A 230,686-nucleotide genomic window follows, 5' to 3' on the forward strand; every position below is an offset into this window, starting at 1 on the left:
CCTGGCCGGTCGTCTCGTCCGCCGCGCCCACGACCGCTGCCTCCGCGACGACCTCGTGCGACACGAGCGCCGACTCGATCTCCGTGGTGGACAGGCGGTGGCCGGACACGTTCATGACGTCGTCGACGCGGCCCAGCAGCCAGATGTCGCCGTCCTCGTCCTTCTTCGCGCCGTCGCCCGCGAAGTAGATGCCGGGGAACCGCGACCAGTAGGTGTCCTTGAACCGCTGCAGGTCGCCCCAGATGCCGCGCAGCATCGACGGCCACGGCTCGGACAGCACGAGGTAGCCGCCACCGCCGTCGGGCACGGGGTGCGCCTCGTCGTCGACGACGTCCGCGGCGATGCCGGGCAGCGCCACCTGCGCGGAGCCGGGCTTGGTCGCGGTGACGCCCGGCAGGGGGCTGATCATCATCGCGCCGGTCTCGGTCTGCCACCAGGTGTCGACGATGGGGGCCTTGTCGCCGCCGATGACGCGGCGGTACCACATCCAGGCCTCGGGGTTGATGGGCTCGCCCACGGACCCGAGGACGCGCAGCGACGACAGGTCGTAGCCGGCGGGGATGTCCTCGCCCCACTTCATGCAGGTACGGATCGCGGTGGGGGCCGTGTACAGGATGGACACCTTGTACTTCTCGACGATCTCCCACCAGCGGCCGCGGTGCGGGCTGTCGGGGGTGCCCTCGTAGATCACCTGGGTGGCGCCGTTGACGAGCGGGCCGTACACGACGTACGAGTGACCGGTGATCCAGCCGATGTCGGCGGTGCACCAGTAGACGTCGGTCTCGGGCTTGAGGTCGAACACGCTCCGGTGCGTGAACGACGCCTGCGTGAGGTAGCCGCCGGTGGTGTGCAGGATGCCCTTCGGCTTCCCGGTGGTGCCCGACGTGTAGAGGATGAACAGGGGGTGCTCGGCGTCGACCCACTCCGGCTCGTGGACGGGGTCGGCGGCGGCGACGACCTCGTGCCACCAGACGTCGCGACCCTCGGTCCAGTCGACGTCCTGCCCGGTGCGACGCACCACGAGGACGTGCCCGACGGAGTCGGTGCCCTCCCCCTTCAGGGCCTCGTCGACGGCGGGCTTGAGGGCGCTGGCGGCGCCGCGGCGGAACCCGCCGTCGGCCGTGATGACGAGGGAGGCCTCGGCGTCGGCGATGCGGCTGCGCAGCGCGTCGGCGGAGAACCCGCCGAAGACGACGGAGTGCGGGGCGCCCAGGCGGGCGCAGGCGAGCATCGCGACGACGGACTCGACGAGCATCGGCAGGTAGATGACGACCCGGTCGCCCTTGCCGACGCCGAGCGCGGCTATGGCGTTCGCGGCGCGCGACACCTCGGCCTGCAGCTCGGCGTAGGTGACGGTGCGGGTGTCGCCGCCCTCGCCCTCGAAGTGGAGGGCGACGCGGTCGCCGAGACCGTTCTCGACGTGCCGGTCGACGGCGTTGTGCGCGGCGTTGAGGGTGCCGTCGGCGAACCAGCGGGCCACGGGCGCGCCGGACCAGTCGAGGGTCTCGGTGAAGGGCGTCCGCCACGTCAGGAGGTCGCGTGCCTGCGAGGCCCAGAACTCGACCCGGTCGGCGGCGGCCGTCTCGTACAGGGAGGCCTGGGCGTTGGCCTGGGCGGCGAACTCGGGGCTCGGGGGGAACGCTCGCGTCTCGTGGAGGAGGTTCTCCAGGCCGGCCTGGACGGTGGTGGACTCGTTCTCGGGCACGCTGACCTCCGGGTGCGCATCGACTCTGGTGCACGCCCCCGTCACGACGTCGACGCGGGCGTCCGGGCACCCGCGCCGTGGCGGGTCCCGACCACCGGAGTCTAGACCCGACCTCGTGAGGCCGGTCACATCGTCCGGCATTCGGCCGGACTGCTCGCAAACTCGTGGTGGGAACCGGCCGCAGCGCGCCCCTGCGCAGCACGCCGGGGCGCCAGCACCGCGGCGGCTACCAGGCGTCTCGTCCAAGCCGCTGCGACGGGAGCAGGTCCGTCGTGGACCACGTCCCGGTCAGCGGATCCTCTACGGGGGACCTCGATGACGTGGGTACCGCCGCGGCGCTGTTGCTCCTCCATGACAGCCCGGCCCGGGTGCCGTCGCAACCGCGGGGAGCGCCGCCCGGCGACCTTGCACAACGTGTTCTAGCGGTGTTCGAAGCCGTCTCGGACGTCGGCGGACAGCCCGGTCATTCCCGACGCCGACGCGCCCCGCGCCACACCAGCCACCCCACCACCGCGGCGACGACCAGCGTGGCGACGGCCGCCGTCGGCCCGGGCCGCAGCCGCGGCCGCAGCGCCACGGGCCGGCTGAAGGACAGCGTCCCCCAGCCGTTCTCCACCGCCATCCGGCGCAGCGCCCGGTCCGGGTTGACGGCGAACCCGTGCCCGACGGCGGCGAGCATCGGCGCGTCCGTCATCGAGTCCGAGTACGCGTAGCAGCGCTGCAGGTCGTAGCCGCGCGCGGCCGCGATCTCCCGCATCGCCGCCGCCTTGTTCTCCCCGTAGGCGTAGAAGTCGATCCGTCCGGTGAAGCGGCCGTCGACGATCTCCATGCGGGTCGCGACCACGTGGTCCGCACCGAGCATCGCCGCGATGGGCTCGACCAGCTCGGTGCTCGACGCGGACACGACGACGACGTCGTGCCCCTGCTCGTGGTGCTGCGCGATGAGGTCGACGGCCTCGGCGTACACCACGGGGTCGATGTGCTCGTGGAGGGTCTCGGTGACGATCCGGCGCACCTTCGCGGCGTCCCACCCCGTCGAGAGCTCGGACAGGTGCTGTCGCATCCGCTCGGTCTGCACGGCGTCCGCCGACCCGACGTGGAACAGGAAGTACGCGTACGCGCTGCGCAGGACGTCGCCGCGCGTGAGGAGACCGCCCGAGAGGAACGGCTTGGAGAACGCCGCCGACGAGCTCGTCGCGATGATGGTCTTGTCCAGGTCGAAGAACGCCGCCACCCGCCGTCCGGCGCGGCTCGGGGTGGTACCCGGCTGCGGCGACGGGTCCTGGGGCGAGACGCTCACAGGGGGAGCCTAACGGGCGCCGGCCGTTCGACCAGCACGTCCGTCGGCCGTCCCCAGGGAGCCGTCGTCCACAACCGGCGCCGACGGCGGCTCGGCGGACCGGCCGGGTCGTCCACGGTGTCGCCATGACCGCACCGCCCGACCTCCCGTCCGCCGCCCCCGACGGCCCGCCCCGCCCCGCCCGGCTCGTGGCGGTCGTGGGAGCCTGCGGCGGTGCGGGCGCCAGCGTGCTCGCCGCCGCGCTCGCCCGCGCCTGGCGGCGTCACGGACCCGGCACCACCCTCGTCGACCTCGACGTGCCCGGCGCCGGCGTCGAGGTCCTCCTGGGCACGGAGGACGAGCGCGGCTCCCGCTGGACCGACCTCGACGGCGCGCGCGGCACCGTCGACGGCGCCGCTCTGCTCGCCACCCTGCCCCGCTGGGGAGCGGTCCCCGTGCTGTCCGCCAGCCGCCACGACCCGCGGCCGCCCGCCGACGACGTCGTCCTCGACACCACGACGGCGCTGCTCCGCGCCGGCCAGCGCCTCGTCCTCGACGTGCCCCGCCCGCCCGCCTGGACGCCCGCGACCCGCTCGCTGCTCGCCGCCGCCGACGACGTCGTCCTCGTCGTGCCGCTCACCGTGCCCGGCGCCGCCGGGGCCGCCGCCGTGACGACGCTCCTCGCCGCGGCCGGGGCGCGCAGCCCGCTGGTCGTCGCCCGTGGACCGGCCCCCGGCCGCGTCGACCCCGGCGCGCTGGGGCAGGTGCTCGGCCGGCCGGTCGACGTCGTCGTGCGCTGGGACGCCGGGGTCGCGACGGCCGTCGAGCACGGCGCCGGCCCGGTGCCCGCCCGCCGGGGACGGCTGCACCGTGCCGTGACGACCCTCGCGGGCCTCGTCGACCGCACCGTCGTCCCGGTCGTGCCCGCCGAACGGGCCGCGGGCGTGCGCCCGGCCGGACGGATCGGCCGCGCCGGGCGGGCCGGCGGTCCCGGGCATGCCGCCGACGCCTGGCCGGCCGCGGGAGGCGTCGCATGAACGGCCTCGACCCCGGCCTGCTCGACGGCGTCCGCTCCCGGCTCTCCGCCGCCGGCGGCCTGCCCGACGACCGGGCGCTCGCCACGGCGCTGCGCGCCAGCGGGCGCGTGCTCGGCACCGAGGCGATCGCCGACCTCACCCGCGCGGCGCGCGCGGAGCTGACCGGCGCCGGACCGCTCCAGGCGCTGCTCGAGGTCCCGGGCGTCACGGACGTGCTCGTCAACGGACCCGGCGAGGTCTGGGTGGACCAGGGCGCCGGCCTGCGCCGGGTCGACGTCGACCTCGGCGGCCCGGGCGAGCTCCGGGCCCTCGCCGCCCGCATGGCCGCCCTGGCCGGCCAGCGTCTCGACGACGCCAGCCCCGTCGTGGACGCCCGCCTCCCCGACGGGACGCGCCTGCACGCCGCGGTCGAGCCCGTCGCGCCCGCCGGGGCGGTCATCGCGCTGCGCGTCCTGCGTCAGGCGGTGCTCGACCTGCCCGCCCTGGTCGCGGGCGGTGGCGTGCCCACGCCCTGGCTCCCGCTGCTCACGGGTCTCGTGCACCGGCGGGCCAACGTGCTCGTCACGGGCGGCACCGGCACCGGCAAGACCACCCTGCTCGCGGCCCTCGTCGGGCTCGTACCCACCGACGAACGCGTCCTCACGGTGGAGGAGGCGCGCGAGCTCGCCCCCGTGCACCCGCACGTCGTGCCGCTCACCGCGCGGCGCCCCAACGTCGAGGGCGTCGGCGAGGTCACCCTGAGCGACCTCGTCCGGGGCGCGCTGCGGATGCGTCCCGACCGGATCGTCGTCGGGGAGTGCCGCGGCGCGGAGGTGCGCGAGCTCCTGCTCGCCCTCAACACCGGGCACGACGGCGGCATGGCGACCCTGCACGCCAACGCCGCCGAGCACGTCCCCGCGCGGCTGGAGGCCCTCGGCGCGCTCGCCGGCATGCCCCGCGAGGCCGTCGCCGCCCAGGCCGCCGCGGCGCTCGACGTGGTGCTGCACCTGCGCCGGCACCGCGGGCGCCGGTTCGTCGCCCAGGTCGCCACCGTGGGCGCCGCGTCGGCGACCGGCCTCACGGTCGAGGTGGCCGCGGACTGGGACGGCACCCCGGGGGCCGAGCCCCGCACCGCGCCCGGCTGGGACCGCCTGCAGGACCGGTGGGCCCGATGACCGCCTGGGTCGGGGTCTGGACGGCGCTCGCGCTGTGGTGCGTCACCCGTCGCGGTGGGCGAGCGCCCGCCCGGGCCGGACGGGCGACCGGACGCCCGGCGAGCCCGTGGCGACGGCGCGGCGCCACGGACGTGGTCCGCGTCCGGGTGGTCGTGGCACAGGTCGTGGCGTCCCTGCGGGCCGGCACCCCGCCGGGCGCGGCGTGGACCCGCGTCGCCGGGGTCCCGGCCGGACCCGACGGGGTCCCCGACCGCGCGGCGCTCGCCGACGTCCTCGGCGGGGCCGCACCGGCTGCCGCCGTCGTCGCCGCCGCCCGGCTCGCCCGCGACGTCGGCGCACCGCCCGCCCGGGTGCTGGAGGCCGTGGGCACGGCCCTCGCCGCCGAGGCGGAGGCCGAGGCCGACCGGGCGGCGGCGTTCGCCGGACCGCAGGCCACCGCCCGCGTGCTGCTGTGGCTGCCCGTCCTCGGGCTGGCGCTCGGGACCGCGCTCGGCGCCGACCCGTGGCGCACCGCCACCGACGGCGGCGCCGGGACGGCCGCCGTCGTGACCGGGGCCGTGGCGCTCGCGGCGGGACGCTGGTGGTCGCGGCGGCTCGTCGACGTCGCCCGGCGCGCCGGGGGTACCGCATGAACCCGGGCCGCGTCCCCGGCGTGGGAGGGGTGTCGTGAACCCGCCGGCGCTGACCGTCGTCGTGGGCCTGACCGCCCTGGCCGGGCTCGCCCCCTGGTGGTGGCCCGCGCACCGGACCACGGTGCGGACCGTCCGCCTCGCCGCGCCGCCCCCCGCCGCGGCCGGCCCGGACGCGGACGGGAGCCCTGTGGACGTCACCGTCCAGCTCGAGCTCGTCGCCGCCGCCGTGCGGGCCGGTGCCGGGCTGGCTCGCGCGCTGGAGGCGACCGGGCACGCCGTCGGCGGCCCCGACGGCCGGGTGCTGAGCGTCGTCGCCGCCGGGCTGCGGCTCGGCGCGTCGTGGGACGCCGCCTGGGCGGGCAGCGGCTGCCCCGACCGTCTGCACCCGGTGCGCGACGCCCTGCGGCAGGCCTGGCAGGAGGGCGCCGCCCCCGGCGAGGCGCTGCGCGCCGCCGCCGACGACGTCCGCCAGGAACGGCGCGCCGCCGTCCGGGCCGCGGCCGCCCGGCTGGGCGTCCGGCTCGTGCTGCCCCTGGGCGCCTGCTACCTGCCGGCCTTCGTCCTGCTCGGGCTCACGCCCGTGCTGCTGTCCCTCGGCCTGGACCTGCTGTCCGGCTGACCGCCGTCGCCCCACGGGGCGCCACCGGTGCGGCCGTCCGGCCGCACCGCCACCCGGGCCACGGCCCGACACCCTCCGGAGGAACCATGCACACCATCACCGCCGCTCGCCTGGACCCGCACCCCGCCTCGCACGGTGCGGACGTCCCCGGCGCGGACGTCGTCGTGCCCGAGCCGCCCGCGCCGGACGCCGCCGCGCCGGACCGCGTGCCGCTCGACCCCGAGTCCGGGCTCGCCACCGCCGAGTACGCCATCGCCACGATCGCCGCCGTCGGGTTCGCCGGGCTGCTCATCCTCGTGCTCAAGAGCGACACCGTGCGCGGCCTGCTGGAGAGCATCATCACGTCGGCCCTGTCCGTATGAGCCGTCGCGACCGGGAACGCGGGTCCGTCACGGCCGAGCTCGCCGTCGGGACGCCCGTCGTCGTGCTGCTCCTGGTCGCCGTCCTGACGCTCGTCGCCGCGTCCGCCGCGCAGCTGCGCGCGGCGGACGCGGCGCGGGCCGGGGCACGCCTCGTCGCCGTCGGCGAGGACGACGCCGCGGTCCGGGCCGCCGTCGCCCGGGTCGGCGGCGCGGACGCCACCACGCAGGTCGTCGACGAGGGGGAGTGGGTGCGGGTCGTCGTCACCCGGCCCCTGGCCGGTGGCTGGCTCGCCGGGCTGCCGCTCACCGCCGACGCCGAGGCCGTCGCCTGGGTGGAGCCGTGAGGGGCGTGGCCCGGCACCACGGCGCCGAGCGGGGCGCGGGCACCGTGCTCCTGCTCGGCGTCGTCGCCGTCGTGCTGCTGTGCTTCCTCGGGCTGGCGGCGCTCGGAGCCGCCCAGCACGCCCGCGCCCGGGCGCAGTCCGCCGCCGACCTCGCGGCCCTCGCCGCCGCGACGGCGGCCCGCAGCGGTCTGGACGCGTGCACGACGGCGTCCGCGGTCACGCGGCGCAACGGCGGGGAACAGGCCGACTGCCTGCCCGGCCCGGGCGGGACCGTCACCGTGACGGTCGTCGTGCCGGTGCGCGGACCCGCCCTGCCCGGCGCCGGTCAGGGCGCCGTCGCGCGAGCCCGCGCGGGCCCCGACCCGGACGTCGTCAGCGGGTCGGCGGGGTGATCCCGTCCGTCGGGTCGGCGGCGCGCGTCACGGGGTCGGTGAAGGTCGCGCCACCGGCGGACGCCGCGGGCTCGAGGGACGCGTCCTCGGTCGCGCCCTCGCCGCGCCGCGCCGCGAGCACCGCGCGGACCGCGTTCACGACCACGAGCACGGGCAGCGCGAACACGTACCAGGCGATCCAGTACTCCGCCGGGAGGAAGAGGTAGAGGTAGGCCCCGTACCCGAGCATCGCCACGCCCAGGAGGACGCCGAGGAGCCGCCGTCCCGCGGACAGCGCGCCGGTCACGGCCGACGCGACGATCGACAGCAGACCGGACACCACCAGCGCGACGGTGTACGTCGCGTAGGTGGGGTCGATCTCGAACAGCTCAGGCAGGTACCACATCGTGAACGTCCTTCGGTTGCGGGGAGGCCCTCCGAAGGGGAGGGGCCGCCGCAAAATACCGCCAATCGGACACCCGTGAAAAGAGGAGGCAAAGAATTGGCCGGACGTTCACCGACCGTCGTCCGCGCGTTCCCCTGCCGGTGGGCGCCCGGCGCGCCCCCGTGCGGAGGTGCGCGCCGGGCCGCCGTCCCGGCTCAGGACGGTGTGATGCGGAACAGCCGCGCGCGCTCGGAGATGAGGCGGGCGCGCGCCAGGCGCGGCTTGTCCGAGCCGTCGCGGATGATCGACCCGGACGCCTCGAACTCCGCGAGGAAGTCCATCGCCCACACGACGTCCGCGGGCGCGGGGGACAGGCACTCGTTGACGACCGCCGGCTGCTCGAGGTCCAGGCAGAGGCGCCCGGTCATGCCGAGGGCGACGGCGTCGCCGGACTGCTCGCGCAGCAGCGGGTGGCTCGACCCGACGGTGGGGCCGTCGATGGGACCGGGCAGGCCGCCGATGCGGCTCGCGGTGACGAGGCGGGAGCGCGGGTACGCCATCGCGAGGGGCTCGTTCGCGGCACCGGTGTCGCGGCGGTAGTCGCCGGACCCGAACGCGAGGCGGAACACACCCGGCGCCCGCGCGATCGACACGGCGTCCTCGATGCCCAGCGCGGACTCGACCAGCGCGACCACCGGCACCTGCCCGCCGAGCCGCTGCACGGTGTCGACCACCTGGTCGGCGCTCTCGACCTTCGCCAGGACGACGCCGCGCAGGCCCGGCGCGTCGCGCAGGGCGGCCATGTCGTCCTCCCACGCGTCCGAGGAGCGCTCGTTGATGCGCACCCACGCCTGCCCGCCGCCGGCGAACCAGTCGAGGACGAGCCCGCGGGCCTCGGCCTTGCGGGAGTCGTCCACGGCGTCCTCGCAGTCGAGGACGACCTGGTCGGCGCGGCTGAGCTGGGCGGCGTCGAACTGGTCGGCGCGCAGCGCGTTGAGCAGCAGCCAGGAACGGGCGTTGGCGGGCGCGACGCGGTTCGCCTCGCGGGTCTCCCGCAGCGTCGCGAGATCGGTGTCTGTGGTCACCCCACGATCGTAGGTCCGCCGGGGGCGTGCGCCAGCACGGCCTCCAGGACCCGCAGCGCCGCCGCCTTGTCGAGCGGGGAGTTCTCGCTGCCGCACTTGGGGGACTGCACGCAGGCCGGGCACCCGTCGGTGCAGGGGCAGGCGGCGACGGCGTCGTGGACGGCGCGCAGCCACCGGTCGCCGAGCTCGTACCCCCGCTCGGCGAACCCGGCGCCGCCCGGGTAGGCGTCGTAGACGAACACGGTGGCCTCGCCGGTGTCCGGGTGCAGGGCGGTCGACACCCCGCCGAGGTCCCACCGGTCGCACGTCGCGAGCAGCGGCAGCATGCCGATGGCGGCGTGCTCGGCCGCGTGCAGGGCGCCGGGCACGGCGTCGTCGTCCACGCCGGCGGCACGCAGCACGTGCGTCGGCACCGACCACCACACCGCCTGCGTGCCGAGGGTGCGCTGCGGGAGGTCGAGCGCCTCGGTGCCGAGCACCTGCATGTCGGGGACGCGGCGCCGCTGGAAGCTCACCACCTGGCTCGTCACCTCGACGGGCCCCAGGCCCCACGTGACCGGCCCCCACGTGCGGGACCGCGCGGGCGCCGACCCCTCGGGCGCGGGGTGCACGTCGTCGCCGGGCTCGGCGATCGCGATCTCCATCACCTCGCGCGACCACGTGCCGTGGTCGACGTCACGGCGCACGACGAGCGCCACCCGGTCGGCGAGGTCGAGGTGCTCCACGACGAACGTCACGCCCTGGTGGACGTACACGGCGCCGTCGTGCACCTGCCCGTCGGCGGACGCGGCGTCGACCGTGCCGAGCAGGCGGCCCGTCGCGGACTCCACGACGCGTACCGGCTGGCCGCCGGAACCGCGCAGGTCGGCCATCGCGGCGGCGGGCTGGGCGTGCGTCCAGTACCAGCCCGACGGCCGGCGGCGCAGCAGGCCGCGGGCGACGAGGACGTCGAGGATCTCCCGCACGCGCGCCGGGTCCCCGAACCGCTCGAGCGCCTCGGTGCGCAGCGGCAGCTCCTGCGCGGCGGCGCAGAGCTGCGGGGCGAGCACGTACGGGTTGGCGGGGTCGAAGACGGACGCCTCCAGCGGGGCGTCGAACACGGCCTCCGGGTGGGTGACGAGGTAGGTGTCCAGGGGGTCCTCGCGCGCGACGAACGCGACGAGCCCGTCCGCGCCCGCGCGTCCGGCGCGGCCCGCCTGCTGCCACAGGGACGCGCGCGTGCCGGGCCAGCCGGCGACGAGCACGGCGTCGAGCCCGGACACGTCGACGCCGAGCTCGAGGGCGTTCGTCGTGGCGAGGCCGAGGATCTCGCCGGTGCGCAGCGCCTCCTCGAGCTCGCGACGCTCCTCGGGCAGGTAGCCGCCGCGGTAGGCGGCGACGCGGGCTGCGAGGTCGCCGGACACGTGCCGGAGGTGGTCGCGGGTGGCCTGCGCGACGGTCTCGGCGCCGCGCCGGGACCTCGTGAACGCGAGGGTGCGGGCGCCGTGCGCGGTGAGGTCGGCGAGGAGGTCCGCGGCCTCGGCGGTGGCGGAGCGGCGCGGGTGCTCGGCGGCGCCGTCGGGCGTGAGGACGGCGTCGGCCTCGTGGGCGCCGCGGTCCAGCGGGTCGGGCAGCGCGGCGGGGTCGTCCGCGGGCGGGTCGTCGTCGAAGGAGTAGCCGGCGATCTCCGGGGGGCGCCACAGGACGACGGTGCGGCGCCCGGCGGGGGAGGTGTCGGTGGTGACGGCGGTGACCTGGTCGGGCGGGACGCCCACGAGGCGGGCGGTGGTGGCGGCGGGCTCGGCGGTGGTGGCGCTGGCGACGACGACGGTGGGCGCCCGCCCGCCGTGGTGCTCCACGAGCCGGGCGAGCCGGCGCAGCACGAGGGACACGTGGGCGCCGAACACGCCGCGGTAGGCGTGGCCCTCGTCGACGACGACGTACCGGAGCCCGCGCAGGAGCCGGGCCCAGCGGCGGTGGGTGGGCAGGAGCGCGAAGTGCAGGAAGTCGGGGTTGGTCAGGACGACGTCGGCGTGGTCGACGGCCCAGCGACGTTCCTCGGACGGGGTGTCCCCGTCGCAGGTGGTGACGCGCACGTCGCGGGTGCCGGCGGCGTCGAGCAGGCGGGTCAGCGCGCCGAGCTGGTCGGCGGCGAGCGCCTTGGTGGGGGCGAGGTAGAGGGCGGTGCTGCGGCGCACGACGGCGTCGACGCGGCCGGGGGCGTCGAGGGCGGCGGCGCGGTCGGCGCGCACGGCGGACAGGGCGGGGAGCCAGAACGCGAGAGACTTGCCGGACCCGGTGGAGGTGGCGAGGGCGACGTGCCGGCCGTGCCAGGCGGCGTCGGCGGCCTCGACCTGGTGGCGCCAGGGCTTCTCGACGCCGAGGGTGCGGTATCCGGCGACGACGTCGGGGTCGGCCCAGGCGGGCCAGTCGGCGTGGGTGCCGGTGCGGCCGGGCAGGGTGCGGGCGTGGGTGAGGCGGTCGGAGCGGGTGCCGTGCGCGGTGAGGACGTCGAGCAGCGGGTGCTGGGCGTCGGGGGGCGGGGCGGCGGGCACGGCCACAGTCTCGCACCGTGGCGTGCCGGTGCGCTTCGCGGCTTTCGGGGGCGTGTGGGCCTTCGGGAGCTTTTTGCCAGTAAATATCGCAGAAAGGCATGAATGGACGTACCGGGGCGATTGAAACGTGAATGCACACAATATGATGTGCGACCTGTCGAGCGAAAATGAAGATGTTGTAAATTCATGCCGATCGGCTTCGTTATCAAGCCGTGATCATCGTTCCCTGGACGGCATGCCCCGACTCCGCGCCCCCCGGGTCGCCGCTGCCCTCGCCACCGTGACGGCTGCCGCGCTCGTCCCCCTGACCGTCGCCCCGGCCTCCGCCGCCCCCGTGGCCCAGGCCCCGACCGCCACCACGACCACCGCCGCCACGCTCCCGGCGACCACCCGCACCACCGTCCGCTGGGTGAAGAAGGACCGCGCCCGCGTCGTCGCGAAGCGCGACCGCAGCAGCCGCACGATCGCCCGGCCGAGCGACGGCACCCGCCTCGTCGTCGTCGACCGCGCCGTCAACCAGCTCAAGGTCCGCCTCCCCAGCGGCAGGACCGGCTGGATCCGCAAGGCCGTCGTCACCACCACGCCGCTGACCGACGTCGCCGGCACCCGCTACACCACCGGTCGCGTCAAGGTCACCAAGAAGATCAACGGCTCCTCCCGCACGGTGGCCACCGCCGCGCTCGGCACCGAGCTCAAGCGCACCGCCCGCACCACCGGCCGCGACACCAACCGCGTCAAGGTCAAGCTGCCCGGCGGGAAGACCGGCTGGATCTCCTCCAGCCGGCTGACCACGCGCGACGTGTGGGGCCAGCTCGCGAACTGCGAGTCCGGCGGCCGCCCCGGCATCAACACCGGCAACGGCTACTACGGCATGTACCAGTTCACGGCCTCCACCTGGCGCGCGGTGGGCGGCAGCGGCCTGCCGCACCGCCACGGCGCCGCCGAGCAGACCAAGCGCGCGCAGATCCTCCAGGCCCGCGCCGGGTGGGGTCAGTGGCCCCACTGCACCAGCAAGCTCGGCCTGCGCTGACCCGGACGTTCCGCGCGGACGCCCGCTGAGGCACGGCGCCCGGCGACCCCTCGCGGGGTCGCCGGGCGTCTTTGCAGGTCAGCCCGCCAGCACCGCGGCCATGGCACGCGACAGGTACCAGGGGTCGACGACGGCGGTGAGCTCGCGCGCGGAGTGCATCGACAGGATGGGCACGCCGACGTCGACGACGCGGATCCCGAGCCGCGTCGCGGTGATGGGGCCGATGGTGGACCCGCAGGGGATCGCGTTGTTGGAGACGAACTCCTGGGTGGGGACGTCCGCCGCGGCGCAGGCCGCCTGCCAGCGGGCGGCGCCGTGCGCGTCGGTGGCGTACCGCTGGTTCGCGTTGATCTTGAGGATCGGCCCGCCGCCGGCGACGGGGTGGTTCGCGGGGTCGTGGCGCTCCGGGTAGTTGGGGTGCACGGCGTGCCCGACGTCGGAGCTGACGCACACCGACGCGGCGAACGCGCGACGGCGGTCCTCGCCGCCCGCGCCGAGGGCGCGCGACACGCGGCCGAGGACGTCCGCGAGGAACGGCCCGGCGGCGCCCGAGCGGGACTCGGACCCGATCTCCTCGTGGTCGAACGCGGCGAGCACCGCCACGGACGTCAGGTCGGCGGGGTCGGCCCCCAGCAGCGCGACGAGCGCCGCGTGCGTGGACAGCAGGTTGTCGAGGCGTCCCGACGCCCACAGGGACCCGCCCGCACCGAACGCGCGCGGCGGCTGCGTGTCCGCGACGACGACGTCGTAGCCGGCCACGTCGGCCGCGTCCACGACGCCCTGGGCCGTCTCGACGCGCGCGGCGAGCTCGGCCAGCACGTCGGCGTCCGCGAGGTCGCCCAGCCCGAACACGGGCTGCGTGTGCCGCTGCTTGTCGAGCGTCAGGCCGTCGTTCACGGCGCGGTCGAGGTGGATCGCGAGCTGCGGGATGCGGGCGAACGGGCCGGTCCGCACCAGGTGCTCGGAGCCGTCGCGGAGCACGAGGCGCCCGGCGAGCTCCAGCTCCCGGTCGAGCCAGGAGTTGAGCAGCGGGCCGCCGTAGACCTCGACCCCGGCCTGCCACCAGCCCTCGCGGCCCGTCGTCGGGCGCGGCTTGAGCTTGAAGCCGGGGGAGTCCGTGTGGGTGCCGAGCACCGTGAACGGCGTCGTGGGGCCCGCCTGCGCCGGGACGACGAACGCGATCGCGGACCCGTCCCGCACGACGACGTACCGTCCGCCGGGCTCGACGTCCCACGCGGCGGTCTCGTCGAGCGGCGCGTACCCGGCGGCCTGCGCGCGGCGGGCCACCTCCGCGGCAGCGTGGTAGGAGGACGGGGACGCGGTCACGAACGCGCCGAGGTCCTCGGCGTGGGCGCGGGCGGCGTCGGGGACGTGCGTGCTGTTGGCTGCGGCGACCATGCCTGGCATCCTCCCACGGCACGCACGAGGGGCCGCCGGCGGACCTCCCGCCGACGACCCCGCGCGCTGCGGACCGCTCAGCAGCCCAGGTTGTTGCCCGGGGTGGTGCCGAGGATCTGCACGAACCGCTGGAACGCGTCGATGCGGCTCTGCACCTGGGCGGGGTTGCCGCCGTTGCACTCCAGCGAGCCGTTGATGGACCGGATCGACTCGCCGAACCCGGCCCCGCTCACGATGGCCTGGTGGCCCGACATCGTGCCCGCACCCGACTGGGTGTTCCAGAACCACAGGCCGGTCTTCCACGCGACGGCCGGGTCGGTCTCCACCAGGTACGGGTTGTTGAGCAGGTCGATGCCGAGGGCGTCACCGGCCGCCTTGTAGTTGTAGTTCCAGGAGAGCTGGATCGGGCCCTTGCCGTAGTAGGCGGACTGCCCGGCCGGGCAGCCGTACGGCTGGGACGCGTCGCAGTAGTGCGGGTAGTTCGCGGTGTTGATCTCCTTGACGTACCGCAGGCCGCCCGTCTCGTGGTTGACGTTCGCGAGGAACGCGGCAGCCTCCCGCTTCGCGATCTCGGGGCCGCCCGCCGACGCGAAGTCCGGGTAGGCGGACAGCGCCGCGACCAGGCCGTCGTACGTGTAGAACGCGTTCCGGCTGGGGAACATCTGGTCGAACTGCGCACGGCTGACGACGAACGTCCCGGTGCCGGGCGACGTGGGCGAGGTGGTGGGCTGCGGCGTGGAGCCGCCGCCGCAGGCGCCGGCGGAGCGCCACACGCCCCACTGGCCGGTGGTGCCGGGGGTCTCGCCCTGGGTCCACCATCCGGCGGTCCAGTTCTGCCCGCCGTACGAGACGGCCGCGCCGCCCGTGTAGACGGCCCGTGCGGACCAGGTGGGCGCGCAGGTGGCGGCGCTCGCCGGGGCCGCGGGACCGGCGGTGGCCTAGGCCAGGGCGCCGGCGGCCGCCACGGCGAAGGCGGCCAGGGCGGCGGCGACGCGGCGCCGCGCCCCGCCGTCGCGCAGGGCGTGTGCTGTCGTGCGGGTCATGGTCGGCCTCTCGTGGGGTGGATGCTGACCGACCGAGTCTGTGGGCCTCGCCCCGCGGTGGACAACACCCGTACACGCGCCGCGCTCAGGGTGTGGATAACCCTTACGCGGGCCGACCGTCGAGCAGGTCGCCGAGCGTCGTCAGGGCCTCCGCGCCGACGAGGTCGACGGGCAGCAGCGGCACCTCGACGACGGGCAGGTGTCCGAGCCGGTCGCGCAGCACGGCGAGGTGCGCGGTCTCGGCGTCGTGCCGGGCCGCGAGCAGCGGTCCCGCGTCGCGCGGGGACCGCTTGTTGACGACGAGACCCCCGACGGGCACGCGCAGCCCTTCGAGCTGCGCGACGAGCTCGACGGACTCCAGCACGGGCAGCCGCTCGGCGGCGAGGACGACGACGAACGCGCACCGGTCGGCGTCGGTGAGGACGTCGGCGAGCACGGCGAACCGCTCCCGCCGCCGCGTCAGGACGGACCGGATCTCGGCGTCGCGGCGGGCCTCGGACTCGGCGCGCCCGCCGAGCATCTGCGCTGCCGCGCCGAGGCGTTCGGAGCGGTCGCGCCGGCGCAGCAGCCCGTCGGTCCAGGCCCCCATCGTCGCGGGCAGGGACAGCAGGCGGGCCGTGTGCCCGGAGGGGGCCGTGTCGAACACGACGAGGTCGTACGCGGCGAGACCGAGCCCGACGAGGTCCGCGACGCGCTCCAGCACCGCGGCCTCGTGCATGCCGGGGGCGTCGCGGGCGAGGTCGAGGTGGCGGTCCACCTCGCCGCCCAGGTGCTCCGGCATGAGGCGCCGCAGGGTGGCCCGCACCGCGGCGAGGTGCGCGGTGGTCGTGCGCTCGGGGTCGACCTCGACGCCGTCGAGGTACCCGGGACCGCCAGCGCCGTCGGCCAGGCGGACGACGTCGTCGCCCACGGTGCGGTCCCACAGGTGGCCGAGGTTGTGGGCCGGGTCGGTCGACACCACGAGCACCCGGCGCCCGGCGCGGGCCTGGTGCAGGGCGACGGCGGACGCGACCGACGTCTTGCCGACGCCGCCCTTGCCGCCGAGGAACAGGACGCGCCGCCGGGCGGCGAGGTCTAGCAGCACGACACGTGGTCCAGGGGCGAGCGGTCCATGCCGAGGCGCGTGTGCCACTCGTGCACCCGGTCCGCGACCAGCGGCAGCATCTCGACCGTGTAGTAGGAGGCGGGGTTCGGCACCCCGAGCGCCTCGGCGAGGACGACGAGCGTGAACAGGTCGTCCTCGTCGCGGTGGGCGCGGGCGAGCGTGCGCCGGTACGGCGCCTCGTAGAACTCGCGCAGGCCCGCCGAGAAGGCGCTCAGGGTGCCGCGCATCAGCGCTCCGCCGTGCCCGAGCCGACGGACCCGGCGGCGACCGGCTCGTCCGTCTCCGGGTCGAACGTGCCCTTGCGGGCCGCCTGCATGGCGATCGCGGTCTCCAGCGCCACCCACAGGGAGGCGACGAGGATGACCACGTCGAGGCCGAGCAGCAGCCAGTTCTGGTCGTTCCAGAACGTGCCGAGCTGCACGATCAGCGCGTAGATCGACATCACCATGACGAACACCAGCGGGACGAGCACCGGCAGCGGGTTGCGCTTCTTGCGCAGCAGGATGACGGCGACGATCGCGAGGGTGAGCGACGCGAGGAGCTGGTTGGTGGTGCCGAACAGCGGCCAGATGAGCAGACCGCCCGAGCCGTCCGCGCCGGTGCTGAAGGTCAGCGCCATGGCGACGCCCAGCACGACGAGGGTCGCGACGACCTTGTTGACCTTCAGCCCGAGCACCTCGCCGGCCTCCTGGACGACGAACCGCTGGAGGCGCACGCCGGTGTCCATGGTGGTGGCGGCGAACAGCACGGCCATGGTCGCGAGGATCGTCGCGGACAGCGACGCGGGGATGCCGAGCCCGGCGTTCATGATCGCGCCGCCGCCCTCGACGAACGCGGACACGCCGCCCTGGTTGAAGGCGCTGTACACGGCCTCCCATTCGGCGAGCGTCTGGTACCCGGCGGTGGCGGCGATGATCGCGCCGAGGGCGAGCAGGCCCTCGCCGACGGCACCGAAGTAGCCGACGAACCGGCCGTCGGTCTCCTTGTCGAGCTGCTTCGAGGACGTGCCGGACGACACCATGCCGTGGAAGCCGGAGATGGCGCCGCACGCGACGGTGACGAACAGCAGCGGCACGAGCGACGGCGTGCCCTCGGGGACGGCCGTGTTGATCGCGGGCGCGACGATGGTCGGGCTGGCGATCAGCACCGAGCCGTAGAGCAGCGCGAGGCCGACGAAGAGCTGGACGCCGTTGATGTAGTCGCGGGGCTGGAGCAGCACCCACACGGGCAGCAGGGACGCGATGCCCGCGTAGAGGAACAGCGCGGTGATCCAGAACGCCGCGGGCGACATGCCGAGGATCGGGTCCGGCAGGACGATCGGGAACCGGTCGCCGAGCAGGATGAGGGAGTACAGGGCGACGACGCCGATGACGGTCGTCAGGGGCAGGTTGATCTTCCAGCGGTAGATCATCTGGCCGACGACGAGCGCGACGAGGATGGCGCCCCACACGGGGATGACGGACGTCGGGGTCTTGATCAGCAGGTTGGTGATGACGGTCGCGAAGGCGGCGACCACCATGAGCAGCAGCAGGAAGATCACGACGAGGAACAGGTTGCGGCCGCGCGCGCCGATGTACCGGCCGGACAGCATGCCCATGGACTGGCCGCGGTTGCGCACGGACGCCCACAGGGCGCCCATGTCGTGCATGCCCGCGAAGAACACGGTGCCGAGGGTGACCCAGAGGAAGGCGGGGAGCCAGCCCCAGATGACGGCGACGGCGGGCCCGACGATGGGCGCGGCGCCGGCCACGGAGGTGAAGTGGTGGCCCCACAGGACGAACTTGTTCGTCGGCACGTAGTCGACGCCGTCGTTCATCTCGTGAGCGGGGGTGCGGAAGCTCTCGTCGAGCTTGTACACCTTGCTGCCGAGGAACTTCGAGTAGAGGAAGTAGCCGGCGATCACCATCGCCAGGCCGATGATCATGAGCACGAGGGAGTTCACGGGGGGCTCCGGGGTCGTCGTTGACACGTTCGGCCCGAGTGTACGCACGGGGGTGGTCCGGCCAGGGAGGTCGGAGGGTGTTGCCGCAGGCGACCGCCTTGGTTCGTGACCGGCGTCACATGTGGGTAGACTCCCCGGCATCCCGTCGTCAACGGCGACGGCGGGAGCTTTCCCCAGGCGCTGCGCCCGGTCACCGACGACCTGGTGCACGTGGCACACGTCGAGGAGGACGGATGCTCACACTCGGAGCGGACAGCATCACGATCGTCGCCGTCATCGCGGTGGTCGCCCTGGCGGCACTGGTGTGCGCGGCGACCCTGCGCCGCCAGGTGCTCGCGTTCGGCGAGGGCACGGCCGCGATGCAGGACATCGCCCAGGGGGTGCAGGAGGGCGCGTCGGCGTACCTCAGCCGCCAGTTCCGCACCCTCGCCCTGTTCGCCGTCGTCGTGTTCGGCCTGCTGTTCCTCCTGCCGGGGGACGGCGGGGTCCGCATCGGGCGGTCGGTCGCGTTCCTCGTCGGCGCGGCGTTCTCCGCCGCCATCGGCTACCTGGGGATGTGGCTCGCGGTGCGCGCCAACGTGCGCGTGGCCGCCGCCGCCACCGGGCCGGACGGCCGCGCGACCGGCGCGCGCATCGCGTTCCGCACCGGTGGCGTCGTCGGGATGTCCGTCGTCGGGCTCGGGCTGTTCGGGGCGGCCCTGGTGGTCCTGATCTACCGCGGTGACGCACCCGCGGTGCTCGAGGGGTTCGGCTTCGGCGCCGCGCTGCTCGCCATGTTCATGCGCGTCGGCGGCGGCATCTTCACCAAGGCGGCCGACGTCGGCGCCGACCTCGTCGGGAAGGTCGAGCAGGGCATCCCCGAGGACGACCCCCGCAACGCCGCGACCATCGCCGACAACGTCGGGGACAACGTCGGCGACTGCGCCGGCATGGCCGCCGACCTCTTCGAGTCCTACGCCGTCACCCTGGTGGCCGCGCTCATCCTCGGCAAGGCCGTGATGGGGGAGCAGGGCCTCGTCTTCCCGCTGATCGTCACCGCCATCGGCGCCGTCGTCGCCCTGCTCGGCGTCGGGATCACGCGCGTGCGGGGCGACGAGTCCGGGCTGCGGGCCATCAACCGCGGCTTCTACGTCTCGGCGGTCGTCGGTGCCGTGCTCGCCGCCGGGGCGGCCTTCGCCTACCTGCCGTCCTCGTTCGGCGAGATGGGCGGCACCGCCGACCTGACCGGCGTCACCTCCGACCCGCGGGTCGTGGCCTCCCTGGCGGTGCTCGTCGGCATCGTCCTGGCGGGCGTCATCCTGTGGATCACCGGCTACTTCACCGGCACCGACTCCAAGCCCACCCGGCACGTCGCGGCCACGTCCCGCACGGGCGCCGCGACCGTCGTGCTGTCCGGCATCGGCGTCGGGTTCGAGTCCGCCGTGTACACCGCCGGCATCATCGCCGCCGCCATCTGCGGGGTGTTCCTCCTGGCGGGCGGGTCCATCTGGCTGTCGCTGTTCCTCGTCGCGCTCGCCGGCTGCGGCCTGCTCACCACCGTCGGCGTCATCGTCGCGATGGACACCTTCGGTCCGGTGAGCGACAACGCGCAGGGCATCGCCGAGATGTCCGGGGACGTCGACGAGGCCGGCGCGCAGATCCTCACCGACCTCGACGCCGTCGGGAACACCACCAAGGCCATCACCAAGGGCATCGCCATCGCGACCGCCGTGCTCGCCGCCACCGCGCTGTTCGGCTCCTACGCCGACGCCGTGGAGAAGGCGCTGGGCGAGGTCGCGACCGTCGGGTCCGGGCTCGTCGGCTCCATGCTCAGCTACGAGATCATCTCGCCCGTCACGCTCGTCGGCGTCATCCTCGGCGCCGCCACCGTGTTCCTGTTCTCCGGGCTGGCCATCGACGCCGTGACCCGCGCCGCGGGTGCCATCGTCATGGAGGTGCGCCGCCAGTTCCGCGAGCACCCCGGGATCATGACGTACGAGGAGCGTCCCGAGTACGGCCGCGTCGTGGACATCTGCACCAAGGACTCGCTGCGCGAGCTCGCCACCCCCGGCCTGCTCGCCGCGTTCGCGCCCATCGCCGTCGGCTTCGGCCTCGGCGTCGGCCCGCTCGCCGGGTTCCTCGCCGGGACGATCGGCGCCGGCGTGCTCATGGCGATCTTCCTCGCCAACTCCGGCGGCGCCTGGGACAACGCGAAGAAGATCGTCGAGGACGGCGCCTTCGGGGGCAAGGGCTCCGAGGCCCACGCGGCCACCGTCATCGGCGACACCGTCGGCGACCCGTTCAAGGACACCGCCGGCCCCGCGATCAACCCGCTCATCAAGGTGATGAACCTGGTGTCGCTGCTCATCGCGCCCGCCGTCGTCATGCTGTCCGTGCCGGAGGACGCCAACCACGTGCTCCGCATCGGCATCTCGCTCGTCGCGGCCGCCATCGCGTTCGGGGCGGTCATCCTGTCCCGGCTGCGCGCCGCCCGTGTCGACGCCGAGGAGGCGTCGGACGCCCTGCCCGTGCGCTGACACCGTCAGGACGACGAGAAGGTCCGGCACCGGTTCCGGTGCCGGACCTTCTCACGTCCGGGCCGCCCTCGCGTGACCCCTCACGGCGGCGGCCCGCCCCCGGGCGGGACCGTCAGTCGGACGTCGCCCAGAAGATCGCCGTGGCCACCTGGCTCATCGCGCCCTGCGGGTGCGTGCGGAACGTCGGCGACGTCCCGAACACCACCGCGCGTGCTCCCGACGCCGACTCGCCCGACACGACCGCCGCCTGACCGGCCGCCGCGTCCTGCCCCGGGCCGGACAGGTCGTTCCAGTGGCCCGCGAGGAACGGCTCCGTCGCGTCGTACGACAGCTCGACGTCGGTGCCGGCCCCCAGGTCCGTGAACCACACGGCCGGGTAGATGAACGACGCGTCCTGCGGGTGCGCCGCGAACATCGAGGTCGCCGGGGTGTCGACCGCCACGATGCCGTTGCCGCGCGTGTTGCCCCGCACCGCCGTGCCCTGGACGAGCCCGTACGTCGCGGCGGCCGAGAAGCCCGCCGTGGACTCCCCGACGATCGCGCCGCCGTCGGCCAGCCACTGCGCGACGTACGCACGACCGGCCGCACCCGGGTTGAACGTGGAGCCGACCCACAGCACGTCGGCGTCCTCCAGCCCGGTGGTGGCGGTCGCGGCACCCGCGTCGACGCCGCTCGAGCTCACCGGCACGAGGTCGTCGAACCCGAGCTGGGCCAGCGCGAGCACGTCGTCCGCGCCGCCGGTGTACGCCACGGTGAGGTCGTCGAGCTCGGTGGCGTCGTCGAGCGCCGCGATCTCCGCGCGGGTCGCGGCCGTGAACGGGATGTCGTACGTGACCACGGCGTCCGCCGCGGCGGGCAGCCCCTCCGGCCCGACGACGGCCCGCCCGTCGTCCAGCAGCCACACGGGGGCGTCGTCCTCCAGCAGCGCGTTGAGGGCCCGGAAGTCCTCCACGCCGGCCAGGTCGAAGGCGACGTGGCTCGCCTTCTTCGGCAGCACGCCGTCGGACGGCACGCGGGACAGGGGGCGCGTCGCCCCCACGGGGCCGTCCGTGGTGGTGCCGACCGCGTCGACGGTGGCGCCCCACAGGTCGGCGAGGCTCCACGCGGAGATGTCGTACATCGACGGCAGCTTCTCGGAGATGTCGGACCCCGTGGCGAGCAGCGTGTTCGCCAGGCCGCGCAACGGCTGGTGGAGGTCCACGACGAACGACCCGGCGGGGTAGGTGACGCCCCCGACGGAGGTCGTGCGGCTCAGGGTGCTCACCTCGACGCCGTGGAACAGGAGCTGGTCGACCAGCGCCTCCGCGTCCGACGACGACCGCTGGCCGTCGCCGACCGGGATGACGTACGCCCGGGGCAGCACCACGGGCTCCTGGTCGTCGGTGACGTCCCACAGCTCCTTCCACGAGTCGGGGCCGGGGACCGCGTCGACGTTCGCCTCCGTGAGCTGCACCTTGGCCTCGCCGGCCACCCCGCGCCGGAACGTCTCGATCTGGTCGGCGAGCATCGCGGTGCTGTGGTCGGCGACGTAGTCGACCATCGACAGCATGGTGACGCGCGCGACCTCCGTGTTGATCGCGGCGTTCGCGGGCGTGGTGGTGCTGCCGGTCCGCCCGTGCGGCAGCTCCACGGTGCTGGTCACCGCGCCGTGGTACGCGGCGTACTGCGCGGTGAAGATCGGCGGGTAGTCGTCCCAGCCGGACGGCGTGTCGCGGTACGGGATCTTGATGCTGCCGGTCTTCTCGGTCGTGGTCCGCCCTGTGCTGCGGTCGAGGTACGTGTTGCCCTCGATGTCGGCGGCCACCACGTCCGCCTCGACCTGCTCGGCCAGCGCGAAGCCGTGCGGGATGAACAGGTCGTACTCGTAGTTGTCGCCGTGGGGCGGACCGCACGGCTCCACCTGGAGAACCCCGGTGTACCCGTGGAAGTCCGCGGCGTACAGCGGCTGGAGGGTCTGCGCGGTCGCGACGAACGACCGCGACTCGGGCGTCGCGCCGGTCACCATGTCGCGGTTCGCGTCGAACCCGAGCGCCGTGGCACGGGTCGCCACGGTGCGTCCGTCGGGGTTGAGGCTGAGGGAGAAGTAGAGGCGGTGCTGGCCGAGCATCTCGGTGACGGCCGGGTCGTCGGACGTCGCGAGCTCGGTGATGACCTGCATCGCCGCGTCCGTGCCCTCCCACTCGTTGCCGTGGATGTTCGCGCTGATCCACAGGGGCGTCTTGTAGCCCGCCGCGAGCTTCTTGTCGGCGGCAGCCTTCGCGGGCGAGTGGCGGATCTCCTCGCGCCACCGGGTCTGCTGCGCGGTCTCGCCGCGCGACTCCGGGGCGGTCACGGTCACGAGGTACAGGTCGCGGCCCTGGGTGGACTGCCCGACGACCTGCGTCGACACCCGGTCGCTCGACGCCATGAGCGCCGTCAGCGCCGGGGCCAGGTCGGAGTGCGCGATCGTGCCGTTGAGCGACGTCGCGTCACCCTCCACCGGGTCGTAGGTGCGCAGCGTCGGCTGCGACGGGTACGACGTCGGCATGTCGATCGCGCCGTCCGACGTCTTCTCGGCGGGGCCGGTCTTGGCGGCCTTGACCAGCTCGGCGAAGGTGCGCCCCGACGGCGCGGCCGTGTCGCGCTCGGGGCCGCGGCCGCTGGAGGAGGGACCGTCGGACGGCGGTGTCGCGACGGCGGTGCCGACGAGCGTGCACGCCGCGAGGGCGGCGCCGCCGAGGCCGGCGAGGGTGCGGTGGAGCTTCATGGGTCTCCTTCAGGTCAGTGCGACGAAGCCCGGGACCCGCGCGACGTCGCGCCCGGTGCCCGGGACGCCAGCATGACCGCTGGATGTTTCCCCGACGTGACCTGGAACACACCCGGACGGTTTCGTCACACCGTTGCGAGCGCCCCTGCCGCGACCACCACCGTCACGGTCACGGCCAGCAGCAGCGTGTCGCCCGCCCGCCATCGCAGGTGCGCGAGCCTGAGGTCCCGGCCCGCGCCGGACCGCATCGCCGCCGTGAACCCCCGCGTCTCCAGGGCCTCCACCGTCGTGCGGGTCCGTTGTGCCGTGTTGAGGACCAGCGGGTAGAACGCCTGCACCGCGATGCGTCCCACCCGCGCCACCGCCCGCCACCCCAGCAGCCCCGCACCCCGCGACGGGGCGCCGCGCAGCCGGTGCCCGTCCACGATCGTCTCGAACTCGTCCACCAGCACCGGCACCATCCGGTAGCCGTAGCTCACCGCGAACCCGAGGATCGTCGGCGCCCGCAGCGCCAGCAGCGCGTCGCACACCTTCTCCGGGTCCATCGACACGAACGCCGCCATCGACACCAGCGACACCGTGCCCAGCTTGAGGTACGCCTGCGTCAGCGCCACCACCGAGCCGACCTCGCCGCCCAGGAGCAGCACCAGCACCAGGAGGTAGCCCACCTGACCCACCGTCGACAGCACGAACAGGCCCAGCAGCAGCGGACCCACCCGTGCCGCCAGCGCGCTCCCCAGCGCCGCGACGAACAGCACCGCCAGCACCCGCAGGTCGTACGTGAACCACGGCGCCAGCGCGCCCACCGCGTACCAGGCCACCACCGCCCGCGGGTCCCGGCGGGCCAGGAACCCGCCCCGCGTCGCGTACGCGACCCGCATCAGCTCCAGCTTCACCCACTCCACCCCGGAACGGTCGAAGCCCTTGCGCTCCCGCCCGGACCCCCGCGGGTCCGCGGCCGCACCGGCGGTGCTCATGCCAGGACCCCCGCAGGACGGGACGAGACGGCCGCGACCAGCGCGTCGACCGACAACGGGACGGGATCGAGCCCCAGACGCCGACCCACCTGGCTCACCTGCGGCGGCACCAGCCGCGCCCGCGCCAGCACGTCCGGCCGCGCGAACAGCGACGCCGGGTCGGTGTCCGCCAGCACCCGGCCCCCGTCCAGCACCACCACCCGGTCCGCCCACGCCGCCACCAGGTGCATGTCGTGCGTCGCCACCACCGTGCAGCGCACGTGCTCCGCCATCGCCGACAGCGTCGCGATCACGTCGTCCCGCGTGCCCACGTCCAGGCTCGACGTCGGCTCGTCCAGCAGCAGCAGACCCGGCCGCATCGCCAGCGCCACGCCGAGCGCCGCCCGCCGCTGCTGCCCGCCCGACAACAGCCGGCCGTCCCGGTCCGCCAGCTCCGTCAACCGCACCCGGTCCAGGACGTCCGCGACCAGCGCCTCGGCGTCCGCGACGCCCCGGCCCACCGGGTGCATCGCGACGTCACCGCGCACCGAGTCCGTCAGGAACATCTCCTGCGGATGCTGCACCAGGTAGCAGACGTCGTCCGCGAGCCGGGCCGCCGGCGTGCGCCGCGTGTCCCGGCCGCACACCTCCACCGACCCCGACCGGGGCAGCGTCAGGCCCGCCAGCAGACCCAGCAGCGACGACTTGCCCGCGCCGTTCGACCCCACCAGGGCCACCCGTTCGCCGTCGTGCAGGTCGAGGTCCAGGCCGTCCAGCACCGTGCTGCGCGGGCCCTGCACGGTCCGGTACCCGTGGGTGACGCCACGGACGCGGGCGACCGGCGCTGCCTCCTGTCCCGTGGTTCCTTCCGCGGTCAGGGCGCGCTGGTCCGTGCGCTCGAATGAATCGGTCGCTGCGCTCCCTCTGCTCTCGCGCACGGACCACCCCGCCCCGACCGCTGCGCTCGTCCGGGCCCGTCCCGAGCACTCGTCCGCTCGGGTCCGCTCAGGGGCTGATGTCGCAGCGGAGAGGGGATCCGGTACGACGGAGGACAGGAGGGTCGTGCACTCGTCGACCGTGAGGGGCAGGCGCGGGGTGCCCGGGACGAGCCGGCGGGCGAGCTCCACGACCTCCGGGACGGGGATGCCGGCCGCCGCGAGGTCGTCCGCGCGGGCCATGGCCTCCCGGGTGGGCAGGTGCCAGCGGACGACGCCGTCGGCCATGAGGACGACCGATCGGGCGTGGCGGGCGACCAGGTCGGCGTGGTGCTCGATGACGACCACCGTCACGCCCTGCCGGTTGAGGCGGTCGAGGTGGTCGTAGATCGCCGCCGCGCGGCCCGGGTCGACCTCCGCCGCGGGTTCGTCCACGACGAGCACCGCCGGGGCCAGCGCCAGGGCGCCCGCCAGCGCGGTGAGGTGCTGCTGCCCGCCGGAGAGCTGCCAGGTGAACGTGTCCGCCAGCGGCCCCAGGTCGAGGGCGGCCAGCGCGGCGTCGGCGCGTGCGCCCCAGTCGTCGTGACCCGCGTTGAGCGGCCCGAACGCGACGTCGTCGCGCACCGTCGGCCGCACGAGCTGGTTGCCGAAGTCCTGGAACACGTACCCGACGTCCGCGCCGAGCGTCGCGACGTCCACGTCCGCGGTGTCCCGGCCCAGGACGTGCACCGACCCGGTGACGTCACCGTTCCAGAAGTGCGGCACCAGGCCGTTGAACGTCTTGCACAGGGTGGTCTTGCCGGAGCCGTTGCCGCCGACCACGGCCACGAAGTCGCCGCGCTCGATCCGCAGGTCCACCCCGCGCAGCGAGTCCCGCGCTGCGCCGGGGTAGCGGAACGACAGCCCGCGCACCTCGATCGCGGGGACGTCGTCGCCCTGACGGTGCACGGCGTGCGGGGCCGTGGTCGGCGCGGTCATCGCGCGGCCCGCTCGTCCGTGGCGGCCGTCGCCGACGAGGCCCGCCGGCGGCGGACCACCGCGGCGATCGTCAGCACGACCGCCAGCCCCACGACGAGGCCGACGAGGGCCGTGATCCACCCGACCTGCGTCCCGTAGGTGTCCGTCAGCTCGGCGTCGAACGCCCCGACGGTGGCCACGCCGTCGTCCTCGCGGCCGACGAGCTCCTCCCACTGGCTGAGCACGCCCATGAGCGCGGCCACCAGGATGCCGAGCAGACCCACCCACCAGAACGACACGCCCCACGGGCCGGTCAGGCGGGGCGGGTCCTGCGGGTCGCGCGGTCGCAGCCCCATGAGCGGCTCGATCTTGCCGTAGAGGCGGGGCGCCAGCCACGCCGCGGCCAGGCCGCCGAACACGACGCCCGTGATGACCAGCGCCAGGAGGAGCTCCAGACCCTCCGACAGCACGACGGCCGCGAGCGTGCCGCCGGCGTCGTCCAGGGCGTCCGGGTCCACGCCCACGGCGACCTTGGCGACGTCGATGGCCGCCGAGCTGATCTTGTCGATGCCGACCAGCGCGAGGGCCGCGGCGACGAGCTGGCCCACCCGGCGCGGGTCCTTCACCAGGCAGCCCGCGACGTACGTGCCGACGAACAGCTGGAGGAACCCCTCCAGCTCGCCGAACCCGCCGAAGCTGCCCAGCAGCAGGTCCGCGATGACGGCCTCGCCGACGGCGACGCCCAGCGCGACCCACAGCGGGTTCAGCAGCGCGGCCAGCACGACGGGGATGAACGCGAAGTAGGCGACCTCGAGCTCCAGGGGGCCGACGGAGAACGACGGCAGCATGTCGGCCACGATGTCGGCGACGCCGAACAGCGTCATGGACAGCACGAGGATCATGAGCTTCTGCGGGCTGGAGATCGCGTGCGGGTCGTGGCGCCGCAGCCCCGGCAGGGCGGACGCGCGGGCGGACGGGTCGGTGGTCGGCGAGCTGGTCATGGTGGCCTTCCTCGGTGGGTCGTGCTCGTCGGGTGCTGCTCGGAGGTCCTGCTGTCCTTGCGGGTCCGGCGTCAGCCGGTGACGTGCGCACCGAGCAGGCCGACGACGTCGGCCGGTCCGGGGAGCACGTGGTCGGGGGTGGTGGGCCCGCCGGGCGGCAGCGCGTCGAGCGCCGCGTCGGGGGTGGACCCGCCGCGCAGCAGCACGGTGGTGCCGATGCCGGCGGCGCGGGCGGCCGCGACGTCGCGCCGCGGCTTGTCGCCCACGAACACCGACGCCGTCGGGTCCGCGTCGAGCGCGGCCAGCGCGGTCCGCGCCGTCGACGCGTCCGGCTTGCGACGGCCCAGCTCGTCGGAGTAGACGTGCGCGCCGACGAGGTCGTCGAGGCCCGCCTCGACCAGCTCGTCGCGCACCGCCCGCCCGCACACCGTGTTCGACACGACGGCGACGGGGACGCCGCGCTCGCGGGCCGCGACCAGCAGCTCCCGGACGCCGGGCCGCACCGTGGGCACCGACTTCGTCCGGGCGTAGCCGACCATGAGGGCGTGCGCCTCGGCGCGCAGCCACGCCCGCACGCCCGGCCCGTGGTGGTCGAGGGCCGGGCCCGCGAGGTCCACCCAGAAGGTCGTCGCGTCGATCTCCGCGACCACGTCGTGCGCGCCCTGCTCGTGGTCCGCCTTCCAGGCCTTGTGCGCGGCCCGGGCGTGCTCCAGGACGTCCACCGCCTCGGCGGTGCTCGTCGGGTACCCGGCGGCACTCAGGCCCGCGGCGAACGACGCCGCGAACGTGCGACGCACCGCCTCGTCCGGCCGCGAGACCGCGATGACGCCGCCGTGGTCGAGCAGGAGGGCGCCGGGCCGGGCGGGCGTCGGCCCGGCGGGGGCGTCGTCGGCGGCGCCGCGGGCCGTCGACCGCAGCAGGTCCACGAGGCCGCGCGGGTCCGGCAGGTCGGCGTCCGGCCGCTCCGCGACGTCGAACGGCGGATGGTCCGTGTGGTGGTCACGGGTCAGGACCAGCCCGCCCACGCCCGCCCGTCGCCCCGCGACCACGTCGCGGTCGAACGTGTCGCCCACGTACCAGCAGCGCCCGGCCGTCGTGCCCAGCGCCCGCGCGGCGAGCTCCACGATGCCGGGGTGGGGCTTGCGGACGCCGACCTCGTCGGAGTACACCTGCACCGCCACGAACGGCGCGAGCCCTGTCTCGTCCAGGATCTCGCGGTGCGCGCGGCCGCTGTGCGCGTTCGACACCACCCCCACCGGGACGCCCAGGTCCCGGGCCAGCGCCAGCAGGTCGCGCACGCCGGGACGCACCGCGTGGTCGGTCAGGGTGCGCGTGATGACGTGCTGCAGCGCTCCCGCGGACCCCGCGAGCACCTCGCGCTCCGCCGGCGTCAGGGGCGAGCCGTAGAACTCCCGCCAGATCGTCCGGTGGTCGAGCTCGGTCGGCTCCAGCCGCCGCGACGCCGCGTTCTTCCAGTCCTTGAGGGCCCGCTTGCCGCCCCGGAGCACGACGGCCAGCTCCGCCGGGGTGCGGTGGTGCCCGGCCCGGGCCAGCACCGCCGCGACGTGGCGCGCCATCTCGTCCGACCCGCCGGGCCGCCGGCTCGTGGTGACGAGCACCCCGCCGAAGTCGAGCAGCAGGGCGTCCGGTCGGCGCCGCAGGGCCGGGGCGGGTGCGGCGGGCGTCGGGGTCGGGGCGGGGGAGGCCGGGGCGATGGTCACGACGGCGACCGTAGGGACGCGCGACGACCCGTGGGCGGCGTCGCGGTGGCCGGGCGGTGAACGGGGGCCGAACGTCTGGAACGTTCCAGGCCTGGCTCCCACGCCCTCCGGCGTCGCGCCCCGCGACCGGCGTCAGGTTCCCGGGGCCGCTTCCTCCGGCGCGGCGGCGTCGTCCTCGGCGAGGAGCAGCCGGGCCTTCTCGTCCCCGCCGTCGGCGGCGCGGCGCCACCAGGTGCGGGCCTCGGCGTGGTCGCCGAGGTCGTCGAGCGCCAGGGCGAGGTTCGTCGCCGCCCTCGCGTCCCCGCCGTCGGCGGCCCGGCGCCACACGTCCCGGGCCTCGGCGTCGTGGCCGGCGCGCTCGAGGACGACACCGAGGGTGACGGCCACCTCCGTGTCGCCCGCGTCGTGGTGGCGTCGCAGCAGGGCGGTCGCGTCGTCGGCGGGCAGCGTCCCGCTCAGGGCGAGGTCGACGGCCGACTCCCAGCTGGTCTCGGCCGACCCCCGCAGCACGGCCTCGGCGCGGTGGTGCTCACCCGTCGCGGTGAGCACGCGGGACAGCCGGTAGCTCGCCTCGGGCAGCTCCTCCGCCGCGAACGCGTAGCCGTCCCGCGCCTCCTCGTACGCCCCGGCGTCCTCGAGGGCCTGCGCTGCCATGAACGCGCCCCGCACGTCGCCGTGCCGCCAGGCGTCCCGGTACATGTCGAGCGCCCGGGCGTCGTCGCCGGCGTCCGCGAGGACGTTCGCCAGGTTGAGGTAGGAGTCCGTGTCGCCGTGGTGGATCGCCGCGCGGTAGAACGCCTCGACGACGTCGGCGCGCACGGCCAGCGCCCGCAGGTCGTTGGCGACGTCGAACAGCACGTCGGCGACGTCGCCGGGCAGGTCCCGGAGCGCGTCGCGCAGGTCGGCCAGGGCGTCGGCGTCCTCGGTCATGGTCGTCCTCGCAGCCGCTCGGGGCGCCGCGCGGCGGGCCGCACGGTCACCTCCAGGCTAGACCCGCGGGGAGGGTCGCGCGGCGGGCGCGGGCCGGGCACGATGAGGCGGTGCCCCCCTCCGTCCCGCGCCCCGCCCGTCCGACCCTGCGCGACGTCGCCGCCGCCGCGGGCGTGTCGAAGTCCCTCGTGTCGTTGGCGCTGCGGGGGGACGACGGCGTCGCGGCGGCCACGCGGGAACGGATCACGAAGGTCGCCGACGAGCTGGGGTACCGGCCGTCCCTCACCGCCCGCACCCTCAAGGAGGGGCGGTCGATGCTGGTCGGGGCGGTGATCTCCAGCCTCGACAACCCGTACCACACGGAGATCGTCGCGGCCGTCGAGGACGCCGCGGAGCAGCACGGGCAGTCGGTCGTGCTGGCGCACGGGTCCCGGGAGCGGGGCCGGCTCGCCGACCGTGTCCAGCAGCTCCTCGACCTCGGCGTCGACGGGCTCGTCGTCGTGTCGTCGTGGGTGCCCGACGACGTCCTGGTGGCGGCGTCCCGCCGCGCACCCGTCGTCATGGTCGGGCGGACGGCGGAGCCCGTCGCCGGGATCGACTCGGTGAACAACGACGACGAGCTCGGCGCCGCACGGGTCGTGCAGCACCTCGCGGCGCGGGGTCACGAACGGATCGTGCACGTCAGCGGCTCGCGCCGCCCCGCGGGGCTGGCACGTGCCGCGGGCTACCGGGCGGCGATGGCGGCCGCCGGGCTGGCGCAGCACGCGCGTGTCGTGCCGCCCGACGCCGCGTCGCTGTCGGCGCTGCTCGACGACGGCGTCACCGCCGTCTTCGCCCGCAACGACGTCGAGGCGTGCGACGTCCTCGACCACGCGGTCGACGCCGGGCTGCGCGTGCCCGCCGACCTGGCCGTCGTCGGCTACGACGACACCGTCCTCGCGCGCCGTGTCCGTCCCGCCCTGACCACGGTCCAGCAGCAGCGGGACGTCCTCGGTGCGCGTGCCGTCGCGCTGCTCGGCGAACGTCTGCGGGGCCGCGCGCACGACGTCCACGAGGTGCTGGAGCCGCGGCTGGTGGTGCGCGGCTCGGCCTGACGAGGACCGGTCCCCGCGGCGTCGCACGGCAGGTGCGGTGCGACGCCGCGGGGATCAGCGACGTCCCCGGGCCCGGGCGATCCGGACGAGGGTCGTCAGGCCGACGTGCAGGTCGCCGTCGGCAGGGCCGTCGACCCGTTCGAGTAGAGCGTGATGCCGAAGCTGTTCCCGTTGCCGTTCGGGGTGGCCGTGAGCGTGCCGGTGGTGCCGGTCACCGAGGCGTTCCACGCGTTCTGCAGCCGCTGGGACCCGGTCGTCGTGATCGCGACGCGCCAGACGGAGGTGCCGGACACGGTCAGCGACACGTTGAAGCGGTCGCCCCAGGAGTCGCCCCGTGTGACGGTCACCGAGCAGGCCGGGGCCGGGCTGCCGGAGCCGGTCGAGCAGGTGGCGGTCGGTGTGGCGGAGTTGCCGTTGCTGTAGAGCGTGATGCCGAAGCTGTTCCCGTTGCCGTTCGGGGTGGCCGTGAGCGTGCCGGTGGTGCCGGTCACCGAGGCGTTCCACGAGCTCTGCAACGACTGGCCGGACCCGGTGCTGATCCTGACGACCCAGTCGGCGCCGCCCGTGACGGTGAAGGTGGTGTTGAAGCGGTCGCCCCAGGAGTCGCCCCTGGTCACCGTGACCGTGCAGGCGCCGGAGCCGGGGTCCGTGGTCCCGCCGTCGTCGCCGCCGTTGTCGTTGCCCTCACCGCTGTTGAGCTGGTCGAGCACGGCGGTGTAGGCGGCCTTCTTGTTGCCGTTCCCGTCGAACAGCAGCGGCGTGCCGGACGCGCGCCACGAGTCGGTGTCCCGCACGCCCCACACGCTGATGCCCTGGCAGCGCGCGACGGCCATGCAGGCCTGGACCACGCCGCGGTACTGCTCCGCCTGCGAGCTCCCCGAGCCCTCGATGTCGAGCTCGGTGATCTGCACGTCCACGCCGAGGTCGGCGAAGTTCTGCAGCGTCTCGTGGTAGTTGGCGGGGACCGGGTTGCCCGAGTTGAAGTGGGCCTGGAAGCCGACGCAGTCGATCGGCACACCCCGTGCCTTGAAGTCCGCGACCATGGCGTGCACCGCACGCGTCTTGGCGTGGTTCCAGTTGTCGGTGTTGTAGTCGTTGTAGCAGAGCTGGGCGCCGGGGTCGGCGGCGCGAGCGGCGCGGAAGGCGGCTTCGATCCAGTCGTTGCCGGTGCGCTGCAGGTTGGAGTTGCGCCGGGCGCCGGAGCTCCCGTCGGCGAAGGCCTCGTTCACCACGTCCCAGGAGTGGATCTTGCCGCGGTAGTGGGTCGCGACCTGGGTGACGTGGTTGAGCATCGCCTGCCGGAGCTGCGTGCCTTCCATGTTCTGCATCCAGCCCGGCTGCTGCGAGTGCCAGGCCAGCGTGTGCCCGCGGACCTCCTTGCCGTTGCTGATCGCCCAGTTCACGATGCGGTCACCGTTGGTGTAGTTGAACTGGTTCTGCTGGGGCTCGAGGGCGTCGAGCTTCATCTCGTTCTCGGCCGTGATCATGTCGAACTCACGGTTCGCGATGGTCGTGTACTGCGCGTCGGACAGCTTGCCGGCCGCGATCGCGGTGCCGAAGTAGCGTCCGGACTCGGCGGCGGCGGTGTGCAGGGTGGAGCCCGCCGCCTGGGCCGTACCGACGCCGACGCCGGTCGAGATCACCAAGGCGGCGAGGGCGGTGAGGGCGGCGGTGCGTCGAGCCGTCCTGCCGCGGGTCAGAAGATGCGTTCGGGTCATCGTTGATCCTGTTCTTCCGGGACGAGCCCCCATTGGCTCGTCGAAAAGGATTTCGGCGTCGACGCTAGCAGCGCCCCCGAGGTGTTCGCAATCGTTTTCGAAATGCGGCGCGAGCCAGGTCCTGCTACCCGGACAGCGGGAGGACGACGCCCGCGACCAGGCGTTCCGCCTCGGCCGACCACGTGCGCGCCTCCTGCTCACCCTCCCAGACGAGGTTCTGCGCGACCCGCACGCAGGTCCACGCGGCCGCTCGCGCGAGGTCCAGACCGGCGGCGTCGCACAGGGCGTCGAACCGTCGCCGCACGTGCGCGTCGACGCCGGCGCGGGCGACGTCGTCCCAGCGGTTGCGCAGCGCGGGCAGCAGCTCGAAGCCCTGGTCGCCGACGAGGGGCTTGGGGTCGATGGCGAGCCAGTCGCCCCGGTCGGGCGCCGTCGCGGCGAGCACGTTCGCGTAGTGCAGGTCCCAGTGCAGCAGCCGGTCGCCCGCGGGCTCGCCGACGAGGTCCCGGGCGACGCCGGCGCAGCGGGCGAGGGCGTCACGGCCCGTGGCGTCGGGCAGGCGGTCGAGAGCCGCGGGGACGCGGTCGAGCAGCCGGACCAGGACGTCGTCGAGCCGTGCGAGGTCGGACGTCACGCCCGCCGCGGACCCGCCCGCCGCGGACCCGGTGGCCGTGGGCCCGGCCGGGGCAGGACCGGCGGTGCGCGGGACGGCGTGCGTGCCGAGCCGGGCGAGCAGCGACCCGATGACGGCGCACCCGGCGAGGTCGTCGGGCTCGTCCTGCAGCGACCGGCCGAGCCGTTCGAGCAGCATGCCGCCGCTGGTGGGGTCGTGCGCGAGGAGCCGCACGGCCCCGTCGCCGTCCCACACGGTCAGCGCGACCGGCTCGCCACGGGTCTCGTCGTCGACGGGCTGCACCTTGAGGACGGCGGGTGTGCCGTCCGCGCGCCGCACCGGCAGCACCCAGGCGACGGCGCCGTGCGTCGTCGGGCCGTCCGGCACGAGGTCCCACGCGTCCGCGAGCCGCCGGGCGAGCGTCGGCGCGACGTCGCACCAGGCGTCACCGGCGGCGCCGAAGAAGTCGCGGTGCGAGGCCCGCAGCGCGGCCGGGACCTCCCGCCAGGAGGTCAGAGGCCGATCCGTCCGTCCACGCACTCGCGCAGCAGGTCGGCGTGACCCATGTGGCGGGCGTACTCCTCGACCATGTGGATGACGACGTCGCGCACCTCGACGGTGCCGCCGTCGAACGGGACCTCCCGGTCGAGGTCCTCGTGCGCCATGCGCTCGTCGGCCGCCTCCACGGCGGCGTGCCACGCCGACCACGCCTCGGCGACGCACTCCTCGGTGCCGACGGCCTCGTCGAAGTCGACGTCCTCGACGCCGTGCCGTTCGAACGGTCCGGGATCACGCGTGCCGGAGAGCACGCGGGTGAACCAGTGGTGCTCCACGTTCGCGAGGTGCCGCACCAGGCCGAGCAGCGACAGGGTGGAGGGCACGACGCTGCGGCGGGCGAGCTGCTCCGCGTCGAGACCCTCGCACTTGAGGACCAGGGTCATGCGGTAGCGGCAGAGGTACTCCCAGAGGGTCTCCTTCTCGCCCACGGGGTCGATCCCGGAGGTGCGCGGATCCTGCTCAGGGGCGACCCACATGCCCGTCGACGTCGAACTCACGCGCACAATGTCGCTGTCAGGAGGCCGTCAGGTCAAGGTCAGGATCGTTAACGATTCGGACAAGGAGCCCGACGGCGGCCTGGACAGGCCTCCGCCGCCGCGCGGTAATCTTCGCCACCATGAGGCAGACCCCCGCGGACGGCGACGCGTCGTCGCACGTCAGCGGCGGTGCGCAGCCCGGCGACGCCCTGCCGTGGGCGCAGGCCGCGGCCGTCGTGACCGACGTCCCGGCGCTGGACGACGTCTTCGGCGCCACCGGTACGGGCGGCGGTCGCGCCGGCGGCAAGCGTCCCGGTCGCGGCGGCAAGCGTCCCGGTCGCGGCGGCAAGCGTCCTGGCCGCGGCAGCGACGCGGGTGCCAAGGCCAAGGCCAAGGGCAGCAGCAAGGGCAAGGACCGGGGAGCGGGCCGACGCCCCGGGGCCGGTGCCTCCGAGGCGTCGGCACCGGAGGCGGTTCCCGCGCCCCCCGGCTGGCCCTTGCCCCCCGCAGCCGCACCGCTCGCCACCGTGCCGGACGGTGCGGCCGCGCCGTCCACCCCGGCCTGGCCGGTGGCGGCGGTCGACGACCCGCCGGCGGGCGACGGGGCGGGCGGGACCGTCCCGACGTGGCCGGGGGCCCCGGCCCTGACGTCCGACGAGCCCGCCGCGGCTCCGCCGGACGCCCCGGCCCCGGACGCCCCGGACGACGGGGCCGTGCGGGGCGGACGCCGGTCGGCGCGTGGCGACCGCGGCGGCCGCGACGTCCGCGCCCTGGTCGGCAAGGTCGGCAAGGTCGACGCGGCACGGGTGGCGGACGCGGGGCAGAAGGTCGTGGGGAAGGTCCGCGGTCGCCCCGGGGGGCTCCTGGCGCGCAGGCGCGGGCTGGCCGTGGCGGCCGCGGCGGCGCTCGTGGTCGGCGTGGGTGCCGGGGCGGCGCTCGACGCCGTCGGCCGGGGCGCGCAGCCGGAGGCGTCGGTGGCGCCCGCGACGTCCCCCGAGGCGTGCGCGGCCGCGCAGGTCGCGTGGTCGCGGGCGGCGCAGGCGCAGGTGCAGATGGACGTGACGTCCCCGGCGTCGCTGCGTGACGGGTTCTCCCGGGCGCAGGCCGCCCTCGCCACGGCGTCCGCTCCGGCCGCCGTGGCCGGGCAGTGGCGCACGGTGGCCGACTACGTCACGGCCGTCGTCGACGCGAGCGAGGGTGTCGAGGACGGCGACCTGGAGGGGGCCGTCGTCGGGGCGCTGGAAGGGCTGGACACGGCGGCGATGACCACCGCGTCGCAGCAGGTCACCGACTACCTCGCGACCGACTGCTCCGGCTGACCGCGGCGCGCGCGCCCGCCCGCGCCGCGTGAGACCGCTCACCTCACCCCGGACAGGGTTTCCGCTTCCGCCCGCGGTGGGCCACCATGGTCGGATGCCGAACCCCGTCCCGACCGTCCACCGCGCCGTCGCGGCCGCCGTCGTGGCGACGACGGTGCTCGCCCTGAGCGCCTGCGGTTCCTCCTCCACCGAGTCGTCCGACGTCGCCGAGCCGGCCCCCGCGATCTCCATCGACGCGGGCCTCGCCGTGAACCCCGGTGACGGGGACGGCCCGGCGCCGTCGCCCACGCTCAGCGCGGAGTGCCTCGAGCTGCAGGAGATGTGGGCCGAGACCAACCGGGCCCTCGCGGGCATCGACGAGACCCGCCCGCGCCTGCTGGTCGCGGGCTTCCGCGAGGCGCAGCGCGCCTTCACGTCGGTGGAGACCCCGGACGACGTGGCGGGCTTCGCCGCGATGGAGGACTACCTGGGGGCGGCGTCGAGCGCGCTCGCGGACGTCGACCCGGACGACGCGGACGCGGTGGCGTCGGTGCTGACGCTGACCTTCTCGGAGGCGGACACCGCCCGCGCGGCGGTCGCCCACGACCAGGTGACGACGTACCTCGACGGCGGGTGCCGCGCGTGACCTCGCCCCTGCGGCCCGCCGACGTGGCGGCGCTGCGCGACGCCCTGACGCGCGTCGGTTACACGGTCGAGGGCGTCGAGGACCTGCTGGGCCCGATGGCGTCGGCGGCGCTGCACCGTGAGCAGGCGGTCCCGGCGCGGCGCGTCGCGGCCTCGCGCGCCGCGGACCCGCGCGCGACCCTGACGAGCCTGTTCCTGCTGGGCGACGAGGTGCCGCGTGCCGCGGTGGACGCGGCCCTGCCGGGTGTCGGCACGGCGGGCGCGCAGGCGCTGGGGCTGGTCGAGGCGGCGGGCGCCGGCCCGGACGACGCGGTGCGCGCGGTGCTGGACCTGCGGCCGTACGCCGCGACGGACGCCCGCGGCCCGGTCGGGTGGTGGCTGGTGAGCGACCTCGGCGAGCTGGCGACCGGCCGGCGGCTCGCGGTGGACCACGTCCTCGGTGCGGGCGGCGCGTCGACGACGCTGGCGCAGGTGACGATGCGCGAGCGCGTGGGCCGGGTGCTCGACCTCGGCACGGGCTGCGGCGTCCAGGCGCTGCACGCCTCGCGGCACGCCGACGCCGTCGTCGCGACCGACGTCTCCCGGCGCGCCCTGGACCTGACGCGACTCAACGTCGCCCTCAACACGCCGGACGCCGACGTCGAGGCGCGCCTCGGCTCGATGCTGGAACCCGTCGCGGGGGAGCGGTTCGACCTGGTCGTCTCCAACCCGCCGTTCGTCATCACGCCGCACGAGGGCGCGGCGGGTGCCGCCGTGGACCGCGCCATCGGCGCGTTCGAGTACCGCGACGGCGGCCGCAGCGGCGACGACCTGGTGCGGGACCTCGTCACCGGGGTCGGCGAGGTCCTCGCCCCGGGCGGGGTCGCCCAGCTCCTCGGCAACTGGGAGCACCGGCGCGGCCAGGACTGGGCCGAGCGGGTCGGCGGCTGGCTGGACGCGTCGGGCCTCGACGGCTGGGTGATCGAGCGCGAGCTCCTCGACCCGGCGGAGTACGCCGAGACGTGGATCCGCGACGGCGGCACGACCGCGGCCCGCGACCAGGGCGCGTGGGACGCGGCCTACGGCGCGTGGCTCGACGACTTCGCGAGCCGGGACGTCGAGGGCGTCGGGTTCGGCATCGTGACGCTGCGCCGCCCGGTCGACGGGGCGCGTCCGACGCTGCGCCGGCTGGAGGAGCACCACGGGAGCCTGCGCCAGCCGCTGGGCGCCCACCTGGCGGCGTCGCTCGCCGCCCACGACTGGCTGGAGGCGCGCGACGACGCGGCGCTCGCGGCCGAGCACCTGGTCGTGGCGGGCGACGTGACCGAGGAGCGCTACCTGACCCCGGGCGAGCCGGACCCGAACGTGGTGATCGTGCGCCAGGGGGACGGCCTGGGCCGCGGACTCCAGGCGTCGACGGGGCTGGCGGCGTTCGTGGGCGTCTGCGACGGCGAGCTCGCCGTCGGGCAGATCGTGGGGGCGCTCGGCGCCCTGCTGGGCGTGCCCGCCGACGACCTGGCGGGCGAGCTGCTGCCCGCGGTGCGCGGCCTGGTGCGGGACGGGTTCCTCGCCCCGGCCGCCGGGACGGGCGGCTCCGCCAGCTGACGGGACGCCCCTGACCGGCGGACGTGTCGGCAGGATGTCCGGCAGGTTGCGATCGTGTTTCGTCCCCATATCCCGGCAGGGATATGGTTCGCGGTATGGACATCGACCTGCGTCACCTGCGTCTGGTGACCGTCGTGGCGGAGCAGGGCAGCGTCACCAAGGCGTCGAACGTGCTCGGCATGGCCCAGCCCGCGCTCACCGCGCAGCTGAACCGGATCGACAACGCCCTCGGCGGCCCCTGCTTCGTGCGGGACCGGCACGGCACGCGTCCCACCCCGCTGGGCGAGCTGGTGCTGCGGCACGCCCGCGTGCTGCTGCCCGCCATGGACGCGTTCGGCGAGGACGTCCGCCGGCACGTGCAGGCGCGCACGGGTGACGTGTCGTCGCTGCGGGTCGGGACCGTCACCACCGTCCTGGGCGGCCTGTTCCTCAACCGGCTGCGGTCCGGCCTGGGCGGGGTGGCGCTCACGTCGTACACGTCGTGGTCGCCGGACGAGGCCGCTGCGCGGCTCCGGCGCGGCACGCTCGACATCGCGCTCGTCGGGGCGTGCGAGAACGACACCCTGCCCACCGACGGCGACGTCGAGTGGGTCCGCCTGCACACCGACCCGGTGTTCGTGCTCCTCGCGGAGGGGCACCGCCTGGCCGGCCCGGACGCCGTCCCGCTGGCCGAGCTCGCGGGCGAGTCCTGGCTGACGGCTCCCGGTGACGGCTGCTTCGAGCGCTGCTTCGTCGCGGCGTGCACGCGGGCCGGCTTCGCCCCGCACGAGGTGAGCGAGGTCGAGCGTGCGTCGGCCGTGGAGCAGGTCCGCGACGGGCACGCGGTCGCGCTCGTGCAGCCGCTGCTCCTGGACCAGCCGGGCGTGGTGCCCGTCCCCATCGAGGGCGAGCCGCTGTCCTGGTCCCAGTACGTGGGCTGGCGCCGCGACGCCGTGGAACGGTTCGACGTGGACGTCGTGCGGGCCTCCGCGCTGGGAGCCCATGCCGAGGCGGTGCGCCGCAGCCCGGCGTACACCCGCTACCTCGCCGCGCGCGTGGGCTGAGCCCGCGTGGCCTGGGCGTCGGCGCCCCGGGTCGGTACGGTGCCGGGATGACCCGACGCAGGCAGGCCCCGGCATGGCGGCAGGTGGTGAGCCTGCTCGCCGCGTTCGGTGCGGGGGCCGTGCTGGTCCTGGTGGGCGGGGCGCTCGTGCCCGACGCGCTCCGGCTGCCCGACCCGCCCCCGGCCCTGGCGTCACCCTGGTCGCGCACCCCCGACGACGCGTCGGCCTCGCGCGGGGGCGCCGCGGAGGACGCGCTCCCGTCGGCGGCGCCCTCGGCCACGGACGGTGCGGGCGGGTCGTCGCCCGACGGGACCGCCGACGCCGGGGACGGGGACGCCGGGTCGGCCGGCTCGACCGGCCGGGGCGACGAGGGTGGCACGGACGGCGCCAAGGGCGGCGGCGGGGGCGGCACGGACGGCGGTTCGGACGACGCCGCGGACGACCCGGCGCCGGAGGACGAGCCCGCGGCCGACGACGGGGCCGACGACGCCACGACGGACGGGTCCGGGGGCGACGAGGCCGGGGGTGACGGCGCCGCGGCCCGGCCCGACGCCGCGGGCGCCGCGGACGCGACCTCGGGGGTGTCGGGCGAGGTGCTCGCGCTGGTCGCGGCGGAGCGGGCCGCCGCCGGGTGCGCCGCGCCGCGCGCGGACGCCGCGCTGGACGCGCTGGCCGCCGCGCACGCGGCGGACATGCGGGACCGCGGGTACTTCGACCACACCGACCCGGACGGGCGCACGCCGTGGGACCGGGCGGCCGCGGCGGGCGTGGAGGGCGTCGCGGCGGAGAACATCGCCCGCGGCCAGCCGGACGCCGCGGCGGTGATGGCGGCGTGGATGGACTCGCCGGGGCACCGGGCGAACATCCTGGACTGCTCGACGACGCGGCACGGCGTGGCGCGCGCCGACGGCTCGGGCGGACCGTGGTGGGTGCAGGTGTTCGGCCGGTGACCCGTCAGCCGACGAGCGCGGAGCCCTCCGGGTACCGGTAGACCTTCGCGCGCTCGCGCAGCGCCAGGCCGGTGCCGAGGGTGATGGGGCCGAGGCGTCCGAGGAACATGAGGACGACGAGCACGACCTGGTGCCACTGGTCGAGGTCCGCCGTGATGCCGGTGGACAGGCCGGTGGTGGAGAACGCGGAGATCACCTCGAACAGCACGCGGTCCAGCGGGAAGACCGTCGGGGGGACGGTGACGGTGATGAGCAGCGTGGACACGATGACGAGGGCCACGGCCGTCAGCGCCACGACGAGCGCCTGGCGCAGCGTGGAGGGCATGACGCGCCGGTCGAAGACGGTGACGTCGGTGTCGCCCCGCAGCTCGGACCAGATGATGAAGGCGAGCAGCGCGAACGTGCCCACCTTGACGCCGCCCGCGGTGCCGGCGGATCCGCCGCCGATGAACATCAGGACGTCGGTGAGGAACCAGCTGCCGTGGTTCATGCCGGACGTGTCGAGGGAGTTGAACCCGGCGGTGCGGGTCATCACGGAGTGGGTGAACGAGGCGAGCATCTTGCCGGGCACGTCGAGCGGTCCCATGGTGCGCGGGTTGCCCCACTCGACCGCGAGGAAGAACAGCGTGCCGACGCCGAGCAGCACGGCGGTCGTGGTGATGGTGAGGCGGGTGTGCATGCTCCACCGCGAGGCGGTGAGCAGCGTGTGCCGGCGTCCCTTGACCCGCGGGGCGCGTGCGTGCCGCCACAGCTCGATGAGGACGGGGAACCCGAGGCCGCCGATGATGACCGCCGCCGACATCGGCAGGCAGATCCACGGGTCCGTCACGAACCGCATGATGTTGTCCGAGTAGATGGAGAACCCGGCGTTGTTGAACGACGACACCGAGTGGAAGAACCCCGACCACAGCGCGTGCCCGAGGGGCTCGTCGTAGCCGACGACCAGGCGGGTCGCGAGGACGAGGCCCAGGACGCTCTCGGCGACGAGCGTGATCCACAGGGCGCCGAGCATCACCTTCTTGACGTCCCCGAGCCCGACGGAGTGCGTGGACTCCGCCGCGACCAGACGGCTGCGCAGCCCGAGCCGGCGCGTCAGGACGAGGCCGAGCAGCGACGCGACCGTCATCACGCCGAACCCGCCCACCTGGATGAGCCCGAGGATGACGGCCTGGCCGAACGGCGTCCAGAACGTCTGGGTGTCGACGACGGCGAGCCCGGTCACGCAGGTGGCGGACGTCGCGGTGAACAGCGCCTGCACGAACGAGGCGCGCGGCCCGGTGCTGGAGACGGGCAGCAGGAGCAGCGCCGTGCCGACGCCGATGGTGACGAGGAACCCGAGGGTGACGACCTGGGCGGGACGTCGGCGCAGGCTCGTCGCCGAGCTGCGCCCCGGCACGGGACGTCCGGGGTGTCGCGGGTCCGGCGACGTGGGAGAACGCACGAGCCTCATTCTGGGGACCGCGGGCACCCGGCGCCAGACAGGCCACGCGGTGGACCCCCGCACCCGCCCCAGGGCCCGGGTCGGCGTAGCCTCGGCCCAGGGAGTCCACCGGGAGGAGAGATCGTGACGGGGATCGAGCTGACCACGTGGGGCCACGCGGGTCTGCGGCTGGAGCGGGACGGCGTGCGGGTCGTCCTCGACCCCGGGTCGTTCACCGACCCGGCCGTGCTGGACGGCGCGACGGCCGTGCTGGTCACGCACGGCCACCCCGACCACGTGGTCCCCGAACGGCTCGCCGCGGTGCTCGACGCCCGGCCGGCGCTCACGGTGCGGGCCCCCGCCTCGGTGGTGGACGCGCTGCGCACGGCGGGCGCGCCGCCGGACCGCGTGCACGAGGTGTCCCCCGGCGACGTGCTCTCCGTGGCGGGCCTGCCCGTGCGTGTCCTGGGCGGCGAGCACGCGGAGGTCCACCCGCAGGTCCCCGTCCCGGAGAACGTCGGCTACCTGGTGGCGGGCGTGCTGCACCCGGGGGACGCGTGGACGCCCGTGCCCGACGACGCCACGGTGGACGTGCTCGCGCTGCCCGTGGCGGGCCCCTGGGTGCGCCTCGGGGACGCCGTCGACTACGCCGTGCGCGTCGCGCCGCGCGTCGCCGTCCCGGTGCACGACGCCGTGCTGTCCGACCTCGGCAAGGGGTCGGTGGACCGGATCGCGGGCGGCCTCGTGGACCGGCTCCTCGGCCGGGAGACGTACCGGCGCCTGGAGCCGGGCGAGGCGCTCGCCGTCACCGGGTAGGCGGGCCCGGCCGCGTCGCCGGGCACGTCCCGGTCAGTCCGCGGGCGTCGTGTCCGTGGCGACGTGGTCGATGCCCAGCACCGCGGACAGGATGGCCTCGATGGCGAAGGTCGTGGACTCGGGCAGGGACACGGCCTGCGGGTCGAGCAGCCACTGGGTCTGCAGGCCGTCCATGACGCCGATGACGGCGCTCGCGGCCTGCTCGGCGTCGGCGCGCGAGAGGGTGGTGCCGTGCTCGTCGGCGACGACGAGCAGCGCGCGGGAGATCTCGCCGCGCAGGGTCTCGAAGCGCTGGCGGACGCGTTCGGCGGCGGGGTGGCCGTCGGTGACGGACTCGCCGGTGAGCACGGAGTAGGCCTGGACGATGCCGCGGCGCTCGGCGTTGAGCCCGGCGGTGCGCACGAGGTGGCGGAACAGGTCGCGGCCGCCGGGGATGTGCTGGCCCTCGAGGTGCTCGACGTCGACGCGGTCGCGGTACTCCAGCACCTCCCAGAGCAGCTTGTCCTTGCTGCCGAAGTGGTGCAGCACGCCGGCGTGCGTGATCCCGACCTGCTCGGCGACGTCGGCGAGCGAGCCCGCGTGGAAGCCCTTGGAGCCGAACACGCGGGTGGCCGCGGCGAGGATCTCCTCGCGGCGTTCGGCCCGGCTCACCCGGCGGGCGCGGGCGGGGGGTGGGGCGTTGGTCATGTCGTCACCATACTGTGATCCGCGCTACTTACTAACCTGTCAGTAAGTGTGGTTACATGTGACCCGACGCACAGCCGCGCCAGACAGGAGACCCCGCGTGTCATTGCCGACCGCCACCGACCGCACCGCCGTCGAGGCCGCCCTCGACGCCCTCGTGGCCGCACTCACCCTCGACGAGAAGACCGGCCTCGTCGTCGGCGCCGACCTCTGGGCGACCCGCGGGCTGGAGCGCATCGGGCTCGACCCCGTCGTCATGTCCGACGGCCCCGTCGGCGTCCGCGACCCCTACCACGGCGGCGCGTCCGCGATGCTGCCCGCCCCCTCCGCGCTCGCCGCGACCTGGGACGTCGCGCTCGCCGCCCGCACCGGCGACCTGTTCGCCGCCGAGGCCCGCCGGCACGGCGTCCACCTCGTCCTCGCCCCGCAGGTCAACCTCCAGCGCACCCCCGTCGGCGGCCGGCACTTCGAGTGCTACAGCGAGGACCCGCACCTGACCGCCGAGGTCGCGGTCGCGCTGGTCTCCGCCGCCCAGCGGGCCGGCACCGGCATGTGCGTCAAGCACTACGTCGCCAACGACTCCGAGACCGACCGCACCCGCTACCTCGCCCGCGTGGACGCCCGCACCCTGCGCGAGGTCTACCTCGCGCCGTTCGAGCGCCTCGTCGACGCCGGGTCGTGGAGCGTCATGGGCGCCTACAGCGGCGTCGACGACGGTGCCACCGCCGCCCCCGCGCTCGAGCACCGCCCCCTGCTCACCGGCGTGCTCAAGGACGAGTGGGGCTTCGACGGGCTCGTCGTGTCCGACTGGGTCGCGACCCGCACCGTCGCCGCCGCCGTGCGCGGCGGCCTCGACCTCCAGATGCCCGGCCCCGACGGCGTGTGGGGCGACGGGCTGCGCGACGCCGTCCTCGCCGGGGACGTCGCCGAGGCCGACCTCGACGACAAGGTGCGCCGCCTGCTGCGCCTCGCCCACCGGCTCGGCCGCCTCGACCTGCCCGGCACCCCGGCGTCGGACGCCGCGCCCGCCCAGCGGTGGACGCCCGGCGCCCGCGCGACGTTCCTGCGCGAGCTCGCCGCCCGCGCCACCGTCGTCCTCAAGGACGACGCCGGGCTCGTGCCCCTGCCCGGCACCGAGGAGGGCGCGCCGCTGCGCGTCGCCCTGCTGGGCGCGAACGCGGTGGCGCCGTTCTTCCAGGGCGGCGGGTCCTCCCTCGTGACGCCCGACCGGCTCTCGTACCCGGCCGACGCGCTCGTCGCCGCGCTGCCGGACGGCTCGCACGTCGACGTCGTCGCCGGGTCCCGCGCCCTGCGCAACCCCGCCCCGCTCGACCCCGCGCGCTGCACGGACCCCGTCACGGGGGAGCCCGGCCTGCGCCTCGAGCTGCTCGGCGTCGACGGCGCGGTCCGCCGCACCGAGACCCGCACCACCTGGGACGGCTGGTACGCCGACCTCGGCGCCGACGACGCCGTGCTGCGGCTGCGCGCCCGCGTCCGCCTCGACGAGCCGGGCGCCCACGAGCTCGGCGTCGGGACCGTGGGCGTGCACCGGGTCGCCGTCGACGCGGAGGTCGTGTCCACCGGTGACGTCGTGGCGACCGAGGACGTCATCCTCGCCTCGACCCACAACCACCCCGTGGCCCGCACGGTCACCGTGACCGGACCGGAGGTCGAGCTGACGGCCGACCTGCAGGTGGTGCACCCCGTCGGCTACGACCGGTTCGTGCGCGGCCAGCTCGTGCACCGGCTGCCCGGCGCGACCCCCGCCGAGGACCTGGCCGCCGCCGAGGCCGCCGCCCGCGCCGCGGACGTCGCCGTCGTCGTCGTCGGCACCACGCACGAGGTCGAGTCCGAGGGCTTCGACCGGCCCGACCTCGACCTGCCCGGCAACCAGGACGAGCTCGTGCGTCGCGTCGTGGCCGCCAACCCCCGCACCGTCGTCGTCGTCAACGCGGGCGCCCCCGTGCTGCTGCCGTGGCTCGACGACGTCCCGACCGTGCTGTGGGGCTGGCTCGCCGGCCAGGAGGCCGGCGCCGCGCTGACCGACGTCCTCACGGGCGTCACGGAGCCCGGCGGGCGCCTGCCCTGGACGCTCCCCGCCCGGTTCGAGGACGTCCCCGTGCCGCACGCGGTGCCCGTCGACGGCGTCGTGGACTACGTCGAGGGCCTCGACGTCGGCTACCGCGGCTGGTCCCGGCGGACGCACGCCGCCGCCGGTCCCGCCCCCGCGGCACCGTTCGGGCACGGGCTCGGCTGGACCACCTGGCGCTACGACGACGTCACGCTCGTCGACGGCTCGGCCGCCGGCCCGGTGGTGCGCGTGACCGTCACGAACACGGGCACCCGGCACGGTCGCGAGGTCGTCCAGGTGTACGTCGAGCCGGACGCCGCCGTGCTCGCCGCCGACCCGCAGCGGCCCGTCCGCACGCTCGGCGCGTTCGCCGTCGTCGAGGCCGACCCGGGGTCGACCAGCACGGTCGACGTGCCCGTGCCGGCGCGCGCCCTGCAGGTGTGGGACGTCGCCGCCGGCACCTGGACCACGCCTCCCGGCCGCTACCGTCTGCGCGCCGGGCGGTCCGTCACCGACCTGCGAGGAGGCGTCGAGATCACCGTCGAGCACTGACGCCCCGCACCGCGACACCCCGACAGACATCCCACGCGACACCCGACATCCCACGAGTCCCGTCCACGACGGCCGGGACGTGCAAGGAGGCACACGATGAGGAAGAACAGGCTCACCCTGATGGCGGCGTCCGCCGCCGTCGTGACCCTGCTGGCCACCGCCTGCAGCGGTGGCACGTCCGAGGGCGGCACCACCGGCACCGAGAGCGAGCCGGCGCAGACCGGCGCCGTGCTCACCGTCGGCATGCCCAACGGCACCCAGACGGAGAACCAGTCGCCGTTCGCCACCGGCTCCGCCGCGCTATCGCTCGGCTACGCGTTCGTCATCTACGAGCCGCTCATGATGGTCAACGACGCCAAGCCGTCGGAGGACCCGAAGCCGTGGCTCGCCGACTCCATCGAGTGGAACGACGACTACACGCAGGCCGTCATCACCCCGCACGAGGGCATCACCTGGTCCGACGGCGAGGCTTTCGACGCCGAGGACGTCGCGTTCTCGATCCAGCTCCGCCAGGACTTCGAGGGCCTCAACACGTCGGCGCTGCCGATCGAGTCCGTCGACTCCGACGGCTCGACCGTCACCGTGACGTTCGGCGCCCCGCAGTTCGTCAACCAGGCGAAGCTCGCGGACATGCTGATCGTCCCGGAGCACCTGTGGAAGGACGTCGACGACCCGACGACGTTCACCAACACCGAGCCCGTCGGCACCGGCCCGTACGTCCTCGACTCGTGGACGCCGCAGGCCGCCACCCTCACGGCGCGCGACGACTACTGGGGCGGCGACCTGTCGGTCCCGGAGATCCGCTACTCGTCGTACAACGACAACAACGCGCTCACCACGGCCCTCACCACGGGTGAGGCGCAGTGGGGCTGGACGTTCATCGCGGACTACGAGAACGTCTACATCGCGGCCGACCCGGAGCACTACCACCAGTACGCCGCCGCCGGTCTCGGCATCGACGCGCTCTTCCTCAACAACAAGGAGAAGCCGTTCGACGACGTCGCGTTCCGCCAGGCGCTCAACATGGCGATCGACCGGGAGAACATCACCAGCGTCGCCACGTCGGGCGTCAACCCGGCCCTGACCAGCGTGACCGGTCTGCCGATGCCCGCCGGCGAGGACTTCGTCGCCGCGGACCTCGCCGGCCAGGAGTACGCCGCCGACGTCGAGGCCGCGAAGCAGGTCCTCACCGACGCCGGCTACACCGGGGTGGGGGAGAAGCTGGTCGACCCCGACGGCGAGCCCGTGACGTTCGAGCTGACCAACCCCGCCGGGTGGAACGACTACCTGACGGCGCTCGACCTCATCAAGAACGCCGCCGAGCAGCTCGGCGCGGAGGCCACCGTCCAGCCGGCGAACGCCGACGGCTGGTTCGCGGACATCATCCCGCCGGGGAACTTCGACGCCACCCTGCACTGGACCGACGGTGGCGCGACGCCGTGGGACCTCTACTCCGACATCATGGACGGCGCGCAGTACAAGCCGCTGGGTGAGCCCGCGACCTGGAACTTCGGCCGCTACGAGAACGACGAGGTCACCGAGGCGCTGAAGACCTACGCCTCCACCACCGACGACGCGGAGCGGACCGCGGCCCTGGCCACGATCCAGCAGCGCTTCGCCGAGGACGTCCCGGCCATCGCGCTGTGGGCCCGCCCCGCCACGGCCCAGTACTCCACGCAGAACTACGTGGGCTGGCCGTCCGAGGAGGACCCGTACAACCAGCCGCAGCCGACGGGTTCGCAGGCCCTGCAGATCCTGCTCAACCTCACGCCGGCCACGGACTGACCGTCCGGCACCCTGCCCCCGGGGCGCGGACCCGCGTCCGCGCCCCGGGGGCAGGGGCTGCACCCCCGTCCCCGAACCCCCAGGTGATCGCATGAGCTCCCCCACCGCCGGGCCGACCGCCCCGGCGCCACCGCAGGACGCCCCGCCGGTGCTGCGCACCGTCGGCCTCACCAAGCACTTCCCGGTCCGCGGCAGCCGCGGCGCCGTGGTGCACGCCGTCGACGGCGTCGACCTCGAGCTGCGTCGCGGCGAGGTCGTGGCCCTCGTCGGCGAGTCCGGCTCCGGCAAGTCCACCGTCGCGCGGCTCGTCGCCCAGCTCCTGCCCCGCACGGGCGGGACCCTGGAGCTCCACGGCCAGGACGCGACCGCCACGCGGCGGCGCGCGTTCCGCCGCTACGTCCGCCAGGTGCAGATGATCTTCCAGGACCCGTTCGGCTCCCTGAACCCGGTCCACACGGTGCGCTACCACCTGACCCGCGCCGTGCGCGTCCAGCAGGGGCCCCTGCGCGGCGACGCCCTCGAGCAGGCGGTGCACGGGCTGCTCGAGCGCGTCCACCTCACCCCGACCGTGCGCTACGTCGACAAGTTCCCCCACGAGCTGTCCGGCGGGCAGCGTCAGCGCGTCGCCATCGCCCGCGCCCTGGCCGCCGACCCGGACGTCCTGCTGGCCGACGAGCCGATCTCCATGCTGGACGTCTCCATCCGGCTCGGGATCCTCAACCTGCTGGCGGACCTGCGCGACCGCCTCCACCTCGCGATCCTCTACATCACGCACGACATCGCGTCCGCGCGCTACTTCGCGGACCGCACCGCCGTCATGTACGCCGGGCGCATCGTGGAGCAGGGCGACAGCGAGTCCCTCACGCAGGACCCGAAGCACCCCTACACGCAGCTCCTCATCTCGTCCGCGCCCGACCCGGACGACCTGGCGACCCGCGCCCGCGGCGCCCGCGGCGAGGCGCCGAGCCTGGTCCGCCCGCCGACGGGCTGCCGCTTCAACCCCCGCTGCCCGTTCGCGACGGAGCTGTGCCGGACCGAGACGCCCGAGCTCCTCGACGTCGAGGGCCGCCAGGTCGCCTGCTGGGGCTACTCCGACCGCGACGACCGCCCCCGCCTCGGCGACGTCCTCGACGCCGACGGCAGCCGCACCGACCAGGGAGGGAACCCGTGAGGTTCGCCGTCCGCCGCGCCGTCTTCTACCTCATCACCGCGTGGGCCGCGGTGACGATCAACTTCCTCATCCCGCGCATGATGCCCGGCGACCCGGTCACCGCCCTCATGGGCCGCATGCAGGGCCGCATCGACTCCAGCGCGGAGGAGTCCATCCGCGTGCTGTTCGGCCTCGACACCACCGCGAGCATCTGGGAGCAGTACGTCGACTACTGGGGCCTGCTGCTGCACGGCGACCTCGGCCTGTCGTTCACGTTCTACCCGACGCCGGTGGTCGACATCGTCCGCCAGGCGCTGCCCTGGACCATCGGGCTCGTGGGCGTCGCGACGATCATCGCGTTCACCCTCGGCACCGCGATCGGCACCGCCATCGGCTGGCGCCGCGGCACCTGGGCCGACGCCCTGCTGCCGGTCACGACGTTCTTCTCCGCCGTGCCGTACTTCTGGCTGGGCCTCATCGCCATCACCGTGTTCTCCGTGACGCTCGGCTGGTTCCCCTCCAGCGGCAGCTACGACCGCGGGCTCGTGCCCGAGTGGTCGTGGGAGTTCATCGGGTCGGTCGTCTACTACGGGACCCTCCCGGCGCTCACCGTCGTCCTGTCGTCCGTCGCGGGCTGGATCCTCGGCATGCGCAACATGATGGTGACCGTCTCCAGCGAGGACTACGTCACCGTCGCCCACGCGAAGGGCCTGCCCGAGCGGGCCGTCACCGTCGGCTACGCCGCGCGCAACGCGATCCTGCCGCAGGTGTCCAGCTTCGCGCTGTCCCTCGGGTTCGTCGTCGGCGGCACCCTCATCATGGAGATGGTCTTCTCCTACCAGGGCATCGGCTACACGCTGTTCCAGGCCGTCAACACCCAGGACTACCCGCTCATGCAGGGCTGCTTCCTGGTCATCACCCTGTCCGTGCTGGTCGCGAACATCATCGCCGACCTCGCCTACGCGCTGCTCGACCCGCGCACCCGCCAGGAGGGCTGAGACATGGCCGCCGACGTCAGCCTCACGCAGGCGCTCCCCGAGACCGCCGTCCAGCACGACGCGGACAACCCGCGCCGCCGCACGAAGTTCCTGTTCCTGCGCAACTCCAAGGCGCTCACCGGCCTCGCGATCCTCGCGTTCTTCGCGGTCCTCGCGCTGATCGGCCCGTGGATCGCACCGTTCGACCCCAACCAGGTCTCGCCCGACCTCCTCCAGCCGCCCTCGACGACGCACTGGCTCGGCACCGACCACACCGGGCGCGACATCCTGTCCCAGATCATCGTCGGCACCCGCGGCGTGCTCGTCGTCGGCCTCATCGCGGGCGTGTCCGCGACGGTGCTGGGCGTCATCGTGGGCGTCACCGCCGGGTTCGTCGGGGGCGCCGGCGACGAGACCCTGTCCGCGCTGTCCAACGTGTTCCTCGTCATCCCGCAGCTGCCGCTCATCATCATCATCGCCGGGCAGCTCCCCACCGCGGGCGGCGTCACCGTCGCCCTCGTCATCGGCGTCACCGGCTGGGCGTGGGGCGCGCGCGTGCTGCGCGCCCAGACCCTGTCGCTGCGGCGCCGCGACTTCGTGGAGGCGGCCCGCGCCACCGGCGAGCGCACCTGGCGGCTCGTGCTCGCCGAGGTGCTGCCCAACCTCACCGCCATCATCGCGGCCGGGTTCGTCGGCACCGTCACGTTCGCCGTCATGTCGCAGGTGACCCTCGCGTTCATCGGCATCACGCCGGTGTCCGACTGGAACTGGGGCACCATCCTGTTCTGGGCGCAGAACAACCTCGCCCTGCAGCGCGGCGCCTGGTGGTGGTTCGTCCCCGCGGGGCTGTGCATCGCCCTGCTCGGCATGGCCCTGACGCTCGTCAACTTCGGGATCGACGAGTTCGTCAACCCGCGCCTGCGCAGCACCGGCATGAACGCCCGCACCCTGCGCCGCCGCAAGATCCGTCCCCGCGTCGGCTTCACGCCCGTCGTGCGGGAGAAGTCCAGCGCCCCCGCCGACGCCGCCCGCGCGGGCCGCGTCGTCGAGACGAAGGAGGCCGGCCGTGGCTGACCAGCCCGTGCTCGAGATCCGCGACCTGCACGTCGACTACGGGTTCGACGACGACCCCACCCACGTCCTGCGGGGCGTCGACCTCACGCTGCACCGCGGCGAGGTCCTCGGCATCGCCGGGGAGTCCGGGTGCGGCAAGTCCACGCTCGCGTACGCCGCGACGCGGCTGCTCCCGCCGCCGGGGCTCATCACCGGCGGGGAGGTGTTCCTCACCGACCGGGACGGGACGCGTCGCGACATCCTGCGGCTGTCCGACGCCGAGCTGCGGTCCGCCCGCTGGCGCGACGTCGCCATCGTGTTCCAGGGCGCGATGAACTCCCTCAACCCGGTGTACCGGGTCGGCCGGCAGATCGCCGACGCGATCACGGCCCACCGGCCCGGCACCCGCCGCAAGGAGGCGTGGGACCGTGCCGCCGAGCTGCTGGAGCTCGTGGGCATCTCCGCCGACCGCGTCCGCGACTACCCGCACCAGCTCTCCGGCGGCATGCGCCAGCGCGTCATGATCGCGATGGCGCTCGCCCTGGAGCCGCAGGTGCTGTTCATGGACGAGCCCACCACCGCGCTCGACGTCGTCATGCAGCGGCAGATCCTCGAGCAGATCACCGAGCTGCGCGAACGCCTCGGGTTCTCGGTGGTGTTCATCACCCACGACGTGTCCCTGCTGGTGGAGATCGCCGACCGGATCGCCATCATGTACGCCGGCGAGATCGTCGAGCAGGCGTCCGCGAGCGACGTCTACCGCCGTCCCCGGCACCCCTACGCGCACGGGCTGCTCGGGTCGTTCCCCCCGCTGCACGGCCCGCGGCGCGAGCTCACCGGCATCCCCGGCAGCCCGCCCGACCTCGCGACGCTCCCGCCCGGCTGCCCGTTCGCGCAGCGCTGCCCCCACGTCATGGACGTGTGCCGCGTCGAGCGACCCGTCCTCGCCCCGACGGCGCTTGGCGAGCCCGGCCGCCAGGTGGCCTGCCACCTGCACGACCAGCCGGGACACCTGCCCGTGACCCTCGCGGGCTGAACGGTGGACGCGCGGTGCGCCCCTGCGGCGATCTCACCGCGCGTCCACGCGGGCATCACAACTGCTCGGTAGGCTGACCTGCGTGAACGTCGACACCCGCCAGCAGCCCGCTGCCGTGCCGCCGACGGTCCCGCTCGCCGGGCCGTCGCCGGCCCCGCAGCACGCCGCGGCGCGCCCGCAGCGTCCCGCCCCCCGGGTGCGGACCGTCCCGCGGGTCGTCGCCGCCGTCGTCGCCCTCGTCGCCGCCGTGGGCGTCGCGGTCACCTACCGGCTGTTCGTGACGACGACCCTCGGCCAGCACGTCGACGAGCTGGCCCGCGAGGGCGCCGTGCACGGCCAGGACGACCTGTGGCGCGTCGCCGAGCCCGTGCTCGACGTGGTGTCCGTGTCGTTCGTCGTCCTCGGTGTCGGTGCCGCCATGGCGGTCGCGCTCGTGCGCCGCCGCTGGGTCCTCGCGCTCCAGGTGGCGGTCCTCGTCGGCGGCGCGAACCTCACCACCCAGGTGCTCAAGCACTACGTCCTCGACCGGCCCGACCTGCTGGAGGGCTGGAACGGGTCGAACAGCCTCCCCAGCGGGCACACCACCATCGCCGCGTCCGTGTCGGTGGCGCTGCTCCTGGCCACGCCCCGCTCCTGGCGGGCCGTCGTGGCGGTCGCCGGCGGCGCGTACACCGCCGCCACCGGCGTCTCGACGCTGGTGGGCCAGTGGCACCGGCCCTCCGACGTCGTCGCCGCCGTCCTCGTCGTCCTCGCCTGGGGCGCGCTGGTGTGCGCGCTGACGCCCGCCAGCTCGCTCGACGTCGCCCCCCGCCGTCGCCGCCTGCCGTCGGGCGAGTCGCGCCCCCACGCGTTCGCCACCCCCGGGTCGTCCGTCGTCGCGTGCCTGATGCTCCTCGGCGCCGCCGTCGCCGGCACGCTGTCCGCCGCCGCGACCCTCCGCCTCGTGCGCGCCGACACCGTCGGCGTCTCGCCGGACATCGGCGCCTACGCCACCGGCGCGCTCGCCGTCCTGGCGGTCACCGCTGCGGCGTTCGGCGTCCTCCTCCTGCTGCGCCAGGCCACCGCCCGCCCGCGCGACTGACCGCGCGGGCCGTCACTTGGCGAGGCTCTCGACCGTTCCCGTGCGGACGGTCCCGTCGTCGAGCGTCCAGGTGACGGTCTGCGCGCTCTTGTCCTCGGCCGCCAGGTACAGGGCCACCCAGTAGCCGTCGGCCACGACGGCCTCGACGGTCCGGCCGGTGGACGTCACCACCTCGACCGACTCGACCCCCGCCCCGACCTGCCCGATCTCGGCCACCTCCATGGTGTCGTCGTCGAGCGTCGACAGCATCGTGCCGATGACGTCGACCCGGCCGTCGGCCGGCGGGACCCAGGGATCCTCCGCCGGCGCGAGGGACGAGTGTCCGCCGGCGGTGCAGAAGACCAGCCACTCGCCCGAGCGCAGGAGCGCGAGCACCTCGCCGTCCACCCGGCCGGCGGCGAGCGTGGTCGCTCCGGGCAGGTCGGTCGTGCAGCCGTCGATCACCGCGCGGGTACCCGCGTCGAGCACGCGCGGCACGACCAGCGTCGGCACGACGACGCCGCCCACGAGGACGGCCGCCACGGCCGCCGCCGCGACGAGGGCCGCTCGTCGCCGGCGCACCGAAGGGGCCAGGGGGACCACCACGTCCGGGGAGAAGGTCTCTGTCGGTCCGTCCTCCGGCGCGGGCATGCCGGCGCGACCTTCGATGACGGCGTCGACGCGGCCGCGGGCTGCGTCGAGGCCCCGGGGATCGGGCGACGACGCCGGTGCGAGCCGGGCGAGTCGGGTCTCGAGCTCGGCGTTCATGCCTGCCTCCCGGTGGGATCGCTGCTCGTCAGGGTGGAGGTCGTCCGGCGGTCGGTCGTCGCCGGCCGCGGGGGCGACCCGGGCGCGGGGACGGGGTCGTCGTCGGCCGGGGAAGGGGACCAGGCGCGCTGCTCCGCGGCGGCGAGCCGCCGTCGTGCGCGGTGCAGGCGGACGTGGAACGCGGCGCGCGCGCATCCGGCGACCCGTGCGGCGTCCGCGGGGTCGAGGCCGTCCCACGCGACCAGCAGCATCGCCTCCCGTTCGGTCGCGGTGAGCTCGGCGAGCGAGCGGAGCATCGCGTCGCGGTCCGCGGCGACGACGTCGGGGGCCGGGCCGGTGGCCGTCTCGAGCCGAACGAGGACCTCCGTGAGACGCTCCCGGCGGCGTCGGGCACGCTCCGCGTTGCGGACCACGTTGCGCGCGACGACGAGCAGCCACGGCAGGGCCGGGTCGGGGACCTCGGCGATCCGCCGCCAGGCCACGAGGAAGACCTCGGCGAGGACGTCCTGGGCGATGTCGGGGTCGGTGTGGCGCAGGGCGTAGGCCTGGACGCGCACGGCGTGCTCGCGCCAGAGGTCGTCGAGGCGTGCCGCGTCGCGGCCGTGGCCCTCCGGTGGGGAACCTGTCACACCACGAAGTGTCCGGCACCGCCGTGAGGCTTACGGCCGTGCCGTGACTTCTCAGGCATCGACCGACCCATGCCTGAGCGAGCACGGCGCCGGTGGCAGCCGTGTCGGACTTCCTCCGGTATCGAACAGGCGATGCGTGAGGAGGTGCAGCGGCGCCGACGGGCGGTGTCGGCCCTCGCGTCGTCCCTGGGACGAACCGTGCGCGGTCACAGTCTCGTAACGTCTTGGTGCACGGCTTGTCACGCCGGGGAAACTCGCGGCTATGCTGTGACCGTTCACAGCACCAAACGCGCCACGGTGGCGCGACAGGAGGCACGCAGCACCATGGGCGTCACGACCTGGCCGACCGGCTCCGCGCTCGGCTACGGGGGCGACTACAACCCCGAGCAGTGGCCCCGCGAGACGTGGGACACCGACGTCGCCCTCATGGCGGAGGCCGGCGTCAACTTCGTCAGCGTCGGGATCTTCTCCTGGGCGATGCTGGAGCCCCGCGAGGGCGAGCACGACTTCTCCTGGCTCGACGAGCTGCTCGACCTGCTGCACGCCCACGGCATCATGGTCGACCTCGCGACCCCCACCGCCGCTCCGCCCGCCTGGTTCTTCGCCACCTACCCCGAGGCGCGCGTCGTCACCCGCGACGGCGTCCCGATGGGCCCCGGCTCCCGCGGCGCCGCGTCCCCGTCGCACCCCGCCTACCAGCGGGCCGCCCGCGACATCGCCTCGCGCGTCGCCGAGCGCTACGCCGACCACCCCGCCGTCGTCATGTGGCACGTCCACAACGAGTACGGCGCACCCGTCGGGGAGGACTTCTCCGCCGCCGCGCTGACCGCGTGGCGCACCTGGCTGCGGGCGCGGTACGGCACGCTCGACGGCCTCAACACCGCCTGGGGCACCCGGTTCTGGGGCCAGGTGTACGGCGAGTGGGAGCACGTCACCCTCCCCGGCCCGACGCCGTCGGTGCGCAACCAGGCGCAGGTCCTCGACTTCGCGCGGTTCACCGACCACCAGCTGCGCGCACTGTTCGTCGCCGAGCGCGACGCCATCCGCCGGTACTCCGACAAGCCGGTCACCACGAACTTCATGGCCAACGAGTGCCCCACCACCGACCTGTGGGCGTGGGCGCGCGAGGTCGACGTCGTCTCCAACGACCACTACCTCACCGCCGCGGACCCCCGCGGGTTCGTGGGCCTCGCCCTCGCCGCCGACCTCACCCGCTCGGTCGCGGCGGGCCGCCCCTGGATCCTCATGGAGCACTCCAGCTCGGGCGTGAACTGGCAGCCCCGCAACGTCGCCAAGCGGCCCGGGGAGATGGCGCGCAACTCGCTGTCGCACGTCGCGCGCGGCGCCGACGTCGTCGGGTTCTTCCAGTGGCGGGCCTCCCGCGTGGGCGCCGAGAAGTTCCACTCCGCGATGCTGCCGCACGCCGGCACCGACTCCCGCGTGTGGCGGGAGGTCGTCGGGCTCGGCGCCACCGTGGGCGGGCTCGCCGAGGTCCAGGGGTCGACCGTGACCGCGGACGTCGCCCTGCTGTGGGACACCGAGTCGCACTGGGCGCAGGCCCAGGAGTGGCGGCCCTCGGTCGACCTCGACCACAAGGAGCGCACCCGCGCGTACTACGAGCGGCTGTGGCGCGACGGCGTGACCGTCGACTTCGCGCACCCCGCCGCCGACCTGTCCCCGTACCGGCTGGTCGTCGCCCCGGCGTCCTACCTGCTCACCGCGGACGCCGCGGCGAACCTCACCCGGTACGTCGAGGCGGGCGGCACCCTGGTCGTGTCCTGCTTCTCCGGGGTCGTGGACGAGCACGACGCCGTGCACGCCGGCGGGTACGCCGCGCCGCTGCGCGACGTCCTCGGCGTCCGGGTCGAGGAGTTCCTGCCGCTGCGCGCCGCCGAGTCCACCAAGGTCGCCTGGGCCGGCAGCGGCGCCGGGTCCGCCGAGAGCGCCGGACGCACCCTCGCCGCGACCGCCTGGCACGAGCACGTCACCCCCGTGGGTGCCGAGACCGTCGCCACGCACCTCGACGGCCCGGCCGCCGGCATGCCCGCCGTGACCCGGCACGCGCACGGCGCCGGGCACGCCTGGTACGTCGCGACCGTGCTCGACGTCGCCGAGCTCGGCACCGTCCTGGCGGACGTCTACGCCGACGCCGGCGTCACCCCGCCGGCCACGCCGCAGGACGTCGAGGTCGTGGTGCGCCGCGGCGCCGACGCGGCGTACACGTTCGCGATCAACCACACCGACGCCCCGGCCGTCGTGCCCGGCATCACCGGGACGGCGCTGGGCGACGGGACCACCGTCGGCCCCGACCTCACCGTCCCCGCCGGTGACGTCGTCGTCGTGCGCAGCCCCGTGGCGCCCGGAGGTGATCCGGCGCCCTGACCCGCGCCCCCGACGGGCCCCGCCCGTCGGCCCCGACCCCCACCAGCCCTGAGCCCGCTCAGTTCGCAGTGTCGCGAGGAAGAGACCGGAAGGCATCGCGGCCACGTCCGGAAGGAACAACCATGCGCAAGACCACCCTGTCGGTCGCCGCCGTCGCCACGATGGCGCTGCTCGCCGCGTGCAGCGGCGGCACCGAGCCCGAGCCCGCCGCGAGCACGGCGGCCGCCGAGTCGTCCGCCCCCGCGGCGTCCGGCAGCATCGTCGTGTGGGTCGACGAGAACCGTCAGCCCGCCGTCGAGGCCGCCGCCGAGTCCTTCACCGCCGAGACCGGCGTCGAGGTCGAGACGGTCGTGAAGAACTTCGAGGACATCCGTGCGGACTTCCTCGCCCAGGTCCCCACGGGCGAGGGCCCGGACATCACGATCGGCGCCCACGACTGGCTGGGGGCGCTCATCGTCAACGGCGTCGTCGACACGATCGACCTCGGCGGCCGGGAGTCGGAGTTCGAGGACGTCGCCATCGAGGCGATGACCTACGACGGCCAGCTCTACGGCCTGCCGTACGCGCTGGAGTCGGTGGCGCTGGTGCGCAACACCGCGCTCGCGCCGGACCCGGTGCCGGACACGTTCGACGAGATGATCGCCGCGGCGAAGAAGACGGACGCGAAGCTGCCGTTCGTCATCAACACGGCCGGCGCCGACGGTGACGCGTACACCTACTACGCGTTCCAGACGTCGTTCGGCGCCCCGGTGTTCGTGCAGAACGAGGACGGCTCGTACACGACCGAGGTCGGCATGGGCGGCGACGAGGGCTACGCGTACGCCGACTGGCTGGCCGAGCACGGCCAGGGCGGCGACGGCACGCTGAGCACCGACTGGACGTACGACATCGCGAACCAGGAGTTCGCGGACGGCAACTCCCCGTACACGGTGGCGGGCCCGTGGGCCATCTCGGCCTTCACCGACGCCGGCATCGACGTCGCCGTCGACCCGGTCCCCTCGGCCGGCGGCGAGACGGCCGCCCCGTTCGTGGGCGTCCAGGGCTTCTACCTGTCGGCGCAGAGCGAGAACAAGCTCGTCGCCACGCAGTTCCTCACGAACTACATCACCACCGACGAGGCCATGCAGGCGCTCTACGACGCCGACCCGCGCATCCCCGCGTTCAGCAGCACGGCCGAGGCCGTGTCGACCGACCCGGTCGTCGCGGGCTTCCTCGCCGCGGCCCAGCAGGGCGCCCCGATGCCGTCCATCCCCGAGATGGGCGACGTGTGGGAGCACTGGAACGCCGCAGAGGCGTCGATCATCTCCGGTGCCGCGAAGCCGAAGGCCGCGTGGGACAAGATGCTGACCGACCTCGACGCGACGCTCAACGGCTGAGCGCACCCTGACCCGGGCGGGGGGCGGCTTGCGCGCCGCGGCGCCCCCCGCCCGTTCCACCACCGCACCTCCGAGAAGAGGACCGATGTCGACCGACACCACCCCGCCTCCCGTGCGGGAGTCGCACGCCCGCGCCTGGGAGGGGACCGGCTGGGGCTTCGCCGTGAAGCTCGTGCTCATGGCGGTGGTCAACGCCCTGGGCATCTACGTCGCGTGGTCGGCGTGGGACGTCGAGCAGTGGGGCGTGCTGGTCGGCTCGCTCGCGCTGGTCGTCGTCGCGGACGTCGTCTACTTCTCGCGGCGCCCGCTGGCCGGGAAGTACATCTACCCCGGTCTGGTGTTCCTCCTGGTGTTCCAGGTGTTCACGATGGCGTACACCGTGTACGTCGCCACGACGAACTACGGCACCGGGCACAACAGCACGCAGGAGCAGGCGGTCGACGCGCTCCTCATCCAGAACGAGCGCCCCGTGGAGGGTGCGCCCACCTACCCGCTGACGATCGTGCGGTCCGGCGACGAGGTCGGGTTCGCCGTCGTGGACGACGCCGGGCAGGCGCTGGTCGGGACGGCCGAGGAGCCGATGGCGCCCGCCGACGGCGCCACCACGGAGGCCGACCGCGTCACCGCGGTCCCCGACCACGACGTCGTCGACCTGGCGACGCTGCTCGCCGACCCGGCGCTCCAGGAGGAGGTCCTGGCCCTGCGCGTGCCGGTCTCCGAGGACGCGGACGACGGCTCCTACCGGACCCGCGAGGGCACCCGCGCGACGGTGTACGCGTCGTCGCTGGAGTGGGACGAGTCGGCGCGGACGATGACGGACACCACCACGGGCACCGTGTACTCCGCCGACGACGGCTCGGGCCGGTTCGTCGCGCAGGACGGCAGCGCCCTGACGGTCGGCTGGCGCGTGGGCGTCGGGCTCGACAACTTCACCAAGGCGTTCACCAACCCGAACTACGCGGGCCCGTTCTGGAAGATCACCGCCTGGACGTTCGCGTTCGCGTTCCTCACGGTGGCGTCCAGCTTCCTGCTGGGCCTGGCCATCGCCCTGCTGTTCGACGACAAGCGGCTGCGCGGCCGGCGCGTCATGCGGACCCTGTTCATCCTCCCGTACGCGTTCCCCGCGTTCCTGTCCGCGCTGCTGTGGCGCGGCATGCTCAACTCCAACCCGGAGTACGGCATCGTCAACAGCCTGTTCTTCCTCGGCGCGCGCATCGAGTGGCTGACGGACCCGTGGCTGGCGAAGCTCGCCATCCTCGGCGTGAACCTGTGGCTGACGTTCCCCTACTTCTTCCTCGTGTGCACCGGCGCGATGCAGTCCCTGCCGGGTGAGCTGGAGGAGGCGGCGCGGATCGACGGCGCGAGCCGCTGGCGGCACTTCCGCGCGATCCAGCTCCCGCTGCTGCTCATCTCGACGACGCCGCTGCTCATCGCGAGCTTCGCGTTCAACTTCAACAACTTCGTCATCGTGTACATGCTCACCGGCGGCGGGCCACGGTTCACGGACACCTCCGCGCCGCTGGGGCACACCGACATCCTCATCACGATGATCTACCAGATCTCCGGGGTGCAGGGCGGCAGCGCCGACTACGGCCTGGCCAGCGCCCTGTCGATCATCGTGTTCCTGGTCGTGGGAGCCGTCTCGGCCTTCGCGTTCCGTCGCACCCGCAAGCTGGAGGAGGTCCTGTGATGGCCGAGCGCACCACGACCCCGGTCGTCGCCCCCGACGCGTCCCGCGCGGGCGCGCGCCGCCGCCGCTGGTGGGCGGAGGTCGGGTGGAAGTACCCCCTGGCCGCGGTCGTCGTGTTCTACGCGGCCTTCCCGCTGGCGTACGTGCTGTCGGCGTCGCTGGCGCCGTCGGGCACGCTGACCGGCAGCACGCAGCTCTTCCGCGAGGTGTCCGGGCAGAACTTCGCGGCCCTCGGCGACACCCGGTTCTGGCAGTGGGCCGCCAACAGCCTGGTCATCGCGTCCAGCGTGGTCGTGGGCGCCGTGCTCATGGGTGCGGCGGCCGCGTACGCGTTCAGCCGGTTCCGCTTCACGGGGCGGCGGCTGTCGCTGACGTCGCTGCTCGTGGTGCAGATGTTCCCGCAGATGCTGGCGTTCATCGCGATCTTCCTGCTGCTGCTCACGCTCGGCGAGGTCGTGCCGGCGCTCGGCCTGAACTCGAAGCTGGCGCTGATCTGCGTCTACCTGGGCGGTGCGCTGGGGAGCAACACGTTCCTCATGTACGGGTTCTTCAACACCGTCCCGCGCGAGCTGGACGAGGCGGCGAAGATCGACGGCGCCACGCACGCGCAGATCTACTGGACGATCGTGCTGCGCCTGGTGACGCCGATCCTGGCGACGGTGGCGCTGCTGACGTTCGTGGCGACGTTCGGCGACTTCGTCCTGGCCCGCGTCGTGCTGACGTCCGAGCAGAACTGGACGCTGGCCGTGGGCATGTACGGCTGGGTGTCCGACCAGCTCAACGCCAACTGGGGCCTGTTCGCGGCCGGTGCCGTGGTCGCGGCGCTGCCCGTCCTGGCCCTGTTCCTGTTCCTGCAGAAGTACATCGTGGGCGGGCTGACGTCCGGGTCCGTCAAGGGCTGACGTGCCGCGCGGCGGGCCCGTCCGGGCCCGCCGGCGTCCTGCGAGAGCACCCCACCGAGATCACCGTCGATCGAGAGGAAAGACCATGAGCAGCGCAGCGCGCCGCATCCTGGGAGCGTTCACAGGCCTGGTGGTGGCGGGATCCGTCACCGCCCTCCCCGCCGTCGCGGCCGACGACGACGGACCCGTCGAGGCCGGCATCAGCATCGCGAAGGTCGAGGGCCTCGCCGACGACTTCGACCTCGGCGTCGACGTGTCCTCCGTCCTCTCCCTCGAGGCCAGCGGCGTCGTCTTCCGGGACACCGCCGGACGGCCCGCCGACCTGTTCGACGTCCTCGCCGACGCGGGCGTCACCGACGTCCGGGTCCGCGTGTGGAACGACCCCTGGGACGCGCAGGGCCGCGGCTACGGCGGCGGCAACACCGACGTGCCGCGCGCCGTCGAGATCGGGGAGCGGGCCACCGCCGCCGGGCTCGGCGTGCTGGTCGACCTCCACTACTCCGACTTCTGGGCCGACCCCGCCAAGCAGCACGCCCCCAAGGCGTGGGAGGACCTCGACGTCGACGCCAAGGTCGCCGCCGTCGGCGACTTCACCCACGACGCCCTCGCCGCGTTCGCCGCCGCCGGGGTCGACGTCGAGACCGTCCAGATCGGCAACGAGACCAACAACGGCGTCGCCGGCGTCACCGCGTGGGCCGACCGAGCCCGCATGTTCTCCGCGGGCAGCGCCGCCGTCCGGGACGTGCTTCCCGACGCGCGCGTCGCCCTGCACTTCACCAATCCCGAGACCGCCGGCCGCTACGCGGGGTACGCCCGCCAGCTCGACACCTACGGCGTCGACTACGACGTGTTCGCCAGCTCGTACTACCCGTACTGGCACGGCAGCCTCACCAACCTGACGTCCGTCCTGTCGTCCGTCGCCACGACGTACGGCAAGGACGTCATGGTCGCGGAGACGTCGTGGGCGTACACCCTCGACGAGGGTGACGGTCACCCCAACACCATCCAGACCGCCTACCCGCAGTACCCGACCAGCGTGCAGGGGCAGGCCACGGAGGTCCGCGACGTCGTCGCCGCGGTCGCCGCCGTCGGCGACGCCGGCACGGGCGTCTACTACTGGGAGCCCGCGTGGCTGCCCGTCGGCCCGCCCGAGGCGTGGGAGGCCAACCGGGCGCTGTGGCAGGAGCACGGTTCCGGCTGGGCGACCAGCTACGCCGGGGAGTACGACCCCGAGGACGCCGGCCAGTGGTACGGCGGGTCCTCGTGGGAGAACCAGGCGATGTTCGACTTCCAGGGCAACCCGCTGGAGTCGCTGAACGTGTTCTCGTACGTGCGCACCGGCGCGGTCGCGCCCCGCGAGGTCACCGGCGTCACCCCCGCCGAGGTGCGGCTGGTCGCGGGCGAGCCCGTCGAGCTGCCCGGCACCGTGGACGTCACCTACAACGACGGCGTCACCGAGAACCAGGCCGTCACGTGGGAGGCCGACGACGTCGCCGCGATCGGCGGCGTCGGCTCGTACGAGGTCGCCGGCGTCACCGACGCCGGGGTGGACGTCACCGTGACCGTGCTCGTGCAGGTCCGCAACCACCTCGTGGACGGCAGCTTCGAGGACGGCGGCGCGGCCTGGACGATCACCGGCACCGGCGCGGCCGTGGCCCGCACCGCCAACTCGGCGGACCTCGCGCACTCCGTGGACTTCTGGCACGGCAGCGACTACGCGTTCGAGGTCACCCAGACCGTCACCGGCCTGGAGCCGGGCGAGTACCGGGTGTCCGCCACCACGCAGGGCGGCGACGCGGGCGCGTCCGACGTCCGGGTGCTGAGCCTGACATCCGGCGGGGCGAGCGCGGAGGCGCCGCTCGAGATCGCCGGCTGGCAGGTCTTCCGCACCGCGACCACCGGCACCGTCACGGTCGGGGACGACGGGGTCGCGACCGTCGGCGCGGCCTTCACTCTCGCCGGCGGCGCCTGGGGCACCGTCGACGCGTTCGTGCTGGAGCGGGTGGGCGACACCCCGGTCACCCACCCCGCCTACGACGCGGCGACGGTCTACACCGCCGGCGACCGCGTGAGCCTCGACGGCCGCGTGTTCGAGGCGCTGTGGTGGACCCGCGGTGCCACGCCCGGCACCTCCCCGTGGGGCGCGTGGGCCGAGATCGCCGGGACCGCGGACGGCACCGCCGTGTGGACCGACTCCCGGGTGTTCGTCGCGGGTGACGTCGTGGTGCACGACGGCGTGACGTTCGTCGCGCGGTGGTGGACCCGCAACCAGGAGCCCGGCGCGTCCGTCCGGGGTCCGTGGGAGCGGCAGGGCTGACCCTCCGACGGCGACGAGCGTGCTGGCTCGGTACCTCAAACCTCCCGTTGAGGTACCGAGCCAGCACGCTCGTCGCCGACGGGGGGCGGATCGCGGTCGGACGGTGAAGATGTGCGGTGGACCACGGGACGCGCGGGGCCCCGCGCCTCGGTAGAGTGCCGCCGTCGTGGTCGGTGTCGTACCGTGACATGACCGTCGCACCGGCGGCCACCCCCATCGAAAGCAGGAACGGATGCCCCAGGCTCGCAAGCTCGTGATCGTCGAGTCGCCCACCAAGGCTCGCAAGATCCAGGGCTACCTCGGTGACGACTACGTCGTCGAGGCCAGCGTGGGCCACATCCGCGACCTCCCCCAGCCGTCCGACCTGCCCGCGGACATGAAGAAGGGGTCGTTCGGCAAGTTCGCCGTCGACGTCGACAACGGGTTCGAGCCGTACTACGAGGTCTACGCGGACAAGAAGGCCAAGGTCCGCGAGCTCAAGAGCCTGCTCAAGGACGCCGACGAGCTCTTCCTCGCCACCGACGAGGACCGCGAGGGCGAGGCCATCGCGTGGCACCTCATCGAGGCGCTCAAGCCCAAGGTGCCGGTGCGCCGCATGGTGTTCCACGAGATCACCCGCGAGGCCATCGGCCGGGCGCTGCAGAACACCCGCGAGCTCGACACGGACCTGGTCGACGCCCAGGAGACCCGCCGCATCCTCGACCGCCTCTACGGCTACGAGGTGTCCCCGGTGCTGTGGCGCAAGGTCCGCCAGGGCCTGTCCGCCGGGCGCGTGCAGTCCGTCGCGACCCGCCTCGTGGTGGAGCGCGAGCGGGAGCGCATGGCGTTCGTCGCCGCGGACTACTGGGACGTCACCGGGTCGTTCGCGCCGACCGGCGGCGACGACGCGGGCCAGCTCTTCCCCGCGCGCCTCACCAGTCTGGGCGGGGAGCGCGTCGCGTCGGGCCGTGACTTCGACGACCTCGGCCGCCTCAAGGTCCGCACCGGCGTGGTGCACCTCGACGAGGCGGCGGCCACGGCCGTCGTCGCGGGCCTGGACGACGCGGACTTCACGGTCCGCTCGCTGGAGACCAAGCCGTACTCGCGCAAGCCGGCCGCGCCGTTCACGACGTCGACGCTCCAGCAGGAGGCGTCGCGCAAGCTGCGCATGGCGTCGCGGCAGACGATGCGCACCGCGCAGGCGCTGTACGAGAACGGCTACATCACGTACATGCGTACCGACTCCCCGGCGCTGTCCGCCGAGGCGACGGACGCGGCCCGCCGCCAGGCGGCGGAGCTGTACGGCCCCGAGTACGTGCCGGGCGCGCCGCGGCTGTACGCCTCCAAGGCGAAGGGCGCCCAGGAGGCGCACGAGGCCATCCGTCCCGCGGGCGACTCGTTCCGTACGCCCGCGCAGGTCGCCCGCGAGCTGAGCGGCGACCAGTTCAAGCTGTACGAGCTCATCTGGAAGCGCACCGTCGCCTCGCAGATGGCGGACGCCAAGGGCTCGACGGCGTCCGTCCGCCTCGCCGCGCCGCTGGGTGCGGGCGCGGGGGAGCGCGCCGGCACCGACGCCGTGTTCTCGGCGTCGGGCACCGTCATCACGTTCCGCGGGTTCCTCGCGGCCTACGAGGAGTCGCGCGACGTCGAGACGCCCGACGGCGAGGGCGCCGCGTCCTCGGGCCCGAAGGAGTCCCGCCTGCCGCGCATGGCGGAGGGCGACGTGCTCGCCGGCACCGACCTCACGGCCGACGGGCACAGCACCAGCCCGCCCGCCCGGTACACCGAGGCCTCGCTGGTCAAGGCGCTGGAGGAGCTCGGCATCGGGCGACCGTCGACGTACGCGGCGACGATCTCCACCATCCAGGACCGCGGCTACGTGCGCACCAAGGGTCAGGCGATGGTGCCCACCTGGCTGGCGTTCGCCGTGACCAAGCTCCTGGAGGAGCACTTCACCTGGCTGGTCGACTACGACTTCACCGCCGAGATGGAGGCCGACCTCGACGAGATCGCGGCCGGCGACCGCGAGCGGGTCGCGTGGTTGACGCGGTTCTACTTCGGCGACGGGTCGGGCGAGACGTCCGGCTGGGGTCTGCGCGACCTCGTCACGGACCTGGGCGAGATCGACCCGGTGTCGGTGAACTCCGTCGAGATCGGCGAGGGTCTGCGGGTCCGCGTCGGCCGCTACGGCCCGTACCTGGAGGACCTCGCCGCCGAGCCCGACGCCGAGGGCAAGGCGCCGCGCGCGTCCGTGCCGGAGGACGTCGCGCCCGACGAGCTGACCGTCGCCAGGGCGCGCGAGCTGTTCGCCGCGGGCGCCGACGACGGTCGCGTGCTCGGCACCGACCCGGTGTCCGGCAACGAGATCGTCGCGCGGAACGGCCGCTACGGCCCGTACGTCACCGAGGTCCTCGACCTGCCCCCGATCGACACCAGCCTGTCGGCCGCCGCGCAGAAGAAGGCCAAGGCCGCGCAGCCGAAGCCGCGCACCGGCTCCCTGTTCAAGACGATGACGCTGGAGTCCGTCACCCTGGACGACGCGCTCAAGCTGCTGTCCCTGCCGCGCGTGGTCGGCACCGACCCGGAGTCCGGGGACGAGATCACCGCGCAGAACGGTCGCTACGGCCCGTACCTGAAGAAGGGCACGGACTCCCGCACGATCGCGAGCGAGGAGCAGCTGCTCACGATCACGCTCGACGAGGCGCTGAAGATCTACGCCGAGCCGAAGCGTCGCGGGGCGCGCGCCGCCACGCCGCCGCTGCGGGAGCTGGGCGACGACCCGACGTCGGGCAAGCCGATCGTCGTCAAGGACGGTCGGTTCGGGCCGTACGTCACCGACGGCGAGACGAACCGCACGCTGCCGCGGGACCTCACGCCGGAGTCGATCACCGCGGAGCGCGCGATCGAGCTGCTCGCCGAGAAGCGCGCGCAGGGCCCGAAGAAGCGGACCACGCGGTCGACCACCGCGAAGAAGGCGCCCGCGAAGAAGGCGCCGGCCAAGAAGCCTGCCGCGAAGAAGTCCTGACCGGGCGTCCGGGCCGGCGCGGGAGCGCCGGTCCGGTGAGGTCAGGGCTGCGGGTCGGCGGGGCGCTCGACGACGTAGGTGTGGCCGTCGGGCCGGGTCACGACCTGGAGCGTGCTGCGCAGCGCGGCCTCGCGGGCGAGGTCCTCGGGGCGCGGCGGCCTCGGGGGTGTGCGCCGGATGGACGCGGGGCCGAAGAACGGCAGGAACGTCTCGGTGAGGCGCATGCCCCAGGTGCGGTCGTCGTCCGGGCGACGGCGGAACAGGCCCATCGTGACAGCTCCTCGTTCTCCAACGGTTTGCTTGGTGCACCAATGATTGGTGGCCCAACCATATCCTCTACGCTGTCGGCATGACCACCGACCTGGGACCGGACCCGCTCGCGCTCGAGGCGCAGGTCTGCTTCGCGCTGTCCGCCGCCGCGCGGTCCGTCGTGGCGCTCTACCGGCCCGTGCTCGAACCCCTCGGCCTCACCCACCCCCAGTACCTCGTGCTGCTCGGCCTGTGGGACGACGCCCGCGCCGGGCGCACCACCACCGTCACCGGGCTGGCCGCCCGCCTCCACCTCGACCCCGGCACGCTGTCGCCGCTGCTCAAGCGCCTCGAGCAGCAGGGCCGGGTCGACCGCCGCCGCTCCGCCGCCGACGCCCGCGTCGTCGAGGTGCACCTCACCGCCGACGGTGCGGCGCTGCGGACCGAGGCGCTGGAGGTCCCCGCCCGCGTGGTGGCGGCCTCCGGTCTCGACTTCGCCGAGCTCGTGCGCGTGCGCGAGGCCGCCGACGCCGTCATCGCCGCCACGCAGGGTGCCCGGTAGCGTGGCGGCCATGACCGACACCGCCGCCCTCGACCCGGCCACCTACGCACCGCGCCTCACCGCCGCCGACCTCGCCGGCGACGTCCCCGACCTCCTGGCGGCCCCGCCCGTGCGGTGGGGCGTGCTGGGCGCGGGCAACATCGCCGCGTCGTTCTCCGACGGCGTCCGCGACCGCACGGCCGCACAGGTCACCGCCGTGGGCTCCCGCTCGGTGGAGAAGGCCCAGGAGTTCGCCGACGCCCACGCGCCCGGCGCGCACGTGCACGGCAGCTACGAGGCGCTCGTCGCGGACGACGACGTCGACGTCGTGTACGTCGCGACGCCGCACTCGCACCACCTGGAGCACGCGCTCCTCGCGATCGCGGCGGGCAAGCACGTGCTCGTGGAGAAGCCGATCACCCGGTCGGTGGCCGAGGCCCGGGTGCTGCTCGACGCCGCGCGCGACGCCGGGGTGTTCTGCATGGAGGCCGTCTGGACCCGGTTCCTGCCGCACGTCGCGGCGCTGCGTGCCGCGATCGCGCGCGGTGAGATCGGCGAGGTCCGCACCGTCATCGCCGACTTCGACGTGCTCTTCCCGTACGACCCCACCCACCGGCTGTTCGCGCCCGAGCTCGCCGGCGGCGCCCTGCTCGACCTCGGCATCTACCCGATCACGCTGGCGCACGACCTGCTGGGCGCGCCGGAGTCGTTCGTCGCCCGCGGCACGCTGGCCCCGACCGGGGTGGACGACCACGTCGGCATGATCCTCGGGTACCCCGGTGGTGCGCAGGCCCTGCTGCACACGTCGTCGACGGCGCGGGGGGACGCGGGCGCCCGGATCATCGGCACGCGCGGCCGCATCGAGATCCCGCGCGGGTTCTTCACGCCCACGTCGTTCGAGGTGCTGCACGACGACGGCACGTCGTGGACGTACACCTCGCCGGCGGGCGAGGGCAAGGCGTACGAGGCGGCCGAGGTCGCGCGGTGCGTCGCGGCGGGGCTCACGCAGAGCCCGCGCATGCCGTGGTCGGACACCCTGGAGGTACTGGGGATCCTCGACGAGGCCCGTGCCCAGCTCGGCGTGGTGTACCCGGGCGAGTGACGACTCCCGGGACCCGCCCGACGCCCGTGCGGCGGTTCGCCGAGCTGTGGGCACGTCACCCGCGCTGGGCGCTCGCCCTCAAGGCGGCCGTGTCCGCGGCGATCGCCTGGGCCGTGGCCTACGCCCTGCCGGGCCCGTGGTCCGACTACGCCTACTACGGGCCGCTGGGCGCCGTGGTGGCGTCCGGCAGCACGGTGGTCCGGTCCGCGGGCGCCGCGGTGGGGGCGGTGGGCGCGATCCTCGTCGGGGCCCTGCTGGGCCGGCTCGTCGACTTCGCGCTCCCGCCGGGCGTGCTCGCCGTCGCGGCCGCCGTGGGGGTGGGCACCCTGCTCGCGGGGTGGAAGCGCTGGGGCGGCCTGGGGGACTGGGTGGTCAACGCCGCCCTGTTCACGCTCGTCCTGGGCAGCAACGACGTCCTCGGCTACACCGGGGCGTTCCCTGCGCTGGTGGCGATGGGCGCCCTCGTGGCCACGGGGGTCAACCTGATCGCGCCGCCGCTCCTGGTGGGGCCGTCGCGCGCCGAGCTCGACCGGCTGCGCGACATCCTGGCCGACCAGCTCGACGAGCTGGCCGACGGCCTGCGCGCCGACCAGCTCCCCGACGAGGACCAGTGGCAGGAGCGCTGGCACGAGATCCGCCCCGTGCTGCGCCGGGCCACGGCCGCCGTCGACCAGAGCCGCGAGTCGTCCCGCGTGAACACGCGGGCGCGTCGGCACGCCGCCGCGCTGGAACGGGTGCTGCTGCGCGCGTCGTCGTTGCAGATCGCCGCCGAGATGGTCGACGACATGGCCCGGCACGTCATGACGTGGGAACGGGCCGGCCGCGACGACGTGGCGTTCGGCCCGGCCGTCCGGCCCGCGGTGGCCGACGCCTTCGAGCGCACCGCGGCGGGCCTGCGCGCGGAGCCCGACGGGGCGGAGGTGGCGGCGGACGACGTGCGGGACGCCGCGCAGACGGTCCGGGCGGCGGTGCGCGCGGCGCGCAGCGACGACGGCGACGACTACTTCGCAGCAGGCACGGTCGTGCTCGCCCTCGAGCGCACCGCCCGGGCGATCAGCGCGTCAGCCGCCGCCCGGTGACGTGCGTCGGCGTGATCCGCACCCACACGTTCTTGCCGTCCTGGACGAACGGGACCACACCGGAGGACTCGGCGTCGGCGACGTCGGCGTCGGACTCGATGATCTCCGCGACGCCCTTGACGACGACGCTCGTGGCGGTGGCGTCGTCCCACGCGTCGGTCTCGAACGCGACCCGGTTGTTGACGACCATCTCGACCAGCTTCGTGCCGGGCTTCGTCAGGAAGTAGAGCGTGCGGGCGGCGGTGCCGAACGACACGGGGAAGATCTCCGGGTCACCGCCGACGGCGGTCGCGAGCCGGCCGACGGAGCCGGCGTCGAGCACCTCCCAGCACTCGTCCTCGGTGAGCGTCGTGGTGGTCGCCTGCTCGGACATGACGTCGGCCTCCCTCGATGGTGGTCCTCCTATCGTCGTCCTCCCGGGGGTCGGGCGCCGCCCCGGCGGGCGAGATGTCTCGAACATCACATCTCGGGGCACCGCACGACGCGGCACGACGTGGGGTCGACGGGCGCCGCCGTCGGGCACGGGCGTCCGGGGGTCGCCTGTGGGACGGCGCGGCTAGGGTGTCCGCGTGAGCAACGGTCCCGGGTTCTTCGTCTCGTTCGAGGGCGGCGACGGCGTCGGCAAGACGACGCACGTCCGCCTGCTCGGCGGGTGGCTCGCCGAGGTGACGGGCCGCGAGGTCGTCACGACCAGGGAGCCCGGCGGCACCGCCCTCGGCGTCGAGCTGCGCCGGCTGGTGCAGCACGGCGAGGACATGGACGCCCGCACGGAGGCCCTGCTGTACGCCGCGGACCGCGCGCACCACGTCGCCTCGCTGGTGCGGCCCGCGCTGGAGCGTGGCGCGATCGTCGTCACGGACCGCTACCTGGACTCGTCGGTGGCGTACCAGGCGGGGGGCCGCGAGCTGTCGGAGGCCGAGGTCGAGGGCATGTCCCTGTGGGCGACCGGTGGCCTGCTGCCCGCCGTGACGGTGCTGCTCGACGTCGACCCGCTGGTGGCGGCCCGGCGTCTCACCGGCGAGCCCGACCGGCTGGAGCGTGCCGGGGACGACTTCCACCGGCGGGCGCGCGACACGTTCCTGCGCCGCGCCGCGGAGGACCCGGTGCGGTGGCTCGTCGTGGACGCGAGCGGGTCGATCGACGACATCCAGGCGCAGGTGCGGGTGGACCTCGCCGCGCGCCTCGACCTCACGCCCGTCGTCGACGAGGCCGTGGCGGTGCGGGACCTCGGCACGATCCGTCCGGACCGCGCCGACGACGAGCCGGTGGACGGCGGTCCGGAGGCCGTCGGCGCGGACGGCGAGGCCGACGGCGTGCCGGGCCCGGTCGGGGACGCCCCGTGAGCGTCTGGGACGACGTCGTCGGGCAGCCGGAGGCCGTCGCCACGCTGCGCCGGGCCGCCACCGAGCCCGCGGCCATGACCCACGCCTGGCTCCTGACGGGTCCGCCCGGCTCGGGCCGCTCGGTCGCGGCGCGGGCGTTCGCCGCCGCGCTCCAGTGCACCGGGACGGACGGCGTCACGGGCGGGTGCGGGCGCTGTCACGCCTGCACGACGACGCTGGCGGGCACGCACCCCGACCTCACCGTCGTCGCGACGGAGAAGGTCGTCATCCAGGTCTCCGAGGTGCGCGACCTCATCGTGGCCGCGGCCCGCACGCCGGCCGCGGGACGGTTCCGCGTCATCCTCGTGGAGGACGCCGACCGCATGGCGGAGCGCACCACCAACGTGCTGCTCAAGGCCGTCGAGGAGCCCGCCGCGCACACCGTGTGGGTGCTGTGCGCGCCGAGCGCCCAGGACGTCCTGCCGACGATCCGGTCCCGGTGCCGCAGCGTGACGCTGCGCGTTCCGCCCGCCCAGGACGTCGCGGACCTGCTGGTGCGACGTGACGGCGTCGACCCCGACCTGGCGCTCCGGGCCGCCCGGGCCGCGCAGTCGCACGTGGGCCTGGCCCGCCGGCTCGCCCGTGACCCGGAGGCGCGGCGGCGCCGGGGCGAGGTCCTGGAGATCGCGCGCCGCATCCGCGGCGTCCCCGACGCGGTCCTGGCCGCCGCGGACCTCGTGGACGTCGCCAAGGCGGAGGCCACGGCCGACACCGCCGAACGGGACGCCGTCGAGAAGGCCGAGCTGCTGCGCGCCCTCGGCGTCGCGGAGGGGGAGACCCTGCCGCCGCGCCTGCGCTCCCAGCTCAAGCAGCTCGAGGACGACCAGAAGCGGCGCGCCACCCGGCGCCAGCGCGACGTCCTCGACCGCGCGATGGTCGACCTGCTGTCCCTGTACCGCGACGTGCTGGTCGTCCAGCTCGGCGCCGAGGTCGACCTGGTCAACGACGAGCACGCCGCCACCGTGCAGGCCGTGGCCCGCGACTCGACGCCCGAGCAGACGGTCCGCCGCATGGACGCCATCGGCGAGGCGCGGGAACGGCTGGAGGGCAACGTCGCCCCGCTGCTCGCGCTGGAGGCGATGGCGGTGGCCCTGCGACCGCAGGGCTGACGCGGGGCGTCCGCGCAGGCCGGGGAGGTTCCGTGAAAGCCGGTCGTCGTGCGAGCGCGCCCGGTAGGTTGTCCGGGTGATCTTCCCCTCCTCCCGTCCGAGCCTGCCCCTGCGACGCGCCCGACGCGGTGCGGCCGCCGCCCTCGTGGTGACGGCCCTGGTCACGCTGGCCGCGTGCGACGCCGACGTCCCCGGCAAGGACGTGACGCCGGTCGACGAGGCGACCTCGCAGGCGCCCACCGGCGCGTCGGGTGCCCCGGCCGGGTTCGAGGACCTCTATGCGCAGGACCTGGAGTGGACGTCCTGCTCGTCGGGGTTCGAGTGCGCGACCGCCACGGCGCCCGTGTCCTGGGACGACCCGGAGGCCGGCACGATCGAGCTGGACCTCAAGCGGACCCGCGCCACCGGCGAGAAGCAGGGGTCGCTGCTCATCAACCCCGGCGGGCCGGGCGGCTCCGGCACGACGTTCGTGGAGTCCGCCGCGACGACGTTCGGCGACCGGCTGCTGGAGGCGTTCGACGTCGTCGGGTTCGACCCCCGCGGCGTGCGCGCCTCCACCGAGGTCGTCTGCTACGACGACGAGGGCAAGGACGAGTACCTCTCGGCGGCGTTCGACGTCGAGACGGACGAGGGCCTGGAGGAGATGCGCCAGGCCGCGGCCGACTGGGCGCAGGCCTGCGCCGAGAACACCGGCGACCTGCTCGGCTCCGTCGACACCCAGAGCGCCGCGAAGGACATGGACATGCTGCGCGCCGTGCTCGGCGACGACCAGCTCAACTACCTGGGCTTCTCGTACGGCACCGACCTGGGCGCCACCTACGCCGGGCTGTTCCCGGACCGCGCCGGCCGCCTCGTGCTCGACGGCGCGATGGACCCCACGCTGGAGGCCGCCGACGTGTCCAAGGGGCAGGCCGTCGGGTTCGAGAACGCCCTGCGCGCCTACGTGGAGGACTGCCAGGCCGGCCAGGAGTGCCCGCTCACCGGCAGCGTCGACGACGGCATGCAGCAGGTCCGCGGCGTCCTCGACCGAGCCCTGGACCGGCCGTACCCGACGAGCGGGGACCGCGTCGTCACCCAGACCCTCGCGTTCTACGGCATCGCCGTCACCCTCTACTCGGAGCAGAGCTGGCCGGTGCTCACGCAGGCACTCGACGAGGCGATCAGCGCGGCCACCGGCGACACCCTGCTGTACCTCGCCGACTTCTACAACGACCGCAACGCCGACGGCAGCTTCAGCACCAACTCCACCGAGGCGTTCAGCGCGATCAACTGCCTGGACTCGCGCTCCAGCGACGACGTCGAGACCATGCGCGCCGAGGCCGCCGCGATCGAGGAGGCCGCTCCCACGGTGGGCACGTTCTTCTCGTACGGCGGGCTCACCTGCGCCGACTGGCCGTACCCCGTCGCGGAGCGCGACTACGACGTCACCGCGCCCGGCGCGCCCCCGATCGTCGTCATCGGCACCACCAACGACCCCGCCACGCCGTACGTGTGGGCGCAGGGCATGGCGGACACCCTCGCCTCGGGCGTCCTCGTCACCTACGATGGCGAGGGACACACCGCCTACGGCCGGTCCAACGACTGCATCGCGGACGCCGTGGAGGACTATCTCGTCGACGGCACCGCCCCCGAGGAGGGCCTCACCTGCTGACCTCCTCGTCGACGGCGTCCGCGGCGGCCGTGCCGCCTTCCGCGGGTGCCGCGACGTGACGGACGCGACGCCCGTCCGGGCCTCGCAGATTTTGGAATCACCGGTGCCCGTCGGGTAGTGTGGGGCCGCCCGCTGATCCAGGTCACGGGCGCGCCGCCTTAGCTCAGTCGGTAGAGCGATTCACTCGTAATGAATAGGTCGCGAGTTCGATTCTCGCAGGCGGCTCCGTCACGAAGGCCCCCGACCACCAGGTCGGGGGCCTTTCGCGTGCCCGGGTGCGGTCGACCCCGAGGCGGCTCCGCTCAGGCGACGGGGGCGTCGGCCGTGGGGGAGCGGGCCGCGAGGTGGCGGGCGAGGAGCTCGACCGCGACGGCGGCGACCAGCCCGACGGCCGCGCCGACGAGGTACTCGACGAGCCGGGCGCGGAGCGCGAGGGCGCCGTCGTCGCCGAGGGCGGCGGCGGCGAGCAGCACGGGCAGCGGTGTGGTGAGGGTCTTGGAGAGCGTCCCGGAGGCGAGCAGCAGCAGCGCCCCGGCGAGCGTGACGGCGACGGCGGTGCCGAGGACGACGGCATCGGGCCACCCGGTGGCGGTGAGCGCGACCGCCAGGACGATCCCGACCGTCGTGGCGAGCACGGTCTGCACGGTGGAGCGGCGGGTGCGGGCGGCGGTGGGGCCGAGGACGCCGACCATGGCGAACACGGCCCAGTACGGGCGGTAGCCGTCGGTGGCGGCGTCGGCCACGAGCAGGAGGGCGGCGGCGAGACCCCCGAGCAGGAGCGGCAGCGCCCAGTCGGTCCACCGGGGGTGCCGGACCATGCGCACGAGCCGGCCGGTGTCGACGTGGAGGGCGTCGGCGGGCAGGTCGAGCCGGGGTGCGCTCAGGAGCCGGGGCACCAGGGCGGTGAGCAGGGCCGCCCAGGCCGCGCCGACGACGGTGCCGCCGGCGACCGCGGGGACGTCGGTGGCGGGGGTGCCGAGCAGGGCGGCGAGGAGCCCGGCGGCCGCGACGGGAAACCAGGCGAGCTGGGCGGGCATGCCGGCGCGCAGCATGGCGCCGTGGACGGTGAACAGGACGAACGCCCACAGGACGTCCCCGCCGGGCGTCGCGGCCAGCAGGGTCCCGCCGATCACGGCGACGGGCGTCGCGACGGCGGCGAGCAGGGGCCAGCGTCCCGTGCTGAGGTCGGGGCCGAGGTCGGCGAACGTCACGAGGAGGGCGGTGAGGGCGGCGGTCGCGCCGAGCGTGGACACCGCGCCGGTCAGGGTCGTCTCCAGCAGGGGCGGCACGACGACCGCGAGGACGAGGCGGGCGGTGAGGTCCCACCGCAGCGCGGCCGTGAGGGAGGGGCGCGAGCGTCCGGTGTCAGTGCCCACGCGGTCACTGTACGGCGGGTCGTCGGGCCCGGCCGGGCGCGTTCCGGCGGCTCGGCGTGGTCCGGGTCCGTCGTGACCGCGGACGGGTGCGGGGCGGTGTCGCGGCCCGCGCCCGTGCCACGATGACCCGGTGACCGGGACCGACGACCTCGCCCGGCGGCTGCGGCGGACGGTGGCCGTCGTCGCCGCGCTGAACTTCGCGTACTTCTTCGTCGAGGTGGGGGTCGCGCTGGCCGCGGGGTCGGTGTCGCTGCTGGCGGACAGCGTGGACTTCCTCGAGGACACGGCCGTGAACGTGCTGATCTTCGTGGCGCTGGGCTGGCCGTTGCGGCGGCGCGCGGTGATGGGCAAGGCGATGAGCGTGATCATCCTGGTGCCGGCGCTGTTCGCCGGGTGGGAGGTGGCGGGCCGGTTCGCGGACCCGACGGCGCCCGCCGTGGTGCCCGTGGTGGTGGCGTCGGTCGGTGCGGTGCTGGTCAACGGCACGGCCGCGTGGCTGCTGGCCCGGGTGCGGCACGGTGGCGGGTCCCTGAGCCGCGCGGCGTTCCTGTCCGCCCGCAACGACGTGCTCGTCAACGTCGCCGTCATCGTGATGGCCCTCGTCACGGCATGGACGGGCTCGGGCTGGCCGGACCTCGTCCTGGGCTGCGGGATCGTCCTGCTCGCGCTGCACGCGGCGTGGGAGGTGTGGGAGGTCAGCGAGGACGAACGGCTGGCGGCCCGGGCGCTGGCGGGCGAGCCGATCGACTGACTCGTCAGGACGGTCGCGGTCAGAGGGCCCGGCTCGGGTGGGCGAGGATGTCGGGCACGAGGCGGGCGGCGACGGACGCGGCGAGGCGGACGGTGCCGACCCCGGCGGCGAACACGACGACGAACGTGCCGATCGCGACGGGCTGCGTGAAGACGAGGAACCCGACCAGGGGCGACACGAGGACGGCGGCGGTGAGCGCGGACCCGCCCGCCACCGACCAGACGGTCGACATGACGGACCGGCGGGCGGCCTCGGCCATGACGGACGGCGGGACGCCGAGCCGGTCCATCGCGACGTGCACGGCGGCGCGGTCCAGGGTGGCGGCGGCCTGGTTGACGGCGACGGAGCAGGCGACCATGACGAACGAGACGGTCATGGTGACCAGCAGCCCGGTGGAGACGTCCGCCATGAGCCACCGCTCCTGCGGGTTCGAGGCCTCGGTGGCGTTCGACAGGGCGAGCCCGACGCCACCGAACACCCCGACGAAGCTCGTCATGGCCAGTCCGCTGACCTGACGCCACGCGGTTCGCGGGTCGTCGAGGACGCGGCGGGCGGCGAGCAGCCGGGGGACGTCGTCCGCGCGGCGCAGGCTCCGCCGGGCCCGGGCGGCGACCCACCAGGGGCCGGCGAGGTTCAGGGCGAGCAGCATGCCACCGAACGCGGCGGCGAGCACCCCGACCACGAGGACGATCCCGCCGACCTCCCCGGCGAGGCCGAGCAGCTGGGAGGACCCGACGCCCGCGAGCAGGACGGCGGCGGCGACGACGGCACGCACCCACCCGGCGGTGGCGGGCCGCTGCCGGGTGCGCACCCCCAGCGGGGTGACGACGACGGCGCGCAGGCCCGCGGCGGCGCTGACGGCGGCGAGCACGACGACCACCAGGACGACGAGCGGCAGCCACGTCCAGGGCAGCCAGACGTCGCCGCCGAGGGGAGCGCCCCGGAACCGGAGCAGCCCGAGCAGTGGAGCGGTCGCGGCGTACAGGACGAGCCCGGCGACCGCACCGACGAACGCACCGGCGGCGGCCTCCAGCACGGTCAGGGCGGTGACGGTCCCCCGCGTGGCGCCGAGCAGCCGCAGGGAGGACAGCCGGTCGTCGCGGCGGCGGGCCGCCAGCCGCGCCGCGGACGCGCCGACGGTGAGCAGGGGCACGACGAGCAGCACCAGCGCGATGACGGCGAGCGTCGCGTAGGTGGCGGCGAGGTCGTCGTCGCCACGGAAGAAGCTCTGCGCGCCGCCGGCGACGAGCGCGAGCAGCGCGGTGACGACGCCGTAGGCAGCGACGGGCAGCCGGACGCCGACCCCGGTGTCGCGGCGGCGCAGGAACAGCGGGGCCAGGCGGACGGCGGTGGCGAGGGACCCGGGCGGACGGGCGCCGGGCACGTCGGGGCTCATCGGGTGACGTCCGCGGTGTCGGCGACGACGCGGCCGTCGCGCAGGTGGACGGTGCGGGCACAGCGTGCGGCGACCTCGGGGTCGTGCGTGACCACGACCAGGGTGCGGCCCGTGGCGACGGACGCGAGCAGGACGTCGAGGACGTCGGCGGAGGTCGCGGAGTCCAGGGCACCGGTCGGCTCGTCCGCGAAGACCAGGCGGGCACCGGTGACGTGCGCGCGGGCGATGGCGACGCGCTGCGCCTGCCCGCCGGACAGCTCGCCGAGACGGCGCCGCTCCAGCCCGGCCAGACCGAGGTGCGCCAGCTGCTGCGCGGCCTCCGCCTCGGCCTGCGCCCGCGACACCCCCACGAGCATGCGGGCCACCGCGACGTTCTCCAGCGCGGTGAGCTCGTCGAGCAGCAGACCCTGCTGGAACACGAACCCGAGCTCCTCCCGGCGCAGGCGGGAACGACCGGCGTCGTCGAGGGCACCCAGGGCCACCGCACCCTGGCGCGTCGCCACGGTGACCTCCCCCGCGGTCGGGGAGAGGATCCCGGCGAGGCAGTGCAGCAGCGTCGTCTTGCCCGACCCGGACGCACCGGTCACGGCGACCGACTCCCCGACGGCGACGTCGAGGTCGACCCCGTCGAGGGCGGGGGCCGAGGAGCCGGGATAGGTGAGGGAGAGCCCGCGGGCGGACAGCAGCGTGGTCATGGCACCCACCGTCCCACCGGGCACCGGCCGGGCGCGTCGCCCCGCGGTCCGATCCTGGCGGGTGCCGTGTCAGACCACGGGATGACGGCCGGTTAGTCTCGTGGCATGGCTTGGAGCTTCGGGCGCAGACGTCCCACCACGTACCTCCTCGGTGAGGCCGTCGACCCGTACCCGGCGCAGGTGCCGGAGGCGCGGCGCGGCCGCGTCCTGCGCATCACGGAGATCGGCGAGCCCGTGCTGCACGCCCCCGCGCGCACCGTCGAGGAGTTCTCCACGCCCGAGCTGGCGCGGCTCGTCGACGACCTGTTCGCGACGATGGAGGTGGCGCAGGGCGTCGGCCTCGCCGCGCCGCAGGTCGGCGTCGACCTGCGGGTGTTCGTCTACGACCTCACCGACGACCGCGGCGACCGGCACGTCGGCCACGTCGTCAACCCGGTCCTGGAGATCGACGAGACGTCCGACCTCGTCACCGAGGACGAGGGCTGCCTGTCGGTGCCGGGCGCCTACGAGCCGCTGGCCCGCCGCGAGACGGCGCGCGTGAAGGGTGTGGACCAGCACGGCGCGCCCGTGCAGCTCGAGGCCACCGGCTACCTGGCGCGCGCCTACGTCCACGAGTGCCAGCACCTCGACGGCACCCTGTACTGGGACCACCTGGACGCCGACGCGCAGCAGCGGGCGCTCGCGGAGCGGGACGAGGAGCGGGCCGAGGTCCTGGCCGAGCGTCGCGAGCTGGCGATCGAGCTCGGCAAGACGCCGCCGGAGTACCCGGCGGAGCCGGCCGGGGGTCGCTGACCCCTCCGGTCACTCGGTGCGGCGGCGCGACCGCCACGCGACGATCCCGCCGGCCGCGACACCCGTCGCGGCCAGCGCGAGCCCGGCGCCGGCCCACAGGTCACCGTCGAGCAGCAGGCTGTGCGGGCTGTCGTCGCGGTTCGCGAGCGCGGCGGGCCGGACGGCGCCGGCCGCCGCGGACGGCGAGGTGCTGGGTGTCGGGCTCGGCGTCGCCGAGCGGCTCGGCGAGGGCGACGGGGACGGCGAGGGGGACGGGCTCGGGCTCGGCGACGGGGACGGCGTGGGCGTGGGCGTGGGCTCGGCCTCCGGGGTGGGGGTCGGCGACTCCTCGCGCTCCCGGTCGTCCTCGTCCCGGTCGGGCGTCCGGCTGGCCGACGGCGTCGGGGACGGCTCGGCCTTCGGGGGCGGGCCGGCCGACGCGGCGGGCTCCGTGCAGGCACCGCCGTCGTCGTTCCACTCCCCGACGCCGGGTACCCGGACGTAGACGACGCAGTAGCCGTCGGGCATCGCGGCGGGGGCGCCGGCGAACGGGACGAACCCCGACCGGCCGTTCGGCAGAGGCTCGGTCAGCCACTCGTACCGCCAGCCCTCCAGGCTGCGGACGGAGTACCCCACCAGGTCGTCGCCACCGGCGCCGCGGTCACGGCCGTGGTAGGACACGCCGGAGGTCGAGACCTCGAGGTCGCCGTCGGCTGCCGACGCGGCGACGGCCGACGGCACGGCGAGCCCGCACGCGAGGGCGACGGTGAGCAGGGTACGGGCGGCAGCGGCGCGCACGAGGACCTTCCGACGCTGGGAGCCGGGCGGCCCGGCGAGTTCGCCGCCATCGTAGCGGGGTCGGCGTGGCGTCCGTCACGGGCGTCGTGGCCACCACCGGGGACGTCGGCGCGGGCGGGGCGTCAGAGAGTGTCGAGCCAGCGCACGACGGCGGCGGCGACGGCGTCCAGGTCCTTGACGTCGTGCGTGCCGGGCAGGGTGACGCGGGTGACGGGCCCCGGGATCGCCGCGGTGTGCTCGGCGAGCTCGTCGGGGGTGCCGAACGGGTCGCGGTCACCGCCGACGAACAGCACGGGCAGGTCGAGGTCGCCGAGGTGCTCGGTGCGCAGCCGGTCCGGCCGGCCCGGGGGGTGCAGGGGGTAGCTGAGCAGCACGAGCCCGGCGGCGGGCAGGCCCTCGGCGACGGCCATCGAGCACATGCGCCCGCCGTAGGAGCGGCCCCCGAGCAGCAGCCGTCCGGTGCCGACGCCCAGCCCGGCGGCGAACCGCTCGGCCTCGGCCCGCACGTGCGCCACGGCGACGGGGGCGCGGTCGGGCATGCGGCGCCCCGCGGTCCGGTACGGGAAGTCGACGCGCTCCACGGCGACGGCGGGGTCGAGGGCGCTCACGGCGTCGTCCACGGCGCGCAGGGCCCGGTGGTCGCGGTCGGCCCCGGCGCCCGGGGCGAGGAGAAGTCCGGCGGGGCGGGTGCTCATCGCCCCAGTGTCGCCGATCCGGTGTCGCCGGGCCGCGCTACCGTGCCCGGATGGAGTCGCAGCAGGGCGGGACGGTCGTCGGGGCGGACTGGTCCGACGAGGACCTCGACGGCGTGGTGCTCGAGGGCGTCGAGCTGGTCGACGTCGACCTGTCCGAGGCGCGGGTGCGGGGCGCGACCTTCACGGGGTGCACGTTCCGCGGGGTGCTGCTCAACGCGTCGTCGTGGGAGGACTCCGCGTTCACGTCGTGCCGGTTCTCCCGGGTCGACCTGTTCGACGCGGAGCTGGCGCGCTGCAAGCTGGTCGGGTCGACGTTCGACGACTGCCGGTTCGCCCTGCTGCGGGCGGTGCAGGGCGACTGGTCGTTCACGGAGCTCCGGCGGGCGGTGCTGGACGGGGTGCACCTGGAGGGGCTGCGGCTGCGGGAGGCCGACCTGTCCCAGGCGCGGGCGCGCGGCGCGACGCTGCTGGGCCTGGACCTGTCGGGGGCCGTGCTGGACGGTGTGGACCTGGGCGGCGCGGTGCTGCGGGGCAGCGACCTGTCGGCCCTGGACCCGCGGTCGGCGCGGCTGGAGGGCGCGGTGGTGGACGCCGTGCAGGCGGTGGTGCTGGCGGAGTCCCTGGGCGTGGTCGTGACCGGGGACTGACCGTCCCGCGCGTCGTCACCGTCCGGTTTCGTCGGTTTCGCGCGCGTCATATCACAGTCGTCGGAGGTTCCCGGGGCGGGGGCGGTGCGTTAACGTAGCCGTAATACATCGTTGTACAACCCTGAAGGAACTGCCATGAAGGACCAGGTCGACGTCAACCCGATCGTGCTCCAGCGCGCGGACCCGCACGTGCTGCGTCATGACGGGCAGTACTACTTCACGGGCTCCTACCCGGCCTACGACCGGGTCGTCCTGCGCCGGGCAGCCCGGCTCGAGGACCTTCAGGCCGCGCCCGAGGTGACGATCTGGACCCGGCACGCCACGGGTCCGCAGTCGCACCTCATCTGGGCGCCCGAGATCCACCGCGTCGGCGACGCCTGGTACGTCTACTTCGCCGCCGCCCCGAACGACCACGGCACCGCCGACCTGCCCGGCACGCCCGAGACCTTCAACCACCGCGTGTTCGTGCTCGAGTGCACCGACGCCGACCCGATGACGGGGGAGTGGGTCGAGCGCGGCCAGGTCGACACCGGCTGGGAGTCGTTCGCGCTGGACGCCACGACGTTCGTGCTCGACGGCACCCAGTACCTCGTGTGGGCCCAGCAGGACTTCGAGGTCCGCGGCCACTCGAACCTCTACATCGCCCCGATGGCCGACCCGTGGACGCTGGCCGGCCCCGCCGTCGAGCTGACGCGCCCAGAGTTCGACTGGGAGGTCAAGGGCTTCTGGGTCAACGAGGGCCCGTCCGTCCTGGTGCGCGACGGCCGGGTGCTCCTCACCTACTCGGGTGCGGCGACCGGCGTCGACTACGCGATGGGCGTCCTGGCCGCGGACGCCTCCGCCGACCTCCTCGACCCGGCGTCGTGGACCAAGAGCCCGGACCCCGTGTTCGTCTCCGACCCGTCGGTGCACCAGTACGGGCCGGGCCACAACTCGTTCACCGAGTCGCCCGAGGGCGAGACCGTGCTGGTGTACCACGCCCGCACGTACACCGAGATCGTCGGGGACCCGCTGTGGGACCCGAACCGTCACGCCTGCGCGCAGGTGCTGCCCTTCGACGCCGACGGCAACCCCGTGTGGGGCACGCCGGCGCCGCTCGGTCGCCCGGTGCCGACCTCGACCGACGTGCTGACGCCGGACGGGACGGCCGTGCTGTCCGTGGCCGAGCAGGCCGCCGAACCGGAGGTCCTCGCCGCGCAGCGGTGACCTTCCTCACGGTGGGCGTCGCCGCTGGTCACGGTGACGGCGGCGCCCCGCGGCCAGGCCGCACCCAATTTCTATCGTTTACCGTGTAGGTGTGCCGGGCCGACCGACGTCCCGGTGCAGTCACCCGAGGAGCGTCGATGACCGACCACCACCACACCGCCGTCGAGGTCGAGGGCCGTCCCACCACCGGAGCGCGCGCGTCCCTGCGCAACCCCGTGTTCTGGAACGTCGGAGGCCTGTTCTTCTTCTACTTCGCCATCTGGCAGCTGGCGATGACGTTCCTCAGCCCGTGGCTGGCCGAGGAGGCCGGCATGAGCAGCGGCAACATCGGGCTCGTGTTCTCCGTCATCGCGCTCGTGGCGTTCTGCCTCCAGCCCTTCTACGGGTACATCCAGGACCGGCTCGGGTTCCGCAAGAACCTCCTCGCCTTCGTCGTGGTCTGCGCCGCCTTCGTCGGCCCGTTCTTCGCGTTCGTGTTCCTGCCGATCGTGTCGTTCAACGAGGTCGTCGGCGCCGTCGTCGCGGGCATCTACCTCTCGCTCGTGCTCAACGCGGGCGTCGGCGTCGTCGAGGCGTTCAACGAGCGCACGTCCCGCGCCAACGGCTTCGAGTACGGCCACGTGCGCCTCTTCGGCTCGCTCGCCGGTGCCACCGCCTCGCTCGTGGGCGGCTTCGTCTGGGCGTCCGACCCGAACAACATCTGGTGGGCCGGCACGTTCTCCGCGATCCTGCTCGGCGTCCTGCTGTTCGTCGTCCGCACCCCCAAGCCGGGCGACCCCGGCTACACCGCCATCAGCGCCGACTCCTCCGACACGGCCCCCCGGGCCGACTCCGGCGCCGTCAAGGCCCTGCTGCGCAACCGCTCGTTCGTCGGCTTCATGATCCTCATGTTCGGCACCGCCGCGCTCTACGACGTGTTCGACCAGCAGTTCGCGATCTACTTCGCGCAGCACGCCACCGGCGTCGCCGACCCGCAGGTGCTGTTCTCCCGCGTCGTGTTCGTCCAGATCCTGCTCGAGGCCGCCGTCATGGTCGCCATGCCGTTCCTCATCAACAGGATCGGCGCCAAGTGGGGCCTGATCCTCTTCGCGATGGTGCTGATCGTGCGCGTCATCGGCTCGGCCTTCGTCGTGCACACCTGGGCGCTCATCCTGTGGCGCCTGCTCGCCGCCATCGAGATGCCGCTCATGCTCATCTCCGTGATGAAGTACATCACCCGCATGTTCGACGTGCGGATCTCCGCCACGGCCTACATGGTCGGGTTCAACATGGCCAAGGCCGCCGGCGTCTTCATCTTCTCGTGGGTGTTCGGCCTGTCCTACGACGCCATCGGCTTCTCCGCGTCGTACGTCGTGATGGCGGTCGTCGTCGTCGCCGTCACCGCCGCCGCCATGTTCCTCATGCGCAGCGACCGCGGCCGGCCGGACCCGGGCGCCGTGTCCGCCGAGCGGGCGGTCACCGCCTGAGCACGGTGACGGGGCAGGGCGCGAAGTCCAGCACCTGACGGCTGGTCGAACCCAGCACCAGCCTGTCGAACCCACCCAGCCCACGGGTGCCGACCACCAGCCGGTCGGCACCCGTGGCTGCTTCCACGAGCATCTTCGCGGCCTGGCCGTGCAGCACCTGGGGGCGCACCCGCTCGGCGGGCAGCGACACGCCCGCGTCCCGGACCGCCGCGTCCAGGCAGTCCCGGGCGAACCTCTCGTAGTCGTCGATCGGGGGCGCCCAGCCCCACGACCCCGGCAGCGGGGCGAGGGTCGTGATCTGCCACGCGAACACGGGCTCCAGCACCGCGCCGATCCGCTCCGCCACCTCCGCGCCGTGCCGCAGCGCCGCCACCGACGGCACCGACGTGTCCACGCCGACGACCACCCGCGGCTCGGCCCCGTCCACGAGCTCGGGCGTCGGGCCGTCGTCCAGGCGTCGCACCACCGTGACCGGCACGTCGGCGTTCTCCGCCACCGTGGTCGACACGCTGCCCAGCACCCGGCGCCCGACCCGGCCGCGGCGACGCCGACCCAGCACCAGCATGACGGCCCCGTGCGCCGCGGTCAGCAGGGCCTCCGGCGCCGGACCCGGCAGGCACACCACGTCCACGTCCACGTCGACGCCGTGCCGGGCGGCCGCCCGGTCGACGATCTCCCGGGTCCCGGCGAGCCGCTCCGCCCGCACCGGCTCCAGGTCCGCGGCGTCGCGCTCCGGCGCCGCCTGGACCACCGTCAGCCCGACCCCGCGGGACGCGGCCTCCGTCAGCGCCCAGTCCAGCGCCTCGTCCGCCTCCGCCGAACCGTTGACCCCGACCACGATGCCGTCCATGTCCGCAGGATAGGTCCGCCCGCCGGGCCCGGCAGGTCGGACGGACGGGCCCGCACCGGCGCCGTCGCCTAGGGTGTCGCGCATGTCCCGCACCACCCCCGTGACCGCCGCGCGCCCCGACGCCGGCGCCCCGCGCGCCGCGGTCGGCGGCGGCGGGAACCGCGCCGACATCCAGGGACTGCGCGCCCTCGCGGTCGCGGCCGTGGTCGTGTTCCACCTGTGGCCGGGCGTCCTGACCGGCGGGTACGTCGGCGTCGACGTGTTCTTCGTGCTGTCCGGGTTCCTCATCACCAGCCACCTCGTGCGCCGGCCCGTCGGCTCGCCCCGGGCGCTGGCCGACTTCTGGGCGCGGCGCGTGCGGCGCCTCATCCCCGCCGCGACCCTCGTGCTCGCCCTGACCCTCGTCGCGGCCGTCGTCTGGCTGCCGTCCACCGTGCTCGCCGGGACGGCGCGCGAGGTCGCCGCCTCCGCCCTCTACGTCGAGAACTGGCACCTCGCCCGGTCCGAGGCCGACTACCTCGCGGCCGACCAGGCGCACTCGCCCGTCCAGCACTACTGGTCGCTGTCCATCGAGGAGCAGTTCTACCTGCTGTGGCCCGTGCTCCTGGGCGCCGCCACCTGGACCGCCCTGCGCGTGCGGCGGTCCCGGGCCCGGCGGGCGGCCGGCCCGGCGAGCGCCTCCGGGGACGTGCCGGACCAGGACGCGCGGCGGACCGCCGCCCGCACCGCGGCCCTGGTCACGGGCGTGGTCGTGGTCGCGTCCCTCGCCCGCTCCGTCCAGCTCACGGCCGCCGAGCCCGCCGCCGCCTACTTCGTGTCCACCACCCGGTTCTGGGAGCTCGGCCTCGGTGGTCTCCTCGCCGCGCTGCTGGCGCTGCGCACCACCGCCGGCCGGCCCGAGGTCCCGGACGGTCCGGCCGCGCGGGTCCTGCGGCCCGTCGCCGCGTGGGCCGGGCTCGCGATGATCGTCGTCGCCTGCCTCACGTTCGACGCCGACACCCCGTTCCCCGGCACCGCAGCCCTGCTGCCGACCGTCGGCACCGCGCTCGTCGTCGCCGCGGCCGCCGACCCGCTGCGCGGCGGACCCGGGCGCCTGCTCGGACGCCGGCCCGTGCAGTGGCTGGGCGACGCCTCCTACTCCGTCTACCTGTGGCACTGGCCCCTCGTCGTCATCGTGCCCGTCGCCCTCGACACCGACGGCCCGCTCGTCATGGTCGGCGTGCTGGCCGCCACCCTCGGGCTCGCCGCGCTGTCCCGCACCTGGGTCGAGGAACGCCTGCGGCACCACCCCCTCCTGGTGCGCCGTCGTGCCGCCACGTTCGTGCTGCTCGCCGTGTGCGTCGGCGTCGTCGCCGGCGCCGGGACGGTCGTCGCGCAGCGCACGGAGACCGCCCAGCGGGAGGCCGCCGCCGCGTTCGCCGTCGCCGTCGAGGAGGCCGGTGACTGCCTCGGCGCCACGGTCGAGCGCGACCCGTCCTGCCCGCGGCCCGCCTTCGTCACCCCGCCGCTCGTCGCCGCCGAGGACCGGCCCGTCGTCTACGCCGACGGCTGCTGGAACAACACCCCGTTCACCACCCGGAACACCTGCACCTACGGGCCCGCCGACGCGACCACGCGGATCGCGCTCGTCGGGAACTCCCACGCCGGGCACTGGGTGCCCGCCCTCACCGACGCCCTCGACACCGAGGGGTGGCGGCTCACCACCTACCTCCAGTCGGTCTGCTACACCGTCGACGACCTGCTCGACATCGAGGGCACCGGCGTCGCGGAGAGCTGCCGCGACACCAACCGGTGGGCCGTCGACCAGGTCGTCACGGGCGGCTACGACCTCGTCGTGCTGTCCGACCGGACGAACCAGCCGCTGGCCGACATGCCCGAGGACGAGCAGGAGGCCGCCGCGCAGGCCGCCTACGCCGAGACGCTCGCGGCCTTCACGGACGCCGGGATCCCCGTGCTCGTGCTGCGCGACACCCCGGCGATGCCCGCGGACGTGCCCGACTGCGTGGCGCTCCACCCCGACGACCTCGACCGGTGCGGCGCCCCGCCCGCCGTCGCGCTCGAGCCCGACCCGCTGGCCGCCGCGGCCGCCGCGGACACCACCGGGCTGGTGTCCGTCACGAGCGTCGAGGACCTCATGTGCGACCCGGACCTCTGCCACGCCGTCGTCGGCGGTCTCGTGGCCTACTTCGACCACGGTCATCTCACCGCGACGTTCGCCCGCACCCTCGCGCCCGAGGTGACCGGCGCCGTCCGCGACCGCCTCGCCGGCTGACGCGAGCCAGCGCAGCGTCCTGCGGGTCAGCGCACAGCAGCGCGAGTCAGCGCAGGCTCCCGCGAGTCAGCGCGGCGGTGGCGGGTGCAGCAGCGAGCGGATCGGACGCGTGACGATGTCGACGCGGTCGACCAGGTCGCCCGGCCCCGTGACGACGATCGCCCGCCCGCGCGCCGTCACGTGCACCGCCACGACGTCGCGCACCTCCACCCGCGTCGCGGGGCGCGGCTGACCGTCCACGCGCAGCTCGCCGGTCTCCAGCGGCACCGCGTCGACCTCCGCGACGATCGCCCGCATGGCGGAGCGGTAGTCGGCGAACCCGTCCGCGAAGTCCGGCACCGCGGGGTCGCCGTCGGCCTCCACGGGGGCGGCGATGTCGGCGTGCAGGGGTGCGGCCAGCGCCCCGCTGCACGCGGCCCGCACGACGTCCTCGACGAGGTCGTCGGTCACCTCCGAGCGCAGCGTCTCGACCTCGAACGCCTCGCCCGCGAACGTGCGGTACGACCGCACGAACCGGTCCGACGTCGGGTCGACGCGGTGCTCGTCGCCCGTGAGGGCCTCGTCCTCCAGGTCCAGGCCCCAGGTGAGCGGGTCGTCGACCTCGCCCACGACGCCCGAGAACTGCGCCATCCGTTCGTCCACGACGTCGTGCGGACCCACGGACGGCAGCCCGTGCCGTTCGGCGTCCGTCGGTGTCGACGCGGCGGCGTCCCCCTCGCGTCCGGTGTCGTCGTGCCCTGCGTCCCGTCCGACGTCGTCCATGGCGGACCTCCCGGTGAGCGTGACCTCTTGCACAGACCTTGCCCTTCCATCGTCTCGCTCGGCAACGGGGCACGCCGTCACGCCCCTGGCGAACAAGGGCATTCCGAGGGGGTCGGGCGGGTTCGCACCGCATAGAGTCGTAGCGGTCAGGCTGTCGCCGTCATCTCCGACGGGGTGCAGGAAAAGCCGCTCGTGAGGGAGCAGCACATGTTCGAGAGATTTACGGACCGAGCCCGTCGGGTGGTCGTCCTCGCTCAGGAAGAGGCGAGGATGCTCAACCACAACTACATCGGCACGGAGCACATCCTGCTCGGCCTCATCCACGAGGGTGAGGGCGTGGCCGCGAAGGCGCTGGAGTCGCTGGGCATCTCGCTCGACGGCGTGCGCGCGCAGGTCACCGAGATCATCGGCGAGGGCCAGCAGGCCCCCAGCGGGCACATCCCGTTCACGCCGCGTGCCAAGAAGGTGCTGGAGCTGTCGCTGCGCGAGGCGCTGCAGCTCGGCCACAACTACATCGGCACCGAGCACATCCTGCTCGGCCTCATCCGCGAGGGCGAGGGTGTCGCGGCGCAGGTGCTCACCAAGATGGGCGCCGACCTCAACAAGGTGCGCCAGCAGGTCATCCAGCTGCTGTCCGGCTACCAGGGCAAGGAGCCGGTCGCGGCCGGCGGCCCGGCCGAGGGCCAGCCGTCCGGCTCGGCCGTGCTCGACCAGTTCGGGCGCAACCTCACCCAGGCCGCCCGCGAGGGCAAGCTGGACCCGGTGATCGGGCGCACGCAGGAGATCGAGCGCGTCATGCAGGTCCTGTCGCGCCGCACCAAGAACAACCCGGTGCTGATCGGCGAGCCCGGCGTCGGCAAGACGGCGGTCGTCGAGGGTCTCGCCCAGGACATCGTCCGCGGCGACGTCCCCGAGACGCTGAAGGACAAGCAGCTGTACACGCTCGACCTCGGCGCGCTGGTGGCCGGGTCGCGCTACCGCGGTGACTTCGAGGAGCGCCTGAAGAAGGTCCTCAAGGAGATCCGCACCCGCGGCGACATCATCCTGTTCATCGACGAGATCCACACCCTCGTCGGGGCGGGTGCCGCTGAAGGAGCGATCGACGCCGCCAGCATCCTCAAGCCGATGCTGGCCCGCGGCGAGCTCCAGACCATCGGTGCGACCACGCTCGACGAGTACCGCAAGCACGTCGAGAAGGACCCGGCCCTGGAGCGTCGCTTCCAGCCGATCCAGGTCAACGAGCCGTCCCTCGAGCACGCCATCGAGATCCTCAAGGGCCTGCGCGACCGCTACGAGGCGCACCACCGCGTGTCCATCACGGACTCCGCGCTGGTCTCCGCCGCGCAGCTCGCCGACCGGTACATCAACGACCGGTACCTCCCGGACAAGGCGATCGACCTCATCGACGAGGCGGGCGCGCGCCTGCGCATCCGTCGCATGACCGCCCCGCCGGAGCTCAAGGAGCTCGACGAGGAGATCGCCGAGGCACGCCGCGAGAAGGAGTCGGCGATCGACGAGCAGGACTTCGAGAAGGCCGCCGGCCTGCGTGACACCGAGAAGCGGCTCACGCAGCAGCGCGCCGACAAGGAGAAGGCCTGGAAGTCGGGCGACCTCGACACGGTCGCGGAGGTGGACGACGAGCTCATCGCCGAGGTGCTGGCGATGTCGACAGGCATCCCGGTCATCAAGCTCACCGAGGAGGAGTCGAGCAAGCTCCTGCACATGGAGGACGAGCTGCACAAGCGCGTCGTCGGGCAGGACATCGCGATCAAGGCGCTCTCCCAGGCGATCCGTCGCACCCGTGCCGGCCTCAAGGACCCGAAGCGTCCCGGCGGCTCGTTCATCTTCGCCGGCCCCACCGGCGTCGGGAAGACCGAGCTCGCCAAGGCGCTCGCCGAGTTCCTGTTCGGTGACGAGGACGCGCTCATCCAGCTCGACATGTCCGAGTTCTCGGAGAAGCACACGGTCTCGCGGCTGTTCGGCTCGCCCCCCGGCTACGTCGGGTACGACGAGGGTGGCCAGCTCACCGAGAAGGTGCGTCGTCGTCCGTTCTCCGTCGTCCTGTTCGACGAGGTGGAGAAGGCGCACGCCGACATCTTCAACTCGCTGCTGCAGGTGCTCGAGGACGGCCGTCTCACCGACTCCCAGGGTCGCGTGGTCGACTTCAAGAACACCGTCATCATCATGACGACGAACCTCGGCACGCGGGACATCGCCAAGGGCGTCCAGACCGGCTTCAACGCCGGCGGCGACCTGGTGACGTCCTACGAGCGGATGAAGGCGAAGGTCAACGAGGAGCTCAAGCAGCACTTCCGGCCCGAGTTCCTCAACCGTGTCGACGACACCGTCGTGTTCCCGCAGCTCTCCCAGGACGAGATCATCCAGATCGTCGACCTGGAGATCGCGAAGCTGGACAAGCGTCTGCGCGACAAGGACATGGGCATCGAGCTCACCCAGGCCGCGAAGAACCTGCTCGCCGAGAAGGGCTACGACCCGGTCCTCGGTGCGCGTCCGCTGAAGCGGGCCATCCAGCGGGAGATCGAGGACACCCTGTCCGAGAAGATCCTGTTCGGCGACCTGCGTCCGGGCCAGCTCGTGCTGGTCGACGGCGAGGGCGAGGGCATCCTCGGGGAGTTCACGTTCCGCGGGGTCGACAAGGCCGAGCACGAGCGCGGCCCGGTCTCGGTCGGCGCCGCCTCGGCGCTCGACGCCCCGACGGGCGTGTCCGTGAAGGACCTCCCGCCGACCGGTCAGATGCAGGCCGGCGCGGAGTGACCCCGACCGTCGGCTGACGGTCCGGACCACCTCCGGAGCTCGAAGGCCCCGGACCCTCCTCACAAGGGTCCGGGGCCTTCGCCGTGCCCGCCGCCTCCGCGAGTCGGCGCAGGTTCCCGCGACTCAGCGCAGGTTCCCGCGACTCAGCGCTCGACGGCGCGAGTCAGCGCAGATGCCCGCGACTCAGCGCAGGTTCCCGCGACTCGGCGCGGGACCGTCGCCGACGGTCAGCGGACGTTCGTCAGCGGGTCCACGACGGGGTGCCGGAGGGTCCCGTCGCCCGTCTCGACGGTGAACCCCTCCCGCACCCAGTACTCGTAGCCGCCCAGCATCTCCTTGACGCGGTAGCCGAGGGTGGCGAAGGCGAGCGCTCCGCGGGTGGCGCCGTTGCAGCCCGGACCCCAGCAGTAGGTGACGACGGGCAGGTCGGGGTCGATCAGCCCGGCGGCCCGCAGCCGCACCTTGCCGCCGGGCAGGTGCACGGCGCCGGGGAGGTGACCGGCGTCCCAGGCCTCCGCCGAGCGCACGTCGACGAGGGTGAACGCCTCGCCGGCCGCGACGGCGGCGTGGACGTCGGAGACGTCGGTCTCGACGGCGAGGCGCGCCGCGAAGTGCGCCGCGACGGTCGCGGGGTCGAGGTCGGGGGCGAAGCCGAGGTGAGAGGTCGTGATCTCCATGCGTCGATCGTCGATCAGCCCGCCGGGCAGGAGAAGTGGCGTGGACGCCGACGACCGCTAAGATCCCGCCATGCGCCAGCCCGACCCCGCCCCGCGCCCGCTGCCGGCACCGGGCCGCCCGCACCGGGTCGCCGTGCTGGTCACGCCGGGCATGGCGCCGTTCGAGACCGGCGCCGTCGTCGAGGTGTTCGGCCTGCCCCGACCGGAGGTGTCGGGCCCCTGGTACGCGCTCGACGTGTGCACGCCGGACCCGGACCGTCCGGTGGCGATGGTCGGCGGACTCTCGGTGACGGTGGCGCACGGCCTGGACGTCCTCACGCGGGCGGACACCGTCATCGTGCCCGCCACGGTGGACGTCCGTACCGGGCCCGAGCCGCGCGTCGTCGACGCGGTCCGCCGGGCCGCCGAGCGTGGCGCCCGCGTGGTGTCCATCTGCTCGGGGGCGTTCACCCTGGCGGCCGCGGGCCTGCTCGACGGTCGCCGGGCGACGACCCACTGGCGGTACGCGGACGAGTTCCGCCGCCGGTTCCCCGCCGTCGAGCTGGACCCGGACGTGCTGTGGGTCGACCACGGGGACGTCCTGACCAGCGCGGGCAGCGCCGCGGGGATCGACCTGTGCCTGCACCTGGTGCGCTCCGACCACGGGTCGGTCGTGGCGAACACGGTCGCGCGGAGGCTCGTGGTGCCGCCGCACCGGGACGGCGGCCAGGCGCAGTTCGTCGACGCGCCCGTGCCGGACGCGGCCGGGACCGACGGCGTGTCCCTGGCGATGGCGGCGGTCCTGCGGGACGTCGCGGCCCCGGTGACGGTCGCGGCGATGGCCCGCACGGCCCTGATGTCGGAGCGCACGTTCCTGCGCCGGTTCACCGAGCGCACGGGCACGTCGCCGGTGCGCTGGGTGGTGGGGCAGCGGGTGCAGGCGAGCCTGCCGCTGCTCGAGGGCACGGACCTGCCGGTCGAGGAGGTCGGTGCGGCCGTCGGCTTCGCCAGCCCGGCGACGTTCCGCCACCACTTCGGGCAGGTCCTGCGCACCTCGCCGTCCGCGTACCGGCGCACGTTCCGGCGCGACGAGACCGCCGGGGCGGCCTGAGCCGGCGGCTCAGCGCCCCAGGAGCTCGAGCACGGTCGCGGCGAGGTCCGCCACGTCCTCGACGACGGCGAGGGCGCCGGCGCGCTCCAGCTCGCCGTCGACGGCGTACCCCCACGAGACGCCGAGGCAGCCTACGGCGTGCACGGCCGCGCCGTGGACGTCGTGCTCGCGGTCCCCGACCATGAGCACCGGCCCCGCGCCCGGCGTACCGGGGCGGGGCAGGTCGAGCGTGGCCAGCGCCCGCTCGATGACGTCCGCCTTCGTCGACGTCGACTCGTCCAGCGGTGCCCCGAAGACGGCGTCGACGAGGTCGCCCAGCCCGAACTTCGCGCAGACGGGCTGGGCGTACACCTCGGGCTTGGACGTCGCGACGGCGAGGGTGCACCCGGCCTCGCGCAGCGCGGCCAGCGCCTCCGGGATCCCGGCGAACACGGTCGCGTCGTACATCCCGCCGTCGGCGTACACCGACCGGTAGGCCGTGACGGCCTCGCCGACACGCTCCGGCGGGACGCCGTGCGCCGGGAAGGAGTCGGTGATGGGCGGGCCGACGAACGTGCGCAGCGTCGCGGCGTCGGGCACGTCGAGCCCGAGGGTCCGGTAGGCGTGCGCGGCGGAGGACGTGATGCCGGGTGCCGAGTCCATGAGGGTGCCGTCGAGGTCGAGGAGCACGAGAGGTGAGGTCACGGTGCCACCCTACGGATCACGGCGCGGCGGGCAGCGAGCGGGCGTGCTCGACGAGCCGGTCGAACGCCGCGTCGAGGGCGGTGTCGACCTGCTGCGCCTCCGGGTGCGCGTCGAACCAGGCGATCTGCTCCTGCGCGCCGACGTCGTAGGTGACGGTCGGGCGGAACTCCGGCACGAGCGCCGTCAGGTGGGAGCAGTCGAACACCATGGAGTGCGCCTTGTCGCCGAGCAGGCCGTCGCCGACGTCGGGCAGCACGCGGGCGATCGTCTCGGACGCGACGTGCACGATCTCCGGGTCGGGGACGCCCGCCGCCTCGCCCAGCCACGTGTAGACCTGGTCCCAGGTGGGCGCGTGGGTGCCCATGACCTGGAACGCGTCACCGATGGCGAGGGGGTGACCCAGCAGCCCGACGAACCCGACCGCGAAGTCCTCGGTGTGCGTGAGCGTCCACAGGCTGGTGCCGTCCCCGTGCACGACGACGGGCCGCCCCGCCCGCATCCGGGCGACGTCGGTCCAGCCTCCCGTGGTGGGCAGCAGCGTGCGGTCGTAGGTGTGGCTCGGGCGCACGACCGTCGCGGGGAACGCGTCCTCGCGGTGGGCGCGCACCAGGACGTCCTCGCCCGCGATCTTGTCGCGCGAGTACTGCCAGAACGGGTTGCGCAGGGGCGTGGCCTCCGTCACGGGCAGCCGGGCCGGGGGCGTCTGGTAGGCGGAGGCCGACGAGACGAAAACGTACTGGCCGGTGCGGCCCGTGAACCGGTCGACGTCGCGCGCGACGTGCTCCGGCGAGAACGCCCGGAACTGCGCGACGACGTCGAAGTCGCGCCCCGCCAGGGCGGCGTCCACGGCGTCGTGGTCGCTCGCGTCCGCGGTGAGCTGCTCGACGTCGCCGGGCAGCGGGCGCGTGGTCGACCGGCCGCGGTTGAGCACCGTGACGCGGTGGCCCTGCGCGACGGCGCGGGTGACGGACGCGGCGCTGATCACGCCGGAGCCGCCGACGAAGAGGATGTCGAGGGGGTTGCGGGTCATGGACGCCATGCTGCCCGACGGCGGCGCGCGGCGCCGGACGGCGTCAGCGGGTGGCGACCGGCGCCGGGACGGTGAGGCCCGCGGGGAGGTGGTCGGGCAGGGTGCGGGTCAGGGCGGCGAGCCGCTCGGCGCGCGCCCGCCCCGTCATCCGCTCCACCGGGGCCGTGATCGAGACCGCCGCGACGGGTCGGCCGGCGCGCAGCACCGCGACGGCGGCGCAGGCGATGCCCCGCTCGTTCTCCTCCGTCTCGCTCGCGACACCCGTGCCGCGAGCCTCGCGGACGGCCTCGCGCAGCCGGTCAGGTGTCGTCGAGGGGGTGAGGTAGGGCGCCAGCACGGCGTCGTCGTCGGTGTCCCGCAGGGGGCCGGCGGCGAGCAGCGCGCGGCCGAGGGCGGTCGTGGCGGCGGGGCGTCGGCGGCCGACGGCGGACCAGACCCGCACGGCGCGCTGCGGCTCGACCTTGTCGAGGTAGACGACCTCCTGCCCGGCGAGCACGCCGAGGTGCACCAGCTCGTCGACGTCCTCGCACAGGGCGTCCAGGGCGGGGCGCAGCAGGTCGGGCAGGTTCTCCTCGGCGAGGAACGTGCTGCTCAGCGCGAGGATCGCCGGGCCGAGCCGGTAGGCGCCGTCGTCGCACTGCTCGGCGTAGCCGCGGTGCCGGAGTGCGGCGAGCGTGCGGTGCAGCGTGGACTTGTTGGCGCCGACCTCGGCGGACAGCTCGGCGAGGGGGATCCCGGCGGCGCCGGCGCGACCGAGGGCGTCGAGGGTGAGGAGCGCTTTGTCGACGCTGCCGAGCGGGCTGGGTCCCATGGGTACCTTCCGGTAAGGTGATTTCGCAGTGAACAACAGACGTTCACCATAGCGAAACGGAGACGATATGTCAGCCCCCGACGCCGCCGTCCTGGAGACCCTCGGCCGGCACCGCATCGTGCCCGTCGTCGTCGTCGACGGTGCCAAGCAGGGCCTCGCCCTCGCCGACGCGCTGATCGCCGGCGGCCTCCCCGTCGCCGAGATCACGCTGCGCACGGCCGGCGGGCTCGACGCCATCCGCGCCGTCGCCGCCGAACGCCCCGACGTCGTCGTCGGCGCCGGCACCGTCACCACCGCCGACCAGGTCGACGCCGTCGCCGCCGCCGGCGCCCGCTACATCGTGTCGCCCGGCCTCTCGGCGAAGGTCGTCCAGCGCGCCCAGGAGCACGGCGTCCCCGTCCTGCCCGGCGTCGCCACCCCCACCGAGATCATGGCCGCGCTCGACCTCGGCCTCCACACCGTCAAGCTCTTCCCCGCCTCCGTCGTCGGCGGCCCCGCCGCCCTCAAGGCGTTCGCCGCACCCTTCCCCGGCCTGCGGTTCGTCCCCACCGGCGGCGTCAGCGCCGCCAACCTCGCCGACTACCTCGGCCTTCGGCCCGTCCTCGCCGTCGGCGGCTCCTGGATGGTCGACAAGTCCCTCGTCGACGCCGGCGACTGGACCGAGATCACCCGCCGCAGCGCCGAAGCCGTCGCCCTCGTCAAGAACCAGGAGTCCTGAACCGTGGCCAACCCCTCCGTCACCACCCGCCCCGCCGCCGACTGCCGCTACGACGTCGTCGCCCTCGGCGAGGTCATGCTCCGCCTCGACCCCGGCGACCGGCGCGTCCGCACCACCCGCAGCTTCGACGTCTGGGAGGGCGGCGGCGAGTACAACGTCGCCCGCGGTCTCCGCCGCGCCTTCGGGCTGCGCGGCGCCGTCGTCACCGCCCTCGCCGACAACGAGGTCGGCCGCCTCGTCGAGGACTTCATCCTCACCGGCGGCCTCGACACCTCCTGGATCCAGTGGCACCCGTACGACGGCATCGGCCGCACCGTGCGCAACGGCCTCAACTTCACCGAGCGCGGGTTCGGCGTCCGCGGCGCCGTCGGCGTCAGCGACCGCGGCAACACCGCGATCTCCCAGATGAAGCCCGACGACGTCGACTGGGACGCCCTGTTCGGCTCCGGCGTGCGCTGGCTCCACACCGGCGGCATCTTCGCCGCCCTGTCCGAGTCCGCCGCCGACGTCGCCGAGGCCGCGATGTCCGCCGCCCGCCGCCACGGCACGATCGTGTCCTACGACCTCAACTTCCGCCCCTCCCTGTGGAAGGGCATCGGGGGCATCGAGCGCGCCCGCGAGGTCAACCAGCGCCTCGCCCACCACGTCGACGTCATGATCGGCAACGAGGAGGACTTCACCGCCTCCCTCGGCTTCGAGGTCGAGGGCGTCGACGAGTCCCTCACCGACCTCGACACCGGCGCCTTCCGCGCCATGATCAGGACCGCGTCCGAGGCGTACCCGAACTTCCAGGTCATCGCCACCACCCTGCGCGGCGTCAAGACCGCCACCGTCAACGACTGGGGCGCCATCGCCTGGTCCCGCGCCGAAGGGTTCGTCGAGGCCACCCACCGCCCCGACCTGGAGATCTACGACCGCGTCGGCGGCGGCGACTCGTTCGCCTCCGGCCTCGCGTACGGCCTCATGGAGCTCGGGTCGCTGCAGGAGGCCGTCGAGTACGGGGCCGCGCACGGCGCCCTCGCCATGACCACCCCCGGCGACACGACGACGGCGAACCTCGCCGAGGTCGCCAAGCTCGCCGGCGGGGGCAGCGCGCGCGTCCAGCGCTGAGCCGCCGCGGCTCGCCGCGCGCAGGTCGGGTGCCGGGACCGACACCCGGCACCCGACCACGAGCGCGCCTCCCGCACCCTGACCGGACGCGCCCTGCCGGTATCTTCCGCGCGGGCCGACGCTCCCTCTCAGGCAGCAGGCCCCTCCGGCCCGCTCGTCCGAGGAGCGACCCATGGCTGCGCGCAGTGTGACCCTCAAGATCCAGAACGACCTCGACGTCGCCCTGGTGAGCGACCACGACAGCATCCAGCACGGCATCTGGGGCACCGCGCCGCCGCCGCGCATCGAGCCCGGCACCACCGGCCAAGGGGTGGCGGAGTCGAGCGGCGTCGCGACAGGCACGGAAGGCACCGTCTGGTACCGCCTCGACGTCCCGGGATCGACGGGCCTCGTGCGGTTCCACTGGGACAACCCCTTCGCGGGCAGCAACAACTACGACCAGGACGGCCCCGCCGTCGTGAGCGTGGTCCGGCTCGGTGACGGCCGGGGCAACGACTCCACCGCGCACTGGGTCGTGGCCGACGCCTCGACGACCGGTGACGGCATCCCCGACGCCTGGAAGACCGCCGGGGCCACGATCGACCCCGGCGGCGGCGTCGGCCCGCAGTACGTCGACCTGCCCGCGATGGGCGCCACCGTCGGCAAGCCCGACCTGTTCGTCCACCTCGACTGGATGGAGGACGGCACCCACACGCACCGGCCCACCGACGCGGCGATCAAGCTCGTCGTCGACGCCTTCGCGGCGGCGCCGTACATCGCCCGCAACGGCGCGGTCGGCATCAACCTGCACGTCGACGCCGGCCCGAGCAGCATCATGAACTTCGGGACCGGGGCGACCTGGGGCGGACTCAGCCGAGCGGCGTCCGTCGGCGAGGTCACCCAGCTCGGCACCGGGACCGTCGACGCCGCCAACAGGCTCGTCACCTACGACTGGACCGAGTTCGACAAGCTCAAGAACCGCACCGGCGGCGTCGTGCAGTCCGGCCGCGCGCCGATCTTCCGGTACGCCGTCGCGGCGCACCAGCTGGCCTCCTCCGGCAACAGCGGCGTCGGCCGGCTACGCGGGTCCGACTTCGTCGTCAGCCTCGGCACGTTCGTGGGCGTCACCGACCGGCAGACGGCCGGCACCTTCATGCACGAGCTCGGCCACAACCTCGGGCTCGACCACGGCGGCACGGACGCCGTGAACAACAAGCCGAACTACCCGAGCGTCATGAACTACCTCTGGCAGTTCTCCGGGGTCAGCCGCGGTGGCGCGTTCGTGGTCGACTACTCGCGGGTGGCGCTCGCCCTGCTCAAGGAGGCTGCGCTCAACGAGACCGTCGGGCTCGGACCCGGCGCGGTCGGCTACGCGACAGCCAGGTGGGTCCCGGGCGCGGGCGGGGCACCGGGCGCGTTCGTCAACGTCGCCAACGCCGCCGGGCCCGTCGACTGGGACGCCGACGGCGCCGCGAACAAGACCGCGGTGCCCTTCGACGTCAACGGCGACGGCACGCGGACCGACCTGCAGCCGTGCAACGACTGGCTCAACGTCAAGCTGCGGGGTGGCGCGATCGGCGCCGGCGGCTTCGCCCCGCCGCCGATGGTCACCTCCGTCCCGAGGGAGCTGACGCCCGCGGACCAGGCGCGCATCAGGCCGCCGGACAGCACCCCGCCGGTGACCTCGGCGAGCGTCTGGCCGACGCCCAACGCCGCCGGCTGGAACCGGACCGCCGTCACCGTCACGCTCACCGCGACCGACGACATCTCGGGCGTCGCCCGCACCGTCTACGACGTCGACGGCGTCGGGCCGACGACGTACACCTCGCCCGTGCCGATCGGCACCGAAGGCGTGCACGAGTTCGGATACTCCTCGGTCGACCACTCGCAGAACACCGAGGCGCGGCACGAGATCGCGGTCAGGCTGGACCTCACCGCGCCCGAGGTGGTGATCAGCTACGACCCGGTCGTCGACGACCTCGTCGTCGAGGGTCGTGACGGCCTCTCCGGTGTGGTCGCGAGCCCGGTCCCGCCGACGAGCCGGTCCGACGTCGAGTGGACGCCCTTCGGCTCCGACGTCGCCGAGCTGCGGGTCTACGAGGTGCGGGACCGCGCGGACAACGTCACGACGCTCCACCTCAAGGTCCGGTGCTCGCCCTTCGCGTTCGAGGCCAGCGTGCTCGCGATCCGGTACGACGACGCCCGGTCCCGCGACCACGCACTCGACGAACGGCCACCGTCCGAGACGGAGGAGCCACGCACGGTGGGCCGCGCGAGCTCGCGCGCACCACGGAACACGATGGTGTTCGAGCGGCTCGTCGGGCGGAATGCGTCGGCACCGCTGCTCGGGGTGCGCCAGCTCGTCGCCATCGGCGCGGGCGATGCGCGCCGGACGGTGAAGGCTCGCTGGGACGCGCTCGACGACCTGACGATCCTCGTCCGCGAGTCGGGCACGGGGACGTGCGGTCCGTGCGGACCGGACCGTGAGCGGGAGGAGCGGGAGCAGCGGGAGCGGGAGGAGCGTGAGCGGGAGGAGCGGGAGGAGCGGGAGGAGCGGGAGGAGCGGGAGCAGCGGGAGCAGCGGGAGCGGGAGGAGCGGGAGCAGCGGGAGCGGGAGGACCGTGAGCGGGAAGAGCGGGAGCGTGAGCGGGAAGAACGGGAGCGTGAGCGGGAGCGTGGTCGGACCGGGTGCTGTGGGGACGACGACGCCGGCGACGACGGGGCGCACGAGGGTGGGCGCGACGACCGCGGCAGCGACGACGCCGATGCACCGTGCGGTCCGACCGTGGTCTCCGAGACCGACCTGCGGGGACTGCTCGTGCTGCACGTGATGTCCGAGGACGGGCGTCTGCACGTGCTCGAGTGACCCGTCCCCCCTGCGGTTCTCGGCGCGGAGGGCGCGCGCAGGGCCGGGCTGACTCGTGCTGGGCTGCGCTGACTCGGCGGGATCTGCGCTGAGTCGCGGGAATCTGCGCTGACTCGGCGGGATCTGCGCTGAGTGGCCGGAGTCTGCGCTGAGTCGCGGGGAGCCGCGCGTCAGGGGGGCGGGGGAGCGGTGGTCTCGCGGACGATGAGGTCCGTGCCGAGGTTGAGCTTGGTGGACAGGGGGGTCTGCTGGTCGGCGAGCTCGAACAGCATGCGGGCGGCCGCGGAGCCCATCTCCTCGAGGGGCTGACGGACGGTCGTGAGGGCGGGGGCGGTCCACTGGGCGAGGGGGACGTCGTCGTAGCCGACGACGGAGAGGTCCTCGGGGACGCGGAGGCCGAGGTCGCGGGCGGCGCGCAGGACGCCGAGTGCCTGCATGTCGGAGCCGGCGAACACGGCGGTGGGACGGTCGGGGCGGTCGAGGAGGTCGCGGCCGGCGCGGTATCCGGACTCGACCTCGAAGTCGCCGGTGCGGCGCAGGTGCGGGTCGAACGTGACGCCGGAGCCGTCGAAGGCGCTGCGGAACCCGTCGAGGCGGGCGCGGCTGCACAGCATGTCGGCGGGGCCGCTGATGACGGCGATGCGGCGGTGGCCGAGCTGGAGGAGGTGGCGGGCGGCGACGAGGCCGCCGTTCCAGTTGTCGGACCCGACGACGGGGACGTCGACGGGGGGTTCGCCGTCGGTGTCGATGACGACGAACGGGATGCCGCGGCTGACGAGCTGGCGGCGTTGGGGTGCGCTGAGGCCGGAGGCGACGAGGAGGACGCCGACGGGCGGTCGCAGCAGGGTGGCGTCGAGCCAGGTCTGGGGCGGGCGGTGGAGGCCGCCGAGCTCGGACAGGATGACGCTGCTGCGGGCGGCGGCGGCGGCCTTCTCGACGCCGCGGATGATGCCGAGGGACCAGATGGACCCGAAGTGGTGGAAGACGAGGTCGATGAGGCCGGTGCCCGCGGCGGGGGGTGCGGCGCGGCGACGCCGGTAGCCGGCGCGTTCGAGGGCGTCCTCGACGCGGGTGCGGGTGGAGTCGGCGACGTCGGTGCGGCCGTTGAGGACCTTGGACACGGTGGGGGCGGACACGCCGACCTCGCGCGCGATCTGCGCGATCGTGGGCGCGGTGGTGCTCGGTGGTGGTGTCCCCGTGGTGGTCATGGGTGTCCTTTCCGGGCCTGCGGTGGCGGCCTGCGGCGCGGGCCGGCGTCGGCGCGGGGCGCGGGTCGCAAGTTTCGAGTTCGACTCTAGTCCCCTGCGATGTGCATGAGAACTCGTGCAAACGTTGTCAGTCCGGGTGAGGGCGCTGATCAGCGGGTGAATCCGGCGTCGATGTCCTGTCAACGCCGAGATCCTGTGATCGGACCGTGATGGTTGCTTCACTTGACCGACCTGTGACGGCGGTCCTACTCTGCCGCTATCGATAACGTTTTCATTGTCGAAAGTTTCGAACAGTCGTGGCAGTGATGCCTCGACGTTCGCCACGATGACGTGACGGGAGCAGGTATGGCACACGGTGCCGGGGCGCTGACGGCCCCGCCGGCGGACACGGGCGGTGAGCTCGCCCCGCCGGCCGAGAGCAGGCAGGGCGGCAAGGAGCCGCGACGGTCGCGCGGCCACCGCCTCACGTGGCGGCAGGCGCTGCGCAAGGACTGGCGGCTGTACACGTTCGTCGCACTGCCGCTGCTGTTCTTCGCCGTCTTCAAGTACGCGCCGATGATCGGCAACGTCATCGCGTTCCGCCGGTTCCGGCCGGGCGGCAACCCGCTGGGCGACGAGTGGGTCGGCTTCTACTACTTCGAGATGTTCATCAACAACCAGCAGTTCTGGACGGTGTTCTGGAACACCGTGATCCTGGGCCTGCTGACGTTGGCGATCTGCTTCCCGCTGCCGATCGTGCTGGCGCTCCTGCTCAACGAGCTGCGCTCGCGCCGGTTCAAGAAGATCGTGCAGACGATCTCCTACCTGCCGCACTTCATGTCGATCGTCATCGTCGCGGGCCTCGTGCTCCAGCTGACGTCCGTCAACGGCACGGTGAACCAGCTCGTCACGCTGTTCGGCGGCGACCCGATCGCGTTCATGCAGCAGCCCGAGTGGTTCCGCACCATCTACGTCAGCTCCGAGGTCTGGCAGACCGTCGGCTGGGGCACGATCCTCTACCTCGCCGCCCTGACGACCATCGACGACCAGCTCTACGAGGCGTCCCGCATCGACGGCGCGAACCGCTGGCAGCAGACCTGGCACATCACCCTGCCGGGCATCCGCCCGACCATGATGGTGCTGCTCATCCTCAACATCGGCACCTTCATGGCGGTCGGGTTCGAGAAGGTCCTGCTCCTGCAGAACCCGCTCATCTACTCCACGGCGGACGTCATCTCGACCTACCTGTACCGGGTCGGCATCCAGTCCGCGCAGTTCTCCTACGGCACCGCGATCGGCCTGTTCGAGGCCGTCATCGGGCTGGTCCTCGTCCTCACCGCGAACTACGTGTCGCGCCGCACGGTTGGAGCGTCCCTGTGGTGACCGAGACCCGCACCCCCGACCTGGCGGCGGTCCGCCAGAGCACGACGACCATCAAGGACACGCCGGGCTACCGGACCTTCCGCTGGTCCAACGTCGTCCTGCTGCTGATCGTCTGCGCGGTGACGCTCTACCCGTTCGTCAACCTGGTCGCCAAGGCGTTCTCCTCGGAGGGCTTCATCGCGGCCGGCGAGGTCAACCTGTGGCCGCGCGGCTTCAACCTGGACACGTTCCAGGTGGTGCTCGGCGACTCGCTGTTCTGGCGCAACTACGGCAACACCCTGCTGTACACGGTGCTGGGCACGGCGATCTCGATGGCCCTGACGACGCCGTACGCGTACGCGCTGAGCCGGCAGCACCTCAAGGGGCGCAACTTCTTCATCGGCGTCGCCGTGTTCACGATGTTCTTCTCCGGCGGCCTGATCCCCAACTACATCCTCGTCGCGGACATCCTCGGGATGCGCAACACGATGTGGGCGATCGTCCTGCCGGGCGCGATCAGCGTCTTCAACCTGCTCGTCATGAAGTCGTTCTTCGAGAACTTCCCGGCCGAGCTCGAGGAGGCCGCCGCGATCGACGGCCTGACGACGTACGGGATCTTCTTCCGGATCGTGCTGCCGCTGTCCAAGGCGGTGCTGGCGACGATGACGCTGTTCTACGCCGTCGGCCTGTGGAACTCGTGGTTCAACGCGTTCCTGTACCTGGACCAGAAGGAGCTGTTCCCGGTCACGGTCTACCTGCGCAACCTCATCGCGGCCGCGACCAGCCCCGCGGCGGGCTCCACCGGCATGGAGGCCGTGCAGATCGGCGCGAACATCCAGGCGGTGACGATGCTGCTCACCGTCCTGCCGATCATCTGCCTCTACCCGTTCATCCAGAGGTACTTCGTCTCCGGGGTGATGCTCGGCTCGGTCAAGGGCTGAGCCGACCTTCCCCGACGGGGCACACCCCCGCCTCCCTTCCTGTCCCACCTGTCAGAGCGACGACGCTCGCCACACGAGGAGAATCATGAAGAGCACGAGAATGCGGACCGCGGTCGCGGCCGTGTCGATCAGCACCCTGGCCCTCGGCCTGGCCGCGTGCAGCAGCAGCGACGAGGGCGGGTCCGGCGACGGCGAGGCGACCGGCGACGGCGTCTCGATCGGCGCGGAGCAGTCGGTCGGCGCGATGGAGGACTTCGCCGCGGGCGAGACCTTCCAGGCGACCGAGCCGGTCGAGTTCTCCCTGCTGTACCGCGACCACCCGAACTACCCGGTGCAGGACGACTGGTCGGTCTTCCAGCAGCTCGAGGCGAACCAGAACGTCACGTTCACCCGCACGGACGTGCCGCTGGCGGACTGGGACCAGAAGAAGGCGCTGCTCATCGGGTCGGGCGAGACGTCCGACATCATGTCGGTGACGTACCCGGGCCAGGAGGTGCAGTTCGTCTCCGGCGGTGCGCTGCTGCCCGTGTCGGACTACCTGGAGTACATGCCGAACTTCTCGCAGAAGCTCGCCGACTGGGACCTGTCCGAGGACGTGGACAACCTCCGCCAGGAGGACGGCAAGTTCTACATCCTGCCGGGTGTCCGCGAGGTCACCGACGTGCAGTACTCGGTCGTCGTGAACGACGACATGTGGACCAAGGCCGGCATCACCGAGGACCCGGCGACGTGGGAGGAGTTCGCGGCGGACCTGCAGACGGTCAAGGACGCGAACCCGGACGTCGACTACGCGTTCTCGGACCGCTGGACCGACTCGCAGCCGCTGGGCGCGATGCTGCAGTACATGGCGCCGAACTTCGGCGCGTCGGGCGGCTGGGGCTACTCGAACACCTGGTACGACGCCGCGTCGGGCGAGTTCACGTTCAACGGCACGTCCGAGGGCTACCGCGAGCTCCTCGACACGGTCGCCGGCATGATCGAGTCCGGCGCGATGGACCCGGAGATCACGCAGAACGACGACCAGGCGAAGCAGAAGTTCATCTCGGGCAAGTCGGCGGCGATCTCGGGCAACACGCAGGAGATCACGGCCTACCGCACCGCCCTGGAGGACGCCGGCAAGGACGTCAAGATCCGCATGCTCACCCTGCCGGCCGGCCCTGCGGGCAGCAACCTGATGCCGAGCCGCCTGTCGTCGGGTCTGATGATCGCGGCCGACGCCGCGGAGAAGCCGTACTTCAAGGCGCTCCTGCAGTACGTCGACTGGCAGTACTACTCGGACGAGGGCATCGAGTTCGCCCAGTGGGGCGTCGAGGGCGAGACGTACGACACGGTCGACGGCGTGCGCACCCTCAAGGACGACATCGGCTGGAACGCCATCAACCCGGGCGCCCCGAAGATGCTCAACACCGACTTCGGGTACAGCAACGGCGTGTTCCTCCTCGCGAACGGTTCGTCGCAGGAGCTCCTGGAGTCCGTGATGTCGGACGAGACGAAGGAGTGGACGCGTGCCGTCCTCGACGCCAAGACGGTGCTGCCGGTGACCCCGGCCGCCCGCCTGGACGAGATGGAGCTCGAGCAGGTGTCCCTGCTCGACACCCAGCTCAAGGACGCCGTGATGGCCGCGACCGCGGCGTTCGTCACGGGCCAGCGCTCGCTGGACGAGTGGGACTCCTACGTGGCGGAGATCGACGGCCTGGGCTCGACCCAGCTCGTCGACACCTACAACACGGCGCTCGCTCGCCAGCAGTGACCTGACGGCGCCGTCGCCGGGCCTCGTCCCGGCGGCGGCGCCGCCGTCCCTCCCCCGTCCCGAGGAGCCTCGCGTGTCCACGATCGTCGTCCCGTCCGTCCCGACCGGTGTCCTGGGGGACGCCTGGCGCCGCTGCGTGGGCACCGGCCGGCTGAACCTCGCCCTGCGGGCGGACTACCAGGAGTCCCTGGCGCTGGTGCAGTCCGAGATCGGGTTCGAGTACGTCCGGGGGCACGGCCTGCTGTCGGACGACCTCGGCATCCACCGCCCCTACGACGCGGGCGGACACCGGGGCACCCGCTACTCGTTCACGTACGCCGACCAGGTGCTCGACTCGTGGCTGGAACGGGGGATCCGCCCGTTCCTCGAGCTCGGCTTCATGCCGTCCGGTCTGGCGTCGGGCGACCAGACGGTGTTCTGGTGGAAGGGCAACGTGACCCCGCCGCGCGACCACGGCGAGTGGGCCGCGCTGGTGCAGGCCGTGGTGCGGCACGCGATCGACCGGTACGGCCTGGACGAGGTCCGTCGCTGGCCGATCGAGGTCTGGAACGAGCCGAACCTCGTGAACTTCTGGCAGGACGCCTCCCAGGAGGCGTACTTCCGCCTGTACGAGGTGACGGCGGCCGCGGTGAAGGAGGTCGACGCGGAGCTCCAGGTGGGCGGCCCCGCGATCTCCCCGGGGGCCGACGAGTGGTGGGCGCCGTTCGCGGACTTCGTCACCGACCGCGACGTGCCGGTCGACTTCCTGTCGTTCCACGCGTACACCACCGGCCCCGCGCAGCACGTGCCGTTCGGCACCTACCAGACGCTGCGCGACCCGCAGTCGCTGCTCGACCAGTTCGCGATGCCCGCGAAGCTGCTCGCCGGGTCGCGGCTGGAGGGCCTGCCGACGCACGTCACGGAGTTCTCCACGAGCTACCGCCCGGACAACCCGGTGCACGACACCCCGTACCAGGCGGCGTCCCTCGCCCCGGTGCTGGCCGGCGGCGGCGACCTCGTGGACTCGTTCTCCTACTGGACGTTCTGCGACGTCTTCGAGGAGGAGGGTGTGCCCGCGGCGGCGCTGCACGGCGGGTTCGGCCTGCTGGGCCACCGCCAGCTCCGCAAGCCCGCCTACCACCTGTACACCTTCATGGCGCGGATGGGGCAGGACGTGCTGCACCGCGGCGCCGACCACCTCGTCACCCGCGACGACGCCGGCCGCGTCACCGTGCTCGCCTGGCAGCCCGTGGGCGGCACCGACGCCCCCGAGGAGCCGGAGCGGCACGAGCTGCGCCTGTCTGTCCCGCTGGCGGGCGCCGACCGCGCGTCCGTGCACCGCTCCCGCGTCGCGCCCGACCAGGGCGACGTCCTCGGCGCCTGGCGTCACCTCGGCCGCCCGGCCTCCCCGACCGCCCGCCAGCTCGACCTGCTGCACGAGGCGTCCGAGCCGGTCCGCTCCCTGAGCTCGCTCGACGTCGTGGACGGTCGCGTCACGCTCGACCTCACGCTCGCGCGCCACGAGGTCACGCTCGTCGAGATCGACCCCGTGCGCGACGAGACGCCGGCGTGGCTGGACGACGCGCGCATCGTCGGCCCCCGCGCGGCGCAGGGCGTCTGATGGCGGCGCAGCAGGCCCGCGACCCGGGCGACGGCATCCTCAGCCGGATCGCGGCCCGGGTGTACTGGTACGGGACCGTCGGCGTGCTCGTCGCGCTCGGCTGCGTGCCGTCGCTCCTGCTGCTGCTCGCGCTCGACCGCTCGCCCGGGAACGTGCTCGTCCTGCCGCTGTGCCTCGCCCCGGCCGTGCCGTTCCTGTCCGCCGGGCTGTTCACGCTCCGGGCGCGGGCCCGGGTCGACGAGCCAGCCCCGGCGCGCACGTTCGCCCGCGGCCTGCGGCTCAACACCCGCGACGTGCTGCTCCTGGTGGTGCCCGCCCTGGTGCTGCTCGGCGTCGTCGCGACCTCCGTCGTGCACCGCGAGGCCGCCGGCATCGGTGTCGCGTACGTCGTCGTGCTGCTCGTCGTGGCGCTCGCCGTCGTCCTGTGGACGCTCCAGGCGCTCACCCTCGCCTCGGTGTTCCGGTTCCGGGTGCGTGACGTCGCCCGGCTCGCCCTCCACTACCTGACCCGCCGGCCCGGCGCGACCGTCGGCCTGCTCGCGCTCGTCGTCGTCGCCGGCGGCGTGGTCGCCGTCGCGGGGGAGGTGGGGCTGGTCGTCCTCGCCGTCGCCTGGCTCTGGTTCCTGCTGCGCGTGGACGCGCCCGTGCTCGCCGACGTCGAGGACCGGTACGTCGCCTGACCCCCCGCGGAGGGCACGCGACGCTGCCCGCCCGACCCGCTCGACCTGATCGACCCCGACCCTGGAGGACCCCGTGCCCGAGACCCGCACGCCGCAGATCCGTTACGGCGGCGACTACAACCCCGAGCAGTGGCCGCGCGCGGTGTGGGAGGAGGACTACGCCGCGTTCGACCAGGCGTCCATCGACACCGTCACGCTCAACGTGTTCTCCTGGGCGACCCTCCAGCCCGACGCCGACACCTACGACTTCACGCAGCTCGACGAGATCGTCGAGCGGGCCGTCGCGGGCGGACGCGACGTCGTGCTCGCCACCTCCACCGGTGCGCTCCCGCCGTGGCTCGCGCACGCCCACCCCGAGGTGTGCCGCACCGACTTCCAGGGCCGCCGCCACGTGTACGGCCAGCGCCACAACGCGTGCCCGAGCTCGCCCGTCTACCGGCGGCTCTCCGCCGAGCTCGCCGGCCGCATCGCCGAGCGGTACGCCGGCACCCCCGGCCTGGTGGCGTGGCACGTCGGCAACGAGTACGGCGGGTTCGACGGCGGCTGCTGGTGCGACCTGTGCGGCGCCGGGTTCCAGGACTGGCTGCGCGAGCGGTACGGCACCCTCGACCGGCTCAACGAGGCGTGGAACGCGACGTTCTGGTCGCACACGTTCACCGCCTGGGAGCAGATCGTCCCGCCCAACATGCTGTCCGAGCACTGGCGCGGCCCCGACCACACCGCCTTCCAGGGCATCACCCTCGACTACCGCCGGTTCATGTCCGAGGCGATGCTCGCCAACTACCGCGACGAGAAGGCGCGCATCCGCGAGCACGACGCGCACACGCCCGTCACCACCAACTTCATGGGCATGTTCCGCCCCCTCGACTACCACCGGTGGGCCGCCGACCTCGACCTCGCCTCCTGGGACAACTACCCGCCCGGGCAGCGCGAGCACGCCCGCACGGCGCTCGCCCACGACCTCATGCGCGGCCTCAAGGACGGCGCCCCGTTCTGGGTCATGGAGCAGACGCCCACCATCACCGCGTCCCGCGACGTCAACCCTGTCAAGCGTCCCGGCGTCCTGCGGCTGTGGTCGTGGCAGGCCGTCGCGCACGGCGCCGACGCCGTCCTCTACTTCCAGATGCGTCAGTCGAAGGGCGCGTGCGAGAAGTACCACGGCGCCGTCCTCGACCACGCCGGCCGCACCGACACGCGTGCCTTCCGCGAGGTCGCCGCGCTCGGCGGCGAGCTGCGGGGCCTCGGGGACACCGTCCTCGGGGCCCGCACCCCCGCCCGCGTCGCGATGCTCTTCGACTGGGACTCCTGGTGGGCCGCCGAGATGACCGACGGCTTCAACCGGCACGCCCGCTACGTCGACACCGTCCTCGGCTACCACAAGGCCTTGTGGAACGCCGGCGCCCAGCTCGACGTCGTCCCCGTCACCGCCGACCTCACCGGCTACGACGTCGTCGTCGCGCCCATGCTGTACATGCTCAAGGGCGATGTCGCGGCACGCCTGGAGGAGGTCGCCGCCCGCGGCGGCACCGTCCTGTCGTCCTTCTGGGCGGGCCGCTCCGACGAGGACGCCAACGCCTTCCTCGCCGACGCCCCCGGACCGCTGGGCGACCTGTTCGGCCTGCGCGTCGAGGAGACCGACTCCGCCGAGCCCGGGGACGTGAACCCCGTCCACCTCACCGGCCCCGACGGCGACGTCACCGCGGGCGGCACCCTCGTGTTCGAGGTCGTCGTGCCGCAGGGCGCCGAGGTCGTCGGCACGTACGGCGCCGAGTTCTACGCGGGCACCCCCGCCGTCACCCGCCACCCGTACGGCGACGGCGAGGCCTGGTACGTCGCCACGGCCCTCGACGCCGTGGGTCTGGAGCACGTCGTGCGCCGCGTCCTGGCCCGGCACGACCTGGTGGGCCCCTACGCGGACGCCGCCGACGTCGAGCTCGCGGTCCGCGCGAAGGACGGGCAGCGGTTCGCGTTCGTCCTCAACCACGCCCTCGAGGCCCGGGAGGTCGCCGCGCACGCGTCCGGCACCGACCTGCTCACGGGGCGTCGGATCGAGGCGGGCCAGACCCTGCGGCTCGAGCCGACCGACGTCGTCGTGCTGCAGGAGGACTGAGCAGGGCGGTCGGGGTGGGGCGCGCGGTCGCGTTCACGGTCGCTGCGCGACCTCCACTTCGGGTCTGACGACCCCGCGCCCCACCTCGACCACCCGGCCTCGCGGCACGACACCCTCGACCACCCGGCGTCGTCGCGCGTTCAGCCGATGGCGGTGGCGAAGCCGTCGCGCCAGCTCGGGTAGCGCGGCTCCCAGCCGGTCTCCCGCTTGAGCCTCGCGTTCGACGACCCGCGCACCGTCGTCATGAGGGCGACGCCGAACTCGCCGATCAGCGGGCGGGCGAGCCAGGCCGGGACCCGCAGCGGCCGGCGCCCGCCGACCTGCTCGGCCAGGTACGGCAGCCACGCGGCGACGGGGGCGGGGTCGTCGTCGACGACGAAGTAGATGCCGGGCGCGGCGCGTTCGATCGCGGCGACGGTCGCGGCGGCGGCGTCGTCGACGTGGATCCACGACCACACGCCGGTCCCGCCGCCGACCACGGGGAACCGGCCGCGGCGCACCATCTGTCCCATGAGGCCGTCGCGGGACAGCGCGTTGCCGGGCCCGTAGAAGGTGCCGTAGCGCAGCACGACCCCCTCGATGCCGGGGGCGGTGGTGACGGCGTGCTCGACGTGCTCGATCGCGGCGAGGGTCTGCCGGGCCTCCTTGCCGGGATCGTCCGTGAGCGGGTCGGCCTCCGTCTTGACCGGGCCGCCGGTGCGCTGGTTGGCGAAGTGCCCGCCGAAGCTCTGCGCGACGACCCGGCGCGCCCCGGCCTCACGGGCGGCGGCCAGCAGGTGGTCGGTGCCCTGCGTGCGCAGCCGGTTGGTCGCCGCGAAGTCCTGGTCCCAGCGGCGCATGTCGCCCGACAGCGCGCTCAGGGCCGTGAGCTGGTGGACGACGACGTCCGGCCGGGCCTCGACGACGGCCCGGCGCACCGCGTCGGCGTCGAGGGGGTCCAGGACGACGCCGGTGGCGCCCGTCGCGTCGACGGCTGCGCGGCCGTCCGCCGAGCGGCTCGTGCCGTGCACGTCGTGGCCGGCCGCGACCAGCAGCCGCACGAGGCGGCTGCCCAGGGCTCCGGTGGCACCGGCGACGAAGATCCTCATGGTCGTGCTCCCTCCGGGTGGGTGTGCTGACCCCTCCGACGAGGCAGGGCCACCGTCCGTGACAACCTCGCCGCGACGACCGCGACTCGACCCCGGCGGCGGCACGCTCGGGCATGCTGGGAGCATGACCGTCCCGCTCGCCGAGGCGCACGACACGCTGCGGCCGCTGATGTTCTCCGTCGCCTACCGCATGCTCGGCAGCGTCGCGGAGGCCGAGGACGTCGTGCAGGAGGCGTTCCTGCGCCTGCACCGCAGCGCGCCCGACGACGTCGTCAACCTCGAGGCGTACGCCACGACGGTCACCACCCGCCTCGCGCTCGACACGCTGCGCTCGGCCCGTGTGCGCCGTGAGACGTACGTCGGGCCGTGGCTGCCCGAGCCGGTCGTGGACTCCCTGGACGCTGACCCCGCCCACCGCGTCGAGCTGGACGACACCGTCTCGACCGCGTTCCTGCTGCTCCTGGAGACGCTGACGCCGGTGGAGCGTGCCGTGTTCGTGCTGCGCGAGGCGATGGGCTACGAGTACCGCGAGATCGCCGAGGTCGTCGACAAGAGCGAGGCGAACTGCCGGCAGATCCTCGCCCGCGCGCGCCGACGCGTCGACGACGGCAGCCCGCGCTTCGAGGCCACCCCCGCGGACCGCGACCGGCTCGCCACCCGGTTCCTCGCCGCGATCGAGGGCGGCGACCTCGCGGGCCTCGAACGGCTGCTCGCCGACGACGTGGTGCTCGTCGGGGACGGCGGCGGCCGCGCCCCGGCGATCCGCCGGCCGATGACGGGCGGGGTCGCCGTGGCGCGGTTCCTGCTCGGGCTCATGCGGCGCGGCGCCGCCCTGGGCGTGCTCGTGGACCTGGTGCCGGCCAACGGACGTCCCGCCCTGCGGACACGTGCCGCCGACGGCGCGCTGCTCGGCGTGATGACGATCGAGACCGACGGGGAGCACGTCGTCGCGCTGCACAACCTCATCAACCCCGACAAGCTCGGCCACCTCGGGCGCGTGGGGGACCTCGACGCGCTGCTGGGCGCCTCGGGTGGCGCCGCGGCACCGCAGGACGCCGCGGCCCCGGGGGACCCCGGGGCCGCCGACGGTCCGGGGGCGTCCCCGGCCGGGTGACGCGACCCCGGACGGGGGCGGGCCCGCCCCCGTCCGGGCGCTCCGGCTCAGCCGACGGTGCCGGTGACCGTCGCGCCGTCCTTCGTGACCGTGTACGCCACCGTGTCGCCGCTCCAGAGGTGGAACGTGAGGTGGACGGGCTCGCCGTCGCGGACCTCCGCGAAGAACGCCGGGCGCAGCACGATGCGGCCCGCGTCCTCGTCCGGCACGAACGCGGCGTCGAACTCCTTGAACGTCGTCCAGGGGTGCGGGCCGGCGCCCGACCCGTCGGCGTAGGCGGCCTCCATCGTGGCGAGCCGGTCGCCGCGGAACTGCGTGGGCACCGCGAAGTCGTCGGTGGTGCCGGTGGCGTCCGCGAGCAGCGGGGTGTCGGCGACGACCACCTCGACGTCCCACGGCACGCCGCGGGAGAACCGGGCCGTGAGCTCCGCCTGCAGGCCGTACGCGTCCCCGGTGAGGCGGTCCAGCAGGCGCTGGGTCAGGGTGAGGCGGTCGCCGTCGACCCGGTAGTCGACGCCCCGGCGCAGGGGACGCCGCTCGTCCCACAGGCCCAGGAACCGGGTGCCGTGCGGCTCCAGGGTGAGGGTCTGCGCCTCGACCGCGCCGGGCCGGACGAACACCTGGTCCGTCGACGCGGTGCCCGACCGGGTGCGCCACGACGACGCGATCTGCGCGAACAGCTCCGGGTCCCGCCACGTCAGGTCGGCGCGGTCGAGGTGCTGGCCGTTGTCCCACAGCATCGTGGTCACGCCCGCCGCGCGCGCCTCGGCGCCGAACAGCTCGAAGAACTTCAGCTTCTCGCCCTGCTCGATCGTGCCCGTGTGCCGGTCGAACCCGAGCAGCCCGTACTCGCCCAGGACGACCGGCACCCCGGCGTCGACGAACGTCTCCCGCACCCGCTCGAACGTCCCGGTCAGGTCGGCCCGCGCGACGTCGTCGAACCGGTAGCCGCCCGCCACGTTCACGCTGAACGGCCAGTAGCCGTAGTAGTGGACGGTGGCGGCGAGCTGCGGGTCGTCGAGGCCGTCGATGGTCGCCGCGAGCGCGTCGAGGCGCTCCTGGCCCGCGTTGGTGTGCAGCGTCGGCAGCACCAGGAGCCGGTCGTCGTTGTTCCCGCCGGAGGCGCGGACGACGTCGTGGAACGCCACGTTGAGGTCGTGCAGCAGGGCGTCACCCGTGGCGTCGTCCACGCCGGCGAACTGCGGCTCGTTGAGGGACTCGAACGACAGGCCGGCGGGGTGGTCGGCGAACCGGTCGGCGACCTGCTCCCAGGTGGCCACGAACTGCGCGGTGACGCCCGCGGGGTCGCTCGGCAGCGCATGGGTCCACATCCAGGAGTCGTGGTGCACGTTGAGCAGGACGGCGAGGTCCTCGTCCAGCGCCCAGTCGACGACCTGCTCCACACGGTCGAGGAACACGGGGTCGATCGTGTACCCGGGCGCCGGGCCCTCGTGCTGGCCCCACGTCACGGGGATGCGGGTCGAGCGGAAGCCCTCGTCGGCGACGGCGGCGATCTGCTCGCGGGTGACCACGGGATTGCCCCAGGCGGTCTCGTCGTCGCCGACGGCGTCGAACGAGTTGCCGAGGTTCCAGCCGGGCTGCATGGCCGCGACCTGCTGTGCGGCGGTGGTGCCGGGCCCGCGGTCGCCGGGCCCGTGCCCGTGACCCTGCCCCTGACCGGGGCCGGCGGCCGCCGTGCCGGCGGTGAGTGCGAGGAGCGTCGCCGTCGCCACGGCGACGGCCGGTGTTCTGCGGGGGTGCCTCATGCGGTGTGCCCTTCGTCGCGCACGTCCGGCGCCGGGGTGGCGCCGCTGGAGGTGTCGAGGCCTCGTCGTCGAAGCGCTTCGACGGTCGCCATGCTCCCGAGCCGGGCGACCCCTGTCAAGAGGACCGGGCGGGCCGCCGCCCGACCGGTAGCGTGACCACGTGAGCACCCCCGCGACCCGCCCTGCACCCGGCACCGCCCCCGCCGCCGTCCGGCTGCTCGTCGTCGGCGTCCTCCAGGCGCTCGCCGTCTCCCCGACCGTCGTCGCCCTCGGGCTGCTCGGGCTGTCCACCGGGCCGCGCGGCGCCACCGCCGCGCTCGCCGTGCTCAGCACCGTGCTCGTCGGCCCGGCGCTCGCGGCCGCCCTGTTCGCGCTCGGCGACCGGCCCGCCGAGCTCGGGCTCACCCCGGCCGCCGCGTTCGCCCGCGGCTACCGGCTCAACCTGCTCGACACCGCCAAGCTGTGGGTGCCCGCGCTGCTCGTGCTGGCCGTCCTCGCGTTCATGGTGGTCGACGTCGCCGGCGAGGCGCCGCCGTGGGTGCTCGGCACCGGCATCGGCATCGCCGGGCTCGTCCTGCTGTGGCTCGTCCAGGTCACCGTCATCACGGCGTTCTTCACGTTCCGCACCGCCGACGTGGTGCGCCTCGGCGTCTACTTCCTCGGCCGGCTGCCGCGCGTCACCCTGCTCGTCGTCGCGCTGCTCGTCCTGGCGGCGCTCGTCGTCTGGCTCACCGTGCCCGCCGTCCTGGCGCTGCTGGGCGTGCTGTGGACGGCGCTCCTGCTCCGCGTCGAGCGGCCGCTGCTCGCCGAGGTGCGGCAGCGGTTCGTCGACGCCGCCTGAGCGCCGGTCCGGAAGCCCCGCTCGGCGGCCCTCAGCTGTTCACCCTGATGATCTCCTCCTGGTACGGCGCGACGACCTGGCCGGAGATGCGGCAGTCGAGCACCAGGAACCGGCGGGACTCCTCCGGCTCCTGCGCCCACGAGACCAGCCGGTCGAGGTCGCCCGTCTCCCGCACCACCACGCCCTCGGCCCCGACGCCCTCGGCCAGCGCCGCGAAGTCGACCTCGGGGATGAGCATCGGGCCGCGGGCGAGACCCTTGAGCCCGTACAGGTTGACCTCCGCACCGTAGGCGGCGTCGTTCCACACGACCGCGACGCCGCGGCCGGCCGCGACCCGCACCGCCGACTCCAGGTCGGCCAGCGCCATCAGCCCGCCCCCGTCGCCCGTGGTCAGGACCACCGTCGCACCCGGCTTCGCCAGGGCGGCGCCGACGACGGACGGCCAGCCCTGACCGATCGACTGGAACGCCGTGCCGACCATCATCATCCGGTCCGGCGCGGCGACCGGCCAGTACATGTTCGCCCAGCCGATGAAGTGGCCCCCGTCCGAGACCACGACCCGGTCCGCGGGCAGGGTCCGGCCGAGCACGGAGGCGACCGACCGGGGGTCGAGACGGCCGTCCGGCGCCGTGCCGTCCCCGTCGGCGTAGGCGCGCAGCGGCGCGACGTCGACGGACTCGCGCCACCCGCTCGACCCGGCGTCGGTCCGGGCGAGCTCGTCCAGCACGGCACGGGCCACCAGGTCGGCGTCGCCCCGGACGTAGCCGCCGACGTGCGGGTGCGTCGCGGTCGGGGCGACGTCGACCTGGAACACCCGGGTGCCCGGGGCGAACAGCTCGCCGAACCGCATCGTGAACTGGTTGAGCGAGGCGCCGAACACGACGGCCACGTCCGCCCGGCGCACGAGCCCCATGGCGCCCTCGGCGCCGAAGCCCCCGGTCACGCCCAGGTCGAACTCCTGCCGGGCGAACAGCCCGCGGGCGAGCGTCGTCGTCGCCGTCACCGCGCCCGTGCGGTCGGCGAGCTCCGCGAGCGAGCCCGCGGCACCGGACAGCCACGCCCCGCGGCCCGCGAGGAGGAACGGCCGCTCGGCACCCGCCAGGGCCGCGGCGATCTCGCGGACGGCGCCCGCGCCGAAGTCGCCGCGCGGCGCGAGCCGTGCGGGCAGCCGCGGCGCGGGGACCTCGGGGAGCGGTCCGGCGTCGACCGTGGCGACGTCGTAGGGGACGGCCAGCACCGTGGGCACCCGGTACGTCAGGGCGTGCTCGACGGCGATGACGACGGTGGCGGCGGCGTCCGTGCGCCCCACCGTGTACGTGCGGGCACCGACCGCCGAGGCGAGGGCGATCTGGTCGACGTCCCAGGGGCGGGGCCCCGAGGTCGGGCCGTCGCCGACGACGAGGACGAGCGGCACGCCCGCCTGGACCGACTCGGCCAGCGACGTGACCGTGTTGGTGAAGCCCGCGCCGTAGGTGGCGGTCGCGGCGGCCAGCCCGCCCGACGCCCGGTGGTAGGCGTCGGCCGCCACGACGCCGCCGGCCTCGTGACGGACGGCGGTGTAGGTCACCGACGTCGAGCGGTCGAGCGAGTCGAGCACGTAGGCGTTGCCGTTCCCCATCACCCCGAACACGTGGTCGACGTGCTGGGCGAGGGCGTGGGCGACGTGCGCCGAGACAGTGGGCATGACAGGTGGCCTTTCAGCCCTCGTCGTCGAGGGCGGGGAAGGGGCGGCGTCGTCGACGCCCCGGTGGTCGGGTCAGGAGGGTGACGACCCCGGCGGGTCGTCGGCGCCGAACCGCGTGGCGAGCGCCTCGGTGCCACGGGCGAGGACCGTCACGTCCGCGCCGACGAGGACGAACGACGCGCCGGCCGCCAGGTAGGCGTCAGCGACGTCCGGGTCGAACGCGTTCACCCCCACCGGCCGGCCCGCCGCGAGGACGGCGTCGAACGTGCTGCGGACGGCGGCGACGACCTCGGGCCGGGACTGCTCGCCGAGGTACCCCATCGAGGCCGCAAGGTCGCTGGGTCCCACGAAGACGCCGTCGACGCCGTCGACCGCCGCGATCTCGCCGGCGGCCGCCACGGCCTCGGCGGTCTCGACCTGCACGTAGAGGGAGACGTGCTCGTCCCCGTCGCCGAGGTAGGACGCGACCCGGTTCCAGCGCGCCGAGCGGCCCAGCGCCGAGCCGACGCCGCGGCGCCCCCGCGGGGGGTACCGCACGGCGGCGACCGCGGCGGCGGCCTCGGCGGCGCTGTTCACCATCGGCACGAGGACGTTCTGCGCGCCGAGCTCGAGGACCTGCTTGATGATCACGGGGTCGTTCGAGGGCACCCGGACCATCGCGTCGACGGGGTAGGCCGCGACCACCTGCAGCTGGGTCAGGACGGACTCCAGGCCCTGGGGGGCGTGCTCCATGTCGACCAGCAGCCAGTCGAGGCCGGAGCCCGCGCAGATCTCGGCGGCGACCGGCGACCCGGAGCACAGCCACATCCCCGCGAGGGGTCGTCCGGCGGCGGCGAGGCGCTCGCGGAACGTCACACGAAGCGGCACCGGACGTCTCCCATCGTTCCGTAGTCGGCTCGTACCTCGTCGCCGCGGGCGACCCACACCGGTCGGGTGAACGAGCCCGCGAGGACGGTCTCGCCGGCCTCGATCCGTTCCCCGTGCCGGTGCAGCCTGCCCGCGAGCCAGGCGACCCCACGGGCGGGGTGGCCGAGCACGCCCGCCGCGACCCCGGTCTCCTCGACCTCGCCGTTGCGGCTCAGCACCCCGGGCACCCAGGCCAGGTCGACCTCGTCCGGCCGGCGGCGCGTCGTCCCGAGGACGATCGCGCCGTAGGCGGCGTTGTCGCTGATCGTGTCCACGATCGTGCGGCCCTCCATCTCGACGTGGGAGTCGAGCACCTCGAGCGCCGGCACCACGTGGTCCGTCGCGTCCAGGACGTCCTCGACGGTGCGCCCGGGGCCCTCCAGGGGCGTCCGCAGGACGAAGGCGAGCTCGACCTCGACCCGGACGTTCGAGAACCGGTCGATCTCGATCGCGGCGCCCGAGCCGTAGACGGTGTCGTCGAACATGACGCCGTAGTCCGGTTCGTCGATGCCGGTCGCCTCCTGCATCGCGCGCGACGTCAGGCCGATCTTGCGGCCGATCTGACGTCGTCCGGCCGCGACCATGCGGTCGCGCCAGACACCCTGGATCGCGTACGAGTCCTCGACGGTCGCCCCGGGGTACCGGGCCGTGATGCGCGGGACGACCGTCCGCGTGCGGCGTGCCTCGGCGAGCTCCTGGGCGAGGGCGGTGATCACGTCCTGTCCGAGCATCCTTGCTCCTCTCGATCTCGTCGCGCCGACCGGCTCAGAGCTGGTGCCCGAGCTTGTACTCGCCCTGCTCGTCCTCGGGCAGGGCGCCGGGTCCGTCGTCCGGGCGGGTGTAGGAGAAGCCGTCCGCGCCGATGGTCACGGCCATCTCGGAGTCGTCGGACCGGGTGACGAGCGGCTGCGGGTTCCCGTCGAGGTCGAGCACGAGCGACGCGTCGGTGTACCAGCTCGGCACCACGGGGTTGCCCCACCAGTCGCGCCGCTGGTTGTCGTGGACGTCCCACGTGACGACGGGGTTGTCGGGGTCGCCGGTGTAGTAGTCCTGCGTGTAGATCTCGACGCGGTGCCCGTCCGGGTCGCGCAGGTAGAGGTAGAACGCGTTGGAGACGCCGTGGCGACCCGGACCGCGCTCGATGCAGTCGGAGCGGCGCAGGGCCCCGAGCTTGTCGCAGATGGCGAGGATGTTGTGCTTCTCGTGGGTCGAGAAGGCGACGTGGTGCATCCGCGGGCCGTCCCCGCCCGTCATCGCGGTGTCGTGGACGGTGGGCTTGCGGCGCATCCAGGCGGCGTAGACCGTGCCGGCCTCGTCCTGGATGTCCTCGGTGACGCGGAACCCGAGCGACTGCATGAAGCTCACCGCGCGCGGGACGTCCGGGGTGACCTGGTTGAAGTGGTCCAGGCGCACCAGGACGCCGGGGGAGTGCAGGTCGTAGCGCCACGCGAGCCGCTCGACGTGCTCGACGTCGTGGAAGAACTCGTAGGGGAACCCGAGCGGGTCGGTGACCCGCACGGAGTCGCCGATCCCCGCCACCCAACCCTCGGCGCGGCGTTCGACGCGACACCCCAGCTCGGAGTAGAAGGCGACCGCCCGGTCGAGGTCCTCCGGGGCGCGGACGCGGAAGCTGAACGCCGCGACGGCCGCGACCGGCCCCTGGCGCAGCACCAGGTTGTGGTGGATGAACTCCTCCATCGAGCGGAGGTAGACCGTGGTCTCGTCCTCCGCGGTGACGACGAGGCCGAGGACGTCCACGTAGAACCGTCGCGAGGCGGCGAGGTCGGTGACGACCAGCTCCATGGAGGCGCAGCGCAGGATGTCCGGCGGGGCGGCCTGCGGGGTGGGCACCGGGTCGTCGCTGCGGATCGGGGCCTCCGGGGAGACGAAGAACCCGGAGGAGGTGAGCCTCTTGTCGCTGGTCATGTGGCGTCCTTGCCTGCGTGATGGGTGACAGGGGGGCGGTCAGCGGCCGGGGGCGTCCGCCTTGCCGAAGGTGGGGTTGTGCACCTCGCCGAGCGTGATGTGCACGGCCTGCTGGTCCGTGTAGAAGTCGATCGAGCGGTAGCCGCCCTCGTGCCCGAGTCCCGAGGCCTTGACGCCCCCGAACGGGGTGCGCAGGTCGCGCACGTTGTTCGAGTTCAGCCAGACCATCCCGGCCTCGACGGCCTGCGCGACGTTGTGCGCCCGCCGGAGGTCGTTCGTCCACACGTAGGCCGCGAGTCCGTACCGGGTGCCGTTGGCCAGGGCCAGGGCCTCCTCGTCGGTGTCGAACGGCGTGAGGGCGACGACCGGCCCGAAGATCTCCTCGGTGAAGATCCGGGCGTCGGGCCGGACGTCCGCGAAGACGGTCGGGGCCACGAAGTTGCCGGTCCCGAGTCCCTCGGGGCGTCCGCCGCCGGCGACGAGCCGACCCTCGGACCGACCGATCTCCACGTAGCCCATGACCTTGTCGAAGTGCTCGGGGTGCACGAGCGCACCGACCTCGGTGGCGGGGTCGTGCGGGTACCCGACCCGGACGCGCCGCGCCTGCGCGGCGAACCGCTCGACGAACTCGTCGTAGACGGGCCGCTGGACGAGGATGCGCGAACCCGCGGTGCAGCGCTCGCCGTTGAGGGAGAACACGCCGAAGATCGTCGCGTCGATCGCGGCGTCGAGGTCGGCGTCCGCGAAGACGATCGCGGGCGACTTGCCGCCGAGCTCCATCGACAGGCCCTTGAGGTGCGGGGCGGCGTTGGCGAAGATGACCTGCCCGGTGCGGCTCTCCCCGGTGAAGGAGACGAGCGGCACGTCGGGGTGCCTGACCAGTGCGTCCCCGGCCTCCTCGCCCAGACCGTTCACGAGGTTGAAGACGCCGCGGGGCAGCCCGGCCTCCTCGAAGATGCCCGCCCACAGCGACGCGGACAGCGGCGTGAACTCGGCGGGCTTGAGCACCACGGTGTTGCCCGTGGCGAGCGCGGGGGCGAGCTTCCACGACTCGAGCATGAACGGGGTGTTCCACGGCGTGATGAGGCCGGCGACGCCGATGGGCTTGCGGTTGACGTAGTTGATCTGGCGGCCCGGGACCTTGTAGGTGTCGTCGGACTGCGCCACGACGAGGTCCGCGAAGAACCGGAAGTTCTCCGCGGCGCGGCGGGCCTGTCCCAGGGCCTGGGTGATCGGCAGGCCGGAGTCGAAGCTCTCCAGCTCCGCGAGGCGTGCGTCCCGGGACTCGACGAGGTCGGCGATCCGGTGCAGCACCCGCGACCGCTCCCGCGGGAGCAGGCGGGGCCACGGGCCGTCGGTGAACGCGCGGCGGGCCGCGGCGACGGCGAGGTCGACGTCGGCCGTCCTGCCGGCCGCCGCCTGGACGTAGGTCTCGTTGGAGACCGGGTCCAGGACGTCGAAGGTCGCGCCGTCGACCGAGTCGACGAAAGCGCCGTCGACGTAGTGCCGGAGGCGTCCGGGCAGGTCGGCGGGTCGGTGCCCGGCGGTCGGCACGGCGGAGGTCGTGTCGGTCATCGTCGAGCACCTCTCTCGTGCGTGGGGGTCCGGTGCTCCGCCTGGTAGGCGAGGACCGCGTCGAGCGTCGCGGTGCGGTGGCGGCGCGCCGCCAGCTCGACGGTCGCCGGGTCGGTCCGGCCGGCCTGCAGCTCGCCGACGAGGTGGAGGATCTGCTCGTGCTCGGCGACGGACTCCCGTGCCCGGCCGGGCACGAAGGAGAACGACGAGTCGCGCAGCACCTTCATGCGGTTCCACCCGCGGTGCACGAGGTCCAGCACGTGCGGGTTGGGGCACGGCTCGAACAGCGCGGAGTGGAAGTCGAGGTTGAGCCGGGTGAACCGGTGCGGGTCGAAGTCGTCGAGGCACCGGCGCATCTGCTCGTTGATCCCGCGCGCGACGTCGAGCTGGGCCGCGCCGAGCAGCGGGGCGGAGAGCGCGGTGGCGAAGCCCTCGACGAGGGCCAGCGTCTCCATCGTGTGCTGGTACTCCGCCTCCTGGATCAGGGCGACCTGCGCGCCGACGTTGCGCTCGAACGTGACCAGCCCCTCGGCCTCGAGCCGCCGGACCGCCTCGCGCACCGGCACGACGGACATGTCGAGGTCCCCGGCGATCTGGCCGAACACGAGCCGGTAGCCGGGGACGAACGTCCCGTCGTCGATGCGGGCCCGCAGGTGGTCGTAGGCGCGCTGCGACTTGCTGACCGTCGTGCGCGTGCTCATCGGTCGCTCCCGTCGGCGGTGTCGCGGTCGTAGCGGGCACGCCAGTCGGCACCCATCGGGAAGAGCCCGTCCAGGGCGGCACCCTCGGCGACCCTGGCCGCGATCCACGCGTCCTCGGCCTCCTGCGCGAGGGCGTCGTCGACGACGTCCTCGACGATGTCGCGGGGCACCACGACCACACCGTCGGCGTCCCCGACGACGACGTCGCCCGGCAGGACGGTGGCGCCGCCGCAGGAGACCGCGACGTCGACGTCCCAGGGGACGTGACGGCGGCCGAGGACGGCGGGGTGGGCGCCGGCGGAGAAGACAGGGAGCCCCACGGCGGCGACGGCGGCGTGGTCGCGGACGCCGCCGTCCGTGACCACGCCGGCCGCGCCGCGCGCGTGGGCGCGCAGCGCGAGGACGTCGCCGAGCGTGCCCGACCCGGTCTCCCCCCGCGCCTCGATGACGACGACCTCGCCGTCGCCGACGCGGTCGAAGGCCTGCTTCTGGGCGTTGTACCCGCCGCCGTGGCGGGCGAAGAGGTCCTCCCGGAGCGGGACGAACCGCAGGGTGCGGGCGGTGCCCACGAGCTTGAGGTCGGGGTGCATGGCGCGCACCCCGTCGACGGTGACGTTGTTCAGGCCGCGGCGACGCAGCTGCTGCGAGAGCGCCGCGACGGGCGCCGCCCCGAGCTTCGCCCGGAGCGCGTCCGGGATGCGGCCCGTACCGGTGTCCTCGGGCAGCCCGGCGCGGGCACGCGATCCCCACGCCTCGGTGCGCTGGGTGTCGTCGACGGCCGGCACCGAGCCCAGGCGGGGGTCGAAGTCGCCCGGCCCGGCCACGACGCGCGTGGTCAGGCGGCCGGTGGTCGGCGCGCCGGGGGCCCCGGGAGCGTCGACCTCGACCTCCACGACGTCGCCGGGGACGGCGACGGACGCGCCGGCCGGTGTGCCGGTGAGCACCACGTCGCCCACCTCGAGGGTGAGGTGCTGAGCGAGGTCGGCGACGATGCGGGCGAGGGGGAAGATCATCCCCGCCGATGTGTCGTCCTGGACCAGGTCCCCGTTCAGCCAGGTCCGGACGCGCAGGGCCCCGGGGTCGACGGTGCGGGCGTCGACGAGAGCGGGGCCGACGGGGGTGAAGCCGTCCCGGCCCTTGGACCGGACGTTCGAGCCGCGGTCCGCGGCGCGCAGGTCGTAGACGCCGAGGTCGTCGGCGGCCGTCACCCAGCCGACGTGCGACCACGCCTCGTCCAGGGCGACCCGGTGGGCCCGCTTGCCGATGACGAGCGCGATCTCGCCCTCGAACCCCAGGAGCTCCGTGCCGTCGGGCCGCTCGACGGTGTCGCCCGACGCCGCCAGCGAGCTGGACGGCTTGAGGAAGTAGGACGGGTGGGCCGGGGTGCGGCCGCGCTCGGCGGCGCGGGACGCGTAGCTCAGGTGGACGGCGACGACCTTGCCGGGGCGGCAGGGCAGCGCGGCGAACCGCCGGTCCCCGCGGGTCGTCGGGCGTGGGTCGGTGGTCATGAGCCCCCTCGCTCTTGCAACATATCTCGGATCGTATATTCTCGATCGGGAGGCGACAACCGGTCCCCGACCACCGCTGAGACGACGACGTCCCCGGAGGAAGACCCCATGCAGTTCCACCATCACGGGTACGTCTCCGGGGACCCGCGCGTGCAGGAGGCCGCCGGCACCGGTGTCGACCGGCCGCACGAGCTGCCCGAGGCGATGGACGTCCTCGTCGTCGGCTCGGGGCCGGCGGGCATGCTGCTGGCGGCCCAGATGTCCCAGTTCCCGCAGATCAGCACGCGCGTCATCGAGCGTCGCGAGGGCCGCCTCGAGCGCGGGCAGGCCGACGGCATCCAGCCGCGCAGCGTGGAGACCTTCCAGGCGTTCGGCTTCGCGGAGCAGATCGTCGCGGAGGCCTTCAACATCGCGTACATGAACTTCTGGGGGCCCGACCCGGCGGACCCGGCGAAGATCGTCCGCACCGCCCGCACGCAGGACTACGCGCTGCAGATCAGCGAGTTCCCCCACCTCATCGTCAACCAGGCCCGCGTCCTCGACTACTTCGCCGACGCGGCGGTGCGGGCGCCGGGCCGCCTCGTCCCCGACTACGGCGTCGAGTTCCTGGGCCTCACGGTCCACGAGTCCGGCGAGCACCCCGTCGAGGTCCGGGTGCGCCACGTCGCGGGCGCCCGGTCCGGCCAGGAGCGCACGGTCCGCGCGAAGTACGTCGTCGGCTGCGACGGGGCGCGCAGCGGGGTCCGGGAGGCCATCGGCCGACGGCACGTGGGCAGGTTCGCGGCCCACGCCTGGGGCGTGATGGACGTGCTCGTCGACACGGACTTCCCCGACTGGCGCGTCAAGTGCGCGATCAACTCCGCGGCCGGCAACATCCTCCACATCCCGCGCGAGGGCGGCTACCTCAGCCGGATGTACATCGACCTCGGCGAGGTCCCCGAGGGAGACAACCACGAGGTCCGCCACACGCCGCTCGACGAGGTGATCCGTCGGGCGAACCAGATCATGCACCCGTACTCGATCGACGTCCGCGACGTGGCGTGGCACAGCATCTACGAGGTCGGTCACCGCGTGACCGACAAGTTCGACGACGTCCTGCCCGGCTCCGACCGCCCTCCGCGGGTGTTCCTCACCGGGGACGCCTGCCACACGCACAGCGCCAAGGCCGGCCAGGGCATGAACGTCTCCATGCAGGACGGGTTCAACCTGGGCTGGAAGCTCGGTCACGTCCTGTCGGGTCTCAGCCCCGCCTCGCTGCTCGAGACCTACTCGGCCGAGCGGATGCCGGTGGCCCAGCAGCTCATCGACTTCGACCGGGAGTGGTCCGCGCTCATGGCGCGCAAGCCCGAGGAGATCTCGGACCCGCAGGAGCTGGCCCGCTACTACCTCGGCACGGCGGAGTTCCCGTCCGGCTTCATGACCCGGTACGGGGCGTCCATGATCGTGGCGGACCGGTCCGGGACCACGGTCTGCGAGGGGTTCCCGGTCGGCAAGCGGTTCAGGTCGGCACCGGTCTCGCGGGTCTGCGACGGCAACGTCGTGCACCTCGGTCACCACGCCCGGGCGGACGGCCGGTGGCGCGTCTACGTGTTCGCCGACGCGCAGCCGCCGGGCGCCGGCTCGGCCGTCGCCGACTGGGCGGCGTGGGCGGCCTCGCCCGGCTCGCCGCTGAGCCGGTTCACCCCGCCCGACGCCGACGTGGACGCCGTGTTCGACGTCAAGGTGATCTACCAGCAGCGCCACGAGGACGTCGACGTCGCCCTCGTCCCCGACCTCTTCCGGCCGGCCACGGGGCCGCTGGGCCTGACGGACTGGGAGAAGGTCTACGCCGCCGGGCCGAGCGCGTGGAACGACGTCGACGTCTTCGCGGAACGGGGGGTCGACCGTGACGGCGCCGTCGTCCTCGTGCGGCCGGACCAGTACGTGGCCGCGGTGCTCCCCCTCCCGGCGACGGACGAGCTCACGCGGTTCCTCGACGGCGTCATGATCGACCGGTCGACCGGGCACGACCCCCGGACGGCATGAGCCGCGTCGCCGGACGCCGGCGGGAGGGGCGGGAGGCCGACGACGGGCCGGGCGCGGCCCGGTCGGGGCGAACAGGGCGCGGCCGGGCTCGCCGGCCCGCGAGAGAGGAGTGGTGATGACCCGTCAGCGCGAGCTGGACCTGCTGTCCGAGGTCCCGGACGAGCTCTACATCGGCGGGCGGTGGCGTCCGGCGTCGGACGCCGCGACGTTCCCCGTGCACGACCCGGCGACGGGCGACGGCCTCAAGGACGTGGCGAGCGCCACCGTCGAGGACGGGCTCGCCGCCCTCGACGCGGCCGACCGGGCCGGCGCCGACTGGGCGCGCACCCCGGCGCGGCAGCGCGCCGAGATCCTCCGCCGGGCCTTCGACCTCCTGCAGGAACGCGCGGAGGACTTCGCCCTGCTGATGACGCTCGAGATGGGCAAGTCGCTGGCCGAGGCGCGGGGGGAGGTCACCTACGGCGGCGAGTTCCTCCGGTGGTTCAGCGAGGAGGCCGTCCGGGTCCAGGGCCGGTACGGCGCGAACCCCGAGGGCACGGGGCGCATGGTCGTGACCCAGCACCCCGTCGGACCGTGCTACCTCATCACCCCGTGGAACTTCCCCCTCGCGATGGCGACCCGCAAGATCGCGCCGGCCCTGGCGGCCGGGTGCACGGTCGTCGTCAAGCCGGCCGCGCTCACCCCCCTGACGACGCTGCTCCTCGCGCGCGTGCTCGAGGAGGCGGGCGTCCCGGCCGGGGTGGTCAACGTCGTGACGACGCGAGCCTCGGGAGAGGTCTCGGAGGCGATCATCCGGGACCCGCGCCTGCGCAAGCTCTCCTTCACGGGGTCGACGCCCGTGGGGCAGCAGCTCCTCGAGCAGGCCGCGCGCGGCGTCCTGCGCACCTCGATGGAGCTCGGCGGCAACGCGCCGTTCGTGGTCTTCGAGGACGCCGACCTCGACAAGGCCGTCGACGGGGCCCTGACCGCCAAGTTCCGCAACATCGGCCAGGCCTGCACCGCCGCCAACCGGTTCATCGTGCACCGGTCCGTGGCCGACGAGTTCAGCCGCCGCGTCACCGCCCGGGTCGAGCAGCTCCCGGTGGGCCGCGGCACCGAGGAGGGCGTGGTCATCGGCCCCCTGATCGACGACCGTGCGGTGTCCAAGACGCACGCCCTGGTGACCGACGCCCTCGACCGCGGGGCGACGCTGCACATCGGCGGTGCCGCGATCCCCGGACCCGGGACCTTCTACCAGGCCACGGTCCTCGGCGACGTCCGGCCGGGGAGCGCCATCCTCCGGGAGGAGATCTTCGGCCCCGTGCTCGCCGTGACGACCTTCGACGACGAGGACGACGCCGTGCGCCTGGCGAACGACACCGAGTACGGGCTCGTCTCGTACGTCTACACCGAGAACCTCGCCCGGGGGCAGCGCATGATCGAGCGTCTCGCCACCGGCATGATGGGTCTCAACACGGGCGTGGTGTCGAACGCGGCGGCCCCGTTCGGGGGCTGGCACCTGTCCGGCCTCGGTCGCGAGGGCGGCCCGGAGGGCATCCACGAGTACCTCGAGACCAAGTACACGCTGACGCCCGACCCGCACGCCTGACCGGGACCGCGGGGCCACGTCGGACCGTCCCGACGGGCCCCGCGCCCGCAGGGGTCAGTAGATCGTCCGGCCGTGGGCGTCGGGGATCCCGGACTTGCGCAGGAAGTACGTGTTGACCTGGTCGCGCCACTCCACGGCCGACCGGAGCTGCTCCGCCAGCCGCTCGCGCACCCGGTCCGCGACGTCGGTGGGTACCTCGGCGGCGACCTCCTCCCAGCGCGCGACCATCGCCTCGACCTGCTCGACGCCGGCGAAGTGCGTGTCGTAGACGTGCTGGACCACGCTCACGCCGCTGTGCAGCACGTGGGTGTACGGGACGTGGTGGAAGAACAGCAGCAGCTCGTCGGGGCAGGTGTCGGGGGACTCGTAGACGTCGCGCCACGGTGCCGGGTACTGCCCGGTGTACCCCGTGCCGGTCGCGCGGGTGCGGTCCACCCCGATGCCGTCCCGGTCCGCGAAGTGGTACGTGCCCCACGGCGTGTACTCGTAGCCGTCGACGTCCGGCCCGTAGTGGTGGCCCGGGCGGACCATGAACCCGACGCCCAGCGGCGCCGTGTACCGCTCGTACGTGCGCCACGAGCCGTCGAGGATCCCGTGCAGGGCGTCCCGCAGCGCCGGGGACGCGCCCGGGAAGGTCAGCGACACCCACTCGTCGAGCAGGGCCGTGGCGTCCAGCGTCGGGTCCCACGTGAGCCGGCCGAACGCGTACAGGTTGGCCTGCGCGAACGGGTGACCCGTCCAGAACCGGTCGTCGCCCACGTTCGACACCGCGGCGATGCCGCCACCCCCGGCCGCGACCACCGCGGGCGCGGCGTCGGGCCCGTGCCCGGTGACGACGTCGGCGACCGTCGTGGCGCCCTCGGCCGCGGCCCCGTCCCACGGCCGGAACCCGAGCAGCTCGCCCCACCACGGCCCCAGGTAGCAGGCGTGGCGCTGCTGGCCCGTGTACTCCTGCGTCACCTGGAGCTCCAGCGCGAGGCGCGTGCGCGGCATCGCGGCGAGCACCGGGGAGACGGCCTCGCGCGTCTGGAAGTCCAGCGGGCCGTGCTTGACCTGCACCACGACGTTGTCCGCGAACCGGCCGTCCAGCGGCGCGAAGTGGTCGAACGCGGCGCGCGCCCGGTCCGTCGACCGGTCCCGCCAGTCCTGCGTGTGGTTGTAGACGAACGCCCGCCAGTGCACCAGCCCGCCGTGCGGCGCGACCGCCTCCGCGAGCACGTTCGCGCCGTCCGCGTGGTCCCGCCCGTACGCGAACGGTCCCGGCTGACCCTCCGAGTCCGCCTTGACGACGAACCCGCCGAAGTCAGGGATCGCCTCCCACACCCGGTCCGCGGCGTCGCGCCACCAGGCGCGCACGTCCTCGTCCAGGGGGTCCGACGTCGCCAGCCCGCCCAGCGTCATCGGCGCGGCGAAGCTCACCGACAGGTGGATGCGCACACCGTACGGGCGCAGCGCCGCCGCGATGCGGGCGACCTCCGGCAGGTCGTCCGTGAGCAGCCGGGCCTCCCGCGCGTGCACGTTGACGTTGTTGATCGACACCCGGTCGATCCCCACGGCGGCGAGCAGCCGCGCGTACGTCGTGACGCGCGACAGGTCCGCGCGCACCACGCCCGCGTCGTAGAAGATCGACCCGCCCGCGTACCCGCGCTCCACCTGCCCCATGACGGGGTGGACGTCCACGTTGTCCCAGTGGTCGAGCATGCGCAGCGCCGCCGCCGGGGCGCGGTGCGCGACGCCGTCGGCGCCGGTGAACGCCGCCTCGCCCTGGCGGACGACCTCGAACCAGCCGTGCAGCAGGCTGGTCGGGGTCGCGGCCGTGACGGTCACGCGGCCGTCGGCGCGGACCACCGTGAAGCCGTCGTGCGGGCCGGCGGCCGCCCTGTCCGCCTCGCCTGCGGAGTCTCCTCGCACGCTCGTCGCGTCGGCGGGGGTGGTGCCGGCGAGGCCGGTGAGCCGGAGGGTCAGGTCGGGGGAGTCGGTGGCGGCGACGACGGCACCGCCGTGCGCGGCGACCGCCCGCTCGAGCTCCGTGGCGAGGGTGCCCAGCACCGCCCGGTCCAGGACGCCGTGGCGGCCCGCGTCCACCGACGTCAGGTCGAGGGCGAGGCGGCGGCCCCCGGCCGCGGCGAGCGCGGCGTCGGGCAGCCAGGCGGGGTGCGGGGCGGCGTCGGTGGCGTCGAGGTCGAGGGGCACGAGTCGTCCTTGTCGTCGTGGTGGTGCGGGGTGCGGTGGGCGGGCGCGCGCGCTCAGCGCCCGGTGTGGTGGACGGCGTCCCAGACGCCGAGGAGGTACTGGATGCCCAGCGCACGGTCGTACAGGCCGTAGCCGGGGCGCGGCTTGTTCGTGGTGTTCTCGTCCCACAGGTGACGGCCGTGGTCGGGCCTGAGGTAGCCGGTGTACCCGGCCTGGGCGTACGCCTTCATGATGCCGACGGTGTCGACGTCGCCCTCGCACGCCCGGTGCGCGACCTCGGTGAAGTCGCCGTTCGGGAAGTGCTTGATGTTGCGCACGTGCGAGAAGTGGATGCGGTCCATGTACGCCTCGACCGCGGCCACCGCGTCGGCCTGCGGGTTCGCCGAGAAGCTCCCCAGGCACAGCGTCAGGCCGTGGTACGGGCTCGGGTGCAGGTCCAGCACGCGCGCCAGGTCGTCGTGGGAGGACACCACCCGCGGCCAGCCGAACACGTCGAAGGGCGGGTCGTCGGGGTGCACACCCAGCTTGACGCCCGACTCCTCGCACACCGGGATCACCGCGTCCAGGAAGTACCGGTAGCTGGCGTACATGTCCTCGTGCGTGACGCCGGCGTAGGCGGCGTTCAGCTCGGTGAACCCGGCGAGCCGCTCGGGCTCCCAGCCGGGCAGGGTGAGGCCGTGCGAACCGGCGGCCATGTCCGCGATGAGGCTCTCGGGGGTCATGCGGTCCACGACGGCCTTCTCGAAGTACAGGGCCGTCGACCCGTCGGGCAGGGGGCGCCACAGGTCGGTGCGCAGCCAGTCGAACACCGGCATGAAGTTGTAGCAGACCACCTTCACCCCGGCCCGGCCGAGGCGCCGGATCGTGGTGCGGTAGTTCTCGATCGCCTCGTCCCGGCTCATCCCGAGCACCGTGCGGCCGAGCTTGATCGACTCGTGCACGTTGACCGACTCCACGACGTCGGCGTCGAAGGTGCGCGTGACCCCACGGGCCCGGGCCTCGTCCGTCAGCCCGGTGATGTGCGCGACCTGCGCGTCGATCTCGGCCTGCTCCCAGACCTCGCCGGCCTGCTTGTGGTGCAGGCTCCACACGATGGTCTCGACGCCCGGCACCTGCCGGACGTGGTCGAGCGTGACCGTGTCGTTGCCCTCGCCGTACCAGCGGAAGCCCATCTTCATCGCCGTGCTGCCCCTCGGGTAGGTGTGAATCGTTTTCTATCGGCTGCCGCCGCGGTGGCCCCGGACGGGTCCGGGGCCACGCGCGACGTCAGGGACGCGGGTAGGACGCCAGCGCCGACCGGTACGCGAGGTCGACGGCGGTGTCCACCGCCTCGTCCAGGTCCAGCCGGTGCTCGGCCACCAGCCGCGCCAGGTAGCCGGCGTCGACGCGGCGGGCCAGGTCGTGGCGTGCCGGGATCGAGCAGAAGGCACGGGTGTCGTCCACGAACCCGCTCATGTTCGAGAACCCGGCCGTCTCCGTCGCCGACTCGCGGAAGCGACGCATCGCCTCCGGGGCGTCGAGGAACCACCAGGGCGCACCGAGCTTGAGCGCCGGGTACACGCCCGCCAGCGGGCCGAGCTCGCGCGAGTAGACGTCCTCGTCGACCGTGAAGGCGATCACGCGGAAGTTCGGGTGGTGCCCGAACGCGTCCAGCAGCGGACGCAGGGACCGCGTGAACTCCGTGACGACCGGGATGTCGTAGCCCTTGTCCGGGCCGAACGTCGCCGCCGGGCCCGACGCGTGGTCGCGCAGCACGCCCGGGTGGAGCTGCATGACCAGACCGTCCTCGGCCGACATCGCCGCCATCTGGAACAGCATGTGCCCGCTGAACGCACGGGCCTCGTCGGCCGTCACCTCGCCCGCCAGGGCGGCGTCGAAGATCCGGCGCGCCTCCGCGTCGTCGAGCGGGGTGGTGTCCGCCCACAGGTGGCCGTGGTCCGTGGCCCGCGCCCCGGCCTCGACGAACTTCTGGCGCTGCGCGCGCAGCGCGTCCAGGTAGGCGGCGTACGACGTCACGTCCGTGCCGGCGGCCGCGCCGAGCAGCGCGACCTCGTCCCGCCACGTCGCCCGGTCCAGGTGCAGCAGCGGGTCCGGGCGGAACGTCGGCAGCACGCGCTCGCCGTAGCCGTCCTTCGCCAGGCGCGTGTGGTCCTCCAGCGACGACCACGCGGGGTCCGTCGTCGCGATGACCTCGATGCCGAACGTGTCCAGCAGCGCCCGCGGGCGGAAGCCCGGCTCCGCGATGCGGGCCGCGACCTGGTCGTACAGCGCGTCCGCGGTCTCGGCCGACGGGCGCTGGGTCACGCCGAAGATCTCGACGAGCGCGTGCTCCAGCCAGTAGCGGGTGGGGGTGCCCCGGAAGTGCTTCCATCCCGCGCAGAAGCGGCGCCACACCTCGCGCGGATCGGTCTCCACGGCCTCGTCCGCCGTGGAGCCGACGCCGAGCCGCGGCAGGGTCTCGCCCTGGGAGACGAGCATGCGGGTCAGGTAGTGGTCCGGCACGACGAACAGCTGCGCCGGGTCGCCGAACGACGTGTCCTGCGTGAACCACTCGACCGGCACGTGCCCGTGCATCGACACGATCGGCAGGTCCTTCGTCGCCGCGTAGACCTCCCGCGCGATGCCGCGGGTGGTCGGGTCGGCGGGCAGGGCCCGGTCAGGGTGCAGGGTCCACGGCTCGCTCACGTGCGGCTCTCCTCGTCGAGTGACGTCCGGTGCCGTGCGGGGCGCCGGGTGTGCTGGCGGTCGGGGTGACAACGTTTGCATCCTACGGGCTGGCGGGACGAGAAGCGAGTCCCCGGAAGCGCTACGCTGTCACCACGCAGCGCCGCTGCAAACGTTCGCAGGATGAGGGGGCAACCGATGGTCACCGTGCACGACGTCGCACGCGTCGCCGGAGTCTCGATCTCCACCGTGTCCCGGGCCCTGTCCGACCCGGACCGCGTCGCCCCCGCCACCCGGCAGCGCGTCCGCACCGCCGCCGACCAGCTCGGCTACCGCCCGAACCGCGCCGCCTCCTCCCTGCGCGCCGGCCGCGCCGGCGCCTACGGCCTCGTCGTCCCGGACCTCGCCAACCCCTACTTCGCGACCGTCGCCAAGGGCGCCCAGGAACGCGCGCGCGAGCACGGCTACGGGCTGTTCGTCGTCGACACCGAGGAGAACCCCGACCTCGAGGCCGAGGCCATGCACACGCTCGGCCCCCAGACCGACGGCGTCGTGCTCTGCTCGCCCCGCGCCGTCGACCGTGCCCTCGCCGCCGCCGACCGCCGGCCCGTCGTCCTCGTCAACCACGCCGTCGACGGCGTCGCCGCCGTCGAGGCCGACCACGCCGCCGGGATGCGCCGCGCCGTCGACCACCTGCGGGCCCTCGGGCACCGGCGCATCGCCTACGTCGGCGGACCGACGTCCTCCTGGAGCGACCGGGCGCGCCGGGCCGGCCTGGCCGCCGCCGCCGCGCGGCACGACGACGTCGAGGTCGTCGAGCTCGGCGCGTTCCGGCCCCAGGTCGAGGGCGGGCAGGCCGCCGCCGACCTCGTCGTCGCCACCGGCGCCACCGCCGTCATCACCTTCAACGACCTCGTCGCCGTCGGTCTCGTCGACCGGCTGCGCGCCCGCCGGCTGCGTGTGCCCGACGACTTCTCCGTCGTCGGGTGCGACGACTCCTACGTCGCGTCGCTCGTCGACCCGCCCCTGACCACGCTCCGCGTCGACCTGCGCGCCCTCGGGCGCGCCGCCGTCGACCAGCTCGTCGCCGCCGCCCCCGGCAGCGCCGCGCCGCACCTGCCGCCGCTCGACGTCGATCTCGTCGTCCGTTCCTCGACGGCCCCGCCCGCTGCACGCCCCCTTCACCGAGGAGAACCGTGACCGACCGACTGCACCGCTCCACCCTGCCGGGCACCGTCGAGGCGCCCGTGACGCCGACCTCCGTGGGCATCGTCCACCTCGGCATCGGGGCGTTCCACCGTGCGCACCAGGCGGTCTGCACGGAGAAGGCCGCGCGGGCCACCGGCGACCTGCGCTGGGGCATCCTCGGCGTCACGCAGCGCTCCGCCGCCGTGCGCGACCAGCTCCGTCCCCAGGGCGGCGTCTACTCCGTCCTCACCGCCGGCGCGACCGGGACGTCCCTCGACCTCGTCGGCGCCGTCCTCGACGTCGCCTGGCCCGCCGAGGAGACCGACCGCGTCCTGGCGACGATCGCCGCGCCCACCACGCACCTCGTCACCCTCACCGTCACGGAGAAGGGCTACTGCCGCACCGCGTCCGGCAGCCTCGACACGTCGCTCGTCGCCGGGGACCTGGCCGCCCTGCGCGCCGAGCACACGGGCACCACCGCGCCGGCCGAGGGGCCCTCGGGCGCCGTCGGCCTGCTCGCCCGCGGCCTCGCCGCCCGGCACCGCGCGTCCCTCGCCCAGGGCGACCACCGGCCGATCACCGTCCTCACCTGCGACAACATGGTCGACAACGGGCGCGTCCTCGAACGCCTCGTGCGCGAGGCCGTCGACGCCGCCCTGCCCGGCCCCGACGGCGACGCCCTGCGCGCGTGGCTCACCGAGTCGGTCACGTTCCCCTGCTCCATGGTCGATCGCATCGTCCCCGCCACCACGCCCGAGCAGCGCGACGACGTCGAGGCCGTCCTCGGCGTGCGCGACGAAGGGCTCGTCGTGGGGGAGCCGTTCAGCCAGTGGGTGATCGAGGACCGGTTCGCCGGGCCGCGACCCGCCTGGGAGGAGGCCGGCGCCACCCTCACCGACGACGTGTCCGTGTGGGAGCGCGCCAAGCTGCGTCTCCTCAACGGCACCCACTCGCTCCTCGCGTACGCCGGCCGCCTCGCCGGGCACGAGACCATCGCCGAGGCCGTCGCCGACCCCGCGATCCGCGGGCACGCCCGCCGCCTGCTGTTCGACGACGCCCTGCCCACCCTCACGCCCCCCGAGGGCGCCGACCTGCGGGCCTACGGCGAGTCCTTGCTCGTGCGGTTCGCCAACCCCGCCACCGGGCACACCACGCGCCAGGTGTCCATGGACGGCACCCAGAAGATCCCCTACCGCTGGGGCGACACCGTCGTCGCGCGCCTGGCCGCCGGCGAGGTGCCCCTCGGCGCCGCGTACGCGCTCGCCGCGTGGGCCGAGGTCGTGCGGCGCGAGGCCGTCGCGGGACGCGCCGTCGACGACCCCCGCGGGGCCGAGCTGCAACGCGTCGTCGCGGCCGTCGGCGGCGGGTCGGCCGCCGACGCGCGGCCCGAGGACGTCGCCCGCGCCCTCACCGCGCTCACCGGTCTCCTGCCCGGCGGCGCGAGCCTCGACCCCCGCCTGCTCGACGCCGTCGCGGCCGAGGCGACGACGCTCTCCGGCATCGAGGTCACCGTCCGATAACGCTCACATGTCCGGACTTCCGGACACTCCGTCACGTGCCCTAGGCTTCCGAGGCCACCCCTCCACCTCGTGAAGCGAGCCCACCCGATGACCGCTGCCCGCCTGCGTGCGCCGATCGCCCTGATCGCCACCCTCTTCCTCCTGCTCCTCGGGGCCGTCTCCGTCGCCCCCGTCGCCCACGCCGCCGGCGGCGTCACCGCCGGCAAGGGCCACAGCAACGGCAACGCGCAGGAGACCTGCCCGACCGGGGAGGGCTGGCGAAAGTTCGAACCTCTCAGCGGCCTCGAGTACACGGCGAAGGCCCCCGACGGATTTCTCGTCGCCGAGGTCTGCGTCAAGTCCGCCAAGGACGTCGACCAGTACCACGTGGAGCCCCCCGCGGCTTCGGTGACGGTCAAGACGCCCGCTACGAACGCGAATGGCCAGCAGCAGGAGATCAGCCACGTCTCTATCCGGGTGATCCCGGACAGCGGCGGCTGGTTCTACCCCGCGCCGACCTGCGACGGGCACCTGGTCGTCACCTACCCCGAGGGCCTCTCCGGCAACAACGACGTCAACGTGCGCGTCATGGACAACGCCACTCGCGCCACCCAGGACTTCAACTTTCATGCCGACACCGACTACTCCGGCGAGGTCACGTTCGACGTGACGACGCACGCCAAGTGGCCCGGCTGGACGTCGTACTCCTACGTGTGGGTGCAGGTCGCCGAGACCAACTACCACTGGGAGGGCGTCGTGACGTGCGACGGCACCGAGGTCCCCGAGGAGCCGCAGCCCGAGCCCTCCACGGAGCCCACGCCGGAGCCCTCGACCGAGCCGTCCACGGAGCCGTCCACCGAGCCCTCCGCGGAGCCCTCGACCGAGCCGTCCGTCGAGCCGTCGACGGAGCCGTCCACCGAGCCCTCGCCCGAGGTCTCCGAGCCCGTCGCCCCGACCGACGACGAGACCCCCGGCCGCACCGGCCAGAGCACCGTCGCGCCGATCGACGACACCGGTGACACCGACGACGTGCGGGCCAACGACGTCCGCGTCGACGCCCAGACCGTCGCCACCGACGAGGACCAGCTCCCGCAGACCGGTTCCACCGTCCTGCCGCTCGCGCTCGGCGCGCTGCTGCTCGTCGGCCTCGGGGTCGCCGCCGTCGTCGTGGTCCGTCGCCGCGCCTGACCGACCCTGACCCGACCCGAGGGCCCCGCCGGAGCATTCCGGCGGGGCCCTCGTCGTCCCTGCCGCGAGTCAGCGCACCGGCCGCGAGTCAGCGCAGGATCCCGCGAGTCAGCGCACCGGCCCGCGACTCAGCGCAAGCTTCCGAGGTCGGCCTCCTCGGTGGGGCCAGCCGGCGTCACGAAGGGATTCCGATGACGGACGTCCCGTGCGCTGACTCGGCGGATCCTGCGCTGACTCGCGGGATCGTGCGCTGACTTGCGGGCCGGTGCGCTGAGTCGGCGGATCGTGCGCTGACTCGCGGGCCGGTGCGCTGAGTCGGCGGATCGCGCGCCGAGTCGCGTCAGGTCAGGCCCGTGGTGGAGGCGCGGACGACGAGCTCCGGCTGGAAGGTCACGTGCTCGGGGGTGTCGTCGGTGGCGAGCAGGAGGTCCGCGGCGCGGTGGCCGAGGCGGTGGGTGGGCTGCCGCACGGACGTCAGGGGGGTGGCGAGCTCGCCGGCGAACGCGACGTCGTCGTAGCCGACGACGGCCATGCCGGAGGGCACGGGGATGCCGGCCGTGCGCAGCGTGCGCAGCGCGCCGAGGGCGGCGAGGTCGTTGACGCAGAGCAGGGCGGTGGGTCGGTCGGGCAGGGCGAGGGCCTGCTCGGTGCCGGCCTGGCCGCCGTCGGCGTTGAGGGTGTCGAGGGTGATCTCGACGAGGGCGTCGGCGGGGTCGAGACCGGCGGTGGTGAGGGCCGCGCGGACCCCGGCGGAGCGGTCGGCGCACTGGCGGATGGTGTGCGGGCCGTTGAGGAACGCGAGGCGTTCGTGGCCGAGGTCGAGCAGGTGGGCGGTGGCGGCGGCGGCGCCGGCGTGGTCGTCGACGGCGACGGACGACAGCGCGGTGGTGGGGGAGGGGCGGTCGAGCAGGACGACGCGCAGCCCGCGGTCGTGGAGGTCGAGGAGGTGGTCGACGTCGTCGGTGGCGGGGACGACCATGACGCCCTGGACGCCGTGCTCCTCGAAGAGGCGCAGGTAGCGGGCCTCGCGGTCGGGCTGCTCGTCGGAGCTGGCGAGCATGAGGGTGTACCCGGCCTCGTCGAGGCGGTCCTCGACGCCGCGGGCGACGTCGGTGAAGAAGGGGTTGGCGACGTCGAGGACGACGAGGCCGGCGGTGGTGATGGTGCCGGCGCGCAGCTGGCGGGCGGAGCCGTTGCGGACGAACCGGAGCTCGGTGATGGCGGCCTCGACGCGTTCGCGGGTGCTGGGGGTGACGCGGTCGGGGCGGTTGAGGACGTTGGAGACGGTGCCGACGGACACCCCGGCGTGCCGGGCGACGTCGGAGATGGACGTGCGGCGTCGGGCGGGGCCGGGCATCGGGTCTCTTCTCGTCGGTGGCACGGGTCGGCGTGCTGGTTCCCGGATGCTATCCGTCTTGCCCGGTGGGCGGGGGGCGCGGTAGCGTGATCTTGAAACGATTCAAGACCAGGTCGAGGAGGACCGGTGACACCGCAGCACCCCGTCCGTCGCGTGATGTTCGAGTTCCGGGTCCGCCCGGACCGGCTCGCCGAGTACGGCCGCCGCCACGGCGAGGTCTGGCCCGACATGCTGCGCGCGCTGGCCGAGACCGGCTGGCGCAACTACTCGATCTTCACCGCACCGGACGGTCGGGTCGTCGGCTACTTCGAGAGCACCGACCCCGACGCCGCCCGGGCCGCGATGGGGCTGCGCGACGTCGACGCGCGCTGGCAGGCCGAGATGGCCGAGTTCTTCGACGGCGCCGGCCCCGCCGAGTCCATGACCGAGCTCACCGAGGTCTTCCACCTGGAGACCCAGCTCGCCGCCGCCGACGCGGCCGGCACCACCACCGACCCGAAGGGCGACGCCGCCCGCACCCGCCAGGACTGAGGACACCACCCATGCCGACCTTCGCCGACATCACCCCCGTGCTGGACCGCCTCGCGATCGAGGTGCCGTCCTGGGCGTACGGGAACTCCGGGACCCGCTTCAAGGTGTTCGCCACGCCGGGCACCCCGCGCACGCCGCAGGAGAAGATCGCCGACGCCGCGCAGGTGCACCGCCTCACGGGCCTGGCGCCGAGCGTGGCGCTGCACATCCCGTGGGACGAGGTCGACGACTACGCGTCCCTCGGCCGGTTCGCCGCCGACCACGGCGTCGCGCTCGGCACCATCAACTCGAACACGTTCCAGGACGACGAGTACAAGCTGGGCTCGCTGACGCACCACGACCCGGCGGTGCGGCGCCGCGCGATCGACCACCACCTCGCGTGCGTGGACATCATGGACGCGACGGGCTCGCGGGACCTGAAGATCTGGCTCGCCGACGGCTCGAACTACCCCGGGCAGGCCGACCTGCGGGCCCGCCAGGACCGGCTGCACGAGTCGCTGAGCGAGATCTACGCGCGCCTGTCCGACGAGCAGCGCCTGGTGCTGGAGTACAAGTTCTTCGAGCCCGCGTTCTACCACACGGACGTCCCGGACTGGGGCACGTCGTTCGTGCAGGTCAGCGCCCTCGGCGAGCGGGCGATGGTGTGCCTGGACACCGGGCACCACGCCCCGGGCACGAACATCGAGTTCATCGTGGCGCAGCTGCTGCGGCTCGGCCGGCTCGGCTCGTTCGACTTCAACTCGCGGTTCTACGCCGACGACGACCTCATCGTGGGCGCCGCGGACCCGTTCCAGCTCTTCCGCATCATGGTGGAGGTCGTCCGCGGCGGCGGGCTGGACGAGGGCTCGGGCGTCGCGCTCATGCTCGACCAGTGCCACAACATCGAGGACAAGATCCCGGGCCAGATCCGCTCGGTCCTCAACGTCCAGGAGATGACGGCCCGCGCCCTGCTGCTGGACCGTGACGCGCTGGGCGCGGCGCAGGAGGCGGGCGACGTGCTGGCCGCGAACGCGGTCTTCATGGACGCCTTCTACGCGGACGTGCGCCCGGCGCTGGCCGAGCACCGCGTCGCCCGCGGCCTGCCCGCCGACCCGATGGCGGCGTACGCGGCGTCGGGCTACCAGCAGCAGATCGCCGCGGACCGCGTCGGCGGGCAGCAGGCCGGCTGGGGCGCCTGATGTCGGCGGGCGGCACCACGACGGCCGCGACCGTGGCCCCGGCGTCGGCCCCGGCGGCAGCCGTGCGCGTCACGGAGCGGCTCCTGGACGGCCCGCACGGCGACCTGCGGGTGCGCGTCCACGAGCCCGCCGGGACCCCGGTGGCGGGGCTGGTGTGGGCGCACGGCGGGGCGTTCTACCGCGGCGACCTGGACATGCACGAGGCGGACGGCGTGGCCCGCCACCTGGCGGCGCACGGCGTCGTCGTGGTGACGGTCGACTACTCGTTGGTGCCGTCGTTCGAGGAGCGTGCGGCGCTGCCCGGCGCCGGGTCGGGGCGGACGGACGTGCACTTCCCGGTGCCGTCCCACGAGCTGGCCTCCGCGTTCGCGTGGGCGGCCGGCGCCGGCCTCGGCGTGGCTCCCGACGCCTGGTCGGTGGGCGGGGCGAGCGCCGGCGGCAACCTCGCGGCCGGGGCGGCGCTGCGCCTGCGCGACGCGGTCGCGGGCGTCGACGGCGTCGTCCCGCTGCCGCCCGGCACGGTGCCGGTGCTGCCGCGCAGCGTCGTCCTGGCCTACCCCGTCCTGCACCGCGACCTGCCGCCCGCCCGTGACGAGCTCCTCGCCAAGGTGCGGTCCGTCTCCCCGGGCGAGGGGTTCCCGCCCGCGCGGTACCGCGCCATGACCGACAACTACGTGGGGCACGACGGCGACGCGGGCTCCCCGTACGCGTTCCCCGGCGGGCAGGACCTGCGCGGCCTGCCGCCGACGCTCGTCCTCACGTCCGACCGGGACGCGCTGCGCGCGTCCGGCGAGGCGTTCGCGGCCGAGCTGGCCGCGGCCGGGTCGGACGTCGTGCTGGTCCGGGAGGACGCCACCCGCCACGGGCACCTCAACCAGCCGCAGGACCCGGGGTGCGCCCGGTCGCTGGCGCGCCTGACCACGTTCCTCACCGCACCGCTCGTGGGTTCGGCCCACGAGCCCCCCGCCTGACCGGACGGCCCACCGGCCGACCGCCACCCCCGTCGCTGCACACCCGAACCGAGCACCGGAGCACCTCATGACCAACCCGACCGTCACCGCCCTCGTCGAGCGGTCCCGCCGCCTGGGCGCCGACCCGAGGAACACCAACTACGCCGGGGGCAACACGTCGGCGAAGGGCACCGAGACCGACCCGGTGACCGGCCAGGACGTCGAGCTGCTGTGGGTCAAGGGCTCCGGGGGCGACCTGGGCACGCTGACCGCGGGGGGCCTGGCGGTGCTGCGGCTCGACCGCCTGCGGGCCCTGGTCGACGTCTACCCGGGCGTGGAGCGCGAGGACGAGATGGTCGCCGCGTTCGACTACTGCCTGCACGGCAAGGGCGGCGCCGCGCCGAGCATCGACACGGCCATGCACGGCCTCGTCGACGCCGCGCACGTCGACCACCTGCACCCCGACTCCGGCATCGCGATCGCCACCGCCGCCGACGGCCCCGCGCTGACCGAGAAGATCTTCGGCGGCAAGGTCGTGTGGGTGCCGTGGCGCCGCCCCGGCTTCCAGCTCGGCCTCGACATCGCCGAGATCAAGGCGGCGAACCCGGACGCGATCGGCACCGTGCTCGGCGGGCACGGCATCACCGCGTGGGGAGACACGGCCGAGGAGGCCGAGCGTCACTCGCTGTGGATCATCGAGACGGCCGCCGAGCACATCGCGACGCACGGGCGGCCCGCACCGTTCGGTCCCGCGCTCGACGGCTACGGCGCCCTGCCCGCTGCGGAGCGGCGCGCGAAGGCCGCCGCGCTCGCCCCGCACCTGCGCGCCGTCGCCTCGCAGGACCGGCCGCAGGTCGGGCACTTCACCGACACCGACGTCGTCCTCGACTTCCTCGCGGCGGAGAACCACCCGGCGCTCGCCGCGCTCGGCACGTCGTGCCCGGACCACTTCCTGCGCACCAAGGTCAAGCCGCTCGTCGTCGACCTGCCCGCCACGGCGAGCGTCGAGGAGATCGTCGACCGCCTGCCCGCCCTGCACGAGGCCTACCGCACCGACTACACGGCGTACTACGAGCGCGGCGCGGCCGAGGCCCGGTCGCGCGGCGAGGAGCCGCCCGCGATGCGCGGCGCCGACCCGGCGATCGTCCTCGTGCCGGGCGTCGGCATGTTCTCCTACGGCGCCGACAAGCAGACCGCCCGCGTGGCCGGCGAGTTCTACGTCAACGCCATCAACGTCATGCGCGGCGCCGAGGCGCTCTCGACCTACCGGCCCATCGACGAGGCGGAGAAGTTCCGCATCGAGTACTGGGCGCTGGAGGAGGCGAAGCTGCAGCGCAAGCCGCGGCCGAAGCCGCTGGCCACCCGCATCGCGTTCGTCACGGGCGCGGCGTCGGGCATCGGCAGGGCCATCGCCGAGCGCCTCGCCGCCGAGGGCGCGTGCGTCGTCGTCGCGGACCTCGACCTGGAGAAGTCCCGCGCCGTGGCTTCTGAGATCAACACGGCGAACGGCAGCACCGACGTCGCGATCGGGGTCGCGGCGGACGTCGCCGACGAGGCCGCCGTCCAGGCCGCGCTCGCCGAGGCCGTGCTCGCGTTCGGCGGTGTCGACATCGTCGTCAACAACGCGGGGCTGTCCCTGTCCAAGTCGCTGTTCGACACCACCGAGGCCGACTGGGACCTCCAGCACGACGTCATGGCCAAGGGGTCGTTCCTCGTGTCGAAGAACGCCGCCCGCGTGCTCGTCGACCAGCGGCTCGGCGGCGACATCATCTACATCTCGTCGAAGAACTCCGTGTTCGCCGGCCCGAACAACATCGCCTACTCGGCCACGAAGGCCGACCAGGCCCACCAGGTGCGCCTGCTGGCCGCCGAGCTCGGCGAGCACGGCATCAAGGTCAACGGCATCAACCCCGACGGCGTGGTGCGCGGGTCCGGCATCTTCGCGTCCGGCTGGGGCGCCAACCGCGCGAAGACGTACGGCATCCCCGAGGAGGACCTCGGCGCGTTCTACGCCCAGCGCACCCTGCTCAAGCGCGAGGTGCTGCCCGAGCACATCGCCAACGCGGCGTTCGCCCTGTGCACCGCCGACTTCTCGCACACCACCGGCCTGCACGTCCCCGTCGACGCCGGTGTGACCCAGGCGTTCCTGCGGTGAGCGGCGCGCCCGACCCCGCCCGCGGGCACGGTTTCGTCGCCGTCGACCTCGGCGCGACCAGCGGCCGTGTCGTCCTCGCCGTCCTCACCGGCGGCCCCGGCGACGAACGGATCGACCTCACCGAGGTCGGCCGGTTCACCAACGGCCCCGTCGAGGTGCCCACCGCCGACGGCACCGCCCTGCACTGGGACCTGCTCCACCTGTGGCGCGGCACCCTCGACGGCCTGCGGGCCGCCGGGGTGCTCGCCCGGGAGCGGGGCGTGGACGTCGCCGCCGTCGGCATCGACTCCTGGGCGGTGGACTACGGCGCGGTCGCCGCCGACGGCATCCTGCTCGGCCACCTGCGCCACCACCGCGACCCGCGCCTGACCGGCGTCGCCGACGAGGTGCTCGACCGGCTCGGCGCCGCCGACCACTACGCCGTCAACGGGCTCCAGACCCTGCCGTTCAACACCGAGTTCCAGATCGTCGCCGGACGCCACGACCCCACCTGGCCGCTCACCGCGTCCGTGCGGCTCGTCCCCGACCTCGTCGCCTCCTGGCTCACCGGTCAGGTCGTCGCCGAGGTCACCAACGCGTCCACCACGGGCCTCGTCGACGCCACCACCCGCCAGTGGTCCCTCCCCGTCATCGAGGCGCTGCAGACCGCCTACCCCGAGCTCGGCGACCTGCGCTCCCGCCTCGCCGACCTCGTCGAGCCCGGCACCGTCGTCGGACCCCTCACCCCGGCCGTGCAGGCCGCGACCGGGCTCGGCGCCGTCCCCGTCGTCGCCGTCGGGTCCCACGACACGGCGTCGGCCGTCGTCGGGGTGCCCGCCGAGGGCGAACGCTTCGCCTACGTGTCGTCCGGCACCTGGTCGCTCGTCGGCCTCGAGCTCGACGCGCCCGTGCTCACCGAGGACAGCCGCCGCGCCGACGTCACCAACGAGCTCGGCGTCGACGGCACCGTCCGCTACCTCAAGAACGTCATGGGGCTGTGGGTGCTGTCCGAGACCCTGCGCACCTGGCGCGAGGCCGGCCGCGAGGTGACGCTGGACGAGGCGCTCGCGGCCGCCGCGGAGGCCGCGCCGCGGCGGACCGTCGTGGACCTCGACGCCTGGGAGTTCCTGCCGCCCGGGGACATGCCCGCCCGGATCGCGGCGGCGGCCGCCGCGACGGGCCAGCCCGTGCCGGACGGTGTCGGGCAGGTCGTGCGCTGCATCCTCGATTCCCTGGCGGACGCCTACCGGCGCGTGCTCGCGGAGGTGACCCGGCTCGCGGGGCGCGAGGTGGACGTGCTGCACGTCGTCGGCGGCGGGTCGCAGAACGTCCTGCTGTGCCGGCTCACCGCCGAGGCCACGGGCCTGCCCGTGGTCGCGGGACCCGTGGAGGGGGCCGCGCTGGGGAACGTCGTCGTGCAGGCGCGGGCCGTCGGTGCGCTGCACGGCGACCTCACGGCGCTGCGCCGCGTGGTCCGGCGCTCGGCGCACGTCGAACGGTACCTACCGGCCGCCGTCCGTTGACGCCCGGCGCCGTGGTCCGCGTCGAGCCGGCGCGGGCCGCGGCGCCACCTCGACGGCGGGCACGGCGAACCGCGCCCACACCCGCTTGCCGCCGTCCGTCCGGAACCAGCCGACGTCGTCGGCGACGCGCATCGCGAGCTGCAGCCCGAACCCGCCCTGCCCCAGGTCGCGGTCCGGGCTGAGCACCGGCGGGACGTCGGGCCGGTGGTCGAGGACGGACACCAGGAGCGACCCCTCGGCGACCATGAGGTCGAGGCGGGCGGGGCCGTCCGTGTGCCGCAGCGCGTTCGTGACGAGCTCGCTCGCCACGAGCACCACGTGGGACAGCATCTCCTGGTGCTGCGGCCGGTCGAGCACGGGCAGCCGCGACCGCACCGTCGACTCCAGCTGCTGGCGGGTGCCCGCCAGCGCGTCCGCGTCCCTGACGTCCCACGTCGCGACCACGGGCGGGGTCGCGACGGCCCAGCCGGTCACGACAGGACCGTCCGGGGGTCGTCGGACCAGGTCGGCATGGAACTCCTCGGGAGCGGGGTGGGGGTGGCGAACGCCTGGTCGAGCCTACCCGTCGCCCGGGTCCCGCGCCGTGCGAGCACACGCCGGTGGGGCGGTGCCCGACCTGCGCCGGGGGGAACCCCGACGGCGGGTCAGCGGAAGCGCTGGACGGCCAGCGGGGCGGCCTGCGCGAGGTCCTGCACGGCGGGGTGCTCGGGGTCGGCGAGGACCTGCGACAGCGTGCCCGACGCGACGAACGTGCCCTCGGCGAGGACGTGCACGTGCGGGCACAGGTGCTCGACGAGCTCGAGGTCGTGCGAGACCAGCAGCACGGCGGTGCCGTCCGCCGCCGTCGTCTCCGCGAGCCGGCGCACGACCTCGCCGCGCATGGCGGGGTCGACGGCCGTCAGGGGCTCGTCGAGCAGCAGCGCCGCGGGGCGGGTGGCGAGCGCCGTGGCCAGGACGAGCCGCTGCTTCTCCCCGCCGGACATCGTGCCGACCACGCGCGAGGAGAACCGCGGCTCCAGGGCCACGTGCGCGAGCAGCTCCGCGACGGTCGCCCCGTTGGCGGTGCCCGCCCGGCGCGCGTCGGTCAGCGCACCGCCCAGCACCCGGTCCACGGTGGAGCGCGGGTCGATGGTGCCGAGGCCCTCCTGCGCGACGCGACGCACCTGCGCCCGGAACCGCTTCTTGTCCCGCAGCCCGACGCGGGACACGGGTCGGCCCGACCAGGTGACGTGGCCGCCCGTCGGCTTCACGACGCCGGCCAGTGCCCGCACGATCGTCGACTTGCCGGAGCCCGACGCCCCGACGACGCCCACCGGCGCTCCGCCGGCGACCAGCTCCAGGTCGATGCCGTGCACGACGTCGGCGCCGCCGTACCCGGCCGCGAGGCCGTTCGCGCGCAGGACGGGGGAGGGGGTGCTCGTGCTCATCGTGACCTTCTGTGGACGGTGGTGGCCCGTCGGCGGGAGGAGGAGCCGACGGGCCACACGGTACGACGAACGGGCGGCGGGCGGAGTTCCCGGCACCTCCCGCGCCGGTGCGGGCCGCGCACCGATCGCACCGGACCGCGATGATCGGGTCCGGGGGCGGGGTGCTCCCGCAGGATCGTCGGTGAGAGGAGGGACCGCATGATCGGCACGCTCAACGACCTCGTCGACCTGGTGGAACGCGAGGACGACCTCGACGTGGCGGCGTTCGCACGGCGGCGCGGCACCACCGAGTACCACCTGCGGCGGATGTTCTCGTCGCTGGCGGGGATGCCGCTGTCGGAGTACGTGCGACGGCGGCGCATGACGCTCGCCGGCGCCGAACTCGTCGGCGGAGCGCCGAACCTGCTCGACGTGGCCGTGCGCCACGGGTACGGCTCGGTGGAGGCCTTCGGGCGTGCGTTCCGGGCCGTGCACGGCACGGGCCCGGCGGACGTGCGTCGTGACGGCGGTCCCCTGCACGCACAACCCGTGCTCAGGTTCCGCCTGAGCGTGGAAGGGAGCACCCCCATGCACGTCACCGTCACCGACCGTCCCGAGCTGGTCCTCGTGGGTCACGCCGCGCAGGTCCCGCTGATCCACGCCGGGGTCAACCCGCACGTCCAGGCGCACGTCGCGTCGATCCCGCCCGCCGAGCACCAGCGGCTCAAGGCGCTGTCGTCCGCCGAGCCGCCCGGCATCCTCGCCGTCACGGCGGACGTCGACCCGGACGCCCCCGAGGGCACCCTGCTCACCTACCTGCACGGCGTCGCGACCGATGGTTCCGTGCCGCCGCCGGAGGACCTGGACGTCGTCCGGGTGCCCGCGGGGTCCTGGGCGGTGTTCGCGTCCAGCGGCCCGTTCCCGGAGACCCTCCAGCGGACCTGGGCGGCGACCGCGACCGAGTGGTTCCCCTCGAACCCGTGGCGGCTGCGCCCGGGGCCGTCGATCCTGCGCTACCTCGAGCTCACCGCGACCCACGCGAGCTGCGAGCTCTGGCTGCCCGTCGAGCGGGAGGGCTGACGCCCGCAGCACGGCGGTGCGTCGCCGGGCTGACGGCACGAGGCCCCGTCCGGTCGACGACCGGACGGGGCCTCGGGCGAGGTCGGCGACCCTCAGAGGTGCGGCGCGACGTGCTGCGCGTACCGGGCCGCGACGGTCCGGGCCGTGTCCAGGGGGTCCGCGGCCCAGATCTCCTCGTTGAAGATCTCGGTCTCGACGTCCCCGTCGTACCCGGCCTCGGCGACCCAGCGGCTGATGGTCGCGAAGTCGACGTACCCGTCGCCGACGTGCCCGCGGGAGTTGAGGGCCGACGGCGCGAACGGCAGGTTCCAGTCGCACACCTGGTAGCCGGCGAGGCGGCCCTCGCGCCCGGCGCGGGCGATCGACGCCTGCAGGTCGGGGTCCCACCACACGTGGTAGGTGTCCACGACCACGCCGACGGTGCGGGCGTCGAACGGCGCGGCGAGGTCGAGCGCCTGCCCGAGCGTGGACAGCACGGCCCGGTCGGCGGCGAACATCGGGTGCAGCGCCTCCAGGACGAGGCGCACGTCGTGCTCGGCGGCGATCGGGGCGAGGTCGGCGAGACGGTCGGCGACGCGCTGCCGGGCCGCGACGACGTCACGGTCCGTGCCGGGCGCGGGCGGCTGCTCGGGCGACGACCCGGGCAGCCCGCCCACGACGAGCACCAGCTCGCGCGTGCCGATGCCCGCTGCCTCCTCGATGGCGCGCCGGTTGTCGTCGACGGCGTCGGCGATCCCGGCGGGCGTGGCCGCTGTGAGGAACCCGCCGCGGCACAGCGAGGAGACGCGCAGGCCGGCGTCCTCGACGATCTTGCGGGCGGTCTCCACGCCGTGCTCGGCGACCTGGTGCCGCCACAGCCCGACGGCGCCCATCCCGGCGCGGGCGGCGGCGTCGACGGCGTCGGCGAGGGAGGCGTGCTTGACGGTGGCGCTGTTGAGGGAGCAGCGGCGCAGGTCGGTCACGAGTCCACCCCGTTCACGGTGAGGAGCGCGCGCAGGCGCTGGGCGGCGAGGTGCGGGTCGAGCAGCATGCCGCAGTCGTCGGCGAGCCGGGCGAGCTGGACGAGGTGCGCCAGCGAGCGGCCCGAGTGGAGGCCCCCGACGAGCTGGAAGCCGGGCTGGAACCCGTTGAGCCAGGACAGGAACGCCACGCCGGTCTTGTAGAAGTAGGTCGGCGTGCGGAAGATGTGCCGGCCGAGCTTCTCGGTGGAGGCGAGGATCGCGTGACCGCGGGCGGCGCCGGTCGCGTCACCGTCGAGGCCGGCGTCGAACGCCTGGAGCGCGGTGGACGCCGCCGGGTAGATCGCGGCGAAGATGCCGAGCAGGGCGTCGGAGTGGCCCTGCTCGTCGCCGGCGATGAGCTCCGGGTAGTTGAAGTCGTCGCCGGTGTAGAGCCGCACGGGGGAGCCGTCGAGCGCGGCGAGGGTGCGGCGCAGGCCGATCTCGTGCCCGGCGTCGAGCAGCGACACCTTGACGCCGTCGACCTTGGCCTGGTGGGCCTTGATGAGGTCGACGAACGTCGCGGTGGCGGTCTCCACGGACTCCGATCCCCAGTAGCCGGCGAGCGCGGGGTCGAACATGGTGCCGAGCCAGTGCAGGACGACGGGCCGGTCGGCCTCGGCGAGGACGGCGTCGTAGACGCGGGCGTAGTCCTCGGCGGAGCGGGCGACCTGCGCCAGGGCGCGGGACGCCATGACGATGACCTGCGCGCCGGACTCCTGGACGACGCGGACCTGCTCGCGGTAGGCGTCGGTGACGGCGGCGAGCGCCGTCGGGTCGCCGGGCTGCCAGGTCGCCACGAGGGCGGGGTCGAGATGGTCGGTCCCCGCGCCGCAGGCGACGGCCCCGCCGACGGACGCGGCCTCGGCGGCGGAGCGGCGCACGAGCTCCTGGGTGGCGGCCCAGTCGAGGCCCATGCCGCGCTGGGCGGTGTCCATGGCGTCGGCGACGCCGAGGCCGTACCGCCAGATCTGGTGCCGGTAGGCGAGGGTGGCGTCCCAGTCGACGGCGGCGGGTGCGCCGGGCACGTTCTCGGCGCCGACGTGCGGCACGACGTGCGCGGCGGCGAAAGCGACGCGGGAGCGGATCGGTGCGGACGGCGCGGTCCAGGGGCCGGGCGCGTTGAGCTCGCGCACCTCGGTCCCGGCGACGCGTCCGGCGTCGTCGAAGCGGGGCAGGCGCACGGTGGCGCCGCTGCCGGTGAGCACGGGGGCGCCCTCGCGGCCCACGACGGTGGCGCTCACAGGGTGATCTCCGGGACGTCGAGGCGGCGGCCCTCGGCGGACGACCGGAGGCCGAGCTCGGCGAGCTGGACGCCGCGGGCGGCGGACAGCAGGTCGAACCGGTGCTCGCGGCCGGCGACGACGTCGCGCAGGAACTCCTCCCACTGCAGCTTGAAGCCGTTGTCGAGGTCGGCGTTGGCGGGGACCTCGGACCACTGGTCGCGGAACGGCTCGGTGACGGGCAGGTCGGGGTTCCACACGGGCTTGGGGGTGTGGGCGCGCTGCTGGGCGACGCACTTGCGCAGGCCGGCGACGGCGGAGCCGTGGGTGCCGTCGATCTGGAACTCGACGAGCTCGTCGCGGTAGACGCGCACGGCCCAGGAGGAGTTGATCTGCGCGACGACGGGGTCGCCGTCGGGGGTCTCGATCTCGAAGATGCCGTAGGCGGCGTCGTCGGCGGTGGCGGTGTACTCCTTGCCCTGCTCGTCCCAGCGGGTGGGGATGTGCGTGACGGTCTGGGCGTTGACGGTGCGCACCTGGCCGAGGATGCCCTCGAGGACGTAGTTCCAGTGGCAGAACATGTCCGTGGTCATGCCGCCGCCGTCCTCCTTGCGGTAGTTCCAGGAGGGGCGCTGGGCGGGCTGGTGGTCGCCCTCGAACACCCAGTAGCCGAACTCGCCGCGCAGGGACAGGATGCGGCCGAAGAACCCCTCGTCGACGAGGCGGCGGAGCTTGACGAGGCCGGGCAGGTAGAGCTTGTCGTGGACGACGCCGGCGGTGACGCCGGTGGCCTCGCGGAGCTGGGCGAGGGCGATCGCCTCGGGGAGCGTCTCGGCGGTGGGCTTCTCGGTGTAGACGTGCTTGCCGGCCTTCATGGCGGTGGACAGGGTGGCGGCGCGCAGGTTGGTCATGGCGGCGTCGAACACGATGTCGGTGTCGGCGGCGTGGATGGCGCCGTCGAGGTCCGTGGTCCACTCGGCGACGTCGTGCTTCTTCGCGAGCTCGGCGAGCTTGGCCTCGTTGCGGCCGACGAGGATCGGCTCGACCTGCACCCGGGTGCCGTCGGGGAGCTCGACGCCGCCCTGCTCGCGGATGGGCAGGATCGAGCGGACGAGGTGCTGGCGGTATCCCATGCGGCCGGTGACGCCGTTCATGGCGATGCGCAGGGTGCGGGTAGTGGTCACTGCGAGGACTCCTTCGTCGGACGCGCGAGTGGTGCGAGAACTCTTCGGCGCTCCCGCTGCGTGCCGTCGGCAACGGAATGCGCTTTCCGTCTCCCACGGTAGGGTCTCGCCCGGTGGCACGTCAAGCGGTCACCGTGGTCGCGGCCCTAGGATCGCGCCGACAAGGACGCGCGGACGCCCCGACGTCCCACCGACCAGGAGGTGGCAGGTGGCCAGAGCTCGGCTGCAGGACGTCGCGGACCGCGCCGGGGTGTCCCTCGCGACCGCGTCGCGCGTGCTCAACGGGTCGGCGCGCCAGCCGGGCCCCGATCTCGTCGACAGGGTCCGCGCCGCCGCCGACGACCTCGGCTACGTCGTCAACGCCCAGGCCCAGGCGCTCGCCCGCTCCCGGACCGGCCTGCTCGGCCTCGTCGTCCAGGACATCTCCGACCCCTACTTCTCCACCATCGCCGCCGGCGCGCAGGCCGCCGCCCGCGAGCGCGGCCGCATGGTGCTCCTCGCGTCCACCGACCGCGACCCCGCCGCCGAGCGCGACGCCGTCGCCGCGTTCGCCGGGTACCGCGTCGACGCCGTCGTCGTCGCCGGCACCCGCTGGTCCGCCGCGGAGGACGCCCCCGTCGCCGCCGAGGTCGCCGCGTTCCAGGCGTCCGGCGGCCGGGTCGTGGTCGTCGGGCAGCCGCTCGGCACCGCCGGCGTCGTCCACCCGCCGAACGTCGACGGCGCCCGCGCGCTCGCCGAGGCGCTGGTCGGCCAGGGGCACCGCCGGTTCGTCCTGCTCGGCGCCCCCGAGCGGGTCGTCACCGCCCGGGAGCGCACCGACGCGTTCGCCGCTGCGGTCGCCCGCTCCGGGGCGGAGGTCGTCGCGCTCGTGGCCGAGGAGTTCTCCCGCGACGGCGGGTTCGCCGCCGGCGACCGCGTCGCCGAGCTCGCCCGCGCCGCCGCGGCGGACGGCCTCGACGCGCCCTGCGTCTTCGCGGCCAGCGACGTCATGGCCATCGGCCTCGTCGCCCGGCTGCGCGAGCTCGGCCTCGCCGTGCCCGCCGACGTGGCCGTCGCCGGGTTCGACGACATCCCCACCCTGCGCGACCACGCCCCGTCGCTGACCACGGTGCGCATCCCCTTGGAGGACATGGGCCGGCTCGCCGTGGCGGCCGCCGTGGCCGAGGACGAGGGCGGGTACGTGGAGGTCGCCCACGAGGTCGTGCTGCGGGAGTCCACCGCCCGCTGACCCGGTCGGCGCCCGCTTCGTGCCGGTTCGCCCGGCCCGCGGGAGCCGGTTCGTCCGTTCGGATCGCACCGGACCCCCGGCTCCGGTTGTCTGGGCGCATGCAGCAGATCTCCGGCTTCCTCACCGGGCTCGTCGGGCTCGTCGCCACCGCCGTCATGCTGGGGCTGCTCGCGGCCACCTCGCGCCGCGTCATGGGCGCACCGGTCGGCTGGGTCCGGGCCGGGATCGTGTCCTTCCTGACGCTGAGCGCCGGGTCGGCCGCCCTGACGTACGGGCTCGCGGAGAACGGCTGGGCCGACGCCGACGGCGACCTCACCGTCCACCCGCTGGTGGCGCTCGCCGCGATCGGCCTCACCTTCGCCTGGGCGTACGTGCTCGGGCTGTGCGTGCTCCTCGTGCTCGAGCTGCTCGTCCCCACCGGGGCGGTCCCCGGTCCGTGGCGGGCCTTCCAGGGCCTGCGCCAGGGGCGGCGCGAGTCCCGCCGGTACACGCAGATCCTCGCGATCGGGGCGCGCCACGGCCTCGGCGGCACCCTGCGCCGCGGCGCCCGGCAGGCGGACGGGACCCGGACGTCCCGCACCGACGAGCGCCGGCTCGCCGAGGGCCTGCGGGACACCCTCAGCGACGCCGGGGTGACCTTCGTGAAGTTCGGGCAGGTGCTCTCGACCCGGCGTGACCTGCTCTCGCCGACGGTCGCGGACACCCTCGCCACGTTGCAGAGCGAGGTGCCGCCCGCACCGTGGGCCGACGTCGAGGCGGCCGTCGTCGCCGCGCTCGGCCGCCCCGTCGACGAGGTGTTCACCGAGTTCTCGTCGGAGCCGCTGGCGTCCGCGTCGGTCGGGCAGGTGCACGTCGCGCGGCTGCCCGACGGGCGGGAGGTGGTCGTCAAGGTGCAGCGGCCCGGGGCGCGCGACCAGGTGGAGGTCGACCTGGCGATCCTCGGCCGGTTCGCGCGGCGGCTCGAACGGGACACCGCGTGGGGGCGCAACCTGGGCGTCGTCGCGCTCGCCGACGGGTTCGCCGACATGCTGCACGAGGAGCTCGACTACCGGCGCGAGGCGGAGAACACCCTCGCGCTGCGTGCCACGATCGAGGACGCGCCCGCCGGGACGGTGGGCCGCGTGGTCGTGCCCGACGTCGACCTCGACCTGTCCGGCCGGAGCCTGCTCGTGCTGGAACGCCTCCGCGGCACCCCGGTCGGCCGGGCCGAGGACGTCCTGGCGCGGTTCGACGCCGACCAGCGGGCCGAGCTGGCGCGCAGCCTGCTGGCCGTCGCGCTCGACCAGGTGCTCGCCGCCGGGACGTTCCACGCCGACCTCCACCCCGGCAACGTGCTGATCGCCGACGACGGCACGATCGGGCTGCTCGACATGGGCGCCGTGGGACGGCTCGGCGAGCCGGAACGGCTCGGGATCGCCGTGCTGCTGCTCGCCATCGACGGCGACGACGCCGTCGCCGCGACCGACTCCCTGCTGGAGCTGCTGGAGCCCCCGGCCGGGCTGGACGCCCGCCGCCTGGAGCGCGCCGTCGGGCAGCTCCTCCTGCGGTTCCGCTCCGGGGCCGCGGTGGACGCGTCCTTCGCGGCGCTGTTCCGCCTGGTGACGGACGCGGGGTGCGCCGTCCCGGCGAACGTGGCGTCCGCGTTCCGCACCTTCACGTCCCTGGAGGGGACGCTGCGGCTGCTCAGCCCCGGCTTCGACCTCATCGCCGGGGCGCGCGAGGCGTCGCGGCCCGTCGTGGACCGGCTCGTCACCGTGGGTGCGCTGCGCCGCAAGGTCACCCAGCAGCTCGTCGGGCTCGCGCCGGAGGTCGAGCGGTTCCCGCGGCGCGTGACGCGGCTCGTCACGGACCTGGAGCAGGGCCGGTTCACGGTGCAGGTGCGCCCGTTCGCCGACCCCGGCGACCGGGCGTTCGTCACCGCGCTGGTGCAGCAGGTCGTGTCCACGGTGGTGGCGTCGGCGGCGGTCGTCGCGGCCGTGCTGCTCATGGTGGCCGAGGGCGGCCCGCAGCTCGGGGACGGCGTGGCCGTGTTCCCGGTGCTCGGGGCCGCCCTCGGGTTCGCGGGGACCGTGCTGGGCGTGCGGGTGCTCGTCTTCGCCTTCCGCGGGCTCCCCGCACGCTGACGACGGCGGCCGCCGGGCCGCCGCCGGTCGACGGTCGACGGTCGGGTCGGTCAGGCCGCGACGACGCGCAGCCCGGACCCGCGCACGGCCTGCTCCAGCACCTGCGCGTAGCCGGACAGCATGCGGACGTGGCTGAACCGCTGCCGCGCGTGGGTCAGCGCCCCGCGCAGCTCGCCGCGGCGCGCCGCCGCCTCGATCCACGTCTCGGCGATCTCGTCCGCGTCGAAGCTCGTGACGAACCCGATGCCGTCGACGATGCGCGCCGAGTCGCCCACCGGCGTCGTCACGGGCACCGCGCCGCACATCGCGCCCTCGATGAGGCACAGCGGCGCCGCCTCCCCGAACGCGGAGGTGAGGGCCACGACGTCCGCCATCGAGAACACGGTCTCCATGTCCCGGCGCACCCCCTGCGGGTGGACGCGGGCGAGCAGGTCGGGGCGGCCGCCGAACGCCTCGGCGAGGTCGGCCACGAGGCCGGGGTTGTCCGTCGACATCCCCGCACCGCACATCATGACGTGACCGCGCGGGTCCTTGTCGAGGAACGCACGCGCCGCCGCGAGGAACAGGCGCGGGTTCTTCATCTCGTCGTAGCGGGCCGCGTAGGCGACGAGCGTGGCGTCGGCGGGGACGCCGTGCGTGCCGCGCAGCGCCATCCGGCGGGCCCGGCGCACGGGGTGGAACCGGGTCAGGTCGATGCCGTTCGGCACGACCCGCAGCAGGTGCTCGGGCACGCCCGCGGCCGCGTAGGCGTCCTTGGTGGACTCCGCGCAGCAGATCGCCGCGGCGAGGCGTCCCGAGCCGGCGGCGGTGAGGAGGTCGTCGAGCGCGGCACCGGAGTGCTCGGGGTCCGAGCGGTGCAGGCACGCGACGACGGGGCGGTCGGGGAAGCCGGCCTGGTTGACCAGGCGCAGCGGCTGCTCCTTGAGCGACAGCACGACGTCGACGCCGGTCGCCTCGCGGACCGCGACGTCCATCTCCGCGTCGGTGAAGGTCCGCGGGTCATGGTCGCCGTCGGTGGAGCGGCCGAGGGACGCCACGCGGACGCCGATCGCGCGCAGCGCGCGGTAGCGGGGGTCGTCCGTCATGTGCTGCAGCATCGACTCGCGGCGCACCGTGCTGTGGATGCTCAGCGCGGAGTGCTGCTGCTGGCCGTGCGCGTGCAGGCCGGACACGACGGTCGTGTGCAGGACGCGGGCCCCGCCGGAGAAGAATCCCTCGTACAGGGACAGGACACGAAGAGAGCTGTGCTCGAACACGCTGACCACCTCCTGGAACAACAGTGACGCCACGGAATGTGGCAGGGATGACCGTCGTGTTAAGTCTTCATGACGCTTTCCGGGCGCAATGAGGGCAGAACCCAGGAAAGGGGGCGCGCTTGCGGCGCGAGGTGCGACTGGTGACGACGGTGTTGTTCAGCGATGGCACGAGGTACGTAACGACCACGACGGTGGGCACACACTAAGCCACGCGACGGATCTCCCGCTCGGCGACCGCCGGCGTCAGCGGACGGCAGCCCTGCTCCGCCCACCGGGCCACCAGCGCGGGCTCGGATCGCATCAGCCCCCACCCCCGGCGCAGCAGCGTCGGCAGGGGCTTGCGGGACTCCGCGACGTCCCGCAGGAGGCGGAACCAGAACGTCACCATCCGGGGACGCGCGACGCAGATCGCGTCCGCCAGGAGCCCCTCGGCGCGCAGCCGGGCGACCAGCTCGGCGGCGAACACGCCCTCGGCCACGACCACCCGCGACCCCTGCGTCTCCACCGTCGTCGTGCCCGTGCGCCGCGACGTCGGGATGTCGTACACCGGCACCTCGGCGTGCCCGGTGGTGACGAGCGTGCGCAGCGCGTCGGTCGCGGCGTCCGCGTCCCAGCTCGCCGGGTCGTCCCAGTCGACGATGCCGAACCGCTGCGGCATGCCCGGGTGGTCGTGGTCGCGGTAGAAGTCGTCGAGCGCGACCGTCGGCAGGCCGAGGCGGCGGGTGAGCGCCGACTTGCCGCACCCGGACGGGCCGGTGAGGAGCACCACGCGGGTGCCCGGGCGGCGGGCGGCGGGCGGGACGTCGAAGAGCGCGTCGGTCACGGAGGTCCATTCTCCCCGACGTCGGGCCCCGCGGCGGGGCGTGGGGCCGCAGGGCTCCTAGGCTGGGTCCCGTGCCGACCTGTGAGACCCTGACCGCCGCCGCCCCCGCCGGGCCCGGCCTGCCGAGCGACCGCGCCCTCGTGGCACGGGCCGGCTGAGCGGGGGCGGGGATGCCGAGGATCACCGAGGCCACGGTCGTCGAGCACCGGGAGGCCCGCCGCGCGGCGCTGCTGGACGCGGCACGCGAGCTGCTCACCGAGCGGCCGGAGGAGGCGCCCGCGCTGGGGCTCGTCGCGGAACGGGCGGGGATGTCGCGCTCGGCCGTCTACCACTACTTCCGGTCGCGCGAGGACCTGCTCGACGCGCTGATCGAGGAGGCGTTCCCGCGGTGGGAGCGGCGTCTCGGCGCGGCGATGGAGGGCCTGGACAGCCCGCGGGACAAGGTGCTCGCGTTCGTCGGGGTCAACCTCGCGCTGGTGGCCGACGGCGAGCACGCGCTCGCCCAGACGCTCGCCACGGTGGTCCAGACGGAGGAGATGGCCCGGCGCGCGCGAGCGTTCCACGAGGGGCTGCTGAGCCCGCTGCGCGAGGCGTTCGACGAGCTGGGTGTCGCCGACGCCGGCGCCATGATCGACCTGGTCAACGCCCTGGTGCTCGCCGCGGCGCGGCGGCTGGAGTCGACGGGCGACCTGGAGGCCGCGCAGCGGTCCGTGGTCGACCTGCTGGACCCGTACCTGCGCGCGCAGGAGCTGCCCGGGCACTGACCCGGCCCCCCGGGTGTGCGACACGTCACCGTCCCGGGCCTGGCCGCCGTCATCTTTGTCGACGTACTGTCGACAACTATGTCGACGCCGCGTCGACATCTCGCCCCCTCGTCGAAGGACTCCGATGTTCCTCGCCCTGCGCGCCCTGGGTCATCAGCGCGGACGGTTCCTCCTCATGGGAGCCGTCATCGGCCTGCTCGCCCTCCTCACCGTCATGCTCTCCGGCCTGTCGACCGGACTCGTCAACGACGGCGTCTCCGGCCTCCAGCACCTGCCCGCCTCTGCCGTCGCGTTCGACGAGGGCACCAAGGAGGACAACGGGTTCTCCCGCTCCGTCGTCGACGCCGACCAGCGCGACGCCTGGGCCGCCCAGGACGGCGTCGCCGACGCCGAGCTGTTCGGCGTCTCCCTCGTCAACGGCACCACCACCGACGGCGAGCAGGTCGACCTCACCCTGTTCGGCGTCGACCCCGGCTCGTTCCTCGCCCCCGAGGCCGCCGAGGGCGACGGCCTGGCCACGCCCGGCGGCATCGTCGTGTCCGACACCGCCCGCCAGGAGGGGATCGAGATCGGCGACACCGTCGAGCTCGACCGCGTCGGCACCGAGCTCACCGTCGTCGGCTTCACCGGCCGGCAGGACACCTTCGGCCACGTCGACGTCGCCTACCTGCCCCTGGCCACCTGGCAGTACCTCGCCACCGGGCGCTCGCTGCCGGGCGAGCCCACCGCCGACCTCGTCGCGGCCGACCACGTCGACACCGCCAGCGTCGTCGCGCTGCGCACCGCCGACGACGCCGACCTGGCCGACGCCGTCGACGTCGCCGCGGGGGACACCGCGGCCGGGACCACCACGCGCACCCTGGACGAGGCCTTCCACGCCTCGCCCGGCTACACCGCGGAGACCACGACGATCGAGATGATCCAGGTCTTCCTCTACGCCATCGCCGCGCTCGTGGTCGGGGCCTTCTTCTCGGTCTGGACGGTGCAGCGCCAGCACGAGCTCGCCGTGCTGCGGGCCGTCGGCGCGCCCACCGCGTTCCTCCTGCGTGACGGCGTCACCCAGGCCGCCACCGTCCTCGCGGTGTTCTCCGCGCTCGGCGTCGGCGCAGGCGTCGGCCTCGGCGCCCTCATGCCCGCCGGCATGCCGTTCGCCCTCGAGGCCGCACCCGTCGCCCTGGCGACCGCCCTCATGATCGGCCTCGGCCTCCTCGGGGCGGCGCTCGCCGTGCTCCGCATCGTCCGCATCGACCCGCTCACGGCTCTCGGAGGCCAGCGATGAACGTCCAGACCACCACCCCGCCCCGCCCCGCCGGCACCCGCACCGACGCCGGCCTGCGGCTCCAGGGCGTCACGCTCGACCTCGGCGACGGTGACCGGACCGTCCACGCCCTCGACCACGTCGACCTCACCGTCGACGCCGGCGAGCTCGTCGCCGTCGTCGGCCCGTCGGGCGCGGGCAAGTCCAGCCTGCTGGCCGTCGCGGGCGCCCTCACCGGCGTCACCTCCGGCACCGTGCGGGTCCACGGCACGGACCTCGCCACGCTCGGCCCCCGCCGGCGCGCCCGGTTCCGGCTCACCGAGATCGGGTTCGTGTTCCAGAGCGGCAACCTCGTGCCCGCCCTCACCGTCGCCGACCAGCTCCGCCTGGCGCGCCGCCTCGCCGTCCGCGGCGCCTACGACCCGATGCCGCTGCTCGACGCCGTCGGGATGGCGCACAAGGCCGACCGGCGACCCGCCGAGCTCTCCGGCGGGGAACGGCAGCGCGTCGGCATCGCCCGCGCCCTGGTCAACGACCCGTCCGTGCTGCTCGTCGACGAGCCCACGTCCGCCCTCGACCGGCGCCGCAGCCAGGACGTCGTGCGCCTCCTCGCCGAGCGCACGCACGCGTTCGGTGTGGCGACCGTCATGGTCACCCACGACCATGATGTCCTCGGTCACGCCGACCGCGTGGTCGAGATGACCGACGGTCGGCTCCAGGCACTCTGAGGACAGGACAGGTGGCGGACGTGGTGAGCGAGCGCGAGGAACCGGTGGTCGCGCAGGACCGGCCGGGCTGGTGGACGTGGACGGTGCGGGCGGTGGCCGCCGCCGGGCTGGTCGTCGTGGCGTGGGTGCTGCTCACCGGCTGGGGGGCCGTGGTGCACGGTCACCCGCTGTACGCGGTGCTGCTGGCGCTGACGGTGGTCGGCTGCGGGGTCGCGCTGTGGCGGGCGGCCCGCCCGCGGACGCCGCGCGCCGGATGGCGTCGCGTGCTCGGTGTCGTCGGGCTGGTCGCGGCCGTCGCCTGGGTCGCCCTGGTCGCGTGGCTGCGCCCGTTCACCGCGGAGCAGCCCGCCCTCGACGCGATGACGTCCGACGACGCCGTCACCGTCACCGAGTCGGCGACGCGCATCGAGCTCGAGCCCGCCGGCGGCGGGGACGCCACCGCCCTGCTGTTCCAGCCGGGCGCGAAGGTCGAGGCGCGCGCCTACGCGGCCGTGCTGCGGCCCGTCGCCGAGGCAGGGCACACCGTCGTCGTCGTCAAGCAGCCGCTCGGCATCGGGTTCCTGTCCACGGGCGCCCTGGACGCCGCGCGCGCGGCCCGGCCCGACGTCGAGCGGTGGGTCGTCGGCGGGCACTCCCTCGGCGGGGTGGTCGCGGCGACGGAGGTTGACGCCGCCGACTCCGACGCCGTCGCCCCCGCCGCCGGGCTGCTGCTGTACGCCTCCTACCCGGCCGGGGACGTCAGCGGGACCCTGACGGCGCCCGTCGCGTCCGTGTCGGGGTCGCAGGACGGCCTGTCCACGCCCGCGAAGGTCGAGGCCTCGCGTGCCGACCTGCCGCCGGACGCCACGTTCACCGTCGTCGACGGCGCCGTGCACGCGTTCTTCGGCGACTACGGCCCCCAGCCCGGCGACGGCAGCCCGACGATCCCCCACGACGACGCCCGCGCGCAGATCTCCGCCGCCACCGTCGCGTTCGTGGACGAGGTCGCGGGCTAGGCCCCCGGCACGGCGGCGGCGACCGCGGCGAGCACCAGCACGTGCAGCGTGCGGGGCCCGTGGACGCCCTCGACGCGGTCGAGCTCGATGTCGCTGGTGGCGCTGGGGCCGGAGATCCACGTCTGCGGACGCTCGGGGTGCGCGGCCAGCAGCCGGATCATCTCCGGCACGGTCTGCACGACCTGGTCGGTCCGCACCACGCACAGGTGCACGTCGGTCACCAGGGTGATCGCGCGACGGCCCTGGTCGGGACCGGCGTCGAGCACGATGGTGCCGGTCTCGGAGCAGGCCACGCGTGCGGCGGTGAGCACGGCGGAGGTCTCGTCCAGCGCGGTCGCGGTGAGCGGCGCGTCGGGGGAGTCGTGCCGCACGGCGGCGGGGTCGAGGTCGCGCAGCCAGGCGGGGTCGAGGCCGGGCGGCACGACCACGGTCGCCCCGGCGGGCGCTGCGGCCGCCGACCCCTCGGCACCGGCGGCCCCGTTCCCGTCCTCGTCGCGCGACGTCAGGTCGTCGAGGAGACGCGCGACGACGGCGGGCAGCTCGGCGTCGGTGACGTGGTGCACGTGCGCCCGGTAGTCCACCAGCCGGTCCACGAGCTGCTCGACGACGGCCGCCGAGCCGGGGGCGTCGGCCCCGGCCACCCGGTAGGCACGCGGCACGACGACCGGGGCGGGCGCCACTCCCACGCGTCCCGCGGGCGTCGTGCCGACGCCGGTCTCGCCGAGCGCCGCCCGGACCCGCTGCAGCACGTCCTCGCGCGCGCTCATCGTCCGCCCCCGTCCGTCTCGTGCGTGTCTGTGCCGGTCGTCCCGGCGCTGCTCTCGTGCTCGGCCATCCACTGCCGGAACGTCTGTCGCGGCGGGGCGGGCAGGTCCCGGTCCCGCGTCCACGCGGACGCGGGCGGCGGGGCCTTCGCGATGACGCCGTCGCGGCCGCCGAGGACGTGCCCCAGCGTGGCGGCACGTCCGGCGAGGCCGAACCGGTCGCCGTCGGACATCACCCAGGACGCGGCCTTCATGGCGGCGCGCCACGGGTCGACGGCACGGCCGCGGTCGGCGTCGACCTCGCGGGCGCGCAGGTCCACGAGGATCGACGGGATGTCGATCTTCACCGGGCAGACGTCGTAGCAGGCGCCGCAGAGGGTGGAGGCGTACGGCAGGGACGCGTTGACGTCGTCGGCGCCGGACAGGCCACCCGTGGACGCCGTGAGCTGCGGGGTGAGGATCGCGCCGATGGGCCCGGGGTAGACCGAGCCGTAGGCGTGGCCGCCGACCCGCTCGTACACGGGGCACACGTTGAGGCACGCGGAGCAGCGGATGCAGTGCAGGGCGGAGCGCCCGACCTCGTCGGCGAGCACGTCGGTGCGGCCGTTGTCGAGCAGGATCAGGTGGAACTCCTGCGGCCCGTCGCCGGGCGTCACGCCCGTCCACAGGGACGTGTACGGGTTCATGCGCTCCCCGGTGGAGGACCGGGGCAGGAGCTGGGCGAACACCTCGAGGTCGGTGTACGTGGGGATCAGCTTCTCGATCCCCATCACGGTCACGAGCGTCTCCGGCAGGGTGAGGCACATCCGGCCGTTGCCCTCGGACTCGACGACGGCGAGGGTGCCGGTGTCCGCGACGCCGAAGTTCGCGCCGCTGACGGCGACCTTGGCGGTGAGGAACTTGCGGCGCAGGTGCGCGCGGGCCGCCATCGCCAGCTCGCGCGGCACGTCGGACAGGTCGGCGGGGGCGTCGGCCATCCGCTGCCGGAAGATGTCGCGGATCTCGGTGCGGTTGCGGTGGATGGCGGGCACGAGGATGTGCGACGGCATGTCGTCGGCGAGCTGCACGATGAGCTCCGCGAGGTCCGTCTCGATCGCGGCGATGCCGTGGTCGGCCAGGTGCTCGTTGAGGCCGATCTCCTGGGTGGCCATCGACTTGACCTTGACGACCTCGTCCGCGCCCTTCGCGCGCGCGATCTCGGTGACGATCGCGTTCGCCTCGGCGGCGTCCCGCGCCCAGTGCACGGTGCCGCCGCGCGCGGCGACGTTCTCCTCGAGCCGGGCGAGCAGCGCGGGCAGGTTCGCCATGACCTGCTCCTTGACGGCGGACCCGGCGTCCCGCAGTGCCTCCCAGTCGGGCACCTCGTCGACCACGGCGGCGCGCTTGGCGCGGATCGTGCGGGTGGCGTGGCCGAGGTTGCGGCGCAGCTGCTCGTCGCGCAGCGTCCGCCGCGCCGCGGCCGGGAACGCGGGCCCCCAGCGCAGCGGCTCGTCCGGGTGGGGGACGGGGCCGAACGGTGCGGCGGCGTCGTCGCGGGCGTGGTCGTCGTCGCGGCGGCGCAGGCCGGGCAGGCCGAGGAACGTGCTCATCGGGTCACCTCCACGGTGCCGGCGCCCGCGCCGGACCGGACGCGGGGGAGCGGGGTGGGTTCGTCGCGGGTGGACGCCAGGACCTCCGCCAGGTGCAGGGTGCCGACGCCGGACCGCTGCCGGGACAGCCCGCCGCCGATGTGCAGGAGGCAGGACATGTCCCCGGCGGTGACGACCTCGGCGCCCGTGGAGCGCACGGCGGCGGTCTTGTCCGCGAGCATCGCGGCCGACGTGTCGGCGTTCTTCAGCGCGAACGTGCCGCCGAACCCGCAGCACGACTCGGCGCCGGGCAGCTCGACGAGGTCGATGCCCTCGACGGCGCGCAGCAGCCGTTCGGGTCGGTCCCCGACCCCGAGCATGCGCAGCGAGTGGCAGGTGGGGTGGTAGGTGACCCGGTGCGGGAACCAGGCGCCGACGTCGGTGACGCCGAGGACGTCGACCAGCAGCTCGGACAGCTCGTACGTCCTCGCCGCGACCGCGTCGGCGGTGGCGGCGAGGTCGTCGAGGCCGGCGCGGCGGCACACCATGGCCTGCTGGTGGCGGATCGACCCGGTGCACGAGCCGGACGGGACGACGACGGCGTCCCACTCGCCGTCCGCCACCGGCGCGAACGTCGTGACGTGGTTGCGGATCACGGGCACGGCCTCGGCGACGTAGCCGGTGTTGACGTGCATCTGGCCGCAGCACGCCTGGGCGCGGGGGAAGACGACCTCGTGGCCGAGGCGTTCGAGCAGGCGGACGGTGGCGCGGGGCGCTCCGGGGAACAGGGTGTCGGCGATGCAGGTCGCGGCGAGGGCGATGCGCACGTCCGGCTCCTTCGTCGGGCGGTCGGGGACCGTCCCGGGGCGCCGGGAGGCCGTGTGGTCGGACCACGATAGCCCATCTCGTCCCCGTGGTCAGACCACGACGATAGGATCGGGACGTGCGCACCCACGAACGAGTCCTCGCCCAGATCGAGGCCGACCTCGCCGCCGGACGGTGGGGACTCGGCGAACGCCTCCCCGGCGAACGGGCGCTCGCCGAGGAGCTCGGCGTCTCCCGCCCCTCCGTGCGCGAGGCCGTCCGCATCCTCGAGGCCCTCGGCATCATCCGCGCCGGCGTCGGCTCCGGCCCCGACGCCGGAGCCGTCGTCATCGACCGGCCCGCCGCCGGCCTCGGCGCCGCCGTGCGCTGGCACGTCGCCTCCGGCACGCTCCCCGTCGCCGACGTCGTCGCCACCCGCGCCGCCCTGGAGACCTGGGCCGTCGGCGACGCCGCGCGCCGCGTCGGCCCCGACGGCCACAGCACCGCCGACGATCACGCGCACGACGACGCCGTCCGCGCCGGGCTCTCCACGGCCGCCGACCTCCTGCGCCGCATGACACCCCCCGAGGTGCCGTCGGACGAGTTCATCCGCCTCGACCAGGAGTTCCACCTCGAGATCGTCCGGCTCGCCGGCAACCAGCTCGTCGAGGCCATCCTCATCGGCCTGCGCAACGCCGTCGCCTCCTACGTCACGCGCGGCGCCGAGGCCCTGCCGTCCTGGCCCACGACCGCCGCCCGCCTGTGCACCGAGCACGGCGCCATCCTCGACGCCGTCACCGCCGGCGACGCCGACCGCGCCGTGCGCGCCACCGCCGACCACATCTGGGGCTTCTACCGCGAGACCGGCCTCGCCGGGGCGTAGCCCGCCCGCGCCCCGACCGGCGCACCGGCGATCCGAACACCCGGCGAACGGCCGGTGCCCGGAGTTCTCCCCGGCGTCAGCCCGAGTCCGCCCAGCCGTCGCCCGACGTTCCTCCCGAGTCCGCCCCGCCGTCACCCCGCGCCGAGAGCGTGGTCCGGGCGGCGCCCGCCGCCCGCGACGACGGACGGACGGACGGTACGCGCATGCGTCCCAGCAGCGGACGGAACACGACAGGTCGCCGACGACGGGCGGTGCTCGCCGCGACGGCGGCGCTCGCGGTCGGCCTCACGGGGGCGACGCCGGCGCTCGCGGCACCCGGGGCCCCGGCGGGGCGGCACGACCGGCCGGACCGGTGGTGGGACGACCACGCCCCGGCCGCGACGGCCACCGCGCCGACGCTGGCCCCGCGCGACGGCGCACACCTGGACGGCACGGTGCAGGTCACGGCGGACCCGACGACCCCGGACGACCCGGTGACGGTGCTGCGCGTGGACGACGTGGTGCTGGCGGCCGAGCCCGATCCCGGCACGTCGACCCTGGCGTTCGACGTCGGATCGAACTCGGCCGACGCGGCGTTCGGCAACCACCTGCTCGTCAACGGGCACCGCATCGACCTCGGCACCACGGTCGTCTCCGAGCGTGTCGAGGTGGACGTGCCGAACGACGTGCTGCGCGCCGGCGCGAACACGGTCGAGGTCGTCGCGGGCGGCGCCGAGTCGTCGTGCGGCGTCAACCTGGACGACTTCGACGTCTCCGACGTCACCCTGACGACGCTCGACGGCGAGGCCGACGGGTCCACGAACGAGTTCGTGTACTCGATGGGCGACGGGTCGTGCGGCACGAACCAGGGGCGGCTCGCGTCCGCGACCCTGACCTTCGACGTCGCCGCGGACCCCGCACGGACCACGGGCCTGCGCGCCGACCTCGACACGACCACCCTGGCGAACGGCCGGCACACCCTGGTGGCGACGACCGCCGCGGGCGGCCACGCCGAGCACGAGGTGCGGGTCAACAACGCGCCGGTGGACGCCCCGGCGGTCTTCCCCACCGACGGCACCCTGGCGGTCGGCACCCAGCCGGTCCACGCCGCCACCCCGGCCGGCGCGGACGGCGGGACGGCGTCCCTCACCGTCGACGGTGCGCAGCCCCCGGCTGCCGCCACGCTCGGCGACGGCGCCGCCGTGCTGTCGTTCGACGTCGGCTCCAACGGCATCGAGGCCCGCTACGGCAACCACCTGCTGGTCAACGGCACCCGGGTCGACCTCGGCGGCGACCACACGGCGCGCCGCGTCGACGTGCAGGTCCCGAACCGGCTGCTGCACCCCGGCGAGAACGAGATCGTCCTCGTCGCCGGTGACGTCACCTCCGCCTGCGGCACCAACCTCGACGACTTCACCGTCTCGGACGTCGTGCTGACGCCGGCGGTCGGGTTCGCCACCGCCGACCTCGCGCCGTCCTACGCGATGGGGGACGGGAGCTGCGGCTCGTCGAGCACGAGCCTCGCGACGGCGACGTGGACGTTCGACGTCGACGCCCCCGCCGCGACCGCCTACCGCACGGCGGGCAGCGGCACCGCCCGCCTGACGTTCGACGTCGGGTCCAACTCGCTCGAGGCCCGGTACCGGTCCTCCGTGCTCGTCAACGGGCGCACCGCGTACATCGCGGAGGACTTCGTCTCCGAGCGGGCCGTGGTCGAGTTCCCGCACGAGTGGCTCCAGCCCGGCTGGAACGCGATCACGCTCGTCGCGGGCACGTTCGTCACCTCGTGCGGCGAGAACCGGGACGACTACACCGTCGGTGACGTCCGGCTGGAGGTGGCCGAGGGCACCGCCACCGTCCCGGGCGGTGGGTCGTCGTGGTCGATGGGCGACGGGTCGTGCGGGTCGAGCGCCACGCCGCTGCGGCAGGTCGACGTCGGCGCGTTCGTCGAGACGGCGGCGCGCGGCCTGCGGGTGGACGTCGACACGACCGCGCTGGCCGACGGCGAGCACCGGGTGGCGGCCACCTCGACGTCCGGCGCCGAGGCGACGCGCACCCTCGTCACCGACAACGCCGGGCCCGTGGTCGCCACCAGCGTCCCGGCGGCCGGCGCCACCCTCACCCGGGCGGTCCCGCTCGCCGTCACCGTCGAGGACCCGGCCGGGCTCCTGACCGACCCGCGGGTCACGCTCGACGGCGAGCCCGTCGAGCCCGGCACCCCCGTGGGACCCGGCCTGGAGCCCGGCGAGCACACGCTGGCCGTCGAGGCGACGGACGGCGTCGGGAACACCGCGACCCGTGAGGTGCGCTTCACGTCCGCCGGGATCCCCGACGCCCCCGCCGACCTGGCCCCCGCGTCCGGCGCGACCGACGTCGGACGTACCGCCGAGCTGTCCGCACAGGTGTCCGTGCCCGGCGGCGGCGACGTCACGGCGTCGTTCTCCGAGACCCGGATCGTCACCCCCGACCGGGCGTGGCAGGGCACCGCCGACGCCGTGCCCACCGGGTTGTCCCCCCGCGGCGAGCGCCGCGCGAGCACCCGCGCCCTCGCTCCGGCCGACGGCCGCACCCTCGACTCGCCGTCCTCGCCGGACGTCACCTACCAGCGGTTCGAGGTCGCGGTGGGCCGCCGGTCCGCCGACCCGGTGCTGCGCTGGTCGGGCACCGTCGACCCCGACCGGGTGGTCACCCTGCACGCGTGGGACCACGACGCCGCACGGTGGGACGTCGTCGCGACGTCCCGCGGCGCCGTCGAGGGTGACACGGTGCTCACCGGTGCCGTGGACGGCGACCACGTCGAGCGGGGCACCGTCCAGGTGATGGTCACCGGTGAGGACCCGATGGCGGACGACGTCGAGCACGAGGTCGCCGACGGGTTCGCCGACCCCGCGGACCACGACTTCTCGCTCGTCCACCTCACGGACACCCAGTACCTGTCCGAGGGCGCCGTCGAGCAGGAGACCGCCGCCGAGCGGGAGGTGTGGGAGTCCGCCTACCGCGGCGTCGCGCAGTGGGTCGCCGACAACGTCGACGAGCGCAAGATCGCGTACGTCGCGCACACCGGCGACATCATCGAGAACAACATCCGCAGCACCACGACGCCCGCCGAGGTCCAGCGGGTCCGCGACGAGCTCGCCGTGTCCTCACGGGTGCAGGAGATCATCGAGGCGTCCGGCGTGCCGAACGGCGTCGTCGCGGGCAACCACGACAACCAGACCGGCACCCAGGTCGGACCGGACTCCCCGTACAACGAGTTCTACGGGCCGGCCCGCTACGAGGCGCTGTCCGCGGGGTGGCAGGACGCGTCCTACGGCGGGCCCTGGCGCCCGGGGGACAACGAGAACCACTACGACCTGTTCTCCGCGGGCGGGCTGGACTTCGTCGTCGTCGGGCTGTCCTACGGGGTGACGCGCGAGGAGACGGCGTGGGCGTCGTCCGTGTTCGAGCGCTACCCCGACCGCAACGGCATCCTGCTCACCCACGACTACCTGCAGCCCAGCACGGCGGTCGACGGGCGGGACGCCGCGCTGTCCCCGGTGGACGGCGCCACCCTGTTCAACACGGTGGTGGCCCGGAACCCGAACGTGTTCCTCGTGCTCGGCGGGCACCGGCACGGCGTCGGCACCAACGTCAAGGACGCGGGTCACGGCTCCGGCGACGCCGTGGTGGAGATGCTGGCCGACTACCAGTTCTACACGGTGTCGGCCGACCGGCTGGGGCTCACCGAGGTCGGCGGGTACGCGCCCGACGACCAGCTCCGGTTCGGGGCGAGCTTCTTCCGCCTGCTGCAGTTCGACGTCGACCGCGGACTCATGACGGTCGACACGTACTCGCCGCTGCTGGACGAGTTCGGCGCGACCGAGCACGACGACGAGCAGCGGTACGACGGCTCCGAGGACGACACCGTCGTGCCGGTGGACCTCAGCTCCCGCACCACGTCGGTGTCGACCGACTCGCTCGCGGTCCACGTGCCGCACCGGGAGGTGGGCGAGCGGACGGTGGCATCCGGCGACACGGCGCGCGTCGTCTGGAAGGGGCTGCGTCCCGACGCGGCGTACGCGTGGGTCGTCACCGCCCGGTCGGCCGGTGGCGGGGTGACCACGTCCCTCCCGCAGGTGTTCGTCACCACCGACGACCGGGGGCGCCCCGGCCGCTGGGAGCGTCACCAGGACGTGGGGCGGTTCTTCCGCGACCGGTGACGGCCGTGCGGCAGGGGCGGGGCGGCGCTCGTCGCCCCGCCCCCGCCGTCCTCACCGGTGCGGCAGCACCACCGTCTTGCCGCGGGCGTGCCCGGCGCCGAGCTCCCGCACGGCGTCGGGCACCTCGTCGAGGGGGCGCACCCGCTCCACGGCGGGGACGAGCCGGCCGTCCGCGACGGCGGCGGCGAGCTCGGTGAGGTCGTCCGGCCGGGTGACGGCCACGATCCCGTGCAGGCGCTGACGCAGGAACGGCGACCACAGGGCGCCGCGCAGGGACCGTTCGGCGCCGCCGAGGAACCCGGTCGTCGCCACGCCCGCCCCGACGAGCACCATCGTGCCGCGCGGGGTCAGGGCCCGGCGCAGCTCGCGCAGGGGACGGTTCCCCGCGACGTCGACCACGACGTCGTGCGCCCCGGCGGCGGTGACGGGCTCGCGGGTGTGGTCGAGGTGCCGGACCGCGCCCAGCCGATGCACGAGGTCGGCCTTGTCGGGGCCGGCGACGGCGGTGACCCGGGCGCCCGCCGCGGTGGCCAGCTGGACGACGTACGACCCGACGCCGCCGCCCGCGCCGGTGACGAGCACCGTCGCGCCGGGGGCGAGGCGGGCCGCGCGGACGGCGGCGAGCGCGGTGGTGCCCGAGACGACGAGGGCGGCGGCGTCCTGCGGCGTCACCGCGGGCGGCCGTAGGGCGAGCTTGTCGGCGCGCGCGACCGCGACCTCGCCGAACGCCCCCTGGCCGGCACCGAACACCTCGTCCCCGACCGCCAGGGCGGTGACGCCCTCACCGACGGCCACGACCTCGCCGGCGAGCTCCTGCCCGGTGAGCGGCACGCGGGGGCGGGCGAGGCCGAAGCCGAGCCGTGCGACGACGGGGCGGCCCGTCGTGCGGTACCAGACGGACGCGTCGAGGGCGGCGGCCCGCACGCGCACCGTGACCTGCCCGCGGCCCGGCCGTGGCTCGTCGACGTCGGCGAGCCGCAGCACGTCGGGGCTGCCGTAGGCGTCCTGCACGATCGCTCTCATGACGGGTCCTCCTCGTAGCCGAACACCTGGTCGAGCGGTTCGCCGAACACGCGGGCGATCTGGAACGCCAGCTCGAGGGTGGGGGAGTAGCGGCCCTGCTCGATGGCGATGACGGTCTGGCGCGAGACCCCGACGCGGGTGCCGAGCTCGGCCTGGGTGACGCCGTGGGTCTCGCGCAGGTCGCGGATCCGGTTGGTCACGCGGGTGGGTGGCCTCACCATCCCGGGACACCCCCGCGGTAGAGGCCGATCCGGGCGAGGGCGCCCAGCACGGCGGCGAGGACGAACGCCAGGTAGAGGGTGTTCGCGATCCAGAACGTGGGCACGTCGGCCAGGGCCAGGCCGAGGGCGGCCAGCGCCCCGATGACGACGAGCGCGTTGCCGATGGCCTCGGCGCGCCCGTCGATCTCCCGGTCGCGGGTGTCGGCGGGGTCCTGGCGCCGGCGCAACAGCGCGGCGGTCACCAGGGTGGCGGCGCCGGCGCCTCCGAGCGTCCACAGGACGAGGTCGGCGTAGGGGGTGGTGGCGAGGGGCTGGCCGTCGGCCCTGGCCAGCAGCAGGACGAGGTAGGTGGCCCAGGCGGCGGGGGCGACCCCGAGCTGGACCCAGGCCGACATCTCCCGAGGTTCCATCATCAGCTCCGATGTCAAGAATCTTCGACATCTCGACGGTAGGGCCCCACCCCGACCGTGTCAAGGATTCTTGACAATCGGGAGCCGGTGCCGGGTGGACGACGGTGCCGGGCCGCCCCCGCGACGTGCCATGATCGGAGACATGCTCACGCTGCCTGCCGGTGCCGCCGGCTCCCGGATCGTCGGAATCGGGCACCACCAGCCCGACAAGGTGCTCACCAACGACGACATCGCCCGACTCGTCGAGACCAACGACGAGTGGATCCGCTCCCGCACCGGCATCGTGACGCGCCACGTCGCCGCCGACGACGTCACCGTCGCCGACATGGCCACCGCCGCCGCCCGGCACGCCCTCGCCGACGCCGGCGTCCCCGCCGACGACGTCGACCTCGTCATCGTCGCCACCACCACCGCCGCCGACCGGTCGCCGAACACCGCGGGCCGCGTCGCCTACGCGCTGCGCACCGGCGTGCAGCCCGGCGCCAGCACCCCCGAGGGCGAGGAGGAGCCCGACCTGCGCGACGTCGTCGGGCCCGGCGTCATCGACGTCAACACCGCCTGCTCCGGCTTCGCCTACTCCCTCGGCCTCGCCGACCAGGCGATCCGGGCCGGCACCGCCCGCACCGCCGTCGTCATCGGCTCCGAGAAGCTCACCGCCGTGACGGACTGGAGCGACCGCTCCACCTGCATCCTCACCGCCGACGGCGCCGGCGCCGTCGTGCTCCAGGCCGCCGACACCCCCGCCGTCGGGCCCGTCGTCTGGGGCTCCGAGCCCGAGATCACCCCCGCCGTGCGCATCGAGGCCCCCGCCGACCGGTTCGCGCAGGACGGCCGCGCCGTCTTCAAGTGGGCCATCACCCGGGCCGCCGACCGTGCCCGCCGCGTCGTCGAGGCGTCCGGCCTGTCCCTCGACGACATCGAGGTGCTCGTCGCCCACCAGGCGAACCTGCGCATCATCGAGCCGCTGGCCAAGGGCCTCGGGCTCGAGGACAAGATCGTCGTCACCGACATCACCGAGTCCGGCAACACCTCTGCCGCGTCCATCCCGCTCGGCCTGTCCAAGTGGTGGCACGCCGGGAACGTCCCCGCGGGCGTCCCCGCCCTCCTCTTCGGTTTCGGCGGCGGCTTCACCTGGGCCGGCCAGGTCGTCATGACCCCCACCCGCTGACTGGCGCACCCGAGCGCTGACTCGCGCCACCGAGCGCTGACTCGCGGGCCCGGTGCCCGCGAGTCAGCGCTCTTCTGCGCGAGTCAGCGCTGATTCCCGCGAGTCAGCGCAGTTCTTGCCGGCCCGGCGTGGGCGGCGGCACCTCGGGCTCGACCGCCGGTGGTCGACGGCGGCAGGCTGGCATCGCATCGATTCGGACTCCTCGGGTAGGGTGACGGGAAACCGCTTTCACCGTTGAGGAGTGACCAACGATGCCCTCCGATTCCCCCCGCCTCCGCTACGCCGTCGTCGGAGCCGGCCACCGTGCCGACATGTTCGTGCGCGGCCTGCTCGCGAACCACGCCGACGAGGGCGAGGTCGTCGCGTGGGTCGAGCCGAACCCGGTCCGCGCGGCCGTCCACGAGGCCCGCGTCGCCGACAAGCTGGGCGGGACGCGCCCGGTCTACCACCCGGACGACCTCGAGCAGGCGATCGTCGAGCAGCGGGTCGACCGCGTCGTCGTGACCAGCGTCGACAACACCCACGCCGAGATGGTGTCGCGCGCGATGCGCGCCGGGGTCGACGTCGTCGTCGAGAAGCCCGTCGCCGCCACCGCCGCCGAGGCCCGGCAGATCGTCGACGCCGTCGCCGAGACCGGCCGCGACCTGACGATGACGTTCAACTACCGCTACTCGCCCCGGAACTCGGCGCTGCGCGAGGTCATCGCGTCGGGCGAGATCGGGACCGTGCTGTCCGTCCACTTCGACTGGGCCCTCGACACCGTGCACGGCGCCGACTACTTCCGGCGCTGGCACCGCGAGAAGGTCAACAACGGCGGGCTGCTCGTGCACAAGTCGAGCCACCACTTCGACCTCGTCAACTGGTGGATCGACGACGTCCCGGTCCGGGTGTTCGCGTCCGGCGGGCGCCGGTTCTACGGCGACGACGCCGCGCACGCGCACGGCTACGAGCCGACGGGCGGCGAGATGGCGCTCCGCGCGCAGGGCGTGGACCCCTGGGCGCTGGACGTCGACGGCGACGAGTACCTGGGCTCGCTGTACGGGCCCGAGGCGCGCGCCCACGACGGGTACGTGCGCAACCGGTCGGTGTTCGACGCGGGCATCACGACCGAGGACACCCTCGGCCTGCTGGTGGAGTACGCGGGCGGCGCCGTGCTCACGTACTCGCTGACGGCGTCGGCGCCGTGCGAGGGCTACCGGGTCGTGGTGAACGGGTCGCGGGGTCGTGCCGAGCTGGAGGTCACCGAGCGCGGCTCGGTGGTGTTCGGCAACGGCAGGGCCGTGCTGGACCCGAGCTTCACGGAGGCGTTCGGCGAGGACGACGTGCGGCCGTCGGGGGAGCGGCTGCTGGTGCAGCGGCACTGGGAGCGGGCCGAGGAGCGGCCGATCGTCGCGCTGGGGTCCGGCGGTCACGGCGGCGGTGACGACCTGCTGCTGAGCGACGTGTTCCACGGTCGTGACGAGGCGGACCCGCTGGGTCGCGCGGCCGGCCTGCTGGACGGGCTGCGGGCGTCGGGCGTGGGGTACGCCGGCAACCTGTCGCTGGAGACGGGCGAGCCGGTCCGGCTGGCCGACCTGGGGCTGGGCGTCGACCTGGCCTGACCGTGTGCGGCGACGGCCGGCGTGGTGCCGCACGAGGTGCGGTGGGCGCCGGCCGTCGTGCGTCCGGGGCCGGTGCGCCGAGCGTCCGTCGGGTCGCGGTCGGGGTCCTGTGTTCCAGGCGGGCTGCCGGGTGGTGGCCGCGCGCGGTCTCGCGATGTGGCATCCCCGTTGGCAGGTCCGGGGTGGCGCGCTAGAGTGATGGAAAGCGCTTGCCACCCTCGATCAGGAGCACGACGATGACGTCCGCCACCCTCGACGCCGGCCCGTCGGCCGCCACCTTCCCGGCTGCCCGGACGGACGCCCCGCCGAGACGCGCCCGACGCCGGTACGCCGTCGTCGGCACCGGGCAGCGCGCCCGCACCTACGTGGACGGCATCGGTGAGCACGCCGACGTCGCCGACCTCGTCGCCCTCGTCGACACCAGTCCCACCCGCCTGCGTCACCACGCCGACCGCGTCCGGCTGTCCGGGCGTGCCGAGCCCGCACTGTACGCCGCCGAGGACCTCGACCGGATGCTCGTCGACCTGGCGCCCGACGTCGTCGTCGTCACGTCACCCGACCGCACGCACGCCGCGCACGTCGCCACCGCCCTCGGGCACGGCGCGGACGTCGTCGTCGAGAAGCCGCTGACCATCGACGCGGGCGGCATGTACACGATCGCGGACGCCGTGCGCCGCTCCGAGGGACGGCTCACCGTCGCGCACAACTACCGCTACTCGCCGCGCAACGCCGCGCTGCGCCAGGTCGTCGCGGACGGGCGGCTCGGCGACGTCGTGTCGGTGCACTTCGAGTGGCTGCTCGACGCCGCGCACGGCGCCGACTACTTCCGGCGCTGGCACCGGGACAAGCAGTCGTCCGGCGGGCTGCTCGTCCACAAGGCCAGCCACCACTTCGACCTCGTCAACTGGTGGGTCGGCGACGCCCCCGAGACCGTGTACGCCCGCGGTGGACTCAAGTTCTACGGGCGTCCACAGGACGCCGGCGAGCGGTACGCCCCGGACCTCGCCGCCGACGACGACCTGCGCGCCCTCTACCTCGACGCCGCGCACGAGGACGGCTACCGCCGCGACCAGGACCCGTTCGCGCCCGGCGCCACCATCGAGGACACCCTCAGCGTGCTCGTCGGCTACCGCGACGGCGCGAACCTCACCTACTCCCTCACGGCGCACAGCCCCTGGGAGGGCTACCGGGTCGCGATCAACGGCACCCGCGGCCGCGCCGAGCTCGAGGTCGTCGAACGGTGCCACGCCACCCCCGGGCTTCCCGGCCGCCTGGGGACGGCCCTGGACGACGGCGAGGCATGCTGCCCCACCCGTCCGCGGGGCGCACGCCTCGTCGTCCAGGAGCAGTGGGGCACCACCGAGGAGGTGCGGCTGCCGGCCGAGCACGGTCACCGCACCGGTGACGCCGCCCTCCTGCGGGACCTGCTCCGTGGGCACCTCGACCCGACGTCCGGCGGCCCGGACGCCGACCCGCTCTCCCGCCGCGCCGGCCTCGTCGACGGCCTGCGTGCCGTCGCCGTCGGTGTGGCCGGGAACCGCTCGCTCGCGACCGGCCAGGTGGTCCCGGTCTCGGCCCTCGGCACCCGGCTCTGACCGCGCGCACCAGGGCCGCCCGACGACGGCGGCGAGGCGGCGACGAGACCCGCCGCACCGTCGTCGTGCACCGTCCGCGACGCCCGAGCCCGACGTGCGCCCGGCTGTGCTGACTCACGCGAAGCTGTGCTGACTCGCGCCCGGCTCTGCTGACTGGCGTCGATGTGCGCTGACTGGCGTCGAACTGTGCTGACTCGCGCCCGGCTGTGCTGACTGGCGTCGAACTGTGCTGACTCGCGTCGAACTGTGCTGACTCGCGTGTCGGAGCGCTGACTGGAGTCGATGTGCGCTGACTCGCGTTGGGCCGCGCTGACTGGCGGAAGGTCTCCGACTCGGGACGTGAGGAGAACGGCGAGGTCGGGGGTCGGGGTGTCCGGGCACGGTCGTCAGACCGGAAGTGGAGGGCCCCCTGGGGCCCGTGAACGCGACCGTGCCCGGACACCCCGACCCCCGACCGGACCCACCCGCGCTGACTCGCGCGGCCGTGCGCTGAGTCGCGGGTCAGCGGGCCCAGGGGGTGCCGAGCTCCGTGAAGGTCTGCTGGGTGCGGGCGACCTGCTCGCACCAGTGCTCGACGTCGCGGACGACGGGGCGGCGGTCGTCGCCGTCGCCGAGCCAGGTGACGGCGTCGTCGGGCACGGGGTGCGGGTCGGCGCCGGTGCGGACGGCCTCCATGACGCGCATGAAGGCGCCGGTGTCGCGGACGTCGCAGAGGAGGCGGCGGTCGGGGTCGGCGGACGCGCGGACGTCGAGGAGGTCGTCGAGGAGGGGGGTGCGGCCGTACGTCTTGTCCATGGTGACGCGTTCGGTGCGCAGCACGAGACGGTCGGACTCGTAGAAGAGCTCGATCTCGCCGGCGGTGCCGACGACGAGGACGCGGGCGGCGGAGCGGTCCTGCGCGCAGAGGGTGAGGCCGAACCCGTAGCGGGTGCCGTCGGTGGAGGTGACGCGCACGGCGGAGGTGTCGTCGGCCTCGATGGGGTTGGCGCGGAACAGGTCGGTGTCGACCCAGGCGACGTCGGCGGCCCGGGTGACGCCGCCGACGAGGAGGGTGGTGGCGACGGCGTGGGCGAGGGGGTTGGTGACGACGCCGTCGACGACGTCGCGGCCGTCGAGGCGGCGGCGTCCGGCCCAGGGGGCGCGGGCCCAGTAGCCGGCGGTGCGGACCCAGGTGCCGGCGGCGCCGTACCCGAGGACGTCGCCGATCTCGCCGGCGGCGACGAGGGCGGCGGCGGCGGGGACGGCGTGGGAGCCGAAGGTCTGGAAGCCGACCTGGCAGAGGCGGCCGGTGGTGTCGGCGATGCCGACGAGCTCGGTGTGCTCGGCGAGGGACGCGGTGGTCGGCTTCTCGAGGAGGACGTCCATGCCGGCTTCCATGGCGGCGCGGGCGAGGGGGAGGTGGGTGGGGATGGGGGTGGAGAGGACGACGACGTCGGGGCGGTCGTCGTCGGGGGCGGAGAGGAGGTCGCCGAGGGTGGGGTACCAGGGGGTGCCGGTGCCGTGCGCGGCGTGCCCGGGGCCGGGCTCGCGGGGGTCGACGACGGCGGTGAGGCGGGCGCGGCCGGGGCGGGCGAGGTCGAGGGCGTGCTGGACGTGCTTCTCGCCGTGGCCGTGGATGCCGACGACGGCGATGCGGGCGGGGTTCATCTGCTCTCTCTCGTCAGCGCAGCCGGGCGGCGAGCGCGGCGGCTTCGTCGGCGTCGAGGGCGTGGTCGAGGAGCGCGGCGACGACGCCGGTCTCGACGGTGCCTCCGGCGGGGACGTGCAGGGGGGTGTCCCAGGCGAGGGCGGGGCAGGCGCCGGGGTACTCGTGGGCGCGCAGGAACCAGGGCCGGGTGGGGGTGGGCTGGGTGAGGAGGGTGGTGGTGGTGCGTTCCTCGCCGCGGGCGTCGCGGTGGACCTGGACGAACGCGACCCAGGGGGAGGTGGAGCCGTGGGCGGCGTCCTCGCCCTCGCCGTCGGCGGAGAGCACGCGGGTGTCGGGGGTGAGGGGGAGGCGCCAGAACACGCCGCCGTACCCGGCGCCGGGGCGGCCGTTGGTGGCGGGGGAGCGGAACTCGAGGGGGCCGTGCTCGGCGTGCAGGGTGGAGCGCCATTCGAGGACCCAGCCGTCGTCGAGGAGGCGGGCGCCGACGCGGCGGCGTTCGGCGAGGACGGGGGCGCCGTGCTGGTCGGTCCAGGTGACGGTGTCGTGCAGGACGTGGGGCGCCTTGGGGTCGACGGTGGTGCTGGTGGACGTCTGGCGGCCGTGGTTGGGCAGGAGGGTGGGGCCGACGTCGGTGACGTAGGTGCGTCCGCCCCAGTAGCTGGTGCCGTTGACGTCGGGCACGGCGATGCTGACGCCGTAGTGGTGGCGGTGGTCGACGGGGCCGGCTTCGGTGAGGGGCACGCCGTCGAGGGTGTGCACGGGGTGCAGGTAGGGGCGGGGGGAGTGGATGGTGGGCAGCGCGTCGCCGGGCTCGTAGCGGGACAGGGTGACGCGGTCGCCGGGGCGGCGCAGCACGGGTACGCCGTTCTCGATGCTCCAGGCGGGGGTGTGCGCGGCGGTGTCGGCGGTGTCGGCGGTGTCGGCGACGACGGGTGCGGCGGCGGGTGCGGGTGCCTGGACGGCGGTCGGGGGACGGGGCCGGTGCTGGCCCGGACCTCGAGCCGGACCCCGAAGCGGGTGGTCTCGGCGGCGCCGGTGGCGTTCTCGATCACGGTGTGGAGCTCCCTCCAGGCGTGGCGGCCCAGGTCTTCCTGGGGGACGGCCACGGTGGTCAGGCCCGGGGTGGCGAACCGGGCGAGTTCGATGTCGTCGAAGCCGCACACGGAGATGTCGGCGGGCACGGCGACGCCGGCCTCGTTGAGCGCGGCGAGGAGCCCGAAGGACACGAGGTCGTTGAAGGCGACGGCGGCGGTGACGCGGCTGGCGAGGACGGCGGGGGCGGCGGCGTGCCCGGCGGCGATGTCGGAGCCGGTGGGGACCTCGACGATCTCGAGGTCGGGGTGGGTGGCGCAGCAGTCGGCGAGGCCGCGGCGGCGGGCGACGTCGGACACGGAGGCGGGCGGTCCGGCGAGGTAGGCGATGCGCCGGTGGCCGTGCTGCACGAGGTGCTCGACGACCTGCACGGCGGCGTCGGCGTAGTCGACGACGAGGCTGGGTGCGCCGCGCGCGACCTCGCGGTTGACGACGACGACGGGGGCGACGTCGGGCAGGAGGGCGTCGAGCGCGGCGTCGGGCATGCGCGGGGAGACGAGCACGAGGGCGTCGCAGCGGGCGCGGGCCTCGCGGGCGAGGGCGGCCTCGGCGCCGGGGTCCTCGGCGGAGTCGGCGACGAGGACGCGGTAGCCGTCCTGGCCGGCGGCCGACGAGACGCCGCGCAGGATCTGCTGGAACACCGGGTTGCGCAGGTCGGGGACGACGAGCGCGACCGTCGTGGTGCGGCCGAGCGAGAGGCTGCGGGCGACGTTGCTGGGCCGGTAGTTGAGCTCGATCGCGGCTTCCTGGACGCGGGCGGAGATCGCCGGGTCCACGGTGCTGCGGCCGTTCATCACCCGGGACACCGTCGCGCGGGAGACGCCGGCCGCCTGGGCGACGTCGGCGATCGTCACGGCAGGACGGCGTGTGGTGGTGCCGGGCATCTTTGCCTCCGTCCTCGGTCACGCGTGGATCACGCGTGGATCACGTCCTGATCACGACCGGTGCCGAGTTGGAAACCGGTCTCACTTGCTGAAGGTACACCATAGGAAACCGGTTCCTGCTGTGGTACGTTCCTCGACAGCAACCGGTTTCCCGCCTGGACGGTCAGGACGGGGCTCCGGTCGGACCGTGATCGACGAAGATCTGGAGGGACGACGATGGTGTCCACCACGCCGCCGCACGGGGAGGTGCGGCCATGTCGGTGATCAACGAGGTCGCCAAGACCCGAGGCGCGAGCCGCGAGGTCCAGAAGGGTGACGGCAAGGCCGCGGCGATCTTCCTCGCGCCCTGGTTCGTCGGGCTCGTGCTCATCACGGCCTTCCCCCTCGTCGCCTCGCTCTACCTCTCGTTCACCGACTACAGCCTCCTCGAGGCACCGAGCTGGGTCGGGCTCGAGAACTTCCAGCGCATGTTCGAGGACCCGCGCTGGTGGCAGTCGCTCAAGGTGACGTTCCTGTACGTGGCCGTGTCCGTGCCGCTCCAGCTCGCCGCCGCCCTCGCGCTCGCGCTGCTGCTGGACCGTGGGCTGCGCGGGCTCGCCATCTACCGGTCGGTGTACTACCTGCCGTCGCTGCTCGGCAGCTCCGTCGCCATCGCCTTGCTGTGGCGCCAGGTGTTCGGCGCCGACGGGCTCGTCAACCAGGTGCTCGGCGTGTTCGGCATCCAGGGCTACGGCTGGGTCTCCCACCCCGACTACGCGCTCGGCACCCTGATGATCCTCAACGTGTGGACCTTCGGGGCGCCGATGATCATCTTCCTCGCCGGCCTGCGCCAGATCCCCGCCATGTACTACGAGGCGGCCTCCATCGACGGCGCCGGCAAGGCGCGGCAGTTCTTCAAGATCACCCTGCCGCTGCTGAGCCCCATCATCTTCTTCAACCTGGTGCTCCAGCTCATCGGCGCGTTCCAGTCGTTCACCCAGTCCTACATCGTCTCCAACGGGACGGGCGGACCGGTCGACTCCACGCTCTTCTACACGCTGTACCTCTACCAGAACGGCTTCCGCTCGTTCGACATGGGCTACGCGTCCGCGATGGCGTGGGTCCTGCTCCTCATCGTCGCGGGCATGACCGTCGTCAACTTCCTCGCCTCCAAGTTCTGGGTCTTCTACGATGACTGACACGCCGGTGCGCCCCGACGCACACACCGAGACCACGACCCCCTGGCCGCCCGTGCGGGAACGCCGGACGCTCACCGAGGTCGCCGCCGAGATCCCCGACGCGCCGCGCCAGCGGCGGACCGGACCGCAGCTGCGGCGCCTGCTCAAGCACGCGCTGCTCATCGGGTTCGGCCTGGTGATGCTCTACCCGCTGCTGTGGATGCTGGCCAGCTCGTTCAAGCCGAACGACCTGATCTTCCGCGAGACGGGACTCATCCCCACCGAGATCGACCTGACGAACTACTCCGAGGGCTGGAACGCGCTGCTGCACCCGTTCAGCCACTACCTGTTCAACTCGGCCGTCATCGTGCTCGGCTCCGTGATCGGCAACCTCGTGTCCTGCTCGATGGCGGCCTACGCCTTCGCGCGGCTCAAGTTCCGCGGCCGGCCGATCTGGTTCGCCGTCATGCTCATGTCGATCATGCTGCCGATCCACGTCATCATCGTGCCGCAGTACATCCTGTTCTCCGAGCTGCACTGGATCAACACGTACCTGCCGCTCATCGTGCCGAAGCTGCTCGCCACGGACGCGTTCTTCATCTTCCTCATGGTGCAGTTCTTCCGCGGGCTGCCCAAGGAGCTCGACGAGGCCGCGCGGCTCGACGGCTGCGGGCACGGGCGCATCTTCCTGCAGATCATGCTGCCGCTGTCCCTGCCGGCCCTCGCCACCACCGCGATCTTCACGTTCATCTGGACCTGGAACGACTTCTTCAGCCAGCTGATCTTCCTGACCCGGCCCGACATGTACACGGTGCCCATCGCGCTGCGCACGTTCATCGACGCCACGAGCAACAGCTCCTGGGGTCCCCTGTTCGCGATGTCCATCGTGTCGCTCGTCCCGGTCTTCATCGTCTTCCTCTTCGGCCAGAAGTACCTGGTCAAGGGGATCGCCACCACCGGCATCAAGTAACCGCTCGATACACCTCGACGGTCCCGACGGCGGGACCGCTGCTGGATGACAACGACGACGTTTCGTCACGCACACACAAGGAGAATCATGCGAGCAACGACCACCCGGCGGCGTTCCCGCGCCGCGTTCATCGCCCTCACGGCGGCCGGCGCGCTGGCCCTGGGTGCCTGCTCCGGCAGCTCGGGCGGCCCCGGGTCCGGGAGCACCGAGGAGGCCGGCGACGACGGCGACGGCGTCACCATCCGCTTCGCCTGGTGGGGGTCCGACGACCGCCACCAGACGACCCAGGAGATCATCGACCTGTTCGAGGAGAAGAACCCCGGCATCACGGTCACCCCGGACTACACCGACTGGGGCGGGTACTGGGACAAGCTCGCCACCTCCGTCGCCGGCGGTGACACCCCCGACGTCATCACGCACGAGGAGCGGTACATCTCCGACTACGCCTCCCGCGGCGTGCTCGCCGACCTCGAGACGCTCGACATCGACACCAGCGAGTTCCAGGACCAGGTCGTCGACTCCGGCCGCGTCGACGGCACGCTGTACGGCCTCGCCACCGGCGTCAACGCCTACGCGATCATGGCCGACCCCCAGATCTTCGCGGACGCCGGGGTCGACATGCCCGACGACAAGACCTGGACGTGGGAGGACTTCGTCTCGATCTCCGGCGAGGTGTCGAAGGGCGCCGGCGACGGCGTCTGGGGCACCCAGGACATCGGCTTCAACGAGGCCGGCCTGTCCATCCTCGCCCGCCAGAAGGGTCAGAACCTCTACAACGAGGACGGCTCGCTCGGCGTCGACAAGGAGACCGTCGCGCAGTTCTTCCAGGTCGGTGCCGACCTCGTCGCCAACGGCGGCGCGCCCGACGGCTCCCGCACCACCGAGATCCAGGCCGCCGGCCCCGAGGGGTCGCTCCTCGGCACCAGCACCGGCGCCCAGGGCGCCTGGTGGTCCAACCAGCTCGGCGCCCTCAGCTCGGCGTCCGGCCGCGAGCTCGAGCTCCTGCGGTTCCCCGGCGAGTCCGAGTACGAGCGCACCGGCATGTACTTCAAGCCGGCGATGTTCTACTCCGTCTCCGCCACCACCGAGCACCCCGAGGAGTCGGCCAAGTTCGTCGACTTCCTGCTCAACGACCCCGAGGTCGCCCAGCTCCAGCTCACCGACCGCGGCCTCCCGTCCAACCTGACGGTCCGCGAGTCCATCCTCGACCAGCTCGAGGACGCGGACGCCAAGGTCGCCGACTTCATGACCGAGCTCGAGGCCGAGATCGTGGACGGCCCCCCCGTGCCGCCCAACGGCGCCGGCGACGTCCAGGAGATCATCACCCGCATCAACTCCGAGGTGCTCTTCGGCTCCATGACCCCGGACGAGGCCGCCGACGCGTTCCTCACCGAGGTCGCGGCAGCCACCTCCCAGTGAGCCACCCCGGTACCGAGCTGATCGCTCAGCTCACCTGACCCGTCGGGTGCGGGGACGTCGCACGACGCCCCCGCACCCGGTGGACCGGCCCCGCGCCGGAACCGCCCCGCCGCACGGCGGGGCTCGCTCGTGCCCCCAGGACGGAAAGCCCCGATGACGGACCTGCTCGTGCTCCGGGACGGCGACGACGTCGCCGTCGCCACCCGCGACCTCGCCCCCGGCGACCAGGTCGCCACCCCCGACGGCGTCGTCGTCACCGCCCAGGGCCACGTGCCCCGCGGCCACAAGATCGCCCTCGCCGACGTCGCGGCCGGCGCGCCCGTGCGCAAGTACGGCCAGGTCATCGGGGTCGCGACGACGCACGTCGGCGTCGGGGAGCACGTCCACGGCCACAACCTCGCGTTCGACCCCGGCGAGCGGGACACGCCCCTCGGCGGCGTCCACACCGAGCTCGCCGTCCCCGACGGCCCACGGCCCACCTTCCGCGGCTACCGCCGCGCCGACGGCCGCGTCGGCACCCGCAACTACGTCGCCATCCTCACCAGCGTCAACTGCTCCGCGTCCACCGCCCGGATGATCGCCGACCAGTTCACCGGCGCGGCGCTCGACGCCTACCCGAACGTCGACGGCGTCATCGCGCTCACCCACACCTCCGGCTGCGGCCTCGTCCCCGACTCCGAGGGCGGCCAGATCCTGCTGCGCACCCTGCGCGGGTACGCCGCCCACCCCAACGTCGCCGGGCTCCTCGTGCTCGGCCTCGGCTGCGAGATGGTCCCCGGCGCCGCGCTGTCCGCCCGCAGCGGCTCCGTCACCGACCTCGGCATGCCCGGCATCGGCGCCCCCGACCCCGACGACTCCTCCGCGCTGCTCGCCGCCATCCCCGACGACACCGTCGTGCGCACCATGACCATCCAGGACACCGGCGGCATCCGCGCCACCGTCCGCGCCGGCGTCGACGCCGTCCGCGCCATGCTCCCCGCCGTCGACGCCCGCCGGCGCGAGGAGTGCGACATCTCCGAGCTCGTCCTCGGCCTCAACTGCGGCGGCTCCGACGGCTACTCCGGCATCACCGCCAACCCCGCCCTCGGCTGGGCGTCCGACCGGATCGTCGCCCACGGCGGCACCTCCGTCCTCGCCGAGACGCCCGAGGTGTACGGCGCCGAGCACCTCCTCACCGCCCGCGCCACCCGCCCCGACGTCGCCAAGAAGCTCCTCGACCAGCTCGCCTGGTGGCGCACCTACATGGCCACCAACGGCGGCACCCTCGACAACAACCCCTCGCCCGGCAACAAGGCCGGCGGGCTCACCACCATCCTCGAGAAGTCCCTCGGCGCCGTCGCCAAGGGCGGCCAGGCCGACCTCGCCGCCGTCTACGACTACGCCGAACCCATCACCGACCGCGGCTTCACCTTCATGGACACCCCCGGGTACGACCCCGTCTCCGTCACCGGCATCGTCGCCGGCGGCGCCAACGTCGTCGTGTTCACCACCGGCCGCGGCTCCGTGTTCGGCTGCCGCCCCACCCCGTCGATCAAGGTCGCCACCAACACCCCCATGTACGAGCGCATGAGCGAGGACATGGACCTCGACGCCGGCCGCATCGTCGACGGCGCCGCCACCGTCGAGGAGGTCGGGGCGGAGCTCCTCGCCAAGATCCTCGCCGTCGCGTCCGGCGAGCAGACCGTCAGCGAGGAGCTGGGCATCGGCGCCGAGGAGTTCATCCCGTGGCACCTCGGGGCGGTCACCTGACGTTCGTGCTCGTGCTCGTGCTCTTGCTTGCGGTCGGACGGCTCGGGCGGGGGTGTGCCGCGCACGGTCGCGCTCACGGTCGCTGCGCGACCTGCGCTTCGGGTCTGACGACCGCGCGCGGCACACCCCCGCCCGGGCCTTCGTCGTCGGGTCCCGTCGCGCTCACGGTCGCTGCGCGACCTGTGCTTCCCGTCTGACGACCGCGCGCGGCACACCCCCGCCCGAGCCTTCGTCGTCCGGGACTTCGCGCCCGGGCATCGTCGTGTCGCGTGCGTCTCGCGTGGCAGGGACCTCGGGCTGTGGAGTTGAGCAGTCGATGGCGGTCCTCTGTGATCGCTACGTGGCGTGCCGTCCGCCGCGCGGCGCCTCGGGCGGAGGCGCAACTGCCGGCAGCACCGTGCCCGTGTCCTCGACGACTGGCAGGGCGTGTCGGTTGATGGTGGATCGGGACACTCCCATGTGTTCAGCGACGCTCGTCGTCGTGGCGCCGGGCTCAGTGAGAAGGCGTCGGGCTTGCTCGATCTGTTCGGGTGTCAGGACTCGCGGCCGGCCGAGCTGGACGCCTCGGGCTCGGGCGTCATTCAGTCCGCTGATGGTGTCCTCAGCGAGGAGGGTTCGCTCGAGGTCGTCAGCGATTCCTACGGCGTGGAAGAAGATCCGGCCGTCGGGTGTGGTGGTGTCGATGGCGTCGGTCAGGCTGATCAGGTCCGCGCCGCGCTCCCGGATCGTGGTGGCGATCAGCGCGAGGTGGTGCAGGCTGCGGGCGAGGCGGTCCAGGCGGAGCACGATCAGGGCGTCGCCGTGGCGTAGCTGTAGCAGCAGGTCGTCCAGGAGCGGCTGCCGGGACTGCGTGCCAAGTTCACGTTCTTCCCAGATTCGTTCAGCTCCGGCGCCGTGGAGTGCCTGGAGTTGCGCGGTCAGGTCGGGGCCCTGGTGGCTGGGGCGGGCGTATCCGAGCCGCATCGTCAGTTTCCGATGACCAGGATGCTCGCGGCGGCTTCGACGACGTCGTCGGTGATGGATTGCAGCTGGTTGATCTTCAGCACGCGGGAGATCTGGGGGAAGAGTCGTTCCAGGAGGCGGAAGTTGCCGCGGGTGATGCGTTCGATCGTCGCGATGGCCTGGGCGTCGGTGAAGTCTTCGGGGTCGAGGCTCAGGCCCAGTTGTTTCCAGTACCGTCCGAGGACGAACAGCAGCTCCTCGCGACCGAGGGTCCGGTATTGGTGGGAGAACCCGAGTCGGGAGTACAGCTGCGGGTAGTGTGCGAACCTTTTGTCGATGCCGGGCATCCCGATGAAGAGGATCGGGACCTGTTGGCGGTCGTGGAGGTCGCGGAGGATCTCCAGGATCGTGGGGGTCAAGCGCTCGGCCTCGTCGATGATCAGCAGCTCGGTCCACCGGCGCAGGTCGCTCGTGCCCCCTTTGCCGGTCCCGCTGCCGGCGGCGCGGCGGTGTTCGTCGACGCAGACGCCGAGCCTGGTGCGCAGCAGGTCGATGTCCCGCATGATCTCGCGGTGCCGGGGCATGACCTCGGGGGTGTAGAAGACGGTGCGCGTGCGGTTCGCGGCGGCGTAGTACTTAAGGTCGTCGTCGGTGCGGCGCCCCCACTCGGTGATGAAGGGGCCGAGGGTGTTCCAGTGGGCGTAGCGGCGTGCTGACTGGGTCTTGCCGACTCCGGCGTCGCCATGGCAGATCCCGATCGTGGCTTCCTTGCGCACGGCGGTGGCGAACTCGCAGAAGCGGCGGTGTTCCTTGGTGGCGATGAAGCCCATCAGTCTGCCCCGTCATTCGGTTTCGTAGGTGCGCAGCTTGACCCGGCGCGACGGCACTTGGCGGGTGCTGGGCTCCTCGCGCATGGTCGCGACGGGGATCCGGTCGTTGATCTGGCGACGCAGGTCGCGGCGGCGAGCTCGCCGGGCGGTCTCGATCTCGCGCAGGCTGAGGCGCTGGTTGGGGTGCTGCTCGTCGATGGCGACGCACACGAACTCGTCGCGGTCGTAGACCCGGATCTCCGAGACGTCGCGCGGGTCGTACCGGATCGTGACGGGCCGCCCGACGTACGGGGCCAGAGTTGTGGACATGTATCGCAGGCCCTGGAAGTGGATGCCGTCGCGTTGCACGGTGCGGTGCTTGGGCACGGTCAGCAGCAGACCGTCGAGCTCGGTGAGGGACTCGGGCATGCGCGGTAGCCATCCCTCGCCTACCCACGCCTGTTTCGGGCTGGCTCCGATCTCGGGGTGGGGCCGTTCGTTGTACCGGCCGACGAACGCTCCGATCTCCTGGTCCAGGGCCGGCAGGCCCAGGGTGGGCGTCGGCGTGCGTGCGCCCGGCGCGAGGTGGCCGGGCAGGGTGGCCAGCAGTTCGGTGTTGACCGTGCCGAAGAAGCGTTCGACCTTCCCGCGCCCCTGCGGGCGGGCGATGTGAGAGAAGACAAGCCGCATCTTCAGCCCGAGGGCGGTGTACTCCAGGTGCCGGCTGGTGAAGTCCGACCCGTGATCGACGTGCAGGACGTCCGGGATCCCGCACATCGCCCAGGCGGGTTCGGACTTGCGCCAGATCGCCTGCCGCAGCACCAGCGCCGTGTTGATCGCCGACGGCGGCCCGGTGAAGACCATGTACCCGCACACCGCGCGGGAGTAGTCGTCGATCACGGTGGTCAGCCACGGGCGCTGAGGCTTCCCGTCGGCGCCGAGGATCAGGATGTCGAGCTCGGTGTGGTCAGCCTGCCAGGTTGCGTTCGGCCGGGCGGCGCGGAACCGGTAGACCAGCTCGTGCTTGTCCCGGTAGGACTCCGGCCCTTCCAGGGCGAGAGTCACCAGTGCCGGGTCCAGGGCCCCAACGATGTTCCGCACGGTCGCGTACGACGGCGCGGAAACTCCCTGCCGCTCGGCCTCGGCGATCGCCTGGCGGTGCAGTGTTGCGATCGCCGGACGCGGGCAGGTCAGGGCCAGACGTTCGACGAAGGACACGATCTCGGCCCGTGTGCGCCGCACACCCGCGTCTCGGCGCCGACGGGGCGCCAGCCCAGCGACTCCTTCCGCTTGGTAGGCGTGGTGCCAGCGCTGAAGCGTCCGTAGCCCCACCCCCGAGGAGTCGGCCAGCACGGTCAGCGGGATCCCGTCCTCGACGTGCAGGCGCAGCACCCGCCACCGATCGAGCGCGTCTACCTCATGCACCGTCATCACCACACGCCCTCACACGGCGTCGGGGAGAGGCTCGGCAAGCGACTCGGTGGGCGCCTTGATGGACGTGTCGGTCTGAGTCGCTGCTTGATGGCGGTAGAGCGTCGCCCTCGACCACCCGACCAGCCTCGCAGCGTCGGCCGCGGTACGGCCGGCCGCGCGGGCCTCGGCGACGATCCGCAGCTTCTCCGCCACTTCAACCCGGTCGAGGGGCGGGCGGCCGAACCGGGTGCCAGCGTTCCTGGCCGCAGCGATCCCGGCGTTGACCCGCTCGGTGATCAGCTCGCGCTCGTACTCCGCCAGCGACCCCAGCAACCCGAGCAGCAACCTGCCCGTGGAGGTGGTCGGGTCGATCCCGTCCTGCAGCGACTTCACCCCGATACCCCGGGCTGCGAGGTCGTCGACCGTGGCCAGCACGTCCAGCAGCGATCGCCCGAGCCGATCAATCCGCCACACCACTACAGTGTCGCCGTCGTGTGCGTACTCCAGCAGCCGAGCCATGCCTGGCCGTGACGGGGCCGCCTTGGCCCCGGAGGTGACATCGCCGAAGACGTCCCGGGCCTCGACCCCGGCGCCGAGCAGCGCATCAATCTGCAGTCGCGGGCCCTGCTCGGCAGTCGAGACCCGCGTGTACCCCAAGAGACGACCCATGACCGGATTGTCTCACCAACCGTCAGTCGCACCTCTGTGAGACGCCCCGAGGGTGAGACGACTTTCCGAGACGGCACCGACTGGCGCGGTTCTGCGGATCCCCAACGCCTCCGCCCACCGACCGCCACCGTCTCAGAAACCTACAGCTTTACGAGACAGGTTCCCGGGCACCTATACGAGGCTGCCCGGCCACCACGAGGTCGACGACACCGCGCGCATCTCCGCACAGTAGGTCACAGATTGATAACGACTTCAAGAGTGCGGAAAGATCCCCTGGCCTGCCGGCAATCAACAGTATGCAGGGACGCAGCAACACACCACAGAAGGGACGCACAGCGGCACACGCCAAGGTGCCGGATCGGAAGCGCCGACTCTCCACACCTCGACACGACCCAACGAGACGTGGAAAGCTAATCGGCGATTTTCGTGCGGGTAATTGCCGCACACGGATCATGGGAGAAAGGCCGACCCCGCTAGACACGGGCACAGATCGCTGCTTGAACATGGCTCACCGAGTTCAAACAACAAGGAGGTTGGCTTGCTCACCAAACTGAAGACCAGACTTGCCGCGCTTGCCGCATTTGCGATCGTTGCCGCTGGGGGCCTCGTGGTTGGGGCAAGCGCCCCGGCCGAAGCCACCTACTATTCCGGCGGCGTGGGTACAAATCAATTCTCCGTGCAGATCACTGGTGTGAACAGCACATGGAACGGCTACCTCAAGAACGGCATCACAAAATGGAGCGCCACCTACAGCGAGACTGGGACGTCGATCGCCAACTCTTCGAACTCACCACGAAAAATGACCGCCTCAAACTACAACACGACCTGGCTGGGCCTGTACACACCATCGGGAACGCGCTCAAACCGCTCTTTCACGATCAAGGCAAATGCGTCTCGGATCAATGATATGACAGGGGGGACTTTTGCGCGGTGGGCGAAGTTCACCTCCACGCACGAGCTTGGACATGCACTCTCTCTTGCAGACAACCCCAACACGACCAGGGCATCGGTCATGAAGTATCGCGCGGCAAGCTCGGATCCGGGCAGTACGCCGTACTCCTACGACCGCGACGAAGTCGTCCGTATCTACTGAGGAGTGGCAATGAAGAAGCACAAATTGCACCCGAGCGCCCTTGGTGCAGCGGTATTGCTTGCCGCGTCGATGTCGGCATGTGCATCAGGGGCCGAAAGTGAAGATGTGGTCTATCACCCCACCTACGCGGAGTATGCCAGCATCACCGAACTGGAGGAGTCCTCGGACCTCGTCATTGCGGGGACTCCAGTGTCGAGCGAGGTGCGGAAGATTGACGTGTCGGCCGAGCCGCCGGTCTCGAGCGATCCAGAACTTGACCCGAACTCCGGCGACGTCGAGGGAGATGAGCTTTCTAGCACGTTTGTCTATACGGTCTATGAGGTCGTAGTAGACGATGTCATCGCGGGGAAGCCTTCAGGCGACACGATCGAAGTCGGGTTTCTCGGCGGATCAATGGACGGAGTGATCTACAGGGAGCAGGGCGGCACCGATCCGCTCTCGCTCGAAGTGCCTATCGCGCTCTATCTCGTCGATTTCGACGGAGCCGCTCCCTACCAGCCTGTAAACAGCAGCCAAGCAGTCTACGTCGAGACGTCGCCGGGTAAATTCGAGTCCGTAGCGCTGGACAACTCGATTGAGAAGGATGTCGTCACATTCCTCGAATCTGAGGTTGGATAGGTGACGCGACCTCCCCGACTCCCGGCCACGGGGAGGTTCTGGACTCTTCACAGACGAAGGTGTAGCCGGGCTGTGTAAAGTCTCAGGACTTCGTTGACAGACACGACCTGAGATATGAAACTCCGAGCCCGGCTACACCCTCGTCTGTGAAGAGCCGCCAATGATCTCGACCCCAGAGCCGGTTTAGCGATTGACCGCCAGTCAGCGGTTCCAGGCCTGCCGCCAACCAGCGATAGTGGAGGCGGCAAGCTCGCGCCGGTGTCCGATCACAAGAAGCCGCCACCGAGCGATCAACTCCACACGTCTGCTCGAGGCCTCGAGCAGACGCGAGGCGCCGAGGAGGGAAGCCGAACCTCGAGGCAGGTGCGCGCTGCTCAGTCGCTACCGGCTCAGTCGCTACCGGACTGAATGTAACGAGTCGATAACGATCGCCGTGGATGGCGTAGTGGAAGTGCGACTGCCGGCAACTACCCCTATATACGGGCGGCGTGCGGGCGTCTTAACCGTCCGTCTACCGCTGGTTGGCGCGGCGTCGCGCAACTTCGACTGAAATGGAGGGCAGAGGCGACAAGGAGATGAACACAATTCAATACAGGGCAAACGCTGGTCCGACCGCATGGCAGGCGATCGGTGTGCCTTTGTGTGGCCCGAACACGGATTCGCAACGCGCCGGCCCGGATTGCATCCCTCCTGACTCTTGGTAACTTCGGCGGTGCACGATGGAAGATCCGATCCAACGAAGGGTACTGGCATGGACATCGCGCGATCCAGCAGGAAGGTCATCGGCCTGACCTTCGCGGCCGCCTTGGCCGCCGGAGGGCTCGTCGTCGCGTCAGACGACGCCTGGGCGGTCTCGAACTGCTCGGCGTACAAGCAGGACCACCCGTCGGATTCGAGCGCCCGCGTGGTGGCCTACAGCACCAACCTCGACGCCAACAAGAAGGCGCGCGGCGAGCTCGTGCGCTCAGCGTTCGTCCCGAACGCGTACACGTCGTGGTTCACCGACGACTCTGGCAAGAGGTACTACTCGCCCTACAGGAGCTTCGCGGTCGACACCGCGTGCGAGATCGCGAACGTCTGACGCGGTCGGACGTTGAGCAACCTGAGCACAGCACCGGGCGGGGACCGTGTCGCTTCTGGCAGGTCCCCGCTCGTTGTCTGCACGAAGATGACGGTCAGTGTGGGGTCCGGAGGGACGCGCACGACTCCGTTGCGTGGACTCGACCTAGAAGTTGGCACGGGCGAGGTTGTCGCAGTTCGTGGTCCAAGCGGCAGCGGTAAGTCGACCTTGCTGGGAGTGCTGTCCGGAGATCTTGAGCCAGACTCCGGGCAGGTGACAGTTGGGGGCGCGTCGCCGCCAGAGGCCCGACGTGATCCCGGTGTTGGATTTGTCTATCAGGATTTCCGGCTTGTGGAGTTCCTTACTGCGCTCGAAAATGTCGCGATGGCACTAGAAATATTGGGGCATCGCTCAACCGAAGCGGTAGAACGCTCACGCGCCGAGCTTTCCCTGCTGGGCGTCGAAGATATTGCGGACAGGCTCCCTGGCGAAATGTCCGGTGGCCAGCAGCAGAGGGTCGCCATCGCTCGAACGGTAGCGTGCGAACCGGCCCTAATCTTGGCAGATGAGCCGACGGCGGCCTTAGACCGAACTACTGCGGGGCATGTCGTAGACACCTTCCTCGAGGCTGCCCGACGGCATGGATCAGCAGTTGTGCTGGCGACACACGATCCGTTGGTCTCTGCGGTTGCAGAGACCGTCTTGGATCTCCAAGATGGTCACCTTGTCAACGACCTCGTTGCAATGCATGGAAGCGGCCGATGACGGAGCAGGGCGCTCAACGTAAGATCGGGCGCCGGTTGATGACGCGCCAGTTCAGCGTCTTCGCGCTACTCGCCGCGAGCATTGCGCTATGCGTCGGTGTCGTAGTCCTGCTCGATGGGATGCGCGCATCGGGCGCACGGGCGGAGGAGCAGAGCACATCTGCGATGAACGCCGGGTACGACTACACGCTTCAGGTCAGCCACCCCGACGGCATCGAAGCGCTGACCAAGGCTCCGATCCCGCGGCTGACGACCACCATCGGCGAGATCGCCACTCAGGATTCGCTGGGCAGCGTCACAATCGTGGCCAGCACCGAAGCAGAAGTCGTTGAGACCTACGGCTTGGACGTTCGTGGTAGCGAAGCCCGCGGCACGGCTGCGGTGGCCGTGTCCGAGGCCGTGGCGCGCGACTATGAGGCCTCGATAGGGGACACGGTCGAGGTCAGCACGGACGGCTGGTCGACGACGGCCGAAGTGGGTCGCGTTTTCGTGATCCCGTCCGAACCTGACGCTCGATTCGTGATCGTCGCGGCTCCCGTCGAGGCTGGCCCGACAGGCTCGACTCGATGGTTGCTGAACGATGTAGATTTCTCCGATCCGGAACTCAATGAGTCGCTCGATCAGTTGGGCTCCGAGTACTTCGAAGTTCGATCCTCGACCGGTCTCGCCCAGGAGAAGGTCGATGTCCTAGAATCCGGACGCTTCATGGCGTTGACGTTTGTCGGTCCGGCTGGCTTGCTGGTCGCGACCGCAGCATGGGTCGCTGTGCTGATTCTGGTGCGTCCTCGGTTGACCCGGCACATTACCGCGTTCACCGCGCTCGGCCTGACGGCGAGTCAGGCGATGAGCGTCGTGCGGCGGGCCTGCGCCACCACAGCTGTGCTAGGCGTCCTCGCCGGCGCCACTATCGGTCAACTCGGCCTCCTACTTCTCTATCGAACGCTAGGCCGAGTGGTCGACCAGGCGTGGCAGGTCGGCGCGGTCAGTCTGCTGCGTACCTCGCTGTTCCTTGTCGCAACGGTGTTGGCGATTCTTGTTGCGACTGAACTCACGATCCGCAATCACACACGGTTCGCAGCTCAGCGGAGAGTCCCGAATCGACGCCAGCGTCTGAGATCTGCAGCAGTTGCGGCATCAGTGGGTCTCGTGAGCTGGGTGGCAGGCGTCACCGATGTGATCAACCCGTACTACGCGGCAGTCATCGTCGGTCTCGCCACCGTGGTGGCTGCCTCCGGTGCGTCCCTGCTCATCAGCGACGCAGTCGCTAGGCGTGGTCCGAGCAACCTCCTCGTGGGAGCCAAGCGGGCATCGGCATCGGGATGGATCATCGGTCTTGTCGTCGGAGTGATCACCCTGTCAGGGACACTCCTGTCGGGCATGGTCAACAATGCGCTCCACACCGAACAAAAGGCCTACATTCCCGACCAGCCGCCGATGTCCATCGTCGCCTATGAGGTCGGCGACGAGACATCCCGCCTCGTCACCTCCGCGTGGCGCAGCGCCACACCTCAGCAACCGAGTGAGCCGTGGGGTCTACCGATCGCCCGGGCAGGAGCAAACGACCGACTCTTCGCCTCTAGCCCAGAGTTCGTCGAATGCGCCAAAGGCCAAGGTGGAATCAACAATGACGCGCGCTGCCCAGTGCCCGAGCGCATCACCGTAAACCCCACCGATGTCGCTCTCGGCGACGCGCCTCGAGGGGGCGTGCTGGCCGATCCAGATCTCATCGTAGACGGCAATGTCGGACTCCTGCGAACCACCAGTGACGGGCAGGTAGTCGGCAGCTGGATCGTCCCGGCCCAAGGAATGCAATCCTTGGGGAACTTTCTACCCGGTGTCGTCGTCGACCCGGAATCAAAGATCGCGGCAGATCTCGACATCGCGCCCGTCGGCAATAAGCAGATTGTTCTGGACGGCTCTGCGCTCGCCGAGGACGAGTTGACCCGCATCGGCGCCTCCATTGCAGGTTCGACACCAGCCACGCGCGTGGTGGTAGAGACAGGGTATGACGATGGCGGACTGACAGAGTTCATGGCGTTCGTCTCCCTCGGGGCAGCACTCCTGGTCGGCGTCATGGTCGTCGTTCTAGGTGCCGGGTTGATCCGATCGAGCCAACCGTTCTGCACGTTGGTCGACTCGTTAGGAGCCACGCGGTCCACTCGCTGGCGCGTCGCGTCCGCGATGCTCGTCGAACCGTTCGTCGTGCTCCTTGCTGTTCCGGTTGGGATCGCCGTGGCGATGCCACTGTGGGACTCCGCACCTGTCGACTGGGCTAGCCCTGTGACCCCGCTTCCGATCATCGTCGGTGCTGCAGGCTTGTTCTGGGTACTGGTGCACCTGGCCCTTGGCCCGAGTAGAAACGCTCAAAGGCGTTGAGGCGTCAGGCTGAACCCCCGTGCCGAACAAGGGGGCGGTCGTCCGAGCACTCGAGCGGTTGGCGGGGCTACTAGCCGCCAACTAGTGATCGAAAGAGCGCGCCGTCCTACGATCAAAGTCACACCTCGGGCGACGGGGCGCGGTGACCGACGGCGGGGACCTGGCGCCCGGTCGGGTCAGGTGAGGGTGCGGCCGACGACGGCGCAGCGGTCGTCGTCGGGGGCGGCGCCGGTGGCCGCGTGGTGCAGGAGGCGACGCAGGTCGTCGCGCTCGGCGGGGGCGAGCGACGCCAGGAGGCCGTCCTCGGCCGCGTGGACGCGGGCGTCGAGGTCGGCGAGGACGGTGCGGCCGCGGTCGGTCGCGACGACGCGGCGGACCCGGCGGTCGGCGGGGTCCTGCCGGCGCTCGACGAGGCCCTGGGCGACGAGGTCGTCCAGGAGGTAGGTCATGACCGTGCGGTCGATGCCGAGGCGGGCGGCGAGCGCCGCCTGGGTCGGGGGTGCGTCGTGGACGGCGGCGGCGAGCACCTGGTAGCCGCGGGACCCGTGGGGGAGCTCCGCGCAGGTCGCGGTGACGGACGCCGACCACTCTCGCAGGAGCGCGGCGAGCGACCAGCCGAGCGACCCGCCGAGGTGCGTGTCCCCGGTCGGCCCGGCCGGCGCGGTCGCGGGGGGCGTCGTCATGCCCTCATCCTAGGGGAATGCGTGGGTCAGCAGATAGGTTGTGTCCAACATCGTCTGCTGAACAGATGACAATCGGCGATCTGGAGCACCCATGACGGACTACGGCCACGACCTGGCCTTCGGCACCTTCGTCACCCCCGGCAACCGCGACCCGCACCACGCGGTCCGGCTCGCCCAGGCGGCCGAACGCGCCGGGCTGGACCTCGTGACGTTCCAGGACCACCCGTACAACCCCGGGTTCCTCGACACCTGGACCCTCATCTCCTACGTCGCCGCCGCCACCGAGCGCGTGCACCTCGCCGGCAACGTCCTCAACGTGCCGCTGCGCCAGCCCGCCGTCCTGGCCCGCTCCGTGGCCAGCCTCGACCTGCTCACCGGGGGCCGCATCGACGTCGGGCTCGGCGCCGGCGGGTTCTGGGACGCCATCACGTCGCTCGGGGCGGAGCGGCTCACCCCCGCCGAGTCGGTCACCGCGCTGTCCGAGGCGATCGAGATCCTGCGCGGCCTCTGGGACACCACCGAGCGGCGCGCCCTGCGCGTCGACGGGGAGCACCACCGTGTCACCGGGGCCAAGCGCGGACCCGCCCCCGCCCACGACGTGCCGATCTGGGTCGGCGCGTACAAGCCGCGCATGCTGCGGCTCGTCGGCACCCAGGCCGACGGCTGGCTGCCGTCGATGGGGTACCTGAAGGACGGGGACCTCGCCCGCGGCAATGCGATCATCGACGAGGCGGCCGAGCAGGCGGGCCGTCACCCCGCGCAGGTCCGCCGCCTGCTCAACCTCCAGGGCGCCGTCAGCGCCACCAGCGACGGGTTCCTCCAGGGCCCCGTCGAGCAGTGGGTCGACGAGCTCGCCGCCCTCGCCCTCACCGACGGCATCGGCACGTTCGTGGTGTCCACCGACGACCCCGCCCTCACCGCCGTGCTCGGCGAGGAGATCGCGCCCGCCGTGCGCGAGCTCGTCGCCGCCGAGCGCGCCGCCGCCGGCACCGCCCCCGCCGGCACCGCGCGCGGCCGTGCCGCCCTCGCGCTGCGCCGCGACGGCATCGACTACGCTACCGTCCCCGCCTCGCTGGCCGACCGCGCCGTCGAGCCCGGCGACCGTGCTTACGCGGGCGTGCGCCACAACTACCTCCGCTCCGGCGCGCCCGGCCTCGTCCTGCGGCCCCGCACCACCGCCGAGGTCGCCGACGCCGTCCGCTGGGCCCGCACCCAGGACGTCCCCCTCGGCATCCGCTCCGGCGGCCACGGCATCTCCGGGCGCTCCACCAACGACGGCGGGATCGTCGTCGACCTCGGCGCGCTGGACACCATCGAGGTCGTCGACGAGGCCACCCGGCGCGTCCGCCTCGGCGCGGGCGCCACCTGGCAGCAGGTCGCCGAGGCCCTCGCCCCGCGCGGCTGGGCCGTCAGCTCCGGCGACTACGGCGGCGTCGGCGTCGGCGGGCTCGCCACCGCCGGCGGCATCGGGCTGCTGGGGCGCGCGTACGGGCTCACCATCGACCACGTGGTGGCCGCCGAGGTCGTCACGTCCGACGGGAACGTCGTGCACACCTCCGCCGACCAGCACCCCGACCTCCTGTGGGGCCTGCGCGGCGCCGGCGGCAACCTCGGCGTCGTCACCTGGGTCGAGGTCGAGGCCATGGCGGCCACCCAGGTCGTGTACTCCCAGATGGCGCTCGACGCGACCGACACCGCCGGGCTCCTGCAGCGCTGGGGCGCCGCCGTCGAGTCCGCGCCGCGCGAGCTGACGAGCTTCCTCGTCCTGTCGCCCGCACGCCGCGGACAGGGGCCCGTCGCCCAGCTCATGACGGTCTGGGCGGGCGACGACACCGACGCCGCCGTCGCCCAGCTCGAACGGCTCGCCGACGCCGGCCCGCTGCTCGGCCACCAGGCCTACCTGCTGCCGTACTCCGGCGTCGTCCAGGCCGCCGAGAAGAACCACGCGGGCGGCGGCGACCCCGCCGTGCGCTCCGCCCTCGTCGAGCACCTCGACGAACCCGTCGCCCGCGCCTTCGAGCGCGTCGCCGCCTCCGGCCGCGCGACGTTCCTCCAGGTGCGTGCCACCGGCGGGGCCGCGCACGACGTCCCCGTCGACGCCACCGCCTACGCGCACCGCCACCAGAACTTCCTGCTGTCCGCGATGTCGGGCTCGCAGGACGACCTCGACGCCCTCTGGGACGCCGAGGTGGGTCCGTACGCCGACGGCCTCTACCTGTCGTTCGAGACCGACACCCGACCCGAGCGCCTCACCGACGCGTTCCCGCCCGCCACGCTGGAACGGCTGCGCGCGGTCAAGGCCGAGTGGGACCCGGACAACGTGTTCCGCGCGAACTTCCCGGTGACGCCCGCCGTGTGACGCCCCGCCTCCGGTGGGCTCAGCCGGAGGGGTGGGCGAGGCCCGCGATGACGCCGAACGCGACGACGGCCAGTGCGGTGAGGCCGAGCAGGGCGCCCGCGATGCCGCGCTTCACACCGGGCCGCAGGTCGCGGTCGGCGACGTGGCAGCCGACGGACCCGAGGGTCACCGCGAGGAGGGCGAGCGGGGTCGACACCCAGTCGCCGACCACGGGGACGACGGCGCACACCACCGCGGCGACCCCCAGGGCGAGGGACCACTCGACCGAGCGGGGCGGGGTGCGGCGCACGCCCCCGTCGTCGTCGTGCACCTGCTGCTCCCGTGGGTCCCCGTGGTGGCCGGATCGGTCGATCCGTGCCGGTGCGGCCATTATGCCGACCGACCCGGTGCGGAACGACCGGGCGGCCGGCCGTCGGGATCTGCGGGCCGCGGCGGTGCGGCCCGTGCCAGGATGGCAGCATGCCTCTCGCCCCGCGATACCTGGCCGACGACGCCCGCTACGACACGATGACGTACCGCCGCACCGGCCGGTCCGGTCTCGACCTGCCCGCCCTGTCGCTGGGACTGTGGCACAACTTCGGGGACACCGACCCGGTGGCGAACCAGCGGGCGATCCTGCGCCGCGCGTTCGACCTGGGGATCACGCACTTCGACCTGGCGAACAACTACGGCCCGCCGTACGGCTCGGCGGAGGCGAACTTCGGCCGCCACCTCGCCGCGGACCTGCGCCCCTACCGTGACGAGCTGGTCATCTCCACCAAGGCGGGCTACGACATGTGGCCCGGCCCGTACGGGGACCACGGCTCGCGCAAGTACCTGCTGTCCAGCCTCGACCAGTCCCTGACCCGGATGGGCCTCGACTACGTGGACGTCTTCTACCACCACCGGCCGGACCCGGCGACGCCGCTGACCGAGACGATGGGCGCGCTGGCGCAGGCCGTGCGGCAGGGCAAGGCCCTGTACGTGGGGGTCTCCAACTACTCCCCGGCGCGCACCCGCGAGGCGGCGCGCATCCTCGACGACCTCGGCGTGCCGCTGCTGATCCACCAGCCGAGCTACTCGATGTTCAACCGGCACGTCGAGAACCCGCACCACGAGGACCGCTACGACGGCCACCAGTCCGAGTCCCTGCTGGACGCCGTGGAGGACCTCGGCGTCGGGACCATCGTGTTCTCCCCGCTGCAGCAGGGTCTGCTCACCGGGCGGTACCTCGGCGGGTCCGCGCCCGCCGGGTCGCGGGCCGCACGCAGCGACTCCCCGTTCCTGTCCGGCGACGCGCTCAGCGAGGACTACCTGACGCGCGCCCGGGCGCTGAACGAGATCGCCGAGCAGCGCGGCCAGACGCTCGCCCAGCTCGCGCTCGCCTGGGTGCTGCGCGACCCGCGCGTCACGTCCGCGCTCGTCGGGGCGTCGTCCGTCGGTCAGCTGGAGGACAACGTCGCGGCGCTCGCCGCCGGCCCGCTGAGCGAGGACGAGATCGCCGCCATCGAGCCGTACGCGGTCGACGGCACCGGCCGCTGATGGCGACCTGCTGGTTCGTCGGGCTGACGACGCTCGACGTCGTCCACCGCGCCGCCGGGCGGCCGGGGGCGGACCAGAAGGTCACCGCGTCCCGGCAGGACGTCGCCGCGGGCGGCCCGGCGGCCAACGCCGCCGTGACCGCGGCGGCGCTCGGCGTCCGCGCCGTGCTCGTCACCGCGCTGGGGGACAGCCCGGTGGCCCGCGCCGCCCGTGCCGACCTGGAGGCCTGCGGCGTCGAGGTACACGACGTCGTCGAGCCCGGCACAAGGTTCCCGCTGGCCGTGTCCGCGGTGCTCGTCGACGACGCCACGGGGGAGCGGTCCGTCGTGTCCGCGGACGCGGCGCTCGCCGCGGCGCCCGCGCCGACGTTCCTCGACGACCTGCCCACGCCCGACGTCGTCCTGCTCGACGGCCACCACCCGGCCGTCGCGCGGGCGGTCGTGGCGCACCTCGCCGCGGTGACGCCCCGACCCCGCGTCGTCCTCGACGCCGGCCGCTGGCGTCCGCTGTTCGCCGACCTCCTGCCGCACGCCGACGTCGCCGCGCCCAGCGCCGACTTCACCGTGCCCGCCGAGGCGCTCGGCGGAGTCGCACCGACGGGCACCTCGGTCGGCGGCGGCGGGGCGACCGGGCCGGGACACCCGGACCCCACCGCGGCCGCCGTGCAGGCCCTCGGCGCGCGGGCCGTCGTCGTCACCCACGGCGGCGACCCCGTCACCTGGACGGCCGCGGACGGCACGGACGGCACCGTGGACGTCCCCCGGGTCGCCGTGCGCGACACCCTCGGCGCGGGCGACGCGTTCCACGGCGCGCTCGCCGCGGCGCTCGCCGGCACCGGGCCGGGCGGCGTCCCGGGCGACGCCCTCCGGGCCGCCGTCACCGCCGCCGTGCGGGTGGCGAGCGCCCGCGTCACCCATGTGGGGCCCCGCTCCTGGTTGGCCGAGGTGTCGCCGTGACCACGACCGCCGAGCTGGTGGACCGGGCCCGGGCGCTCGCCGTGCCCGGCCGCCGGACGGTCCTGGGGATCACCGGCCCGCCGGGTGCGGGCAAGTCGACGCTCGCGGACGCGATCGTCGCCGCGCTGGGACCTGACCTCGCCGTCGGGGTGGGCATGGACGGTTTCCACCTGTCGCAGGCCGTGCTCACTGCGCACGGCAGCGCGGACCGCAAGGGCGCGATCGACACGTTCGACGACGTCGGGTACGCCGCGCTGATCGGCCGCCTCGCGGACGCCCGGCCCGGCGACCCGCCCGTGTACGCGCCGGTGTTCCGCCGCGACATCGAGGAGCCCGTCGCCGCCGGCGTCGAGGTGCCCGCCGACGTGCCGCTGGTCGTGACGGAGGGGAACTACCTCCTGGCCGACGTCGGCGCCTGGCCCGCGGCCCGCGCCCGCATGGCGGAGGTCTGGTATGTCGACGTGCCCGACGACCGCCGCCTCGCCCGGCTCGTGGACCGGCACCACGCGTTCGGCAAGGCCCGCGACGATGCCGAGCGGTGGGCGCACGGGTCCGACGAGGTCAACGCGGCCGTCGTCCGTGCGACCCGGGACGCGGCCGACCTGGTCGTCCGCCTGACTGGCTCCGTGCCGGGCCTTCTCACGGATCAGGGCTGTGACGGCTGAGGAACGACGCGCCGGAAGGAGTCAGACGACCTCGATCGTGCAGCGGGCCCCGTTCGTCCCACCTCCACGCCCATGACGGCGTGATGCCGGTCGCCAAAGTCCCACTCCCGCGGCTCGTCGCTGAAGTGGTGGATGTCCCAGCAAGCGACGTCGTCGACGCGAAGGCCGACCAGTCCTTCGGTCTTCCGGTCGAAGTCGTCCCTCGCGCTCACGATGCGAACGATGCGAACGATGCGAACGATGCCTCATGCTGGCGCGCGAGTGGGGAGACACGCCCTAGGGCCCGAGCAGCGCCGCAGGGATGACGGCGATCCCGTCCGGACGACGATAGGCGTGCGACCCTGTGGTGATCACGGCGGCGTCCGCCAGGTCGTCACCCAGCCTGTCCTGGAGCCAGCGCAGATGCTTGACGTCGCCGTCGGACACGGAGGCGGCGAGCTTGACCTCCAGCGCGACGACGCGTCCGTCGGGGCCCTCGACCACGAGGTCGACCTCGTGGTCTCCGTTCCGTGTGCGCAGGTGGTGGACGCGTGCCCGCGAGGCCTCCGCGTAGACGAGGACGCTGAGCGCGACCAGGTGCTCGAAGAACGGACCGAGCAGACCGGCGTGCCGCCGACCGAGGAGCAACGAACGCTCGGTGGCGCCGCACAGTCGTGCGGCGAGCGCGGGATCGGCGAGCTGGTGCTTCGGTGCCGAGACGAGCCGGTCGAACACGTTGCGGCTGGGGCTCCAGGCGGGCAGCGGGTCGAGCAGCCAGAGGCCTTCGAGAGCGTCGCGGTAGGTGATCGTCGTCGTGACCGCAGGCTTGTTCGCCTGGCCCGGAGACGACGCGTCGAGGATCCGGTGGTAGCTCGTGGTGGTCGACGTCGCGGCGGCATAGGCGGTGAGCCAGGCCCGGAGCGTCTGCGGTTTGCGAACCGGGTAGCCCTGCTCGGGGAACTCGCGCTGGACGATGTTGTCCACGTAGGCGTCGAGGAGGTCGAGCCGGTCCTCGGGTTCTCTGCCACGGATGCCGGGAAGTCCTGAGGCGACGATCTCCCGCACATAGTCGGCCAGGCCGACATCGGTCGCGCCGCCGACGTCCGGGGCCTCCCCGTCGAGCAGGGCCGCCAGGCTGGTGGTCGGCGTCTCGACCCCACGTTCGGCGAGGCTCAGCGGACGCATGCGGAAAGGGACGATCCGTCCGGCACCGGAATGGACCGTCGCGCCGCGTGGTGCGGAGCTGCCCGCCAGGATGACCTGGCCGGGAGCGAGCCCGTCGTCGACCGCGGTGCGGACCCGGTCCCAGGACTCGGGCCATCGTTGCCACTCGTCGACGAGGACGGGGGCATCGGCGGTGCTGAGCACCGTCGGGTCGGCGGCGAACCGTTCACGGACGTCGGCGAACTGGAGCGGCAGCACCGTGCGGGCGCGCCGCGTTGCCGTCGCGGTCTTCCCGACACCCTTCGGGCCCTGGAGCGCGATGGCGGCGAGCCGAGGCTGTCGGGCGTCGAGCCGGTCGTCGATGAGTCGGCGCGCATAGTCTGCCACCTGCCTAAACTAACATCAGCAGGTCTTCTGGACTAGCGTTAGCACGAACTGGACGCTCGTGACAGCAGGGTGACCGGCCACCGCCAGTGCACGACCGACTGACGGGTCAGAGGTCGCGGCGGATCTTCTCCACCAGCGGCTGGAGCCGGTAGGGGATGAGCTCGCCCATGGCCAGCGACGTCTCGGTGCGCTCCACGCCGTCGACGTGCAGGATCGCGGCGTCGATGCGGAACAGGTGGTCGGTGTCCCGGCAGACGACGTGCACGCGCAGGTCGGCGGCGCCGCTGTGACCGTACGCCTGGACGACCTCGGGTATCAGGGCGAGCTGCTCGACGATGCGGGCGAGGTCGCGCTGGCGCACGGTCACTTCGACGAACGCGAGCAGGGGGTGCCCGAGCACGGCGGGGTCGATGCGGCGGTCGAAGGGGAGGAACGCCCCGGCGTCCTCGAGGCGGGCGAGGCGCGCGGCGACGGTGTTGCGGGAGATGCGCAGCCGTTGCGCGAGCGCGACGGTGGTCGCGCGTGGGTCGCCGGCGAGCGCCCGCAGCAGGGCCAGGTCCACGGCGTCGATGCTGTGCACGGCTCCACCCTAGCCATCTTCACGAGGTCGTTCGCGTTGCGCAGTCCGCACTGTCGACGGGACGCGTGGTGAGCAGGGTGCACGGCGTGTCGGGGGTCGGTGGTGCGGGGTGTGTGACCGGCGTTACGTTCGCGGCATCGGCGCTCGACGAGGAGCGTCGACCTTGATGCGAGGTGAGGCCACCCATGCCCAGCACCACGGATCCGAGGACGTTGCAGGACCTGTCACGAGCGGGCCGGCACGACGCCTCGGTGGACAGCGCCCACGGCGGCGCCCGGGACCGGACCTCGACGGCGACGCCGTCGGGCGGCACGGCGCAGGTGATCGCGCCGGACGGTTCCCGGCACGCGCACCCGGAGCTCGACCCCTGGCTGGAGGACGTCGACGACGCCCTGCTGCGCCAGCTCTACACGGACATGGCGGTGGCCCGGCGGGTCGACGCCGAGTCGACGGCCCTGCAGCGGCAGGGGCAGATCGGCCTGTGGCCGCCGCTGCTGGGGCAGGAGGCGGCGCAGGTGGGGTCGGCGCACGCGCTGCGCGGCGACGACTTCGTGTTCTCGTCCTACCGGGAGCACGCGGTGGCGCTGGTGCGCGGCATCGCGCCGGCGGACCTGCTGCGGGTGTGGCGGGGCGTCGTGGGGTCCGGCTGGGACCCGTACGCGGCGCGGATGGCGCCGATGCAGGTCATCATCGGCGCGCAGACGCTCCACGCGACGGGGTACGCCGTCGGGCTGCTGGTGGAGCGGGCGACGGGGCCCGGCGGCTCGCCCGCGTGGGGCGGCCCGCCGTCCGACGGCGTGGAGCGGACGTCGGCGGTGGTGTCGTACTTCGGTGACGGTGCGACCAGCCAGGGTGACGTGCACGAGGCGATGACGTTCGCGGCGACGTGGTCGGCACCGGTGGTGTTCTTCTGCCAGAACAACCAGTGGGCGATCTCGGAGCCGGTGGCGCTGCAGTCGAAGGTGCCGCTGGTGGAGCGGGCGCGCGGGTACGGGATGCCGGGCGTGCGCGTGGACGGCAACGACGTCCTCGCGGTGCTGGCCGCGACGCGGCAGGCGCTGCACCGGGCCCGCACGGGCGGGGGCCCGACGCTGATCGAGGCGGTGACCTACCGCATGGGGCCGCACACCACGGCCGACGACCCGACCCGGTACCGCACGTCCGCGGACGTCGACGCGTGGCGGGCCCTGGACCCGGTGGACCGGTTCGCCGCGCACCTGCGCGGGCTGGGCGTGCTGGACGACGCCGCGGAGCAGGCCGCGCAGGACACGTGCGACGCGGTCGCGGCGGCGCTGCGCTCCGGGATCTCGGGGACGCCGGACCCGTCGTGGGAGGCGGTGTTCGAGCACGTGTACGCGGAGCCGCACGCGACGGTGGCCGCCGAGCGCGACGCGTACGCGCGCTACCTGGACGGGTTCGCCGACGGTGCTGACGGTGCGGAGCAGAGGGAGGGACGACGGTGAGCGGGACGACGTTCGCGGGTGCGCTGAACACGGGGCTGCGCCGGGCGCTGGCCGACGACGAGAAGGTGGTGCTGCTGGGCGAGGACATCGGCCGCCTCGGCGGGGTGTTCCGGGTGACGGACCGCCTCCAGCGCGAGTTCGGGCCGTACCGGGTGATCGACACCCCGCTGGCGGAGTCGGGGATCCTGGGCACGGCCGTCGGGATGGCGTGGCGGGGCCTGCGCCCGGTGGTGGAGATCCAGTTCGACGGGTTCGTGCAGCCCGCGTTCGACCAGATCGTCAACCAGGTCGCCAAGATGCACGCCCGCACCGGCGGGCGGGTGCGGATGCCGCTGACGGTCCGCATCCCCGTCGCGGGCGGGATCGGCGCGGCCGAGCACCACTCGGAGTCGCCCGAGGCGTACTTCGTGCACACGGCGGGCCTGCGCGTGGTGTCGGTGTCGAACCCGCAGGACGCCTGCACGATGCTGCGGCAGGCGATCGCGTGCGACGACCCGGTGATCTTCTTCGAGCCGAAGCGGCTCTACCACGTCAAGGGCGAGGTGGAGCTGGAGGACCTCGCCACGGCGGCGCCGATGTCGGCGGCGCGCGTCGTGCGGCCGGGCGACGACGTGTCCGTGGTGACGTGGGGGTCGCACGTCGCCACCGCGCTGGACGCCGCCGAGGCGCTGGCCGACGACGGCGTGTCCGTCGAGGTCGTGGACCTGCGGTCGCTGTCCCCGTGGGACGTCGAGGCCGTCACCGCGTCGGTGCGCCGCACGGGCCGGCTGGTCGTCGTGCACGAGGGCGCCCGCCAGGGCGGCGTCGGGGCCGAGATCTGCGCGACCGTCACCGAGACGTGCTTCGCGGACCTCGCGGCCCCGCCGCTGCGCGTCACCGGGCACGACGTGCCGTACCCGCCCGCGAAGCTGGAACGCCACCAGCTGCCCGACCTGGACCGGGTGTGCCACGGCGTGGACCAGGTGCTGGGCCGGGCACCGCTCGACCCGCGTGCCGTCGCGGTGTCCGCGGCGACGCACCAGGGGCAGGGGTCCCCGGCGGGCGCGGCGCCCTCGGGGGCGACGAGCGACGGGACCGCGGCCGACGCCGAGGACGACGGCGTCACGCACCGCGCGGTCGCGGTGCACGACGGGCAGGAGGTGGCCGCGTGAGCGCGCAGGAGGTGTTCCGGCTGCCGGACCTCGGAGAGGGACTCACCGAGTCCGAGGTCGTGGAGTGGCGGGTCGCCGTGGGGGACGTCGTCACGCTCAACCAGGTGATCGCGGAGGTGGAGACCGCCAAGGCGATGGTGGAGCTGCCGTCGCCGGTCGCGGGCCGCATCACGGCGCTGCACGCCGAGGAGGGCGACGTCGTCCAGGTGGGCGAGCCGCTGGTCACGTTCACGACCGGGGACGACGACGGCACGGACGACGACGGCGTGGCCCCCGTCGAGCAGCCCGCCGCAGGCGCGACGGGTGCCGACCCCGCGTCCGCCGCCACGCCGTCCGGCCGGTCGTCCGACCTGGCCGCACCGTCGGCGGCCTCGGCGGAGCGTGCCGCCACGGGTCGTTCGTCCGCGGGCGCGGCGTCCGACGGAGCCGCGCCGAACGGCTCCTCGTCGTCCTCCGCGAACGGGACGTCGTCGTCGGACGGGGCGCAGCCGAACCTCGTGGGGTACGGCGCGCGCCCGGCCCGGGCGGGCCGTGCGACGCGCCGTCCGCGCCGGCCCGTCGAGATGCCGCCCGACCCGTTCGGGCGCCACCGGGCGCCGGCCGCCGGGCGCGCGTCCGAGGGGGCGGGTCGTGCCGGGGCGGGCGAGATGCGGGAGCCGGTGCGCGGCGTCCGGCGCCACACGGCCGCGGCGATGGTCGCGAGCGCCACGATCCCGCAGGCCACGGTCCACCTGACGTGCGACGTCACCGACGTCCTCGACCTGCTGGACCGGCTGCGTGCGCACCCGCGCGCCGCGGGGACGCGCCTGACCGTGCTCACCCTGGTGGCGCGCGCCGTGTGCGGGCTCGCCCCGCAGCACCCGGCGCTGCTGACCCGGTGGGTCGAGTCCGACGACGGCCCGGAGCTGGTGCGCACCGGGCACGTCGACCTCGGGATCGCCGTCGCCACGGACCGCGGTCTGGTGGTGCCGCACGTCGTCGAGGCCGACACCCTGTCGCTGGTCGGCCTGGGCCGCGCCCTCGCGGACCTCACGGCCACGGCCCGCGCGGGCCGCAGCACCCCGCAGAGCCTGCGCCCCGGCCACCTCACCCTCACCAACGTCGGCGTGTTCGGCGTGGACGCGGGCACCCCGCTGCTCAACCCCGGCGAGACTGCGATCCTCGGCATCGGGCAGACGGTGCGCCGCCCCTGGGAGCACGACGGCGACGTCGCGCTGCGCCGTGTCATGACGCTCTCCCTGACGTTCGACCACCGCGTGGTCGACGGCGAGCAGGGCGCCCTGTTCCTGCGGGACCTCGGGGCGCTGCTCGGCGACCCGGGTCTCGCGCTGCTGCTCGGCGGCACCGACGACCCGCCGCCCGCCCCGCCGTCGCCCCGGTTCGACGTGGCGAGTCCCGCGGCGGTGACGCGATGAGCGTCCTGACGTCGGCCGTCGACCCGGACGCCGCCGCCACCCGCACCAACGGGGACGGCCAGCGGGCGCTCGCCGACCGGCTGCGGGAGCGCACGGCCGCCGCCGCCCGCGGCGGCCCGGACGCCTCCCGGGAACGGCACGTGGGCCGCGGCAAGCTGCTGCCCCGCGACCGGGTGGAGCGGCTGCTCGACCCGGGCAGCCCGTTCCTGGAGATCGGGGCGCTCGCCGCGGGCGACCAGGACGACGGCGCCTGGCCGGGCGCGGGCGTCGTGGCCGGGATCGGGCGGGTGTCGGGGCGGCTGGTCATGGTCGTCGCGAACGACCCGACCGTGAAGGGCGGCACCTACCACCCCCTCACGGTGAAGAAGCACCTGCGGGCGCAGGAGGTCGCGCTGGAGAACCGGCTGCCGTGCGTCTACCTCGTGGACTCGGGCGGGGCGTTCCTTCCCCGCCAGGACGAGGTGTTCCCCGACCGCGACCACTTCGGGCGGATCTTCTACCACCAGGCGCGGCTGTCCGCGGCGGGGGTCCCGCAGCTGTCGGCCGTGCTGGGCTCGTGCACGGCAGGTGGCGCGTACGTCCCCGCGATGAGCGACGAGACGGTGATCGTGCGCGACCAGGGGACGATCTTCCTCGGCGGCCCGCCGCTGGTGAAGGCCGCCATCGGCGAGGAGGTCACGGCCGAGGAGCTGGGCGGCGGGGTGCTGCACGCCCGCCGCTCCGGCGTCGTGGACCACCTGGCCGACGACGACGAGCACGCCCTGGACCTGCTGCGCGGCATCGTCGCGACCCTGCCTCCCGACCCGCCGCCCGTGTGGGAGGTGACGCCGTCGCGCCCGCCGCTGCTGGACGCGGCCGGGCTCTACGACGCCGTCCCGGTGGACGTGACGCAGCCGTACGACCCGCGCGAGGTGATCGCGCGGCTCGTCGACGGCAGCGAGCTCGCCGAGTTCAAGGCGGAGTACGGCACGACGCTGGTGTGCGGGTTCGCGCGCCTGCACGGCCACCGGGTGGGGGTGCTGGCGAACCACGGCGTGCTGCTGCGGGAGTCGGCCCTCAAGGGGGCGCACTTCGTGGAGCTGTGCGACCAGCGGGGGATCCCGCTGCTGTTCCTGCAGAACATCTCCGGGTTCATGGTCGGCACCGACGCGGAGGCGGGCGGCATCGCCAAGGACGGCGCGAAGATGGTCACCGCGGTCGCGACGACGCGCGTGCCGAAGCTGACGGTGATCGTCGGCGGGTCGTTCGGCGCGGGGAACTACGCGATGTGCGGGCGTGCCTACGGGCCGCGCTTCCTGTTCTCCTGGCCGGGCAGCCGCATCTCCGTCATGGGTGGCGAGCAGGCCGCCTCGGTGCTGGCGACGGTCAAGCGCGACCAGCTCGCCGGCCGCGGCGAGGAGTGGGACCCGGACGCCGCGTCGACGTTCCGCACGTCCATCCACGACGCCTACGAGGCCGCGGGCGACCCGTACCACGCGACGTCGCGGCTGTGGGACGACGGCATCGTCGACCCGGTCGACACGCGCCGCGTCCTCGGCCTCGCCCTGGCGGTGTGCGCGCGCACCCCGCTCCCCGACCCGGGCTTCGGCCTGTTCAGGATGTGAGGGCGATGTTCACGACAGTCCTCGTCGCCAACCGCGGGGAGATCGCGTGCCGCGTGATCGCCACGCTGCGCCGCCTCGGCATCCGGTCGGTCGCCGTGGCCACCGACCCCGACGCCGGGGCGAGGCACGTCCGCGAGGCCGACGTCACCGTCCCGCTCGGGCCCGCCCGCGCCTACCTCGACCCCGACGCGATCGTTGCCGCCGCGCTCGCCACGGGCGCGCAGGCCGTGCACCCCGGCTACGGGTTCCTGTCCGAGAACCCGGCCCTCGCCCGGGCCTGCGCGGCCGCCGGGCTCGTGCTCGTCGGGCCGCCCGTCGAGGCCGTCGAGACCATGGCCGACAAGGTCGCCGCGAAACGGCTCGTCGCGAAGCACGACGTGCCCGTGCTGCCCGGCACCCTCGACGCCGGGCTCGACGACGACGCCCTGCTCGCCGCCGGCGCCGACGTCGGGTTCCCGCTGCTCGTCAAGCCCGTCGCGGGGGGCGGCGGCAAGGGCATGGAGGTCGTCCGCGCGGCCGCCGACCTGCCCGCCGCGCTGGCCTCGGCCCGGCGCGTCGCCGCGTCCGCGTTCGGCGACGACGGCCTCCTGCTGGAACGCCTCGTGGACACGCCCCGGCACGTCGAGGTCCAGGTGCTCGCCGACGCCCACGGCGCCGTCGTGCACCTGGGGGAGCGCGAGTGCACCCTCCAGCGCCGCCACCAGAAGATCGTCGAGGAGGCGCCGTCCCCGGCGCTGGACGACGCCACCCGCGCCCGGCTCGGCGCCGCGGCGCGCGAGGTCGCGCGGTCCGTCGGGTACGTCGGCGTGGGCACCGTCGAGTTCCTCGTCCCCGCCGCCGACCCGGCCGACTTCGCGTTCATCGAGATGAACACCCGCCTTCAGGTCGAGCACCCCGTCACCGAGATGGTCACGGGCGTCGACCTCGTCGAGGCGCAGCTGCGCGTCGCGGCCGGGGAACCCCTGTGGTTCGCCCAGGAGGACGTCCGCGTGACCGGGCACGCCGTCGAGGCCCGCGTGTACGCCGAGGCGCCGGACCGCGGGTTCCTGCCGTCCGCCGGCCGCGTGCTGCTGCTCGACGCCGCCGGCGCCGCCGCCGGGCCGCAGGCCGGACCCGTCCGCCTGGACGCCGGGGTGTCCACCGGCGACGTCGTCACCGGTGACTACGACCCGATGCTCGCCAAGGCCGTCGCGCACGGCACCGACCGCGCGCAGGCCCTCGCCCGCCTCGACGGCCTGCTGTCCCGCGTCGCCGTGCTCGGCGTGGAGACCAACACCGGGTTCCTGCGGGACCTGCTCGCCGACGACGACGTGCGGGCCGGGCGGCTCGACACCGGTCTCGTGGACCGGTTCGTCGCCGCCCGCTCGGCCTCGCCCGCCGACGGGACGGCCCACCTCGTCGCGGCGGCACTGCTGGCCACCGGGGCGCTCGACACCGCCGGCGTGTCCGCCGGGCCCTCCCTCGACCCCTGGGCCGGGGACGGCTGGCGACTCAACGGCCCGCCCGCCGCGCAGGTCGTGGGGCTGCGCCCGCCCGGCGGGGACGCCGTCGAGGTGCGGGTCACCGCCGACGGCGACGGTCACGTCGTCGCGCCCGACGGCACCGAGCCGGTGCGCGTCACCGCGCGGTCCCTGACGGGGGCACGGTGGTCGCTGGCCCTCGCCGTCGACCGGCCCGTGGCCGTGCCCGTGACGGCGGTGCGCGACGCCGACGTCGCCTGGGTGGCCGTCGACGGCCGGGCCACGCCCTGGACCGTGCTCGACCGGACCGCCCTCGCCGCCCGTCGCCGTGCCGCCCGCGCCACGACGGCCGCGGGCGCTACGCACGCGGGACCCGTGGAGGTCCGCGCCCAGATGCAGGGGCGGGTCGCCGCGACCCCGCACCCCGACGGCCACCCGGTCACGACGGGCACCCCCGTCGTGGTCGTGGAGGCCATGAAGATGGAGCACCCGCTCCTCGCGCCGACCGCAGGGACCCTGCGGCTCGTCGTCCGCCCGGGCGACCAGGTCCGCCTCGACCAGGTGGTCGCCGTCGTCGAACCCGAAGGAGCGTCATGATCGCCGACACCTCAGCCACCGTCCTCACCGACGACCAGCGCAAGCTCAGCGCGACCGTCCGCGAGTTCGCCGACGAGGTCGTGGCGCCCGCCGCGTACCGGTACGACACGGAACGGCGGCTGCCGCTGGAGATCATCGCGCAGATGGGCGACCTCGGGCTGTTCGGGCTGCCGTTCCCGCACGAGGTCGGCGGGCAGGGGCAGGACTACGTGTCCCTGTGCCTGGCCGTGGAGGCCCTGGCCCGCGTCGACCAGTCGATCGCCGTCACCCTGGAGGCCGGGGTGGGGCTCGGGATCATGCCGATCTTCCGCCACGGCACGCCCGAGCAGAAGGAGCGGTGGCTGCCGGACCTGGTGGCCGGGCGGGCGCTCGCCGCGTTCGGCCTCACCGAGGCCGGCGCCGGGTCCGACGCGGGCGCGACCCGCACCACCGCCCGGCTGGAGGGCGGCACCGGTCCTGGCGGCGGCGAGTGGGTGATCGACGGCTCGAAGCAGTTCATCACCAACTCCGGCACCCCCATCACGTCGGTCGTCACCATCACCGCCGTCACCGACCGCCGGTCCGACGGCACGCCCGAGCTGTCCTCCATCCTCGTGCCCGCCGGCACCCCCGGGCTCACCGTCGGGGAGCCGTACGACAAGGTCGGCTGGCACACCTCCGACACCCACCCCCTCACCCTGGAGGGCGTCCGCGTCCCCGCCGCGAACCTGCTCGGCGAGCGCGGCCGCGGCTACGCGAACTTCCTGCGGGCGCTCGACGAGGGCCGCATCGCGTTCGCGGCGCTCGCCACCGGCGCCGCCCAGGGCTGCCTCGAGGAGGCGGTGCGCTACGCCCGCGAGCGCGAGGTGTTCGGCCACGCCATCGGGCAGAACCAGCACGTCGCGTTCATGATCGCCCGCATGCAGGCGCGGGTGCACGCGGCGCGCCTCTGCTGGCTCGACGCCGCGCTCAAGCAGACGCACGGGCAGCCGTTCAAGGCCGAGGCGTCGGTCGCGAAGCTCACCGCCGGGGAGGCGGCCATGGCGAACGCCCGCGACGCCTCCCAGATCTTCGGCGGCTACGGGTTCCTCAACGAGAACCCCGTGGCCCGCCACTACCGCGACGCCAAGGTGCTGGAGGTCGGGGAGGGCACCACCGAGGTGCAGCTCATGATCCTGGCCCGCGACCTGCTCGGCGCGAAGGTCGGGGGGTGAGCACCGTGGGCGGCAGCGACGACGCCGGCACCGGACCCGTCGAGGAGGTCGTGCAGCGCGGCCTCTGGTACGACGAGCTGCGCGAGGGCGTCCGCTACGTGCACCGGCCCGGCCGGACGATCACCGAGGCGGACGACACCCTGTTCACCGCGGTGACGATGAACCCGCAGGCCCTGCACCTCGACCACGCGTGGGCGGCCACCCAGCCGTTCGGGCGCCCCCTGGTCAACTCCATGCTGACCCTCGCCACCCTCGTCGGGCTGTCCGTCGCGCACCTGACCCGCGACACCATCGTCGCCAACCTCGGGTTCACCGACGTCCGGTTCCCCGCCCCCGTGTTCCACGGCGACACCCTCTACGGCGCCACCACCGTCGAGGCCCTGCGCCCGTCGGCGTCCCGGCCCGGCACCGGCGTCGTCACCCTCGAGCACGTCGGGACCAACCAGGACGGCGTCGTCGTCGCCGTCGCCCGCCGCTCCGTCCTCGTGTGGACGCGCGCCGGTTACGAGGCCCGCAGCAGGGAGCAGGAACCGTGACCGTCCCCGCGTTCACCGGCGGCCCCGCCGTCCTGTTCTGCCCCGCCGACCGCCCCGACCGGTACGCGCGCGCCGCCGCGAGCGCCGACGTCGTCGTCCTCGACCTGGAGGACGGCGTCGGCGCCGACGACAAGGACGGCGCCCGCCGCTCCCTGCGCGCCAACCCGCTCGACCCCGCCCGCACCGTCGTCCGCGTCAACCCCGCCGGCAGCCCCCACCACGGCGCCGACCTCGACGCCCTCGCCGACACCGACTACACGTGCGTCATGCTGCCCAAGGCGGACGGCCGGTTCGTCGGCCCCCTGCTGCGCCACGACGGCGTCCCCTACGCCGTGGTCGCGCTGTGCGAGACCGCCACCGGCGTGCTCGCCGCCCCGGCGCTCGCGGCCCGGCCCGACGTGGTCGCGCTGGCGTGGGGCGCGGAGGACCTGTTCGCGTCCCTCGGCGGGACGTCCAGCCGCGGCGCGGACGGCCGGTACCGGGACGTGGCGCGGCACGCCCGGTCCGCGGTGCTGCTCGCGGGCCGGGCCGCGGGCAAGCCGGTGCTCGACGCCGTGCACCTGGCCCTGGACGACGCGGACGGGCTGCGCGAGGAGGCGGAGGACGCCGCCGCCTGCGGGTTCGCGGGCACGCTGTGCGTCCACCCCGCCCAGGTGCCGGTGGTACGGGCGGCGTTCGCCCCGTCGGAGGTGGAGGTCGAGCAGGCGCGCGCCCTCCTCGCCGCGGCCGAGCGCACGTCGTCGGGTGTGCTGCGCCACGACGGCCGCATGATCGACGCGCCGCTGCTCGCCCACGCCCGGGCGGTCCTGGCCCGCGCGGGCCTCGACCGCGCGGTGTGACCGAGGGCGCGGTGTGACCGACCGCGCGGTGTGACCGACCGCGCGGTGTGACCGACCGCGCGGCGGCACCGTGCCGCCGGGGTGACCGGGCGGGCTTAGGGTGCTGTGCGGCGGGCGCCCGGCCCGCCGGGAACGGAGGAGACGCCCGGTGGAGCTGTCGCTGGTGCTCGGCCCGATGAAGTCCGGCAAGTCGTTGGACCTCATCGCGCAGGTCGCGCCCCTGGCGTACTCGCGGCTCACCTGCGCCGTCGTGCAGTCCGCCCGGCACGTGCGCGACGCCCGCATCGTGTCCCGCACGGGAGCGTCCGTGCCGACCATCAAGCTCGACACCCTCGAACCGCTGCTGCACACCGACGAGGACGTCGTCGCCATCGACGAGGTGCACATGTTCACCCCCGCCGACGTGCGGGTCGTCGAGGAGCTGGTGCTGCGCGGCACCCGCGTGCTCGCGTGCGGCATCGACCTCGACCACCGCGGCGAGCTGTTCGCCACGATCCGTGCGCTGCTGGAGCTCGGCCCCAGCGAGGTGCGCTACCGCCGCGCCGTCTGCGACCGCTGCCAGGACCTGCACGCCGCGTTCACGCAGGTTCTCGCCGGCGGCCTGCCGTTCCTCGAACCGCTCGGCGCGTCCGAGCCGCTGCCCGACGACGGCACCTTCACCTACGAGGCGCTGTGCCGCCGCTGCTTCGTGCTGCCCGAGACCGCCATCGTCACCGGGTCGCCCGGCGTGCCGCGGGCCACCGTCCGCCCGCGGGACGCCTGACCGACCTCCCGCGAGTCAGCGCAGCCTCCCGCGAGTCAGCGCAGTTCCCCGCGAGTCAGCGCAGTTCCCCGCGAGTCAGCGCAGTTCCCCGTGACTCAGCGCGGTCTCCCGTGAGTCAGCGCAGTGAGGAGACGCGGCCGCCGTGTCGTCGACCGCAGGGCCGCCGACCCGGCGGCCGCGGCCGGTCAGCCGTTGTGGTTCGGCAACGGGTGGCCCTCGGAGGCCTGCACGACGACGAAGCCGGGCCCGTGGAGCCCGAGCTGGAACGCCTCGCCGGAGCCGCGGCCGATCATCGAACCCATGGTGGCGGTGCGACGCACCGTGCTGTGCAGCGACGTCGACCACAGGACGGCGGACTGCATGTCGACGTACGTCGGCTCGTCCACGTCGAGCACGATCGGTGTGCCGTACGCGGTGACGGCGAGCGCGCCGGTGCCGGTGAACGTGGTGTTGAACAGGCCGCCGGTCAGCACGGACGCGCCCTCGACGCGGCGGATGTCCCAGGCGAGCGTGCTCTCGAACGCGAGGATGTTGTCCCCGCTGACCGTCACGGACTCGTTCTCCAGGTGGAGGATGAACACCTCGTCGGCGTCCTGCGCGAGGAACACGTCCCCGCGGCCCGACACCTTCATCAGGGACATGCCCTCGCCGGTGAACGCCTTCTTGAGGAACTTCGAGACGCCGCCCGACCCCTCGTAGGCGAAGTCGACGGCGCCCTGGTAGGCGACCATCGAGCCCTGCTTCGCGTAGAAGAACCCGCCGGAGCCGGTGAGGTCGACCTTGAGCATGTGCTTGTTCGCGAGCATGAACGAGCCGGGCTCGCCCTCGGGCTCGGTGTGGTGGAAGAGGCTGGAGCGCATGGGCACATCCTGGCTGGTCGGCGGCGTGCCGTCACGGGACCACGTGGGCGGCCCGGGGCCGGTCGGCAGACCCCTGAACCACCCCTGAACAACTTCGGTCGACGGGGCATGGTGCGGAGTGTGACGCAGGCCCTACTGTGTCGGGCGTGCTCATCGTCGCCCGTGCCCCGCAGGACGCCGTCGTGGCCGCCCTCGGGCCCGTGGACGCGGACGTGGGCCCCACCTCGGCCGCCGGCCTGACCGCCGTCTGGTCCAGCGGCCACGCGCCCGTCCGCGCCCTGTCCGGCGTCGACCTGGTCGCCGTGTGGGACGAGCCCGACGCCGGGCACGTCGTCCTGCACGTCCGCCACGACGGCGACGAGCGCGACCTCGTCTGGCCCGCCGGGGAGGCCACGCCTCCGCCCGGGGAGCCGCTGCCCACCACCGCCGACCTCGTCGCCGCGGCGCGGACCGTCCTGGGCGACCCCACCGCCGACCACCCCGACCTCACCGGCCTGCGGTGGGCCCACGACCTCACCACCGTGCTCGAGCAGACCTTCGCCCTCCCCGTCCTCGACCCCGTGCGTCGGCGCGCCGTCACGCTCTACCGGGGCCGGCACGCCGACGCCCGCATCGTCGGACGGCTCGCGGCCGGCACCGACGGCGTCGCCGTGACCGACGTCGGGAACCGGTGGAGCGTCCTGCACGTCGACGAGCCCGAGGCGCAACAGGTCGTGACCCTCGCCGCGGCCGCCGCGGGGAGCCGCCGCTCCCTCGTCCTGCAGCTGTGGCGCGGTGACGGCGGCGCCGCCGGGTTCGACCTCGTCCAGCGCGACCACACCGTCGCGCAGGTCGGCTGGGACGACGGCTGGCGCCGCCCCGTCGACGAGGGCTGGGAGTCGCGGGACGAGATCGCGGCCGTCCTTGCCCATCACGTCGACGGCGACGTCGACCTGCCCGCCCTGCGGGCGCTGCTGCGCTCCCGCAGCCGTTCCGGCGACCCGCTCGCCCGCCTCGTCGAGCTCCTCGGCGTCCCCGCGTCGGCCCTCGACGTGCTCGACCGCGCCGCCACGGCCCCGGCCGCCGACCAGGTCGCGGGCGCCCGCTGGTGGCGCGTCGTGTGGGAGGAGTCCCGCGCCGAGGCCGAGGCGCGGTTCCCCCGCGGCATCGGCCCGCGCTGGTTCCAGCTGACCGTCACCCTGGCCGCCGCCCTGCTGTCCACCGTCGTGCTGCTCTTCGCCCTCGCCGTCGTGGTCACCGACGGCGCGCTCCTCGACCAGTCCGGCGTGACCGTCGTCGACTGGCTGCTCCTGCCGCTCGCGGTCGGCGGCATCGCCACCGGCACGCTCGGCCACCGGCAGGTCCGCCGTCGGCGCCTCGCCGAGGTCGATCAGGAGGCCGCGCCGGGGAACCCGGCCTGACGCCACGCCTCGTAGACCACGATCGACGCCGCGTTGGTGAGGTTGAGCGAACGGCGCCCCGGCAGCATGGGGATCCTCACGCGGTCCGTGACGCGCGGGTGGTGGAGGACGTCGTCGGGCAGGCCCGTCGGCTCCGGCCCGAACAGCAGCACGTCGCCGGGGCGGTAGTCGACGTCGGTGTACGTCACGTCGGCGTGCGCGGTGAACGCGAGGACCCGCGCACCGGGCGCCCCGGGGGCGGCAGCGCCCACGGCGTCCAGCGCGGCGTCGAAGTCCGGGTGCACGTCCATCACGGCGAGGTCGTGGTAGTCCAGGCCCGCCCGCTTCAGCTTCGCCTCCGACAGGTCGAACCCCAGCGGCTCCACCAGGTGCAGCCGGGCACCCGTCACCGCGGCGAGCCGGATCGCCGACCCCGTGTTCCCGGGGATGCGGGGCTCGTAGTAGACGACGTGGACGAACGGGTCCGACGGCGGGGCGGGCGGGGTCACGGGCTGGGACGACACGGCGTCGATTCTCCCACCCGGGTGCCGTGTCCGGGTGCGGGCACCGGGTCGGACGTCTGGCGCCCGTTCGACCGGGCGGTCTACCCTGGCTCGCATGACGAGGCGTACCGACTGGTGGCGGCTGCAGCAGCAGCCGTGACCTGACGCGCCCCGAGCCACGAGTCCCGAGCTGCCCGCCGCAGCCCGGGACTTCGTCGTCTCCACCCACGTCGTCGGGCACCGGCGGGCGCTCCCCACCGAAGGAGCCCCTCATGAGCACCACCGTCCAGCCCGTCCCCACCGTCCCCGACCTCGACGCGAGCGCCGTCCCTCCGGCAGGCGTCGACCCCCACCCCGGCGAGACGGCGTCCGTCCGCACCGCCCGCGCCCGCTCCGCGGAGGTCGAGGCGCTCATCGCGTGCGACCCGCGCCGGTTCCGCGTCCTCACGGGCGACCGCCCCACGGGTGCCCTGCACCTCGGCCACCTCGTGGGCACCCTGGAGAACCGGGTGCGGCTCCAGGACGCGGGGGTGGACGTCGTCGTGGTGGTCGCGGACTACCAGGTGATCGCCGACCGGGACGATGCCGGCGACCTGCCCGCCGTCGTCCGCGAGGTGGTCCTCGACCAGCTCGCGGCGGGCCTCGACCCGGCGCGGAGCACGATCTTCGCGCACTCCGCCGTCCCGGCGCTGCACCAGCTCCTCCTGCCGTTCCTCGCGCTGGTCACGGTCAGCGAGCTGGAGCGCAACCCGACGGTCAAGGCGGAGGCGGTGGACGCCGCCCGACGGCAGGGCCGCGGCATGTCCGGGCTGCTGCTCACCTACCCGGTGCACCAGGCGGCGGACATCCTGGCCGTGCACGGCAACCTCGTGCCCGTCGGCACCGACCAGCTCCCGCACCTGGAGACCACCCGCACGGTGGCACGTCGTTTCAACCAGCGGTTCACGGCCGCGCAGCCGTACTTCGCGGAGCCCGACGCGCTGCTCACCGACACCCCCACGGTGCTCGGCGACGACGGGGAGAAGATGTCGAAGTCGCGCGGCAACGTCCTCGAGCTGCGGGCGTCCGAGGACGAGACGGCCGCGTACTTCCGCAGGGCCCGCACCGACGGCGACCGGCACATCACGTTCGACCCCGAGACACGTCCCGAGGTGGCGAACCTCCTGCGGATCGGGGCGCACTTCGCCGGCACGACGCCGCAGGCGCTCGCGCAGTCCGTGGGTCCCGCGGGGGCGGGACGGCTCAAGGAGCTCGTCACCGACGCGGTCGTGGAGGGGCTGCGCCCGTTGCGCGCCCGGCGGCGTGACCTCGCCGCCGAGGGTCCGGCCGTCGTCGCGGACGCCCTCGCCCGGGGCGCCGCCCGGGTGGACGCGATCGCGGAGGCGACCCTCCAGGACGTCCGCGAGCTCATGCGGACGGTCTACTGACCGCCACGACCGGCCCCCGGGACGCGACGAGCGTGCTGGCTTCGAACCTCAAGGAGCCGGATGAGGTCCGAAGCCAGCACGCTCGATGCACGCAGGGGGGGTGACCCGGGGGACCGGGCCACCCCGGCGCGGTCAGTCGCGGACGAACGCCACGAGGTCCTTGGTGAACTCCTCCTCGTAGGCGCCGACGAGCCCGTGCGGGGCACCCGGGTACACGTGCAGGGTGGCGTCCGCGAGGATCTCCGCGGACCGCAGCCCGGCGGCCTCGATGGGGACGATCTGGTCGTCGTCGCCGTGCGCCACGAGGACGGGCACGTCGATCGTGCGCAGGTCGTCGGTGTAGTCGACCTCGGAGAACTGCTCGACGCAGTCGTAGGCCGGCTTCAGCCCGGCCTGCATGGACAGCCGCCAGAACTGGTCGAGCGTGCCCTGGGAGACGGTCGCGCCGTCGCGGTTCGCGCCGTAGAACGGCACGGCGAGGTCGCGGTAGAACTGCGACCGGTCGGCGAGCACGCCCGCCCGGATGTCGTCGAACGCGGCCTTCGGGGTGCCGGCCGGGTTGTCCGGGGTCTGCACCATGAGGGGCGGGACGGCGCCCAGCAGCACGGCCTTGCGCACCCGCGCGGACCCGTGGCGGCCCAGGTAGTGCGCCACCTCGCCGCCGCCGGTCGAGTGCCCGACGAGGACGACGTCCGTGAGGTCGAGGTGGTCCAGCAGCGCGGCGAGGTCGTCGGCGTACTGGTCCATGTGGTTGCCGTCCGCGGTCTGCGTGGACCGGCCGTGGCCGCGCCGGTCGTGGGCGACGGCCCGGAACCCGGCGTCGACCACGGCGAACATCTGGCGGTCCCAGGCGTCCGCGTTGAGCGGCCAGCCGTGGGAGAACACGACGGGGGAGCCGGTGCCCCAGTCCTTGTAGAAGAGGTCGGTCCCGTCGGGGGTGGTGAGGAACGGCATGGTCTACAGACCCTTCTCCTTGAGCCACGCGAGGGTGGCGTCGGCGACCTCGGCCCAGCCGTGGTCGATGGTGAGCGAGTGCCCGCGGTCGGGCAGCTCGATCAGGTCGGTCACCGCGGGGGAGTGCTTGCGGTAGAGCTTCGCGGCGGTCCGGGTGAGCGACGGCGGGACCGTGTGGTCCATGCCGCCGGCGACGAGGAGCAGCGGGCCCCGGTCGGCGTGGGTGTCGACGCGGGCGGGGGAACCGGGCAGGAGGTTCGCGGCGGCGTCCTCGAACAGGGGGCGACCGGGGGACGGGATCGTCCACTGGTCGTACAGGGCGGCCGCCTCGTCGTCGGCGAGCTCGTTGGCGAACCCGTACCGGAACTCGTCGGGGGTGAGGGCGACGGCGCCGGAGAAGTGCGCGGGGTTGCGCAGCGCGACGGATGCCACCTTGAGCGAGCTCGGCGGCAGCAGGATGTTGCCGCGCATGGGGGCCGGGTCGATGGCGACGGCGGCGGCCGCGTGCCCCTCGGCGAGCAGGCGCTGCGCGATCAGCCCGCCGAACGAGTGCCCGACGACGACCGGCGGGGCGGCCAGGCCCGCGATGATCTCGACGTGGTGCGCCACGACGTCGTCGATGCCGTGACCGCCCACCCGGTCGGGGTGCTCGCGGGTCTCCTCCACGGTGGGGGAGTCGCCCGGCCAGCCCGGGTTGGTGGGGGCGTAGCCGGCCTCGGCGTACCGGTCGACCCACGGCGTCCACGAGTCGGCGTGGAGCCACAGGCCGTGGACGAACACCACGGGTCGACGGGGGGTGCTGGACTCGGTCATGACGGCTCCCTGCTCGGCGGGACGGGGACGTCACCACCCTCGCCGCCGGGACGCCGTCCGCGCTTCCGTCAGATGACTGGTCGTGGGTCGGGCCGTGGCCTCATGCCGGGTCGACGACGTCGCGGAGCTGGGCGCGGGACGTCACCCCGAGCAGCGGGAACACCCGGTACAGGTGGAATCCCACGGTGCGCGGCGACAGGAAGAGCTGTTCGGCGATCTCCCGGTTGGTGCGGCCCTGCGCGGCGAGCCGCACGATGCGCTGCTGCTGCGCCGTGAGGTCCGCCAGGGGGTCGGCGGTGCGGTCCGCGACGCGCACCCCCGCCGCCCGCAGCTCGGCCGTCGCGCGTTCCACGAACGGCCGCGCCCCGAGGCGCACGAACGTCTCCAGGGCCGCGCTGAGCTCGGTGCGGGCCTCGCTGACCCGCCGGTCGCGACGCAGCCGCTCCCCGAGATGGAGCCGCACCAGCGCGCGCTCGAACGGCCAGGTCGCCGCCGCCGGGTCGGCCAGCGCGGCGCGCAGGTGCTGCTCGGCGGTGGGTGCGCCGCCGCTCCCGCCGTCGACGGCCGCCCCGCCGTCCACCGGGTCGTCACCGGCGAGCAGGCCGTGCGCCTGGTGCAGCAGCGCGGCCACGCGCGGCCCCGGCTCCGACCCGACGTGCTCCGCCACGGCGGCCAGCACGCCGCGGGCGTCCGCGGTGCGACCGGCCGCGACGGCCGCCTCGGCCAGCGGCACCAGCAGGTGGACCGAGGCGTGGCGGTGCACCGGCCCGCCGGCGGTGGTGAACCCGCGCCGCAGGACGTCGTGCGCGGCCTCGGGCCGCCCGTCCACGAGCTCGGCCAGGCCGAGCACGAGCCGGGCCCGGACCCCCACGGTCCGGGTGACGTCCGGGTCGACGGCGGCCAGCACCCGCCGCGCCAGCGCCCGGGCGGTGCCGACCTGCCCGCGCAGCACCGCCACGTGCGCCGTGGTCAGCGTGGCCGTGAGCTCCACCAGCGGCATGCCGGTCTCCTGCGCCAGCCGGGTCGCGTCGTCCGCGCACGCCTGCGCGGCGTCCCACCGGCCGAGCTCCAGGCGCGTGGCCGCCAGGGTCGACGACACCAGCGCGTTCGTGCCCGCCGTGGGGCCGTCGGCGAACAGGTCGACCAGCCGGGCGAGCAGGCGTTCCGCGAGACGCGTCTCGTCCAGCACCCAGGCGGCACCGCCCAGCACGTCCAGCTCGCGGATGCCGAGGTCGGCGTGCGTGGCCACCGCCCGGTCGAGCGCGGCGCGGGACGCCGCCGCGAACGGCGCGACCGCGCCCCGCACCCAGGCGTCGACCGGGTCGTCGTCCTCGGGTGCGACGACGGCCAGGGCCGCCCCGACCTCGTCGAGCAGGTGCTCCTCCCCGCCGTTGTACGCGGCGACCGCCGCCGGGGCGAGGGCGGCCACGGCCAGGTCGGGGTCGTCGTCGCGGGTCGCCCGGGCGAGCGCCGTCAGCCGTCGCACGGCGTCCTCGTGGCGGGCGGTCTGGGCCAGCGCCCACCCGGAGAAGAGGTCGGCCTCGTGCCGGCTCGCGGCGTCCGGGGCCAGGCTCCGCGCGCGGGCCGCGACCCTCTCCACCCAGTCGGTGCGGCCGGTGAACATCGCGGCGGGTGCCGCGAGCAGCAGCCGCCGCGTGGCGTCCGCCGGGTCGGGCGACAGCTCGCCCGCGCGCTCCAGGGCGCGAGCAGCGGCCGCCCACCCGCCGCGCAGCCGGGCCCGCTCCGCCGTGTCCTCCAGCGCCTGCGCGGCGTCCGCGTCCGGCCCGACGGCGGCCGCCGCCAGGTGCCATGCCCGGCGGTCGGGGTCCGTGGACGCCTCGGCGAGGGCGAGGTGCGCGCCCCGGCGTTCGGCCAGCGGCGCGACGTCGCGCACGGCCGTGCGCACCAGCGGGTGCCGGAACCGCACCCGCCCGTCGTCCAGGTGCACGAGCCCCGCCGCCTCGGCGGGCGCCCACGCGGCCAGGGTCGCGTCGTCCCACGGGCCGGGTGCGGGACCGTCCGGAGCGCCGGTCGCGGCGGCGCCCGGGTCGGTCGCCCGGCCGGCCGCCGTGACGACCACCGCCAGGTCGTCCGAGTCCGCGACGGCGGCGAGCAGCAGCACGCGTCGCGTCACCCCGGGGAGGTCCGCCAGCCGGTCGGCCCACAACCGGTCCAGGCGGTCCGACGACGCCTCCGGGCCGTCCGTCACGATGTCGGGCAGCTCGACGAGGGCCAGCGGGTTGCCGCCCGCCCGGCCCAGCACCCGCCGCCGTGCGGCCGCGTCCAGCCCGGCCCGCGCCTCGTCCAGCACCCGCGCGGCGGCGTCGTCGTCCAGCGGGGACAGGACGACGTGGGGCAGCGTGGTGTCCGGTGCCGGCGGACGCGTGGCCACCAGGAGCCCGGGGCCGCCAGGGACGTCCGGCAGGCGGCGGGCGCAGAACAGCACGACGTCACGGCTGGCGTCGTCGAACCAGTGGAGGTCGTCGACGACGACGAGCGTGCCCGGCCCGTCGTCGTCGCCGGGCGCGCCGTGCGACCCGTCGTCGCCGGGTTCCCCGAGGAGGGTCAGGGCGCCCGCGGCGAGGTGCAGGCGGTCCGGGACGGCGGTGGCCTCGGTGAGGCCGAGGGCGGCGCCCAGGGCCCGCCGCTGCGGGCCGGGCAGGCGGTCGAGGTGGTCGAGGCGCGGCAGGAGGAGCTGGTGCAGCGCCGCGAACGCGAGGTCCCGCTCGGCAGGGTCGCCGCAGGCGGTGAGCACCGCCCGGCCCGCCCGCCGAGCGCGCTCGGCGGCGTGGTCCAGCAGCGTCGTCTTGCCGAGCCCCGGGTCGCCGACGACGAGCAGGGCGCCCGACGCGCCGGGGGCGGCGAGCCGATCCACCCGGGCGAGCTCGGCGTCGCGGCCGTGGATCACGCCAGGTCAGGGGTGGTCGGGCGGGGTCCCACGCGTGCCTCCCGGTGGTCGAGGACGGGAGGCCACTGTATCCGCGCAGGTGGCGGGGCTGCGCGCGGGGGAGGGGCGACGGGTGGTCGCGGAGGGGACGACGACGGGGCCGTCGCACGGTGGTGCGACGGCCCCGTCCGGCGCGCGGCGCCGGGGAGGTGCGGGCCCGCCGGTGCCTCTCCGGCGGGCCCGGGTCGGGGTGGCTCAGCCGAGGCGGCCGCGGAGCCGGGCGAGCTGTTCGCGCAGGGCCGCCGGGACCTTCGTGCCGAACGAGTCGAAGAACTCCTCGGTGAGGTCGGCCTCGGCCCGCCAGGCGTCCGCGGGGACGTCGAACAGGGCGTCCATCGCGGCGTCGGTGACGTCCAGGCCCGTCAGGTCGAGCGCGCCGGGCGCGGGGAGCAGCCCCACGGGGGACGCGACGGCGCCGCTGTCCGTGCGGGTGCCGCGCGACCGGTCGACCTGCTCGGCGATCCACTTGACGACGCGGGAGTTCTCACCGAACCCGGGCCACAGGAACGAGCCGTCGGCGTCCCGGCGGAACCAGTTCACGCCGAACACCTTGGGGCGGCGGGTCGGGTCGAGGGACGCCCCGACCCGGAGCCAGTGGGACCAGTGGTCGGCCATGTTGTAGCCGCAGAACGGCAGCATCGCGAACGGGTCGCGGCGCAGCTCGCCGAGCGCGCCCTCCGCCGCGGCGGTGCGCTCGGAGCTGATGGTGGCGCCCAGGAACACGCCGTGCTCCCAGCTCGTGGCCTGCGCGACCAGCGGCACGTTGGAGGCGCGGCGACCACCGAACACGATCGCGTCCACGGGCACGCCCGCCGGGTCCTCCCACACGTCCGCGATGGACGGGCACTGCTCCGCCGCGACGGTGAACCGGGAGTTCGGGTGCGCGGCGGGGCGCCCGCTGTCCGGCGTCCAGTCGTTCCCCTGCCAGTCGATCAGGTGTGCGGGCGCCTCGGGCGTCAGGCCTTCCCACCAGACGTCGCCGTCGTCCGTCATCGCCACGTTGGTGAAGATGACGTCGTGGGTGAGGGTGTCGATGGCGGTCGGGTTGGTCTCGACGCCGGTGCCGGGCGCGACGCCGAAGAACCCGGCCTCCGGGTTGATGGCGCGCAGCGAGCCGTCGGGGCCGGGACGCATCCACACGATGTCGTCGCCGAGCGTCTCGACGGTCCAGCCCGGGATCGTGGGCTGGAGCATCGCGAGGTTGGTCTTGCCGCAGGCGCTGGGGAACGCGGCGGCCAGGTGGTACTGGCGCTGCTCCGGGGACGTGACACGGATGAGCAGCATGTGCTCGGCCAGCCACCCCTCGTCCCGGGCCATCGCCGACGCGATGCGCAGCGCGAAGCACTTCTTGCCGAGCAGCGCGTTGCCGCCGTAGCCCGACCCGTACGACCAGATCTCCCGCGACTCCGGGTAGTGGACGATGTACTTCGTGTCGCTGCACGGCCAGGCGACGTCCTCGACGCGCTCCCCGGCGTCGTCGACCAGCGGCGCACCCACGGAGTGCACCGCCGGCACCCACTGCTGCCCGGCGTCGATGAGCCGCAGCACCTCCGCGGACACGCGCGTCATGACGTGCATCGACACGACGACGTAGGGGGAGTCCGTGATCTCGACGCCGACCTGCGAGATCGGTCCGCCGACCGGACCCATCGAGAACGGCACCACGTACATCGTGCGGCCCCGCATGGAGCCCGTGAAGACGCCGTCGAGCTCGGCCCGCATCTCGGCGGGGTCGCGCCAGTTGTTCGTCGGGCCGGCGTCGACCTCGCGCTGCGAGCAGATGAACGTCCGCGACTCGACGCGGGCGACGTCGGACGGGTTCGACCGGGCGAGGTAGGAGCCGGGGCGCTTGTCCTGCGCCAGCGGGATCAGCGTGCCCGCCTCGACCATGCCGTCGACCAGACGCTGCTTCTCCGCGGCCGACCCGTCGCACCACACGATGTCGTCGGGCTGGGTGAGGGCGGCGATCTCCGCGACCCACGCCCGCACGTCGAGGGGCGTGGCCGGCCGCGCGCCCGCCGACCCGGTCGCGGTGAACGGCGTCAGCGCGTCGGGGGCGAGCTCGGCGAGGGCCAGCCGCGTGCGGCGGGGGTTCGCGAGGAAGGTCATGACTGCTCCGTCCGTTGTCCGGCCACGTCCTGGGGCGACGGGTCCTGGTTCCACCCTGCGCCCGCACAGGGCGTCATTTCCAGCCAGATCGCTGTCAAGAATCGCGAATCTTCACGTACGGTGAAGACATGACGGACGGACCGACGTCGGACGCCCCCGACCTCATCACCCTCGGCCGCCGCGTGCGCCACGCCCGCACCGCCCGCGGCCTCACCCTCGAAGCCCTCGGGCGGCAGGTCGACGCCGCCCCCAGCCTCCTGTCGCTCGTCGAGAACGGCCGCCGCGAACCCCGCCTCTCCCTGCTGCGCGCCCTGGCCGACGCCCTCGGCGTCCCCCTCGCCGACCTCCTCGCCGACGAACCGCCCTCGCGTCGCGCCGCCCTCGAGATCGCCCTCGAACGCGCCCAGCGCGCCCCCCGGTTCGCCGCCCTCGGCCTCCCCGCCGTCAGACCCAGCCAGAAGCTCCCCGTGCCCGTCCTCGAACAGCTCGTCGGCCTCCACGACGAGCTCGTCCGCCGCGACGAGGAAGCCATCGCCACCCCCGAGGAGGCGCGCCGCGCCAACACCGTGCTGCGCCGCGAACGCGAGGAACGGGACAACCACCTCCCGCACATCGAGGAGCTCGCCGAGGAGATGACCCGCCGCGCCGGCTACACCGGCGGGGCGCTCACCCACCACACCGTCGCCCGCATCGCCGGCGACCTCGGGCTCACCATCCTCCACGTCGACGACCTGCCCCGCTCCGCCCGCTCCGTCACCGACTGGAAGAACGGCCGCATCTACCTGCCGCCCGCCTCCACCCCCGGCGGCCACGGACTGCGCTCCCTCGCCCTCCAGGCCGTCGCCCACCGCGTCCTCGGCCACGAACGCCCCCGCTCCTACGCCGAGTTCCTGCGCCAGCGCGTCGAGATCACCTACTTCGCCGCCGCCTGCCTCATCCCGCAGGACGCCGCCGTCACGTTCCTCGACCAGCGCAAGAAGGCCAAGGACCTCGCCGTCGAGGACTTCCGCGACGCGTTCGGCGTCACCCACGAGGCCGCCGCCATGCGCCTCACCAACCTCGCCACCGTCCACCTCGGCATCCCGCTGCACTTCCTGCGCGTCGGCGACGACGGCGCGCTGTTCCGCGGGTACGCCAACGACGGCCTGCCGCTGCCGCAGGACGTCACCGGCGCCATCGAGGGCCAGCTCGTCTGCCGCCGCTGGCCCGCCCGCGAGGCGTTCACCCGCCGCGACCGCGCCGCCGAGTCCTACCAGTACACCGACACCCCCGCCGGCACCTTCTGGGACTCCACCCAGACCGGCTCCACCGGTGACGGCCGCCGGTTCTCCGTCACCGTCGGCGTCCCCTACGCGCACGCGAAGTGGTTCCGCGGCCGCGACACCCAGGTGCGCCACGCCTCCACCTGCCCCGACCCCGCCTGCTGCCGCCGCCCCCCGACGGACCTCGCGCAGCGCTGGGAAGGGGCGTCGTGGCCCAGCGCCCGCATGCACCAGCAGATCCTCGCCGCCCTGCCCCGGGGCGTGTTCCCCGGCGTCGACGACACCGACGTCTACCGGTTCCTCGAACGGCACGCCCCTGCGGACGACCCGGCCACCTGACGGGGTCGATGCGGGTCTGGTTCTTCGGGTCGGGTCGGGTCGTGTTCCGGTCGGCGGAGGGTGCCGCGCGTCGTCGCGTTCACGGGCCCCAGGGGGCCCTCCACTTCGGGTCCGACGACGACGCGCGGCACCCTCCGCCGACCTTCGACGCTGCGGCCCGCATCCCGCGAGTCAGCGCAGTTCCCCGCGAGTCAGCGCAGTTCCCCACGAGTCAGCGCTCGTGTCGCTGAGTCAGCGCAGGCTCTCGCGAGTCAGCGCGGGTCTCCGCCGGTCAGCGCGGCTCCGGCGGGTCAGCGGGCGTCGACGTCGGACGGCGCGTCGGCGTCCTGGACGGCGGCGTCGAGACGGACCGCGCGGATGCGCTGCTTCTCGACGTCGGTCACCGTGAGGGTGCGGTCCTCGATCTCGACGACGTCACCCACTTCGGCGAGGCGTCCCAGCTGCGCCAGCACGTAGCCCGCGACCGTCTCGTACGGGCCCTCGGGGAGCTCGACGCCCGTGGTGCGGGCGAAGTCCTCGATGGTGAGGCCGGCCTCGACCTCGCCCGTGGCCAGGGTCTCCTCGCCGGGGTCGTGCTCGTCGCGGATGTCGCCGACGAGCTCCTCCAGGAGGTCCTCCAGCGTGACGATGCCGTCGGTGCCGCCGTACTCGTCGCGCACGACCGCCATGTGCGTCTGCTCGCGCTGCATCGCGGACAGCGACGGCAGCAGCCGGTTGGTGCCCGGCAGCTCGAGCACGGGACGGGCGACGTCGCGCAGGGTGCGCTCGTCCGAGGGCGTGGCCGCCCCTCGCACGAGGTCGCGCACGTGCACGAACCCCACGACGTCGTCGAAGTCGTCGCCCATGACGGGATAGCGGGAGTACGGGCCGTCCTTCGTCCGCTCGATCGCGTCCGCGACGGTCGTGCCGGCCTCGAGGAAGACGACGTCGCCGCGGGGGCGCATCGCCTCGGCGAGGGTGCGCTCGGTGGCGAGGAACACGTCGGTGAGGATGCGGCGCTCCTCCTCGTCGAGGCCCGGGTGGGCGGAGACGAGGTCACGCAGCTCGGTCTCGGAGATCTCCTCCGAGCGGGCGTCCGGGTCGCCGCCGAGCAGTCGCACGACGGCGTCCGTCGAGCGGGACAGCAGCCAGATCACGGGCCGCATGAGCACGGAGAACCGTTCCAGCGGCGGCCCGACGACCAGCGCGAACTGGGTGGAGCGCTGCAGCGCGATGCGCTTCGGCACGAGCTCGCCCAGCACCAGGGAGGCGTACGCGATGATCAGCGTCATCGTGATGAGGGCGACGTTCGCGGCGAGCGCCGGCGCGAGTCCCGCGGACTCCAGCAGCGGGGCGACGTCGGGCGCGATCGTCGACGCACCGTACGCGGCGGAGAAGAACCCGGCGACGGTCACGCCGATCTGGACGGCGGCGAGGAACCGGTTGGGGTCCCGGGCGACCGCTGCGACGCGGCGGCCGCGCGACCCGCGCTGCTCCAGCTGGTCGATCTGGCTCTCGCGCAGCGACACCAGGGCGAACTCGGTGCCGGCGAACACACCTCCCAGCAGCACGAATCCCAGTACCAGCGCGATGTTCCACCAGGTGTCGGCGTCCACGATCTCCCTCCAGGTCCGTCCCCACCCTGGTGGCAGGGACGCGACTGTGCAACGGGAGGGTGGCGGCAAAGGTTCCGCGCCGCTCGCGTGGGACGATGCCGGACATGAGCCCTGCCTCGACGTCGGACCGTGCGGCGCTGCTCGCCGCCTACGACGACCAGCTGCGGACCGACGCCGAGACGGCGGGTGCCGGCGCGGTCGGGCGGCACGGGCCGCTGCACCTGGCGACCTTCCCGGGCGGCCACGGGCACGTCACCTACCGGGACCTGGCGGGCGTGGACGCGGCGGGCGTCCGCGAGCTCGTCGGGGCGGCGGTCGAGCACTTCCGGGGTGATCCGGCGGTGAGGGTGGTCGAGTGGAAGACGCGCGGCCACGACGTCGCGCCGGGTCTGCACGAGGCGCTGGTCGCGGGCGGGTTCGTGGCCCAGGAGCCGGAGTCGGTCATGGTCGGGGAGGCGACGGCGCTGGCCGTCGACGTCGACCTGCCGGCCGGGGTGCGCCTGCGTCGCGTGACCTCCGAGGCGGACGTGCGGGCGATGACGGCCATGGTCGACGAGGTCTTCGGCGACGACCCGGTCACGTCCGGTCACACGGAGCAGATGCTCCAGCGGCAGGAGGCGTTCCCCGGGATGGAGCTCTGGGTCGCGGAGTCGGGCGGGCAGGTCGTGAGCGCGGGGCGGCTGGAGCCGGTCGCGGGCACGGACTTCGCGGGCCTGTGGGGCGGTGCGACACGTCCGGGGTGGCGCGGGCAGGGGATCTACCGGGCGTTGACGGCGGCGCGGGCGAGGTCGGCGCTCGACCGAGGGCGGCGGTACCTGCACAGCGACTCCACGGAGCTCTCCCGTCCCATCCTGGAACGCTCCGGCCTGGTGAAGGTGTCGACGACGACGCCGTACCTGTGGACCCGCTGACGGGCGCCGTCGGGTCGGGCGGGGCAGCGATCCTTAGGATCGGGGCGTGATGACGACCCCTGCTCCCGCGGACGGCGAGCGCCGTTCGCTGCGCGAGACGGCCTACGAGACGCTGAAGGCGCGCATCATCGGCCTCGACCTGCACCCGGGGCAGCGGCTGGTCGAACGGGACATCGCCGCCGAGCTCGGGGTGTCCCGGGTGCCGTTGCGGGAGGCGCTGCACCAGCTGGAGAGCGAGGGCCTGGTGGTGCTGGTCCCGCGCCAGGGCGCCCTGGTGGCGCCGTTCACGCGGGCCGACGTCGAGCAGCTGTTCGAGGTGCGCGAGAGCGTGGAGGTGCTGGCGTTCCGGCTGGCGGCGCTCAAGCGGTCGGACGCCGATCTCGCGGCGATGGCGGACGCCGTCGACGCCGCCCGCGACGCGCTGGCGCGGCACGACGACGCCGCGACGGCCGCGGCGAACGCCGGGTTCCACGCCGCCGTGGTGCAGGCGTGCGGGAACCCGTTGCTGCGCTCCATGCTGGCGCCGCTGGACGCGCGGGTGCGCTGGCTGTTCCACCTGACCAAGCAGCGCGACACGCACGAGCAGTGCGAGGAGCACGCCGCCATGCTGGCGGCGATCCGGGAGCGGGACGCCGACGCCGTCGCGGCGCTCGCGCACCGGCACGTGACGTCCGGTCGGGAGCCGTCGCTGGCGCTCGCGGCGTCGTGGGCGTCGGCGCCCATCGACCCGGTCGAGGTGACGCGGACCCGGAACCGCCAGCGGTCGGGCGCCTGACCGGCCGGGGCTCCTGCCGGCCGACCGACCGTTGAGCCGGACCGCCGCTGCGGGGCGGCGCGCTGCGCCGGGGGAGCGTGCCGCGGCCCTCGTCGATCGACGGCCGGGCGGCCCTCGGCAGCGGTCACGCAGCATTTACGGCCGATTGACGTGATGGAAACAACGGGTCAGCAGACTCCGAGTTAGTGGTATACCGCTAACTCGACCTGGAGGACCCCATGCGCAGCACCCGTCCCGCCGCCGTCCCGTCCCGCCCCACCGCCCTGCGCCACCGTGGCCGCCGCGCCGCCGTCGGCGCCCTCCTCGCGGGCGGCCTCGTCGTCCTGACCGCCTGCAGCACGACCGCCGAGGCCGAGGACGACGCGCCCGCCGACGGCGCCGAGCCCCTGACCGTCGGGGTGTTCCTGCCCGGCTCGACCTCGGACACCGGCTTCATGGAGTCCGCCTACCTCGGGTACGAGCGGGCCGCGGAGGAGCACGGCGACGCCGTCGAGCTGTCGTTCGTCGAGGAGGTCGCCGCCGCCGACTACGAGCAGACCCTCCAGCGGTTCGCCAGCACGTCCGACCTCGTCATCTCCGTCGGCGGGCAGACCGACGCCGACCTGCGCAAGGTCGCCCCCCAGTTCCCCGACGTGAAGTTCGTCGAGATCGGCGGTCCCGCCGACGCCGAGCCGCTGGACAACCTCGCCTACTACGACCCCCAGCAGGCGGAGGCCGAGTACCTGTCGGGCGCCGTCGCGGCGCTGTCGTCCGAGTCGGGCAAGGTCGGGTTCATCGGCGGCGTGGAGCTGCCCGCCATCGTCAACGCGTCCGTCGCGTTCGCGAACGGCGCCGAGGCCGCGGTGCCGGGCACCGAGGTCGTCACCCCGCAGTACATCGGCGACTTCAACGACCCGGCGAAGGCCAAGCAGGCCGCGGCCGCGAACTACGGCGTCGGGGTCGACGTCGTCGGGCAGATCGTCAACCTGGGCAAGCAGGGCATCGAGCAGGCCGCCCAGGACGCGGGCGCGTCGATGATCGGCGGCCCCGTCCCCGGCGAGTGCCCCGCCGACGGCCCGTACGTCGGGTACGTCCGCACCGACATCGGCACCGAGGTCGAGCACGCCGTGCAGTCCGTGCTGGACGGCACGTGGGAGGCCGCGCAGGTGCCGTTCGGCCTGACGTCCGACCTCGGCGGCACGGAGTTCGTGCTCTGCACGGACGACGCCGACACGGCCGCCACGCTCGACGAGCTGACGGCCGCGCTGGCCGCCGGCGAGGTCGCCGCGTACTGACCCGCCCCGCCCGGCCCGGCCTCGTGCCGGGCCGGGCGGTCCCCGTCGAGAGGAGACCCAGGATGTCGACCACCCTCCCGCCGCTCCTGGCGGCCCGCGCCGGGCACGACGACGCCGTGGCCCGTCCGGCGCTGAGCCTGCACGGCGTGACCCGGGTGTTCGGCGCCCACACGGCCCTCGACACGGTCGACCTGGAGGTCGCCGCGGGGGAGGTGCACTGCGTGCTCGGCGAGAACGGCGCCGGGAAGTCGACGCTGTGCAACATCGTGTTCGGGTCGCTGCCCCCGACGCGAGGCGAGGTCCGGCTCGGCGGGGAACCGTACGCGCCGACGTCGCCCGCGGACGCCCTCGCCCGGGGCGTCGCGATGGTGCACCAGCACTTCTCGCTCGTGCCGACGCTCACCGTCGAGGAGAACCTGCTGCTCGGCCGGGGCGTGCGGCGGCTGCGCCCGGACCGCGCGGGCCTGGCCCGACGGCTCGCCGCCATCGAGGAGACCCTCGGCCTGCACGTCGACCCCGCCGCGACCGCCGGGTCGCTCAGCGTGGGGGCGCGCCAGCGCGTCGAGATCGTCAAGGCGCTCCTCGACCGGCCCCGGCTGCTGCTGCTCGACGAGCCGACCGGCGTCCTCGGGCCCGACGAGATCGACGGGCTGCTCGACACGTGCCGTCGCGTCGCCGCGTCCGGCACCGCCGTCGTGCTGGTGACGCACAAGCTCGCCGAGGTGATGCGCGTCGGCGACCGCGCGACCGTCCTGCGCGGCGGACGCGTCGTCGGGGGCGGTCCGCTGGCCCGCGACGGCGCCACCGGGCTCACCGCGCCCGACCTCGTGGGCCTCATGGTCGGCCGCGACTCGTCCACGCTGGACCCCGTCCTCGCGGCGAGCGTCGGCGTCCTGGACCCCCGGTCCGACGGCGCCGGCCCGGGCGGGACCGGCGGCTCGCCCGCGGCGGCCCCGCCCACCTCGACCCAGAGGGCCGGCACGTCGGCGTCCCCCGGGCCGACCGCCACCGCCGAGGACGCCACGGCCACGGCACCCGTGCTCGCCGTCCGCGGCCTGGTGGTGGTCGACGACGCCGGGGCGCGCCGCGTCGACGGTGTGGACCTGGAGGTCCGGCCCGGCGAGATCGTCGGGATCGCGGGCGTCGAGGGCAACGGGCAGAGCGAGCTCGTGGCCGCGCTGTCCGGCGCCGTCCGGCCCACGGAGGGTCGGGTGCTCCTCGCCGGCGCCGACGTCACCGCCGCGGCCCCCCGCCGTCGCACCGCGCTCGGGCTGGGGGTGGTGCCGGAGGACCGCCACCACGAGGCCGTCGTCGCCTCGCTGAGCGTCACCACCAACCTGCTGCTCGGCCGCCTGCACCGGTTCCGGCGGCTCGGCCTGCTCGACCGGCGGGCGATGCGGGACACCGCCGCCGACCTCGCCCACCGGTTCGACGTGCGCGCCGCGAGCCTCGACGCCCCGATGTCGTCGCTGTCCGGCGGCAACCAGCAGAAGGCGGTGCTCGCCCGCGAGCTCAGCCTCGACCCGCTGCGCTGCGTCGTCGCCGCCCAGCCGACGCGCGGCCTCGACCTCGGCGCCGTGGACGCCGTCGTCGGGCACCTGCGGGCCGCCGCGGACGCCGGGGTGGGGGTGCTCGTCGTGTCCAGCGAGCTGTCCGAGCTCCTCGCGCTGTGCGACCGCGTGCACGTCGCCTACCGGGGCGCCCTGAGCGACCCCGTCCCCACCGCCGACCCGGACGCGCGCGACCGCGTCGCCCACCTCATGACGGGAGCCCGCTCATGACCGTCCCCACCTCGACGGACCCGGTCGTCACCGACCCCGGCCCCTCGGACGCGGCACCGACCGCCGAGGCGCCGCCCGGCGGGACCGCCCCGGGTCCCACACCGCCCGCCGGCGCGTCCCCTCGTCCCGCCCGGACGGTCCGGGACCGGGTGCTCGACGCCCGACCCGTGCTCGTGCCGCTCGCCGCCGTCGTCGGCGCCCTGACCGTCAGCACGGCGCTCGCCGCGCTCGCCGGTGCGACACCCGTCGAGGCGGCGGTGGCGCTGGGGGAGGGCATGATCGGCACGCCGTACGCGATCGGCTCGTCCCTCAACGTGGCCGCGGTGCTGCTGCTGGTGGCCACCGGTTTCCTCGTGGCGCACCGGGCGGGCCTCGTCAACGTCGGCGGCGAGGGGCAGATCTGCGTCGGGGCGGTCGCCGCGACCGCGGTCGGCACCACGCTGCCCGAGGGCGTCCCGCCCGTCGTGGCGCTGCCGCTGCTGCTGCTCGCCGCGGCGGCCGGCGGTGCCGCGTGGGCCGCGATCGCGGCCTGGCTGGCCGTGCGCCGCGGCGTCAGCGAGGTCATCACCACCCTGCTGCTGAACTTCGTCGGCGCGGCCGTGCTCGTGCTGAGCGTCCACGAGGAGGCGCTGCTGCGCCAGCCCGTGACCAGCTCGGAGACGCTGCCGCAGTCCGCGCCGCTCGTCGAGGCCACCCACCTGCCGCTGCTCGGCCTGCCCGGCTCGCCCGCGACCGTCGCCGTCGTCCTCGCCCTCGCGGGCGCCGCCGTCGCCGCGACCGTGCTGCGTCGCACCGCCACCGGCGTGCGGCTCGCCGCCGTCGGGCGGTCCCGGGCCGCCTCCCTGCGGCTCGGCCTGCCCGTGGACCGCCTGCGGTTCTCCTCGCTCACCACCGCGGGCGCCGCCGCCGGCGTCGCCGGGGGCGTGCTCGTCGCGTCCGCGCCCCACGTGCTCGACGACGGGCTGTCCTCCGGCTACGGGTTCTCCGGCCTCGTCGTCGGGCTCCTCGCCCGCGGGTCGTTCACCGCGGCGGTCGGCATCGCGACCGTCCTCGGGTTCCTCGTCTCCGGCGGCATCAACCTCCAGCTCGCCGCGGGCGTGCCCGCCTCCATCACGCAGATCCTCGAGAGCCTCCTCATCCTCGGCGTCGCCGGCACCGCCATCTGGGCCGTGCGCCGCACGCCCCGACGACCTCGACGCGCGCACGCCCGCCGCCCCCGCACCGGAACGGAGGTCACGCGATGATCCCCACACTCACCGACCTGCTCGTCGCCAGCATCGCCCTCGCGATCCCCGTGCTCGTCGCCGCCAGCGGCGAGCTCGTGGGGGAGCGCGCCGGCGTCCTCACCATGAGCGTCGAGGGCATGATGCTCACCGGCGCGTTCGCCGCCGTCGTCGGCGCCACCGCCAGCGGCTCCGCGCTCACCGGCGTCGCGTGCGGGGCCCTCGCCGGGATCGCCGTGGGCGCGCTCCAGGCCGCCCTGTCCGTCTGGCTGCGCGCCGACCAGATCGTCACCGGGCTCGCCGTCAACGCGCTCGCGCTCGCCGGGACCACGTTCGGCGCCCGCCTCGTGCTGGAGCGGGGCACCCCCGTGCCCGGGTTCTCCCGCGTCGAGGTCCCGTTCCTCGCGGAGATCCCCGTCCTCGGCCCCGCGCTGTTCCGCCAGACCGGCCTCGGGTACGCGCTCATCGCCGTCGTCGTCGTGCTCGCCGCCCTCACGACCCGCCGCACCGGCTGGGGCCTGGCCCTCGACGCCGTCGGGGAGGACGCCGCCAGCGCCGACCGGTCCGGCATCCCCGTGCTGCGCGTCCGGTCCGCCGCCGTGCTCGTCGTCGGGCTGCTCGCCGGGCTCGCCGGCACCCAGCTCGCCCTGTCCGAGGTGCACACCTTCACCGACAACATGACCGCCGGCACCGGCTACCTCGCCGTCGTCGCCGTCATCGCCGGCAGCTGGCGGCCCGTCGGCGTCGCCGTCGCCGCCCTCGTGTTCGGCGTCGCGCAGGCCCTCCAGTTCACGCTCCCCGCCCTCGGGCTCGACGTGCCCTTCGCCCTGCTCGTCATGCTGCCGTACGTCCTCGCGCTGCTCGCCGTCGCGGGCCTCGTCACCCACAGCCGCCCGCCCGCCGGGCTCACCACCTCGTTCGTCCGCCAGGGGCGGCTCGCATGACCCCGACCCCGACCCGCCCCTCGTCCGGCCCCGCGCCGGCCACCCTCGCGACCCGCCCGACCGCTGGAGGCCCCGTGCCGCTCGTCCTCACCCGCACCGACCTCACCGGGCTCGTCACGCCCGCCGACGTCGTCGCCGTCGTCGAGCAGGCGTTCGCCGACCTCGCGGACGGCACCGCCGCGCAGGCCCCGCTGAGCGTCGCCGCGCTCGACGACGCCGCGCACTTCCTGCCCATGACGGCCGTGTCGGGCCGCGCCGGGCTCGCCGGGTCCAAGCTGCTCGCCGACGTCCCGGGCAACCGGCAGCGAGGGCTCCCCGCCCAGCGGTCCGTGCTCGTCCTCGCCGACGCCCACGACGGCGCCCCCGTCGCGATCCTCGACGGCGGCCTGCCCACCCGGCTGCGCACCGCCGCCGCCAGCGCCGTCGCCACCCGCTGGCTCGCCCCCGACGACGCCCGCGTCGTCGGGCTCGTCGGCGCCGGCGGGCTCGCGCTGGAGCACGTCAGCGCGCTCGCCGCGGTGCGGCCCGTCGAGCACGTCGTGTTCTGGACCCGGTCGGACGCGACCGCCGCCACGCTCGCCGCGCAGGTCGGCGCCCGCCACCCCGACCTCAAGGTGACCCGCGTCGACACCCCGGCCGCCGCCGTCGGGTCCGCCGACGTCCTGTGCACCCTCACGCCGTCGCGCGAGCCCGTCGTGCGCGGCGAGTGGTTCCACCCCGGGCTGCACGTCAACGTCGTCGGCGCCCCGCCCCGCCCCGACCACCGGGAGGTCGACGGGGAGGCCATGCGCCGCTCCCGGATCGTCGTCGACTCCGTGTCCACGGCCCTGCACGAGTCCGGGGACGCGCTGCTCGCCGTCGCCGAGGGCGCCATCGACGCCGACGCCTGCCGCACGGAACTCGGGGACGTCGTCACCGGGCGGGCCGCGGGGCGCAGGTCCGCCGACGAGGTCACCCTGTTCGACTCCGTCGGGCTCGGGCTGCTCGACGTCGCGATCGGACGCCTGCTCGTCGACGCCGCCCGAGCCGCCGGCCGCGGCCTGCCCGTGGACCTGTCCGCGTGAGCGCGCCCCACGGCGGCGCCGGTGGCGGGCGACCCGGCCCCGGAGGCACGATGACGAGCGTGACCACCGACCCGACCGACCTCGACCGGACCCGTCTCGACGCCGCGCTGCGGCTCGCGCACGACACCCTCGCGGCCGGGAACAAGCCGTTCGGCGCCGTGCTCGTCGCCGCCGACGGACGCGTCCTCGCCACCGGCCGCAACACCGTCGCGCAGACCGGCGACCCGACGTCCCACGCCGAGCTCGAGGCCGTCCGCGCCGTCACCACCGCCGACCGCCCCGACGTCGTCGGCGCCACCATGTACGCGTCCGGCGAGCCCTGCCCCATGTGCGCCGCCGCCCTCGTCTGGTCCGGCGTCGCCCGCATCGTCTTCGGCACCGCCGCCGCCGACATCCGCGCCGTCGCCCCCGGCCCGCCCGGCTTCACGCTGCGCTGCGCCGACGTCGCCGCCGCCGCCGCGGAGGCGACGGTCGACGTCGTCGGCCCGCTGCTCGGCGACGAGGGCCTGGAGCCGTTCCGTCGCCACCGCGCCG

General features: G+C 74.1%; 189 protein-coding genes, 1 tRNA gene and 2 pseudogenes (2 of these 192 only partly in view). 110 read left to right on the forward strand and 82 right to left on the reverse strand.

Annotation, left to right across the window (positions count from 1 at the left end; translation table 11 throughout):
- Both acs and ATJ88_RS02650 read right to left on the reverse strand, forming a co-directional pair.
- Positions 1-1,705, reverse strand: partial view of an acetate--CoA ligase gene (gene acs, locus ATJ88_RS02645; RefSeq protein ID WP_245852077.1) — the 5' portion only. 305 nt of this gene lie to the left of the window's left edge; 1,705 of the gene's 2,010 nt are visible here — the first part of the coding sequence; the start codon lies at positions 1,703-1,705; its stop codon lies off the left edge, out of view.
- A 463-nt stretch (positions 1,706-2,168) separates the two neighbouring features.
- Positions 2,169-3,005, reverse strand: a complete 837-nt coding sequence (locus tag ATJ88_RS02650; protein WP_098462491.1) for an HAD family hydrolase — start codon at positions 3,003-3,005, stop codon at positions 2,169-2,171.
- Between the two features lie 125 nt (positions 3,006-3,130).
- On the opposite strand from ATJ88_RS02650, the gene ATJ88_RS02655 reads away from it, so the two are divergent.
- The 7 genes from ATJ88_RS02655 to ATJ88_RS02685 all read left to right on the forward strand — a co-directional run bounded on the left by ATJ88_RS02655 (position 3,131) and on the right by ATJ88_RS02685 (position 7,524).
- Positions 3,131-4,021, forward strand: a complete 891-nt coding sequence (locus ATJ88_RS02655) for a CpaE-like family protein (protein WP_211287447.1) — start codon at positions 3,131-3,133, stop codon at positions 4,019-4,021.
- Positions 4,018-5,175 carry a TadA family conjugal transfer-associated ATPase gene (locus tag ATJ88_RS02660; protein WP_098462492.1) on the forward strand — a complete coding sequence of 386 codons (1,158 nt, stop codon included), beginning with the start codon at positions 4,018-4,020 and terminating at the stop codon, positions 5,173-5,175. Before ATJ88_RS02655 ends, ATJ88_RS02660 begins: the two co-directional genes overlap by 4 nt.
- Entirely contained in the window at positions 5,172-5,807 is a 636-nt protein-coding gene (locus ATJ88_RS02665) for a hypothetical protein (RefSeq protein WP_245852079.1), read from the forward strand. The genes ATJ88_RS02660 and ATJ88_RS02665 overlap by 4 nt, the downstream gene beginning before the upstream one ends.
- Positions 5,808-5,841: 34 nt before the next feature.
- A complete protein-coding gene (locus tag ATJ88_RS02670; protein ID WP_245852080.1) occupies positions 5,842-6,426 on the forward strand; it encodes a type II secretion system F family protein in 585 nt (194 codons plus the stop codon).
- An 86-nt stretch (positions 6,427-6,512) separates the two neighbouring features.
- The gene (locus ATJ88_RS02675) at positions 6,513-6,788 is read left to right on the forward strand and encodes a DUF4244 domain-containing protein (protein WP_098462493.1); all 276 of its coding nucleotides are present in this window, start codon (positions 6,513-6,515) and stop codon (positions 6,786-6,788) included.
- Complete coding sequence (locus tag ATJ88_RS02680; RefSeq protein ID WP_098462494.1) at positions 6,785-7,132, forward strand: TadE family type IV pilus minor pilin; 348 nt, start codon at positions 6,785-6,787, stop codon at positions 7,130-7,132. The genes ATJ88_RS02675 and ATJ88_RS02680 overlap by 4 nt, the downstream gene beginning before the upstream one ends.
- Positions 7,129-7,524, forward strand: a complete 396-nt coding sequence (locus ATJ88_RS02685) for an Rv3654c family TadE-like protein (RefSeq protein WP_245852082.1) — start codon at positions 7,129-7,131, stop codon at positions 7,522-7,524. The genes ATJ88_RS02680 and ATJ88_RS02685 overlap by 4 nt, the downstream gene beginning before the upstream one ends.
- On the opposite strand, the gene ATJ88_RS02690 is transcribed toward ATJ88_RS02685, so the two are convergent.
- The 3 genes from ATJ88_RS02690 to ATJ88_RS02700 form a co-directional block, all read right to left on the reverse strand.
- Positions 7,505-7,909 carry a hypothetical protein gene (locus tag ATJ88_RS02690; protein ID WP_098462496.1) on the reverse strand — a complete coding sequence of 135 codons (405 nt, stop codon included), beginning with the start codon at positions 7,907-7,909 and terminating at the stop codon, positions 7,505-7,507. The genes ATJ88_RS02685 and ATJ88_RS02690 overlap by 20 nt on opposite strands.
- 194 nt (positions 7,910-8,103) lie before the next feature.
- Positions 8,104-8,973 carry an HpcH/HpaI aldolase/citrate lyase family protein gene (locus ATJ88_RS02695; protein WP_098462497.1) on the reverse strand — a complete coding sequence of 290 codons (870 nt, stop codon included), beginning with the start codon at positions 8,971-8,973 and terminating at the stop codon, positions 8,104-8,106.
- Positions 8,970-11,507: a DEAD/DEAH box helicase gene (locus ATJ88_RS02700; RefSeq protein ID WP_098465073.1), complete on the reverse strand. Its 2,538-nt coding sequence runs from the start codon at positions 11,505-11,507 to the stop codon at positions 8,970-8,972. Before ATJ88_RS02700 ends, ATJ88_RS02695 begins: the two co-directional genes overlap by 4 nt.
- Positions 11,508-11,742: 235 nt before the next feature.
- Between ATJ88_RS02700 and ATJ88_RS18975 the strand changes: the two genes are divergently transcribed.
- A complete protein-coding gene (locus ATJ88_RS18975) occupies positions 11,743-12,537 on the forward strand; it encodes a transglycosylase family protein (protein WP_211287448.1) in 795 nt (264 codons plus the stop codon).
- A 78-nt stretch (positions 12,538-12,615) separates the two neighbouring features.
- On the opposite strand, the gene ATJ88_RS02710 is transcribed toward ATJ88_RS18975, so the two are convergent.
- The 6 genes and pseudogenes from ATJ88_RS02710 to ATJ88_RS02730 form a co-directional block, all read right to left on the reverse strand.
- Positions 12,616-13,944, reverse strand: coding sequence for a M18 family aminopeptidase (locus ATJ88_RS02710; RefSeq protein ID WP_425432648.1), 1,329 nt, complete (start codon positions 13,942-13,944; stop codon positions 12,616-12,618).
- 68 nt (positions 13,945-14,012) lie between these two features.
- The gene (locus ATJ88_RS02715; protein WP_211287449.1) at positions 14,013-14,708 is read right to left on the reverse strand and encodes a chitinase; all 696 of its coding nucleotides are present in this window, start codon (positions 14,706-14,708) and stop codon (positions 14,013-14,015) included.
- Positions 14,709-14,714: 6 nt separating this feature from the next.
- Positions 14,715-14,813, reverse strand: a pseudogene (locus ATJ88_RS19100) (carbohydrate-binding protein); the annotation flags it as partial.
- Between the two features lie 268 nt (positions 14,814-15,081).
- On the reverse strand, positions 15,082-16,062 hold the full coding sequence (locus ATJ88_RS02720; protein ID WP_098462500.1) for an ArsA family ATPase: 981 nt from the start codon (positions 16,060-16,062) through the stop codon (positions 15,082-15,084).
- Positions 16,053-16,310, reverse strand: a complete 258-nt coding sequence (locus ATJ88_RS02725; protein ID WP_098462501.1) for a cory-CC-star protein — start codon at positions 16,308-16,310, stop codon at positions 16,053-16,055. The genes ATJ88_RS02720 and ATJ88_RS02725 overlap by 10 nt, the downstream gene beginning before the upstream one ends.
- Positions 16,310-18,025: a carbon starvation CstA family protein gene (locus ATJ88_RS02730; protein ID WP_098462502.1), complete on the reverse strand. Its 1,716-nt coding sequence runs from the start codon at positions 18,023-18,025 to the stop codon at positions 16,310-16,312. Before ATJ88_RS02730 ends, ATJ88_RS02725 begins: the two co-directional genes overlap by 1 nt.
- A gap of 233 nt (positions 18,026-18,258) precedes the next feature.
- On the opposite strand from ATJ88_RS02730, the gene ATJ88_RS02735 reads away from it, so the two are divergent.
- Positions 18,259-20,541, forward strand: a complete 2,283-nt coding sequence (locus tag ATJ88_RS02735) for a sodium-translocating pyrophosphatase (RefSeq protein ID WP_098462503.1) — start codon at positions 18,259-18,261, stop codon at positions 20,539-20,541.
- Positions 20,542-20,653: 112 nt separating this feature from the next.
- On the opposite strand, the gene ATJ88_RS02740 is transcribed toward ATJ88_RS02735, so the two are convergent.
- The 6 genes from ATJ88_RS02740 to ATJ88_RS02765 form a co-directional block, all read right to left on the reverse strand.
- Entirely contained in the window at positions 20,654-23,287 is a 2,634-nt protein-coding gene (locus ATJ88_RS02740; protein ID WP_098462504.1) for a M14 family zinc carboxypeptidase, read from the reverse strand.
- Between the two features lie 125 nt (positions 23,288-23,412).
- Positions 23,413-24,264 carry an energy-coupling factor transporter transmembrane component T family protein gene (locus ATJ88_RS02745; protein WP_098462505.1) on the reverse strand — a complete coding sequence of 284 codons (852 nt, stop codon included), beginning with the start codon at positions 24,262-24,264 and terminating at the stop codon, positions 23,413-23,415.
- Entirely contained in the window at positions 24,261-26,156 is a 1,896-nt protein-coding gene (locus ATJ88_RS02750; RefSeq protein ID WP_098462506.1) for an ABC transporter ATP-binding protein, read from the reverse strand. Before ATJ88_RS02750 ends, ATJ88_RS02745 begins: the two co-directional genes overlap by 4 nt.
- Positions 26,153-27,136 (reverse strand): DUF8171 family membrane protein, encoded by a 984-nt coding sequence (locus ATJ88_RS02755; RefSeq protein ID WP_098462507.1) that lies wholly within the window; start codon positions 27,134-27,136, stop codon positions 26,153-26,155. Before ATJ88_RS02755 ends, ATJ88_RS02750 begins: the two co-directional genes overlap by 4 nt.
- A 71-nt stretch (positions 27,137-27,207) precedes the next feature.
- Positions 27,208-28,857: an HAD family hydrolase gene (locus ATJ88_RS02760; protein ID WP_170023497.1), complete on the reverse strand. Its 1,650-nt coding sequence runs from the start codon at positions 28,855-28,857 to the stop codon at positions 27,208-27,210.
- A 132-nt stretch (positions 28,858-28,989) separates the two neighbouring features.
- Positions 28,990-29,787 (reverse strand): tetratricopeptide repeat protein, encoded by a 798-nt coding sequence (locus ATJ88_RS02765; RefSeq protein ID WP_098462509.1) that lies wholly within the window; start codon positions 29,785-29,787, stop codon positions 28,990-28,992.
- A 110-nt stretch (positions 29,788-29,897) separates the two neighbouring features.
- Between ATJ88_RS02765 and ATJ88_RS02770 the strand changes: the two genes are divergently transcribed.
- Positions 29,898-30,881: a LacI family DNA-binding transcriptional regulator gene (locus ATJ88_RS02770; protein ID WP_211287450.1), complete on the forward strand. Its 984-nt coding sequence runs from the start codon at positions 29,898-29,900 to the stop codon at positions 30,879-30,881.
- Positions 30,882-30,976: 95 nt separating this feature from the next.
- On the opposite strand, the gene ATJ88_RS02775 is transcribed toward ATJ88_RS02770, so the two are convergent.
- The 3 genes from ATJ88_RS02775 to ATJ88_RS02785 form a co-directional block, all read right to left on the reverse strand.
- Positions 30,977-32,599, reverse strand: coding sequence for a glycoside hydrolase family 10 protein (locus ATJ88_RS02775; RefSeq protein ID WP_098462510.1), 1,623 nt, complete (start codon positions 32,597-32,599; stop codon positions 30,977-30,979).
- 124 nt (positions 32,600-32,723) lie between these two features.
- Positions 32,724-33,752 (reverse strand): aminoglycoside phosphotransferase family protein, encoded by a 1,029-nt coding sequence (locus tag ATJ88_RS02780; RefSeq protein ID WP_245852084.1) that lies wholly within the window; start codon positions 33,750-33,752, stop codon positions 32,724-32,726.
- Positions 33,725-34,267 (reverse strand): DinB family protein, encoded by a 543-nt coding sequence (locus ATJ88_RS02785; RefSeq protein WP_342744831.1) that lies wholly within the window; start codon positions 34,265-34,267, stop codon positions 33,725-33,727. Before ATJ88_RS02785 ends, ATJ88_RS02780 begins: the two co-directional genes overlap by 28 nt.
- Before the next feature lie 119 nt (positions 34,268-34,386).
- Here ATJ88_RS02785 and ATJ88_RS18270 point away from each other — a divergent pair, with 119 nt between their 5' ends.
- The 5 genes from ATJ88_RS18270 to ATJ88_RS18525 all read left to right on the forward strand — a co-directional run bounded on the left by ATJ88_RS18270 (position 34,387) and on the right by ATJ88_RS18525 (position 39,766).
- Positions 34,387-35,565 (forward strand): hypothetical protein, encoded by a 1,179-nt coding sequence (locus ATJ88_RS18270; RefSeq protein WP_170023499.1) that lies wholly within the window; start codon positions 34,387-34,389, stop codon positions 35,563-35,565.
- 94 nt (positions 35,566-35,659) lie between these two features.
- A complete protein-coding gene (locus ATJ88_RS02805; protein WP_098462515.1) occupies positions 35,660-36,190 on the forward strand; it encodes a hypothetical protein in 531 nt (176 codons plus the stop codon).
- Positions 36,187-37,773, forward strand: a complete 1,587-nt coding sequence (locus ATJ88_RS02810) for a DUF7059 domain-containing protein (protein WP_098465076.1) — start codon at positions 36,187-36,189, stop codon at positions 37,771-37,773. The genes ATJ88_RS02805 and ATJ88_RS02810 overlap by 4 nt, the downstream gene beginning before the upstream one ends.
- A gap of 95 nt (positions 37,774-37,868) precedes the next feature.
- Positions 37,869-38,816: a LysR family transcriptional regulator gene (locus tag ATJ88_RS02815; RefSeq protein WP_098462516.1), complete on the forward strand. Its 948-nt coding sequence runs from the start codon at positions 37,869-37,871 to the stop codon at positions 38,814-38,816.
- Between the two features lie 47 nt (positions 38,817-38,863).
- Complete coding sequence (locus ATJ88_RS18525) at positions 38,864-39,766, forward strand: CAP domain-containing protein (RefSeq protein WP_098462517.1); 903 nt, start codon at positions 38,864-38,866, stop codon at positions 39,764-39,766.
- A gap of 4 nt (positions 39,767-39,770) precedes the next feature.
- Here the strand turns inward: ATJ88_RS18525 and ATJ88_RS02825 are convergent, their stop codons facing one another.
- On the reverse strand, positions 39,771-41,216 hold the full coding sequence (locus tag ATJ88_RS02825) for a TrkH family potassium uptake protein (protein WP_098462518.1): 1,446 nt from the start codon (positions 41,214-41,216) through the stop codon (positions 39,771-39,773).
- Positions 41,217-41,330: 114 nt separating this feature from the next.
- Between ATJ88_RS02825 and ATJ88_RS02830 the strand changes: the two genes are divergently transcribed.
- Positions 41,331-42,002 carry an MBL fold metallo-hydrolase gene (locus ATJ88_RS02830; protein ID WP_245852087.1) on the forward strand — a complete coding sequence of 224 codons (672 nt, stop codon included), beginning with the start codon at positions 41,331-41,333 and terminating at the stop codon, positions 42,000-42,002.
- 33 nt (positions 42,003-42,035) lie between these two features.
- Here ATJ88_RS02830 and ATJ88_RS02835 read toward each other — a convergent pair whose 3' ends face one another.
- Positions 42,036-42,689, reverse strand: a complete 654-nt coding sequence (locus ATJ88_RS02835; RefSeq protein WP_098462519.1) for a TetR/AcrR family transcriptional regulator — start codon at positions 42,687-42,689, stop codon at positions 42,036-42,038.
- A 97-nt stretch (positions 42,690-42,786) separates the two neighbouring features.
- Here ATJ88_RS02835 and ATJ88_RS02840 point away from each other — a divergent pair, with 97 nt between their 5' ends.
- From ATJ88_RS02840 to ATJ88_RS02870, 7 genes are all read left to right on the forward strand, one after another.
- Complete coding sequence (locus tag ATJ88_RS02840; protein WP_098462520.1) at positions 42,787-45,309, forward strand: beta-d-glucosidase; 2,523 nt, start codon at positions 42,787-42,789, stop codon at positions 45,307-45,309.
- A gap of 96 nt (positions 45,310-45,405) precedes the next feature.
- Positions 45,406-47,094: an ABC transporter substrate-binding protein gene (locus ATJ88_RS02845; RefSeq protein ID WP_245852089.1), complete on the forward strand. Its 1,689-nt coding sequence runs from the start codon at positions 45,406-45,408 to the stop codon at positions 47,092-47,094.
- Between the two features lie 91 nt (positions 47,095-47,185).
- Entirely contained in the window at positions 47,186-48,265 is a 1,080-nt protein-coding gene (locus ATJ88_RS02850) for an ABC transporter ATP-binding protein (RefSeq protein ID WP_098462522.1), read from the forward strand.
- Complete coding sequence (locus ATJ88_RS02855) at positions 48,262-49,242, forward strand: ABC transporter permease (protein ID WP_098462523.1); 981 nt, start codon at positions 48,262-48,264, stop codon at positions 49,240-49,242. Before ATJ88_RS02850 ends, ATJ88_RS02855 begins: the two co-directional genes overlap by 4 nt.
- Positions 49,243-49,245: 3 nt before the next feature.
- Positions 49,246-50,295, forward strand: a complete 1,050-nt coding sequence (locus ATJ88_RS02860; protein WP_098462524.1) for an ABC transporter permease — start codon at positions 49,246-49,248, stop codon at positions 50,293-50,295.
- Positions 50,288-51,310, forward strand: coding sequence for an ABC transporter ATP-binding protein (locus tag ATJ88_RS02865; protein WP_098462525.1), 1,023 nt, complete (start codon positions 50,288-50,290; stop codon positions 51,308-51,310). Before ATJ88_RS02860 ends, ATJ88_RS02865 begins: the two co-directional genes overlap by 8 nt.
- Before the next feature lie 82 nt (positions 51,311-51,392).
- Complete coding sequence (locus ATJ88_RS02870) at positions 51,393-52,391, forward strand: phosphatase PAP2 family protein (protein WP_245852090.1); 999 nt, start codon at positions 51,393-51,395, stop codon at positions 52,389-52,391.
- A 12-nt stretch (positions 52,392-52,403) separates the two neighbouring features.
- Here ATJ88_RS02870 and ATJ88_RS02875 read toward each other — a convergent pair whose 3' ends face one another.
- Positions 52,404-53,138: a hypothetical protein gene (locus tag ATJ88_RS02875; RefSeq protein ID WP_098462526.1), complete on the reverse strand. Its 735-nt coding sequence runs from the start codon at positions 53,136-53,138 to the stop codon at positions 52,404-52,406.
- Positions 53,135-53,767, reverse strand: a complete 633-nt coding sequence (locus ATJ88_RS02880; protein WP_098462527.1) for an RNA polymerase sigma factor — start codon at positions 53,765-53,767, stop codon at positions 53,135-53,137. The genes ATJ88_RS02875 and ATJ88_RS02880 overlap by 4 nt, the downstream gene beginning before the upstream one ends.
- Positions 53,768-54,091: 324 nt before the next feature.
- Here ATJ88_RS02880 and ATJ88_RS02885 point away from each other — a divergent pair, with 324 nt between their 5' ends.
- The 6 genes from ATJ88_RS02885 (at position 54,092) to topA (ending at position 65,438) form a co-directional block, all read left to right on the forward strand.
- The gene (locus ATJ88_RS02885; RefSeq protein ID WP_098462528.1) at positions 54,092-56,149 is read left to right on the forward strand and encodes a beta-galactosidase; all 2,058 of its coding nucleotides are present in this window, start codon (positions 54,092-54,094) and stop codon (positions 56,147-56,149) included.
- Positions 56,150-56,271: 122 nt separating this feature from the next.
- Entirely contained in the window at positions 56,272-57,525 is a 1,254-nt protein-coding gene (locus tag ATJ88_RS02890) for a sugar ABC transporter substrate-binding protein (protein WP_098462529.1), read from the forward strand.
- An 85-nt stretch (positions 57,526-57,610) separates the two neighbouring features.
- The gene (locus ATJ88_RS02895; RefSeq protein ID WP_098462530.1) at positions 57,611-59,215 is read left to right on the forward strand and encodes an ABC transporter permease subunit; all 1,605 of its coding nucleotides are present in this window, start codon (positions 57,611-57,613) and stop codon (positions 59,213-59,215) included.
- The gene (locus ATJ88_RS02900; protein ID WP_098462531.1) at positions 59,215-60,117 is read left to right on the forward strand and encodes a sugar ABC transporter permease; all 903 of its coding nucleotides are present in this window, start codon (positions 59,215-59,217) and stop codon (positions 60,115-60,117) included. The genes ATJ88_RS02895 and ATJ88_RS02900 overlap by 1 nt, the downstream gene beginning before the upstream one ends.
- Positions 60,118-60,202: 85 nt before the next feature.
- A complete protein-coding gene (locus ATJ88_RS02905) occupies positions 60,203-62,434 on the forward strand; it encodes a glycosyl hydrolase 53 family protein (RefSeq protein ID WP_098462532.1) in 2,232 nt (743 codons plus the stop codon).
- 232 nt (positions 62,435-62,666) lie between these two features.
- Positions 62,667-65,438, forward strand: a complete 2,772-nt coding sequence (gene topA / locus ATJ88_RS02910; RefSeq protein ID WP_098462533.1) for a type I DNA topoisomerase — start codon at positions 62,667-62,669, stop codon at positions 65,436-65,438.
- Positions 65,439-65,479: 41 nt separating this feature from the next.
- On the opposite strand, the gene ATJ88_RS02915 is transcribed toward topA, so the two are convergent.
- Positions 65,480-65,707, reverse strand: coding sequence for a hypothetical protein (locus ATJ88_RS02915; RefSeq protein WP_098462534.1), 228 nt, complete (start codon positions 65,705-65,707; stop codon positions 65,480-65,482).
- Between the two features lie 80 nt (positions 65,708-65,787).
- On the opposite strand from ATJ88_RS02915, the gene ATJ88_RS02920 reads away from it, so the two are divergent.
- The 3 genes from ATJ88_RS02920 to ATJ88_RS02930 are packed head-to-tail and all read left to right on the forward strand — an operon-like array spanning position 65,788 to position 68,409.
- Entirely contained in the window at positions 65,788-66,249 is a 462-nt protein-coding gene (locus tag ATJ88_RS02920) for a MarR family winged helix-turn-helix transcriptional regulator (RefSeq protein WP_098462535.1), read from the forward strand.
- Positions 66,250-66,259: 10 nt separating this feature from the next.
- Positions 66,260-67,330 carry a Gfo/Idh/MocA family protein gene (locus tag ATJ88_RS02925; protein ID WP_098465079.1) on the forward strand — a complete coding sequence of 357 codons (1,071 nt, stop codon included), beginning with the start codon at positions 66,260-66,262 and terminating at the stop codon, positions 67,328-67,330.
- Complete coding sequence (locus ATJ88_RS02930; protein ID WP_141538598.1) at positions 67,327-68,409, forward strand: aromatic acid exporter family protein; 1,083 nt, start codon at positions 67,327-67,329, stop codon at positions 68,407-68,409. Before ATJ88_RS02925 ends, ATJ88_RS02930 begins: the two co-directional genes overlap by 4 nt.
- Here the strand turns inward: ATJ88_RS02930 and ATJ88_RS02935 are convergent.
- The gene (locus ATJ88_RS02935) at positions 68,384-68,782 is read right to left on the reverse strand and encodes a pyridoxamine 5'-phosphate oxidase family protein (RefSeq protein ID WP_098462537.1); all 399 of its coding nucleotides are present in this window, start codon (positions 68,780-68,782) and stop codon (positions 68,384-68,386) included. The genes ATJ88_RS02930 and ATJ88_RS02935 overlap by 26 nt on opposite strands.
- Before the next feature lie 196 nt (positions 68,783-68,978).
- Here ATJ88_RS02935 and tmk point away from each other — a divergent pair, with 196 nt between their 5' ends.
- From tmk to ATJ88_RS02955, 4 genes are all read left to right on the forward strand, one after another.
- Positions 68,979-69,752: a dTMP kinase gene (gene tmk, locus ATJ88_RS02940; protein WP_098462538.1), complete on the forward strand. Its 774-nt coding sequence runs from the start codon at positions 68,979-68,981 to the stop codon at positions 69,750-69,752.
- A complete protein-coding gene (locus tag ATJ88_RS02945) occupies positions 69,749-70,900 on the forward strand; it encodes a DNA polymerase III subunit delta' (protein ID WP_098462539.1) in 1,152 nt (383 codons plus the stop codon). Before tmk ends, ATJ88_RS02945 begins: the two co-directional genes overlap by 4 nt.
- Positions 70,901-70,976: 76 nt before the next feature.
- A complete protein-coding gene (locus ATJ88_RS02950; RefSeq protein ID WP_245852092.1) occupies positions 70,977-72,551 on the forward strand; it encodes an alpha/beta hydrolase in 1,575 nt (524 codons plus the stop codon).
- Positions 72,552-72,703: 152 nt separating this feature from the next.
- Positions 72,704-72,776, forward strand: a tRNA-Thr gene (locus ATJ88_RS02955).
- A gap of 77 nt (positions 72,777-72,853) precedes the next feature.
- Here ATJ88_RS02955 and ATJ88_RS02960 read toward each other — a convergent pair.
- On the reverse strand, positions 72,854-73,927 hold the full coding sequence (locus ATJ88_RS02960) for an FUSC family protein (RefSeq protein WP_098462540.1): 1,074 nt from the start codon (positions 73,925-73,927) through the stop codon (positions 72,854-72,856).
- 130 nt (positions 73,928-74,057) lie between these two features.
- Here ATJ88_RS02960 and ATJ88_RS02965 point away from each other — a divergent pair, with 130 nt between their 5' ends.
- Positions 74,058-74,678 (forward strand): cation efflux transmembrane domain-containing protein, encoded by a 621-nt coding sequence (locus tag ATJ88_RS02965; RefSeq protein WP_098462541.1) that lies wholly within the window; start codon positions 74,058-74,060, stop codon positions 74,676-74,678.
- A gap of 19 nt (positions 74,679-74,697) precedes the next feature.
- Here ATJ88_RS02965 and ATJ88_RS02970 read toward each other — a convergent pair whose 3' ends face one another.
- Positions 74,698-76,074 (reverse strand): FtsX-like permease family protein, encoded by a 1,377-nt coding sequence (locus tag ATJ88_RS02970; RefSeq protein ID WP_098462542.1) that lies wholly within the window; start codon positions 76,072-76,074, stop codon positions 74,698-74,700.
- Positions 76,071-76,769: an ABC transporter ATP-binding protein gene (locus ATJ88_RS02975; RefSeq protein WP_098462543.1), complete on the reverse strand. Its 699-nt coding sequence runs from the start codon at positions 76,767-76,769 to the stop codon at positions 76,071-76,073. Before ATJ88_RS02975 ends, ATJ88_RS02970 begins: the two co-directional genes overlap by 4 nt.
- A 105-nt stretch (positions 76,770-76,874) precedes the next feature.
- Here ATJ88_RS02975 and def point away from each other — a divergent pair, with 105 nt between their 5' ends.
- Positions 76,875-77,561, forward strand: coding sequence for a peptide deformylase (gene def, locus ATJ88_RS02980; protein WP_098462544.1), 687 nt, complete (start codon positions 76,875-76,877; stop codon positions 77,559-77,561).
- 9 nt (positions 77,562-77,570) lie between these two features.
- Here def and ATJ88_RS18530 read toward each other — a convergent pair whose 3' ends face one another.
- Together ATJ88_RS18530 and ATJ88_RS02990 are read right to left on the reverse strand one after the other, a co-directional pair.
- A complete protein-coding gene (locus ATJ88_RS18530; protein ID WP_211287451.1) occupies positions 77,571-78,338 on the reverse strand; it encodes a hypothetical protein in 768 nt (255 codons plus the stop codon).
- Between the two features lie 122 nt (positions 78,339-78,460).
- Complete coding sequence (locus tag ATJ88_RS02990; protein WP_098462545.1) at positions 78,461-79,033, reverse strand: alpha/beta hydrolase family protein; 573 nt, start codon at positions 79,031-79,033, stop codon at positions 78,461-78,463.
- Positions 79,034-79,083: 50 nt separating this feature from the next.
- Here ATJ88_RS02990 and ATJ88_RS02995 point away from each other — a divergent pair, with 50 nt between their 5' ends.
- The 3 genes from ATJ88_RS02995 to ATJ88_RS03005 all read left to right on the forward strand — a co-directional run bounded on the left by ATJ88_RS02995 (position 79,084) and on the right by ATJ88_RS03005 (position 82,352).
- Complete coding sequence (locus ATJ88_RS02995; protein WP_098462546.1) at positions 79,084-79,680, forward strand: pentapeptide repeat-containing protein; 597 nt, start codon at positions 79,084-79,086, stop codon at positions 79,678-79,680.
- Positions 79,681-79,815: 135 nt separating this feature from the next.
- On the forward strand, positions 79,816-80,886 hold the full coding sequence (locus ATJ88_RS03000) for a glycoside hydrolase family 43 protein (RefSeq protein ID WP_098462547.1): 1,071 nt from the start codon (positions 79,816-79,818) through the stop codon (positions 80,884-80,886).
- A gap of 137 nt (positions 80,887-81,023) precedes the next feature.
- Positions 81,024-82,352 (forward strand): oligosaccharide MFS transporter, encoded by a 1,329-nt coding sequence (locus ATJ88_RS03005; RefSeq protein ID WP_170023501.1) that lies wholly within the window; start codon positions 81,024-81,026, stop codon positions 82,350-82,352.
- Here ATJ88_RS03005 and ATJ88_RS03010 read toward each other — a convergent pair.
- Positions 82,342-83,202, reverse strand: coding sequence for a universal stress protein (locus ATJ88_RS03010; protein WP_098462548.1), 861 nt, complete (start codon positions 83,200-83,202; stop codon positions 82,342-82,344). The two genes, ATJ88_RS03005 and ATJ88_RS03010, sit on opposite strands and share 11 nt — an antisense overlap.
- An 82-nt stretch (positions 83,203-83,284) precedes the next feature.
- Here ATJ88_RS03010 and ATJ88_RS03015 point away from each other — a divergent pair, with 82 nt between their 5' ends.
- Positions 83,285-85,474 (forward strand): acyltransferase family protein, encoded by a 2,190-nt coding sequence (locus tag ATJ88_RS03015; protein ID WP_098462549.1) that lies wholly within the window; start codon positions 83,285-83,287, stop codon positions 85,472-85,474.
- 66 nt (positions 85,475-85,540) lie between these two features.
- Here ATJ88_RS03015 and ATJ88_RS03020 read toward each other — a convergent pair whose 3' ends face one another.
- Positions 85,541-86,236 (reverse strand): hypothetical protein, encoded by a 696-nt coding sequence (locus ATJ88_RS03020; RefSeq protein WP_098462550.1) that lies wholly within the window; start codon positions 86,234-86,236, stop codon positions 85,541-85,543.
- Between the two features lie 207 nt (positions 86,237-86,443).
- On the opposite strand from ATJ88_RS03020, the gene ATJ88_RS03025 reads away from it, so the two are divergent.
- Positions 86,444-89,011: an ATP-dependent Clp protease ATP-binding subunit gene (locus ATJ88_RS03025; protein ID WP_098462551.1), complete on the forward strand. Its 2,568-nt coding sequence runs from the start codon at positions 86,444-86,446 to the stop codon at positions 89,009-89,011.
- Positions 89,012-89,238: 227 nt separating this feature from the next.
- Here the strand turns inward: ATJ88_RS03025 and ATJ88_RS03030 are convergent, their stop codons facing one another.
- Entirely contained in the window at positions 89,239-89,688 is a 450-nt protein-coding gene (locus tag ATJ88_RS03030) for a rhodanese-like domain-containing protein (RefSeq protein WP_098462552.1), read from the reverse strand.
- A 70-nt stretch (positions 89,689-89,758) separates the two neighbouring features.
- Here ATJ88_RS03030 and ATJ88_RS03035 point away from each other — a divergent pair, with 70 nt between their 5' ends.
- Complete coding sequence (locus ATJ88_RS03035; protein ID WP_098462553.1) at positions 89,759-90,778, forward strand: helix-turn-helix domain-containing protein; 1,020 nt, start codon at positions 89,759-89,761, stop codon at positions 90,776-90,778.
- Positions 90,779-90,787: 9 nt separating this feature from the next.
- On the opposite strand, the gene ATJ88_RS03040 is transcribed toward ATJ88_RS03035, so the two are convergent.
- From ATJ88_RS03040 to ATJ88_RS03050, 3 genes are read right to left on the reverse strand one after another with little or no spacing between them, the layout of a single operon-like run.
- Positions 90,788-91,462: an HAD hydrolase-like protein gene (locus tag ATJ88_RS03040; protein WP_098462554.1), complete on the reverse strand. Its 675-nt coding sequence runs from the start codon at positions 91,460-91,462 to the stop codon at positions 90,788-90,790.
- Between the two features lie 16 nt (positions 91,463-91,478).
- Positions 91,479-92,492 carry an NAD-dependent epimerase/dehydratase family protein gene (locus tag ATJ88_RS03045; RefSeq protein ID WP_425432651.1) on the reverse strand — a complete coding sequence of 338 codons (1,014 nt, stop codon included), beginning with the start codon at positions 92,490-92,492 and terminating at the stop codon, positions 91,479-91,481.
- Between the two features lie 43 nt (positions 92,493-92,535).
- A complete protein-coding gene (locus ATJ88_RS03050) occupies positions 92,536-93,303 on the reverse strand; it encodes an IclR family transcriptional regulator (protein WP_098462556.1) in 768 nt (255 codons plus the stop codon).
- Between the two features lie 67 nt (positions 93,304-93,370).
- On the opposite strand from ATJ88_RS03050, the gene eda reads away from it, so the two are divergent.
- From eda to ATJ88_RS18275, 3 genes are all read left to right on the forward strand, one after another.
- The gene (gene eda / locus ATJ88_RS03055; protein WP_098462557.1) at positions 93,371-94,021 is read left to right on the forward strand and encodes a bifunctional 4-hydroxy-2-oxoglutarate aldolase/2-dehydro-3-deoxy-phosphogluconate aldolase; all 651 of its coding nucleotides are present in this window, start codon (positions 93,371-93,373) and stop codon (positions 94,019-94,021) included.
- 3 nt (positions 94,022-94,024) lie between these two features.
- Positions 94,025-95,131, forward strand: coding sequence for a sugar kinase (locus tag ATJ88_RS03060; protein ID WP_098462558.1), 1,107 nt, complete (start codon positions 94,025-94,027; stop codon positions 95,129-95,131).
- A 172-nt stretch (positions 95,132-95,303) separates the two neighbouring features.
- On the forward strand, positions 95,304-97,976 hold the full coding sequence (locus tag ATJ88_RS18275; RefSeq protein WP_170023503.1) for an OmpL47-type beta-barrel domain-containing protein: 2,673 nt from the start codon (positions 95,304-95,306) through the stop codon (positions 97,974-97,976).
- Between the two features lie 170 nt (positions 97,977-98,146).
- On the opposite strand, the gene ATJ88_RS03070 is transcribed toward ATJ88_RS18275, so the two are convergent.
- Positions 98,147-99,184 (reverse strand): LacI family DNA-binding transcriptional regulator, encoded by a 1,038-nt coding sequence (locus tag ATJ88_RS03070; protein WP_098462560.1) that lies wholly within the window; start codon positions 99,182-99,184, stop codon positions 98,147-98,149.
- 345 nt (positions 99,185-99,529) lie between these two features.
- Between ATJ88_RS03070 and ATJ88_RS03075 the strand changes: the two genes are divergently transcribed.
- The 6 genes from ATJ88_RS03075 (at position 99,530) to ATJ88_RS03100 (ending at position 107,606) form a co-directional block, all read left to right on the forward strand.
- Positions 99,530-100,546, forward strand: coding sequence for an ABC transporter permease (locus ATJ88_RS03075; RefSeq protein ID WP_098462561.1), 1,017 nt, complete (start codon positions 99,530-99,532; stop codon positions 100,544-100,546).
- Positions 100,540-101,466: a carbohydrate ABC transporter permease gene (locus tag ATJ88_RS03080; RefSeq protein WP_098462562.1), complete on the forward strand. Its 927-nt coding sequence runs from the start codon at positions 100,540-100,542 to the stop codon at positions 101,464-101,466. The genes ATJ88_RS03075 and ATJ88_RS03080 overlap by 7 nt, the downstream gene beginning before the upstream one ends.
- Before the next feature lie 85 nt (positions 101,467-101,551).
- Positions 101,552-103,216 carry an ABC transporter substrate-binding protein gene (locus ATJ88_RS03085; protein ID WP_098462563.1) on the forward strand — a complete coding sequence of 555 codons (1,665 nt, stop codon included), beginning with the start codon at positions 101,552-101,554 and terminating at the stop codon, positions 103,214-103,216.
- Positions 103,217-103,289: 73 nt separating this feature from the next.
- Entirely contained in the window at positions 103,290-104,816 is a 1,527-nt protein-coding gene (locus ATJ88_RS03090) for a GH39 family glycosyl hydrolase (RefSeq protein WP_098462564.1), read from the forward strand.
- A complete protein-coding gene (locus ATJ88_RS03095; protein ID WP_098462565.1) occupies positions 104,816-105,496 on the forward strand; it encodes a glycosyltransferase in 681 nt (226 codons plus the stop codon). Before ATJ88_RS03090 ends, ATJ88_RS03095 begins: the two co-directional genes overlap by 1 nt.
- Positions 105,497-105,569: 73 nt before the next feature.
- The gene (locus tag ATJ88_RS03100) at positions 105,570-107,606 is read left to right on the forward strand and encodes a beta-galactosidase (RefSeq protein ID WP_098462566.1); all 2,037 of its coding nucleotides are present in this window, start codon (positions 105,570-105,572) and stop codon (positions 107,604-107,606) included.
- 140 nt (positions 107,607-107,746) lie between these two features.
- Here ATJ88_RS03100 and ATJ88_RS03105 read toward each other — a convergent pair whose 3' ends face one another.
- Positions 107,747-108,694 (reverse strand): NAD-dependent epimerase/dehydratase family protein, encoded by a 948-nt coding sequence (locus ATJ88_RS03105; RefSeq protein ID WP_098462567.1) that lies wholly within the window; start codon positions 108,692-108,694, stop codon positions 107,747-107,749.
- Positions 108,695-108,818: 124 nt separating this feature from the next.
- Between ATJ88_RS03105 and ATJ88_RS03110 the strand changes: the two genes are divergently transcribed.
- Entirely contained in the window at positions 108,819-109,808 is a 990-nt protein-coding gene (locus tag ATJ88_RS03110) for an RNA polymerase sigma-70 factor (protein ID WP_098462568.1), read from the forward strand.
- Between the two features lie 47 nt (positions 109,809-109,855).
- Here ATJ88_RS03110 and ATJ88_RS03115 read toward each other — a convergent pair whose 3' ends face one another.
- A complete protein-coding gene (locus ATJ88_RS03115) occupies positions 109,856-111,574 on the reverse strand; it encodes a cellulase family glycosylhydrolase (protein ID WP_098462569.1) in 1,719 nt (572 codons plus the stop codon).
- Positions 111,575-111,734: 160 nt separating this feature from the next.
- Between ATJ88_RS03115 and ATJ88_RS03120 the strand changes: the two genes are divergently transcribed.
- Positions 111,735-112,415 carry a glycosyltransferase gene (locus tag ATJ88_RS03120; protein ID WP_098462570.1) on the forward strand — a complete coding sequence of 227 codons (681 nt, stop codon included), beginning with the start codon at positions 111,735-111,737 and terminating at the stop codon, positions 112,413-112,415.
- A gap of 31 nt (positions 112,416-112,446) precedes the next feature.
- Here ATJ88_RS03120 and ATJ88_RS03125 read toward each other — a convergent pair whose 3' ends face one another.
- The 7 genes from ATJ88_RS03125 to ATJ88_RS03155 all read right to left on the reverse strand — a co-directional run bounded on the left by ATJ88_RS03125 (position 112,447) and on the right by ATJ88_RS03155 (position 120,715).
- The gene (locus ATJ88_RS03125; RefSeq protein WP_098462571.1) at positions 112,447-114,099 is read right to left on the reverse strand and encodes a thiamine pyrophosphate-binding protein; all 1,653 of its coding nucleotides are present in this window, start codon (positions 114,097-114,099) and stop codon (positions 112,447-112,449) included.
- A 72-nt stretch (positions 114,100-114,171) separates the two neighbouring features.
- Positions 114,172-114,966, reverse strand: a complete 795-nt coding sequence (locus tag ATJ88_RS03130) for an aldolase/citrate lyase family protein (protein ID WP_281255224.1) — start codon at positions 114,964-114,966, stop codon at positions 114,172-114,174.
- Positions 114,951-115,736 (reverse strand): 2-keto-4-pentenoate hydratase, encoded by a 786-nt coding sequence (locus ATJ88_RS03135; protein ID WP_098462572.1) that lies wholly within the window; start codon positions 115,734-115,736, stop codon positions 114,951-114,953. The genes ATJ88_RS03130 and ATJ88_RS03135 overlap by 16 nt, the downstream gene beginning before the upstream one ends.
- A 34-nt stretch (positions 115,737-115,770) precedes the next feature.
- Positions 115,771-116,931, reverse strand: a complete 1,161-nt coding sequence (gene hpaD, locus ATJ88_RS03140; protein WP_098462573.1) for a 3,4-dihydroxyphenylacetate 2,3-dioxygenase — start codon at positions 116,929-116,931, stop codon at positions 115,771-115,773.
- A gap of 39 nt (positions 116,932-116,970) precedes the next feature.
- Complete coding sequence (gene hpaE, locus ATJ88_RS03145; protein ID WP_098462574.1) at positions 116,971-118,506, reverse strand: 5-carboxymethyl-2-hydroxymuconate semialdehyde dehydrogenase; 1,536 nt, start codon at positions 118,504-118,506, stop codon at positions 116,971-116,973.
- Positions 118,503-119,207, reverse strand: a complete 705-nt coding sequence (locus tag ATJ88_RS03150) for a GntR family transcriptional regulator (protein ID WP_098462575.1) — start codon at positions 119,205-119,207, stop codon at positions 118,503-118,505. Before ATJ88_RS03150 ends, hpaE begins: the two co-directional genes overlap by 4 nt.
- Positions 119,204-120,715, reverse strand: a complete 1,512-nt coding sequence (locus tag ATJ88_RS03155) for a fumarylacetoacetate hydrolase family protein (protein WP_098462576.1) — start codon at positions 120,713-120,715, stop codon at positions 119,204-119,206. Before ATJ88_RS03155 ends, ATJ88_RS03150 begins: the two co-directional genes overlap by 4 nt.
- 108 nt (positions 120,716-120,823) lie before the next feature.
- On the opposite strand from ATJ88_RS03155, the gene ATJ88_RS03160 reads away from it, so the two are divergent.
- Positions 120,824-122,740, forward strand: a complete 1,917-nt coding sequence (locus ATJ88_RS03160) for an FAD-dependent monooxygenase (protein ID WP_098462577.1) — start codon at positions 120,824-120,826, stop codon at positions 122,738-122,740.
- A gap of 115 nt (positions 122,741-122,855) precedes the next feature.
- Positions 122,856-124,328, forward strand: a complete 1,473-nt coding sequence (locus tag ATJ88_RS03165; RefSeq protein WP_098462578.1) for an NAD-dependent succinate-semialdehyde dehydrogenase — start codon at positions 122,856-122,858, stop codon at positions 124,326-124,328.
- Positions 124,329-124,382: 54 nt separating this feature from the next.
- Here the strand turns inward: ATJ88_RS03165 and ATJ88_RS03170 are convergent, their stop codons facing one another.
- The 3 genes from ATJ88_RS03170 to uxaC form a co-directional block, all read right to left on the reverse strand.
- Positions 124,383-126,521 carry an alpha-glucuronidase gene (locus ATJ88_RS03170; RefSeq protein ID WP_098462579.1) on the reverse strand — a complete coding sequence of 713 codons (2,139 nt, stop codon included), beginning with the start codon at positions 126,519-126,521 and terminating at the stop codon, positions 124,383-124,385.
- A gap of 53 nt (positions 126,522-126,574) precedes the next feature.
- Entirely contained in the window at positions 126,575-127,699 is a 1,125-nt protein-coding gene (locus tag ATJ88_RS03175) for a mannonate dehydratase (RefSeq protein WP_098462580.1), read from the reverse strand.
- An 88-nt stretch (positions 127,700-127,787) separates the two neighbouring features.
- Positions 127,788-129,206 (reverse strand): glucuronate isomerase, encoded by a 1,419-nt coding sequence (uxaC, locus tag ATJ88_RS03180; RefSeq protein WP_098462581.1) that lies wholly within the window; start codon positions 129,204-129,206, stop codon positions 127,788-127,790.
- A gap of 162 nt (positions 129,207-129,368) precedes the next feature.
- Here uxaC and ATJ88_RS03185 point away from each other — a divergent pair, with 162 nt between their 5' ends.
- The 3 genes from ATJ88_RS03185 (at position 129,369) to ATJ88_RS18020 (ending at position 133,060) form a co-directional block, all read left to right on the forward strand.
- Complete coding sequence (locus ATJ88_RS03185) at positions 129,369-130,385, forward strand: LacI family DNA-binding transcriptional regulator (protein ID WP_245852094.1); 1,017 nt, start codon at positions 129,369-129,371, stop codon at positions 130,383-130,385.
- A complete protein-coding gene (locus ATJ88_RS03190; protein ID WP_098462583.1) occupies positions 130,382-131,893 on the forward strand; it encodes a mannitol dehydrogenase family protein in 1,512 nt (503 codons plus the stop codon). Before ATJ88_RS03185 ends, ATJ88_RS03190 begins: the two co-directional genes overlap by 4 nt.
- A gap of 87 nt (positions 131,894-131,980) precedes the next feature.
- On the forward strand, positions 131,981-133,060 hold the full coding sequence (locus ATJ88_RS18020) for an LPXTG cell wall anchor domain-containing protein (protein WP_141538599.1): 1,080 nt from the start codon (positions 131,981-131,983) through the stop codon (positions 133,058-133,060).
- Positions 133,061-133,400: 340 nt separating this feature from the next.
- Here ATJ88_RS18020 and ATJ88_RS03200 read toward each other — a convergent pair whose 3' ends face one another.
- Positions 133,401-134,417, reverse strand: a complete 1,017-nt coding sequence (locus ATJ88_RS03200; protein ID WP_098462584.1) for a LacI family DNA-binding transcriptional regulator — start codon at positions 134,415-134,417, stop codon at positions 133,401-133,403.
- Positions 134,418-134,543: 126 nt separating this feature from the next.
- Here ATJ88_RS03200 and ATJ88_RS03205 point away from each other — a divergent pair, with 126 nt between their 5' ends.
- The 5 genes from ATJ88_RS03205 to ATJ88_RS03225 all read left to right on the forward strand — a co-directional run bounded on the left by ATJ88_RS03205 (position 134,544) and on the right by ATJ88_RS03225 (position 140,733).
- Entirely contained in the window at positions 134,544-134,948 is a 405-nt protein-coding gene (locus ATJ88_RS03205) for an L-rhamnose mutarotase (protein ID WP_342744834.1), read from the forward strand.
- 11 nt (positions 134,949-134,959) lie between these two features.
- Positions 134,960-136,126, forward strand: a complete 1,167-nt coding sequence (gene rhaI, locus ATJ88_RS03210) for an L-rhamnose isomerase (protein WP_098462585.1) — start codon at positions 134,960-134,962, stop codon at positions 136,124-136,126.
- Positions 136,126-137,097, forward strand: coding sequence for an alpha/beta hydrolase fold domain-containing protein (locus ATJ88_RS03215; protein WP_098462586.1), 972 nt, complete (start codon positions 136,126-136,128; stop codon positions 137,095-137,097). The genes rhaI and ATJ88_RS03215 overlap by 1 nt, the downstream gene beginning before the upstream one ends.
- Before the next feature lie 67 nt (positions 137,098-137,164).
- Complete coding sequence (locus ATJ88_RS03220; RefSeq protein ID WP_098462587.1) at positions 137,165-139,231, forward strand: bifunctional aldolase/short-chain dehydrogenase; 2,067 nt, start codon at positions 137,165-137,167, stop codon at positions 139,229-139,231.
- Positions 139,228-140,733, forward strand: coding sequence for a rhamnulokinase (locus ATJ88_RS03225; RefSeq protein WP_098462588.1), 1,506 nt, complete (start codon positions 139,228-139,230; stop codon positions 140,731-140,733). The genes ATJ88_RS03220 and ATJ88_RS03225 overlap by 4 nt, the downstream gene beginning before the upstream one ends.
- On the opposite strand, the gene ATJ88_RS03230 is transcribed toward ATJ88_RS03225, so the two are convergent.
- Both ATJ88_RS03230 and ATJ88_RS03235 read right to left on the reverse strand, forming a co-directional pair.
- On the reverse strand, positions 140,713-141,207 hold the full coding sequence (locus ATJ88_RS03230; protein WP_098462589.1) for an ATP-binding protein: 495 nt from the start codon (positions 141,205-141,207) through the stop codon (positions 140,713-140,715). The two genes, ATJ88_RS03225 and ATJ88_RS03230, sit on opposite strands and share 21 nt — an antisense overlap.
- A 170-nt stretch (positions 141,208-141,377) precedes the next feature.
- Positions 141,378-142,160, reverse strand: a complete 783-nt coding sequence (locus tag ATJ88_RS03235; protein WP_098462590.1) for an ABC transporter ATP-binding protein — start codon at positions 142,158-142,160, stop codon at positions 141,378-141,380.
- 198 nt (positions 142,161-142,358) lie between these two features.
- Between ATJ88_RS03235 and ATJ88_RS03240 the strand changes: the two genes are divergently transcribed.
- The gene (locus ATJ88_RS03240) at positions 142,359-143,219 is read left to right on the forward strand and encodes an AraC family transcriptional regulator (RefSeq protein ID WP_098462591.1); all 861 of its coding nucleotides are present in this window, start codon (positions 142,359-142,361) and stop codon (positions 143,217-143,219) included.
- A gap of 92 nt (positions 143,220-143,311) precedes the next feature.
- Here the strand turns inward: ATJ88_RS03240 and ATJ88_RS03245 are convergent, their stop codons facing one another.
- From ATJ88_RS03245 to ATJ88_RS03255, 3 genes are all read right to left on the reverse strand, one after another.
- The gene (locus ATJ88_RS03245; protein ID WP_098462592.1) at positions 143,312-144,181 is read right to left on the reverse strand and encodes a sugar phosphate isomerase/epimerase family protein; all 870 of its coding nucleotides are present in this window, start codon (positions 144,179-144,181) and stop codon (positions 143,312-143,314) included.
- Positions 144,178-145,395, reverse strand: a complete 1,218-nt coding sequence (locus ATJ88_RS03250) for a dihydrodipicolinate synthase family protein (RefSeq protein WP_211287550.1) — start codon at positions 145,393-145,395, stop codon at positions 144,178-144,180. The genes ATJ88_RS03245 and ATJ88_RS03250 overlap by 4 nt, the downstream gene beginning before the upstream one ends.
- Positions 145,396-145,457: 62 nt before the next feature.
- The gene (locus ATJ88_RS03255; RefSeq protein WP_098465084.1) at positions 145,458-146,594 is read right to left on the reverse strand and encodes a Gfo/Idh/MocA family protein; all 1,137 of its coding nucleotides are present in this window, start codon (positions 146,592-146,594) and stop codon (positions 145,458-145,460) included.
- A gap of 238 nt (positions 146,595-146,832) precedes the next feature.
- Between ATJ88_RS03255 and ATJ88_RS03260 the strand changes: the two genes are divergently transcribed.
- Both ATJ88_RS03260 and ATJ88_RS03265 read left to right on the forward strand, forming a co-directional pair.
- Positions 146,833-147,852: a LacI family DNA-binding transcriptional regulator gene (locus ATJ88_RS03260; protein WP_098462593.1), complete on the forward strand. Its 1,020-nt coding sequence runs from the start codon at positions 146,833-146,835 to the stop codon at positions 147,850-147,852.
- 98 nt (positions 147,853-147,950) lie between these two features.
- Positions 147,951-149,975 carry an ABC1 kinase family protein gene (locus ATJ88_RS03265; RefSeq protein WP_098462594.1) on the forward strand — a complete coding sequence of 675 codons (2,025 nt, stop codon included), beginning with the start codon at positions 147,951-147,953 and terminating at the stop codon, positions 149,973-149,975.
- 50 nt (positions 149,976-150,025) lie between these two features.
- Here ATJ88_RS03265 and ATJ88_RS03270 read toward each other — a convergent pair whose 3' ends face one another.
- Together ATJ88_RS03270 and ATJ88_RS03275 are read right to left on the reverse strand one after the other, a co-directional pair.
- Positions 150,026-151,231 (reverse strand): glycosyltransferase, encoded by a 1,206-nt coding sequence (locus tag ATJ88_RS03270; RefSeq protein WP_098465085.1) that lies wholly within the window; start codon positions 151,229-151,231, stop codon positions 150,026-150,028.
- 202 nt (positions 151,232-151,433) lie between these two features.
- A complete protein-coding gene (locus ATJ88_RS03275; protein WP_098462595.1) occupies positions 151,434-152,054 on the reverse strand; it encodes a uridine kinase family protein in 621 nt (206 codons plus the stop codon).
- Positions 152,055-152,224: 170 nt separating this feature from the next.
- Here ATJ88_RS03275 and ATJ88_RS03280 point away from each other — a divergent pair, with 170 nt between their 5' ends.
- From ATJ88_RS03280 to ATJ88_RS18980, 4 genes are all read left to right on the forward strand, one after another.
- Positions 152,225-152,818: a TetR/AcrR family transcriptional regulator gene (locus ATJ88_RS03280; protein ID WP_098462596.1), complete on the forward strand. Its 594-nt coding sequence runs from the start codon at positions 152,225-152,227 to the stop codon at positions 152,816-152,818.
- Between the two features lie 124 nt (positions 152,819-152,942).
- A complete protein-coding gene (locus ATJ88_RS03285; RefSeq protein WP_098462597.1) occupies positions 152,943-154,097 on the forward strand; it encodes an FtsX-like permease family protein in 1,155 nt (384 codons plus the stop codon).
- Positions 154,094-154,804 carry an ABC transporter ATP-binding protein gene (locus ATJ88_RS03290; RefSeq protein ID WP_098462598.1) on the forward strand — a complete coding sequence of 237 codons (711 nt, stop codon included), beginning with the start codon at positions 154,094-154,096 and terminating at the stop codon, positions 154,802-154,804. Before ATJ88_RS03285 ends, ATJ88_RS03290 begins: the two co-directional genes overlap by 4 nt.
- 11 nt (positions 154,805-154,815) lie before the next feature.
- On the forward strand, positions 154,816-155,799 hold the full coding sequence (locus ATJ88_RS18980) for an alpha/beta hydrolase (protein ID WP_098462599.1): 984 nt from the start codon (positions 154,816-154,818) through the stop codon (positions 155,797-155,799).
- On the opposite strand, the gene ATJ88_RS03300 is transcribed toward ATJ88_RS18980, so the two are convergent.
- The 3 genes from ATJ88_RS03300 to ATJ88_RS03310 are packed head-to-tail and all read right to left on the reverse strand — an operon-like array spanning position 155,796 to position 158,958.
- Positions 155,796-156,566: a LutC/YkgG family protein gene (locus tag ATJ88_RS03300; protein WP_098462600.1), complete on the reverse strand. Its 771-nt coding sequence runs from the start codon at positions 156,564-156,566 to the stop codon at positions 155,796-155,798. The genes ATJ88_RS18980 and ATJ88_RS03300 overlap by 4 nt on opposite strands.
- Complete coding sequence (locus ATJ88_RS03305; protein ID WP_098462601.1) at positions 156,563-158,152, reverse strand: LutB/LldF family L-lactate oxidation iron-sulfur protein; 1,590 nt, start codon at positions 158,150-158,152, stop codon at positions 156,563-156,565. Before ATJ88_RS03305 ends, ATJ88_RS03300 begins: the two co-directional genes overlap by 4 nt.
- On the reverse strand, positions 158,149-158,958 hold the full coding sequence (locus ATJ88_RS03310; RefSeq protein ID WP_098462602.1) for a (Fe-S)-binding protein: 810 nt from the start codon (positions 158,956-158,958) through the stop codon (positions 158,149-158,151). Before ATJ88_RS03310 ends, ATJ88_RS03305 begins: the two co-directional genes overlap by 4 nt.
- 116 nt (positions 158,959-159,074) lie before the next feature.
- Between ATJ88_RS03310 and ATJ88_RS03315 the strand changes: the two genes are divergently transcribed.
- Positions 159,075-159,818, forward strand: a complete 744-nt coding sequence (locus ATJ88_RS03315; protein WP_098462603.1) for a FadR/GntR family transcriptional regulator — start codon at positions 159,075-159,077, stop codon at positions 159,816-159,818.
- A gap of 203 nt (positions 159,819-160,021) precedes the next feature.
- The gene (locus ATJ88_RS03320; RefSeq protein WP_141538600.1) at positions 160,022-163,996 is read left to right on the forward strand and encodes a metallophosphoesterase; all 3,975 of its coding nucleotides are present in this window, start codon (positions 160,022-160,024) and stop codon (positions 163,994-163,996) included.
- Positions 163,997-164,047: 51 nt separating this feature from the next.
- On the opposite strand, the gene ATJ88_RS03325 is transcribed toward ATJ88_RS03320, so the two are convergent.
- From ATJ88_RS03325 to ATJ88_RS03335, 3 genes are read right to left on the reverse strand one after another with little or no spacing between them, the layout of a single operon-like run.
- Positions 164,048-165,019 (reverse strand): NAD(P)-dependent alcohol dehydrogenase, encoded by a 972-nt coding sequence (locus ATJ88_RS03325; RefSeq protein WP_098462605.1) that lies wholly within the window; start codon positions 165,017-165,019, stop codon positions 164,048-164,050.
- Positions 165,016-165,240: a helix-turn-helix transcriptional regulator gene (locus ATJ88_RS03330; protein ID WP_098462606.1), complete on the reverse strand. Its 225-nt coding sequence runs from the start codon at positions 165,238-165,240 to the stop codon at positions 165,016-165,018. The genes ATJ88_RS03325 and ATJ88_RS03330 overlap by 4 nt, the downstream gene beginning before the upstream one ends.
- Positions 165,234-165,635, reverse strand: coding sequence for a hypothetical protein (locus ATJ88_RS03335; protein ID WP_245852095.1), 402 nt, complete (start codon positions 165,633-165,635; stop codon positions 165,234-165,236). The genes ATJ88_RS03330 and ATJ88_RS03335 overlap by 7 nt, the downstream gene beginning before the upstream one ends.
- A gap of 157 nt (positions 165,636-165,792) precedes the next feature.
- On the opposite strand from ATJ88_RS03335, the gene ATJ88_RS03340 reads away from it, so the two are divergent.
- From ATJ88_RS03340 to ATJ88_RS03350, 3 genes are all read left to right on the forward strand, one after another.
- On the forward strand, positions 165,793-166,818 hold the full coding sequence (locus ATJ88_RS03340; RefSeq protein ID WP_098465087.1) for a 3-oxoacyl-[acyl-carrier-protein] synthase III C-terminal domain-containing protein: 1,026 nt from the start codon (positions 165,793-165,795) through the stop codon (positions 166,816-166,818).
- Between the two features lie 251 nt (positions 166,819-167,069).
- Positions 167,070-168,419 (forward strand): Gfo/Idh/MocA family oxidoreductase, encoded by a 1,350-nt coding sequence (locus ATJ88_RS03345; protein ID WP_098462607.1) that lies wholly within the window; start codon positions 167,070-167,072, stop codon positions 168,417-168,419.
- A gap of 236 nt (positions 168,420-168,655) precedes the next feature.
- Complete coding sequence (locus ATJ88_RS03350) at positions 168,656-170,014, forward strand: Gfo/Idh/MocA family protein (protein ID WP_098462608.1); 1,359 nt, start codon at positions 168,656-168,658, stop codon at positions 170,012-170,014.
- 501 nt (positions 170,015-170,515) lie between these two features.
- Here the strand turns inward: ATJ88_RS03350 and ATJ88_RS18985 are convergent.
- From ATJ88_RS18985 to ATJ88_RS18690, 3 genes and pseudogenes are all read right to left on the reverse strand, one after another.
- Complete coding sequence (locus tag ATJ88_RS18985; protein WP_098462609.1) at positions 170,516-171,661, reverse strand: Gfo/Idh/MocA family protein; 1,146 nt, start codon at positions 171,659-171,661, stop codon at positions 170,516-170,518.
- Between the two features lie 13 nt (positions 171,662-171,674).
- Positions 171,675-172,517: a DUF6807 domain-containing protein gene (locus ATJ88_RS18685; protein ID WP_245852592.1), complete on the reverse strand. Its 843-nt coding sequence runs from the start codon at positions 172,515-172,517 to the stop codon at positions 171,675-171,677.
- 185 nt (positions 172,518-172,702) lie between these two features.
- A pseudogene (locus tag ATJ88_RS18690) lies at positions 172,703-173,638 on the reverse strand (LacI family DNA-binding transcriptional regulator); the annotation flags it as partial.
- Positions 173,639-173,892: 254 nt separating this feature from the next.
- On the opposite strand from ATJ88_RS18690, the gene ATJ88_RS03365 reads away from it, so the two are divergent.
- The 4 genes from ATJ88_RS03365 (at position 173,893) to ATJ88_RS03380 (ending at position 178,933) form a co-directional block, all read left to right on the forward strand.
- Positions 173,893-174,816 carry a carbohydrate ABC transporter permease gene (locus ATJ88_RS03365; protein ID WP_098462610.1) on the forward strand — a complete coding sequence of 308 codons (924 nt, stop codon included), beginning with the start codon at positions 173,893-173,895 and terminating at the stop codon, positions 174,814-174,816.
- Positions 174,809-175,765, forward strand: a complete 957-nt coding sequence (locus ATJ88_RS03370) for a carbohydrate ABC transporter permease (protein ID WP_098462611.1) — start codon at positions 174,809-174,811, stop codon at positions 175,763-175,765. The genes ATJ88_RS03365 and ATJ88_RS03370 overlap by 8 nt, the downstream gene beginning before the upstream one ends.
- An 87-nt stretch (positions 175,766-175,852) precedes the next feature.
- Positions 175,853-177,184 (forward strand): ABC transporter substrate-binding protein, encoded by a 1,332-nt coding sequence (locus ATJ88_RS03375; protein WP_098462612.1) that lies wholly within the window; start codon positions 175,853-175,855, stop codon positions 177,182-177,184.
- Positions 177,185-177,337: 153 nt separating this feature from the next.
- On the forward strand, positions 177,338-178,933 hold the full coding sequence (locus tag ATJ88_RS03380) for a UxaA family hydrolase (RefSeq protein WP_098462613.1): 1,596 nt from the start codon (positions 177,338-177,340) through the stop codon (positions 178,931-178,933).
- A 336-nt stretch (positions 178,934-179,269) separates the two neighbouring features.
- On the opposite strand, the gene ATJ88_RS03385 is transcribed toward ATJ88_RS03380, so the two are convergent.
- Genes ATJ88_RS03385 through ATJ88_RS03400 form a run of 4 tightly spaced genes read right to left on the reverse strand, consistent with a single transcriptional unit; the run spans position 179,270 to position 182,766 of the window.
- Positions 179,270-179,896, reverse strand: coding sequence for a recombinase family protein (locus tag ATJ88_RS03385; RefSeq protein ID WP_098462614.1), 627 nt, complete (start codon positions 179,894-179,896; stop codon positions 179,270-179,272).
- Between the two features lie 2 nt (positions 179,897-179,898).
- Entirely contained in the window at positions 179,899-180,705 is an 807-nt protein-coding gene (locus ATJ88_RS03390; protein ID WP_098462615.1) for an AAA family ATPase, read from the reverse strand.
- A 12-nt stretch (positions 180,706-180,717) separates the two neighbouring features.
- Positions 180,718-182,115 (reverse strand): Mu transposase C-terminal domain-containing protein, encoded by a 1,398-nt coding sequence (locus ATJ88_RS03395; RefSeq protein ID WP_098465088.1) that lies wholly within the window; start codon positions 182,113-182,115, stop codon positions 180,718-180,720.
- Positions 182,116-182,127: 12 nt separating this feature from the next.
- A complete protein-coding gene (locus ATJ88_RS03400) occupies positions 182,128-182,766 on the reverse strand; it encodes a recombinase family protein (protein WP_098462616.1) in 639 nt (212 codons plus the stop codon).
- Between the two features lie 538 nt (positions 182,767-183,304).
- Between ATJ88_RS03400 and ATJ88_RS18025 the strand changes: the two genes are divergently transcribed.
- The 5 genes from ATJ88_RS18025 (at position 183,305) to ATJ88_RS03420 (ending at position 188,677) form a co-directional block, all read left to right on the forward strand.
- On the forward strand, positions 183,305-183,859 hold the full coding sequence (locus tag ATJ88_RS18025) for a hypothetical protein (protein WP_141538601.1): 555 nt from the start codon (positions 183,305-183,307) through the stop codon (positions 183,857-183,859).
- A gap of 9 nt (positions 183,860-183,868) precedes the next feature.
- Entirely contained in the window at positions 183,869-184,477 is a 609-nt protein-coding gene (locus ATJ88_RS03405; protein WP_141538602.1) for a hypothetical protein, read from the forward strand.
- Between the two features lie 751 nt (positions 184,478-185,228).
- Complete coding sequence (locus ATJ88_RS03410) at positions 185,229-185,558, forward strand: hypothetical protein (protein WP_098462618.1); 330 nt, start codon at positions 185,229-185,231, stop codon at positions 185,556-185,558.
- An 87-nt stretch (positions 185,559-185,645) separates the two neighbouring features.
- Positions 185,646-186,302, forward strand: coding sequence for an ABC transporter ATP-binding protein (locus ATJ88_RS03415; RefSeq protein WP_098462619.1), 657 nt, complete (start codon positions 185,646-185,648; stop codon positions 186,300-186,302).
- On the forward strand, positions 186,299-188,677 hold the full coding sequence (locus ATJ88_RS03420) for a hypothetical protein (protein WP_098462620.1): 2,379 nt from the start codon (positions 186,299-186,301) through the stop codon (positions 188,675-188,677). The genes ATJ88_RS03415 and ATJ88_RS03420 overlap by 4 nt, the downstream gene beginning before the upstream one ends.
- Before the next feature lie 176 nt (positions 188,678-188,853).
- On the opposite strand, the gene ATJ88_RS03425 is transcribed toward ATJ88_RS03420, so the two are convergent.
- Complete coding sequence (locus tag ATJ88_RS03425) at positions 188,854-189,360, reverse strand: MarR family winged helix-turn-helix transcriptional regulator (protein WP_098462621.1); 507 nt, start codon at positions 189,358-189,360, stop codon at positions 188,854-188,856.
- A 91-nt stretch (positions 189,361-189,451) separates the two neighbouring features.
- Between ATJ88_RS03425 and ATJ88_RS03430 the strand changes: the two genes are divergently transcribed.
- Positions 189,452-191,719 (forward strand): LLM class flavin-dependent oxidoreductase, encoded by a 2,268-nt coding sequence (locus tag ATJ88_RS03430; protein WP_098462622.1) that lies wholly within the window; start codon positions 189,452-189,454, stop codon positions 191,717-191,719.
- A gap of 19 nt (positions 191,720-191,738) precedes the next feature.
- On the opposite strand, the gene ATJ88_RS03435 is transcribed toward ATJ88_RS03430, so the two are convergent.
- Positions 191,739-192,029, reverse strand: a complete 291-nt coding sequence (locus tag ATJ88_RS03435) for a hypothetical protein (protein ID WP_141538604.1) — start codon at positions 192,027-192,029, stop codon at positions 191,739-191,741.
- 149 nt (positions 192,030-192,178) lie between these two features.
- On the opposite strand from ATJ88_RS03435, the gene ATJ88_RS03440 reads away from it, so the two are divergent.
- Genes ATJ88_RS03440 through ATJ88_RS03450 form a run of 3 tightly spaced genes read left to right on the forward strand, consistent with a single transcriptional unit; the run spans position 192,179 to position 194,861 of the window.
- Positions 192,179-193,240 (forward strand): aldo/keto reductase, encoded by a 1,062-nt coding sequence (locus tag ATJ88_RS03440; RefSeq protein ID WP_098462624.1) that lies wholly within the window; start codon positions 192,179-192,181, stop codon positions 193,238-193,240.
- Entirely contained in the window at positions 193,240-194,196 is a 957-nt protein-coding gene (locus ATJ88_RS03445; RefSeq protein WP_098462625.1) for a PfkB family carbohydrate kinase, read from the forward strand. Before ATJ88_RS03440 ends, ATJ88_RS03445 begins: the two co-directional genes overlap by 1 nt.
- A complete protein-coding gene (locus ATJ88_RS03450) occupies positions 194,193-194,861 on the forward strand; it encodes a nucleoside/nucleotide kinase family protein (RefSeq protein ID WP_211287453.1) in 669 nt (222 codons plus the stop codon). Before ATJ88_RS03445 ends, ATJ88_RS03450 begins: the two co-directional genes overlap by 4 nt.
- 276 nt (positions 194,862-195,137) lie before the next feature.
- Here the strand turns inward: ATJ88_RS03450 and ATJ88_RS03460 are convergent, their stop codons facing one another.
- Positions 195,138-196,391, reverse strand: coding sequence for an ATP-binding protein (locus tag ATJ88_RS03460; protein ID WP_098462628.1), 1,254 nt, complete (start codon positions 196,389-196,391; stop codon positions 195,138-195,140).
- A gap of 106 nt (positions 196,392-196,497) precedes the next feature.
- The gene (locus tag ATJ88_RS03465; protein ID WP_098462629.1) at positions 196,498-196,971 is read right to left on the reverse strand and encodes an Lrp/AsnC family transcriptional regulator; all 474 of its coding nucleotides are present in this window, start codon (positions 196,969-196,971) and stop codon (positions 196,498-196,500) included.
- Positions 196,972-197,156: 185 nt separating this feature from the next.
- Here ATJ88_RS03465 and pdhA point away from each other — a divergent pair, with 185 nt between their 5' ends.
- The 9 genes from pdhA (at position 197,157) to ATJ88_RS03510 (ending at position 207,992) form a co-directional block, all read left to right on the forward strand.
- Complete coding sequence (gene pdhA / locus ATJ88_RS03470) at positions 197,157-198,434, forward strand: pyruvate dehydrogenase (acetyl-transferring) E1 component subunit alpha (RefSeq protein ID WP_098462630.1); 1,278 nt, start codon at positions 197,157-197,159, stop codon at positions 198,432-198,434.
- Complete coding sequence (locus tag ATJ88_RS03475; protein ID WP_098462631.1) at positions 198,431-199,585, forward strand: alpha-ketoacid dehydrogenase subunit beta; 1,155 nt, start codon at positions 198,431-198,433, stop codon at positions 199,583-199,585. Before pdhA ends, ATJ88_RS03475 begins: the two co-directional genes overlap by 4 nt.
- Complete coding sequence (locus ATJ88_RS03480) at positions 199,582-201,000, forward strand: dihydrolipoamide acetyltransferase family protein (RefSeq protein WP_098462632.1); 1,419 nt, start codon at positions 199,582-199,584, stop codon at positions 200,998-201,000. The genes ATJ88_RS03475 and ATJ88_RS03480 overlap by 4 nt, the downstream gene beginning before the upstream one ends.
- Positions 200,997-202,604, forward strand: coding sequence for a carboxyl transferase domain-containing protein (locus ATJ88_RS03485; RefSeq protein WP_098462633.1), 1,608 nt, complete (start codon positions 200,997-200,999; stop codon positions 202,602-202,604). Before ATJ88_RS03480 ends, ATJ88_RS03485 begins: the two co-directional genes overlap by 4 nt.
- Before the next feature lie 5 nt (positions 202,605-202,609).
- Positions 202,610-204,661 carry an ATP-binding protein gene (locus tag ATJ88_RS03490; RefSeq protein ID WP_170023505.1) on the forward strand — a complete coding sequence of 684 codons (2,052 nt, stop codon included), beginning with the start codon at positions 202,610-202,612 and terminating at the stop codon, positions 204,659-204,661.
- Entirely contained in the window at positions 204,658-205,854 is a 1,197-nt protein-coding gene (locus ATJ88_RS03495) for an acyl-CoA dehydrogenase family protein (protein WP_098462635.1), read from the forward strand. The genes ATJ88_RS03490 and ATJ88_RS03495 overlap by 4 nt, the downstream gene beginning before the upstream one ends.
- The gene (locus ATJ88_RS03500; RefSeq protein ID WP_245852097.1) at positions 205,851-206,390 is read left to right on the forward strand and encodes a MaoC family dehydratase; all 540 of its coding nucleotides are present in this window, start codon (positions 205,851-205,853) and stop codon (positions 206,388-206,390) included. The genes ATJ88_RS03495 and ATJ88_RS03500 overlap by 4 nt, the downstream gene beginning before the upstream one ends.
- On the forward strand, positions 206,387-207,229 hold the full coding sequence (locus ATJ88_RS03505) for an HpcH/HpaI aldolase/citrate lyase family protein (protein WP_098462636.1): 843 nt from the start codon (positions 206,387-206,389) through the stop codon (positions 207,227-207,229). The genes ATJ88_RS03500 and ATJ88_RS03505 overlap by 4 nt, the downstream gene beginning before the upstream one ends.
- A 148-nt stretch (positions 207,230-207,377) precedes the next feature.
- A complete protein-coding gene (locus ATJ88_RS03510; RefSeq protein ID WP_245852098.1) occupies positions 207,378-207,992 on the forward strand; it encodes a thymidine kinase in 615 nt (204 codons plus the stop codon).
- Between the two features lie 185 nt (positions 207,993-208,177).
- Here the strand turns inward: ATJ88_RS03510 and ATJ88_RS03515 are convergent, their stop codons facing one another.
- Complete coding sequence (locus ATJ88_RS03515; protein WP_098462637.1) at positions 208,178-208,852, reverse strand: AIM24 family protein; 675 nt, start codon at positions 208,850-208,852, stop codon at positions 208,178-208,180.
- 146 nt (positions 208,853-208,998) lie between these two features.
- Here ATJ88_RS03515 and ATJ88_RS03520 point away from each other — a divergent pair, with 146 nt between their 5' ends.
- The gene (locus ATJ88_RS03520) at positions 208,999-210,252 is read left to right on the forward strand and encodes a hypothetical protein (protein ID WP_141538605.1); all 1,254 of its coding nucleotides are present in this window, start codon (positions 208,999-209,001) and stop codon (positions 210,250-210,252) included.
- On the opposite strand, the gene ATJ88_RS03525 is transcribed toward ATJ88_RS03520, so the two are convergent.
- Entirely contained in the window at positions 210,222-210,740 is a 519-nt protein-coding gene (locus ATJ88_RS03525) for a tRNA (cytidine(34)-2'-O)-methyltransferase (RefSeq protein WP_425432698.1), read from the reverse strand. The genes ATJ88_RS03520 and ATJ88_RS03525 overlap by 31 nt on opposite strands.
- A gap of 266 nt (positions 210,741-211,006) precedes the next feature.
- Between ATJ88_RS03525 and trpS the strand changes: the two genes are divergently transcribed.
- Positions 211,007-212,161 (forward strand): tryptophan--tRNA ligase, encoded by a 1,155-nt coding sequence (gene trpS / locus ATJ88_RS03530; protein WP_098462640.1) that lies wholly within the window; start codon positions 211,007-211,009, stop codon positions 212,159-212,161.
- A gap of 132 nt (positions 212,162-212,293) precedes the next feature.
- On the opposite strand, the gene ATJ88_RS03535 is transcribed toward trpS, so the two are convergent.
- From ATJ88_RS03535 to ATJ88_RS03550, 4 genes are all read right to left on the reverse strand, one after another.
- Entirely contained in the window at positions 212,294-213,115 is an 822-nt protein-coding gene (locus tag ATJ88_RS03535; RefSeq protein WP_098462641.1) for an alpha/beta fold hydrolase, read from the reverse strand.
- A gap of 3 nt (positions 213,116-213,118) precedes the next feature.
- Positions 213,119-213,928: an alpha/beta hydrolase gene (locus ATJ88_RS03540; protein WP_098462642.1), complete on the reverse strand. Its 810-nt coding sequence runs from the start codon at positions 213,926-213,928 to the stop codon at positions 213,119-213,121.
- A gap of 100 nt (positions 213,929-214,028) precedes the next feature.
- Positions 214,029-216,836 carry a helix-turn-helix transcriptional regulator gene (locus tag ATJ88_RS03545; RefSeq protein WP_098462643.1) on the reverse strand — a complete coding sequence of 936 codons (2,808 nt, stop codon included), beginning with the start codon at positions 216,834-216,836 and terminating at the stop codon, positions 214,029-214,031.
- Between the two features lie 234 nt (positions 216,837-217,070).
- A complete protein-coding gene (locus ATJ88_RS03550) occupies positions 217,071-218,984 on the reverse strand; it encodes a phosphoenolpyruvate carboxykinase (GTP) (protein WP_098462644.1) in 1,914 nt (637 codons plus the stop codon).
- 128 nt (positions 218,985-219,112) lie between these two features.
- Between ATJ88_RS03550 and ATJ88_RS03555 the strand changes: the two genes are divergently transcribed.
- Positions 219,113-220,585, forward strand: coding sequence for an XRE family transcriptional regulator (locus tag ATJ88_RS03555; protein WP_098462645.1), 1,473 nt, complete (start codon positions 219,113-219,115; stop codon positions 220,583-220,585).
- Between the two features lie 290 nt (positions 220,586-220,875).
- Here the strand turns inward: ATJ88_RS03555 and ATJ88_RS03560 are convergent, their stop codons facing one another.
- Positions 220,876-222,180: a hemolysin family protein gene (locus tag ATJ88_RS03560; protein WP_098462646.1), complete on the reverse strand. Its 1,305-nt coding sequence runs from the start codon at positions 222,178-222,180 to the stop codon at positions 220,876-220,878.
- 104 nt (positions 222,181-222,284) lie between these two features.
- On the opposite strand from ATJ88_RS03560, the gene ATJ88_RS03565 reads away from it, so the two are divergent.
- The 8 genes from ATJ88_RS03565 to ATJ88_RS03600 all read left to right on the forward strand — a co-directional run.
- The gene (locus ATJ88_RS03565; protein WP_098462647.1) at positions 222,285-223,091 is read left to right on the forward strand and encodes a GNAT family N-acetyltransferase; all 807 of its coding nucleotides are present in this window, start codon (positions 222,285-222,287) and stop codon (positions 223,089-223,091) included.
- Between the two features lie 49 nt (positions 223,092-223,140).
- On the forward strand, positions 223,141-223,866 hold the full coding sequence (locus ATJ88_RS03570; RefSeq protein ID WP_098465091.1) for a GntR family transcriptional regulator: 726 nt from the start codon (positions 223,141-223,143) through the stop codon (positions 223,864-223,866).
- A gap of 218 nt (positions 223,867-224,084) precedes the next feature.
- Positions 224,085-225,140, forward strand: a complete 1,056-nt coding sequence (locus tag ATJ88_RS03575) for a BMP family protein (RefSeq protein WP_098462648.1) — start codon at positions 224,085-224,087, stop codon at positions 225,138-225,140.
- 62 nt (positions 225,141-225,202) lie between these two features.
- Positions 225,203-226,921, forward strand: coding sequence for an ABC transporter ATP-binding protein (locus ATJ88_RS03580; protein ID WP_211287455.1), 1,719 nt, complete (start codon positions 225,203-225,205; stop codon positions 226,919-226,921).
- Positions 226,918-228,165 carry an ABC transporter permease gene (locus ATJ88_RS03585; RefSeq protein ID WP_098462649.1) on the forward strand — a complete coding sequence of 416 codons (1,248 nt, stop codon included), beginning with the start codon at positions 226,918-226,920 and terminating at the stop codon, positions 228,163-228,165. Before ATJ88_RS03580 ends, ATJ88_RS03585 begins: the two co-directional genes overlap by 4 nt.
- Positions 228,162-229,088 carry an ABC transporter permease gene (locus ATJ88_RS03590; RefSeq protein WP_098462650.1) on the forward strand — a complete coding sequence of 309 codons (927 nt, stop codon included), beginning with the start codon at positions 228,162-228,164 and terminating at the stop codon, positions 229,086-229,088. Before ATJ88_RS03585 ends, ATJ88_RS03590 begins: the two co-directional genes overlap by 4 nt.
- On the forward strand, positions 229,085-230,152 hold the full coding sequence (locus ATJ88_RS03595; protein ID WP_211287456.1) for an ornithine cyclodeaminase family protein: 1,068 nt from the start codon (positions 229,085-229,087) through the stop codon (positions 230,150-230,152). The genes ATJ88_RS03590 and ATJ88_RS03595 overlap by 4 nt, the downstream gene beginning before the upstream one ends.
- A gap of 59 nt (positions 230,153-230,211) precedes the next feature.
- Positions 230,212-230,686: the 5' portion of a nucleoside deaminase gene (locus tag ATJ88_RS03600; RefSeq protein ID WP_211287457.1), read on the forward strand. Its footprint extends 8 nt past the window's final position; the window shows 475 of its 483 coding nt (coding positions 1-475); the start codon lies at positions 230,212-230,214; the stop codon falls past the right edge of the window.

This window comes from Isoptericola jiangsuensis (assembly GCF_002563715.1).
GTDB classification, from domain to species: domain Bacteria; phylum Actinomycetota; class Actinomycetes; order Actinomycetales; family Cellulomonadaceae; genus Isoptericola; species Isoptericola jiangsuensis.

What these genes read in the sequence shown, in the direction of transcription:
- ATJ88_RS02655 (WP_211287447.1), top strand. Translation starts at nt 3,131, where the DNA reads ATGACCGCACCGCCCGACCTCCCGTCCGCCGCCCCCGACGGCCCGCCC.
- ATJ88_RS02660 (WP_098462492.1), top strand. Translation starts at nt 4,018, where the DNA reads ATGAACGGCCTCGACCCCGGCCTGCTCGACGGCGTCCGCTCCCGGCTC.
- ATJ88_RS02665 (WP_245852079.1), top strand. Translation starts at nt 5,172, where the DNA reads ATGACCGCCTGGGTCGGGGTCTGGACGGCGCTCGCGCTGTGGTGCGTC.
- ATJ88_RS02675 (WP_098462493.1), top strand. Translation starts at nt 6,513, where the DNA reads ATGCACACCATCACCGCCGCTCGCCTGGACCCGCACCCCGCCTCGCAC.
- ATJ88_RS02680 (WP_098462494.1), top strand. Translation starts at nt 6,785, where the DNA reads ATGAGCCGTCGCGACCGGGAACGCGGGTCCGTCACGGCCGAGCTCGCC.
- ATJ88_RS02690 (WP_098462496.1), bottom strand. Translation starts at nt 7,909, where the DNA reads ATGTGGTACCTGCCTGAGCTGTTCGAGATCGACCCCACCTACGCGACG.
- ATJ88_RS18975 (WP_211287448.1), top strand. Translation starts at nt 11,743, where the DNA reads ATGCCCCGACTCCGCGCCCCCCGGGTCGCCGCTGCCCTCGCCACCGTG.
- ATJ88_RS02710 (WP_425432648.1), bottom strand. Translation starts at nt 13,944, where the DNA reads ATGCCAGGCATGGTCGCCGCAGCCAACAGCACGCACGTCCCCGACGCC.
- ATJ88_RS02725 (WP_098462501.1), bottom strand. Translation starts at nt 16,310, where the DNA reads ATGCGCGGCACCCTGAGCGCCTTCTCGGCGGGCCTGCGCGAGTTCTAC.
- ATJ88_RS02735 (WP_098462503.1), top strand. Translation starts at nt 18,259, where the DNA reads ATGCTCACACTCGGAGCGGACAGCATCACGATCGTCGCCGTCATCGCG.
- ATJ88_RS02740 (WP_098462504.1), bottom strand. Translation starts at nt 23,287, where the DNA reads ATGAAGCTCCACCGCACCCTCGCCGGCCTCGGCGGCGCCGCCCTCGCG.
- ATJ88_RS02745 (WP_098462505.1), bottom strand. Translation starts at nt 24,264, where the DNA reads ATGAGCACCGCCGGTGCGGCCGCGGACCCGCGGGGGTCCGGGCGGGAG.
- ATJ88_RS02750 (WP_098462506.1), bottom strand. Translation starts at nt 26,156, where the DNA reads ATGACCGCGCCGACCACGGCCCCGCACGCCGTGCACCGTCAGGGCGAC.
- ATJ88_RS02755 (WP_098462507.1), bottom strand. Translation starts at nt 27,136, where the DNA reads ATGACCAGCTCGCCGACCACCGACCCGTCCGCCCGCGCGTCCGCCCTG.
- ATJ88_RS02765 (WP_098462509.1), bottom strand. Translation starts at nt 29,787, where the DNA reads ATGACCGAGGACGCCGACGCCCTGGCCGACCTGCGCGACGCGCTCCGG.
- ATJ88_RS02775 (WP_098462510.1), bottom strand. Translation starts at nt 32,599, where the DNA reads ATGACCCGAACGCATCTTCTGACCCGCGGCAGGACGGCTCGACGCACC.
- ATJ88_RS18270 (WP_170023499.1), top strand. Translation starts at nt 34,387, where the DNA reads ATGAGGCAGACCCCCGCGGACGGCGACGCGTCGTCGCACGTCAGCGGC.
- ATJ88_RS02805 (WP_098462515.1), top strand. Translation starts at nt 35,660, where the DNA reads ATGCCGAACCCCGTCCCGACCGTCCACCGCGCCGTCGCGGCCGCCGTC.
- ATJ88_RS02815 (WP_098462516.1), top strand. Translation starts at nt 37,869, where the DNA reads ATGGACATCGACCTGCGTCACCTGCGTCTGGTGACCGTCGTGGCGGAG.
- ATJ88_RS18525 (WP_098462517.1), top strand. Translation starts at nt 38,864, where the DNA reads ATGACCCGACGCAGGCAGGCCCCGGCATGGCGGCAGGTGGTGAGCCTG.
- ATJ88_RS02825 (WP_098462518.1), bottom strand. Translation starts at nt 41,216, where the DNA reads ATGAGGCTCGTGCGTTCTCCCACGTCGCCGGACCCGCGACACCCCGGA.
- ATJ88_RS02835 (WP_098462519.1), bottom strand. Translation starts at nt 42,689, where the DNA reads ATGACCAACGCCCCACCCCCCGCCCGCGCCCGCCGGGTGAGCCGGGCC.
- ATJ88_RS02845 (WP_245852089.1), top strand. Translation starts at nt 45,406, where the DNA reads ATGAGGAAGAACAGGCTCACCCTGATGGCGGCGTCCGCCGCCGTCGTG.
- ATJ88_RS02850 (WP_098462522.1), top strand. Translation starts at nt 47,186, where the DNA reads ATGAGCTCCCCCACCGCCGGGCCGACCGCCCCGGCGCCACCGCAGGAC.
- ATJ88_RS02860 (WP_098462524.1), top strand. Translation starts at nt 49,246, where the DNA reads ATGGCCGCCGACGTCAGCCTCACGCAGGCGCTCCCCGAGACCGCCGTC.
- ATJ88_RS02875 (WP_098462526.1), bottom strand. Translation starts at nt 53,138, where the DNA reads ATGAACGCCGAGCTCGAGACCCGACTCGCCCGGCTCGCACCGGCGTCG.
- ATJ88_RS02885 (WP_098462528.1), top strand. Translation starts at nt 54,092, where the DNA reads ATGGGCGTCACGACCTGGCCGACCGGCTCCGCGCTCGGCTACGGGGGC.
- ATJ88_RS02890 (WP_098462529.1), top strand. Translation starts at nt 56,272, where the DNA reads ATGCGCAAGACCACCCTGTCGGTCGCCGCCGTCGCCACGATGGCGCTG.
- ATJ88_RS02895 (WP_098462530.1), top strand. Translation starts at nt 57,611, where the DNA reads ATGTCGACCGACACCACCCCGCCTCCCGTGCGGGAGTCGCACGCCCGC.
- ATJ88_RS02900 (WP_098462531.1), top strand. Translation starts at nt 59,215, where the DNA reads ATGGCCGAGCGCACCACGACCCCGGTCGTCGCCCCCGACGCGTCCCGC.
- ATJ88_RS02905 (WP_098462532.1), top strand. Translation starts at nt 60,203, where the DNA reads ATGAGCAGCGCAGCGCGCCGCATCCTGGGAGCGTTCACAGGCCTGGTG.
- topA (WP_098462533.1), top strand. Translation starts at nt 62,667, where the DNA reads ATGCCCCAGGCTCGCAAGCTCGTGATCGTCGAGTCGCCCACCAAGGCT.
- ATJ88_RS02915 (WP_098462534.1), bottom strand. Translation starts at nt 65,707, where the DNA reads ATGGGCCTGTTCCGCCGTCGCCCGGACGACGACCGCACCTGGGGCATG.
- ATJ88_RS02920 (WP_098462535.1), top strand. Translation starts at nt 65,788, where the DNA reads ATGACCACCGACCTGGGACCGGACCCGCTCGCGCTCGAGGCGCAGGTC.
- ATJ88_RS02925 (WP_098465079.1), top strand. Translation starts at nt 66,260, where the DNA reads ATGACCGACACCGCCGCCCTCGACCCGGCCACCTACGCACCGCGCCTC.
- ATJ88_RS02935 (WP_098462537.1), bottom strand. Translation starts at nt 68,782, where the DNA reads ATGTCCGAGCAGGCGACCACCACGACGCTCACCGAGGACGAGTGCTGG.
- ATJ88_RS02970 (WP_098462542.1), bottom strand. Translation starts at nt 76,074, where the DNA reads ATGAGCCCCGACGTGCCCGGCGCCCGTCCGCCCGGGTCCCTCGCCACC.
- ATJ88_RS02975 (WP_098462543.1), bottom strand. Translation starts at nt 76,769, where the DNA reads ATGACCACGCTGCTGTCCGCCCGCGGGCTCTCCCTCACCTATCCCGGC.
- def (WP_098462544.1), top strand. Translation starts at nt 76,875, where the DNA reads ATGGCTTGGAGCTTCGGGCGCAGACGTCCCACCACGTACCTCCTCGGT.
- ATJ88_RS02990 (WP_098462545.1), bottom strand. Translation starts at nt 79,033, where the DNA reads ATGAGCACCCGCCCCGCCGGACTTCTCCTCGCCCCGGGCGCCGGGGCC.
- ATJ88_RS02995 (WP_098462546.1), top strand. Translation starts at nt 79,084, where the DNA reads ATGGAGTCGCAGCAGGGCGGGACGGTCGTCGGGGCGGACTGGTCCGAC.
- ATJ88_RS03000 (WP_098462547.1), top strand. Translation starts at nt 79,816, where the DNA reads ATGAAGGACCAGGTCGACGTCAACCCGATCGTGCTCCAGCGCGCGGAC.
- ATJ88_RS03005 (WP_170023501.1), top strand. Translation starts at nt 81,024, where the DNA reads ATGACCGACCACCACCACACCGCCGTCGAGGTCGAGGGCCGTCCCACC.
- ATJ88_RS03010 (WP_098462548.1), bottom strand. Translation starts at nt 83,202, where the DNA reads ATGGACGGCATCGTGGTCGGGGTCAACGGTTCGGCGGAGGCGGACGAG.
- ATJ88_RS03015 (WP_098462549.1), top strand. Translation starts at nt 83,285, where the DNA reads ATGTCCCGCACCACCCCCGTGACCGCCGCGCGCCCCGACGCCGGCGCC.
- ATJ88_RS03020 (WP_098462550.1), bottom strand. Translation starts at nt 86,236, where the DNA reads ATGGACGACGTCGGACGGGACGCAGGGCACGACGACACCGGACGCGAG.
- ATJ88_RS03025 (WP_098462551.1), top strand. Translation starts at nt 86,444, where the DNA reads ATGTTCGAGAGATTTACGGACCGAGCCCGTCGGGTGGTCGTCCTCGCT.
- ATJ88_RS03030 (WP_098462552.1), bottom strand. Translation starts at nt 89,688, where the DNA reads ATGGAGATCACGACCTCTCACCTCGGCTTCGCCCCCGACCTCGACCCC.
- ATJ88_RS03035 (WP_098462553.1), top strand. Translation starts at nt 89,759, where the DNA reads ATGCGCCAGCCCGACCCCGCCCCGCGCCCGCTGCCGGCACCGGGCCGC.
- ATJ88_RS03045 (WP_425432651.1), bottom strand. Translation starts at nt 92,492, where the DNA reads ATGACCCGCAACCCCCTCGACATCCTCTTCGTCGGCGGCTCCGGCGTG.
- ATJ88_RS03050 (WP_098462556.1), bottom strand. Translation starts at nt 93,303, where the DNA reads ATGGGACCCAGCCCGCTCGGCAGCGTCGACAAAGCGCTCCTCACCCTC.
- eda (WP_098462557.1), top strand. Translation starts at nt 93,371, where the DNA reads ATGTCAGCCCCCGACGCCGCCGTCCTGGAGACCCTCGGCCGGCACCGC.
- ATJ88_RS18275 (WP_170023503.1), top strand. Translation starts at nt 95,304, where the DNA reads ATGGCTGCGCGCAGTGTGACCCTCAAGATCCAGAACGACCTCGACGTC.
- ATJ88_RS03070 (WP_098462560.1), bottom strand. Translation starts at nt 99,184, where the DNA reads ATGACCACCACGGGGACACCACCACCGAGCACCACCGCGCCCACGATC.
- ATJ88_RS03075 (WP_098462561.1), top strand. Translation starts at nt 99,530, where the DNA reads ATGGCACACGGTGCCGGGGCGCTGACGGCCCCGCCGGCGGACACGGGC.
- ATJ88_RS03085 (WP_098462563.1), top strand. Translation starts at nt 101,552, where the DNA reads ATGAAGAGCACGAGAATGCGGACCGCGGTCGCGGCCGTGTCGATCAGC.
- ATJ88_RS03095 (WP_098462565.1), top strand. Translation starts at nt 104,816, where the DNA reads ATGGCGGCGCAGCAGGCCCGCGACCCGGGCGACGGCATCCTCAGCCGG.
- ATJ88_RS03105 (WP_098462567.1), bottom strand. Translation starts at nt 108,694, where the DNA reads ATGAGGATCTTCGTCGCCGGTGCCACCGGAGCCCTGGGCAGCCGCCTC.
- ATJ88_RS03110 (WP_098462568.1), top strand. Translation starts at nt 108,819, where the DNA reads ATGACCGTCCCGCTCGCCGAGGCGCACGACACGCTGCGGCCGCTGATG.
- ATJ88_RS03115 (WP_098462569.1), bottom strand. Translation starts at nt 111,574, where the DNA reads ATGAGGCACCCCCGCAGAACACCGGCCGTCGCCGTGGCGACGGCGACG.
- ATJ88_RS03125 (WP_098462571.1), bottom strand. Translation starts at nt 114,099, where the DNA reads ATGCCCACTGTCTCGGCGCACGTCGCCCACGCCCTCGCCCAGCACGTC.
- ATJ88_RS03135 (WP_098462572.1), bottom strand. Translation starts at nt 115,736, where the DNA reads ATGCTCGGACAGGACGTGATCACCGCCCTCGCCCAGGAGCTCGCCGAG.
- hpaD (WP_098462573.1), bottom strand. Translation starts at nt 116,931, where the DNA reads ATGACCAGCGACAAGAGGCTCACCTCCTCCGGGTTCTTCGTCTCCCCG.
- hpaE (WP_098462574.1), bottom strand. Translation starts at nt 118,506, where the DNA reads ATGACCGACACGACCTCCGCCGTGCCGACCGCCGGGCACCGACCCGCC.
- ATJ88_RS03150 (WP_098462575.1), bottom strand. Translation starts at nt 119,207, where the DNA reads ATGAGCACGCGCACGACGGTCAGCAAGTCGCAGCGCGCCTACGACCAC.
- ATJ88_RS03155 (WP_098462576.1), bottom strand. Translation starts at nt 120,715, where the DNA reads ATGACCACCGACCCACGCCCGACGACCCGCGGGGACCGGCGGTTCGCC.
- ATJ88_RS03160 (WP_098462577.1), top strand. Translation starts at nt 120,824, where the DNA reads ATGCAGTTCCACCATCACGGGTACGTCTCCGGGGACCCGCGCGTGCAG.
- ATJ88_RS03165 (WP_098462578.1), top strand. Translation starts at nt 122,856, where the DNA reads ATGACCCGTCAGCGCGAGCTGGACCTGCTGTCCGAGGTCCCGGACGAG.
- ATJ88_RS03175 (WP_098462580.1), bottom strand. Translation starts at nt 127,699, where the DNA reads ATGAAGATGGGCTTCCGCTGGTACGGCGAGGGCAACGACACGGTCACG.
- ATJ88_RS03185 (WP_245852094.1), top strand. Translation starts at nt 129,369, where the DNA reads ATGAGGGGGCAACCGATGGTCACCGTGCACGACGTCGCACGCGTCGCC.
- ATJ88_RS18020 (WP_141538599.1), top strand. Translation starts at nt 131,981, where the DNA reads ATGACCGCTGCCCGCCTGCGTGCGCCGATCGCCCTGATCGCCACCCTC.
- ATJ88_RS03200 (WP_098462584.1), bottom strand. Translation starts at nt 134,417, where the DNA reads ATGCCCGGCCCCGCCCGACGCCGCACGTCCATCTCCGACGTCGCCCGG.
- rhaI (WP_098462585.1), top strand. Translation starts at nt 134,960, where the DNA reads ATGCCGACCTTCGCCGACATCACCCCCGTGCTGGACCGCCTCGCGATC.
- ATJ88_RS03215 (WP_098462586.1), top strand. Translation starts at nt 136,126, where the DNA reads ATGTCGGCGGGCGGCACCACGACGGCCGCGACCGTGGCCCCGGCGTCG.
- ATJ88_RS03220 (WP_098462587.1), top strand. Translation starts at nt 137,165, where the DNA reads ATGACCAACCCGACCGTCACCGCCCTCGTCGAGCGGTCCCGCCGCCTG.
- ATJ88_RS03235 (WP_098462590.1), bottom strand. Translation starts at nt 142,160, where the DNA reads ATGAGCACGAGCACCCCCTCCCCCGTCCTGCGCGCGAACGGCCTCGCG.
- ATJ88_RS03240 (WP_098462591.1), top strand. Translation starts at nt 142,359, where the DNA reads ATGATCGGCACGCTCAACGACCTCGTCGACCTGGTGGAACGCGAGGAC.
- ATJ88_RS03255 (WP_098465084.1), bottom strand. Translation starts at nt 146,594, where the DNA reads ATGAACGGCGTCACCGGCCGCATGGGATACCGCCAGCACCTCGTCCGC.
- ATJ88_RS03265 (WP_098462594.1), top strand. Translation starts at nt 147,951, where the DNA reads ATGCAGCAGATCTCCGGCTTCCTCACCGGGCTCGTCGGGCTCGTCGCC.
- ATJ88_RS03280 (WP_098462596.1), top strand. Translation starts at nt 152,225, where the DNA reads ATGCCGAGGATCACCGAGGCCACGGTCGTCGAGCACCGGGAGGCCCGC.
- ATJ88_RS03285 (WP_098462597.1), top strand. Translation starts at nt 152,943, where the DNA reads ATGTTCCTCGCCCTGCGCGCCCTGGGTCATCAGCGCGGACGGTTCCTC.
- ATJ88_RS03290 (WP_098462598.1), top strand. Translation starts at nt 154,094, where the DNA reads ATGAACGTCCAGACCACCACCCCGCCCCGCCCCGCCGGCACCCGCACC.
- ATJ88_RS03300 (WP_098462600.1), bottom strand. Translation starts at nt 156,566, where the DNA reads ATGAGCGCGCGCGAGGACGTGCTGCAGCGGGTCCGGGCGGCGCTCGGC.
- ATJ88_RS03305 (WP_098462601.1), bottom strand. Translation starts at nt 158,152, where the DNA reads ATGAGCACGTTCCTCGGCCTGCCCGGCCTGCGCCGCCGCGACGACGAC.
- ATJ88_RS03320 (WP_141538600.1), top strand. Translation starts at nt 160,022, where the DNA reads ATGCGTCCCAGCAGCGGACGGAACACGACAGGTCGCCGACGACGGGCG.
- ATJ88_RS03325 (WP_098462605.1), bottom strand. Translation starts at nt 165,019, where the DNA reads ATGAGAGCGATCGTGCAGGACGCCTACGGCAGCCCCGACGTGCTGCGG.
- ATJ88_RS03330 (WP_098462606.1), bottom strand. Translation starts at nt 165,240, where the DNA reads ATGGTGAGGCCACCCACCCGCGTGACCAACCGGATCCGCGACCTGCGC.
- ATJ88_RS03335 (WP_245852095.1), bottom strand. Translation starts at nt 165,635, where the DNA reads ATGTCGGCCTGGGTCCAGCTCGGGGTCGCCCCCGCCGCCTGGGCCACC.
- ATJ88_RS03340 (WP_098465087.1), top strand. Translation starts at nt 165,793, where the DNA reads ATGCTCACGCTGCCTGCCGGTGCCGCCGGCTCCCGGATCGTCGGAATC.
- ATJ88_RS03345 (WP_098462607.1), top strand. Translation starts at nt 167,070, where the DNA reads ATGCCCTCCGATTCCCCCCGCCTCCGCTACGCCGTCGTCGGAGCCGGC.
- ATJ88_RS03350 (WP_098462608.1), top strand. Translation starts at nt 168,656, where the DNA reads ATGACGTCCGCCACCCTCGACGCCGGCCCGTCGGCCGCCACCTTCCCG.
- ATJ88_RS18985 (WP_098462609.1), bottom strand. Translation starts at nt 171,661, where the DNA reads ATGAACCCCGCCCGCATCGCCGTCGTCGGCATCCACGGCCACGGCGAG.
- ATJ88_RS03365 (WP_098462610.1), top strand. Translation starts at nt 173,893, where the DNA reads ATGTCGGTGATCAACGAGGTCGCCAAGACCCGAGGCGCGAGCCGCGAG.
- ATJ88_RS03370 (WP_098462611.1), top strand. Translation starts at nt 174,809, where the DNA reads ATGACTGACACGCCGGTGCGCCCCGACGCACACACCGAGACCACGACC.
- ATJ88_RS03375 (WP_098462612.1), top strand. Translation starts at nt 175,853, where the DNA reads ATGCGAGCAACGACCACCCGGCGGCGTTCCCGCGCCGCGTTCATCGCC.
- ATJ88_RS03380 (WP_098462613.1), top strand. Translation starts at nt 177,338, where the DNA reads ATGACGGACCTGCTCGTGCTCCGGGACGGCGACGACGTCGCCGTCGCC.
- ATJ88_RS03385 (WP_098462614.1), bottom strand. Translation starts at nt 179,896, where the DNA reads ATGCGGCTCGGATACGCCCGCCCCAGCCACCAGGGCCCCGACCTGACC.
- ATJ88_RS03390 (WP_098462615.1), bottom strand. Translation starts at nt 180,705, where the DNA reads ATGGGCTTCATCGCCACCAAGGAACACCGCCGCTTCTGCGAGTTCGCC.
- ATJ88_RS03395 (WP_098465088.1), bottom strand. Translation starts at nt 182,115, where the DNA reads ATGACGGTGCATGAGGTAGACGCGCTCGATCGGTGGCGGGTGCTGCGC.
- ATJ88_RS03400 (WP_098462616.1), bottom strand. Translation starts at nt 182,766, where the DNA reads ATGGGTCGTCTCTTGGGGTACACGCGGGTCTCGACTGCCGAGCAGGGC.
- ATJ88_RS03405 (WP_141538602.1), top strand. Translation starts at nt 183,869, where the DNA reads ATGAAGAAGCACAAATTGCACCCGAGCGCCCTTGGTGCAGCGGTATTG.
- ATJ88_RS03410 (WP_098462618.1), top strand. Translation starts at nt 185,229, where the DNA reads ATGGACATCGCGCGATCCAGCAGGAAGGTCATCGGCCTGACCTTCGCG.
- ATJ88_RS03415 (WP_098462619.1), top strand. Translation starts at nt 185,646, where the DNA reads ATGACGGTCAGTGTGGGGTCCGGAGGGACGCGCACGACTCCGTTGCGT.
- ATJ88_RS03420 (WP_098462620.1), top strand. Translation starts at nt 186,299, where the DNA reads ATGACGGAGCAGGGCGCTCAACGTAAGATCGGGCGCCGGTTGATGACG.
- ATJ88_RS03425 (WP_098462621.1), bottom strand. Translation starts at nt 189,360, where the DNA reads ATGACGACGCCCCCCGCGACCGCGCCGGCCGGGCCGACCGGGGACACG.
- ATJ88_RS03430 (WP_098462622.1), top strand. Translation starts at nt 189,452, where the DNA reads ATGACGGACTACGGCCACGACCTGGCCTTCGGCACCTTCGTCACCCCC.
- ATJ88_RS03440 (WP_098462624.1), top strand. Translation starts at nt 192,179, where the DNA reads ATGCCTCTCGCCCCGCGATACCTGGCCGACGACGCCCGCTACGACACG.
- ATJ88_RS03445 (WP_098462625.1), top strand. Translation starts at nt 193,240, where the DNA reads ATGGCGACCTGCTGGTTCGTCGGGCTGACGACGCTCGACGTCGTCCAC.
- pdhA (WP_098462630.1), top strand. Translation starts at nt 197,157, where the DNA reads ATGCCCAGCACCACGGATCCGAGGACGTTGCAGGACCTGTCACGAGCG.
- ATJ88_RS03485 (WP_098462633.1), top strand. Translation starts at nt 200,997, where the DNA reads ATGAGCGTCCTGACGTCGGCCGTCGACCCGGACGCCGCCGCCACCCGC.
- ATJ88_RS03490 (WP_170023505.1), top strand. Translation starts at nt 202,610, where the DNA reads ATGTTCACGACAGTCCTCGTCGCCAACCGCGGGGAGATCGCGTGCCGC.
- ATJ88_RS03495 (WP_098462635.1), top strand. Translation starts at nt 204,658, where the DNA reads ATGATCGCCGACACCTCAGCCACCGTCCTCACCGACGACCAGCGCAAG.
- ATJ88_RS03515 (WP_098462637.1), bottom strand. Translation starts at nt 208,852, where the DNA reads ATGCGCTCCAGCCTCTTCCACCACACCGAGCCCGAGGGCGAGCCCGGC.
- trpS (WP_098462640.1), top strand. Translation starts at nt 211,007, where the DNA reads ATGAGCACCACCGTCCAGCCCGTCCCCACCGTCCCCGACCTCGACGCG.
- ATJ88_RS03535 (WP_098462641.1), bottom strand. Translation starts at nt 213,115, where the DNA reads ATGCCGTTCCTCACCACCCCCGACGGGACCGACCTCTTCTACAAGGAC.
- ATJ88_RS03540 (WP_098462642.1), bottom strand. Translation starts at nt 213,928, where the DNA reads ATGACCGAGTCCAGCACCCCCCGTCGACCCGTGGTGTTCGTCCACGGC.
- ATJ88_RS03550 (WP_098462644.1), bottom strand. Translation starts at nt 218,984, where the DNA reads ATGACCTTCCTCGCGAACCCCCGCCGCACGCGGCTGGCCCTCGCCGAG.
- ATJ88_RS03555 (WP_098462645.1), top strand. Translation starts at nt 219,113, where the DNA reads ATGACGGACGGACCGACGTCGGACGCCCCCGACCTCATCACCCTCGGC.
- ATJ88_RS03565 (WP_098462647.1), top strand. Translation starts at nt 222,285, where the DNA reads ATGAGCCCTGCCTCGACGTCGGACCGTGCGGCGCTGCTCGCCGCCTAC.
- ATJ88_RS03570 (WP_098465091.1), top strand. Translation starts at nt 223,141, where the DNA reads ATGACGACCCCTGCTCCCGCGGACGGCGAGCGCCGTTCGCTGCGCGAG.
- ATJ88_RS03575 (WP_098462648.1), top strand. Translation starts at nt 224,085, where the DNA reads ATGCGCAGCACCCGTCCCGCCGCCGTCCCGTCCCGCCCCACCGCCCTG.
- ATJ88_RS03580 (WP_211287455.1), top strand. Translation starts at nt 225,203, where the DNA reads ATGTCGACCACCCTCCCGCCGCTCCTGGCGGCCCGCGCCGGGCACGAC.
- ATJ88_RS03585 (WP_098462649.1), top strand. Translation starts at nt 226,918, where the DNA reads ATGACCGTCCCCACCTCGACGGACCCGGTCGTCACCGACCCCGGCCCC.
- ATJ88_RS03590 (WP_098462650.1), top strand. Translation starts at nt 228,162, where the DNA reads ATGATCCCCACACTCACCGACCTGCTCGTCGCCAGCATCGCCCTCGCG.
- ATJ88_RS03595 (WP_211287456.1), top strand. Translation starts at nt 229,085, where the DNA reads ATGACCCCGACCCCGACCCGCCCCTCGTCCGGCCCCGCGCCGGCCACC.